Annotated in this window: 197 protein-coding genes and 4 tRNA genes (1 of these 201 running past the window's edge); 94 read left to right on the top strand and 107 right to left on the bottom strand. The window is 68.7% G+C overall.

Annotation, left to right across the window (positions count from 1 at the left end; translation table 11 throughout):
- From AC1G9L_RS09025 to AC1G9L_RS09005, 5 genes are all read right to left on the bottom strand, one after another.
- Positions 1-431, bottom strand: partial view of a TrbG/VirB9 family P-type conjugative transfer protein gene (locus tag AC1G9L_RS09025; protein ID WP_481070770.1) — the 5' portion only. It extends 331 nt beyond the left edge of the window; the window shows 431 of its 762 coding nt (coding positions 1-431); the start codon lies at positions 429-431; its stop codon lies beyond the left edge, outside the window.
- Positions 428-1435 (bottom strand): VirB8/TrbF family protein, encoded by a 1008-nt coding sequence (locus tag AC1G9L_RS09020; protein ID WP_019799448.1) that lies wholly within the window; start codon positions 1433-1435, stop codon positions 428-430. The genes AC1G9L_RS09025 and AC1G9L_RS09020 overlap by 4 nt, the downstream gene beginning before the upstream one ends.
- 60 nt (positions 1436-1495) lie before the next feature.
- The gene (locus AC1G9L_RS09015; RefSeq protein ID WP_017907227.1) at positions 1496-1918 is read right to left on the bottom strand and encodes a hypothetical protein; all 423 of its coding nucleotides are present in this window, start codon (positions 1916-1918) and stop codon (positions 1496-1498) included.
- 405 nt (positions 1919-2323) lie between these two features.
- A complete protein-coding gene (locus AC1G9L_RS09010) occupies positions 2324-3958 on the bottom strand; it encodes a type IV secretory system conjugative DNA transfer family protein (protein ID WP_010342094.1) in 1635 nt (544 codons plus the stop codon).
- A gap of 288 nt (positions 3959-4246) precedes the next feature.
- Complete coding sequence (locus AC1G9L_RS09005) at positions 4247-4504, bottom strand: hypothetical protein (RefSeq protein WP_010342095.1); 258 nt, start codon at positions 4502-4504, stop codon at positions 4247-4249.
- A gap of 250 nt (positions 4505-4754) precedes the next feature.
- On the opposite strand from AC1G9L_RS09005, the gene AC1G9L_RS09000 reads away from it, so the two are divergent.
- Positions 4755-5858: a tyrosine-type recombinase/integrase gene (locus AC1G9L_RS09000; RefSeq protein ID WP_019800005.1), complete on the top strand. Its 1104-nt coding sequence runs from the start codon at positions 4755-4757 to the stop codon at positions 5856-5858.
- Between the two features lie 248 nt (positions 5859-6106).
- Here the strand turns inward: AC1G9L_RS09000 and AC1G9L_RS08995 are convergent, their stop codons facing one another.
- The 3 genes from AC1G9L_RS08995 to AC1G9L_RS08985 form a co-directional block, all read right to left on the bottom strand.
- Positions 6107-6589, bottom strand: coding sequence for a hypothetical protein (locus AC1G9L_RS08995; protein WP_019800006.1), 483 nt, complete (start codon positions 6587-6589; stop codon positions 6107-6109).
- A gap of 10 nt (positions 6590-6599) precedes the next feature.
- Positions 6600-7736 (bottom strand): ImmA/IrrE family metallo-endopeptidase, encoded by a 1137-nt coding sequence (locus tag AC1G9L_RS08990; protein ID WP_019800007.1) that lies wholly within the window; start codon positions 7734-7736, stop codon positions 6600-6602.
- 528 nt (positions 7737-8264) lie between these two features.
- A complete protein-coding gene (locus AC1G9L_RS08985; protein ID WP_019800008.1) occupies positions 8265-8819 on the bottom strand; it encodes a hypothetical protein in 555 nt (184 codons plus the stop codon).
- Between the two features lie 323 nt (positions 8820-9142).
- Between AC1G9L_RS08985 and AC1G9L_RS08980 the strand changes: the two genes are divergently transcribed.
- Positions 9143-10248 (top strand): IS3 family transposase gene (locus tag AC1G9L_RS08980; RefSeq protein ID WP_481069175.1). Its coding sequence is split into 2 segments (ribosomal slippage): positions 9143-9401 and positions 9401-10248, totalling 1107 coding nucleotides; the frame shifts between segments, so codons are not numbered across the junction.
- Positions 10249-10474: 226 nt separating this feature from the next.
- On the opposite strand, the gene mobV is transcribed toward AC1G9L_RS08980, so the two are convergent.
- The 4 genes from mobV to uvrB form a co-directional block, all read right to left on the bottom strand.
- The gene (mobV, locus tag AC1G9L_RS08975) at positions 10475-11869 is read right to left on the bottom strand and encodes a MobV family relaxase (RefSeq protein WP_481070766.1); all 1395 of its coding nucleotides are present in this window, start codon (positions 11867-11869) and stop codon (positions 10475-10477) included.
- 333 nt (positions 11870-12202) lie between these two features.
- On the bottom strand, positions 12203-13054 hold the full coding sequence (locus AC1G9L_RS08970) for a hypothetical protein (RefSeq protein ID WP_481070764.1): 852 nt from the start codon (positions 13052-13054) through the stop codon (positions 12203-12205).
- A gap of 983 nt (positions 13055-14037) precedes the next feature.
- A tRNA-Val gene (locus AC1G9L_RS08965) sits at positions 14038-14112 on the bottom strand.
- Positions 14113-14210: 98 nt separating this feature from the next.
- Entirely contained in the window at positions 14211-16241 is a 2031-nt protein-coding gene (gene uvrB / locus AC1G9L_RS08960; protein WP_019799001.1) for an excinuclease ABC subunit UvrB, read from the bottom strand.
- 56 nt (positions 16242-16297) lie between these two features.
- Between uvrB and AC1G9L_RS08955 the strand changes: the two genes are divergently transcribed.
- Both AC1G9L_RS08955 and AC1G9L_RS08950 read left to right on the top strand, forming a co-directional pair.
- A complete protein-coding gene (locus tag AC1G9L_RS08955; protein ID WP_481070762.1) occupies positions 16298-16915 on the top strand; it encodes a GspH/FimT family pseudopilin in 618 nt (205 codons plus the stop codon).
- A gap of 53 nt (positions 16916-16968) precedes the next feature.
- Positions 16969-17045 (top strand) — tRNA-Asn (locus AC1G9L_RS08950).
- Between the two features lie 40 nt (positions 17046-17085).
- Here the strand turns inward: AC1G9L_RS08950 and AC1G9L_RS08945 are convergent.
- The 6 genes from AC1G9L_RS08945 to AC1G9L_RS08920 are packed head-to-tail and all read right to left on the bottom strand — an operon-like array spanning position 17086 to position 23661.
- Positions 17086-17523 carry a type IV pilin protein gene (locus tag AC1G9L_RS08945; RefSeq protein ID WP_019798999.1) on the bottom strand — a complete coding sequence of 146 codons (438 nt, stop codon included), beginning with the start codon at positions 17521-17523 and terminating at the stop codon, positions 17086-17088.
- Between the two features lie 45 nt (positions 17524-17568).
- On the bottom strand, positions 17569-20931 hold the full coding sequence (locus tag AC1G9L_RS08940; RefSeq protein ID WP_481070760.1) for a pilus assembly protein: 3363 nt from the start codon (positions 20929-20931) through the stop codon (positions 17569-17571).
- Positions 20932-20946: 15 nt separating this feature from the next.
- Entirely contained in the window at positions 20947-21480 is a 534-nt protein-coding gene (locus tag AC1G9L_RS08935) for a PilX N-terminal domain-containing pilus assembly protein (RefSeq protein ID WP_019798997.1), read from the bottom strand.
- Positions 21477-22487: a prepilin-type N-terminal cleavage/methylation domain-containing protein gene (locus AC1G9L_RS08930; protein WP_019798996.1), complete on the bottom strand. Its 1011-nt coding sequence runs from the start codon at positions 22485-22487 to the stop codon at positions 21477-21479. Before AC1G9L_RS08930 ends, AC1G9L_RS08935 begins: the two co-directional genes overlap by 4 nt.
- On the bottom strand, positions 22484-22954 hold the full coding sequence (pilV, locus tag AC1G9L_RS08925) for a type IV pilus modification protein PilV (RefSeq protein ID WP_481071078.1): 471 nt from the start codon (positions 22952-22954) through the stop codon (positions 22484-22486). Before pilV ends, AC1G9L_RS08930 begins: the two co-directional genes overlap by 4 nt.
- 5 nt (positions 22955-22959) lie before the next feature.
- Positions 22960-23661: a GspH/FimT family pseudopilin gene (locus AC1G9L_RS08920; protein ID WP_481070758.1), complete on the bottom strand. Its 702-nt coding sequence runs from the start codon at positions 23659-23661 to the stop codon at positions 22960-22962.
- A 78-nt stretch (positions 23662-23739) separates the two neighbouring features.
- Between AC1G9L_RS08920 and AC1G9L_RS08915 the strand changes: the two genes are divergently transcribed.
- Positions 23740-24735: a histidine kinase gene (locus tag AC1G9L_RS08915; protein WP_019798993.1), complete on the top strand. Its 996-nt coding sequence runs from the start codon at positions 23740-23742 to the stop codon at positions 24733-24735.
- 42 nt (positions 24736-24777) lie between these two features.
- On the opposite strand, the gene ppnN is transcribed toward AC1G9L_RS08915, so the two are convergent.
- The 6 genes from ppnN to grxD all read right to left on the bottom strand — a co-directional run bounded on the left by ppnN (position 24778) and on the right by grxD (position 34541).
- On the bottom strand, positions 24778-26166 hold the full coding sequence (ppnN, locus tag AC1G9L_RS08910; protein WP_019798992.1) for a nucleotide 5'-monophosphate nucleosidase PpnN: 1389 nt from the start codon (positions 26164-26166) through the stop codon (positions 24778-24780).
- Positions 26167-26275: 109 nt separating this feature from the next.
- Positions 26276-29497 (bottom strand): outer membrane beta-barrel protein, encoded by a 3222-nt coding sequence (locus tag AC1G9L_RS08905; protein ID WP_019798991.1) that lies wholly within the window; start codon positions 29495-29497, stop codon positions 26276-26278.
- 711 nt (positions 29498-30208) lie between these two features.
- Positions 30209-32587 (bottom strand): TonB-dependent receptor domain-containing protein, encoded by a 2379-nt coding sequence (locus tag AC1G9L_RS08900; RefSeq protein WP_019800075.1) that lies wholly within the window; start codon positions 32585-32587, stop codon positions 30209-30211.
- A 300-nt stretch (positions 32588-32887) separates the two neighbouring features.
- Positions 32888-33487 (bottom strand): YhgN family NAAT transporter, encoded by a 600-nt coding sequence (locus AC1G9L_RS08895; RefSeq protein ID WP_019800076.1) that lies wholly within the window; start codon positions 33485-33487, stop codon positions 32888-32890.
- The gene (locus tag AC1G9L_RS08890; protein ID WP_481070756.1) at positions 33484-34224 is read right to left on the bottom strand and encodes an SDR family NAD(P)-dependent oxidoreductase; all 741 of its coding nucleotides are present in this window, start codon (positions 34222-34224) and stop codon (positions 33484-33486) included. Before AC1G9L_RS08890 ends, AC1G9L_RS08895 begins: the two co-directional genes overlap by 4 nt.
- Positions 34221-34541 (bottom strand): Grx4 family monothiol glutaredoxin, encoded by a 321-nt coding sequence (gene grxD / locus AC1G9L_RS08885; protein WP_010342114.1) that lies wholly within the window; start codon positions 34539-34541, stop codon positions 34221-34223. The genes AC1G9L_RS08890 and grxD overlap by 4 nt, the downstream gene beginning before the upstream one ends.
- A gap of 125 nt (positions 34542-34666) precedes the next feature.
- Here grxD and AC1G9L_RS08880 point away from each other — a divergent pair, with 125 nt between their 5' ends.
- Positions 34667-35242 (top strand): Fe-Mn family superoxide dismutase, encoded by a 576-nt coding sequence (locus AC1G9L_RS08880; RefSeq protein ID WP_481070754.1) that lies wholly within the window; start codon positions 34667-34669, stop codon positions 35240-35242.
- A 96-nt stretch (positions 35243-35338) separates the two neighbouring features.
- Here AC1G9L_RS08880 and AC1G9L_RS08875 read toward each other — a convergent pair whose 3' ends face one another.
- Together AC1G9L_RS08875 and purE are read right to left on the bottom strand one after the other, a co-directional pair.
- A complete protein-coding gene (locus tag AC1G9L_RS08875; protein ID WP_481070752.1) occupies positions 35339-36487 on the bottom strand; it encodes a 5-(carboxyamino)imidazole ribonucleotide synthase in 1149 nt (382 codons plus the stop codon).
- Positions 36484-36987 carry a 5-(carboxyamino)imidazole ribonucleotide mutase gene (gene purE, locus AC1G9L_RS08870; protein WP_010342117.1) on the bottom strand — a complete coding sequence of 168 codons (504 nt, stop codon included), beginning with the start codon at positions 36985-36987 and terminating at the stop codon, positions 36484-36486. Before purE ends, AC1G9L_RS08875 begins: the two co-directional genes overlap by 4 nt.
- A gap of 58 nt (positions 36988-37045) precedes the next feature.
- Between purE and AC1G9L_RS08865 the strand changes: the two genes are divergently transcribed.
- From AC1G9L_RS08865 to AC1G9L_RS08850, 4 genes are all read left to right on the top strand, one after another.
- Entirely contained in the window at positions 37046-37315 is a 270-nt protein-coding gene (locus AC1G9L_RS08865) for a Trm112 family protein (protein ID WP_019801722.1), read from the top strand.
- Positions 37312-38190: a carboxylating nicotinate-nucleotide diphosphorylase gene (nadC, locus tag AC1G9L_RS08860; RefSeq protein WP_481070751.1), complete on the top strand. Its 879-nt coding sequence runs from the start codon at positions 37312-37314 to the stop codon at positions 38188-38190. Before AC1G9L_RS08865 ends, nadC begins: the two co-directional genes overlap by 4 nt.
- A gap of 284 nt (positions 38191-38474) precedes the next feature.
- Complete coding sequence (locus AC1G9L_RS08855; RefSeq protein WP_481070749.1) at positions 38475-39599, top strand: DUF2272 domain-containing protein; 1125 nt, start codon at positions 38475-38477, stop codon at positions 39597-39599.
- Positions 39600-39883: 284 nt separating this feature from the next.
- Positions 39884-40228, top strand: coding sequence for a DUF3301 domain-containing protein (locus AC1G9L_RS08850; RefSeq protein WP_019802229.1), 345 nt, complete (start codon positions 39884-39886; stop codon positions 40226-40228).
- A 277-nt stretch (positions 40229-40505) separates the two neighbouring features.
- On the opposite strand, the gene AC1G9L_RS08845 is transcribed toward AC1G9L_RS08850, so the two are convergent.
- The 7 genes from AC1G9L_RS08845 to AC1G9L_RS08815 form a co-directional block, all read right to left on the bottom strand.
- Positions 40506-40937, bottom strand: a complete 432-nt coding sequence (locus AC1G9L_RS08845; RefSeq protein WP_010342123.1) for a ClpXP protease specificity-enhancing factor — start codon at positions 40935-40937, stop codon at positions 40506-40508.
- A 73-nt stretch (positions 40938-41010) separates the two neighbouring features.
- A complete protein-coding gene (locus tag AC1G9L_RS08840) occupies positions 41011-41646 on the bottom strand; it encodes a glutathione S-transferase N-terminal domain-containing protein (RefSeq protein WP_010342124.1) in 636 nt (211 codons plus the stop codon).
- A 170-nt stretch (positions 41647-41816) separates the two neighbouring features.
- Entirely contained in the window at positions 41817-42563 is a 747-nt protein-coding gene (locus AC1G9L_RS08835; protein WP_019799729.1) for a cytochrome c1, read from the bottom strand.
- Positions 42556-43818: a cytochrome b gene (locus tag AC1G9L_RS08830; RefSeq protein WP_010342126.1), complete on the bottom strand. Its 1263-nt coding sequence runs from the start codon at positions 43816-43818 to the stop codon at positions 42556-42558. Before AC1G9L_RS08830 ends, AC1G9L_RS08835 begins: the two co-directional genes overlap by 8 nt.
- A gap of 3 nt (positions 43819-43821) precedes the next feature.
- The gene (gene petA, locus AC1G9L_RS08825) at positions 43822-44451 is read right to left on the bottom strand and encodes a ubiquinol-cytochrome c reductase iron-sulfur subunit (protein WP_010342127.1); all 630 of its coding nucleotides are present in this window, start codon (positions 44449-44451) and stop codon (positions 43822-43824) included.
- Positions 44452-44597: 146 nt separating this feature from the next.
- Positions 44598-45551: a transglycosylase SLT domain-containing protein gene (locus AC1G9L_RS08820; RefSeq protein WP_481070746.1), complete on the bottom strand. Its 954-nt coding sequence runs from the start codon at positions 45549-45551 to the stop codon at positions 44598-44600.
- A gap of 90 nt (positions 45552-45641) precedes the next feature.
- On the bottom strand, positions 45642-46616 hold the full coding sequence (locus tag AC1G9L_RS08815; protein ID WP_481070744.1) for a helix-turn-helix transcriptional regulator: 975 nt from the start codon (positions 46614-46616) through the stop codon (positions 45642-45644).
- Positions 46617-46692: 76 nt separating this feature from the next.
- Here AC1G9L_RS08815 and AC1G9L_RS08810 point away from each other — a divergent pair, with 76 nt between their 5' ends.
- Positions 46693-47307: a glutathione S-transferase family protein gene (locus tag AC1G9L_RS08810; RefSeq protein WP_481070742.1), complete on the top strand. Its 615-nt coding sequence runs from the start codon at positions 46693-46695 to the stop codon at positions 47305-47307.
- Between the two features lie 66 nt (positions 47308-47373).
- Complete coding sequence (gene miaB / locus AC1G9L_RS08805) at positions 47374-48798, top strand: tRNA (N6-isopentenyl adenosine(37)-C2)-methylthiotransferase MiaB (protein ID WP_019801221.1); 1425 nt, start codon at positions 47374-47376, stop codon at positions 48796-48798.
- Positions 48799-48815: 17 nt separating this feature from the next.
- Here the strand turns inward: miaB and AC1G9L_RS08800 are convergent, their stop codons facing one another.
- Positions 48816-49478, bottom strand: a complete 663-nt coding sequence (locus AC1G9L_RS08800) for an ArsR/SmtB family transcription factor (RefSeq protein WP_114960267.1) — start codon at positions 49476-49478, stop codon at positions 48816-48818.
- Between the two features lie 71 nt (positions 49479-49549).
- Between AC1G9L_RS08800 and AC1G9L_RS08795 the strand changes: the two genes are divergently transcribed.
- The 10 genes from AC1G9L_RS08795 to AC1G9L_RS08750 all read left to right on the top strand — a co-directional run bounded on the left by AC1G9L_RS08795 (position 49550) and on the right by AC1G9L_RS08750 (position 57162).
- Positions 49550-50047: an OsmC family protein gene (locus AC1G9L_RS08795; protein ID WP_019801674.1), complete on the top strand. Its 498-nt coding sequence runs from the start codon at positions 49550-49552 to the stop codon at positions 50045-50047.
- A complete protein-coding gene (locus tag AC1G9L_RS08790) occupies positions 50044-50460 on the top strand; it encodes a hypothetical protein (protein WP_481070739.1) in 417 nt (138 codons plus the stop codon). The genes AC1G9L_RS08795 and AC1G9L_RS08790 overlap by 4 nt, the downstream gene beginning before the upstream one ends.
- Positions 50461-50826: 366 nt before the next feature.
- Positions 50827-51813, top strand: a complete 987-nt coding sequence (locus AC1G9L_RS08785; RefSeq protein ID WP_019801675.1) for a PhoH family protein — start codon at positions 50827-50829, stop codon at positions 51811-51813.
- 8 nt (positions 51814-51821) lie between these two features.
- A complete protein-coding gene (locus tag AC1G9L_RS08780; RefSeq protein ID WP_481070737.1) occupies positions 51822-52376 on the top strand; it encodes a hypothetical protein in 555 nt (184 codons plus the stop codon).
- Positions 52377-52392: 16 nt separating this feature from the next.
- Positions 52393-52518: a hypothetical protein gene (locus AC1G9L_RS08775; RefSeq protein WP_019802362.1), complete on the top strand. Its 126-nt coding sequence runs from the start codon at positions 52393-52395 to the stop codon at positions 52516-52518.
- Positions 52519-52571: 53 nt separating this feature from the next.
- A complete protein-coding gene (ybeY, locus tag AC1G9L_RS08770) occupies positions 52572-53057 on the top strand; it encodes an rRNA maturation RNase YbeY (protein WP_010342139.1) in 486 nt (161 codons plus the stop codon).
- A gap of 171 nt (positions 53058-53228) precedes the next feature.
- Positions 53229-53846 carry a hypothetical protein gene (locus AC1G9L_RS08765; protein WP_481070735.1) on the top strand — a complete coding sequence of 206 codons (618 nt, stop codon included), beginning with the start codon at positions 53229-53231 and terminating at the stop codon, positions 53844-53846.
- Between the two features lie 111 nt (positions 53847-53957).
- On the top strand, positions 53958-54839 hold the full coding sequence (locus tag AC1G9L_RS08760; RefSeq protein ID WP_019801191.1) for an HlyC/CorC family transporter: 882 nt from the start codon (positions 53958-53960) through the stop codon (positions 54837-54839).
- A 116-nt stretch (positions 54840-54955) separates the two neighbouring features.
- Positions 54956-56116 carry a lipoprotein N-acyltransferase Lnb domain-containing protein gene (locus tag AC1G9L_RS08755; RefSeq protein WP_481071076.1) on the top strand — a complete coding sequence of 387 codons (1161 nt, stop codon included), beginning with the start codon at positions 54956-54958 and terminating at the stop codon, positions 56114-56116.
- Between the two features lie 50 nt (positions 56117-56166).
- Positions 56167-57162: a magnesium and cobalt transport protein CorA gene (locus AC1G9L_RS08750; protein ID WP_010342143.1), complete on the top strand. Its 996-nt coding sequence runs from the start codon at positions 56167-56169 to the stop codon at positions 57160-57162.
- Between the two features lie 171 nt (positions 57163-57333).
- On the opposite strand, the gene AC1G9L_RS08745 is transcribed toward AC1G9L_RS08750, so the two are convergent.
- Positions 57334-58698 carry an aldehyde dehydrogenase family protein gene (locus AC1G9L_RS08745; protein WP_019801512.1) on the bottom strand — a complete coding sequence of 455 codons (1365 nt, stop codon included), beginning with the start codon at positions 58696-58698 and terminating at the stop codon, positions 57334-57336.
- Between the two features lie 242 nt (positions 58699-58940).
- Here AC1G9L_RS08745 and AC1G9L_RS08740 point away from each other — a divergent pair, with 242 nt between their 5' ends.
- Positions 58941-59963 (top strand): IS5 family transposase, encoded by a 1023-nt coding sequence (locus AC1G9L_RS08740; protein WP_019798968.1) that lies wholly within the window; start codon positions 58941-58943, stop codon positions 59961-59963.
- A 155-nt stretch (positions 59964-60118) separates the two neighbouring features.
- Here the strand turns inward: AC1G9L_RS08740 and AC1G9L_RS08735 are convergent, their stop codons facing one another.
- The 10 genes from AC1G9L_RS08735 to AC1G9L_RS08690 all read right to left on the bottom strand — a co-directional run bounded on the left by AC1G9L_RS08735 (position 60119) and on the right by AC1G9L_RS08690 (position 73711).
- Positions 60119-60970, bottom strand: coding sequence for an ABC transporter permease subunit (locus tag AC1G9L_RS08735; RefSeq protein WP_481070733.1), 852 nt, complete (start codon positions 60968-60970; stop codon positions 60119-60121).
- The gene (locus AC1G9L_RS08730) at positions 60967-61929 is read right to left on the bottom strand and encodes an ABC transporter permease subunit (RefSeq protein ID WP_019802274.1); all 963 of its coding nucleotides are present in this window, start codon (positions 61927-61929) and stop codon (positions 60967-60969) included. Before AC1G9L_RS08730 ends, AC1G9L_RS08735 begins: the two co-directional genes overlap by 4 nt.
- Entirely contained in the window at positions 61926-63068 is a 1143-nt protein-coding gene (locus AC1G9L_RS08725) for a polyamine ABC transporter ATP-binding protein (protein WP_019802273.1), read from the bottom strand. The genes AC1G9L_RS08730 and AC1G9L_RS08725 overlap by 4 nt, the downstream gene beginning before the upstream one ends.
- A 133-nt stretch (positions 63069-63201) precedes the next feature.
- Positions 63202-64704 (bottom strand): efflux transporter outer membrane subunit, encoded by a 1503-nt coding sequence (locus tag AC1G9L_RS08720; protein WP_481071074.1) that lies wholly within the window; start codon positions 64702-64704, stop codon positions 63202-63204.
- Between the two features lie 13 nt (positions 64705-64717).
- On the bottom strand, positions 64718-66295 hold the full coding sequence (locus tag AC1G9L_RS08715) for a DHA2 family efflux MFS transporter permease subunit (protein ID WP_420009509.1): 1578 nt from the start codon (positions 66293-66295) through the stop codon (positions 64718-64720).
- Positions 66292-67545: an HlyD family secretion protein gene (locus AC1G9L_RS08710; RefSeq protein WP_481070730.1), complete on the bottom strand. Its 1254-nt coding sequence runs from the start codon at positions 67543-67545 to the stop codon at positions 66292-66294. The genes AC1G9L_RS08715 and AC1G9L_RS08710 overlap by 4 nt, the downstream gene beginning before the upstream one ends.
- Positions 67546-68104: 559 nt before the next feature.
- Positions 68105-69226 (bottom strand): extracellular solute-binding protein, encoded by a 1122-nt coding sequence (locus AC1G9L_RS08705; RefSeq protein ID WP_019801649.1) that lies wholly within the window; start codon positions 69224-69226, stop codon positions 68105-68107.
- Positions 69227-69315: 89 nt separating this feature from the next.
- The gene (locus AC1G9L_RS08700; RefSeq protein WP_481070729.1) at positions 69316-70680 is read right to left on the bottom strand and encodes an aspartate aminotransferase family protein; all 1365 of its coding nucleotides are present in this window, start codon (positions 70678-70680) and stop codon (positions 69316-69318) included.
- An 887-nt stretch (positions 70681-71567) separates the two neighbouring features.
- Positions 71568-72950 (bottom strand): glutamine synthetase, encoded by a 1383-nt coding sequence (locus AC1G9L_RS08695; RefSeq protein WP_019801651.1) that lies wholly within the window; start codon positions 72948-72950, stop codon positions 71568-71570.
- A gap of 5 nt (positions 72951-72955) precedes the next feature.
- The gene (locus AC1G9L_RS08690; RefSeq protein ID WP_010343931.1) at positions 72956-73711 is read right to left on the bottom strand and encodes a gamma-glutamyl-gamma-aminobutyrate hydrolase family protein; all 756 of its coding nucleotides are present in this window, start codon (positions 73709-73711) and stop codon (positions 72956-72958) included.
- 245 nt (positions 73712-73956) lie between these two features.
- Here AC1G9L_RS08690 and AC1G9L_RS08685 point away from each other — a divergent pair, with 245 nt between their 5' ends.
- The 3 genes from AC1G9L_RS08685 to AC1G9L_RS08675 all read left to right on the top strand — a co-directional run bounded on the left by AC1G9L_RS08685 (position 73957) and on the right by AC1G9L_RS08675 (position 78166).
- Entirely contained in the window at positions 73957-75336 is a 1380-nt protein-coding gene (locus tag AC1G9L_RS08685) for a glutamine synthetase (protein ID WP_019801652.1), read from the top strand.
- Between the two features lie 105 nt (positions 75337-75441).
- Complete coding sequence (locus AC1G9L_RS08680) at positions 75442-76749, top strand: NAD(P)/FAD-dependent oxidoreductase (RefSeq protein WP_481070727.1); 1308 nt, start codon at positions 75442-75444, stop codon at positions 76747-76749.
- Positions 76750-76828: 79 nt separating this feature from the next.
- Positions 76829-78166 (top strand): diguanylate cyclase, encoded by a 1338-nt coding sequence (locus AC1G9L_RS08675; protein ID WP_019801654.1) that lies wholly within the window; start codon positions 76829-76831, stop codon positions 78164-78166.
- Here the strand turns inward: AC1G9L_RS08675 and AC1G9L_RS08670 are convergent.
- The 7 genes from AC1G9L_RS08670 to AC1G9L_RS08640 form a co-directional block, all read right to left on the bottom strand.
- Positions 78147-79427, bottom strand: coding sequence for an MFS transporter (locus AC1G9L_RS08670; RefSeq protein WP_371181604.1), 1281 nt, complete (start codon positions 79425-79427; stop codon positions 78147-78149). The genes AC1G9L_RS08675 and AC1G9L_RS08670 overlap by 20 nt on opposite strands.
- A 94-nt stretch (positions 79428-79521) precedes the next feature.
- Positions 79522-80457, bottom strand: coding sequence for a diguanylate cyclase domain-containing protein (locus tag AC1G9L_RS08665; RefSeq protein ID WP_481070725.1), 936 nt, complete (start codon positions 80455-80457; stop codon positions 79522-79524).
- The gene (locus tag AC1G9L_RS08660) at positions 80454-85313 is read right to left on the bottom strand and encodes a PAS domain S-box protein (RefSeq protein ID WP_481070723.1); all 4860 of its coding nucleotides are present in this window, start codon (positions 85311-85313) and stop codon (positions 80454-80456) included. Before AC1G9L_RS08660 ends, AC1G9L_RS08665 begins: the two co-directional genes overlap by 4 nt.
- Before the next feature lie 309 nt (positions 85314-85622).
- Positions 85623-85895, bottom strand: a complete 273-nt coding sequence (locus AC1G9L_RS08655; protein ID WP_019799302.1) for a hypothetical protein — start codon at positions 85893-85895, stop codon at positions 85623-85625.
- Entirely contained in the window at positions 85885-88233 is a 2349-nt protein-coding gene (locus AC1G9L_RS08650; protein WP_019799303.1) for an FdhF/YdeP family oxidoreductase, read from the bottom strand. The genes AC1G9L_RS08655 and AC1G9L_RS08650 overlap by 11 nt, the downstream gene beginning before the upstream one ends.
- Complete coding sequence (gene fdhD / locus AC1G9L_RS08645; RefSeq protein WP_481070721.1) at positions 88230-89069, bottom strand: formate dehydrogenase accessory sulfurtransferase FdhD; 840 nt, start codon at positions 89067-89069, stop codon at positions 88230-88232. The genes AC1G9L_RS08650 and fdhD overlap by 4 nt, the downstream gene beginning before the upstream one ends.
- A gap of 15 nt (positions 89070-89084) precedes the next feature.
- On the bottom strand, positions 89085-90767 hold the full coding sequence (locus AC1G9L_RS08640) for an OFA family MFS transporter (protein WP_481070720.1): 1683 nt from the start codon (positions 90765-90767) through the stop codon (positions 89085-89087).
- 286 nt (positions 90768-91053) lie between these two features.
- On the opposite strand from AC1G9L_RS08640, the gene AC1G9L_RS08635 reads away from it, so the two are divergent.
- The 3 genes from AC1G9L_RS08635 (at position 91054) to AC1G9L_RS08625 (ending at position 92310) form a co-directional block, all read left to right on the top strand.
- Positions 91054-91281 (top strand): hypothetical protein, encoded by a 228-nt coding sequence (locus AC1G9L_RS08635; protein WP_019802564.1) that lies wholly within the window; start codon positions 91054-91056, stop codon positions 91279-91281.
- Positions 91275-91643, top strand: a complete 369-nt coding sequence (locus AC1G9L_RS08630) for a hypothetical protein (protein ID WP_019802565.1) — start codon at positions 91275-91277, stop codon at positions 91641-91643. Before AC1G9L_RS08635 ends, AC1G9L_RS08630 begins: the two co-directional genes overlap by 7 nt.
- 169 nt (positions 91644-91812) lie before the next feature.
- Positions 91813-92310, top strand: a complete 498-nt coding sequence (locus AC1G9L_RS08625) for a DUF1203 domain-containing protein (RefSeq protein ID WP_481070718.1) — start codon at positions 91813-91815, stop codon at positions 92308-92310.
- A 168-nt stretch (positions 92311-92478) separates the two neighbouring features.
- Here AC1G9L_RS08625 and AC1G9L_RS08620 read toward each other — a convergent pair whose 3' ends face one another.
- Positions 92479-93981 carry an aldehyde dehydrogenase family protein gene (locus AC1G9L_RS08620; protein WP_019802567.1) on the bottom strand — a complete coding sequence of 501 codons (1503 nt, stop codon included), beginning with the start codon at positions 93979-93981 and terminating at the stop codon, positions 92479-92481.
- A gap of 67 nt (positions 93982-94048) precedes the next feature.
- Positions 94049-94597 (bottom strand): cupin domain-containing protein, encoded by a 549-nt coding sequence (locus AC1G9L_RS08615; protein WP_010343946.1) that lies wholly within the window; start codon positions 94595-94597, stop codon positions 94049-94051.
- 185 nt (positions 94598-94782) lie between these two features.
- Between AC1G9L_RS08615 and aptA the strand changes: the two genes are divergently transcribed.
- From aptA to AC1G9L_RS08575, 8 genes are all read left to right on the top strand, one after another.
- The gene (aptA, locus tag AC1G9L_RS08610) at positions 94783-96171 is read left to right on the top strand and encodes an omega-aminotransferase AptA (protein WP_481070716.1); all 1389 of its coding nucleotides are present in this window, start codon (positions 94783-94785) and stop codon (positions 96169-96171) included.
- Positions 96172-96234: 63 nt separating this feature from the next.
- Entirely contained in the window at positions 96235-97347 is a 1113-nt protein-coding gene (gene ald, locus AC1G9L_RS08605) for an alanine dehydrogenase (RefSeq protein WP_010343948.1), read from the top strand.
- A 26-nt stretch (positions 97348-97373) separates the two neighbouring features.
- Positions 97374-98882, top strand: coding sequence for a CoA-acylating methylmalonate-semialdehyde dehydrogenase (locus AC1G9L_RS08600; RefSeq protein ID WP_481070713.1), 1509 nt, complete (start codon positions 97374-97376; stop codon positions 98880-98882).
- Between the two features lie 257 nt (positions 98883-99139).
- A complete protein-coding gene (locus AC1G9L_RS08595; protein ID WP_019801912.1) occupies positions 99140-99454 on the top strand; it encodes an EthD family reductase in 315 nt (104 codons plus the stop codon).
- Between the two features lie 162 nt (positions 99455-99616).
- Positions 99617-100465: a ParB N-terminal domain-containing protein gene (locus AC1G9L_RS08590; RefSeq protein WP_481070711.1), complete on the top strand. Its 849-nt coding sequence runs from the start codon at positions 99617-99619 to the stop codon at positions 100463-100465.
- 90 nt (positions 100466-100555) lie between these two features.
- Positions 100556-101857: a DUF445 domain-containing protein gene (locus AC1G9L_RS08585; RefSeq protein ID WP_414629242.1), complete on the top strand. Its 1302-nt coding sequence runs from the start codon at positions 100556-100558 to the stop codon at positions 101855-101857.
- A gap of 296 nt (positions 101858-102153) precedes the next feature.
- Entirely contained in the window at positions 102154-106230 is a 4077-nt protein-coding gene (locus AC1G9L_RS08580; RefSeq protein ID WP_481070709.1) for a CHASE domain-containing hybrid sensor histidine kinase/response regulator, read from the top strand.
- Positions 106231-106250: 20 nt separating this feature from the next.
- Positions 106251-107294, top strand: coding sequence for an HD domain-containing phosphohydrolase (locus AC1G9L_RS08575; protein ID WP_019801684.1), 1044 nt, complete (start codon positions 106251-106253; stop codon positions 107292-107294).
- Between the two features lie 226 nt (positions 107295-107520).
- Here the strand turns inward: AC1G9L_RS08575 and rlmKL are convergent, their stop codons facing one another.
- From rlmKL to AC1G9L_RS08550, 5 genes are all read right to left on the bottom strand, one after another.
- Positions 107521-109695: a bifunctional 23S rRNA (guanine(2069)-N(7))-methyltransferase RlmK/23S rRNA (guanine(2445)-N(2))-methyltransferase RlmL gene (gene rlmKL, locus AC1G9L_RS08570; protein WP_481070707.1), complete on the bottom strand. Its 2175-nt coding sequence runs from the start codon at positions 109693-109695 to the stop codon at positions 107521-107523.
- Between the two features lie 308 nt (positions 109696-110003).
- The gene (locus tag AC1G9L_RS08565) at positions 110004-111617 is read right to left on the bottom strand and encodes an ABC-F family ATP-binding cassette domain-containing protein (RefSeq protein WP_481070706.1); all 1614 of its coding nucleotides are present in this window, start codon (positions 111615-111617) and stop codon (positions 110004-110006) included.
- A 167-nt stretch (positions 111618-111784) separates the two neighbouring features.
- Positions 111785-112288: a GNAT family N-acetyltransferase gene (locus AC1G9L_RS08560; protein WP_481071072.1), complete on the bottom strand. Its 504-nt coding sequence runs from the start codon at positions 112286-112288 to the stop codon at positions 111785-111787.
- Positions 112289-112302: 14 nt separating this feature from the next.
- Positions 112303-112830, bottom strand: a complete 528-nt coding sequence (locus AC1G9L_RS08555) for a hypothetical protein (RefSeq protein ID WP_481070704.1) — start codon at positions 112828-112830, stop codon at positions 112303-112305.
- Positions 112827-113318 carry an MOSC domain-containing protein gene (locus AC1G9L_RS08550; RefSeq protein ID WP_481070703.1) on the bottom strand — a complete coding sequence of 164 codons (492 nt, stop codon included), beginning with the start codon at positions 113316-113318 and terminating at the stop codon, positions 112827-112829. The genes AC1G9L_RS08555 and AC1G9L_RS08550 overlap by 4 nt, the downstream gene beginning before the upstream one ends.
- A 22-nt stretch (positions 113319-113340) precedes the next feature.
- On the opposite strand from AC1G9L_RS08550, the gene AC1G9L_RS08545 reads away from it, so the two are divergent.
- The gene (locus AC1G9L_RS08545) at positions 113341-113931 is read left to right on the top strand and encodes an N-acetylmuramoyl-L-alanine amidase (RefSeq protein WP_481070701.1); all 591 of its coding nucleotides are present in this window, start codon (positions 113341-113343) and stop codon (positions 113929-113931) included.
- A 100-nt stretch (positions 113932-114031) separates the two neighbouring features.
- Here AC1G9L_RS08545 and AC1G9L_RS08540 read toward each other — a convergent pair whose 3' ends face one another.
- From AC1G9L_RS08540 to AC1G9L_RS08525, 4 genes are all read right to left on the bottom strand, one after another.
- Positions 114032-114967, bottom strand: coding sequence for a DUF1684 domain-containing protein (locus AC1G9L_RS08540; RefSeq protein WP_481071070.1), 936 nt, complete (start codon positions 114965-114967; stop codon positions 114032-114034).
- A gap of 52 nt (positions 114968-115019) precedes the next feature.
- A complete protein-coding gene (locus AC1G9L_RS08535) occupies positions 115020-115901 on the bottom strand; it encodes a sulfurtransferase (RefSeq protein WP_481070699.1) in 882 nt (293 codons plus the stop codon).
- Positions 115898-116698 (bottom strand): DUF1289 domain-containing protein, encoded by an 801-nt coding sequence (locus AC1G9L_RS08530; protein ID WP_019801616.1) that lies wholly within the window; start codon positions 116696-116698, stop codon positions 115898-115900. The genes AC1G9L_RS08535 and AC1G9L_RS08530 overlap by 4 nt, the downstream gene beginning before the upstream one ends.
- Before the next feature lie 113 nt (positions 116699-116811).
- The gene (locus tag AC1G9L_RS08525; protein ID WP_010343966.1) at positions 116812-117513 is read right to left on the bottom strand and encodes an FKBP-type peptidyl-prolyl cis-trans isomerase N-terminal domain-containing protein; all 702 of its coding nucleotides are present in this window, start codon (positions 117511-117513) and stop codon (positions 116812-116814) included.
- Positions 117514-117673: 160 nt separating this feature from the next.
- Between AC1G9L_RS08525 and AC1G9L_RS08520 the strand changes: the two genes are divergently transcribed.
- The 3 genes from AC1G9L_RS08520 to nth are packed head-to-tail and all read left to right on the top strand — an operon-like array spanning position 117674 to position 119546.
- A complete protein-coding gene (locus tag AC1G9L_RS08520; protein ID WP_481070697.1) occupies positions 117674-118456 on the top strand; it encodes an enoyl-CoA hydratase/isomerase family protein in 783 nt (260 codons plus the stop codon).
- A gap of 11 nt (positions 118457-118467) precedes the next feature.
- The gene (locus tag AC1G9L_RS08515) at positions 118468-118860 is read left to right on the top strand and encodes a hypothetical protein (protein ID WP_481070696.1); all 393 of its coding nucleotides are present in this window, start codon (positions 118468-118470) and stop codon (positions 118858-118860) included.
- Complete coding sequence (gene nth / locus AC1G9L_RS08510; RefSeq protein WP_019801845.1) at positions 118857-119546, top strand: endonuclease III; 690 nt, start codon at positions 118857-118859, stop codon at positions 119544-119546. The genes AC1G9L_RS08515 and nth overlap by 4 nt, the downstream gene beginning before the upstream one ends.
- Before the next feature lie 276 nt (positions 119547-119822).
- Here the strand turns inward: nth and AC1G9L_RS08505 are convergent, their stop codons facing one another.
- From AC1G9L_RS08505 to AC1G9L_RS08490, 4 genes are all read right to left on the bottom strand, one after another.
- Positions 119823-121397, bottom strand: a complete 1575-nt coding sequence (locus AC1G9L_RS08505) for a SulP family inorganic anion transporter (protein WP_481070694.1) — start codon at positions 121395-121397, stop codon at positions 119823-119825.
- A 12-nt stretch (positions 121398-121409) separates the two neighbouring features.
- Positions 121410-122099 (bottom strand): carbonic anhydrase, encoded by a 690-nt coding sequence (locus tag AC1G9L_RS08500; RefSeq protein ID WP_019801843.1) that lies wholly within the window; start codon positions 122097-122099, stop codon positions 121410-121412.
- Positions 122100-122204: 105 nt separating this feature from the next.
- A complete protein-coding gene (locus AC1G9L_RS08495; RefSeq protein ID WP_481070692.1) occupies positions 122205-122522 on the bottom strand; it encodes a hypothetical protein in 318 nt (105 codons plus the stop codon).
- A 196-nt stretch (positions 122523-122718) separates the two neighbouring features.
- Entirely contained in the window at positions 122719-123969 is a 1251-nt protein-coding gene (locus AC1G9L_RS08490; protein ID WP_019801841.1) for a porin, read from the bottom strand.
- A 258-nt stretch (positions 123970-124227) separates the two neighbouring features.
- On the opposite strand from AC1G9L_RS08490, the gene pstS (AC1G9L_RS08485) reads away from it, so the two are divergent.
- From pstS (AC1G9L_RS08485) to AC1G9L_RS08425, 13 genes are all read left to right on the top strand, one after another.
- A complete protein-coding gene (pstS, locus tag AC1G9L_RS08485; RefSeq protein WP_010343974.1) occupies positions 124228-125241 on the top strand; it encodes a phosphate ABC transporter substrate-binding protein PstS in 1014 nt (337 codons plus the stop codon).
- 281 nt (positions 125242-125522) lie between these two features.
- The gene (gene pstS, locus AC1G9L_RS08480; protein ID WP_019801840.1) at positions 125523-126620 is read left to right on the top strand and encodes a phosphate ABC transporter substrate-binding protein PstS; all 1098 of its coding nucleotides are present in this window, start codon (positions 125523-125525) and stop codon (positions 126618-126620) included.
- A 213-nt stretch (positions 126621-126833) separates the two neighbouring features.
- Positions 126834-127808 carry a phosphate ABC transporter permease subunit PstC gene (gene pstC / locus AC1G9L_RS08475; protein WP_010343976.1) on the top strand — a complete coding sequence of 325 codons (975 nt, stop codon included), beginning with the start codon at positions 126834-126836 and terminating at the stop codon, positions 127806-127808.
- A 1-nt stretch (position 127809) separates the two neighbouring features.
- Positions 127810-128676: a phosphate ABC transporter permease PstA gene (pstA, locus tag AC1G9L_RS08470; protein WP_019800952.1), complete on the top strand. Its 867-nt coding sequence runs from the start codon at positions 127810-127812 to the stop codon at positions 128674-128676.
- Positions 128677-128695: 19 nt separating this feature from the next.
- Complete coding sequence (gene pstB / locus AC1G9L_RS08465; RefSeq protein ID WP_010343978.1) at positions 128696-129523, top strand: phosphate ABC transporter ATP-binding protein PstB; 828 nt, start codon at positions 128696-128698, stop codon at positions 129521-129523.
- A gap of 127 nt (positions 129524-129650) precedes the next feature.
- Complete coding sequence (gene phoU, locus AC1G9L_RS08460; protein WP_010343979.1) at positions 129651-130361, top strand: phosphate signaling complex protein PhoU; 711 nt, start codon at positions 129651-129653, stop codon at positions 130359-130361.
- A gap of 178 nt (positions 130362-130539) precedes the next feature.
- The gene (locus AC1G9L_RS08455; RefSeq protein WP_481070689.1) at positions 130540-130938 is read left to right on the top strand and encodes a hypothetical protein; all 399 of its coding nucleotides are present in this window, start codon (positions 130540-130542) and stop codon (positions 130936-130938) included.
- Positions 130925-131785, top strand: a complete 861-nt coding sequence (locus AC1G9L_RS08450; protein WP_019801747.1) for an HvfB family MNIO-type RiPP peptide maturase — start codon at positions 130925-130927, stop codon at positions 131783-131785. The genes AC1G9L_RS08455 and AC1G9L_RS08450 overlap by 14 nt, the downstream gene beginning before the upstream one ends.
- Positions 131782-132528, top strand: coding sequence for an HvfC family RiPP maturation protein (locus AC1G9L_RS08445; RefSeq protein WP_481070688.1), 747 nt, complete (start codon positions 131782-131784; stop codon positions 132526-132528). The genes AC1G9L_RS08450 and AC1G9L_RS08445 overlap by 4 nt, the downstream gene beginning before the upstream one ends.
- Positions 132529-132569: 41 nt before the next feature.
- Positions 132570-133223, top strand: a complete 654-nt coding sequence (rnt, locus tag AC1G9L_RS08440; RefSeq protein ID WP_019801992.1) for a ribonuclease T — start codon at positions 132570-132572, stop codon at positions 133221-133223.
- A gap of 107 nt (positions 133224-133330) precedes the next feature.
- Positions 133331-133663, top strand: coding sequence for a low molecular weight protein tyrosine phosphatase family protein (locus AC1G9L_RS08435; RefSeq protein ID WP_010343984.1), 333 nt, complete (start codon positions 133331-133333; stop codon positions 133661-133663).
- A 94-nt stretch (positions 133664-133757) separates the two neighbouring features.
- Positions 133758-134267, top strand: coding sequence for a hypothetical protein (locus tag AC1G9L_RS08430; RefSeq protein ID WP_481070686.1), 510 nt, complete (start codon positions 133758-133760; stop codon positions 134265-134267).
- Between the two features lie 34 nt (positions 134268-134301).
- Positions 134302-134712 (top strand): hypothetical protein, encoded by a 411-nt coding sequence (locus AC1G9L_RS08425; protein ID WP_481070684.1) that lies wholly within the window; start codon positions 134302-134304, stop codon positions 134710-134712.
- A 69-nt stretch (positions 134713-134781) separates the two neighbouring features.
- Here AC1G9L_RS08425 and AC1G9L_RS08420 read toward each other — a convergent pair whose 3' ends face one another.
- The 5 genes from AC1G9L_RS08420 to AC1G9L_RS08400 all read right to left on the bottom strand — a co-directional run bounded on the left by AC1G9L_RS08420 (position 134782) and on the right by AC1G9L_RS08400 (position 142893).
- Complete coding sequence (locus tag AC1G9L_RS08420) at positions 134782-137724, bottom strand: two-component regulator propeller domain-containing protein (protein WP_481070682.1); 2943 nt, start codon at positions 137722-137724, stop codon at positions 134782-134784.
- 893 nt (positions 137725-138617) lie between these two features.
- On the bottom strand, positions 138618-139364 hold the full coding sequence (rlmB, locus tag AC1G9L_RS08415) for a 23S rRNA (guanosine(2251)-2'-O)-methyltransferase RlmB (RefSeq protein ID WP_010343988.1): 747 nt from the start codon (positions 139362-139364) through the stop codon (positions 138618-138620).
- A gap of 327 nt (positions 139365-139691) precedes the next feature.
- Positions 139692-140162, bottom strand: coding sequence for a GFA family protein (locus tag AC1G9L_RS08410; protein ID WP_019801468.1), 471 nt, complete (start codon positions 140160-140162; stop codon positions 139692-139694).
- A 66-nt stretch (positions 140163-140228) separates the two neighbouring features.
- Positions 140229-142568: a ribonuclease R gene (rnr, locus tag AC1G9L_RS08405; RefSeq protein ID WP_481071069.1), complete on the bottom strand. Its 2340-nt coding sequence runs from the start codon at positions 142566-142568 to the stop codon at positions 140229-140231.
- Positions 142569-142808: 240 nt separating this feature from the next.
- Positions 142809-142893: transfer RNA gene (locus AC1G9L_RS08400), tRNA-Leu, on the bottom strand.
- 316 nt (positions 142894-143209) lie between these two features.
- Between AC1G9L_RS08400 and AC1G9L_RS08395 the strand changes: the two genes are divergently transcribed.
- Positions 143210-143665, top strand: a complete 456-nt coding sequence (locus tag AC1G9L_RS08395) for a VirK family protein (protein WP_019801470.1) — start codon at positions 143210-143212, stop codon at positions 143663-143665.
- A 93-nt stretch (positions 143666-143758) separates the two neighbouring features.
- Positions 143759-143843 (top strand) — tRNA-Leu (locus AC1G9L_RS08390).
- Positions 143844-143917: 74 nt separating this feature from the next.
- Here the strand turns inward: AC1G9L_RS08390 and AC1G9L_RS08385 are convergent.
- Positions 143918-144115 carry a hypothetical protein gene (locus AC1G9L_RS08385; RefSeq protein ID WP_010343993.1) on the bottom strand — a complete coding sequence of 66 codons (198 nt, stop codon included), beginning with the start codon at positions 144113-144115 and terminating at the stop codon, positions 143918-143920.
- A 251-nt stretch (positions 144116-144366) separates the two neighbouring features.
- Between AC1G9L_RS08385 and AC1G9L_RS08380 the strand changes: the two genes are divergently transcribed.
- Positions 144367-144714 (top strand): helix-turn-helix domain-containing protein, encoded by a 348-nt coding sequence (locus AC1G9L_RS08380; RefSeq protein WP_029562242.1) that lies wholly within the window; start codon positions 144367-144369, stop codon positions 144712-144714.
- 128 nt (positions 144715-144842) lie between these two features.
- Here AC1G9L_RS08380 and AC1G9L_RS08375 read toward each other — a convergent pair whose 3' ends face one another.
- The 5 genes from AC1G9L_RS08375 to AC1G9L_RS08355 all read right to left on the bottom strand — a co-directional run bounded on the left by AC1G9L_RS08375 (position 144843) and on the right by AC1G9L_RS08355 (position 151298).
- The gene (locus tag AC1G9L_RS08375) at positions 144843-146375 is read right to left on the bottom strand and encodes a GDSL-type esterase/lipase family protein (protein WP_019801471.1); all 1533 of its coding nucleotides are present in this window, start codon (positions 146373-146375) and stop codon (positions 144843-144845) included.
- Between the two features lie 200 nt (positions 146376-146575).
- Positions 146576-148153, bottom strand: a complete 1578-nt coding sequence (locus AC1G9L_RS08370; RefSeq protein WP_481070680.1) for a DHA2 family efflux MFS transporter permease subunit — start codon at positions 148151-148153, stop codon at positions 146576-146578.
- A gap of 8 nt (positions 148154-148161) precedes the next feature.
- A complete protein-coding gene (locus AC1G9L_RS08365; protein ID WP_010343997.1) occupies positions 148162-149343 on the bottom strand; it encodes an HlyD/EmrA/EmrK family protein in 1182 nt (393 codons plus the stop codon).
- A gap of 10 nt (positions 149344-149353) precedes the next feature.
- A complete protein-coding gene (locus tag AC1G9L_RS08360; RefSeq protein ID WP_481070678.1) occupies positions 149354-150838 on the bottom strand; it encodes an efflux transporter outer membrane subunit in 1485 nt (494 codons plus the stop codon).
- Positions 150839-150848: 10 nt separating this feature from the next.
- The gene (locus AC1G9L_RS08355; RefSeq protein WP_019802511.1) at positions 150849-151298 is read right to left on the bottom strand and encodes a MarR family transcriptional regulator; all 450 of its coding nucleotides are present in this window, start codon (positions 151296-151298) and stop codon (positions 150849-150851) included.
- Positions 151299-151439: 141 nt separating this feature from the next.
- Between AC1G9L_RS08355 and AC1G9L_RS08350 the strand changes: the two genes are divergently transcribed.
- Together AC1G9L_RS08350 and parC are read left to right on the top strand one after the other, a co-directional pair.
- The gene (locus AC1G9L_RS08350; RefSeq protein ID WP_481070676.1) at positions 151440-152324 is read left to right on the top strand and encodes a helix-turn-helix domain-containing protein; all 885 of its coding nucleotides are present in this window, start codon (positions 151440-151442) and stop codon (positions 152322-152324) included.
- Positions 152325-152381: 57 nt separating this feature from the next.
- The gene (gene parC, locus AC1G9L_RS08345; protein WP_481070674.1) at positions 152382-154625 is read left to right on the top strand and encodes a DNA topoisomerase IV subunit A; all 2244 of its coding nucleotides are present in this window, start codon (positions 152382-152384) and stop codon (positions 154623-154625) included.
- A 123-nt stretch (positions 154626-154748) separates the two neighbouring features.
- Here parC and AC1G9L_RS08340 read toward each other — a convergent pair whose 3' ends face one another.
- Positions 154749-155573, bottom strand: coding sequence for an MmyB family transcriptional regulator (locus tag AC1G9L_RS08340; RefSeq protein ID WP_019800771.1), 825 nt, complete (start codon positions 155571-155573; stop codon positions 154749-154751).
- A 97-nt stretch (positions 155574-155670) separates the two neighbouring features.
- Here AC1G9L_RS08340 and AC1G9L_RS08335 point away from each other — a divergent pair, with 97 nt between their 5' ends.
- Positions 155671-156561 (top strand): NAD-dependent epimerase/dehydratase family protein, encoded by an 891-nt coding sequence (locus AC1G9L_RS08335; RefSeq protein ID WP_019800770.1) that lies wholly within the window; start codon positions 155671-155673, stop codon positions 156559-156561.
- Between the two features lie 68 nt (positions 156562-156629).
- Here the strand turns inward: AC1G9L_RS08335 and AC1G9L_RS08330 are convergent, their stop codons facing one another.
- The 10 genes from AC1G9L_RS08330 to bfr form a co-directional block, all read right to left on the bottom strand.
- A complete protein-coding gene (locus AC1G9L_RS08330; RefSeq protein WP_019800769.1) occupies positions 156630-157334 on the bottom strand; it encodes a TetR family transcriptional regulator in 705 nt (234 codons plus the stop codon).
- A gap of 145 nt (positions 157335-157479) precedes the next feature.
- Positions 157480-158922 (bottom strand): aldehyde dehydrogenase family protein, encoded by a 1443-nt coding sequence (locus AC1G9L_RS08325; protein WP_481070671.1) that lies wholly within the window; start codon positions 158920-158922, stop codon positions 157480-157482.
- A gap of 122 nt (positions 158923-159044) precedes the next feature.
- Entirely contained in the window at positions 159045-160196 is a 1152-nt protein-coding gene (locus AC1G9L_RS08320) for an MFS transporter (RefSeq protein WP_481071067.1), read from the bottom strand.
- An 84-nt stretch (positions 160197-160280) separates the two neighbouring features.
- A complete protein-coding gene (locus AC1G9L_RS08315; RefSeq protein ID WP_481070669.1) occupies positions 160281-160919 on the bottom strand; it encodes a hypothetical protein in 639 nt (212 codons plus the stop codon).
- 3 nt (positions 160920-160922) lie between these two features.
- Complete coding sequence (locus AC1G9L_RS08310; RefSeq protein WP_010344010.1) at positions 160923-162371, bottom strand: aspartate aminotransferase family protein; 1449 nt, start codon at positions 162369-162371, stop codon at positions 160923-160925.
- Positions 162372-162420: 49 nt separating this feature from the next.
- A complete protein-coding gene (locus AC1G9L_RS08305) occupies positions 162421-163062 on the bottom strand; it encodes a class II aldolase/adducin family protein (protein ID WP_481070667.1) in 642 nt (213 codons plus the stop codon).
- Positions 163049-164692 carry a xylulokinase gene (locus AC1G9L_RS08300; RefSeq protein WP_481070666.1) on the bottom strand — a complete coding sequence of 548 codons (1644 nt, stop codon included), beginning with the start codon at positions 164690-164692 and terminating at the stop codon, positions 163049-163051. Before AC1G9L_RS08300 ends, AC1G9L_RS08305 begins: the two co-directional genes overlap by 14 nt.
- A 3-nt stretch (positions 164693-164695) precedes the next feature.
- Positions 164696-165589: a TorF family putative porin gene (locus tag AC1G9L_RS08295; protein ID WP_481070664.1), complete on the bottom strand. Its 894-nt coding sequence runs from the start codon at positions 165587-165589 to the stop codon at positions 164696-164698.
- Between the two features lie 112 nt (positions 165590-165701).
- Complete coding sequence (locus tag AC1G9L_RS08290; RefSeq protein ID WP_010344014.1) at positions 165702-166136, bottom strand: DUF2147 domain-containing protein; 435 nt, start codon at positions 166134-166136, stop codon at positions 165702-165704.
- Between the two features lie 569 nt (positions 166137-166705).
- Entirely contained in the window at positions 166706-167197 is a 492-nt protein-coding gene (gene bfr, locus AC1G9L_RS08285) for a bacterioferritin (RefSeq protein ID WP_481070662.1), read from the bottom strand.
- Positions 167198-167387: 190 nt separating this feature from the next.
- Here bfr and AC1G9L_RS08280 point away from each other — a divergent pair, with 190 nt between their 5' ends.
- From AC1G9L_RS08280 to AC1G9L_RS08265, 4 genes are all read left to right on the top strand, one after another.
- A complete protein-coding gene (locus AC1G9L_RS08280; RefSeq protein ID WP_481070660.1) occupies positions 167388-169772 on the top strand; it encodes a penicillin acylase family protein in 2385 nt (794 codons plus the stop codon).
- A gap of 82 nt (positions 169773-169854) precedes the next feature.
- Complete coding sequence (locus AC1G9L_RS08275; protein ID WP_019800149.1) at positions 169855-170901, top strand: right-handed parallel beta-helix repeat-containing protein; 1047 nt, start codon at positions 169855-169857, stop codon at positions 170899-170901.
- Positions 170902-171237: 336 nt separating this feature from the next.
- Positions 171238-172314 (top strand): diguanylate cyclase domain-containing protein, encoded by a 1077-nt coding sequence (locus AC1G9L_RS08270; protein ID WP_019800150.1) that lies wholly within the window; start codon positions 171238-171240, stop codon positions 172312-172314.
- 93 nt (positions 172315-172407) lie between these two features.
- Positions 172408-173493 (top strand): diguanylate cyclase domain-containing protein, encoded by a 1086-nt coding sequence (locus AC1G9L_RS08265; RefSeq protein ID WP_019800151.1) that lies wholly within the window; start codon positions 172408-172410, stop codon positions 173491-173493.
- Positions 173494-173843: 350 nt separating this feature from the next.
- On the opposite strand, the gene AC1G9L_RS08260 is transcribed toward AC1G9L_RS08265, so the two are convergent.
- Genes AC1G9L_RS08260 through AC1G9L_RS08250 form a run of 3 tightly spaced genes read right to left on the bottom strand, consistent with a single transcriptional unit; the run spans position 173844 to position 177062 of the window.
- On the bottom strand, positions 173844-175706 hold the full coding sequence (locus AC1G9L_RS08260) for a hypothetical protein (protein WP_019800153.1): 1863 nt from the start codon (positions 175704-175706) through the stop codon (positions 173844-173846).
- 20 nt (positions 175707-175726) lie between these two features.
- Positions 175727-176641 (bottom strand): ATP-binding cassette domain-containing protein, encoded by a 915-nt coding sequence (locus tag AC1G9L_RS08255; protein ID WP_019800154.1) that lies wholly within the window; start codon positions 176639-176641, stop codon positions 175727-175729.
- 31 nt (positions 176642-176672) lie between these two features.
- A complete protein-coding gene (locus AC1G9L_RS08250) occupies positions 176673-177062 on the bottom strand; it encodes a GntR family transcriptional regulator (protein WP_481070657.1) in 390 nt (129 codons plus the stop codon).
- Positions 177063-177249: 187 nt separating this feature from the next.
- Here AC1G9L_RS08250 and AC1G9L_RS08245 point away from each other — a divergent pair, with 187 nt between their 5' ends.
- The gene (locus tag AC1G9L_RS08245; RefSeq protein ID WP_481070655.1) at positions 177250-178749 is read left to right on the top strand and encodes a serine hydrolase domain-containing protein; all 1500 of its coding nucleotides are present in this window, start codon (positions 177250-177252) and stop codon (positions 178747-178749) included.
- Positions 178750-178889: 140 nt separating this feature from the next.
- Here AC1G9L_RS08245 and asnB read toward each other — a convergent pair whose 3' ends face one another.
- The 9 genes from asnB to AC1G9L_RS08200 form a co-directional block, all read right to left on the bottom strand.
- The gene (gene asnB, locus AC1G9L_RS08240) at positions 178890-180581 is read right to left on the bottom strand and encodes an asparagine synthase B (protein WP_019800157.1); all 1692 of its coding nucleotides are present in this window, start codon (positions 180579-180581) and stop codon (positions 178890-178892) included.
- Between the two features lie 250 nt (positions 180582-180831).
- Complete coding sequence (dapE, locus tag AC1G9L_RS08235) at positions 180832-181962, bottom strand: succinyl-diaminopimelate desuccinylase (RefSeq protein WP_481070653.1); 1131 nt, start codon at positions 181960-181962, stop codon at positions 180832-180834.
- A 160-nt stretch (positions 181963-182122) separates the two neighbouring features.
- On the bottom strand, positions 182123-182581 hold the full coding sequence (locus tag AC1G9L_RS08230; protein ID WP_019800804.1) for a GNAT family N-acetyltransferase: 459 nt from the start codon (positions 182579-182581) through the stop codon (positions 182123-182125).
- Positions 182578-182934 (bottom strand): arsenate reductase, encoded by a 357-nt coding sequence (locus AC1G9L_RS08225; protein ID WP_010344024.1) that lies wholly within the window; start codon positions 182932-182934, stop codon positions 182578-182580. The genes AC1G9L_RS08230 and AC1G9L_RS08225 overlap by 4 nt, the downstream gene beginning before the upstream one ends.
- A 230-nt stretch (positions 182935-183164) precedes the next feature.
- On the bottom strand, positions 183165-183914 hold the full coding sequence (locus tag AC1G9L_RS08220; protein WP_481070651.1) for a nuclear transport factor 2-like protein: 750 nt from the start codon (positions 183912-183914) through the stop codon (positions 183165-183167).
- A gap of 673 nt (positions 183915-184587) precedes the next feature.
- On the bottom strand, positions 184588-185598 hold the full coding sequence (dapD, locus tag AC1G9L_RS08215; RefSeq protein WP_019802465.1) for a 2,3,4,5-tetrahydropyridine-2,6-dicarboxylate N-succinyltransferase: 1011 nt from the start codon (positions 185596-185598) through the stop codon (positions 184588-184590).
- Positions 185598-188198 (bottom strand): [protein-PII] uridylyltransferase, encoded by a 2601-nt coding sequence (locus AC1G9L_RS08210; RefSeq protein WP_481071065.1) that lies wholly within the window; start codon positions 188196-188198, stop codon positions 185598-185600. The genes dapD and AC1G9L_RS08210 overlap by 1 nt, the downstream gene beginning before the upstream one ends.
- A 29-nt stretch (positions 188199-188227) precedes the next feature.
- Positions 188228-189004, bottom strand: a complete 777-nt coding sequence (gene map / locus AC1G9L_RS08205) for a type I methionyl aminopeptidase (RefSeq protein WP_010344028.1) — start codon at positions 189002-189004, stop codon at positions 188228-188230.
- A 15-nt stretch (positions 189005-189019) separates the two neighbouring features.
- Entirely contained in the window at positions 189020-189232 is a 213-nt protein-coding gene (locus AC1G9L_RS08200) for a hypothetical protein (protein WP_481070649.1), read from the bottom strand.
- Between AC1G9L_RS08200 and AC1G9L_RS08195 the strand changes: the two genes are divergently transcribed.
- From AC1G9L_RS08195 to AC1G9L_RS08080, 24 genes are all read left to right on the top strand, one after another.
- Positions 189231-189734 (top strand): Csu type fimbrial protein, encoded by a 504-nt coding sequence (locus tag AC1G9L_RS08195; RefSeq protein WP_481070647.1) that lies wholly within the window; start codon positions 189231-189233, stop codon positions 189732-189734. The two genes, AC1G9L_RS08200 and AC1G9L_RS08195, sit on opposite strands and share 2 nt — an antisense overlap.
- Before the next feature lie 14 nt (positions 189735-189748).
- Entirely contained in the window at positions 189749-190489 is a 741-nt protein-coding gene (locus AC1G9L_RS08190) for a fimbrial biogenesis chaperone (RefSeq protein WP_481070645.1), read from the top strand.
- Positions 190440-192809: a fimbria/pilus outer membrane usher protein gene (locus tag AC1G9L_RS08185; RefSeq protein WP_481070644.1), complete on the top strand. Its 2370-nt coding sequence runs from the start codon at positions 190440-190442 to the stop codon at positions 192807-192809. Before AC1G9L_RS08190 ends, AC1G9L_RS08185 begins: the two co-directional genes overlap by 50 nt.
- Complete coding sequence (locus tag AC1G9L_RS08180; protein ID WP_481070643.1) at positions 192806-193828, top strand: Csu type fimbrial protein; 1023 nt, start codon at positions 192806-192808, stop codon at positions 193826-193828. Before AC1G9L_RS08185 ends, AC1G9L_RS08180 begins: the two co-directional genes overlap by 4 nt.
- A gap of 81 nt (positions 193829-193909) precedes the next feature.
- Positions 193910-194230, top strand: a complete 321-nt coding sequence (locus tag AC1G9L_RS08175) for a hypothetical protein (RefSeq protein ID WP_481070642.1) — start codon at positions 193910-193912, stop codon at positions 194228-194230.
- 17 nt (positions 194231-194247) lie between these two features.
- The gene (locus tag AC1G9L_RS08170) at positions 194248-194961 is read left to right on the top strand and encodes a fimbrial biogenesis chaperone (protein WP_481070641.1); all 714 of its coding nucleotides are present in this window, start codon (positions 194248-194250) and stop codon (positions 194959-194961) included.
- Between the two features lie 275 nt (positions 194962-195236).
- Entirely contained in the window at positions 195237-196034 is a 798-nt protein-coding gene (rpsB, locus tag AC1G9L_RS08165) for a 30S ribosomal protein S2 (RefSeq protein WP_017908839.1), read from the top strand.
- Between the two features lie 151 nt (positions 196035-196185).
- A complete protein-coding gene (tsf, locus tag AC1G9L_RS08160) occupies positions 196186-197064 on the top strand; it encodes a translation elongation factor Ts (RefSeq protein WP_019801311.1) in 879 nt (292 codons plus the stop codon).
- Between the two features lie 119 nt (positions 197065-197183).
- Positions 197184-198680: an HDOD domain-containing protein gene (locus AC1G9L_RS08155; protein ID WP_481070640.1), complete on the top strand. Its 1497-nt coding sequence runs from the start codon at positions 197184-197186 to the stop codon at positions 198678-198680.
- 81 nt (positions 198681-198761) lie between these two features.
- On the top strand, positions 198762-199484 hold the full coding sequence (gene pyrH / locus AC1G9L_RS08150; protein ID WP_019801309.1) for a UMP kinase: 723 nt from the start codon (positions 198762-198764) through the stop codon (positions 199482-199484).
- Positions 199485-199687: 203 nt separating this feature from the next.
- Positions 199688-200245, top strand: coding sequence for a ribosome recycling factor (gene frr, locus AC1G9L_RS08145; RefSeq protein ID WP_010344041.1), 558 nt, complete (start codon positions 199688-199690; stop codon positions 200243-200245).
- Between the two features lie 38 nt (positions 200246-200283).
- A complete protein-coding gene (gene uppS / locus AC1G9L_RS08140; RefSeq protein ID WP_209244278.1) occupies positions 200284-201024 on the top strand; it encodes a polyprenyl diphosphate synthase in 741 nt (246 codons plus the stop codon).
- Positions 201021-201845: a phosphatidate cytidylyltransferase gene (locus tag AC1G9L_RS08135; protein ID WP_010344043.1), complete on the top strand. Its 825-nt coding sequence runs from the start codon at positions 201021-201023 to the stop codon at positions 201843-201845. Before uppS ends, AC1G9L_RS08135 begins: the two co-directional genes overlap by 4 nt.
- Before the next feature lie 5 nt (positions 201846-201850).
- Complete coding sequence (dxr, locus tag AC1G9L_RS08130; protein ID WP_481070639.1) at positions 201851-203056, top strand: 1-deoxy-D-xylulose-5-phosphate reductoisomerase; 1206 nt, start codon at positions 201851-201853, stop codon at positions 203054-203056.
- A gap of 26 nt (positions 203057-203082) precedes the next feature.
- A complete protein-coding gene (gene rseP / locus AC1G9L_RS08125; RefSeq protein ID WP_481070638.1) occupies positions 203083-204441 on the top strand; it encodes an RIP metalloprotease RseP in 1359 nt (452 codons plus the stop codon).
- Between the two features lie 80 nt (positions 204442-204521).
- Positions 204522-206942 carry an outer membrane protein assembly factor BamA gene (bamA, locus tag AC1G9L_RS08120; protein WP_019799238.1) on the top strand — a complete coding sequence of 807 codons (2421 nt, stop codon included), beginning with the start codon at positions 204522-204524 and terminating at the stop codon, positions 206940-206942.
- 256 nt (positions 206943-207198) lie between these two features.
- Entirely contained in the window at positions 207199-208221 is a 1023-nt protein-coding gene (gene lpxD / locus AC1G9L_RS08115; RefSeq protein WP_019799239.1) for a UDP-3-O-(3-hydroxymyristoyl)glucosamine N-acyltransferase, read from the top strand.
- Positions 208218-208688 carry a 3-hydroxyacyl-ACP dehydratase FabZ gene (gene fabZ, locus AC1G9L_RS08110; RefSeq protein ID WP_010344048.1) on the top strand — a complete coding sequence of 157 codons (471 nt, stop codon included), beginning with the start codon at positions 208218-208220 and terminating at the stop codon, positions 208686-208688. Before lpxD ends, fabZ begins: the two co-directional genes overlap by 4 nt.
- Positions 208689-208707: 19 nt before the next feature.
- A complete protein-coding gene (gene lpxA / locus AC1G9L_RS08105) occupies positions 208708-209499 on the top strand; it encodes an acyl-ACP--UDP-N-acetylglucosamine O-acyltransferase (protein ID WP_010344049.1) in 792 nt (263 codons plus the stop codon).
- Positions 209500-209522: 23 nt separating this feature from the next.
- Positions 209523-210806, top strand: a complete 1284-nt coding sequence (lpxB, locus tag AC1G9L_RS08100; RefSeq protein WP_481070637.1) for a lipid-A-disaccharide synthase — start codon at positions 209523-209525, stop codon at positions 210804-210806.
- Entirely contained in the window at positions 210803-211498 is a 696-nt protein-coding gene (locus AC1G9L_RS08095; protein ID WP_481070636.1) for a ribonuclease HII, read from the top strand. Before lpxB ends, AC1G9L_RS08095 begins: the two co-directional genes overlap by 4 nt.
- Before the next feature lie 159 nt (positions 211499-211657).
- The gene (dnaE, locus tag AC1G9L_RS08090) at positions 211658-215248 is read left to right on the top strand and encodes a DNA polymerase III subunit alpha (protein WP_019801790.1); all 3591 of its coding nucleotides are present in this window, start codon (positions 211658-211660) and stop codon (positions 215246-215248) included.
- 56 nt (positions 215249-215304) lie between these two features.
- Positions 215305-216168: a hypothetical protein gene (locus tag AC1G9L_RS08085; protein ID WP_481070635.1), complete on the top strand. Its 864-nt coding sequence runs from the start codon at positions 215305-215307 to the stop codon at positions 216166-216168.
- An 80-nt stretch (positions 216169-216248) separates the two neighbouring features.
- Positions 216249-217208 carry an acetyl-CoA carboxylase carboxyltransferase subunit alpha gene (locus AC1G9L_RS08080; protein ID WP_019801792.1) on the top strand — a complete coding sequence of 320 codons (960 nt, stop codon included), beginning with the start codon at positions 216249-216251 and terminating at the stop codon, positions 217206-217208.
- Between the two features lie 152 nt (positions 217209-217360).
- Here AC1G9L_RS08080 and AC1G9L_RS08075 read toward each other — a convergent pair whose 3' ends face one another.
- Entirely contained in the window at positions 217361-217819 is a 459-nt protein-coding gene (locus AC1G9L_RS08075; protein WP_019801793.1) for a CopD family protein, read from the bottom strand.
- Between the two features lie 81 nt (positions 217820-217900).
- Here AC1G9L_RS08075 and AC1G9L_RS08070 point away from each other — a divergent pair, with 81 nt between their 5' ends.
- On the top strand, positions 217901-218506 hold the full coding sequence (locus tag AC1G9L_RS08070) for a class I SAM-dependent DNA methyltransferase (RefSeq protein ID WP_481070634.1): 606 nt from the start codon (positions 217901-217903) through the stop codon (positions 218504-218506).
- 63 nt (positions 218507-218569) lie between these two features.
- Positions 218570-219880, top strand: coding sequence for a polyhydroxyalkanoate depolymerase (locus tag AC1G9L_RS08065; RefSeq protein ID WP_019801795.1), 1311 nt, complete (start codon positions 218570-218572; stop codon positions 219878-219880).
- A 50-nt stretch (positions 219881-219930) separates the two neighbouring features.
- Here the strand turns inward: AC1G9L_RS08065 and AC1G9L_RS08060 are convergent, their stop codons facing one another.
- Positions 219931-220863 (bottom strand): sensor domain-containing protein, encoded by a 933-nt coding sequence (locus AC1G9L_RS08060; RefSeq protein WP_019801796.1) that lies wholly within the window; start codon positions 220861-220863, stop codon positions 219931-219933.
- Complete coding sequence (locus tag AC1G9L_RS08055) at positions 220860-221225, bottom strand: helix-turn-helix transcriptional regulator (RefSeq protein ID WP_019801797.1); 366 nt, start codon at positions 221223-221225, stop codon at positions 220860-220862. Before AC1G9L_RS08055 ends, AC1G9L_RS08060 begins: the two co-directional genes overlap by 4 nt.
- A gap of 169 nt (positions 221226-221394) precedes the next feature.
- On the opposite strand from AC1G9L_RS08055, the gene AC1G9L_RS08050 reads away from it, so the two are divergent.
- Together AC1G9L_RS08050 and AC1G9L_RS08045 are read left to right on the top strand one after the other, a co-directional pair.
- Positions 221395-223173: an XVIPCD domain-containing protein gene (locus tag AC1G9L_RS08050; protein ID WP_019801798.1), complete on the top strand. Its 1779-nt coding sequence runs from the start codon at positions 221395-221397 to the stop codon at positions 223171-223173.
- 101 nt (positions 223174-223274) lie between these two features.
- A complete protein-coding gene (locus AC1G9L_RS08045; RefSeq protein WP_019801799.1) occupies positions 223275-224195 on the top strand; it encodes a peptidylprolyl isomerase in 921 nt (306 codons plus the stop codon).
- A 30-nt stretch (positions 224196-224225) separates the two neighbouring features.
- On the opposite strand, the gene AC1G9L_RS08040 is transcribed toward AC1G9L_RS08045, so the two are convergent.
- On the bottom strand, positions 224226-224738 hold the full coding sequence (locus tag AC1G9L_RS08040) for a DinB family protein (RefSeq protein ID WP_019801800.1): 513 nt from the start codon (positions 224736-224738) through the stop codon (positions 224226-224228).
- 92 nt (positions 224739-224830) lie between these two features.
- Positions 224831-225757 carry an EamA family transporter gene (locus AC1G9L_RS08035; protein WP_019801801.1) on the bottom strand — a complete coding sequence of 309 codons (927 nt, stop codon included), beginning with the start codon at positions 225755-225757 and terminating at the stop codon, positions 224831-224833.
- A 213-nt stretch (positions 225758-225970) separates the two neighbouring features.
- On the opposite strand from AC1G9L_RS08035, the gene AC1G9L_RS08030 reads away from it, so the two are divergent.
- A complete protein-coding gene (locus AC1G9L_RS08030; RefSeq protein ID WP_010344063.1) occupies positions 225971-226912 on the top strand; it encodes a LysR substrate-binding domain-containing protein in 942 nt (313 codons plus the stop codon).
- A 45-nt stretch (positions 226913-226957) separates the two neighbouring features.
- Here AC1G9L_RS08030 and AC1G9L_RS08025 read toward each other — a convergent pair whose 3' ends face one another.
- Positions 226958-227929 carry an IS110 family RNA-guided transposase gene (locus tag AC1G9L_RS08025; RefSeq protein ID WP_481070338.1) on the bottom strand — a complete coding sequence of 324 codons (972 nt, stop codon included), beginning with the start codon at positions 227927-227929 and terminating at the stop codon, positions 226958-226960.
- Positions 227930-228208 lie beyond the last annotated feature (279 nt).

The following is a 228208-nucleotide window of genomic DNA, read 5'->3' as shown; positions in this document are numbered from 1 at the left end:
TCGTCGCTGGCCGCGGCAAAGCTGGTGTCCTTCGGATAGATGAAGGTGACCTTGTACTGCACGCCGGCCTGCTTGGCCTGCTCCAGCCGCTGCCAATCCGTGGCCACCACCTTCAATTCCAGGATGTAGGAATGGGTCGCGGTGCGGATCATCATGTTGGTGTCGACGTCGACGTTCTTCGGCTTCAGATAGAAGACGTTCTCGCGACGGCTGAGTTCCCAGCCACTGGTGAAACCGGTGCTGTAATCGAGGATCTTCTCGTTCGGGCTCAGCTCGATCTGGGTGGTGATGCCCAGGCCGGTACGCACCTGATAGATCTTGTCAGGCTCGTACTCGTACTGCTGGACCACCTGGGCCGACGCGATCGGCGCGAACAGGCCCAGAGCCAGCAACGCAATATGCGCCGAACCGGTTTTCGTCAGGAAACTCATCGAACGTTCGCTCCATTACCATTGTGCTGAGGTGCAACGTTGGGTGCAGCAGGGGCCGCAGCGGGCTGCGTCCCCGGATAGACGGGCGCGCTCCCCGGATTGGCCACCGGTGCCTGCTGCGGAGCGGGCATTGCGCCGCCTGCTGGCACGACCTGCTGACCGGGCATTTGCTGCGTCGGCAGTTGTCCGGTGGCGCCCGGCATCTGACCGGCAGGCAGCTGTTGCGCCGCTCCGCCCGTAGGCGCCTGCACGGCAGGCGACGGCGGAACCGGCATGGCCGAATAATCGTTGTCCACACGATAATCAGTCACTTGAAAACCCAGTGGATTCTGCGTCCGCAGATCCTCGTCCATGGCCAGGTTATTGTTGTAACGAAAACCGAGAATGGCGAACTTATTGTCGAGAAAGGTCGATTGACCGGTTCTCTTGTCATAGATGCTGCGCTGGAAGCGCACATTTGCACCCGTGTACGGCTTGCCGTTGCCACCGAGCAATGAGATGCTCAGGATCTTCACACGAATGGACCGCGTCTTGCCATAGATGTAATAGGGCGCGGAGGGATTACTGGGCGCGTGAAGGCTGAAGTACTCCGCCCCTACCCCGGTATCGCGTGGCGCCATCGAAAACACCAGGCTCCAATCGTTGAGCCCCATCATCTCTGAATCGTAGGATTCTCTGGCGGTAATGAAACGCGCCACGTTGCTCCTGGCCAACGCCTCGCTGTTGGTGACGCTGCGAACCTCGCCAACATCACGCAACACGGACACCGTGGAATTGCCGGTGTACGCATCCGCCATCACCAGATACGGCACCTTCTCCTTCAGCGGCAGCATGTAGTAGTACCCGCCGCCCAGCAGCAGGCACATGATGATCGCGCCGAAGGCGACCCACCATGCGCGGCGCTCGCTGCGGCGCGCCAGATCCGCAATGCTGATCTCGTAGTTGACCGCCTTCGCGACCGCTTTGTTGACGTTTTCGCTTTCGGCCTGCTTTTTACCGAACATCAGACTTCACCAGGTTCGTAATATGGCTGCCGGCGCGCAGCGTGCGCACCGGCGGTGACGTCACTTCGCGCTGCCGCTGGTCGCCGGCGTACCGCTCACCGACGACGACGGCTGCACCAGGATGCGATTGCCCGCAGCGGTCACGCTCAGGCCTTCCTGTGCATAGACCACGCTCAGCTCGGCGACTGCCTGCTGGATGCTGGTGGTGTTGATCTTGGCCACCGGCGCATACAACGTGTAGTCGGACTGGATGCCGTAGGACAGCTGCATATTCGAATCCTTGGCCCAGCGCTCGAGCATCGTCTTCAGCGTGCCGTCCATCGGAATCGCCTGGTACACGTACGACGAGTACAGCGGGATCTCCATGGTCGACTCGGAGAAACGGTTGACCGGCTTCCATTTGCCGCGAAAGTCGGGCGCGGGCCTGGTTGCACAGGCGCTCAACAGCGCGACGGCACTCAACGTAGCGATCAGCCGAAACATATGCGTTCTTTTCACGCGAGCCTCTGAATTGCGGAAACGTGTAGAGAGCGGGCGGCGCGCAGGCGGCCCACTGCTGGATGGCGGAATTCGACGCAACCACGCGACACAGGCGCCGCAAGAAGGGAGCTGCCGGGAGCGGCACGGACACGGATCCGCGGCAGGCAACGGCATGCTCCCGAGGCCGCGCGATCGGCGCCGAAGAAAACGGAATTTGACGACAAACCTTCCATGTCACCCCTTACGTGCGCCTGTCGGCCCACGCCCCTGTTCCTGTACCTGTTTCTGTTACCAACGCATCGCCATACTCGCGAGAATGTGCCGGAGGGCATGCTCACGTCAAGCATTTGGCAAAAAATCGTTCAAATGATAAATTCGCCCAAAAAATAGGTGTTTTTCGTCACACTTTTAAATCGAGAGCGTCGGAATGTCGACTTTGGGCCGCAGTCGCGCGGTGAAGTGGCGATCCTTGTAGTACTTGATCTTGTCGCACTTCACCGGGTGCGGAATGCCCTCGTACAAGAACACCTCTTGATCGTTTCCCATCGCCTTCAACTCCTGCGGCAGCATCAGCGCCCGCTTCTCCTCCGACACGCTCCGGGTCACGTCCTTGCCGCGCGTGACGTTCTTCTTGCGGAAGGTGGTGTAGCCGAGCATCTCGGAGTAGTCGTTGGCATCCTGCTGCTCGCGCGGAGCGTAGAGAATCTGCAGTGCATGATTCGTGATGATGGTCCGCGAGATGTCCTTGCCATAGGTGGCATCGAGCTGGGCCATGCTCTGGATGATCGGCAGAAGACGGACATTGTAGCCAGCCATATATGACACTGCCGAGGCGATGATGTCGACCTTGCCGATGGCGGTGAACTCGTCCATCAGCAGCAGGCACTGATACTTCAGCGCCGGATTGCTCTTGGGCAGTTCCTTGGTGTTGAGGTTGATGATCTGGCTGAAGAACAGGTTGATGATCAGCCGGCTTTCGGCCAGCTTGTTGGGCTGGATGCCGATGTAGATGGTCATCTTCTTCTTGCGCAGGTCGGTGAGCAGGAAGTCGTTGTCGCTGGTGGCCGCATCCAGCACCGGGTTAATCCAGGCGTTGAGCGGCTCCTTGAGCGTGCCCATGATCGAGGCGAAGGTCTCGTCCGCCTGCGACAGCAGGTTGGAGAACGCCGACTTGGCATTGCCGCTGAGGAAGCGCCGCTCCGACAGCGACTTCAGGTACTTCTTCAGGTCGGTGCCGTCGCCGGAAGACAGGCGGTAGATCGCGCCCAGCGTCGGCGTGCCGAGACCGCCGGGGAAGCCGATGTTGCGCTCGTCGTCCCAGTTCTCGAACAGGTACAGCGAGAACGCCATGAACGCGTTGCGCGCCTGGCTGACCCAGAACTTCTGGTCGTCCGAGCCGTCCGGGTACAGCATTGCGGCGATGCTCATCAGGTCCGACACGCGGAAGGCAGGGTCGTCGGAGACGTAGCTGAGCGGGTTCCAGCGGTGGGTGCGGCGGTCCTCGGCGAACGGATTGAACAGGAACACCTCCTGGCCCTGGCTGGCACGCCAGCCGCTGGTCAGGTCGAAGTTCTCCTGCTTGATATCCAGGACCACCACCGATTCCTGGTACTCGAGCAGGTTCGGAATGACCACGCCGACGCCCTTGCCCGACCGGGTCGGGGCGGCCAGGATCACGAACTGCTGGCCGCTGAGGCGCACCAGCTTGCCGCGGAACTTGCCGACCACGATGCCGTCGCCGCTGGTCTTGAACAGCCCGTGCTTGGACAGGTCAGCCGCACCGGCAAAGCGTGCGTCGCCGTGCAGGCTGCGCTTGGCCGGCTTGAACATCAGCACCAGGATCAGCAGGGCCACCAGGCCGGGCAAGCCGAAGCCGAGGTAGCCGGCCCATTTGATCTTGCCGACGTAGGGAGCCACCTCCGGCAAGCCGATGGCGTGGACGTACTGGTAGTAGGTGCCAGGCCCGAACATCCGCGTGTCCAGCTTCAACAGCAACAGGACCAGGTAGCCGGACAGGAAATAGCCGCAGACGGCCGTGAGCACGACGACGAGCGCCGCCGCAACGAGTTTACGATTCGACAAGCCCTATCCTCCCTGATCCATCCTGGCAAATATTCTAGAGCGAGTTCCGCATTTTGAGACGCCCCGTGTCGACAGTCTGCGAGGCGGGCGGGAGTGCCTGGCGCAGGCTCGGCCGGAACAGCTCATCGTTCAAGGGCGGCGTCGCCAGGCAGCCCATGACCACGATGGCACCAGGCGCCCCCATGGCTGCGGCTCGCCTTGCCCGCCAGCCGTGCGGGCGGCGCCACGGCCTCGGATGGGTATTGCGTTTCAGCGGCGCTGCCGCGTGCTCGGCCTGTTCCGCGAAGGCTTCTTTTCCGCACTGACCGCGTCCCGATCGCGCTCGACCAGGCTATCCAGGAAGACCCGTGCCTCGTCCCAGGACATGTCGTGCGGATCCATGCGGGCGCCGCCGTCGGTGGTGACCGCATAGCCGACCACGTTGGCCGGGCTGTATTCCGGCTCCCGGGTCAACGCCACGAGCTGGTAGCGTCCTTTGACTTGCACCGTATGATGGTATTCCACCATGCGCCTGGCCTCCTCGCCTGATCGTCCGCTCGGATGCTAAAGCAAGCCTGGCCGCGCGGCCAGCGCTCTGCTGCCGAGCTGGCCGATGGCCATCGCACAGGCGCAAAAAAGCCGGCTTGCGCCGGCTTTGTCGTTTCCACGCTCGCATCTCGCGTCGTGGTGGGCGGTACAGGGTTCGAACCTGTGACCCCTACCATGTCAAGGTACGTGAAAACATTGTCATTTCAACACCTTGCGAATAAAATAGCAGTTGTTGGGACAGTTCTGGGACAACGACATGGGGACTATCTCCAAGCGCGGGGATAAGCAATGGCAGGCGAAGGTCCGGGTCAAGGGCTATCCCTCGATGTCCCGGACATTCGACTACAAAGCCGACGCTGAAAAGTGGGCCCAGGCGACGGAGCGGGAACTGCAGACATCTGGCTTTGTTGATCGGCGCGAGGCCGAGAAGACCACCTTTGCGACTGTCTTGAAGCGCTACGCGCGGGAAGTCTCCCCGACAAAGAAGAGCATGGCAATGGAAGCCGTGAAGATCGGCATCTTCCTCGAAGACCCTGTCCTTCCATTCCTGAAGATGTCCGCGATCACAAGCGCAGCGCTCGCGGAATGGCGCGATCGCAGATCCAAGAGAGTCGGGCCGGCGTCGATCCTGCGCGAGCTCGGCATCTTGTCAGCAGTCCTCAATCATGCGCGCCGTGAATGGGGCATCCACATCGAGAACCCTATCCGCTACGTGAAACGCCCCACGCCGCCGCGGGCACGGGAGCGACGCTTGAGTACCGATGAGGAGCACTACCTGCTCGCTGCGCTCCAAGCTACTGAGCGCCCGCAAGGGAACAGCTACGGCAAAGGCATCGCCAGGAATCCCTGGCTTGCTCCCCTGGTCCGCCTGGCCATCGAGACCGCCATGCGACGGGGCGAACTGCTTTCGCTTGCCTGGGAGCATGTCGACCTCAAGCGACAGGTTGCACACCTTCCTGATACAAAGAACGGCGATCCCCGTGACGTGCCGCTATCGAAAGAGGCTCTAAGGATCCTCAAAGAGCTTCCCCGAAACCTCGCCGGGCCAGTGTTCCCAACCACCGCAGAGGCGATCAAGCAAGGCTTTTCGCGGGCATTGAAGCAGGCCCGTGCAAGTTACTTCAAAGATTGCGAGGAAGCCCAGCGCAGCCCATCTCCGAAGTTCCTTGAGGATGTGCACTTCCACGACCTTCGCCACGAAGCTGCCTCACGGCTCGCAGAGAAGCTGCCCAACCTCATTGAGCTTTCATCTGTCACTGGACATCGGGACCTGCGGATGCTCAAGCGCTATTACCATCCCAAAGCCGAGGATCTGGCAAAGAAGCTTGGCTGATAGGCGATATGGTCACGTAACGCAGTCATCAGGGCGCGAACACGCGACCTGGCGTCCAGGGCCCGCGGCCGCGCACAAACTGGGTAGGCACATGGAGGACACGACGGCCATAGCGGGCGGCCGAAGCCGCCCTGTCATCGGCGGGAGTTCCCCCGCCACCTCCTACTTTGAACCGCTGCTCTCCCGTCGATTAGGAAGCATTCCACACCAACTCCGCATTGGCCGAGAGAACCAAGAGAGCTGAGTGGTCAGGCCACCTTCTCGCCAGGATCATTGGCTGCCAACCGCCACTCAACGTCCGGAGCAAAATCGAGAGGCATCTCGATAGGTTCATCGTCTTTATGAACCCGATTCCAATGCTCAACATCCAGCGTCAGCTGGACCGCATCGCCGATCATCTGCTCACGCCGCTGGACGAAAGCCTTTCTTGCGATAGGACGGGGAGCCTGGTCAATATCGGCCCACAGCACCAACTGGCTGCCATTGCTGTATTCGGTGTAAGCCAGATTTGATCGGTACGGGCGACCGGTAACCTCATCATGACGAGTTTCCTCGCGGGCGGCGCTGGAGAACTGCTCAGCGAGACGATCCAGTGCACTCTTCGGAGTGGGTAACGGCCACCCCATCTTGGCAGCAAACTTTGCAACCTCGTGCATGTTCACTGACACATCGCCTGTAGATTCGCGGTACAGGCGGATGATTCTCTGCATCTCTTGGCGCTTGCGGGCCATGCGTCACCTCCTAATCGGAAATCGGGGCGACGTTGCCCCATCCATCAACGATCGCACTTGGCATCACGATCGACCTGACCTTCACCAGGTGGTCCCGGAAAAGGTTGTACTTACCGATCCTGCGCTGCAGTTGACCTGCAACTAACCCCGGATGGACCTTGAGAGTTCGGGCAAATCCGACAATGTCGTCACTGTGGAAAAACGGCGCCTTCCTTACCACGAAGGCATCCATCTTTGTCTTTGGCACTAGGAATTCCGCCGCTGCTAGATTGGCAGCTCGCTCTTCCTCGGCCACATCGCTGCCTGTGCCTCCAGCCGACCCGTCAAGGTCAGCGTCCACAACAGCTTCACTTTTGCCGTCGCCCCGTAAGACATGTTCGAGTTCATGCCGAAGAACGAACCAAAAGTTGTCAATGCGATCGAACCTGATGCTCATACCGATCACTGGTGCAGTGTCCGAGAGCCACAGGCACACACCGTCAATTTTTGCGCCCGGCAAGGTTTCAACGATGACGAAGCGGATGCCATGTTCGGCCAGGACCCGGGGGACCTTACGTGCCTCGTCCGCTGAAGCCAGAAGGATGCTCAGACGTTCAATTGCAGCGCGCCCTTTGGCTTCCGAATAGGTGGGGACGACCATTTCGCTGGCCAATCGCTTGACGCGATAGAGCCAGGCCATCTGTGTTGGTGTTGCTGAGGCTCCCACCTCGGACCGCTTCGCAGCGTGCGGAAGAAGTTCAATCTGCTCTGGCGTTTCGACGTCAAAAAAACGCGTCAACGCCGCGTTGACGGCAGGGCGATCTCGTACTGAGGGTGCATCGAGCCAACCACGCTTGATCATCGCCGAAAGCGGGAGTTCGCCATAAATCAGCTGACGCTGAGCCGCCTTTGGGTCGGGCCGCTGCTTCAAGCGCGCAATGGCCAAATCGTATGCGGCCTGCAGGCGAAGGAACTCTTCAGCCGGCACCTCGAAGATTTGCTCTAGCTGGAGAGCGAGAACTGCATTGATCGGCTTCTTGTCACCAACCAATCGGCTCGCAGTACCTTCATCCAGACCGATGACGCCGGCAAAAGCGCGATTGTTCCACCCCCGGGTTGCGAGGAGGTGCGTCAGGAGCTGACCAGGAGTCGTCGGTTCATCATGCATGGACGGACAATACGGCAGTTTGGCAAAATTAGCAAACTCCCGCTTCCGGTCGCAATCCAGTACATTGGTCTGCTTCTATTGAGCCTGCTGTGCGATCACAGGTGCGACTTGGTTGAATGATAGGCGTCATCGTGTCCGGTTTCATACGCAGCGGTGGGTCTTGCGGCGATAGCGCCCGCCCAGCACGCAAACTGCGTATGATCATCTGACTTGCGCCGCTGATCATTTCATTTGACGCAGTGCTCAACAGGCTGGTTGTGAGCCCCTCGTTCATTTTCATGAAAGCCCAGGCTCGAGAGGGAAGGCCCTGTAGCCTAGCTACAACCTTAAGATCCCGAAACCCCGGAAAGCATTTGCTTGCTGTAACGGCTGCATAACGCTATAGTCTGCTTCGTAAGACGAAGCGACTGACCCGGTGAAATCGAGCGCTTCCCAGCGGCTTCGGCCGTAGGCATCCACGATGCCTCGTAAGTGGTTCCGGGGTCTGAGTACTGAAAAGGGCGCTTCGGCGCCCTTTTCTTTTGCCCATTACCGTCTGCGCCGCTTGTTGGGCTTCTGAGGATTGGCTAGGTAGGCCTCACCGCACACGATCACGAATGGCCGCCAGCTGCCCGTGGTGGTCGGTGCGTTGCGTGTCTCCTGATACGCGCTTTCCACGATCACATCGACATCCTGCCAAGTTCGCTTTTCCTTGGCACTGCGCTTGATCGTCAGAAATAAGTGGTACGGCCCGCTTGGGTCCTGGATTGTTAGGGTGTGGACCCAAGTCGTTTCATGCGCAACGAGGATCACCTTTTTCTCAGGCATCGCGCGGATTAGATCCGGCAAATCCTTAGAGAGCCGATAGCGCGTCGGGCAGAAGGTCCGCATCTTCTGCCCGTCCCAAATCACCGTATCGCCGGCCGGGTGCGGGATCTCTCCATACGAAGCACTGAAGCAGTGATTGGTGAAGGTGACAGCGACCCTCAAGGCCTTCCCCACCTTCTCGCTCTCAAAGGTGATCGTCAGAGGATCTAGGTGCGACAGGTCGACCCTTTGACCACTGACCACTAGCTGTGGGAAGTACTCCGTTCTCAATGCCATTCCTTGTGGCCATCGGGTGCTGGCCGATAGCGTCATTATCCTCGCTGTCAGCTCTTCCGGGGGTCAATCCTACCTCGCAAATGGCTTGGTGGCTCTCGGTTGCCCTACTTGCCTGCAGCCTACTCCTCTGTCCTGCATAGCCGCCAAGCCAACCGCAGCACCTCCGCATCGTTCAGCGCATGGTGCCGGCGCGCCCGGAACATCGGGCGGCTCTCGAATAACCACTCCACCTTGCGATCGATCTCGCCGCCGTCACGACGTCCCCCCAGTTTTGAGTAGCACGGCGATTTGGAGTCCAATCCCCAACGAGACGGAGATTGGACGTGAAGAAGCGCTTTTCCGAAGAGCAGATCATCGGCTTTCTGCGTGAGGCCGAAGCCGGCGTGGCGGTGAAGGACCTGTGCCGGCGGCACGGGTTCAGCGAGGCGTCCTACTACCTGTGGCGCAGCAAGTTCGGCGGCATGAGCGTGCCGGAGGCCAAGCGGCTCAAGGAGCTGGAGGCGGAGAACACGCGGCTGAAGAAGCTGCTGGCCGAGCAGCTGTTCGAGAACGACGTCATCAAGGATGCCCTGCGAAAAAAGTGGTGACCGCACCGGCGCGCAGGATGCTGGTGCGGCAGCTGATGGAGCGCGGGCTCACGGAGCGACGGGCTCTGGCCGTGGTGCGGATGAGCGCCAGCGCGCTGCGCTACGTCCCGCGTCCGGATCGCAACGTCGAGCTGCGCGAGCGGATCCTGGCGCTGGCGCAGCGGCACAAGCGCTACGGCGTCGGGATGATCTATCTGAAACTGCGGCAGGAGCAGTGGCCGGTGAACTACAAGCGGGTGGAACGGCTGTATCAGGAGGCCAGGTTGCAGGTGCGCCGGCGCAAGCGGAAGAAGGTGCTGCTGGGCGAGCGCCAGCCGTTGCTTCGGCCTGAAGCCGCCAACCAGGTCTGGTCGATGGACTTCGTGTTCGACCGCACCGCCGAGGGCCGGGTGCTCAAGGCCCTGACCATCGTCGACGATGCCACGCACGAGGCAGTGGCGATCGAGGTGGAGCGGGCCATCTCTGGTCACGGCGTGGCCCGGGTGCTGGATCGGCTGGCGCTGACACGGGGTCTGCCGCAGGTGATCCGCACCGACAACGGCAAGGAGTTCTGCGGCAAGACGATGGTGACGTGGGCCCACGAGCGCGGTGTGCAGCTGCGCTTGATCCAGCCAGGCAAGCCGAACCAGAACGCCTACATCGAGAGCTTCAACGGCCGCCTGCGCGACGAATGCCTCAACGAGCACTGGTTCCCGACGCTGCTGCACGCCCGCACCGAAATCGAGACCTGGCGACGGGAATACAACGAGGAGCGACCGAAGAAGATCTTGGGCGGCCTGCCCCCGGCCGCCTATGCCCAACAGCTAGCAGCCAAAGCCGCTACGATGAAACCCGGACTCTAAAGAGCCCCGCTACTGAAAGCGGGGGGACGTCGGCTCCGGGAAAGCCGCTGGATCTGGAGCTGATTGGCAAAACGCTCGTTTTGAACGCCGCGAATGTACTCTGAATACGACATGGCTTTAGCTCTGCCCGCCTATCACTTGACAATGATATTGATACAACAAAAATTGTCTTTCAATACTATTTTCATTGTTATTTTTACAATTGTGAAGGAGACCACATTTGGACTCAAAGGTTCAGTGATGGCCCACGCGGCAGCGGATCCCCCAACCCGGGACGACCTAGGGCCTTATCGCTCTCCATGGCCTTGACCAGCAGTGCGGCACGCTCCTCTGGCCACATGTTGGCTTGGATAGCTGCTTGGTGAGGGGAGTGCTCCAAAATTGTTTGCACCACCGTGACCTCGCTCAGAGCCGACCCGTCGCGGCCAGCCTTTGCTGCCTCGCGCCACTGCACATCAACGCCATCCCAGGCAACGCGGGTGTGGTCGCCGACCGCTTTGATCGCCTCAATGGCAGCCCGTGCATAGCGTCCGGCGGCCGATGCAGCATTCCTGGCTAGCAGCCGGCCTAACTCTGCCGCGCGCCGCGCGGCCTCTGCAGCGAGCTGAGCGGCGCGCTGCAGCCCCTGGGCGTGCTCGACCAACTGGGCGAACTGCATCGGCGGGAGATCCCTTACCACCGCGACCAGCGGCGCGATCTGGGCGATTTGATCAGCCTTGGCCTTAGCTGAGGCCTCAGCCTCCAAGCGCTTCTTGCGTTCGACCCCAGTGCCGCCGGCAGCCGCGACGGTCGGGGCGTATAGCTTCCGCATTCCAGCGGTGAGACGCTCGGCGACCTCCTCCGGCGTCTCGACCACCGTCCTCCTCAGGAAGCCGCCCTCCTCGACAACGCGCGGTTCCAGAGCGCTCGCCGGGATAGCTTCCAAAGGCCGCCCGACAGCTTCAAGGCCGGCGTAGAACTCACGCACGGTAGTGTGCTTTGCCCTGCTGCCCTCGACGCCACGGACCAAGCCATGACGCTTGCCAACCTGGGCAGCGAAGTCCGTCTGCAACTTGGACAGCTTGGCTCGGCCGTCCAGATAGTGTGAGGCCGACAGGCGCACGCCGGCAGCTCGCTGCTCGACGCGCGTCTCCCGCCGCTTACTGCCGTCGGAATTTGTGCCGGCGATCACCACTCGATTTAGTGTTTTGGCCTCGAACTCGACCAAAGGCACAACGTAGACCACCAAGTGGGGAGTGAGCTCGTCTAGCTGGATGTTGGCAGCAACGATGTTGGCCGCGCCATGCTTCCGCTCGACCCAATCCATGGCGTCGAGGAAGTAGGCGGCACTGTCTACCAGGCCGCCATTCTCGCGAAAGGCATGATGGTTCGCAGTGACTAGGTACTCGATGCACCGAACCGGCTTGGCTGCCATCTTCTCTGTGACGGCGGCCAGTCGTTGCTCGACCGCCGAACGGAGGGCATCCGAACTGGTGATCGGACGCAGATCCTGGTTGTCGGGTGTGCGGGCTGGGTCGGCGTTGTGGGTTGGGCGCTCGCGCCAGGTGTGGGAACCCGACGCGACAACCTGCGCCAGCGTGGCCAGCTTCTTAACGCGAATGATGACGGGATAGTTGGGCACGTTGTGGTCCACGTAAGGCCAATCAAGGGCGCAGCCCGCAAGCGGCCTGTACTCACTACGGAGGTTGTACGGGCTGCGCCCTACAACCTCCTCGTTCGCCCTGCGGGGCTGGTGACCTCGTAGAGGTCACCAGGAGCAAAAGCAAAACCAAAATCCACCGACGTCGAATGGGACCAATTTGGTGGCCTTAAAAAGCAGCCTGCAGGGAAGGTGCGGCCCCTCCCTGCTGGTGGCGGGGCGCGCGAAAGGATCACCTTGACCTCCGAGGCGAGCGCGACGGTGGCTCTTAGACGCGCGCCCACGCCCCCGCCCTGCTGACCGCGCTTCTCAGCGTCAGGCCCCATAAACGAGCGCCGCCGCCGCCGCTGACACCGCTCTGCGACGGAGTTGCTCATCGGGGTCCGCCCTCAGAGCCTCCTGTCGCGCCGTCTCGACCATCCTCTGCTGTAGCTCGGCAGCTTCTCTTGACCGCCGGCTCCGCTCTTTCGCAACCGCGCAGCCAGCGTCCGGCGTGAACTGGTCATTGGCAGCACGCTCAATCACGCGGAGAAGCCAACTGATTGGCTGCTTGGGCGGGGTGAGACTTGCCATTTTGCCGGTGAACTCATCAAGCACCTCTTGCCGCAATTCGCCAGGCAAGCCGTGCTTTTCAAATTCCCTTTCCACTACTACCACTTCGCGCATTCCAAGCGAGTCAGGCCAGATCAAGCAGTGGTTGGTAGTAGTAGTGGTCGTATTAGCGTTCGTATTAGTGCTCTTTAAAGTCGGATTACCGGATGCCGGCTGACCGGCTTCTGGTGAGCGCATCTCGGTAACCGGAGTGCGATTTCCGCACTCCGGTTGGTTGGAGCATGGGGATTGCGGCGGCGCAGGGAGCGGCGATTGGTGCAAGTGCGGCGAGTCATAGATCGTGGTGGTCGTAGACCACCTACCCCGGCTGTCCTGCTTTTTTTCTTGGACGAGGTACCCGACCTCCCGCAACTCCCTGAGCGCCCCCAAGATCCTGTGGCGCCCCTCACTCGGAGAATCGGCAGCAAGATCGTGCGCGGTCATCCTGTACCCATCGACATTGGTCAACAGTCGGATTGCCACCCCTCGAGCGAGGAGAGATAAGCGTTTGTCTCTGATGAGATGGCTAGGTACTACTTCAAAGCGATCGTGACGCACGGCGCGCGTGATGATCATGCTCGACGCCTTCCCTCGGCCACTTGATGCTCGGCGTTGCGCCGGGCCTGAATGGCTCGGGCAGTAGCTCCTAGAGGCCGCCCAGGGCGGCGAGGCGGCGGCTCAGCAGCGGGTGCCCGCTTGCCGCTGGCCAGCCAAGCCAGAACGTCGCCTAGCCACCAGCACCATTTTTTGCTGCCGGGGCGCTTGAAGGCTCCCGGCGGCGCGAGATGCCGCCATTTTGGCTGGCACATGTACAACCGGATCGACTGGCTGCTCAGGCCGGTCACGGTGCTCAGTTCTTTGACGCCAATGACGCGCGGAAGCTGCTCGGCAGCGGCTTCGTCCAGTGCGTTAGCGCGCGGTATTCGTTCTCGTATCATGCGCGAACTCCGACATTTGCCGCATTTGCATGCAGCAGTCGAATGAGTCCGCGACAGCCATGGCTTGCTTAACCCGCTGGACAGGCTGGCAGGCCGATCCTGGGTGTTACAACGACCACCTAGCTGGTCGTTTGAGCCAATGGCGGGGTTGTGCCCCAATTCAGTCCTGCTCTCCCGCCGGCATCGCTCTTTGAATCCCAACCTCACTCAGGTTCGGGGGCTAGCCTTTCACTCGGTATTTGCCGAGTCTGGTCGGGCGATTGCCGCAAGCCGCACGGCATCCTTTCCTACCCGCGAAGTGGGTCGCTTACTCCTCGCGGTCTGCTGGGCTCGTTCTGCCGCCGAACATCAAGAGAAGTGCCTGCCCAGCCGCCTCTCCCGATAGAACGATCGACACCAGTCCTACCAGCGCATTGCCAAGGATTGTTGATCTTGTTGAATCACGCTGTCAAGACGAGCTTGGAGCAGCCGCGCGTTGGGACAAATCCGGGACAGCGGCTCTGCAAAACCAGTTCAACACGCTTGTATTCATCGTCGTTGAATGATTTTTCCGGAGACACAAAAAAGCCCGGAAAATCCGGGCTTTTCAAGGCTTTACATTACGTCCAACCCGCTAGGAGTTGGTGGGCGGTACAGGGTTCGAACCTGTGACCCCTACCATGTCAAGGTAGTGCTCTACCACTGAGCTAACCGCCCTTCTCTGCCGCGGCGCACCGCTGCAGGGGCGCGAATCTTAGCCCACCTGGAGGACAAGAACAATACCCATCATCCGATCAGGTGCCGCTGCGGCCCGCCTAGCCCACCAGGCTGGCGTCGCGCAGCTTCTTGATCTGGTCGCGGACCCGCGCCGCGTCCTCGAACTCCAGGTCGCGCGCGTGCTGGTACATCTCCTGCTCCAGGGCCTTGAGCCGCGCGGCGATCTCCGCCGGGGCCAGCGCCCGGTAGTCGGCCGGCTCTTCCGCGACCCGACGCGCCTTGCCCTTGCCTTTGCCCTTGCCCGACTTGGCCTCGGCCACGTCGTCACGCGCACCTTCCAGGATGTCCACGATCGGACGCGCCACCGACTTCGGAACGATCCCATGCTCCAGGTTGTACTCCACCTGCTTCTCGCGGCGGCGCCCGGTCTCGTCGATCGCGGCCTGCATCGAACGCGTCATCTTGTCCGCGTAGAGGATCGCCTTGCCGCGCAGGTTGCGCGCGGCACGACCGATGGTCTGGATCAGCGAGCCGGTGGAGCGCAGGAAGCCCTCCTTGTCGGCATCGAGGATGGCGACCAGCGAGACCTCCGGCATATCCAGGCCTTCGCGCAGCAGGTTGATGCCGACCAGGACGTCGAACTTGCCCAGGCGCAGATCACGGATGATCTCAACGCGCTCGACCGTGTCGATGTCCGAGTGCAGGTAGCGCACCTTCACCCCATGCTCGCCGAGGTATTCGGTGAGGTTTTCGGCCATGCGCTTGGTCAGCGTGGTGACCAGGACGCGGTCGCCGTCGGCCACACGCAGGTTGATCTCCGACAGCAGGTCGTCGACCTGGGTCGCGACCGGGCGGATCTCCACTTCCGGGTCGATCAGGCCGGTCGGGCGCACCACCAGTTCGGTGATCTCGCCGGCGGATTCGCGCAATTCGTAGGGGCCGGGCGTGGCCGAGACGTAGATGCTGCGCGGCGAGCGCGCCTCCCATTCCTCGAAGCGCAGCGGCCGGTTGTCCAGCGCCGACGGCAGGCGGAAGCCGAATTCCACCAGGGTTTCCTTGCGCGAGCGGTCGCCTTTGTACATCGCGCCGATCTGCGGCACGGTGACGTGCGATTCGTCCACCACCAGCAATGCATCCGGCGGCAGGTAGTCGAACAGGGTCGGCGGCGGCTCGCCCGGTGCCTTGCCGGTGAGATGCCGCGAGTAGTTCTCGATGCCGTTGCAGAAGCCGACCTCGGCCATCATCTCCAGGTCGAACTGGGTGCGCTGCGCCAGCCGCTGCGCCTCGACCAGCTTGTTCTGCGCGTACAGCTGCTCGAGCCGATCCTTCAGCTCCAGCTTGATCGTGTCCACCGCGCTAAGGGTGCGCTCGCGCGTGGTGGCGTAGTGGGTCTTGGGGTAGATGGTGTAGCGCTGCAGCTTGCGCAGGGTTTCGCCGGTCAGCGGATCGAACAGGGTCAGTTGCTCCACGTCGCCATCGAACAGCTCGATGCGCAGCGCCTCGCTGTCGGATTCGGCAGGGAACACGTCGATCACCTCGCCGCGCACGCGGAAGCTGCCACGGTGCAGTTCGTATTCGTTGCGGGTGTACTGCAGGTCGGTCAGGTGGCGGATCAGTTGGCGCTGCTCGACATGCTCGCCGATCGACAGGATCAGCCGCAGCGACAGGTAGTCCTCCGGCGCGCCGAGGCCGTAGATCGCCGAGACCGTGGCCACCACCAGGGCATCGCGCCGCGACAGCAGGGTCTTGGTCGCGGCCAGACGCATCTGCTCGATGTGCTCGTTGATCGAACTGTCCTTCTCGATGAAGGTGTCCGAAGACGGCACGTAGGCCTCGGGCTGGTAGTAGTCGTAGTAGCTGACGAAGTACTCGACCGCGTTGTTGGGGAAGAACGCCTTGAACTCGCCGTACAGCTGCGCGGCCAGGGTCTTGTTCGGCGCCATGACCAGGGTCGGCTTCTGGATCGCCTGGACCACGTTGGCGATGGTGTAGGTCTTGCCCGACCCGGTCACGCCGAGCAGGGTCTGCTTGGCCAGGCCGGCCTCGAAGCCGGCCACCAGCTTCTCGATCGCCTGCGGCTGGTCGCCGGCCGGCGAATACGGCGATACGAGTTGGAAACGGTCGGACATGCCTCTTCACCTGCAGATGACCAATGAGTATAGCCAGCACAGGATGACAGCGATGTTTGGACTATTCCTACAGCCTGATCAGCTTCCCGGCGATGCCGCTGCGCCGCCCTGCGCCGCAAGCTTGGGACGCGAACCGAGGAGTGGACATGGCCACAAGGACTCAAGGCTTCACCCTATTGGAGGCGACGATCAGCCTGGCGGCCGTGCTGGTCGTACTGAGCCTCGGGCTCCCCACTTTCGGGCGCCTGTTCGACAGGCAGCGGGAACTGGCCACGACCAACGCGCTGCTGGCGCACCTTGCCCTGGCGCGCAGTTGGGCTGTCGCCCGTGGGCACCCCGTGGCCTTGTGCCCCTCGAAGACGCCAGGACGCTGCGCCCCGGATATCGACTGGAGCGGCAACTGGATGATCTACGCGGATCCTGATGGCGACAGGCAGCCGAATCGACGCGACGACATCCTGACCGAAGCCGCAGCACCCGGACAGCCCAGGCTACGCGTACTTTCGTCCTCCGGGCGCTCGCAGCTACGCTACCTCCCTGATGGGCGCGCTGCGGGAAGCAATCTCAGCTTCAGCGTCTGTCGCCACAACGCGATGACCGCCGAGGTAATCGTCAGCGCGACCGGAAGGGCGCGCTCGGTCCGCCACGCCGACGGGCAACGATGCCGGCTGTAGCGACAAAAAAGGCGCTTGCCAGCCGCCCGAGATCTGCTTACAATGCGCGCCTCGCCCGAATAGCTCAGCCGGTTAGAGCACTTGACTGTTAATCAGGGGGTCGTTGGTTCGAGTCCAACTTCGGGCGCCACCTTAGAAAAACCGCCGTTGCACGGCGGTTTTTTTTTGCCTCACCAGCACTTCGCCGGGGTCGAGGACAGAGAGCCACTGGCGGAACGCAGGCCGCTCTGATTGATCGTCAATGTCGCGCAGTCCGTATCGCGCGCCTGCGCCTTTCCTGAGATCGGCACTGCGGTGATGCTGAAACTGGTTGCATTACTGGCAGCCAGGCTGACCGTGTAGAAGTTGCTGACGTCGGCACTGCATGCCGGCAGCGCAGGAGCGGTGCCGGCCGCGCTCACATAGCTCATGTTGGTGGTGTGGAAGCGCTCCATGTATTGCGCCGCTTCCTGCAAGCAACCGGCAGCGGCCGAGCGCCGTGCTTTGATCATCGCCCAGTTGTAGCTGACCATGGCGATGCTGGCGAGGATCGCGATGATCGCCACCGTGATCATCAGTTCGATCAGGCTGAAGCCGCGCTGTGCGGCGAATCGATTACGACTGGGCATGCCTTGGCTCCAATGAATACGGGAAACGTTTCGGGGCGAGCGCTGTCATTCCTGGAGTAGTTCCTTCCACTGCACACGTCCCACCTTGCGAATTTCGCGGATCTTTTTGCAGACCGCACTGCCATCGTTGATATTCAGGCACGCCAGACCACCGCTGCCGCCCGCTCCTCCGGTGAAGTAGCTGCTCGCGCTACCCAGGCCACCGAGGGCGACCGACGCGACGGGGATCGACACGCCACCGACCGTCAGCGTTTCGTCGGCATAAGAACCGTCCTGGTCCAGGTCGAAGAACGACTGATTGAGACTGGAACCGGTGAACGCATCGATGGCATTGTCCTGGCCCTTGCCACCGGGCAGGCACGGATCGTCGTCGGGGATGTTGCTGGTGAAGGTCAGCACGCCGGAAATGACGTTCACGCCGGTGTAGACGCGCTCGCCTTTGGCCGTTGCAGGCGCAGGGTCGGCCACAGGCGGATCGATCAGATCCAGATACCAGCCCTTCTTGCCGGTTGCCAACGCGCTGTTGGCCTCCATGACGCGCACCATCTGATTGTTGACCACGCCGCTCGCCACGAACTTGCGCCGCTGCAGGTCGGCCTTGGCGACACTGGTCGTGGAGTCTTTGATTCCGTAGACCGATTGCACGGTGGTGTTGGTCACGTCGTCGGTGGTGAGAAAACGACCTGTACCAAAGAAGATCCACAACTGGAAGTTGGCTGGGTCGCGCGCGATCGCCGGCGCCGACGTGATGGGCTGAGGCGTGCCTGCGGAATTGGTCGCAGTGAACAGACGCAGGCGATTGCCGGCGGCGTTCCAGCTGGAAGACGTGGTCGCGGAGAGGTCGAAGCGCCAGAGGTTTCCTTGCATGTCGCCGGCGTAAACGTAATCAATGGTCCCGTTGCCGTCCACGTCGCGCACAGTCGGCGCAAACAGTCCATTCGGAGACGATGAGGACCCCACCCCCGTGTCGATTTCAGACAGCAACGCACCATCGCTGAGCCGGTACACGAACAACACGGCGCGCTCGTTGGTGCTGTTGGGGCCGTTGGCCACGATCACCGCAAGATCGCCGTTGTTGAGCTTGGCTATGACCGGAGCACCCAGATTCAGACCCATGTTGTTGTCGGCCGTGGTCGACACCTGATTGTCGCCGGACTTTTCCCACAGCACGTTGCTGTTGGAGAAACTGTCGGGACTGGTGACATCCAAAGCATAGATGCCCTTGCCGCCACGACCGAGCGTGCCAACCAGGATGGTCTGATTGTTCAATTGATCCCTGCGGGAAATGCTGATCGGGCCATCCACGAAGAAGCGGTGGTCGTAGTCGGGCGCACTGAGGGTGGCCAAGTCGGTGAAGTTCAGACTGGCTGGCACATACGCGAAGCGCTCCACGCCGGTCTCGGCGTTGAACGCATGCATCATGCCGTCGTTGGCGCCGATGAAGATCGTCCCGCTGACCGCATCGTAGGCCGGCGAGGAATTGACGATGTCGCCGATCAAGGTACTGCGGATACGCAAATACCCGTTGGGACGGTTTTGCTCCAGGTCCTGGGTGCCGGTGATGTAGGCCGCATTGTTGGCTCCAGTCACAGCGGCAGCGGTTGGGGTCGCGGCACGCGCCAATGCCGTTTGCTGCGCGGAAGTGGGGAAGCTCGCGCCCGCGGTACCGCTCCATGTGCGGATCGTACGCCCCGAACCGGGAATGCTCGCCACCCAGGACGGATTGGTCGCGTCCACGCCGGTACTAGTCACCGGAATCGCCTTGAGCGCCCCGGTCCACTTACCGGAAACGAAACTGGCCTGATAGACATTCGTACTGCTGGTGAGACTGCTGGAATTCGCGGCGAGGTTGCCGGCGGTACCGGTACGCTCGACGATCGACCCAAGTGCGGACTTCAGCCCCTGGGTGAATTCGTCGGGATTGCTTGCCACGATGAAACTGCCACGGCCATTGACAGCCGCATGCCACAGATCGTCGATATTGGCGATGCTGTCGTTGGAAGGCGTCGGCCAGCTCTTCGCGCCCGAGGTGAGCGCCGGAAGATCAGTCTCCGGATCCAGAATGCCCTTCGCACCGATGGAAATCGCAAAGGTGGTCATGTGCTGCCAGAACGCAGGATCCGCAGAGTTGGTGGGGACGGAGTTGGCCATGTCGGATCTGAGATCCGATTTCCAGTAGCGCATCGCCACATCGGCAAGGGTATCCGAATCAGGACTCGCATAAGGCCGTGCCGGGGCATAGGTGTACGTGTTGCCGGTCGGCCCGGAAATGGTCGGGCCGGCGACGTTGTCCTGCTCGTTGACAGGCGTGTAGCCCCCCTTGGAATTCCAGTAACCATCGGTGGTCAAAATGGTGAAATTCTGCCGGCAGACGAGCTGCGCGGCGCCGGCTTGTGGGCCATAGGGACCCGAAGCATCGCTGCTACTGAAATATGCGCCAGCATTGCTGAGCGCCCTGTGCAGTGGCGTGCCATTGCTGCCATAAGCAGCATATAGCCGGTCATACCAGACCTTGCGATTATTATTATCCCCATTCAGCCCATTGGGATTATCGAATAGGCCGTCATTCCTGGTCACCGGAATGGGATTTGCGTCGTTCATTGGCAGTGAATCCGCGGTTCTCTGCCAGATCGTGCGGAAACCGACCCGAACATTGGTCCCCAGATCGGCAAACGCATGCCCTGCACTGCCCTTGGCGACCTTTATTCGCGTGCGGCTATAGGAATACCAGGTCGCAAAGTTGGTACGCTCGGCCGCCTCGCTTCTGCCAGTCGGCGTCGCGCGAGTACAGTTTTTCCACTGCCAACCGCTACTGCTGTTGGTGCAACCACGGCCACTCAATCCCTGTTGGTTCGCGACGCCGTAAAGCAGTTCGCTGCGAATGATTACGCCATCACCCATGATCTGGTAGCGGTAGTAATTTGCGCTGTTAGAAAGATAGGATTCAGATTTTTCGCTCAGATCCTTTGGAACATAGAACGTCAGCGTATAATCGTAAAGATTGATTGGCGACGTCAAATCATGCGTATTGCTATAGACGCTTCCATAATCCATGCCGCCGGTCATCGGCGCGCCACTAGCGTCAACCCAAGGCTGATAGTTCGTCGCAGGGTTGTAGTAGATCGAATTTCGCGTATACACGTTATTACTAATGTTATTGCGACCGCCGCTATCTGTGGCCTGCGGCACCGAATCCGGCATTGAAGTGCTTTCCATGGAGCCGGAGTCGTCCAAGATGAACAACACATTCGGCGCGATGCGCCCCCCCGACTGCAGCGGGTAGCCGGGCACCACAATGCCGGCACTGGCCGGGAACGCCAGCATGGTGCAGGCAAAGGCCGCAGCGAATGCGTTGAGACGGGGCCAAAGGCCGCGTCGCTGCACACGATGGTCGTGAAACTGGCTCATGGGGGTGACTCCGTCTTACGGCGCGATATAGCTGGACTGAAGAATGACGCTGGCGCGACCAGGCGCCTGGCTGCGCGCCACCACCCGATACATGGGACGCACACAGATCTGCTGGCCGGTGTACTTCTCGTCGCTGTTGCACTCGAACCAGGCTTCGGACGAGCCCATGTACTCGATGTAGAAGCTGGTGGTCGACGCCGACGCACTGCGGCTGGCGGTGCTGGCGTTGATCCAACCTGTGAAGCCGGGATCGCGCCAGCGCTCGGTCTGGGTGGCCAGCGGCCGCCCGCAAACGCCAGCGCTGCATCCGCTGCCGGTGGGCACTACGGTCTGCGCGGCCGCCAGCGCCTCGCCCTCACGCAACGCCGACTCGGCAGCCTGGAAGTTGACGCTGCGATCGAGCAGGTTGCCGCTCATCCGTTCCTGCATCAGCGTTCCGCGCACGACCGCCAGGCCCAACAGGGTCATCACCAGCAGCAGCAGCAGCACCACGATCAAGGACACGCCGGTCTGGCGCGCGATCGGACTTTGGCAGGGGGTCGTGCTCATTCGTTGCGATTCCGCAAAGTGATGACATTGCTGATCGTGCGCGTCACCGGCTGCCCGTTGGTTCCGATCGCGTCCTGGGTCTGGAAGGTCAAGGACAGATTGATCGCAGTCACCTGGCTCCAGCGCGCGCCCACGGTCGCCGCACTGACGTAGCCGCCATCGTCGGGAATCAGATAGGTGATGGTCATGTTCTGCACGTTTTCGGCCACTTCCTGATCGACGATCGCCGGAATACCGGTGGTGTTGGTCAACACGCCTTGATACAGCGAGCGACCGCCGCGCGGGTTGGTGCCGATGAACCAACGCGATGCGTTGAGCCGACTGAGCAACGTGTTCGGTCCGTAGGTGAAGACCGAACCGTTGATGCCAAGGTTGGCACTGGCATTTCCCGGCGACCCGGATGCCGCATGGCCGATGGTGGTCCCGCCCTGGCCGCTGCTCATCTGGAACAGCGCACCCATCCGCAACACCCCGGTGCCCTGGGCATTGGGACCGCAGGCGATCAGGAGATCACCGTTCCTGAAACCATGGGTATTCGCGTTCACTGTGAACTGCGCGGATGCCGGGTTGTGCGCGGTGACGACGGCGGTCGCGTCACCGGAAGACAACAGCATCAGGCCATCGGTATTGGCCACGCGATTGGCCACGACGTCAGGAAAGCTGCCGCTCGCCGACACGCCGACCAGGCGGTTGCCCGACCAGTTCGTCCACCAGCGCGACGCAGGATTGTTGATGACGTTCGACATCCCCATGTTGTCGCTGCTGTTGCACTGATTGCCGCCAGCCTCGCGAATGTCGCGGGTCATCAGCTCGAACGCGGTGCGCACGTTTTCCTGGATGCGCCCCAGGTTCTCCGTGGCCGTGTAGGTCCGCTGGTTGGTGAGGAAGATGCCGATGGCCGCCCCCACCACAAGCAGGCCCAGCACCAACGAGATCATCAGCTCGATCAGGCTCAGGCCCGCACTGCGGCGCCGGCCCGGCGCGTTCCCACGGCGCATGCGGCTCATAGCCTGGTCACCGTCTGGAACTGTTGCGTCTGCGCCGCCGTCGCATCGGCAGCCGCATGACTGCCCCTGCTGTCGTCCCACTGCACCGTCACCTGGCACACGGTGGCGTTGCAGTTGATCGCGCCGCATGCCGAAGCGCCCATGATCGCCTGCAGCGAATTGATGAAATTGCGCTGATCGACGACCACCTGCGAAGCCCCGTTCGGCGCGCTGCAGGTCATGCTCATGTTGTAGTTGCCGTTACGGGCCGCATCGAGATTGGCCCGCATCGCGTCGAAGATGCCGGTGGTGCCGACCACCACCTGGCTACGCTCAAAGGAACTCTGGTTGTTGCGCAGCGCGGTCGCCTGCAAGGCCGCCACGCCCAGCATGCCGATACCCATGATCAACACCGAGATCATCACTTCGATCAGGCTGACGCCGCGTTGCGCTGCGATCGGGATCGGTCGCGGAATGGAAATAAGCATGGCGTTCACGTCGATGGAGAATCCGAGGGCGCAGGGCATGCGATATTGCCGGGAGTAGTGAAGAAGGCCACCCGACTGCCGCCGGCGATGTACACCACGCGCAAATTGTCGCTCGGCCGCGTGGTGGCGATGCAACTGGAAAAGCCCGCATTGAGCAGCGTTCCGGTGCTGCTGCGGGCAACCCCGTCCGGACTGAAGACGATGCGGTCGCTGTTGCCGCTGACCGCCGCGCTCACGCTCATCTGTACCGGCGCCTTGACACCACTGACGCGCAGGACGGTGGCGTCGGTCACCACGATGGTGATCCATTGGTTCCATGCGCCGCCGGCGGTGCAACTGCTGCCGTTGTCGCTGCGGCACACCGCCACGTTGCGGTTGAGCCGGATCGCTTCCGAGCGCGCCAGCTGCAGCGAGGCCACCATTTCGTTGGCGGTGGAAGTCAGCCGGTTGGAATTAACCAGATAGGTATAGCTGGGGATGGCGATGCTCATCAGCACCGCCAGCACGGCGACCGTCACCATCAGCTCGACCAGGCTGAATCCCCCGATCCTTCGATGCCATCCGGAGCAGCGCGGTCGCGCGGCGTGAAAACGCAGCATGTCGTATCCCCAATTTCCCAATACCAAGCTAGAACTCCGGCCGGACCGATGCCAGCGGGGGCCGATGGGCGGTTGCAGATCGTAGCCGAACGGCGCATTTGGCGACATGGGGCCGGAACCCGGGCATGATGCGCCGAGTCCCCCCTGCACGCCGCCATGCGCTCCGCCGCCCCCTCCCCTCCGGCCATGAGCCTGGACATCCTGTGGCAGCCCACCAGCCTGATGTGGGTGGTGCTGGCCGGCGAAGCGGTGGCAGCCGTGTTGAGCCTGGCGCCAGGACAGTCCAGCAACGGCTGGATCCATTTCGGCCTGGCCTCGCTGCTGCTGCAATGGACAGCATTGACGACACTGGCCTTGCTCTATTCGCTGCGCGGCCGCCTGCGCCGCCGCCGGTCGCATCAGGTCGCCTATCTGGCGGTGGCCCTACTGGTGATCGTCGCCGTCGCCGTGCATGCGATCGCCTGGGCAACGCTGAGGGAGTTGTCGCTACTGCAGGGAGACTGGCGTATTTTCCTGCTGAAAGTGGCGGCCATCGCCTTGACCCTAGGACTGATGGCGCTGCTGGCGTTCCAGAACCACTGGCGGGTGCAACAGTTGGCGGTGCAGGCCAAGCACGCCCAGCTCGAAGCGCTGCGCGCCCGGATCCAGCCCCATTTCTTGTTCAACACGCTGAACACCGGCGCTGCCCTGGCGCGCTCACGCCCGGAACAGGCGGAGCACCTGCTGCTGGATCTTGCCGATCTGTTCCGCGCGGCGCTGGCCGGGCCGGATCGACTGAGCCTGGAAGAAGAGTTGTCGCTGGTGCGGCGCTATCTCGGCATCGAGCAGATGCGCCTGGGCGATCGATTGCGCGTGGAATGGCAGGTTCCGGATCCGCTTCCGGTGATCGAGGTGCCCACGCTTTCCATCCAGCCGTTGCTGGAAAACGCAATCCGGCACGGCATCGAACCCAGCATCCGCGGCGGCCATGTGCGCCTGCGCATCGAACAGGACGCACACTGGATCAGGATCGAGATCGCCAACTCCCTTCCCGCCGCCGGCGCGTCGACGGTCGGCGGCGGGCATGGCATCGGCATGGCCGGAGTGCGCGCGCGCGTGGAAAGCATCGGCGGCGGTCGTCTGAGCGCCAAGCGCGAAGCCGACCGCTTCGTCAGCCTGCTGGAACTGCCCCGCCTCGCCTGATCGCGCCGAGCCGGCGCGACCAGCGCAGCAGCGGTTGCACGCTCAGGCCATGACCCGGTAGCAGGGCCGATACTCGCCGGAGATCTTCATGCGGCGCTGTTCGACGAAGGCGCGCAGCAACTCGTCCAGGGCCTGCATCATGTCCGCATCGCCGTGGATCTCGAACGGGCCATGCTGCTCGATCCGGCGCATGCCGTCTTCCTTGACGTTGCCGGCGACAATGCCGGAGAAGGCGCGGCGCAGGTCGGCGGCCAGCGCATGCGGCGGACGGCCATGGTGCAGATCCAGCGCGGCCATCGCCTCGTGGGTCGGCTCGAACGGACGCTGATACTCCAGCGGGATGTCGACCGACCAGTTGAAGTAGAACGCGTCCTTCTGCTCCTTGCGGTGCGTGCGCACGTGCTGGATGCCGGCGGCCATCTTGCGCGCCACCGCCACCGGGTCGCCGACCACGATCTCGTAGCGCGAGGTCGCCACCTCGCCCAGGGTCAGGCGCAGGAAGCGGTCGATCTGCTCGAAGTACGGCGCGGCTATGGTCGGGCCGGTGAGGATCAGCGGGAACGGCAGGTCGCGGTTCTCCTCGCGCAGCAGGATGCCGAGCAGGTACAGGATCTCCTCGGCGGTGCCGACGCCCCCCGGGAACACGATGATGCCGTGGCCGATGCGGACGAAGGCCTCCAGGCGCTTCTCGATGTCCGGCATGATCACCAGGTGGTTGACGATCGGGTTCGGCGATTCGGCGGCGATGATGCCCGGCTCGGTCACGCCGATGTAGCGGTTATCGTGTTTGCGCTGCTTGGCGTGGGCGATGGTGGCGCCCTTCATCGGCCCCTTCATCGCGCCCGGACCGCAGCCGGTGCAGATGTCCAGCCCGCGCAGACCCAGCTCGTAGCCGACCTGCTTGGTGTACAGGTACTCGTCGCGCGAGATCGAATGGCCACCCCAGCACACCACCAGCTTGGGATCGTTCGGCTGCAGGATGCGCGCGTTGCGCAACTGGCCGAACACGGCGTTGGTGATGCCTTCGCTGGACTGCAGGTCGGTGGTCGACTCGGGGCCGAGTTCGATGGCCATGTAGGCCAGGTCGCGGACCACGGCGAACAGCAGTTCGGCCACGCCGTTGATGATCTCGCCGTCGACGAAGGCCATCGCCGGCGCATTGAGCAGATCGATGCGCACGCCGCGGTCGCGCTGCACCACCTGGATGTCGAAGTCGGGATACAGGTCGCGCGCCGCGCGCGGATCGTCGGAGGCACTGCCACTGGTCAGCACCGCCAGCGCGCAGCGCCGCAGCAGTTCGTGCAGGCCGCCGCTGGACGCATCGCGCAGGCGCGCCACTTCCACGCGCGAGAGGATGTCCAGGCCGCCACGCGGGTAGATCCGCGCATCCACTACCGGCAGCGCGCGCGCCGCCGTATTGCTGGTCGTCATATCGAATGTCTTGTCGGTGTCGTCAACCGGCGACTTTAACGTCAGCCCCCGCAAAAAGAAAACGGCCGGGTCGCCCCGGCCGTTTCCAACGCTTCAGCTTGCGCCGCGATCAGAACTGATAGCGGAAGCCCAGCTGCATGGACCACTGCGACACACCGATGTTGAAGCCGTCGGCGTCGGCATTGGCGGCCGTCGGCTTGTCGGTGTACAGGGTGTTGTACACGTACTTGCCCTGGTAGATGCCTTGCAGGTTGGCGACGCGGGCATCGGCGTAGAAGCCGTAGTCTTCGATCCGGCCCCACTTCTTGTTCAGCAGGTTGCCCACGTTCTGGATATCCAGCCAGATCTCGGACTTGTGGCCCTTGAAGAAGCCCGGCAGCTGCTGGGTGATGCGCACGTCGAAGGTGTTGATCCAGCCGGAGCGGAAGCCGTTGGCCGGGGCGTAGCTGCCGGCGTACTTGGCCAGCTGCGGGTTCTTGGCCAGCCAGTCGAAGAACTGCTGCTGCAGCGCCGGGTTGGCGGTGAACGCACCGGTGCTGCTCAGCGTGCCGAACAACACGTCGCCCGGGCCCTTCGGCACGTAGAACAGGTCGTTGGTGCTGCGGCCGTCGCCGTTGGCGTCGCCGTTGAACACGTAGCTGTACGGACGGCCGCTGCGCCCTTCGTAGACCAGGCCCACGCGGGTCTCGTAGTCGCCGAAGAACATGTGCTTCCAGTCGAGCGAGCCGGAGATCCGGTCCTTGATCTCGTAGCGCGAGCGGTTCTCGGTTTCCGAGTTGGCATTGAAGGCGTACTGGTAGCCCCAGCCCGAGCTGGCGGTGGAGCTGGTCAGCGGGCCGACTTCGGTGGCGTGGGTATAGGTGTAGCCCAGGGTCCAGGACCAGTCGCCGCCTTCGCTGAACGGCTTGGACAGCGACACGGTGAACTGCTGGGTCTTGCCCTTGTCGGTGTTGTCGATCAGGTAGACGTCGCTGTACGCGCTGTTGCGGTTGTAGCGGTTGTCGCTGGTCGCCCACGGGCGGCCGGTGCGGGCCGGGTTCCAGTACAGCGCGCGGCCGTCCGGACCATAGTAGGCCGGGCTCGGATCCTGGCCCGGGCCGTTGACGCGACCGATGTTCAGGCTCTTGTAGTACAGGCCATCCTTGACCTTGGTCACCAGCAACTCGGCCGAGGCGACGATGCCGTACCACGGCAGTTCGTGATCCAGGGCCAGGTTGGCCTTGTACAGCGACGGCAGCTTGAAGTCGTTGCCGACGAAGCTCACACCCTGGGTCGCCGAACCAGGACGATTCGGGATCGGCTGAGTATCCTTGTTGGCGCTGAACGGCACCGTCGGATCGTACGTGGTCAGGCTATAAGCGTTGTAGTTGAAGCCGGTATTGGAGTAGCTGTTGCCGATCCACACCTGCGGCGCATCGCCCTGGAACAGACCAACGCCACCGCGCAACTGGGTCGGACGGTCGGTGTCGAAGGTGTAGTTGAAACCGAAGCGCGGCTGGATCAGGAAATCGCCGCTGAAGATCTTGCTGTTGTCATAGCCAAACACCGCCTGCGCACCGGCGTTGTAGGTCGGATCCGGGCTCACCTGCGGACGGTCGCCACGCAGGCCCAGGGTCAGGGTCAGGTTGTTGTTGACGTACCAGGTGTCCTGCACGAACAGGCCGAGGTTGCTGTTCTTGTAGTCGGCCGCGATCGAACCCGGGCTACGCTCCTGGTTGAGCTGGTACGAGCTCCAGCGGCCGCTGGCGAAGTTGTCCAGGCCGAAGAAGGTGTACACGCCCCAGCTGTTGCGGCCGTACAGGTTGTAGATGTCGTTGGTGCTGTAGTCGACGCCGAACTTCAGGTTGTGGTTGTCCAGGGTCAGGGTGCCCGCACCGTAGTAGTTCCAGGTCTTGGTGGTGAGGATGTTGCCCTGCGAGTTGGTCTCGGTGCCCAGGAACAGCACGTCGCCGGTCGGGTTGGCGACCGAGCCGTCGAAGTACACGGCGATGCTCGGCGCATTGGTCGGCACCACGCGGATCGCGGAGTAGTCGCGGTAGGACACCTTGAACTCGGTGGAGAAGTTCTCGGACCAGTCGCTGAACAGCTGGCCGACATAGCTCTCGACCGACTTCTCGTGCTGGTACCAGTACGAGCTCAGCGAGGCCTGGCTGGAGCTGCCGGCGCCGTTGATGCGCAGCTTGCTCTGGTCGAGCTTGCTGTAGCGCAAGCTGGCGCGGTGGTTGTCGCTGATGTTCCAGTCGAGCTTGAGCGCGTATTCCTTCAGGTCGGTGTTGCCGTCGCTGTCCAGGCCGCCGGCATCGAAGCCGTAGTTCTTGGCGATCTGCTGAGCGCGGGTCACGTCGGCCATGCCGTACTTGGCGTTGGCCTTGCCCAACGCGGTGCTGCCGAGGTCGACACCCGGCGCGTCCTGCTGGAACTTCTCGTAGTTGGCGAAGAAGAACAGCTTGTCCTTGACGATCGGGCCGCCGAAGGTCGCGCCGTAGGTCTTCTCCTTGGTGAAGCCGTTGAACTTGGTGCCGTCCGGGTTGTCGCCGAACCAGTCGCCATCGCGATAGCTGCCGTACACCGAGCCGTGGAACTCGTTGGTACCGGACTTGGTCACCGCATTGACGGTGGCGCCGGCGGCGCTGGCGATGCTGACGTCGTAGTTGGACAGGTTGACGTCGATGGCTTCGATGGCTTCCATCGACACCGGCTGACGCCGGGTGGTCATGTTGTTGCCTTCCAGGCCGAAGGTGTCGCTGGCCGAGACGCCGTCGATGTTGATCGAGTTGTAGCGCGGATTCAGGCCGCCGGCGCTGATCGTGCCCGAGGCGCGATCGACGAAGGCCACGCGCGGATCCAGGCGCATGTAGTCCTGGATGTTGCCGTTGATCGACGGCAGCGCTTCGATCTGCTCGCGACCGATGTTGGTGCCCGAGCCCGTCTTGGTGGCGCTGAACACTTCCGAGCCGGTGGCCACGGCGACGGCATTGACCGTCTCCAGGGTGGTCGGCGCGGCCATGTCGCCGGTCAGGTCGGCATTGATGGTGGCGTTCTGGTTGACGCTCAGGTACACGCCGTCTTCGGTCTTGGTGCCGTCGCCCGACTTGGTGATGGTGATGCTGTACGGACCGCCGACGCGCAGGCCGCGCGCGTTGTAGCGACCGGCGGCATCGGTGGTGGCGCGGCTGACCGTGCCCGACTCGACGTGGGTGATGGTCACCTCGGCGCCGGCGACCGGCTGGCCGCCATGGGTCACCACGCCGCCGACACCGGCGGAGGTGCTCTGGGCGAACACCGGCGCCGCGGCCAGCGCCGCAACGAGGCCCAGGGTGAGCTTGGACATCCGCAGACGGGGTTGAATCATTGCAATAGCCTCGATGGAGTTTGACGAAATGCGCATGGCAGTGCCGCGCGAGTACGGGCGCACGGCCGCGGGATGGGGGCTGGTCACCCTTGCCGATTCCCCGCAAGGGTTAACATGAGTTTAACACCATAGGGCCAATTTGTTGCCGAAACGTGACAACCGGGCACAAATGGACATGACTTGCCATGGATCCCAGTTTTTTGACTGCATCCGGTCATGCCCTGGCACAGGCGCGCACGGGCTTGCCGCCCGCCAGGCCGCCGCGCGCGGCAGCTGGGCCGAGCGTTGCGCCGCGACGCCAGCAGCGCAGTGACCGAGCGCCCCCCACTCTTCAACTCCCCAGGCGTCGGCGGCGCGGTGGCGTCAGCCCCACCCTGCTTCCGCGTGCCATGCCCCCCCGCCCCGCTCGGCCACCGACCAGGCAGTTTCGGGAGGCCGGCGCGATCCGGTCCTCGCGCGGCGCCCGGCGCCAGACCCTGCTCCCCCGTGGCCCTGGCCCTCGGGAGGCACCCTGGATTCTGCCGACCCGGCGCCGGGCGGCCGACGGCATGCCGGCCCGGGATCCACACGCCCGCGGTCAGGCCGGCGACGTTCCCCGACGTCGCATGCCCGCAAACGCAAACGGCCGGGGCGATGGCCCCGGCCGTTTGCGTCTTGCCTGGTCCAGCCCGGGTGCGGGCTGGCAGTGCCTCAGAACGAGGCGCCGACGGTCACCGCGAACGCGCGCGGCTCCAGCACGGAGTAGTACGGCGTGCCGGTGGCCGCCACGTCCGGGTAGTCGCTGGCGCCGGACGCCGCCAGCACCTGGCTGGTGCTGACCCAGGTAACGGCCTGCTTGTCGGTCAGGTTGTACAGGTTGAGCTTGATCGACGGCTTCTTCAGCCAGCCCCAGTCGGCGAAGGTATAGCCGGCGTCGGCGCCGAAGGTGGTGTAGCCCCCCACCCGTTCGGTGTTCAGATAGTCGCCGTAGCGCGGGCCGGAGTAACGGCCCTTCAGCGCGACCCAGAAATCGCCGATGGTGTAGCTCAGGCGCAGATTGGCCAAGTTCTTCGGCGTATTGGCCAACTGCTTGCCGCCGACTGCGTAGTCGTAGATGCCCTTGGACGTGCCCACCGCCAGGCTGTCGCTCAGGATCCTGGCCTGGGTATAGGTGTAGGAGCCGTACAGCTTGAGGTTGTCGGTGATGTTGTAGCTGGCCTCGCCGTTGAAGCCGCGCATGCGTACCTTGCCGATCGAGATGTAGGTGGTCAGCGCGGTGGCCTGGTCGTAGCTGGACATCTGCTTGTTGCGGTAGTTGCTCTGGTACAGCATCGCCGACAGCGAGAAGCGGTCGCCGTAGTAGCGCCAGCCCAGGTCGTTGGTCCAGGCCGATTCCGGTTGCGGGATCTCCTGCGCCGCCGACAGGTTGATCGAGATCGAGTTGGTGGCCGGCACGCGGAAGGTCTTGGCGACGCCGTAGTAGAACTGGGAGCGGCTGTCCGGCGCGTACTTGATGCCGAACGCCGGCAACAGCTTGCTGTAGCTGTTGTCGAAGTCCACGCCGATCTCCTTGGTGCTGTCGGGCCATTGATAGTTGTGGCCCTTGCGCGTGGCATGGATCCAGGAGACGCCGTAGTTGACCGCCCAGTCGTCGGCGGGAGTCCAGTTGTCCTGGATGAAGTACTTCTGCACGTCGGTCACCGTGTAGGTGCGGTAGCTCTGCTGCACCTGGCCGTCGGCATAGGTCAGGAAGCAGCCCTCGCTCTCGGCCCAGACGTCGCACGGCTGCCCGGTGCTTTGATCGGTCTTGACGATGCTGCTGTTCTGGCTCTTGCGCGAACGGTCGTACCACAGGCCGTAGACCAGGTTGTGGTCCATGCCGATGTCCTGGAAGAACTTGGCGACCACGCCCGGGCGCACCGTCGCGGAGTAGGAATAGGTGTAGTCGACGTCGCGGCTGCCGCTCACGCCGCTGGCGTAGCCATAGACGTTGCTGCTGCTGGTGGACGGGTACACCGACGCGGCGCTGGAACCGCCGCCCTCGCCCCACCACACGTAGGGCACCACCGACAGACGCAGGGTGTCGCCGAGGGTGAACTCGCCATCCAGGCTGGCCAACAGGCTCCTGTAGGGATTGCGCCGCAGCTTCCAGTAGGACTGGTCGGCGGAGGTGCTGCCGCCGCCCCAGGTGGCGTTGTAGTCGTAGGCGTAGTCGCTGGCCAGCTGCGCCTTGCTGGCGGTGTTGTAGGAGTAGTTGGACTGCCGGTTGTACTGGAACGAGGCGCTGATCGAGTTGCCGGGGCTGATGTCCCATACGCTCTTGCCGTCGATCTTTGCGACCGACATGTCGCCATTGCCCTTCCACTTGTCCGCGCTGTTGGTCGAATACGACACCCACGAGCGCAGCGGACCGGTATCGCCGGTGTTGACCCGCACGAAGGTGCGCCGGTAATCGTTGCTGCCGAAGCTCTGGTTGAAATCCACCCCGAACGCATGGCTGGGATCGATGGTCGACCAGGCGATCTGGCCGCCGGTGGCGCCCATCTCCGGCTGGTCCACGTTCGGCGTGCCCTGGGTGACGGTGATGTCGTTGTAGTTCTCGGCATCGCCGTATTCGGTGGCATACACCGAATAGCTGCCGCTGTCGGTCACCGGGGCACCGTTGACGGTGATGCCGATCGCCGAGGAATCGAAACCGCGCAGGCTGTAGTTGCCGTTGTTGAGGCCGGTCACGTCGCTGGTGGAGGCGTCCACGCCCGGGATCGCATCGATCATCTGGGTGAAGTTGCTGCCACCGGACGCCTGCGCGATTGCCTCGCGGGTCACCGTGGAGATCGCCTTGCTGGCGGTCTGCACGGTCATGTTGCCGCCGCCGAGGACGTAGCTGCTCTTGTCGGCGCTGACGTTGACCTTGTCCAGTTGCTGCACGCGCTTGGTCTCGTACGCGGCGGTGGTATTGGACGTGCTGGAGGCGGTGACCCGCTGCGCCGACTCGCTGCCGGCGTCCTGGGCGAAGGCGCAATGGGCCGCGAACGCCGTGGCCAGTGCAAGGGAAAGTGGGGAAACACGCGGAGTGCAACGGAACGTCATCGGGCAAGCGCCTCTGGGACCAAGCGGGGAGCGGCAGAGACGGCAGGCGGCCCGGCGCGCCCATGGCACACCGCCGCCTACCGCATCGGAAGGCGCCAGGGTAAGCAGGCTATTTCGCCCGCATATGCCCAGGGCATTGACGAGAACTTAATGTGCCGCCACGCCCCGACACGCGCGGGCACAAAAAAGCGCCGCGCATGTCATCGAACTGCCGCAGACGCGCGGTACGTCGCAGCGCTGACGCACGCGACAGGCAAGACGCGTCAGCGAGCGGAGACGCGCGGCGGCGGGCGCGCCCGCTCAGCCGGCGACCGGCAGCTTCAGGTAGGCGCTGATTCCGTCCAGGAACATCTGCACCGAAATCGCCACCAGCAACATGCCCATCAGCCGCTCGACCGCGGTCAGCACGCGCATGCCGAGCAGCTTGTACAGCAGCGTGCCCGAGAACAGCAGCGCCGAGGTGCCCAGCCAGGCCAGGATCAGCGCCAGGCTCCATTCGCCCAGCCGGGTCGGCTCGTTGCTGCCCATCAGCATCACCGCGGCCATGCCGGAAGGGCCTGCCACCAGCGGGATGGCCAGCGGCACGATGAAGGGTTCGCCGTCGGGAATCTCGCCCATCAGCCCTTCCGGGCGCGGGAAGATCATGCGGATGCCGATCAGGAACAGCACGATGCCGCCGGCGATCGCCACCGATTCCTGGCGCAGGTGCATCACTTCCAGGGCGTACTTGCCGCCCCACAGGAAGCCCATCAGCACGCCCAGCGCGATCAGCAGTTCGCGCGCCAGCACGATGCGCTGGCGCCGCGCCGGCAGCGGCTTGAGCACGCTGAGGAACACCGGGATGTTGCCCAGCGGGTCGAGGATCAGAAACAGCAGCAGCGCTGCCGACAGGATGGTCATGCCAGGGGATTCCAGATCTCGCCGCGGTGCGCGGCGCCGGCGGGCGACAGCAGCTCGACGCAGGCGCCGGCGTAGCGCACCGGGTCGACCGCGTCGCGGTCTTCTTGATGGGTGTAGGCACGGGCGCGCAAGGCGGTGCGCATCGGGCCCGGCTGCAGCCCGGCCACGCGCACGCGCGAGGCCGCCAGCTCGCCGTGCAGGCTCGCCAGCAGGCCACGGCGGCCGTGCTGGGCCGCGCCGTAGCCGCCCCAGTAGGCCTGGCCGACCCGCGCCGGATCGTCCACCGCGAACACGATCGCGGCATCCTCGGCCTGCCGCAGCAACGGCAGGCAGGCCTGGGTCAGCCAGGCCGCAGCGGTCAGGTTGACGTGGACGGCGCGCGCGAACTGCGCCGGATCGGCATGCTCGAACGGGGTCAGCCCGGCGAAGTCGGCAGCGCAATGCAGCAGCCCATCCAGGCGCCCGAGCTCGCTTTGCAGGCGCTCGGCCAGGGTCGCGTAGTCCGGCGGAGTGGCGCCGAGCAGGTCCAGCGGATACAGCAGCGGCGCGGCACCGACCGCGGCGATCGCGTCGTAGACCCGGTTCAGACGCGGCGGCTTGTGCCCGAGCAGGACCACGGTGGCCCCGGCCTGGGCGCAGGCCAGCGCCGCGGCGCTGCCAAGCCCGCCGGCGGCGCCGCTGACCAGGATCACCCGCTGCGCCAGCGCGCCGGCCTGCGGCGACGCAGGCGCACTCACGACTGGTAGGCCTCGGTGACGATGCGCTGCAGTTCGCCGGACTCGAACAGCTCCATGGTGATGTCGCAGCCGCCGATCAGCTCGCCATGGATGAACAGCTGCGGGAACGTCGGCCAGTTCGAATAGCGCGGCAGATTGGCCCGGATCTCCGGCTCGTCGAGCACGTTGACCGTGTGCAGGCGGTCGGCGCCGGCGGCCAGCAGCGCCTGCAACGCGCGGCTGGAAAAGCCGCACATCGGGTACTGCGGCGTGCCCTTCATGAACAACACGATGGGATGGCGTTCGACGTCGGCCTGGATGCGCTCCATCACCTGCATGCGGGTTCTCTCCTGCTGGGGCGAAAGAACGACCTTGGCGGTCGGCTAGACTCTCGCGTAGCCGCATAGTGTAAGCCCTGCGCGCGGCAGTACCGCGACACGCACCCGAAACCGCCCGAGGATCCATGCCCATCGAACTCGCTCCCCTGCCCTACGCCGCCGCGTCGCTGGCCCCGCATCTGTCCGCCGCCGCGGTGGAGCAGCACCATGCCCATGAGCGCGCCCTGGTGGAACGGCTCAATGCGCGCCTGGCCGGCAGCGACCTGGCCGAGCTGGCGCTGCCGGACCTGCTGCGGCGCGCCCAGGGCAGCCTGTTCCAGGAGGCGGCCGAGGTCTGGAACCACGCGTTCTATTGGCGCGGCCTGCGCCCGCGCGGCGGCGGCGAACCCGGCGGCGCGCTCGGCGAGCGCCTGGCCAAGAGTTTCGGCGACGTGGCCCGGTTCAAGGCCGAGTTCGAGCGCATGGCGCTGGCGCTGTTCGGCTCCGGCTGGATCTGGCTGGTGCAGCGTCCGGACGGCAGCCTGGCCGTGGTCAACACCGCCAACGCCGGTACCCCGCTGACCGGCGACGACATGCCGCTGCTGGCCTGCGACGTGTGGGAACACGCCTACTACACCGACTACCCAGGCGACCGCGCGCGCTATCTGCAGGCGTTCTGGAAGCTGGTCAACTGGGAGTTCGCGGCGTCCAATCTGCGGTAAGCGGGGATTCGGGAGTCGGGATTGGGGATTCGCAGGAGCGGCGGCCGCAGCCGCCGTTGCCTAGCCCAGGCGTCGCCTGGGCCGCGTGCTGCCGACTCAGCGCTCGCCGCGCAGGGCGGCGATCACCGGGGCGACCTGGGCCTCGCGCTGCAACTGCGCGCCCACGGTCTGCAGGGCCTGCGCCAGCGCCTCGGGCGTGTCCTCGCGCAGGGTGGCGTGGCCGACCTTGCGGCCCTCGCGCGGCTCCTTGCCGTAGTCGTGCCAATGCCCGCCGGGCTGCGCCAGGACCGCTGCGGCATCGGGCATCGCGCCGATCCAGTTGAGCATGCAGGCATGGCCACGCATGCGCGTGGAGCCCAGCGGCAGCCCCAGCACCGCGCGCAGGTGGTTCTCGAACTGCGAGGTCTCCGCGCCTTCGATGGTCCAGTGGCCGGAGTTGTGCACGCGCGGGGCCATCTCGTTGGCCAGCAGTTCGCCGTCGCGGCAGAACAGCTCCAGCGCGAACACGCCGATGTACTGCAGCCGCTCGGCCAGGGCACGCGCATGCGCCACGGCCACCTGCTCCAGCGCGGCATCGGCCTGCGCCGGCGCCAGGCTGGCTGACAGCACGCCGTGCACATGCCAGTTCTCGGTCAGCGGCCAGGTGCGGAACTCACCGTCGCGGCCGCGCACCGCCACCACGCTGACTTCGCGCTGGAACGGCACGAACGCCTCGGCGATCAGGCCCACGCTGGCTGCCTGCGCGCCCAGCGCGTCCCAGGCCGCATCGGCATCGGCGGCGGAGGCGATGCGGAACTGGCCCTTGCCGTCGTAACCCAGCCGGCGGGTCTTGAGGATGCAGGGCGTGCCGACCTGCGCCAGCGCCGCGTCCAGATCGGCGCGCGTCTCGATCGCGGCGAAGGCCGGCACCGGGATGCCGAGTTCGCGGAACAGGGTCTTCTCGGCCAGGCGATCCTGCGCCACGGCCAGCGCATCCGGGCTCGGGAACACCGGCACCTGCCCGGCCAGCCAACCGGCGCTGGCCGCGGGCACGTTCTCGAAATCGAAGGTCGCCACGTCGACCGCGTCGGCGAACGCGGCCAGCGCGGTCTCGTCGGCATAGTCGCCGACCCGCAGCGGCGCGATCTGTCCGGCGCAGGCATCGGCCGCCGGATCCAGCAGCGCGAAGCGCAGGCCCAGCGGCACGCCGGCCACGGCCATCATGCGTGCCAACTGCCCCGCTCCCAGGATGCCGACGGTGGTCATTGGCGCGGATCGTCCTTGGCCATCACGTCGTCGGTCTGGCGCTGGCGGAAGTCGCCCAGTGCGGTGCCGATCTCGGCGTGGTCGTGGGCCAGCATCGCCGCGGCGAACAGCGCGGCGTTGGCCGCGCCGGCATTGCCGATCGCGAAGGTGGCCACGGGGATGCCGGCCGGCATCTGCACGATCGACAGCAGCGAGTCCATGCCGTTGAGCGCCTTGGACTGCACCGGCACGCCCAGCACCGGCACCGCGGTCTTGGCCGCGAGCATGCCCGGCAGGTGCGCGGCGCCGCCGGCACCGGCCACGATCGCGCGCAGGCCGCGCCCGGCCGCCTGCTCGGCATAGGAGAACAACACGTCCGGGGTGCGATGCGCCGACACCACCTTCACTTCATAGGGCACGCCCAGCGCATCGAGTTTCTGCGCCGCATGCTGCATGGTCTCCCAGTCGGAGCGGGAACCCATCACGATGCCGACGAGCGGCGCGGTTTGCTTGGAGGTCATGGCCGTCCCCTGCCTTAAAGACGTATTCTAGCCGTCTTCCACGCAAGACGAAGACCGGATGGACCGCAAACTGCTCGACCTGCTGTGCTCGCCCGACACCCGCCAACCGCTGGCGCTGCTGGAGGCGCGCGGCCTGGAGGCGTTGAACCGCGCCATCGCCGCCGGCGGCGTGCAGCGCGCCGATGGCAGTGCGCAGGCGCAACCGCTGCGCGAAGCCCTGATCACCCGCGACCGCAAGCAGGTGTTCCGCGTCGACGACGGCATCCCGGTGCTGCTGGCCGAAGAAGCCATCGGCACCGTCCAGCTCGCCGACTTCCCGGCCAAATGAGCCGCGACACGGCGCCGCCGCAGGCGCCCGCCGCGGACCTGATCGCCGCCGATGTGGCGCGCGCGCTGGCCGAGGACCTCGGCAGCGGCGACGTCACCGCCGCGCTGTTGCCCGACAGCGCCGACAGCGCCTACCTGCTGTGCAAGCAGGACGCGGTGATCGCCGGCCGGCCCTGGTTCGATGCCTGCCATCAGGCGCTGGACCCGCAGGTCCGGATCGACTGGCAGGTGGCCGAAGGCCAGCGCGTGGCCGCCGGCACCGTGCTGGCCTTGCTGCACGGGCGCAGCCGCGCCCTGGTCAGCGCCGAGCGCGCCTCGCTGAACTTCCTGCAGACCCTGTCGGCCACCGCCACCGCCACCGCCGCCTATGTGGCCGCGGTCGCCGGCACCGGCGCGCGCATCCTGGATACGCGCAAGACCCTGCCCGGCCTGCGCCTGGCGCAGAAGTACGCGGTGCGCTGCGGCGGCGGCGACAACCACCGCATCGGTCTGTACGACACGGTGATGCTGAAGGAAAACCACATCCACGCCGCCGGCTCGCTGCCTGCGGCGGTGGCCGCCGCGCGCGCGCAGTGGCCGGCGCTGCCGCTGGTGGTGGAGGTGGAAACCCTGGAGCAGTTGCGCGAAGCGCTGCAGGCCGGCTGCGACCGCATCCTGATCGACGACTTCACCGCGGAACAGCGTCGCGCCGCGGTGGCGATCGCCGCGGCCGCACCGTTCAACCGTGCGATTCCGCTGGAAGTCTCCGGCGGCGTCGACCTGGAGGCGGTGCGTGCGATCGCGCAGGACGGCGTCGACTGCATCTCCATCGGCGCCCTCACCAAGCATGTGCAGGCCGTGGATCTGTCGCTGAAACTCGGAACGCCGCCGCAGTAGCGACCGGCACTTGGCCTGGGAGCCGCCGCTACGGCACCTCTTAGGCCAGCAACGCGCACCCTCGCAGCGCGCCGCGATACCGACGTCGACGCCTCCAGCCGCCGCGGGATCGCGCCAGCAGCCCGCCAATCAGGCCACGAAACGGCGCGGCGCGCCACATGCGCGGGTGCCAGGGCGACGCGGCACACGCGATCGACCCATCGCCGAACAGACTCCCTACACTTCACGGCACCACCGACGCCGCTCTGCGACGCTGCCCGCTCCCCTCCCCGCCGAGTTAGCCGATGTTCCGCCCCTGGTTCGCGCTGCTGTGTGTCGCCGCCCTGTTTCCCGCCGGCCGCGCCGCGGCCGCGGAAGTCTGCGATCTGCCGCCGCGTTTCGGCCTGACCCCGGCGGCGGTGGCGATCGTGCGCACCGCCTGCAACGAACACCGGCTGTGGTGGCGCCCGTTCATCGATCGCGACGGCCGCCTGGCCGGCCTGCGCGTCACCGAAGCCGAACGCGCCGACCTTGCCGACGACGGCATCGAAGCCTGGCAGCGCGTGGCCGCGTACTGGCGCGACAGCGGCACGCTGGGCGCGATGGGGCAAATCGACGGCGCCGCGAGTTGCCAGCAACTGGACGGATCGCGCTACCGGGAGAACGACTGCCGCGCCTTCATCGTCGACAATCCATGGTCGGCGGCCTTCGTGTCCTACGTGATGGTGCGCGCCGGCGTGGCCGGCTTCCACACCTCGATCCGCCATATCGACTACATCCGCGCCGCCTACCAGGCCGGCGCCGACGGCCTGCCCTACCGCTACGCCGACCCGCAGCAGGAAAAACCCGCCCCCGGCGACCTGCTGTGCTTCCTGCGCGGACGCCGGCAGCCGGTCGGCGCCGCCGGCCTGCGCGAGGCGCTGGCGCGCGGCCGTCCGCTGCCGTGGGAATCGCATTGCGACATCGTGGTCGCGACCAACGTCGGCGGCGACCAGACCCTGTACCTGATCGGCGGCAACGTGTTCAACGCGGTGACCATGCGCAAGCTGAAGCTGGACCGCAGCGGACGCCTGCAACTGGACGCGCCGCTGGCGCAGGAGCAGAACGACGAAGGCGCCGCCCTCGAATGCACGCCCGGCCATGAGGAGCTGTGCGACGTCAACCGCCAGGACTGGTCGGCCCTGCTGAAGCTGCAACCGCAGGCGCAGCTATTGCCGCCCGTCCCGCCCACCGTGCCTGCCTCCATGCCGATCACGCCGCCGCCCGCGACGCCAGCAAGCGCGACACCGGGCACGCCCGCCGTCCCGCCAGCACCGCCCACCGCGCCGAACCCGCCGGCCCCGCCACCGGCACCCGCCGCAGCACCTGCTCCGCCACAACCCGCCGCGCCCTCCAGTAACGACATACCTAAGACCGAACCGCAGTCCTAGCTGCAGCGCGCGCGACCCACCGCAAGGTTGGCCCACAAAAAGATTCCTGCAGGTAGGCACACCGTGCAATCACGGCAATTTGTGGGTGTTGCGCAGGAGGATGGTGGCGATGGAGCACTTCGGCTGGGCGTACCCAAACACACCACCAGGTGCGCGACCACGCGGCATCGCCCGGCAGTGCACCGCCCCAACAGCCGCCGACCCACCTGCCAATCCCCAATCCCGAATCCCCAATCCCAGCCCCACAGATTGCCCACCCACCGGCGCCTCGCTACAGTGGCGCCATGCCCAGCCTGATCCTGTTGATGATCGCCGGCGCGGCGGTGTTCGCGTTCTGGAACGCCTCGCGCGCCGCCGCCGAACGCGCCGAAATCCTCGGCCGTAATGCCTGCAAGGCTGCCGACGTGCAGTGGCTGGACCAGAGCGTGCACGGCACCGGCCTGCGCCTGCGGCGCTTGCCCAACGGTTGGCTCGGCTTCGAGCGCAGCTTCCGCTTCGACTATTCCTACGACGGTACCGACCGCCACAGCGGCCGCCTGGTGCTGCTCGGCGACCAGTTGATCGCCTTCACCGGGCCGTCGGTGGCCAGCGTGAGCAGCCTGCAGGACGCGCGCGCACAGCGCGAATGAGCCAAGGCACCACGGCTACGCATCGATGGCAAGCAGCCTCTTGGGCGACTGCCAAGGTGAGTGGGAAACCGCTTCGCATGCCATCTCGAATGGACGGCAACTGCTGGGATCTATCGCCCGTCGTAGGAGCGGCTTCAGCCGCGACGGGCGTTACCGGTAATGCCCGTCGCGGCTGAAGCCGCTCCTACGGCAGAACGCAGTGGGTGCGATGCCCGCACACGGGGAACGCCAACGCTTGACTGGGCGCAGCGCGGCCAAAGAGGCCACGCCTCCTGACTTACTTGACCACGCGCAGGCGCGGACGCTTGCCGGCGTCGTCGGAACCGCCCGGCCGCGGCGGTGGCGGGGTGTCGTCGCCCGGCGGCTCGCTGGCGCCGTGGATGTCGTCCGGCAGCGCCATGCCCTGCCCGGTTTCGCGCGCATACACGGCCAGCACCGCGGACATCGGCACCTGCACCGGGTAGCTGACGCCGCCGAAGCGGGCGGTGAAGCTGACCCCGTCGTTGTCGATCTGCAGACGCACCACGGCGCGCTCGGCGATGTTCAGCACCACCCGCCCGTCCTTGACCGCGCTCGGCGGCACCTGCACGCCGGGCAGGCCCGCATCCACCAGGATGTGCGGGGTCATGCCGTTGTCGTTGATCCATTCCACCAGCGCCCGCAGCAGGTACGGACGATGGCTGGTCATGCGGGAAGTGTCTTCGGTCATGCGCCCATTCTACGTGCCGGCGCGCGACGCCGGTACAGCTCGGAACACAGCGGGGACGGCGCGACGCACGGCATCATGCCGGCAGGTCGCGCAGCTTCTTTTCCTGGTCGGTCAGGCTGCGGATGAAACCGGGATTGCGGAAGATGCGGTTGCCGTAATCCTCGATCGCCTTGCCGTCCTTCGGCAGCGGGATATCCAGCGCCTGCAGGCGCCAGATGATCGGCGCCATCGCGCAATCGGCCAGGCTCATCTCCGGATTGAGGAAGAACTTGCTGGCCTTGAACAGCGGCACGGAGGCGGTCAGCAGTTCCTTCAGGCGCTTGCGCCCGGCTTCGGCCTGGGCCTTGTTGCCGAGCTGGATCGCCTGCACCTGCGGCACCCAGTCGTGCTCGATGCGCAGCATCGCCAGGCGCAGGCGCGCGCGCGAGAGCGGGTCGACCGGCATCAGCGGCGGATGCGGATAACGTTCGTCCAGGTACTCGCTGACCACCGAGGCGGCGTACAGCACCAGCTCGCGCTCCACCAGCGTCGGCACCGAGTGGTAGGGATTCAGGTCGATCAGGTCTTCCGGCGGATTCTGCGGATCCACCGCCACGAAATCGTAGGTCACGCCCTTGGCCGCGAGCACCAGGCGGACGCGGTGGCACAGGACATCATCCGTGGAGGAAAACAACGTCAAGGTATTTCGCATGCGCAAACTCGCCGCCATTCAAGGCTCTCCGACGGCCGGAATCCGCCGGCCGCATCGACGCCGCCCGCACATTGCGGACGGTCGTCACGGCCCCTGAGTGTGCAACCCTCGCTCACAAAAGCCAATAGGATGAACAGGGAATCGGCTCAGCAACGGTGCAGCCGGGATGCGGCCGGAACGGCCGCCGCTCAATGCACGTCCTTCCAGTATTCCTTCTTGAGCAGGTAGGCCAGGAAGGTCAGCAGCGCCAGGAACAGCACCACCCACACGCCCAGGTTCTGCCGCTTCAGCGCCGCCGGTTCGCTGGCGTACTCGAGGAAATTGCTGATGTCGCGCACCGTCTGGTCGAACTCGGCCGGGCTCTGCTTGCCCGGCATGGCCAGTTGCAGCCGCTCCACCGGCTTGTCCACGCCCGGCTGCTCGGCCTTGCCGTACACCGGTTGCTGCAGGCCCTGCAGGTCCCACAGCGGATTGGGCATGGAGGCGTTGGCGAACAGCTTGTTGTTCCAGCCCAGCGGCCGCGACTGGTCGAGATAGAACGACTTGAGGTAGGTGTAGACCCAATCGGTGCCGCGCACGCGGGCGATCAGGCTCAGGTCAGGCGGCGCCTTGCCGAACCACTTGGTCGCCGCATCGTGTGGCATCGCCGTCTCGATGTGTTCGCCGATCTTTGCGCCGGTGAAGTTGAGGTTGTGCATCACCTCGTCCTCGCTCAGGCCCAGATCCTCGGCCATGCGCTGGTAGCGCAGGTACTTCAGCGAATGGCAGCCGGAACAGTAGCTCATGAACAGCTTGGCGCCGCGTTGCAGCGAGGCGCGGTCGCCCAGGTCGTTGCCGGCCTGCAGGGTGGCGGCACCCTCGGCGGCCATGGCCGAGGCGGACAGCAGCAAAGCCGACGCGAAGCCGGCGAGCACGGCGATCAGGCGCTTAGTCATGGCTGCTCACCCGCTCCGGCACCGGCTTGGTTCGATCCAGCGAGGTCCATATCGGCATCGTCAGGAAGAAGGCGAAATACAGCACGGTCAGCACGCGGCCGATGTAGGTCTCGATGATCTCGGTGCCCGGGCCGGAACCGATCACGCCCAGCCAGACGAAGCACACCGCAAGAATCCCCAGCATCACCCGCGAGATCCAGCCGCGGTAGCGGATCGACTTGACCTTGGCGCGGTCCAGCCACGGCACCAGGAACAGGATCGCGATCGCCGAGAACATCACCAGCACGCCGCCGAGCTTGTTCGGCACCACCCGCAACATCGCGTAGTAAGGGGTGTAGTACCAGACCGGCTTGATGTGCTCCGGCGTCACCAGGCGGTTGGCCTCGGTGAAGTTGTCGTGCTCCAGGAACAGGCCGCCGAAGCCGGGGGCGAAGAAGATGATGAAGGCGCCGATCATCAGCAGGAAGCCGACGCCCACCAGATCCTTGACCGTGTAGTACGGATGGAACGGGATGCCGTCGGCCGGCTTGTTCGGGTTCCAGCGATTGCCCTTGGGCCCCTTCTTGATCTCCACGCCGTCGGGATTGTTGGAACCGACCTCGTGCAGCGCGCCCAGGTGCAGCACCACCAGCAGCAGCAGCACCAGCGGCAGCGCGATCACGTGCAGGGCGAAGAAGCGGTTGAGGGTGGCGTCGGACGGCAGGTAGTCGCCCATGATCCACTCGGTCAGGCCGTTGCCGATCACCGGGATCGCGCCGAACAGCGAGATGATCACCTTCGCGCCCCAGAACGACATCTGCCCCCAGGGCAGCACATAGCCCATGAAGGCCTCGGCCATCAGCACCAGGTAGATCAGCATGCCCAGGATCCACACCAGCTCGCGCGGCTTCTTGTAGCTGCCGTACATCAGCCCGCGGAACATGTGCAGGTACACCACGATGAAGAACAGCGAGGCGCCGGTGGAGTGCATGTAGCGGATCAGCCAGCCCCACTCGACGTCGCGCATGATGTACTCGACCGAGTTGAACGCCTCGGCCGCGCTGGTCTTGTAGTGCATCGTCAGGAAGATGCCGGTGACGATCTGGTTGACCAGCACCACCATCGCCAGCGAGCCGAAGTAGTACCAGAGGTTGAAGTTCTTCGGCGCGTAGTACTCGGTGACGTGCTTGCGGTAGAACGGCATCAGCCCCGGAGCACGCTCGTTGACCCAGTCGAACACGTTGCCCGCGGTGCGGGTGAGGATGTTGTCGGCCATGACTTACGCCCCTCCCTTCGCGGACGCGCTCGGGTCCACGCCGATCACCAGCGTGTTGTCGTCCTGGTAGTGGTGCGGCGGCACCAGCAGGTTGATCGGCGCCGGCACGCCCTGGAACACGCGGCCGGACATGTCGAAGCGCGACTTGTGGCAGGGGCAGAAATAGCCGCCCTTCCAGTCGGGGTCGTAGGGTTCGGGGCGGATCTCGGCGACCATTTCCGGCGAGCAGCCCAGGTGCGTGCACAGGCCGACCAGCACCGAGACGTCGGGCTTGATCGAGCGGTACTCCGGGTTCTTCAGCACGTAGTCCGGCTGCTGGTCCTTGTTGGTGGACTCCGGATCCTTGAGCCGGCTGTCCAGCGACGGCAACGCATCGAGCATCGCCTTGGAGCGCTTGACGATCCAGATCGGCTGGCCGCGCCATTCCAGGATCAGGCGCTGCCCTTCCTGCAGGGCGCTGATGTCGGCGGTGACCGGCGCGCCGGCCAGCTTGGCCTTTGCGCTCGGATTCCAGGACTTGATGAAAGGAACCGCCACGAACCCCGCACCGACCGCGCCCACGACGGACGTGGTGGCGGTGAGAAAGCGGCGGCGTCCTGCGTTTACAGAATCGTTGACCCCATCGTTGGCCATCCGGCACTCCGATCTGTGATTGGGTAGCGTGAGGCTGCCAGCAGCTCGGTGGGGGTCGAGCCGCACTGAATCCACTGCAGTGTAGCGGAACCCTTAACGCGACGACAATGGACGCGCGACGCCTCCTGCCGGGCCGCGGCGATGGCTCAATGCGCGGTCGCCAGCACGCCGCGATAGCGCTCGGCGAGCACGCCCACCCGTTGCACGTAGCGTTGGGTTTCGCTGTACGGCGGGATCCCGCCGTGTTTGTCTACCGCGCCCTCGCCGGCGTTGTAGCCGGCCGCGGCCAGGCTGAGGTTGCCGTTGAAGCGCTTCAGCAGCCACGCCAGGTACTGCACGCCACCGCGAATGTTTTGCGCTGCATCAAACGAATCGCTGACGCCGAAGCGGCGTGCGGTCGGCGGCATCAACTGCATCAGCCCCTGCGCACCGGCGCGGCTGAGCGCCATCGGGTTGTAGGCGGATTCGGCATGGATGATGGCGCGCACCACCGCCTCGTCGACCCCGTACTCGCGCGCGGCCGCGGCGATCTCGCTCTGGTAGGCGGTGGTGTTCAGGCGTACCGCACCGAAGTTGACCCCGGGATTGGCGCAGGCGTAGCAGGTCTCCATGAAGCTGTAGCGGATCGTGCGCACCGCACCGAGATTGGCGACCTGGGTCGGGCGCGCGCTGGTGTAGTGGCGCACGCCGTCCTTCATGTACGAATACAGCTGGCCACTGACCAGGCGCCGTGGCGCGCCGCTGTTGCCGGGCGATACCGGGGCGACCCGGCTGGGCACGGCGTTGGCGGTGACCGGGGCCGGCGCGGCGACCGGGGCGCTGATCAGGGTGGCCGGCGCCACCGTGCCGGCAGTGGCGATGACGCCGCGGCTCGAGCGCTCGACACTGGCCTTGGCCGGCGCAGGCGCCGGAGTGGCACGCGCGGCGCGGCGGTCGGGGGTATAGCGGCCGATCACGCTGCAACTGGCGCCGGACACGCGCTTGCTGCCGTAGCTGGGCACGCCGTCGCTGCCAGTGCACTTGTACAGGGTGCCGGCGCTGGCCGGCGCAGCCGTCAACGTGGCGAATCCCAGCCCCAGGAGCCACAGCATCCCCTTCATGGCGGCGAGTGTCCCAACTTCCCCGGCGCTTGCCAAGTGCGCGCCATCCCGGCACCGCCGCGAGGCATGGTCGCCGGCGGGCCCGGGCGCCTATTCCTCGGGCACCGGCGCCGGAAGCTGCTCCAGCAACGCGTTCAGGGTCCTGCGCAGCGCCGCCAGCACGTCGGGTTCGGCCTGCAGCCCGGCGAACGGCACATCGATGGTCAGCAGCTGCGCCGCCAGCCACGGCACCGCGTCGGCCAGCAGCGACAGCCGGCAGTGGCCATCGGCCTCGTCCTGCAGGGTGCCGCACCACAATGGAATGCGCGCCCCCAGCTCGGCGGCACTGCCGCGCAGCCGCACGCTGAGCGCGTAGCCCAGCGCCTGCGGGCTGTAGCGGATCGCCGCATCGACCATGGCCGCTGCGTCCTGCGGCGGCAGGCGCAATGCCACCGCCGCGCCGAGCTGCAGGGGCGGCACGATGCGCTCGGCGCGGAAGGTGCGCCAGTCGCCGCGGTCACGGTCACAGGCCAGCAGGTACCAGCGGCGGCCGGCGTTGACCAGGCGCAGCGGCTCGACCAGGCGCTGGCTGGCATGGCCGCCGTGATCGCGATAGACGAAACCCAGCAGCCGACGGTCGCGGCAGGCGCTGGCGACGCCGATCAGCACCCGCGTGTCCGGCCGCAGCGGGTCCTGGCCCAGCGCCAGGGTCGCCCCCTGCAAGGCGTCGGCGCGCTGGCGCACCCGCGCCGGCAGCAGCGGTTCGAGCTTGGCCAACACCCGCACCGCGGTGTCCTCCAGACCGGCCATGCTGGCGCAGGCCGCGCGCAGTGCCACCGCGACCGCCACCGCCTCGTCCTCCTCGAACAGCAGCGGCAGCATCTGCGCGCCGGCCGCCAGCCGGTAGCCGCCGCCGACCCCGGCCGCGGCCTCCACGGCGTAGCCCAGCGCGCGCAGCCGCTCCACGTCGCGGCGCAGGCTGCGCCGGTCCACGCCGAGCCGCTCGGCCAGCTCGGCGCCGGACCACAGCCGGCGGGTCTGCAGCAAAGCGATCAGGCGCAACAGGCGGGCGGCGGGCGATGACATCGGTGCACGCTATTGCGGACAGGATCTGTCCGCAATGGGGTCTAGGGTGTTCGCACCGACCAGCCAGGAGCCGCCCATGACCAGCGACCGCCACATCACCCTGTTCCACAACCCGCGTTCGCGCTCGCGCGGCGTGCTGATCCTGCTCGAGGAGTTGGGCGCCGACTACGCCATCCAGCGCATCGACTTCGACCGGCAGGCGCAACTGGCGCCGGACTACCTGGCGATCAACCCGATGGGCAAGGTGCCGGCGATCGTGCACGCCGGCGCGGTGGTGACCGAACAGGGCGCGATCTACCCCTACCTGGCCGACCTGTATCCCGAAGCCGGGCTGGCACCGCCGATCGGCGACCCGCTGCGCGGGCCTTACCTGCGCTGGCTGGCGTTCTACGGCGCCTGCTTCGAGCCGGCGCTGGTCGACCGCGCGCTCAAGCGCGAACCGCCGCCGCGGGCGATGTCGCCCTATGCCGACTGCGATACCGTGCTGGCGGTGGTGGACGCGCAACTGGCACGCGGCGATTACCTGCTCGGCGCGCGTTGCAGCGCCGCCGACGTGCTGTGGGGCAGCGCGCTGGGCTGGATGCTGCAGTTCGGCCTGCTCGACTCGCCGGCGCCGACCCGCGCCTACGCCGCGCGGATGGCCGCGCGGCCGGCGGTGCAGCGCGCGCTGGCGGTGGACGCGGCAGGATGACCTGCGCCCGCGCGCCGGCAGGGGTAGACTAGCCGGCTTCCTTTCCACCCGCCTGGATTAAGCGCCATGCCCGGGACCGTCCTGCATCCCCTGCCCTCCGCCGGCACCGCCGCCGCACCCGCGCCGGTGCGCGGCAAGCTGTACATCAAGACCCACGGTTGCCAGATGAACGAGTACGACTCGGCCAAGATGGCCGACGTACTCGCCGCGTCCGAAGGCCTGGAGCTGACCGACAATCCCGAAGAAGCGGACGTGGTCCTGGTCAACACCTGCTCGATCCGCGAGAAGGCGCAGGAAAAGGTGTTCAGCCAGCTCGGCCGCTGGAAGGCGCTGAAGGCCGGCGGCAAGCCGGTGATCATCGGCGTCGGCGGCTGCGTCGCCTCGCAGGAAGGCGAAGCCATCGTCAAGCGCGCGCCCTACGTGGACCTGGTGTTCGGCCCGCAGACCCTGCACCGGCTGCCTGAGCTGATCCGTGCGCGGCGCGAATCGGGCAAGTCGCAGGTGGACATCAGCTTCCCGGAGGTCGAGAAGTTCGACCGCCTGCCGGAACCGCGTGCCGAAGGCCCGTCGGCCTTCGTGTCGATCATGGAAGGCTGCTCCAAGTACTGCTCGTTCTGCGTGGTGCCCTACACCCGCGGCGAGGAGATCAGCCGGCCGTTCGAGGACGTGCTGGTGGAAGTGGCGCAACTGGCCGCACAGGGCGTGCGCGAGATCAACCTGCTCGGCCAGAACGTCAACGCCTACCGTGGCCCCTATGCCGACGCCGAGGCCGGCGAGGAAGCGCAATACGCGGACCTGGGCCTGCTGATCCGCAGCATCGCGCAGATCGAGGGCATCGGCCGCATCCGCTTCACCACCTCGCATCCGCTGGAATTCAGCGACTCGCTGGTGGAGGCCTACCGCGACGTGCCGCAGCTGGCCAACTACCTGCACCTGCCGGTGCAGGCCGGCAGCGACCGCATCCTCAGCGCGATGAAGCGCGGCTACACCGCGCTGGAGTTCAAGCAGAAGATCCGCAAGCTGCGCGCGGTGCGCCCGGACATCTCGATCAGCTCGGACTTCATCGTTGGCTTCCCCGGCGAGAGCGACGCCGACTTCGACAAGACCATGAAGCTGATCGAGGACGTGGGCTTCGACCAGAGCTTCTCCTTCATCTATTCGCGGCGCCCGGGCACGCCCGCCGCCGACCTGGAAGACGACACCCCCGAGGCGGTCAAGCACGCGCGGCTGGCGCGGCTGCAGGCGCACATCAATGCGCATGCGCAGACGATCTCGCAGGGGATGATCGGCAGCGTGCAGACCGTGCTGGTGGAAGGCCCGTCGAAGAAGAACCCGGCCGAGCTGACCGGCAAGACCGAGAACATGCGCTCGGTGAACTTCCCCGGCCACCCGCGCCTGATCGGCCAGTTCGTCGACGTGACGATCACCGAGGCGCTGAGCAATTCGCTGCGCGGCCGCCTGCACCTGGCCGAGGACGACGCCGCGGCCTGAGCGGCGGCGGGCGCGCGCTAGTCGAGCGCGCTGAGGAAGCGCTCGCCGCGCGGGCCGATCTGCACCACCCGCGAATCCGGCACGCGCCGGGCCAGGCCGGTGTCGAGCAGATAGCGAAGCAAGGCGCCGCCCAGCGCACCGGCGACATGGTCCTGGCGCTCGCTCCAGTCCAGGCACGGCCGGCACACCGGCCGGCGCGACGCACGCAGCGCCGCCACGTCGATGCCGATCGCCGTACACCAGGCCGTGCCGGACGCGCTCAGCGCCATGCCGTCACTGCACAGCAGGTGCCCGCGCGCCTCCATCTGCTGGCGCCAGCGGATCGCCAGTTCGCCGGCGAGGTGGTCGTAGCACACCCGCGCCCGGCGCAGGCCGGAATCCGCCGGGCCGACCCGCCGGGTCTGCGGCGGCACGAGCCCCATCATCGCCTCGACTGCCGCGGCAACCTGCGCATCGGCGAGGCGGAAATAGCGGTGCCGGCCTTGGCGCACCACCGCGAGCAGGCCGGCCTCGACCAGTTGCGTCAGATGTTGGCTGGCGGTGGACGGCGCCACGCCGCCGTCCAGGGCCAGTTCCGTGGCGGTGCGCGCCTGTCCGCTCATCAACGCCGCCAGCATGCGGCTGCGCGCGGCGTCGCCCAGCAGGAAGGCGACACGGGACAGCGGTGTGGCTTCGCTCATGCTTCGATTCTAGACGAAGCATGGCACCGCGCTGGCGCCTACCTTGCCCGCTTCCCATACGAGGCAGGCACATGGCCGACACGCTGCACCACTACGCTTCGCAGTTGCATTGGACCGGCAACCGCGGCAACGGCACCGCCGACTACACAGGCTACGGACGCGACTACACGCTGCAGGTTCCCGGCAAAGCGGCGCTGACGGGCAGCGCCGATCCGGCGTTCCGCGGCGACCCGGCGCTGCACAACCCGGAAGACCTGTTCGTCGGCGCCCTCGCCGCCTGCCACATGCTGACCTACCTGGCGCTGTGCGCGCATGCCGGCATCCGGGTCCTGGCCTACGACGACCAGGCGCAAGGTTGGCTGGAGCTGCATCCCGGCCGCGGCGGGCGCTTTCGCGAGGTGGCGCTGGCGCCGCGGGTGACCATTGCCGCGGACAGCGATGCGGCCCGCGCGCACGCGCTGCACGCACAGGCGCACGCGCAGTGCTTCATCGCCAACAGCTGCGCGGTGGCGGTGCGTTGCGAGGCGACGATCGTGCACGGCGAGGCGACGGCGGAGGCGCTGCGATGAAGGACGTGGAGATCCATCTCGACGATCGCCCCGGCGCACTGGCGGCGATGGCCAAGGCGCTGGGCGCGGCCGGCATCAGCATCGAAGGTGGCGGCGCGTGGCGGGTGGGCGGCAACGCGGTCGCGCACTTCCTGTTCGATGCCGCCGCGCCGGTACGCGACGCACTGCAGGCGCACGGGATGCGCATTGCCGCCGAGCGCCCCGCGGTGCTGCTGCGCCTGGACCAGGACACGCCGGGACAACTGGGCTTGCTGACCGGCCTGCTCGGCGACGCCGGCATCGACATCGCCGTGCAGTACAGCGATCACCACGGTCAACTGGTGCTGGTGGTGGACGACCTTGCCGGTGCGCGGGCGGTCGCGGACGCGTGGATGCAGGCCCGCGACGCGCGCGGCGGCGGTCGCTGTCGCTAAGGCCCGCCGCCACCGATTCCGGGAGGACGAGCGCCGCGGCCACGCACGGTCCGCGGCCCGTGCGCTGCGGTTTTTTTCGCCACCGCGGGCCTGCGCCTTGCGCGGCAAGGCGTTCGCACGGTTGTCCACAGGCTTTTGGACAATCGATCCACATCCATTGTGGACAACGTTGCCATCGCCACGTCGCGCACGTCGCGATCTTGGCGTGCACCGAGGCGTGCGCGGACCGGCAAGGGGCAACTCGACGGCGCCACGTGCACACGCCGACGCCGCCGCCGCGCCCCTTCACTGGCCCGGCTACGCGCTGCGCGCTACCCTTTGCGCCCCTCTTTTTTTCGACGTCGCCGCTGGCGGCGCGCGCCCGCCATGACCACCCCTGCGCAACGCGACTTCACCCTGGATCCCGCCGACACCGAGCGCCTGGCCAACCTGGCCGGTCCGTTCGATGCGCACCTGCGGCAGATCGAACTGCGCCTGGGCGTGGAGATCTCCAACCGCGGCAACGTGTACCGGGTGACCGGGCCGGAGCCGGCGGTGGCGGCGGCCGAGCGCCTGCTGCAGGCGCTGTACGCCGAGGCCGACCACGTCGTCTTCGACGACCAGGAAATCCACCTGCGGCTCAACCAGTCCAACGTCGACCAGGTGGCGCAGCGCGCCTACCAGCCGCAGGAGGTGGCGATCAAGGTCAAGCGCGGCACGGTGCGCGGGCGCGGCGCCAACCAGGCCAAGTACCTGCACCAGATCGCCACCCACGACATCAACTTCGGCATCGGCCCGGCCGGTACCGGCAAGACCTTCCTGGCCGTGGCCAGCGCGGTGGAAGCGCTGAACGAATCGCGGGTGCAGCGGCTGATCCTGGTGCGCCCGGCGGTGGAGGCCGGCGAGAAGCTGGGCTTTCTGCCCGGCGACCTCAGCCAGAAGGTCGACCCCTATCTGCGCCCGCTGTACGACGCGCTGTACGAGATGCTGGGCGTGGAGAAGGTGATCAAGCTGCTGGAGAAGAACGTCATCGAGATCGCGCCGCTGGCGTACATGCGCGGGCGCACCCTCAACGACGCCTACGTGATCCTGGACGAGGCGCAGAACACCACCATCGAGCAGATGAAGATGTTCCTGACCCGCCTCGGCTTCGGCAGCACCGCGGTGGTCACCGGCGACCTGACCCAGATCGACCTGCCCAAGCACGTCAAGTCCGGCCTGCGCGATGCCATCGAGGTGCTGCAAGAGGTGGACGGGGTCAGCTTCACCTTCTTCGAGGCGCGCGACGTGGTCCGGCATCCGCTGGTGGCGCGCATCGTCAACGCCTACGAGAAGCGCGACGTCGTCGACCGCGCCAGCGGCCCCACCGCGTGATCCGCGTCGTGCCCACCCTGCTGGCAACGCTGCTCGGCGTGGCCGGCAGTGCCGGCGGCCAGACGCCCGACACAACGCCAGCGCAGGATCCGGCGCCGCAGCGCAGCGCCCTGGCGCAATCGCTGACCCCGCCGTGCCTGACGATCGTGCAGGACACCGCCAGCATCGGCCTGCCGCGCGATGTGCTCGAGCGCGCCGCGGCGATCGCCCGCACTTCGCCGACTGCGCCGCGCGGCAGCGAAGCGCAACGCCTGGCCTGGATCGCCGGCACCCGGGCGCAGGCGCTGCTCGATGCGGCCGAAGGCGCCGGCGTGACACGCGACCGCTTCGGCTGCAATGCGCTGGCCTACGCAAAGGTGCCAGCGGACAGCTTCTACCTCGTCGGCCAACTGCTCGAACACGGCCAGGCCGCGGTGTGGCTGCCCGCGTCGGGGCGCTTCGCCGCCACGGTGGACATCCGGCGCGACAATCCGCAGTGCCAGCGAGGCCCGATGGGCAGCCTGGCCTACCGCATCGACGACGAAAAGACCCCGCTGCTGTTCCTGGTCGCATGCGTGACGTGAGCCTGCTGCCGCGCGCTTGCCGCTGCTGGGCAAGGCGCGCAGTGGCGGCAACTCCGCCGCGGACGCCGGCATCGATCGCACGGCGGACAACGCCGCTGTGATCGAGATCGCCTACGACGCCGGCGACTGGGCGTCGCCCTGAGCGTGCGTTAGCGCGATACTGTCCACCCCACCGCTGCACCCGGCCGTTCCGCCATGACCAAAGGTCCCGTCCGCCTCGATGTCGGCGTCAGCTACGCCCTGCCCCGTGCCGGGTTGCCGGCGGCGACGAGCTTCCGCAAATGGGTCGCCGCGGCGCTGAAAGGCCGCATCCGCGAGGCCGACCTGGCGATCCGCCTGGTCGACGACCGCGAAGGCCGCGCCCTCAACCAGCACTACCGCGGCAAGGACTACGCCACCAACGTGCTCAGCTTCCCGGCCGAACTGCCCGAGGGGCTGCCGAAGGGCGTGAAGCTGCCGCTGCTCGGCGACCTGGTGATCTGCGCGCCGGTGGTGGCGCGCGAAGCCGCCGAACAGGACAAGCCGCTCAACGCGCACTACGCGCACCTGACCGTGCACGGCGTGCTGCACCTGCTCGGCTGGGACCACGAGGACGACAAGGAAGCCGAGGCGATGGAGCAGCTGGAACGCGAGATCCTGGCCGACCTCGGCGTCTCAGACCCCTACGCCGGCGAGCGTTGATCCGAGATCCCACGCCCTCTGCGGCGACCTACCCTCACCCCAACCCCTCTCCCGGGGGGAGAGGGGCTCGTGTGTCCCCCACCCGCCCCGCGCTGGTCAAGCGCGAGCCCCGGCGGTAACGTGGCCGCGCGGCGATCGCCGCAGCCCCGTTCTGCTTCGAGGTTCCGTGCGTTGATCCGTCCCTCGCTCGTCCTGCTCGCGCTCGCCTGCGCCATCCCTGCGGCTGTCGCCGCGCCTGCCGCGCCGCCCACTGCAACGCCTGCCGCCGCCACGGCTGCCGATCCGGCCATCGACCTGCCGGCGCTGCTGGAATGCCGCCAGCACGAGGCCGACTTCGCCGCGCTGGCGCCGCTGCTGGCCGATCCGCTGAAGGCGGTGGCGCACGGCTGGCGGCCGCTGCCGCAGTCCAACCCGTTCATGACCGAGTACGCCCTGGTCCGGCCGATCCAGGTGTTCGGCTACAGCAGCGAGCAGATCGCCTTCTCCGGCGCCAGCGTGATGGCGATCCTGGACCTGCCCGACCCGCGGCCGCTGGCCAAGCGCCTGAATCTGGAAGCGGCGGTGGATACGCCGGAGAAGGCCATGTTCGGCCGCGAGGTGCTCAGCCGCGACGTGCACGACCCCAAGACCGGCGAGCCGATGATCGAGTCGATCATCCTCAGCGTGTCCACGGTGAAATCGCACCCCGGCAAGACCCTGGCCGGCTGCAGCTACAGCCTGGACCTGCCCGAGGAGCCGGGCGCGCCCCCGGCGCCGGACGCGCTGCACACGCCGCCCAAGGGCGGCTGAACCCGCGCCGGCGGGCCTGCCGGCACGCGCCGCCGGCGTCGCGATGCTGTCGCGACCGCCCTGCTAGACTTGCGGCTACCGCCCGTTCGACCGGGCGCCTGACCACAGAACATGTCTGAAGACGGACCGAGTAGCTCCTCCCCCGAACCCCACGAAAAGCGCCGCGGCTGGCTGGAACGCCTGACCTCGGTGTTCTCCGGCGACCCGCACACCCGCGACGATCTGGTCGAGGTGCTGCGCGACGCGCAGCACGACGGCCTGATCGCCGCCGACACGCTGCGCATGATGGAGGGCGCACTGTCGGTCTCCGAACTCACCGTCGGCGACGTGATGGTCTCGCGCGCGCAGATGGTGTCGCTGCCGGTGGAGTCGCGCTTCCTCGACCTGATGAAGCAGGTGGTCGAATCCGGCCACTCGCGCTTCCCGGTGCACGGCGAGAACAAGGACGACATCCTCGGCATCCTGCTGGCCAAGGACCTGCTGCGCGGCGTGGTCGCCGACCACGGCCCGGGCACGGTGCGCGAACTGCTGCGCCCGGCGGTGCTGATTCCCGAGTCGAAGAAGCTCAACGTGCTGCTCAAGGAGTTCCGGCTCTCGCGCAACCACATGGCGATCGTGGTCGACGAGTACGGCGGCGTGGCCGGGCTGGTGACCATCGAGGACGTGCTGGAGCAGATCGTCGGCGACATCGACGACGAGCACGACGATGCCGAGGACGAGGCCTCGCTGATCGCCGCGCAGGCCGACGGCCAGTACGTGGTGGATGCGCTGACCCCGATCGAGGATTTCAACGAGCGCTTCGGCGCCGACTTCCCGGACGACGACTACGACACCGTCGGCGGGCTGGTCACCGAGGCCATCGGCCACCTGCCCGAGACCGGCGAGGAACTGACCCTGGGCCGATTCGCCTTCCGTGTGGCGAAGGCCGACGCGCGCCGGGTGCAGGCGTTCCACGTCACCATCCTGCCGCCTGCCGAGCAGGACGGCGCTTGAGCGCGTACACCGTACCGCGCACGCGCGCGGCGTACTGGCTGGGACTGCTGCTGGCGCTGTGGGCCGGGTTGGCGTTCGCGCAGACCCCGCCCGCGGATCCGGCGGCCCCGCCGCCGCTGGCCGGCCCGCCGGCGCCGACAGGATCGCCAGCCGACGCTAGCGACCCGGCGCCGCGCATCGGCGTGGCCACGATGCAGCCCGGCGAAGTGTTCTTCGAGCGCTTCGGCCACGACGCCATCGTGGTGCTCGACCCGCGCAGCGGCCAGGCCACCTCCTACAACTTCGGCTTCTTCGACCCCAGCGAACCGGGCTTCGTCGGCCGCTTCGCCGCCGGCGACATGCGCTACTACCTGGTTGCGCTGCCGCTGCAGGAGGACCTGGAGCAGTACCGCGAGGCCGGCCGCGGCGTCGACATCCAGTGGCTGGACCTGGCTCCGGCGCAGGCACGCGCGCTGCAGCAGGCGCTGGCCTGGCGCGCACGGCCTGAGAACGCCCGCTACCGCTACGACTACTACACCGCCAACTGCGCCACGATGGTGCGCGACGCGCTGGACCGGGCCATGGGCGGGGCGCTGCACGCGCAGCTGTCCGGCCGCTCGCGCGGCAACACCTACCGCAGCGAATCGGTGCGCCTGGCCTCGCCGGCGCCGTGGATGTGGCTGGGCTTCGACCTGGGCCTGGGCCCGTACGCCGACAAGCCGCTGTCGCGCTGGGAAGAGGCCTTCGTGCCGATGCGCCTGGCCGAAAGCCTGAACGAGGTGCGCAACAGCGAAGGCCGCCCGCTGGTGCAGGCGCGCCAGCAGTTGCTGCCGCAGCGGCTGCCGCCGGAGCCGCCGGAACAATTGCGGCACTGGTGGCCGTGGCTGCTGGTCGGGCTGGCCGCGGCGGCGGGCGTGCTGGCGCTGGGCCGCCGCCCGCGCTGGCTGGCCGCGCTGGCGCTGCCGTTCTGGCTGCTGTGCGCGCTGGGCGGCGCGGTCCTGTTGTACCTGTGGGGCTTCAGCGAGCATCGCGCCGCCTGGGGCAACCGCAACCTGTTGCTGCTGGATCCGCTGTGCCTGCCGCTGTTGGTCGGCGGCGTGGCGCTGCTGTGCGGGCGCAGTCCGGGGCGCTGGTTCGACGTGCTGCTGTGGCTGGTGGTGGCGCTGGCAGGCGCCGCGCTGCTGATCCACTGGCTGTCGATGCTGCAGCCGCAGTTCAACCTGCAATGGATCGCGCTGCTGCTGCCGGTGCACGCGGCGCTGGCCTGGGCGCTCACCCGCCCTCGCCCGCAGCGCTGATACCGTCGACGCCACTCGCCCCGCGCGTCTCCGCCGAACCCGCTCCCGCCATGGCCTCCGCGACCGCCAATCCCGCCTGCGTCATCAACTGCGTGCACTACGACGGCCACGGCCGCCGCCACGATATCGCCCTGGAACAGATCAGCGACGTGCTGGCCGGCCACGACGACGGCTTCGTCTGGGTCGGCATGTACGAGCCCGGCGACGCGGTGCTGCAGCAGCTCAAGGAGGAATTCCAGCTGCACGAACTGGCGATCGAGGACACCCGCAAGGCGCACCAGCGGCCCAAGGTCGAGGCCTTCGGCAACTCGCTGTTCCTGGCGGTGCATACCGCGCAGGTGATCGACGAGCGCATCGTCTACGGCGAGACCCATGCCTTCCTCGGCGAGCGCTTCCTGCTGACCGTGCGTCACGGCGCCTCGCTGCCCTACGCACCGGTGCGCGAGCGGCTGGAACGCGAGGCCTCGCTGATGAAACTGGGCCCGTCGTACGCGCTGTACGCGGTGCTGGACTACGTGGTGGACAACTACCAGCCGATCCTCGATGCCTTCCGGCAGAGCCTGGAACGGCTGGAGGCCGACATCTTCGCCGAGTCGTACCGCCGCGACACCGCGATCCGCCTGTACGAACTCAAGCGCGAACTCAACCAGATGCGTCTGGCGGTAGCGCCGCTGCAGGACGTGCTGGCGCACCTCAAGCGCCACCCCGGTCCGCTGATCGCCGAGGAAGTGCGGCTGTACGTGCGCGACGTGCTCGACCATGCGGTGCGCACCAACGACGCCATCGACACCCTGCGCGAAATGCTCGGCACCGCTCTGAGCGTGAACCTGTCGCTGGTCACCCTGGCCCAGGGCGAAACGGTCAAGCGCCTCGGCGCCTGGGCCGCCCTGCTCGCCGCCCCGACCCTGATCACCAGCTGGTACGGCATGAACTTCAAGCAGATGCCGGAACTGGAATGGCCCTGGGCCTACCCGCTGATGGTCGGCGGCGTGGCCGCGGTGTGCGTGGCGCTGTATGTGGCGTTCAAGCGGGCGAGGTGGTTGTAAGCCGCCGCGCAGCGGCGGCGGGAATGGAGAAACGGGAATCGGGAATGGACGGCGCGCCGCAGGCATGATGTAACGCTGCATCGTTAGGCGTGCAGCAATCATCCGTGACAGACGGCGCCATCAGGCGCCGCCGCTTCTCCCATTCCCAATTCTCCATTCCCGATTCCCAACTCAAGCCACATACACCGACTTGATGTTCATGAACTCATGGATGCCATGCTCGGCCAGTTCGCGGCCGAAGCCGGAGCGCTTGATGCCGCCGAACGGGAGGCGCACGTCGCTCTTGACGATGGCGTTGACGAAGGCGGCGCCGCATTGCAGCTGGCAGGCCACGCGCTCGCCGCGGGCGCGGTCGGCGGTCCAGACGCTGCCGCCGAGGCCGAAGGTGGTGTCGTTGGCCACGCGCACCGCCTCGGCTTCGTCGGCCACGCGCAGGATCGCCGCGACCGGGCCGAACAGTTCCTCGTCGTAGGCCGGCATGCCCGGCGCCACCTGGTCGAGGATCGAGGCCGGATAGCCGGCGTGGCTGCCGCGTTCCGGCTCGCAACCGAGCAGCGGCTTGGCCCCCTTGGCGATGCTGGCCTGTACCTGCTTGTGCAGTTCGTCGCGCAGATCCTGCCGCGCCATTGGCGCCAGCGTGGTCGCCTCGTCCTGCGGATCGCCGAGGCGGCGCTCGGCCGCGGCGGCGACGAAGCGGCGCACGAATTCCTCGGCGATCGCCTCCACCACCACGAAGCGCTTGGCCGCGATGCAGGTCTGGCCGGCGTTGTCGAAGCGCGACTTCACCGCTGCGGCGACGGTGGCATCGAGGTCGGCGTCGTCCAGCACCACGAAGGCGTCGCTGCCGCCCAGTTCCATCACGCACTTCTTCAGCTGCCCACCGGCATTGGCGGCGATGGAGCGACCGGCGCGTTCGCTGCCGGTCAGGGTGACCGCAGCCACCCGCGCGTCGCGCAGCACCTCGGCAGCCTGGTCGTTGTCGATGTGCAGCACGTCGAACACCCCATCTGGCACGCCGGCGTCGGCCAGCACCTTGCGGATCGCGTCGGCGCAGCGCGGCACGTTGCTGGCGTGCTTGAGCAGAGCGACGTTGCCGGCCATCAGCGCCGGCGCCAGGAAGCGGAACACCTGCCAGATCGGGAAGTTCCACGGCATCACCGCCAGCACGCAGCCCAGCGGCTCGTAGCGCACGTAGCTGCGCTGTGCATCGGTGGCCACCGCTTGTTCGCGCAGGTACCCGGCCGCGTGCTCGGCGTAGTAGTCGCAAGCCGCGGCGCACTTGTCGAGTTCGGCCAGGGCCTCCTTGCGCAGCTTGCCCATTTCCGCGGTCATCACCCGCTGGATGGCGTCACGCTGTTCGCGCAATTGCGCACCGGCCTTGCGCAGCAGCGCGCCGCGTTGTTCCAGCGGGGTCGCCGCCCAGCCGGGGAATGCCTGCGCCGCAGCGGCCAGGCGCTGTTCGACGGCGGCGGCATCCATCAGCTCGAGGCTGTATTCGACCTGGCCGGTGGCCGGATTGACGGTGTCGTAAGGCATCGCGCGGACTCCTGGAAAAATGTCCGGTCAGCCTAGCGCCGTGGACGTTGCCGCGACGTGGCGATGGCGCCGCGTGCGATGGCTCACAGTGTTCCGCCATTTCCGTAGGAGCGGCTCTTGTCCCCTTTTCGGGATCAGCCGCGACGGGGCGTTGTCGGAAGGCCCCGGTCGCGGCTAAAGGGCACCTCTAAAAACCCCACCTTTGGCATCATTGGTCTGGAGAACACGCCGAGGACGCCACGATGATCAGCCTGTTTGCCGGCCACGAACGCGAAGCCAAGCGGCAGCAGATCGGCGATCCTCTGGCTCTGCTGTCACGGCATATCGACTTTGCCGGGATTGCTCACGCCGTAGACGCGAAGCTGTCCTTGGGTACCGGCAAGCGCGGCGGCCGTCCGGCTTGGCCGACGCAGATGATGATCAAGCTGCTGCTGTTGCAGCAGTTGTACAACCTCTCCGACGATGCGCTGGAGTATCAGGTGCTGGATCGGCGCAGCTTCCAGCAATTCCTTGGACTGGAACACAGCGGCAAGGTGCCCGACGCCAAGACGATCTGGGTGTGGCGCGAACGGCTCAAGACCAAGGATCTGATGGGCGACATCAGCACGGCGATCGGTGAGCAATTGCAACGTGCTGGGTTCATTGCCCGCGGCGGTCAGATCATCGACGCCAGCATCGTCAGCGCTCCGATCCAGCGCAACACGCGCGAGGAGAACGCGCAGATCAAGCAGGGCGATGACGTCGGCCAGGACTGGAGTGATGCCAAGCGTGCGCAGAAAGACGTGCAGGCACGCTGGACCAGGAAGCATGGGGTGACGTTCTACGGCTACAAGCTGCACGCCAGCACGGACCGCCGCTGGGGTTTCATCCGCCGCTACGACGTGAGCGCGGCCAACGTGCACGACAGCCGCCACTTCGAGCAGGTGCTGGACCCGGACAACACCGGCCGCACGGTATGGGCCGATAGCGGGTATGCCGATGCAGCGCGAGAAGCAGACCTGAAAAAGCGTGGTTACCGCCCCGCGATCCAACATCAAGGGCAGGCACGCAAGCCCTTGAGCGAGGCAGCAAAGCGCCGGAACCGTCGCATTGCCAAGGATCGGGTGTTCGGCGAGCACCCGTTTGCGCGCTTGGCCCAACAAGGCGGCAAGTTCGTACGCTGCATCGGCTTGGCGCGGGCAAAGGTGGTGATCGGGCTGAAGGTCGCCAGCCATAACGTGATGCGGCTGGCACGGCTACAGGAGCGGGCCATGGTGCCGGCGTGATCGGCTGAGGTGGCCGAGCGGCCACCTCAGCCTCCCAACCACCACGATCAGGCGCCGCTCTGGTGCCGTTGCGACAGATGCTGCCCCTGGCTCCAGGTCGTGGCAGGTTGTTCGAGGTGCCCTAAAGCCGCTCCTACGCGGAGCAAGGCAACGCCCTAGCCCGCCTGCTGCTGGGCAAGCTGGATGTCGCGCTGGCGGCGCTTTTCGCTGCGCGCCATCAGCCACCAGCCGATGAATGCGGCGATCGAGACCGCCAGCACCATCAGCGTGGCCAGGGCGTTGATCTTGGGCTTCAAGCCCATGCGCACCGAGGAGAACACGGTCATCGGCAGCGTGGTCGAATCCGGGCCGGCGACGAAGTTGGCGATCACCACGTCGTCCAGCGACAGGGTGAACGCCAGCAGCCAGCCCGACACCAGCGCCGGGGCGATGATGGGTACGGTGATCAGGAAGAACACCTTCAGCCGGTTGGCGCCCAGGTCCATCGCCGCCTCCTCCAGCGAGCGGTCCAGCTCCTGCAGGCGCGAGGACACCACCACGGTGACGAAGGACAGGGTGAAGGTGACATGCGCCGCCCAGATCGCCACCACGCCCTTGGGCGGGATGCCGAGCACGCCGCCCATCGACACCAGCATCATCATGATCGACAGGCCGATGATCACTTCCGGCATCACCAGCGGCGCGGTCACCAAGGCTCCGAACAGGCTCTTGCTGGGAAAGCGGCGGAAGCGGGTCATCGCCATCGCCGCCAGCGTGCCGATCACCATCGATGCGGTGGCGGTCCAGAACGCCACCTTCAGGCTGATCCACGCCGCCTGCAGGATCTGCCGGTCGCGCAGCAGCTCGCCGTACCACTTGGTGGAGAAGCCGGCCCACACGGTCGCCAGCTTGGAGGCGTTGAACGAATACACCATCAGCAGCAGGATCGGCAGGTACAGGAAGGCGAAGCCGGCTCCCAGCACCGTCCAGCGCAGCACCGCGCCCATGCCGCCGCGCACGCCGCTCATGCCTGCCCGCCTTCGAGCTGGCGCTGCTGGTAGCGGTTGAAGATCAGGATCGGCACCATCAGCAGCGCCAGCATCGCGATCGCCACCGCCGAAGCGGTAGGCCAGTCGCGGTTGTTGAAGAACTCGCCCCACAGCACGCGGCCGATCATCAGCGTGTCCGGGCCGCCGAGCATTTCCGGGATCACGAATTCGCCCACTGCCGGGATCATCACCAGCATGCAGCCGGCGACGATGCCCGGCCGCGACAGCGGCAGGGTCACGGTCAGGAACGCCTTCCACGGCGGCGCGCCGAGATCGTAGGCGGCCTCGAGCAGGCGCTGGTCGAGCTTGACCAGGGTCGCGTACAGCGGCAGCACCATGAACGGCAGGTAGCAGTAGACGATGCCGATGTAGGCGGCGACCGGCGTGTACAGGATGTGCAGCGGCGCATCGATCAGGCCCAGCGCCAGCAGCGCGCGGTTGAGCACGCCGTTGCTGTCGAGGATGCCGATCCAGGCGTAGACGCGGATCAGGAACGAGGTCCACGACGGCAGCACCACCAGCATCATCGCGATGTTGCGCGCCGACGGCGAAAGCCGCGCGATCGCGTAGGCCATCGGGTAGCCGATCAGCAGGGTCAGCACGGTGGAAATGCCGGCGATCTTGATCGAGCCCCAGTAGGCCTCGATGTACTGGTGGTCGCGCAGCAGCGCCAGGTAGTTCTGCAGGGTCAGCTTCAGCGTCAGCACGCCGTCGCGGAACTCCAGCAGTGCGCTGTACGGCGGGCTGCTGATCGCCTGCTCGGCGAAGGAGATGCGCAGCACGATCAGGAACGGGATCGCGAAGAACAGCAGCAACCACAGGTACGGCGCGGCGATCACCAGCCAGCGCATCGCCGGCAGCGAGTGCAGACGCAGGCGCTGCGGCAGGCGCCGCCGCGGCGTCGGCTCGGGCGGCACCGGCACGACGGGCGCGCTCATGCGGTCAGCACCACGCCGTCGTTGTCGTCCCACGACACCCACACCGTGTCGCCCCAGGTCATGCCTTCGCTGTCCCAGCGTTTCTGGTTGGCGAAGTTGGACTGCACGCGGATGCCGCTGGGCAGACGTACGTGGAAGATCGAGTGGCTGCCGAAATAGGCGATGTCCTCGATGGTGCCGCGCGCCTTGTTGTAGGTCTGCTCCGGTTCGCCCTTGGTGATCCAGACCTTCTCCGGGCGCACCGCGAACGCCACCTCCTGCCCTTCCACGCCGGTGATGCCGTGGCTGATGTAGATCGGCACCGGGAACTGCGGGCACAGCACGGTCACGTGGTCGGGGTGGTCCTCGCCGATGCGGCCCTCGAACATGTTCACCGAGCCGATGAACTCGGCGACGAAACGGCTGTTCGGCGACTCGTAGATGTCGCCCGGCGTGCCGACCTGACGGATGCGGCCCTGCTCCATCAGCGCGATGCGCGTGGCCATGGTCATCGCCTCCTCCTGGTCGTGGGTGACCATCACGCAGGTCACGCCCGAGGTCTCGATGATGGACACCAGCTCCAGCTGCATCTGCGAGCGCAGCTTCTTGTCCAGCGCGCCCATCGGCTCGTCCAGCAGCAGCAGCTTGGGTCGCTTGGCCAGCGAGCGCGCCAGCGCCACGCGCTGCTGCTGGCCGCCGGAGAGCTGGTGCGGCTTGCGCTTGCCGAGCGTGCCCAGCCGTACCAGCTCCAGCATCTCGCCGACGCGGCTGGCGATGGCGCTGCGCGACAGCCCGTCCTGCTTCAGCCCGAAGGCGATGTTCTGCTCCACGCTCATGTGCGGGAACAGCGCATAGGACTGGAACATCATGTTGAGCGGACGCTGGTACGGCGGCAGCCCATCCAGCGGCTGGCCGTCGAGCACGATACGGCCGCGGCTGGGCTGCTCGAACCCGCCCAGGCAGCGCAGCAGCGTGGACTTGCCGCTGCCGGAGCCGCCGAGCAGCGCGAAGATCTCGCCCTGGCCGATGTCCAGGTCGATGTCGTCCAGCGCGACGAAGCCGTCGAACTCCTTGCGCAGCCCGGCGATGGACACATAGCCGGCGCCCCTGGCCGGCGGCGGCGCCAGCAGATGGTCGGTTCTCGCTTCGCTCAACGCCATCGGTGATTCCCCGTGAAGCACGCCGTCGTGCGCAGCGCCGATGCGGCGGCGACCGTGGCGCGGTGGATATCAGTGTAGCGGTGGGCGGGTGGGATTCGGGAGTCGGGATTGGGGATTCGCAAAAACGGTGCGCTTACTGCCTCGTGACTGGCGCTGGTGCGGACGCCGGTGCCTCCGGTGCCGCCCAGCCCAGGCCCAGGCTCTTCTGCAGGGCCACGTAGCGCAGCAGCACCTGGGTGTGCGCCTGCAGCGCGCTGTCCTGGGCCGAGGCCTGCTGGCGCTGCACGTCCAGCGCATCGATCAGCGACGAGGCGCCAGCGGCATAGCGTTGCTGCAGCAGCGCGGCCGAGCGATCCGCCGAGGCGGCGGCCTTGTCCGCCGCCAACGCCTGCTGACGCGCGGCGCCGAACCGCGCCAGTGCGCCGTTGGCGTCCTGCAACGCGGCCAGCACCGTGCCCTCATACGCCGCCAGCCGCGCTTCATTGCCGGCGCGGGCCTGCTCGACCTTGGCGCGGGTGCCGCCGAAATCGAAGATCGACCATTGCAGGAACGGCGCCACCACGCTGTTGAGCGCATCGCGACCGAGATCGCCCGGCGAGGTCGCGGCCATGCCGATGTTGCCGAGCAGCCGCACTTGCGGGAAATACGCTGTCAGCGCTTCGCCGATCTTCGCCGAGGACGAGGCCAACTGACGCTCGGCGCGGCGCACGTCCGGGCGACGGCGGATCAGCGCGCCGGCATCGTCCACCGGCACCGTCGCCGGCAGCGTCGGCAACGGCCGGTCCGCGGCCAGCTCGGCGTCGAGCGCGCCCGGCTCACGGCCGATCATCAGCGCCAGTTGGTCCAGCGCCACCTGCGCCTGCGCCTGCAGGTCCGGCAACACCGCTTCCTGCTGCTGCAGCTGCGCCTGCGCGCGTTCCACCTGCAGGTCGGCGTCGGCGCCGCGCTCGCGGCGCTGGCGGGTCAGTTGCAGGGTCTGCCGGGCGGCCTCCAGGTTGCGCTGTGCGATGGTCATGCGTGCACGGGTGCTGCGGTAGCCCAGGTAGGCCTGCCCCACTTCGGCGGCGATCTGCACCTGCGTGTCGGCCAGGTCGGCCTCGTCGGCCTGGGCGTCGGCCAGTGCGCCTTCGCTGGCGCGGCGGCGGCGGCCGAAGAAATCCAGCTCCCAACTGGCATCGATGCCGACGCTGTAGAGCTGCATGCGCGGATCGATCTCCACCGGCTGGCCGGTGCCGGCGGCGATGCTGCCCAGGCGGTCGGTCAGCGCGTCCGGCGCGCGCGCGTTGAGGTAGGCCGCGTTGGCGCCGACGCTGGGCAACTGCTCGGCGTGGCGCTGGTCGACCAGCGCGCGCGAGGCGCGCAGGCGCGCCTGCGCCACCCGCAGGTTGGGGCTGTGCTGCAGGGCCTGATCGACCAGCATGCTCAGCTGCGGGTCCTGCAGGGTGTCCCACCAGCGCTGCGGCGGAGGCGCCGGCACCACGCCGGCGGCGGCCGCCGTGGCATCGGCGCGGTGCAGCCGCGGCTGCGCCAGCGCTGCCTCCGCCACCGGCGGCGGCTTCACGTAGTCCGGGCCGAGCATGCAGGCCGACAGCAGCGAGGGCAGCGCGGCGGCGACGAGAACGCGGGAAAAACGCAGGGCCATGGAATCCTCAATGCATCGCGAGCGGAGCGCCGCCCTTGGGCAGCGGCTTGAGCAGGAACGCCAGCGGGATCGTGCAGACCACGATCACCCCGAAGATCCAGAACAGGTCGTTGTAGGTCATCACCAGCGCCTGCTGCTGCACCAGCCGCGCCAGCTGCGCCAGCGACTGCATCGCCGCGCCGGCGCCGGAGGCCGACTGCAGTTGCGCGGCGACGCCGTGCAGGTAGTCCTGCGCCAGCGGCGAATTGGCGGTGGTGCCGCTGCCGAGCATCTGCGTATGGAACACCATGCGCCGCTCCTGGAAGGTGGAGATCAGCGCCAGCCCGATCGAGCCACCCATGTTGCGCGCGGCGTTGAACAGGCCCGAGGCGTCGCCGGCCAGGTCCGGCGGCACCGAGGAGATCGCCGCCTGGTTGAGCGACATCATCGCCAGCGCCAGTCCGCAGCCCTGCAGCAATTGCCCGACGACGAAATGCATGCCGACCGACTCGGCGGTCAGATGCATGTTGACGAAACAGGCCGCGGCGAAGCAGCTCAACCCGCCCAGCACCAGCACGCGCACGTCCACCGTGGTCAGCAGCTTGGGCATCATCGGCATCAGCAGCACCGTGGGAATGCCCGACAGCAGCACCACGTAGCCGGACTGCTCGGTGTTGTAGCCGGAGATCACCGCAAGGAACTGCGGGATCATGTACATGACCCCGAACAGGATCATGCCCACCGCCATCACCATCACGAACACCGCGCCGAAACTGCGCTGTAGCAGGATCGACAGGCGGATCACCGGCTGCCGGCTGAGGAACTGCGAGCCCACCAGGGCGATGAAGCCGACCAGCGACACCACGCTCAGCAGCACGATTTCGGTGGACTCGAACCAGCGCTCGCGCTGGCCTTCCTCCAGCACTACGGTCAAGGCGCCCAGCCCCGCGGTCAGGCCGAAGATGCCGAGCCAGTCGGCGTCGAGCAACCCGCGCAGGTACATGCGCTCGTGCGGCAGCCCGAGCAGCAGCAGCGCCACCAGGCCGGCGCAGACCGGCACGTTGAGGAAGAACGCGTAGTGCCAGCTCACATTCTCGGTGAGCCAGCCGCCCAGCAGCGGCCCGATCACCGGGCCCAGGATCACGGTCATGCCGAACAGCGCCGTGCCCAGGGTCTGCTGCGCCGGCGGCAGGCGCGTGGCGACGATGGTCAGCGCGGTGGGGATCAGCGCGCCGCCGGCGAAGCCCTGGCCGACCCGGCCGAGGATCATCATGGTCAGGCTGTTGGACAGCCCGCACACCACCGAGAAGAAGGTGAACAGCAGCGCGCAGATCAGCAGGAAGTTGCGCAGCCCCAGGGTGCGCACGAACCAGCCGGTCAGCGGGATCATCACGATCTCGGCGACCAGGTAGGAGGTCGAGATCCAGGTGCCCTCGGTGCCGCTGGCGCCGACCTCGCCCTGGATGGTCGGCAGCGCGGCGTTGACGATGGAGATGTCCAGCGTCGCCATGAACGAGCCGATGGTGCCGGCGGCCACCGCCAGCCACGCGCCGGTGTCGGCCTTTTGCGGCGCCTGCGCGCCGGCCGCCGCGGCCGCTTCGCTCACGGGGTGCGCCCGCGCGGCGCGACCGCATCCTTGCCTTGCGCGTCCTCTTCCTTCACGCGCTCCTTGGCGTCCTTGGCGCTGCGCGTATCGACCGTCACCGTGACCGACATGCCCGGCACCAGCACCTTGCGCGCCTCGGCGCCGGCCTTGAGGCGGATCCGCACCGGCACCCGCTGCACCACCTTGGTGAAGTTGCCGGTGGCGTTCTCCGGCGGCAGCAGCGCGAACTGCGACCCGGTGCCCGGGGCGATGCTCTCGACCACGCCATCCAGTTCCACCCCGGACAGCGCATCGACCTCGATCCGCGCCGGTTGCCCCGGCCGCATCAGCCCGACCTGGGTTTCCTTGAAGTTGGCGCTCAGGTACAGCGCCTCCACCGGCACCACGCTCATCAGCCGGGTGCCGGCCGCGACGAACTGGCCGACCTGCACGGTCTTGTCGCCGATGCGGCCGGCGATGCGCGCGGTCAGGCGGGTGTCCTCCACCGCCACCTGCGCCTGCGCGGCGTCGGCCTGCGCCTGCACCAGCGCGGCGCGCGCTTGGTCGAGCTGGGCGCTGGTGCCCTGCACCTGGCTCTCGGCGGCGACCACCTGGGCCTTGGCCGCGTCGAACTGCGCCTGCGCGCGGTCGCGGTCGTGGAGGATGCTTTCGTAGTGTTCGTGGGTGTCGGCGCCGGACGCGGCCAGCGGCCCGAAGCGCTTGGCCTCGCCCTGGGCGAAGCGCAGGCTGGCGGCGGCCGCGGTCACCTGGGTGCGCGCCTGCAGCAGGCTGGCGCGCTGCGCCTGCAGCCCGGCCTCGGCAGCGGCGATGTCGGCCTGGCGCACCGCGATGGCGGCCTGCGCCTGCTCCAGGGTGGCGCGGTAGGTGCGCGGGTCGATCTCCAGCAGCGGCTGCCCGGCGGTCACTGTCTGGTTGTCGCGCACGTACACCGCGGTGACATAGCCATTGACCCGTGGGGCCACCGCCACCGTGTCGGCCTGCAGGTAGGCGTTGTTGGTCTCCTGCAGGTAGCGGCCGGTGGTGAGGTAGTAGATCAGCCACACCACCAGGCCGATCACCACCAGCAGGCCGATCAGCAGCAGGGTCCATTTGACCTTGGGGTTCTTCAGCGGCGACGGGGTGTCCGCCTTGCCGGCGTCGTCGTCGCGCGCGCCGTCCTGGCGCTTGCCGGACTGGCCCTGGTCGGCGTGGGCGTCGCGCGCGGCGGCCTGCCGCGGCGCCTGCGAGGAGTCTGGGTCGTGGTTGCTCAAGTCGCTGATTCCTGGGGAGAGGAAGAACGTCGCCGGGTCGGGACGGCGACACCACCAAACGGTAGCGTACGCCCGCCGGCGCATTATTTGTACCGGCGAGTACAGAGTGTGTGAGCATCGCGTGGCGGTGGCGCTGCGGCGTCTCCGCGAGTGCGGATGCTGTGCGGCGCCAGATCCGGGCGCCTGCGTCGAGGAGCGATTTTTCGGTCGCTCAGTCCGATGGGGCACCATGCGCAGAGGCGCCCTTCGGTCGCGCGAAGGGCGCTATCGGGAAGGCCTGTCGCGGCTGAAGCCGCTCCTACGGGAGAGGTGCTGCCCGCTCCGATCTCGACCGGGAGAGCGTGCCGGCGCGGTACCTGCGTGCACCGGCAAAAGGGGAAGGAGCGGCTTCAGCCGCGACGGGCGAAGACGCGATGCGCCCCAGGCAGCATCGCGTCGGGACTGAAGTCCCTCCCACAACAGGTGCTTGCACTTGGCATGGCCGGCTCGGGCAAGCGTGTCGTGCTGCCCCGCCCGGATCAACGACAACGCATCGCCCGGGACAGCAAAGACCAGCGGCTCAACGCCCGGTCTTGATCTCCGTCCACAGGCGGGTGTACAGCTTGTCCACCTCGGGCGGGTTGATCGAGTAGGTGAACATCTTCGCGGCCACTTCCGGCGGCGGATAGATGGTGGGGTCGTTGCGGATCGCCGCGTCCACCAGCGGGGTCGCCTGCGGCACCGGGTTGGCGTAGTGGATGAAGTCGGTATTGGCCGCGGCCACCTTCGGCGTCAGCAGGTAGTTGATGAACGCGTAGGCGTTGTCCGGATGCTTGGCGTCCTTGGGAATGGCCAGCATGTCGAACCACTGCGGCGCGCCTTCCTTGGGAATCGAATAGGCCACGTGCACGCCGTTCTTGGCTTCCTCGGCGCGGTCGCGGGCCTGGATGATGTCGCCGGACCAGCCCACCGCCAGGCAGGTGCTGCCGTTGGCCAGCGAGGTCACGTACTGCGAGGAGTGGAAGTTCTGCACGTACGGGCGGATGCGCTTGATCAGCGCCGCGGCCTGCTCGATCTTGGCCGGATCGGTGCTGTGCGGATCCTCGCCCAGGTAGTGCAGCGCGATCGGGATCAGGTCGGAGGGTGTGTCCAGCAGGGTCACGCCGCAATCCTTGAGCTTGGCCAGGTTCTCCGGCTTGAACACCAGGTCCCAGCTGTTGGCGATGTCGGTGCTGCCGAACGCAGCCTTGACCTTGTCGACGTTGTAGCCGATGCCGGTGGTGCCGACCATGTACGGCACGCCGTACTTGTTGCCCGGATCCTGCTGCGCGATGCGCTGCATGATCTGCGGATCGAGATTGGCCAGGTTCGGGATCTTGCTCTTGTCCAGCGGCAGGAACACGCCTGCCTGGATCTGTCGGCCGAAGAAGTTCAGCGTCGGCACCACCACGTCGTAGCCGCTGCCGCCGGCCAGCAGCTTGGTCTCCACCATCTCGTCGCTGTCGAAGACATCGTAGGTGACCTTGATGCCGGTCTGCTTCTCGAAGTCGGGAATCGTGTTCTCGGCGATGTAGTCCGAGTAGTTGTACACGTTGAGCACCTTCGCCTCGCCCTGCCCCGCCTTGTCCGCGTCGCCGCCGGAACCGCCGCAGCCGGCGAGCAGCGCAGTGGCCAGGGAAAGAGTGAGCAGTCGCAAGGTCATGGCAGGTCTCCGCGGGTCCATGGGCAAGAGGGGGAAGGATCGGCGCCGCGCGCCGGTCCGGGGGACGGTCCAGACTACCCAGCGCCGGGCTATTTGCCCAGGGCCTGCGCGGTGTCCTCCAGCGCCCGCCAGGCCTTGTCGAACAGTTCGTCGACCTGGGCGCGGCTGAGGATCAGCGGCGGCGACAGCAGCATCGCATCATTGGTGGCACGCAGGATCAGGCCGCGGCGCAGCGCGTTGTCGCGACACAGCGCGCCGACCTTGCCGCGCTCGGGGAAGGAGTGCCGGCGCGGCTTGTCCGGCACCAGCTCGAGCGCCCCGATCATGCCGACGATGCGCGCCTCGCCGACCAGCCGGTGCTCGCCCAGCTCGGCCCAGCGCTGCGCCAGGTACGGCGCGATCTCGCTGCGCGCGCGTTCGACGACGCCCTCGTCCTGCAGCAGGCGCAGGTTCTCCAGCGCCACCGCCGCGCATACCGGGTGGCCGGAATAGGTGCAGCCGTGCGCCAGTTCGCCGCCCTGCTCCTTCAGTACCGTGGCCACGCGCGTGCCGAACATCGCCGCCCCGAGCGGGATGTAGCCGGAGGTGATGCCCTTGGCGATGGTCATCACGTCCGGCTGAAAGCCGAAGTGCTGCGACCCGAACCATTCGCCAGTGCGGCCGAAGCCGCAGATCACCTCGTCGGCGACCAGCAGCACGTCGTAGCGGCGGCAGATGCGTTCGATCTCCGGCCAGTAGCTGCGCGGCGGGATGTACACGCCGATCGCGCCCATGATCGGCTCGCCGATGAACGCAGCGACCCGCTCCGGCCCCAGTTCCAGGATCTTGTCCTCCAGCCTGCGCGCGGCCAGCAGCCCGTATTCCTCCGGGTCCATGTCGCCGCCGTCGCCGAACCAGTACGGCGGATCGATGTGGTGGATGTCCGGGATCGGCAGACCGCCCTGGCGATGCATGCCCTTCATCCCGCCGAGGCTGGCGCCGGCCATGGTGGTGCCGTGGTAGCCGTCGTGGCGGCCGATGAAGATGCTCTTCTGCGGCTGGTCCTGCACGGCCCAGAAGTGCCGCACCAGGCGCAGGATGGTGTCGTTGGCCTCGGAGCCGGAGTTGGTGAAGAAGGCATGGTCGAGGTCGCCCGGCGCCAGTTCGGCGAGCTTGGCGGCCAGGCGGATGGTGGGTTCGGTGGTGCACTGGAAGAAGCTGTTGTAGTACGCCAGCTGTTCCATCTGCCGCGCGGCGGCCTGGCCCAGTTCCTTGCGCCCGTAACCGACGTTGACGCACCACAGGCCGGCGAAGGCGTCCAGCAACTGGTTGCCGTCGGCATCCCAGACGTAGGCGCCGTCGCCGCGGGTGAGGATGCGGGTGCCTTTCTGCGCCAGGGCGGCGTTGTCGTTGAACGGGTGCAGGTGGTGCGCAGCATCCAGGTCCTGCAGGGCGCGCGTTTCGATCGGGTCCATGTCCACTCCAATGTTGTTACCAAGGCCGCAACGCGGCCAAGCTTTGCTGTTGCTGTTGCTGTTGCTGTTGCTGTTGCTGTTGCTCTTGCTGTTGCCGTCGCTTTTGACTTGCCGGGTTCCCTTCCGAAGCGGCGGCCAGCCCGGGGAAAAACCCCGAAGGGGCGGCGCACATGGATGTGCGCCGTTCGCGGCAGGGGCAGGATGCCCCTTCCGCGAATCCCCGGGGTGGACACGGACCCGGAGCGCGTTAGCGCGGAGGGCGCGAGGCAGGGTGTGCTTTCTTTTGGTTACTTTTCTTTGCACAAGCAAAGAAAAGTGACTCGCCGCTAGGCGAAAGCTTTGCTCTTGCTCTTGCTCTAGCTGACGCGGAGGCGGCCGCTGAATCGTAGGAGCGGCTTCAGCCGCGACAGCGAGAGCCAATTGTGTCTGTCGCGGCTGAAGCCGCTCCTACAGATATTCTCGTCCGACAGAAAAATTTCAATCAACAGCAATAGCAACGGCAAAAGCTTTAAAGGCTTTCGCCCTTGCGGGCGAGTTACTTTTCTTTGCTCGCGCAAAGAAAAGGTAACCAAAAGAAAGCGCGCCCTGCCTTCGCGCCCTCCGCGCTGCGCGCTCCGGGTCCGCGTCCATCACGGGGATCCGCGGAAGGGGCATCCTGCCCCTGCCGCGGACGGCGTACATCCATGTACGCCGCCCTTCGGGTGTTTCCCCGCGATGGCCGCCGCTACGGAAGGGAACCCGGTAAATCAAAAGCCAAAAAGCAACAGCAGAAGCAACAGCAACAGCAACAGATGAAGCGGGAGCAGAAGCGGAAGCGGCAAGATCGAAGCAGCGTCGAGGAGTACGAACGACTGCGCAGCAGCCCAACCACAACAGCCAACAGCAGCTCACACGTTCAACAACAAAAACTCCCGCTCCCACGAACTGATCACCCGGAAGAACGTCTCGTACTCCTTGCGCTTGACCGAAATGTACGCCCGCACGAAGCGCGGCCCCAGCAACTCCTGCAACGGCGCGCAGCGCTCCAGCTCGTCCAGCGCCTCGCCCAGTGAACGCGGCAACTGATAGCCCATCTCCTTGCCGCTGCCGGTGGTCGGCTCGGTCGGCTCGAGCTTCTCGCGGATTCCGAGCAGGCCGCAGGCCAGCGTCGCCGCCATCGCCAGATAGGGATTGGCGTCGGAACCGGCGAAGCGGCTCTCCACGCGCATGTTCTCGATCGTGTCGATCGGCACGCGCAGGCCACAGGTGCGGTTGTCGAAGCCCCACAGCACGTTGCTCGGCGACACCTCGCCGAACATCAGCCGCCGGTAGGAATTGACGTTCGGCGCGAAGAACGCCATCGCCATCGGCACGTACTTCTGCAGGCCCGCCAGGTAATGGGCGAAGGTGCGGCTGTACTCGCCGGCACGGCGGCCGCTGAAGACGTTCTTGCCGTGCTTGTCCACCAGGCTCTGGTGGATGTGCATCGCACTGCCCGGCTCGTTCTCCATCGGCTTGGCCAGGAAGGTGGCGTAGACGCCGTGGCGCAAGGCCGCCTCGCGCATGGTGCGCTTGAACAGGAACACCTGGTCGGCGCGCGACAGCGCATCGTCGTGGGTGAAGTTGACCTCCAGCTGCGCCGCGCCGGATTCGTGGATCAGCGTGTCCACATCCAGTTCCATCGCGTCGCAATAGTCGTACATCAGGTCCAGGATCGGGTCGAACTCGTTGACCGCATCGATCGAGTACGACTGCCGCGCCGTCTCCGGGCGCCCGGAGCGGCCGGCCGGCGGCAGCAGCGGGAAGTCCGGATCGGTGTTCTTCTGCACCAGGAAGAATTCCAGCTCCGGCGCCACCACCGGCTTGCAGCCGATCGCCGCATACGCCGCCAGCACGCCGCGCAGCACGTTGCGTGGCGCCAGTTCGTGCGGCTTGCCCTCCTTGGTGTAGCAATCGTGGATCACCTGCGCAGTGGGGTCAGCGGCCCATGGCACCATGCGCACCGTGTCCGGGTCCGGACGCAGTTGCATGTCCGAATCCGACGGCGAGGTCAGGTCGTAATAGTCGTCTGGGTAATCGCCAGTGACGGTGGTGGCGAAGATGCCCTCGGGCAGCCGCGTGCCGTAGTCGTGCGAGAACTTGGCGGCAGGAATGATCTTGCCGCGGGCGTTGCCGGTGATGTCCGGCACCAGGCATTCGACCTCGGTGATGTGGCGTTCCTTGAGCCAGCGCCGCAGCGAGCTTTCCTGCTGTTCCGGCGTGTGCTTGCGCGATCGGGGTCGACTGGCCATGGGACTCAGTGCCTGCGGGTGGCCGCATAGTGGCGACAGGCGTCGCCGAAGGATTGGAAGATGCCGAGATAGAACGCGTCGTCCAGCACCCGCCACTCCGGATGCCATTGCACGCCCAGCAGGAAGCCGGGGCCGATGCCGCGGAAGGCCTCGATCAGGCCGTCCGGCGCCAGCGCCTCGACGATCAGGTCGCCGCCGAGCCGGGCCACGCCCTGTCCGTGCAGCGAGTTGACCCGCACCCGGTCGCGGCCGGCGATCTCCTCCAGCCAGCCGCCGTGACTCAGCGTCACCTCGTGCGCCGGCGCGTACTGCGCCTCCAGCGGTGCCTGCGGATCCTCGCGATGATCGGACAGCCCCGGCTGCGCATGCACCTTCTGGTGCAGGGTGCCGCCGAGGGCGACGTTGATCTCCTGGAAGCCGCGGCAGATCGCCAGGATCGGCAGGCCCAGCGAGATCGCCTGCGGAATCAGGTCCAGCGTGTTGGCGTCGCGCGCCGGGTCGTGCAGGTTGCCGAGCCAGCTCGGCTCGTCGCTGTAATGATGCGGTTCGATATTGCTGACCGCACCGGTCAGCAGCAGGCCATCGAGCCGGGTCAACCACGCGCGGGCATCGACCGGCGGCTGCAGCGACGGCAGCAGCACCGGGGTCACCCCCGCACCATCGACGGCGGCGCGCAGATACTTCTCGCCCGCGGCCAGAAACGGATGCTGGCCGATGAGCTTGCGGTCGGTCGGCACGCCGACCAGGGGCGATACGGCCATGCGAAGAACTCGTGTGGCGTCGTCGCAAGTTACCGCGGGCGTTTTATTTTTACAACACGACGCACTGCGGAACGCGGCACAGACTGCATGCGCGGCGCCCCACGTTACGCACGCAACGCCGTGAAATCTTGCCGCAGCGTGACGACAGTGCGGCCGACCGTTGGCACAGCGCGCCCCGCGGCCGTTGAGTATTCTTGACGCCATGGCGCTCTGCTAAGCTCGAACCACTCCCGCAGTCCGCCGCGATGACCCGCATGCACGATGCTCCGCTGCTGCCCCCGGACGACGCCCAGACCCTGCAGCGCATCGCCGGCTGCGAGCAGATCGACCTGCTGCTGCCGGACTGCAATGGCCTGCTGCGCGGCAAGCGCATCGCCCGCGATGCGTTGGACAAGGTCTACCGCAACGGGGTGTGCCTGCCGATGTCGCTGATCGCCACCGACATCACCGGCAACACCGTCGAGGAAACCGGGCTCGGCTACGACATCGGCGACGAGGACCGGCTGTGCTTTCCGGTGCCGGGCAGCCTGCGGCCGGTGCCGTGGGCGCCGGTGCCGTCGGCGCAACTGCTGCTGACGATGCAGGACGGCGCCGGCGGCGCGCTCGACTTCGCCCCGCGCCAGGTGCTGGCGCAGGTGCTGGCGCGGCTGCAGGCACGCGGGCTGACGCCGGTGATCGCGGTGGAACTGGAGTTCTACCTGTTCGATCCGCACGCCGATGCGCACGGCCGCCCGCAGCCGCCGCTGCACGCCCACAGCGGGCTGCGCAGCGACAGCACCCAGGTCTATTACATGCAGGAACTGGACGACCAGCGCGGCTTCACCGACGCGGTCGCGCAGGCCTGCCGCGCGCAAGGCATCCCGGCCGACACCGCGGTCGCCGAATACGCGCCGGGCCAGTTCGAGATCAACCTCAAGCACCGCGCCGATGCCCTGGCCGCCTGCGACGATGCGGTGCTGCTCAAGCGCGCGATCAAGGCGATCGCGCAGCAGCAGGGCCTGCTCGCCAGCTTCATGGCCAAGCCGTTCGCTGCGCAGTCCGGCAGCGGCCTGCACCTGCACGTGAGCCTGCTGGACGGTGCCGGCGACAACGTGTTCGCCTGCACCCCGCAGGCGCCGGCCACGCCCTTGCGCCATGCCATCGGCGGACTGCAGCACAGCGTCGAGGACTGCCTGCTGCTGTTCGCCCCGCACGCCAACAGCTACCGGCGCTTCGTCGCCAACGCCTTCGTCCCGCTCAACGACAGCTGGGGCTTCAACAACCGCACCGTGGCGATGCGGGTGCCGCACAGCGATCCGGCCAACACCCGCATCGAACACCGCATCGCCGGCGCCGACGCCAATCCCTACCTGGTCGCCGCGGCGGTGCTGGCCGGCATCGAGCACGGCCTGGCGCAAGGTCTCGATCCGGGCCCGCCGACGCAGGGCAATGCCTACGCCCAGCACCCCGCACGCGAGCCGGACTGGCGCGGCGCGATCGCCCGTTTCCTGGACAGCGATTTTGCCGCCACTTACTTCGGCACGCGCTTCCGGCATATCTACGGCCAGCAGAAGCGCCGCGAGCTGCTGGATTTCCAGGCGCAGGTCAGCGATGTGGACTATCGCTGGTATTTGCGCACGGTTTGAAGGCTGGGAATCGGGAATGGTGAATCGGGAATCGAAAGCAGGCACCGCGAATGCGCCTGCAGCCCGGCGCGTGGTGTGCCTGGGTCATCGCAACGGTTCGCCACCATGACCAACGCTTCTCCGATTCCCGATTCCCAATTCCCGACTCCCGGCGCGTCCTGGTACCTCGACAGCGCCGCACCGTTCCCGAAACAGGAACCACTACGAGGCCGGGTACGCGCCGATGTGTGCATCCTCGGTGCCGGCTATACCGGGCTGAGTGCGGCGTTGGCCTTGGCCGAGGCGGGGTATCGGGTGGTGGTGCTGGAGGCGCAGCGGGTCGGCTGGGGCGCGTCCGGGCGCAACGGCGGGCAGGCCATCGTCGGTTACGGCTGCGAGCAGCACACCCTCGAAGCCCTGCTCGGCCAGGACGATGCGCGGCTGCTGTTCGATTTCTCGCGCGACGGCATGCACCTGCTGCGCAGCCGCATCGCCCGCCACGGCATCGCCTGCGACTGGCGCGACGGGCATGCGCACGTGGCGATCAAGCCGCGCCAGGAACGCGCCTTGCGTGCCGGCATCATCGAGATGGCGCAGCGCTACGACTATCCGCTGCAATGGTGGGACCGCGCGCAGTTGCAGTCGCAGTTGCGCAGCCCGCGCTATCTGGGGGCGATGTACGACGCCGCCAGCGGCCACCTGCATCCGCTGGAGTACGCGCGCGGCCTGGCGCGGGCGGCGCTGGCTGCCGGCGTACGCATCCACGAGCAGACGCCGGTCACGCAGCTGCTGCGCGGCGCGCGGCCGATCCTGCGCAGCGCGCACGGCGAGGTCGAGGGCGAGTTCGCCATCCTCGCCGGCAATGCCTGGCTGCGCGGCATCGCCCCGGAGCTGGAATCGCGGATCATGCCGGTCGGCACCTACATCGGCGCCAGTGCGCCGCTGGGCGAGGCGCTGGCCCGCGAGCTGATCGGCAACGACATGGCGGTGGCCGACGTCAACTGGGCGCTGGACTACTTCCGCCTCAGCCGCGACCACCGGCTGCTGTTCGGCGGCCGCGCCAGCTATTCCTCGCTGCCCCCTCCAGGCCTGCGCGGGGTGATGACCCGGCGCATGCGCCGGGTGTTCCCGCAACTGCGCCGGGTGGAGATGGAGTCGGTGTGGGGCGGCTACGTCGACATCACCCGCAACCGCGCCCCGCACTGGGGCCGGCTGACCCCGAACGTGTACTTCGCGCAGGGCTTCTCCGGCCACGGCGTGGCCGCCACCGGCCTGGCCGGCGCGGTCATCGCCGCGGCGATCGGCGGACAGGTGCAGCGGCTGGACGTGTTCGCGCGGATTCCGCACGCACCCTTCCCCGGCGGCCGCCTGCTGCGTACGCCGCTGCTGGTGGCGGCGATGTCCTGGTACAAGCTGCGCGACGCGCTGTGGTAGCCGTCGGGCCACCCTCAAGTTTGCGCGCGCGCGGCCGCTAACCGGGTTCCACCCCTGGATTGCCGCCCGCGAGGCCTGCATGTCGCACCCGTTGTCGATCGCCCCGATCGCCCCCGACGGCAGCCCCGCACAGCAGCGCATCCTGCTGGTGGAAAACTCGCGGACCTTCACCGACCTGCTGCGCGCGGCGATCGCGCAACGGGTCGAACTGCCGGTCGTGGTGGTCTCCACCCTGGCCGAGGCGGCCGCCGCGCTGGACGACGGCGGCTCCTGGTTCCTGGCACTGACCGGGCTGGTGCTGGCCGATGGCGACCGCGACGCCGTGGTGGACTTCTTCGTCGCCCGCGGCCTGCCCACGGTGGTGGTCAGCGGGGTCTACGACGAAAGCCTGCGCAAGCGCATCCTGACCCAGCAGATCATCGACTTCGTACTGAAGAACGCGCCGGACAGCATCGACTACCTGGCCTGGCTGGTGCAGCGGCTGGCGCGCAACCGCGCCATCACCGCGCTGGTGGTGGACGACTCGCCGTCGGCGCGCGCCTACGCCGCCTCGCTGCTGAAGATGTATGGCTACCGCGTGGTCGAGGCCGCCGACGGCGCCGCCGGGCTGCGCGCGATCGAGGCCAACCCATCGATCCGCCTGGCGGTGGTGGATCAGGAGATGCCGGGCATGGAAGGCGTGGAATTCACCCGCCGGCTGCGCACCTTGCGCGCACGCGACATGCTGGCGGTGATCGGCCTGTCCGGCAACAACGATCCCTCGCTGGTGCCGCGCTTCCTCAAGAACGGCGCCAACGACTTCCTGCGCAAGCCCTTCTCGCGCGAGGAGTTCTTCTGCCGGGTCTCGCAGAACGTGGACCAGCTGGAGCTGATCGGCACGCTGCAGGACCTGGCCACGCGCGATTTCCTCACCAGCCTGCCCAACCGCCGGCACTTCCTCGAACAGAGCCAGCGCATGCTGCCACAGTGGCTGGCGCGGCAGGAACCGGTCAGCGTGGCGATGCTCGACATCGACCACTTCAAGCACATCAACGACACCTGCGGCCACGAGGCCGGCGACGAGGCGCTGCGTGCGGTCGCCGCGACCCTGGCCGCGCACGCGCGCCCGCAGGACATGGTGGCGCGCTTCGGCGGCGAAGAGTTCTGCATGCTGGTGCCGGGCCTGGACGCAGCCGCGGCCACCGACTACTTCGAGACCCTGCGCGCGCGCATCGCCGACCTCAAGATCCCGCTGGGCACGCAGACCCTGCGCCTGACCATCAGCATCGGCGTCAGCAGCAGCGGCCCGCAGCGGCAGGCCCTGCATCCGCTGCTGACCGAAGCCGACAAGTATCTCTACCTGGCCAAGGCCGGCGGCCGCAACCGGGTCGAATGCGCGCCGCCGCCGGAGCAGGCGCTCAGCGACGCGGCCGCCTGATCGCCAGCAGCGCCAGCAAGGTCAGCAGCGCCGCCGCGCTGAGGTAGTAGCCCACCCAGGGCAGGCCGTACTGCTTGGCCAGCCACACCGCGACATACGGCGCCGGTGCCGCGCCGACGATGCCGGCCAGGTTGAACGCCAGCGAGGCGCCGGTGTAGCGCACCGGCACCGGGAACAGTTCGGCCAGCAGCGTGCCGCAGGGGCCGTAGGTCAGGCCCATGAAGAAGAAGCCCAATGCCAGGAATGCCAGCACCTGCCAGGGCTGCCCGGCCTGGAACAATGGCGCGAACAACAACCCGAACGCGACGATCGCCACGCTGGCCACCAGCATCGCCGGGCGCGTGCCACGACGGTCGCCATACCAGGCCGACAACGGGATGCCGGCGGCGAAGAACAGGATGCCGACCATCTGCAGCAGCAGGAACTGCTCGCGGCTGTAGTGCAGCGTCTTGGTGCCGTACTGCAGCGCGAACACCGTCATCAGGTAGAACAGCACGAAGGTCGCCAGCACCGCGAACGTGCCCAGCAGCGTTGCGCCGATGTGCTGCGACAGCACCGTCTGCATCGGCAGGCGCACGCGCTCGTTGCGGTCCAGGGCGCGCTGGAAATCCGGGGTCTCGTGAATGCGCAGGCGCACCCACAGCCCGGTGATCACCAACAGGGCGCTGGCGACGAACGGAATGCGCCAGCCCCAGTGCAGGAACTGCGCCTCGTCCAGCAGCGCGCCCAGCAGCAGGAAGATGCCCGAACACAGCAGGAAGCCGAGCGGTGCGCCCAACTGCGGGAACATGCCGTACCAGGCGCGCTTGCCCGGCGGCGCGTTCTCGGTGGCCAGCAGCACCGCCCCGCCCCACTCCCCGCCCAGGCCCAGGCCCTGGCCGAAGCGGCACAGCACCAGCAGCGCCGGCGCCCACAAGCCGATGCGCCCGTAACTGGGCAGCAGGCCGATCAGCACGGTGGACAGGCCCATGGTCAGCAGCGCTGCCACCAGGGTGGCCTTGCGCCCGATCCGGTCGCCGAAATGGCCGAACAGCGCCGACCCCAGCGGCCGCGCGACGAAGGCCACGGCGAAGGTCGCCAGCGACTGCAACTGCGCCGCATCGGCATCGCCTTCGGGGAAGAACAGCTTGGGGAACACCAGCACCGCGGCGGTGGCGTAGATGTAGAAGTCGAAGAACTCGATGGTGGTGCCGACCAGGCTGGCCAGCAGCACGCGACGCGGCGAATTGACGGGCGGAACGGGAGACGCGGCAACGGTCATGGAGGCGACATCGACAGGCAATCGGTCGATTCTGGCAGATCGGCGCCGAGGCGACGCGCTTGGTTGCGCCGGCAACGGTCACCGGCGCGGCGCCTCACGTCACGCAGGCCCGCGCGCGCCCGCCCTGCTTGGCCAGATACAGCTGCGCATCGGCCTGCGCCAGCAACTGTGCGGCGCTGGTCTCGGCCTGGGGCAGCGCCACCGCACCGCCCAGGCTGATGCTCACGCATGGCCCCAGCGGCGAAGCCGCGTGCGCCAGTTGCAGTTCGGCGACCCGCTGCAGCATGCGCTGCGCCACCTCGCGCACGCCCTCAGCCTCGCTGCCCGGCAGCAGCGCCACGAACTCCTCGCCGCCGTAGCGGGCCAGCAGATCGTGCGGACGCAGCACGCAGCCGGCCAGCGCCTGGGCGACGGCGCGCAGGCAGCCGTCGCCGAGTTGATGGCCGTAGTGGTCGTTGTAGCGCTTGAAGTAGTCCACGTCGATCATCAGCGCCCCGCAGGGCTTGCCTTCGCGCAGGCAGGCCTGCCAGTGCGTGCCCAGGGCCTCGTCGAACCGGCGGCGATTGGCCACCCCGGTCAGCCCATCCAGCAGCGCGACCTCGCGCAACAGGTCGCTCTGCAGTTTCATGATCAGATGGTTCTGCACCCGCGCCCGCACCACCACCGGCTGCACCGGCTTGCTGATGAAATCGGCGCCCCCGGCCTCCAGCGCGGCGACCTCATCCTCCGGCGCATCCTGCCCGGTGACGAACACCACCGGAATGTCCGCCGTCACCGGGTCGGCCTTGAGCCGGCGGCAGACCTGCAGGCCGTCAAGCTCCGGCATCATCACGTCCAGCAGCACCAGGTCCGGCGGCTGCTGCTGGCACAAGGCCAGGGCGCGCGCGCCATCCAGCGCCATGCTGACCTCGCAGGCATCGCGCAGCAGTTCGTGCAGCGCGTGGATGTTGATCGGCTGGTCGTCCACGATCAGCACGCGCGGGCGTCGTCCCTGCGGGGCGAGGCGTCGGTAGGCAGCGAAATCGCTCATGGGGAAGCGGTCTCCAACAGGGTGTTCAGGGTGACGAGGGCGTCGTCGAAACGCAGCGCCTGCACCTGCTCGCGCAACCGCAGCGCGTCGCCGGCCTGGGCGCCGGCGATGGCCGGCGGTGCCTGGGCCAGCAGGGTCAGCGCGGCCAGGTCGGATTGACGCAGCAGCGGTTCCAGCGCACGCAACCACGGCTGCAGGGGCGCTTCGCTCATGGCGTCCGTCGCGGCAGGCGGCGTGGGCGTGCGCAGCGGCGCGGCCGCGGCGCGCAGCGCGTCCAGATCCTGCGCGGCCACCGCGTGCAGCGCCGCCAATGTCGCCGCTGCGTCGGGCAGCTGCCCGCCGCGTGCGTCCTGCTCCAACACGGCGGCGGCCTGCGCCAGGTTGGCAGCCCCCAGCGTCGCCGCGCTGCCTTTCAAGGCATGTGCGGCATCGGCGCTGGCGCCGGCATCGCCCTGCCGCAACGCCTCGTCGACCCGCTGCAGCAGCGTGCGATGCTCTTCGGCGAAAGCGTCGAGCATGCGCACGAACAGGCCGGCGTTGTTGCCGAACCGGGCCAGGATCGTATCGAGCGCCGCCGGTGCAGGCCGCGCCGGCTGCGGGGCCGGCTGCGGGGCCGGCGCGGCCGGCGCAGCGGCACGGCCGCTCAGGCGCAGCAGCGCTTCCACCATCTGCTCCAGATCGATCGGCTTGCCGATATGCGCGTCCATGCCCGCCGCCAGGCAGGCATCGACGTCGTCCTGCGCAGCGTTGGCGGTCATCGCCAGGATCGGCAGCCGCGCGAAACGCGCGTCGGCGCGGATGCGCCGGGTCGCTTCCAGGCCGTCCACGCGCGGCATCTGCATGTCCATCACCACCACGTCGAAGACCTGGCCGCTCTCGCGCACGCACTGCACGCCGGACAGGCCGTCCTCGGCCAGCGCCACCTGCGCGCCCTCCGCGCACAGCAGTTCCTCGGCCACCTGCCGGTTCAGCGCATTGTCCTCGACCACCAGCACGCGCAGCCCGGGCAGGCGCGCCACACGCTGCGGCACCGTCGCTGGCGCGGCGATCCTGGCGCCGCCGTTCCAGGCCCGCTCCAGCGCTTCGATCACCTGGCACGGCGTCACCGGCTTGACCAGGTGATCGGCGAACGGCGGCGACACGTGGCCCTGCGTCTGGCCCAGCAGTTCGCTCTGGTAGGCGGTCAGCATCAGCACTAGCGGCGGCACGGCGCACATCGCGCGCAGTTGCGCCGCCGCGGTGACGCCGTCGATGCCGGGCAGGCGCCAGTCCATCAGCACGGCGTCGTAGCGAGCACCCTTGCGCTCGGCCGCGAGCACATGCGCCACGGCCTCCTCGCCGCTGGCGACGCCGTCCACCCGCCAGCCGCATGCGCCCAACGCATCGATCAGCACCTCGCGCACCAGCGCGCTGTCGTCGACGACGAGCACATGCCGCGGGCGCGCGCAGCCGCATCCAGTACCCGCCTCGGCGTTCGCGTCCAGCGCCAGCGGCAGGTCGAACCAGAACCGGCTGCCCTCGCCGAGCACGCTGTGCACCTGCAGCTCGCCGCCCATCATGCCTATCAGGCGCCGGCTGATCACCAGGCCCAGGCCGCTGCCGCCGAAGCGGCGACTGATCGAGGCCTCGGCCTGGGTGAAGCTGTGGAAGATGCGCTGCTGCTGCTCGGCACTGATGCCGATGCCGGTGTCCTCCACGATCATGCGCAGGGTCACCGCCTGCGCCTGCCGCTGCAGCAGCTCCACGCGCAAGCGCACATGTCCGTGCTCGGTGAACTTGAGCGCGTTGCCGGCCAGGTTGATCAGCACCTGCTGCAGACGCAGCGCGTCGCCGATCACCCGGTCGGGGATGCCGCGATCGAGCTGGTAGACGATCTCCACTTCCGGCCGCTGGTGATTGCCCGCCAGCACCACCGCCAGGTCGCGCAGCAGTTCCTCGATGCGGAACGGATGCAGGTCCAGCTGCAGCTTGCCAGCCTCGATCTTGGAGTAGTCGAGAATGTCGTTGAGCAGGCTCAGCAGCGACTTGCCGGCCTTCTGCGCCTTGCCCACGTAGTCGTCCTGGCGCGCGTCCAGCGCGGTGCGCTGCAGCAGCTGCAGCATGCCCAGCACCGCGTTCATCGGCGTGCGGATCTCGTGGCTCATGTTGGCCAGGAACGAGGACTTGGCCTGACTGGCCTCGTCGGCGCGCGCCTTGGCCTGGCGCAGTTCCTGCTCGGCCTGCAGTTGTGCGCTGATGTCGCGGTTGATGCCGATGACCCGGGTGACCCGGCCCTGCGCATCGCGCTCGGTGTGCGCGCCGGCCTGGATATGCCGCAGGCCGCCGTCGCTGCACTGCACCCGGAACACCGGGTCGTAGACCGTCCCGTGCGCCACCGCCGATTGCAGGCTGGCCTCGGTCATCGCGATGTCGTCGGGATGCACCTTCACCCGCCAGTCGGCATAGCGCAGGCCGCGTTCGCGCAGCGCTGCAGGCCACTCGTACAGCTCGTACATGCGCTCGTTGCATTCCAGCGCGTCGTCGCCCGGGGTCCAGGTCCATATCCCGAGTTCGGCAGCGTCGGCCGCCATCGCCAGTTGGTCGCGGGCGCGCGTCAGCGCCTGGCGCTGGCGGTGCCGATCGGTGATGTCGGCGATGACGCCGACCAGCAGGCATTCGCCGTCGATCCACATCGTACCGAGGCTGATCTCGATCGCGAACGCGTCGCCATTCTTGCGCAGCGCCTGCAGTTCGCGGGCGCTGTCGACGCGCTCCGGCCACGCGCCCGTCGGCGGCACGTCGGCCGCCATCGCCGCGTGCAGGCTGGACGCCGCCTCGGGCATCAGCCGGCTGACGTCCTCGCCGACCAGTTCGTCGGCGCCATAGCCGAACACGCGTTCGCCGGCGCGATTGACCGAGCGTACCTTGCCGCGCGCGTCGAAGGTGATGATGGGGTTGACCGCGGTGTCAAGGATCGCCTGGGTCAGGGCCATGCTGCGCGCCAGCGAGCGCTCGGCCGCCTGCCGTTCGCTGATGTCCAGGGCGATGCCCAGGTAGCCGGAGAGTTCGCCCTGTGCGGTGCGGATCGCCGTCACCACAAGGCTCACCTGGCGGGTCGCGCCGTCGCGGCGCACATATGTCCACTCGCAGGTATCGGCGCCATCGCGCTCTGCCTTTTCCACGAACACGCGGAAGCCTTCCACCGGATGCCCCAGCTCGGCGGCCAGCATCGCGCCGCGGGCGGCCACCTCCTCGGCCAGGTGGAACGCGCCAGGCGTCAGCGTGCCGACCACGTCCTCGCGGCGGTAACCGAGCAGGCGCTCGGCGCCGGTGTTGAACAGGGTGATGGTGCCGTCGCGGTCGGTGGCGATGATCGCCACTTCCGAGGCGGCGCTCAGCACGCCTTCGAGCATCGCGGTGCTGCGGCTCAACTCGGCGGTCCGCGCCGCCACCTGGCTTTCCAGGGTCGCGTTCAAGGCCAGGATCTGCGCCCGCGCGGCCTTTTGCTCGGAGATGTCGCGCACCGTCTTGGACGCACCGATCGGCCGGCCTTCGGCGTTGTAGATCGGCGATACGCTGACCAGCACGTCCAGCAGGCGTCCGTCGGCATGCCGGCGCACGGTTTCGAAGTACGGCACGTCCTCGCCGCGTCCGATCCGCCGCAGCACCGATTCCTCCTCGTGCATCAGTTCCGGCGGCACGATCAGCTCGCCCAGCCGCCGCCCCATCGCTTCGGCCTCGCTGAAGCCGAACAGCTGTTCGGCGGCCCGGTTCCAACTGGTGACCACGCCCTCGAGCGTCTTGCCGATGATGCCGTCGGCGGAGCTTTGCACGACGGCGACCAGGTTCGCCTGGTCGCGGGCGATCTGCCGGCGCCGCACGCGGTTGCTGCACAGCGCGAACGCCAGCGCCGACGCCAGCACGCTCAGCACGGCGCCCAGCGACAGCGCCGTGCGCAGCGACCACGGCGTGTTGGCCGCCAGGAATGCCGGCCCCGCGGTCACGCGCAGCTGCCAGCGCCGCCCCATGACCTCTCGCTGCAGCGCCACCACCGGCGCCGGCGCGTCGGTCGGCTGCGCCGCACTGGCATAGAAGGTGCCCGCATCGGCGGCATCGAGGTCGCGCAATGCCAGCCCCGACCATCGCGGATCCGGATGCAGGGCCTGCATCATCTGCGACATCAGCAGCGGCGCATAGGTCCAGCCAAGCAGCTCGCGCTGGCGTTGCGCTGGCGCGGCGGGCGTCGCGCCATCGCGGTACACCGGCAGCAGCATCAGGAACGACTGCGCACGCTGCGCGCCGGCCTGCACCAGGGTGATCGGCGCGGACAGCCGTGGCGCACCGCTGTCCGCGGCCGCCTGCGCGGCGGCGCGGCGGGCGGACTCCGAGGCGATGTCCAGGCCGACCGCGGCAGCATTGTCCGCCAGCGGCTCGATGTATTGGATGACGAACCGGTCGCCAGCGTGCGGCGCCAGCTGGCGGATGCCGAAGCCCGGCCGTCCTTCCGCGCGCGCAGCGGCGACGAAGGCGTCCTGCCCGGTCTCGGTGACGCGGCGGATGAAGCCGAAGCCGCGCGCGCCCGGAAACTCCGTGCGCAGGTCGCGACTGCGCGTATAGCGTTGCACCTGCGCCTGGCTCAACCCATCGCCGGCGGTCAGCACCACGCCGCGCATCCCGCGCAAGCCGTATTGATAGCGGTACAGCACCTCCTCGATCTCGTCGAAGGTGGCGCGCGCATGCGCGGCGAGCTGCGCCTGCACATGGCGTGCATTGGCCCGATGCAGCTGCACGGCGACGATCGCCGTCGCCGCCATTCCCAACAACAGGACGCTGCCCGCCCAGTAGAACGGCCAGCGCGTGATGCGCCGCTTCGCCATGCGTGTCCCCGGTGCGGCATCGGCGGCTGCCCACGGCAGCGCGACCGACGCCCGACGTGCCTTCCGCCCGGCATGACGCGGAAGCTGCAGTCGTTGCTGGCGTGATCGGCGTGGGCCGGGCGAACTTGACCGTCGGCGGGCGCGAATGCCGCCCGAAACGCGAGAAACCAAGGGCTTTTCACGCATGCTGTGGTGAACATCACAGGCCATGCCGGGCGTTTCCCGCAGCGTCGCGCGACGCCAGCAGCTCGCCGGGCAGCGCTGTCTGTCGACGCCGCACGGCGAGGCAGAGACGGCGCGCCTGCAGATTCAGTCGTGCCCGACCTCCGCATGCAGCGTCTGTGCCGCCGCCCGACCGGCAGCGGTCAGCACCGCCAGCTCGCGCTCGCCCGCCCGCTCCACCCGCACCCAACCCGGCCCGGCCTGCCCGACCAGTTCGGCATCGCCGAGCCAGGCCAGGGTGCGCAACAGCACGCTCATGCGCACCTCCAGGCGCTTGCACACGCGGGCCAGTGCCATGCCCTCCGGCGCCTCGGCCAGCAGGTGCAGCAGGCGCGCGGTCAGCAGTGGATCAGCGGACAAGCGCGACTCCGATGTCGCGCGGGGCCGCTGCGGTGGCGTCGGCCAGATGCGCGGTGACTACCACCGGAATCGACTTGGAGGTCGGCGTGCGCGCCTCGTCGGCGAAGCTGGACAGCGGTACCAATGCGTTGGTTTCGGGGTAATAGGCCGCCAGGCAGCCGCGCGGGATGTTGTATTCGACCAGCATGAAGCGCTTGGCCTGGCGCGGCACGCCGTCCTCGCACAGGCTGTGCAGGTCCACCCAGTCGCCGGCGCGCATGCCCAGGTCGGCGATGTCGGCGGCGTTGATGAACAGTACCCGGCGCTCGCCGAACACGCCGCGGTAGCGGTCGTCCAGGCCGTAGATGGTGGTGTTGTACTGGTCGTGCGAGCGCGTGGTGGCCAGGGTGAACACCAGTTGCCCCGGGTGCTGGCGGCGCGCGCGGTGGATCGGGTTGTCGGTGGGCACCGCATGCACCTTGAACACCGCGCGGCCTTCGGGCGTGTCCCACACGCGATCGCGCGCGCCGTTGGACAGGCGGAAGCCGCCCGGCACCCGCACCCGCGCATTGAAGTCGGCGAAGTCGTCGAACATCTGCCCGATCAGGTCGCGGATGCGATCGTAGTCGGCCACCAGCCAGCGCCAGCGCACCGCACTGCGCGCGCCGAGCGTGGCCTCGGCCAGGCCCGCGACGATCGCCGGCTCGGACAGCAGGTGCGGCGAGGCCGGCGGATTGATGCAGCCGGACAGGTGCACCATGCTCATCGAATCCTCGACGCTGACGTGCTGCGGCCCGCCCTCCTGGATGTCGATCTCGGTACGGCCCAGGCACGGCAGGATCAGCGCGTCGCGGCCGTGCACCAGATGGCTGCGGTTGAGCTTGGTGGTGACGTGCACGGTGAGTTCGCAGCGACGCAGTGCGCGATGGGTGGCGTCGGTATCGGGCGTGGCGGTGGCGAAGTTGCCGCCCATGGCGAAGAACACCTTGGCGCGGCCGTCGGCCATCGCCTCGATCGCGCCCACGGTGTCGTAGCCGGGCGCGCGCGGCGGGGCGAAGCCGAACACCGCCTGCAGCCGGTCCAGGAACGCCTCCGGCGGCTTCTCGTAGATCATCATGGTGCGGTCGCCCTGCACGTTGCTGTGGCCGCGCACCGGGCAGGCGCCGGCGCCGGGACGGCCCAGATGGCCGCGCAGCAGGAGCAGGTTGGCGATCATCTGGATGGTCGCCACCGAATGCTTGTGCTGGGTGATGCCCATGCCCCAGCAGGCGATCAGCCGCTCGGCCTTGAGGTAGATCTCGCCGGCCTTGCGCAGCGCGGCCTCGCTCAGCCCGGATTCCTCGACGATGGTGTCCCACGGCTCGGCCGCGACCTCCGCGGCGAAGGCCTCGAAGCCGACGGTGTGGCGTTCGATGAACTCCAGGTCCAGCAGCCGCGGCTGGCCGCCGCTGGCCGCTTCGGCGTCACGCTCCAGCACGTGCTTGATGATGCCCTTGACCGCCGCCAGGTCGCCGCCGATCTTGAGCTGGAAATAGTCCGAGGAGATGCGCGTGGAGCCGTTGTGCAGCATCTGCAGCTTGTCCTGCGGATCGGCGAACTTCTCCAGGCCGCGTTCGCGCAGCGGATTGAACGAGACGATCGCCGCGCCGCGCTTGGCCGCCTGGCGCAGTTCGCCGAGCATGCGCGGATGATTGGTGCCGGGGTTCTGGCCGAAGATGAAGATCGCATCGGCCAGTTCGAAATCCTGCAGCGATACGGTGCCCTTGCCGACCCCGATCTGCGCCTTGAGCGCGGTGCCGGACGGCTCGTGGCACATGTTGGAGCAGTCCGGGAAGTTGTTGGTGCCGAACTCGCGCACGAACAGCTGGTACAGGAAGGCGGCCTCGTTGCTGGTGCGGCCGGAGGTGTAGAAGATCGCCTCGTCCGGCGACGCCAGGCCATTGAGATGCCGGGCGATCAGCGCGAACGCCGCGTCCCAGTCGATCGGCACGTAGTGATCGGTCTCGGCGTCGTAGCGCAGCGGCTGGGTCAGCCGGCCCTGCCCCTCCAGCCAGTAGTCGCTGTAGCGGGCCAGTTGCGCGACGCTGTGCTGGGCGAACAGTTCCGGAGTGGCTCGGCGTGCGGTGGATTCGGCGGCCACCGCCTTGGCACCGTTCTCGCAGAACTCGAAGGTCGAGGTGTGGTCGCGGTCGGGCCAGGCGCAGCCGGGGCAGTCGAAGCCGTCGGGCTGGTTGGCGTGCAGCAGGGTCTTGGCGCCCTGCACCGCCACGTCCTGCTCCATCAGATGCTTGGCCACGGCGCGCAACGCGCCCCAACCGCCGGCCGGTTGCGTGTAGGGCTGGATGGTCTTCTTGCTCATGCGGGCTCTCCGGCGGGTTCGGTCTGCGCTAGGCGCTGCGGATGGCTGTAGACGACGTAATCGTGATCGCGGGCGAAGCCGATCAGGGTCAGGCCGGCGCTGTCGGCGAGCGCGATGGCCAGCGCGGTGGGTGCGGAAATGGCGGCCAGCAGCGGGATGCCGGCCTGGGCGGCCTTCATCGCCATTTCATAGCTGGCACGGCTGGTGACCACCGCGAAGCCGGCGCCCGGGTCGAGGCCGGTGCCGGCCAGCGCGCCGATCAGCTTGTCCAGCGCGTTGTGGCGGCCGACGTCCTCGCGGATCAACTGCAGCTCGCCCTGCGCATCGGCCCAGGCCGCGGCATGGGTCGCGCCGGTGAGCGCGTTGAGCGTCTGCCGCGCGCGCAGGTCGCACAGCGCCCGGGCCAGCGCCTCGGCCGCGATCGGCACGCCGGCCGGCACCGGACGCGGCGTGCGCAGCACCGCCTCCAGCGACTCGCTGCCGCACACGCCGCAGCCGCTGCGCCCATCCAGGTTGCGGCGCCGAGTCTGCAGCGCGGCGGCCTGGGCCGGCGGGATCCGCAGGCGCAGCGACACACCTTCCAGATAGGTTTCCACCGCCTCGATGCGCAGCTGCGCCGGCGCCGCGACGATGCCCTCGCTGAGCGAGAAGCCCAGCGCGAAATCCTCCAGGTCTTCCGGCGTGGCCATCATCACCACGAACGGCGTGTCGTTGTAGGCGAACGCCACCGGCACCTCGGCCGCGACCAGGTCCTGGGCGATGGCCGTGCGCCCGCCGCGGTGGCGACGCACGCCGCGCGCGACCGCACCTGGCCTGGATGACGCACCCGAATACATCGCGACCCTCCGGACTCAGTGGAACAGCACGAACGCCTTCTGCAGGGTGACCCAGATGCCCCACAGCATCGGCACCCCGACCGCCAGCCAGGCCAGCACCAGCCACAACGGGTTGCCGCCGCGGCCGACCTGCGCCAGTTGCGCCGCGTCCGGCGCCGTCTGGCCGCTGCCGCCGACCCGCTCGTGCGCCAGCCGCTTCTCCGTCGCCAGTTCCTCCGGCGTCATGAAGTGCCTGGCCGCGACCGGCCGTACCAGCAGGTTGCAGATCAGGCCCAGCACCAGCATCCCGGCAAGGATGTACATGGTGGTGTTGTACACCTGTGACGGCGGCACGCCCATGCCCAACTGGTACTCGCGCATGTAACCCACCACCACCGGGCCGAGGATGCCGGCGGTGGCCCAGGCGGTCAGCAGGCGGCCGTGGATGGCGCCGACCATCTGCGTGCCGAACAGGTCGGCCAGGTAGGCCGGAATGGTGGCGAAGCCGCCGCCGTACATCGACACGATCACGCAGAAGATGCCGACGAACAACGCACTGCCGCCGAACTTGCCGGCCCACGGCGCGGCCGCGTACAGGGCGATGCCGAGCACGAAGAACAGCGAGTAGGTGTGCTTGCGGCCGAGCTTGTCGGACATGCTGGCCCAGAAGAAGCGCCCGCCGATGTTGAACAGGCTCAGCAGGCCGGTGAAGCCGGCGGCGATGGCGGCGATGGCCGCCAACTGCGTGGTGTCGAGGCTGGCGAAACCGGCATCGACGCCGATCAGGCGGCCGCCGAACACTTCCTGCAGCATCGGCGAGGCCATGCCGATCACGCCGATGCCGGCCGACACGTTCAGGCACAGCACGCCCCACAGCAGCCAGAACTGCGGGATGCCCCAGACCTTGCGCACGTGCACGTGGTGGGCGGTGATCATGGCATTGGCGCTGGCCGTCGGCGCGGTCCAGCCGGCCGGGGTCCAGCCGCTCGGCGGCACCCGGTAACCGAACGCGCCGGCCATCATGAACACGAAATACAGCCCGGCCATGACCAGGAAGGTTTCCTTCACGCCCACCGAATCGGGGCCGGCGAAATGCCGCATCAACGCGTCGGCCAGCGGGCTGCCGATCATCGCGCCGCCGCCGAAGCCCATGATCGCCATGCCGGTGGCCATGCCGCGGCGGTCCGGGAACCACTTGATCAGCGTGGACACCGGCGAGATGTAGCCCAGCCCCAGGCCGATGCCGCCGATCACGCCCGAACCCAGCCACAGCAGCCAGATCTGGTGCAGGTGGATGCCCAGCGCCGAGATCACCAGGCCGCCGCACCAGCACAGCGCCGCGACCACGCCGGCCTTGCGCGGGCCGGCGCGTTCCAGCCAGCCGCCCCACAGCGCCGCCGAGCAGCCCAGCAACACGAAGAACAGCGTGTACATCCACTGCAGCTCGCTGATCTTCCAGTCGCAACTGGCCGAGACGATGCGCGCCAGGAAGCCCATGTCGGGCGGACAGGCCACCGCCGCGGTGACGCCCAGCGCCTTGGACAGCGGCAACCAGAACACGCTGAAGCCGTAGGCCATGCCGATGCACAGATGGATGGCCAGCGCCGCCGGCGGCACCAGCCAGCGATTGAACCCGGGCCGGGCGACGATGCGTTCCTTCGAGAGCACGCCGGCGTGATCGGCCGGCACGGAGCCAACGATGCGGTGCGGTTCGTTCATGCAGTTGTTTCCTCCGAGACGTGGCCCCCTGGTTGCGGTGGAGCGCCTGTGGCATCTCCACCCTGCCGCTTGCTGAACGGCGCCATAACGAGCGACCGGACGGACCGAGGGTATTACAAAACGCGCAGCGCCGCCGCGCCCGCCAGCATACGACCGCCGTGCGCTGGCGCACGAGGGCGGACGTGTGCCCCACGATCCACCAGCGCACAGAACGCTGGTCGATGCGTGGTTCCGCTCCTGCAAGCCGGTCGGTTAGGCTTGCGCCCCCTTCGCCCGCGAAACGTCCATGCCCGTCCTGTCCCGCCTCGGCGTCGCCGCCACCCTGCTGCTCGGCAGCCATCTCGCCCATGCGGCCGACCTCCCCGCCGACGTGCTGCGCCAGGTGCCGGCCGGCTACCAGCCATTGGCGCAGTTGCAGCCGATCTCGATGGCGACGGCCGCGCCGACTACCTGCTCGCGCTGCAGCAGCGCGGCGAGGCGCAACGCGATCCGGCGCCGGCCCGACCGTTGCTGATCTTCGTGCAGCAGGGCGATGGCCACTACCGGCTGGCGGCGCGCAACGACCGGGTGATCCTCAAGCGCGACGAGGGTGGCCAGTGCGACCCGTTCACCGATGGCGAGGACCCCCTCGCCGTCAAGGGCCGCTATTTCACCTTGCAGAACGGGGTCTCCTGCGGCCAGCACTGGACCGACTTCATCACCTTCCGCTACGACGCACAGCGCAAGCAGTGGCTGTTCCACAAGCGCATCCAGGAGCGCTGGAAAATGAACCCGAATCCTGCGCCCGACGCCGAGGCGCTGGTCAAGGACGGCGACCAGGTGCAGTCGGCCGATCCGCGGCATCCGGTCGATTTCGCCGCTTACGTTCCGCGCTGAAGCCGCAAGGCGCGGCGTCCCGTCGGCGCGCCCGCGACATCGTGGCGTGTCGCCGACCCTGGCGGCGACGCACCGCACACCGCACATGGCCAATGCCGCGTCCGAATGCGGCCAGCACGATATCAGCGCGAACGGCACGCTGCGCGCTCCATCCGTTCCCGGAGCCGCCATGTCCAGCTTCCGTTGCGTCGGCCTGCCCGCCGCCCAGTTCGCCCCCCTGTTCGACCTCGACGACGCGCACCTGCAGGCGCGCCACGCGCGGCGCCTGCGCGCCGACAGCGCGCTCGGCTATCCGTGCAGGATCAGCCTGGAGGACGCGCGGCCCGGCGAGGAACTGCTGTTGCTGCACTACCTGCACCAACCCGCGCAGACGCCGTACCGCGCCGCCGGCCCGATCTACGTGCGCCGCGACGTCGCCACTGCCACGCCAGCGCCGGGCGAGGTGCCCGATGCCATCGTCCGCCGCCTGATCTCGCTGCGCGGCTACGACGCCGACGACATGTTGATCGCCGCCGACGTGCAGCCCGGCGAGCGCATCGCCACCGCGATCGCCTGCGCCTTCGCCGACCCGCAAGTGCGCTACCTGCACCTGCATCATGCGCGGCAGGGCTGTTTTGCGTGCCGGGTGGAGCGGGAGCCGGGATTGGGGAGTCGGGATTGGGGATGAGTGGCTGCGCCGCGACCTGGAACACCCCCGGCGTTGTAGGAGCGGCTTCAGCCGCGATGAGCGTTACCGGGAAAGCCCGTCGCGGCTGAAGCCGCTCCTACGGCAGCCACAACCGCCGCCGCGCTTTTCACCAATCCCCAATCCCGACTCCCCAATCCCCGCTCCCGGCTACTCACCCAGCTTGATCCAGGTCGCCTTCATTTCCGTGTACTTGTCGAACGCATGCAGCGACTTGTCGCGGCCGTTGCCCGATTGCTTGTAGCCGCCGAACGGGGCGGTCATGTCGCCGCCGTCCCAATCGTTCACCCACACGCTGCCGGCGCGCAGCTTGCGCGCCACGCGGTGCGCGCGGCCGATGTCGCGGGTCCACACGCCCGCCGCCAGGCCGTAGTCGCTGTCGTTGGCCATGCGCAGGGCGTGCGCCTCGTCGTCGAAGGCGATCACCGACAGTACCGGGCCGAAGATCTCCTCGCGGGCGATGGTGTGTTCGTGGCCGACCTCGTCGAAGATGGTCGGCTCCACGTAGCAGCCGCCGGGCACCACCTCCACGCGCTTGCCGCCGAGCAGCAGGCGCGCGCCTTCGGCGTTGCCGCGGGCGATGTAGTCGAGCACGCGGTGGGTCTGGGTTTCGTCCACCAGCGCGCCCATCGCCGCGTCGTCGTCGAACGGATGCCGCGGCTGCAGCGCGCGGCCGGCGGCGACCACGCGTTCGACGAAGGCATCCTTGATCGAACGCTCCACCAGCAGGCGCGAGGCCGCCGTGCAGACCTCGCCCTGGTTGTAGAAGATCGCCGCGGCCGCCGCCTGCGCCGCCTGCTCCAGGTCCGGCGCATCGGCGAACACCAGGTTCGGGCTCTTGCCGCCGCACTCCATGTACGCGCGCTTCATGTTCGACAGCCCCGCGCACTGCAGCAGGCGCCGGCCGACCGCGGTGGAGCCGGTGAACACCAGCCCGTCCACGTCCATGTGCAGCGCCAGCGGCTCGCCGGCGCCCTTGCCGAAGCCGGGGACCACGTTGAACACGCCGTCGGGGATGCCTGCCTCGGCGACCAGTTCGGCCAGGCGCAGCGCGCTCAACGGCGATTTTTCCGACGGTTTGAGCACCACCGAGTTGCCTGCGGCCAATGCCGGAGCGATCTTCCACGCCGCCATCAGCAGCGGAAAATTCCACGGCACGATCGCGCCGACCACGCCCAGCGGCTCGCGGGTGATCAGGCCCAGTTCGTCCTGTCCGGTCGGCGCCACTTCGCCGTACAGCTTGTCCACCGCCTCGGCGGTCCAGGACAGGCAGCGCACCGTCGCCGCCAGGTCCACCGCGCGCGCATCGCGCACCGGCTTGCCCATGTCCAGCGATTCCAGCAACGCCAGTTCGTCGGCATGGCGTTCGACCAGTTGGGCCAGCGCCAGCAGGGTCTTCTTGCGCTGCGCTGGCTTGGCCTGCGACCAGTGCCCGGCCTCGAAACTACGCCGCGCCGCGGCCACCGCGCGGTCGATGTCCGCGGCCTCGCCTTCGGCCACGTGGCCGAGCAGGCGCCCGTCGATCGGGCTGACGCAGTCGAAGGTCTTGCCGCTGGCAGCGTCAACGTAGCGGCCGTCGATGAAGGCCTGGGTCCGCGGACGCAGCGTGTCGGCCAGGGCCTGCCAGGCATCGCGGGTGCGGGGTGCGGTCATCGGGAACTCCTGCGGCGGCGGAAGGATCGGAAAGACGCGACGGCGGGCGGCGCGGCGCGCATGCGATTCAGAAGGTGGCCGGCGTGTTGGCGCTGACCAGCACCGCGGTGTCGCGGCCGACGTTGCGGAACCGGTGCGGCACCCGGCTTTCGAAATAGTAGCCCTCGCCGGCGCGCAGTACCCGTACCTGGCTGCCGACGGTGATCTCCACCTCGCCGGCCACCACCACCCCGCCCTCTTCGCCGTCGTGCACCAGCATCGCGCTGCCGGTGTCGCTGCCCGGCGGCATCACCTCGCGCAGGATGCACATCTGCCGCTGCGGGCGATGCTGGCCGACCAGGTAGTAGTGGATGCCGTCGCTGCCGACGTCGGGCAGTTCGTCGGCGCGGTAGAACGGCGCATCGGCCTCGCCCGGGTCCAGGTCCTGGGTGAAGAATTCGGCCAGCGAGATCGGGATGCCGTCCAGCACCTTCTTCAGCGAGCTCACCGACGGGCTGACCTTGTTCTGCTCGATCAGCGAGATGGTGCTGTTGGTCACGCCCACCCGCTTGGCCAGCTCGCGCTGGCTCAGGCCATGGGCGGTACGAACCCGATGCAGGCGGGCGCCGATGTCCATCGCGGGGGAACGCCGGTGACGGTGTTGCCGGATACTTTACACACCCGCCCCGGACGGTCAATTTCGTGCAGCGCGCCCGTGCTGCGGCGCAACCAGGAAATGCCGGCACCGCTTGCGCCAACTGTGCCATGCCGGGTCACCCCCGGCGCAGCGGCATGGTGTAAAGTTTTTTCAACATCCCTCGCGTGGAGCCTGCGATGCGCCCTCAGCCGCCCCTCTCGCCCCAGGCGCTGTCCGACCATTACGCCGCGCAGGCCACCCGCGAGCCGGACACGCTGGAGGCGTTCTGGATGCCGTTCACCGCCAACCGCCAGTTCAAGGCGCGGCCGCGGCTGCTGGCCTCGGCCGAAGGCATGCACTACCGCAGCGTGGACGGGCGCCAGATCCTCGACGGCACCGCCGGCCTGTGGTGCTGCAACGCCGGCCACGCGCGGCCGCGCATCGTCGAGGCGGTGGCGCGGCAGATCGCCACGCTGGATTTCGCGCCGACCTTCCAGATGGGCTCGCCGCTGCCGTTCGTGCTCGCCGAACGCCTGGTGGCACTGGCGCCGCCAGGGCTGGACCACGTCTTCTATACCAACTCCGGCTCCGAGTCGGTGGATACCGCGCTGAAGATCGCGCTGGCCTTTCACCGCGCCCGCGGCGAGGGCCAGCGCACCCGCTTCATCGGCCGCGAGAAGGGCTACCACGGGGTCGGCTTCGGCGGCATTTCGGTCGGCGGCCTGCCGAACAACCGCAAGGCGTTCGGCCCGCTGCTGCCGGGCGTGGACCATCTGCGGCACACGCTCGACCTGGAGCGCAATGCGTTCTCGCGCGGCCTGCCGACGCATGGCGCGGAACTGGCCGAGGACCTGGAGCGGCTGGTGACGCTGCACGACGCCTCCACCATCGCTGCGGTGATCATCGAACCGATCTCCGGCTCGGCCGGGGTGGTGCTGCCGCCGCACGGCTACCTGCAGCGCATCCGCGAACTGTGCGACAAGCACGGCATCCTGCTGATCTTCGACGAGGTCATCACCGGCTACGGCCGCGTCGGCCACGCCTTCGCCGCGCAGCGCTTCGGGGTGACCCCGGACATGATGACGACCGCCAAGGGGCTGACCAACGGCTGCGTGCCGATGGGGGCGGTGTTCGTGTCCCACGCCATCCACGAGGCTTTCGCGCACGGCCCGGCCAACGCCATCGATCTGTTCCACGGCTACACCTACTCTGGCCATCCGCTGGCCTGCGCCGCGGCGCTGGCGACGCTGGACACCTACGCCGAGGAACAGTTGTTCGACAAGGCGATCGAGCTGGGCCCGGTGTGGGAGGAGGCGATCCATCGGCTGCGCGATCTGCCGCACGTCATCGACATCCGCAACTTCGGCCTGATCGGCGCGATCGAACTGGCGCCGCGCAAGGGCGCGCCCGGCGCGCGCGCCTACGAAATCTTCGAGCGCTGCTTCCACGAAGGCGACCTGCTGATCCGTGTCACCGGCGACACCATCGCGCTGTCGCCGCCGCTGATCGTCGAGCCCGTGCACATCGAGCGCATCTTCGCGGTGCTGGCGGACATGATCCGCAGCACGCCCTGACCCCTCCCCACCCAACCCACCGCCCGCGCTCCCCACGCGCCGCGTCTGCCTGGAGAACCGCTCATGCTGGTCGGCGTTCCGAAAGAGATCAAGAACCACGAATACCGGATCGGGCTGACCCCGTCCGGGGTGCGCGAACTGGTGCTGCACGGCCACCAGGTGCTGGTGCAGCGCGGTGGCGGCCAGGCCATCGGCCTCACCGACGCCGAATACGAACGCGCCGGCGCACGCATTGCCGAGGATGCGGCCAGCGTGTTCGCGCAGGCCGAGATGATCGTCAAGGTCAAGGAACCGCAGCCGGAGGAATGCGCGATGCTGCGCCCCGGGCAATTGCTGTTCACCTATCTGCACCTGGCGCCGGATCCGCAGCAGGCCGCGGCGCTGCAGCGCTCCGGCTGCACCGCCATCGCCTACGAGACCGTCACCGACGGCCACGGCGGCCTGCCGCTGCTGGCGCCGATGAGCGAGGTGGCCGGGCGCATGGCGATCCAGGCCGGTGCGCATGCGCTGGAGAAGGCGCAGGGCGGATCCGGCGTGCTGCTCGGCGGCGTGCCCGGGGTCAAGCCGGCGCAGGTGCTGGTGATCGGCGGTGGCGTGGTCGGCATCAACGCCGCGCGCATGGCGATGGGCCTGCACGCGCGGGTGACCGTGCTGGACCGCTCGCTGGAGCGGCTCAAGTACCTGGACGAACTCTACGGCCAGCAATTGACCACGCTGTACTCCACCCGCGATGCGATCGAGCAGTGCCTGCCGCACACCGACCTGGTAATCGGCGCGGTGCTGATCCCCGGCGCCGCCGCACCCAAGCTGGTGTCGCGCGACCAACTGGCGCTGCTGCGGCCCGGCTCGGTGCTGGTGGACGTGGCGATCGACCAGGGCGGCTGCTTCGAGACCAGCCACCCGACCACGCACCAGCAGCCGACCTACGAGGTCGACGGCATCGTGCATTACTGCGTGGCCAACATGCCCGGCGGCGTCGCCCGCACCTCCACCTTCGCCCTGACCAACGCCACCCTGCCGTTCGTGCTGCTGCTGGCCGAACACGGGCTGCAGGCGCTGCGCGACGACCAGGACCTGCGCAACGGCCTCAACGTGCACGCCGGCAAGCTCACCCACCGCGCGGTGGCGCAGGCCCTGGGCCAGGACTTCGTGCGGCCGCTGGACGCGCTGGGCTGACGGTTTCCATGCGAGGACCGAACACGATGGGCGAGATCCTGTCCCACTACATCGATGGCCAGCCCGTCGCGTTCCGGGGCGACGAGCACGCCGAGGTCTTCGACCCGGCGACAGGCGCCGTCCAGCGCCACGTGCCGCTGGGCGCCGCGCATGCGGTGGAGATGGCGGTGCGCGCCGCCAGTACCGCTTTTCCCGACTGGGCGGCGACGCCGCCGCTGCAGCGCGCGCGGGTGCTGTTCCGCTTCCGCGCGCTGCTGGAACGCCACACCGACGCCCTGGCCCGCTGCATCAGCGCCGAGCACGGCAAGACCGTCACCGATGCGCGCGGCGAAGTGGTCCGCGGCATGGAGGTAGTGGAGTTCGCCTGCGGCATCCCGCACCTGCTCAAGGGCGAGCATTCGCACGACGTCGGTCGCGGCGTGGATGCGTGGAGCGAGTACGCGCCGCTGGGCGTGGTCGCCGGCGTCACCCCGTTCAACTTCCCGGCGATGGTGCCGCTGTGGATGCTGCCGGTGGCATTGGCCTGCGGCAACAGCTTCGTGCTCAAGCCTTCCGAACACGCGCCTTCGGCGTCGCTGCACCTGGCCGAATGGCTGCACGAGGCCGGGTTGCCGGCCGGCGTGTGCAACGTGGTGCACGGCGCCAAGCCGGCGGTGGATGCGCTGCTGACGCACCCGCAGGTGCAGGCGCTGAGCTTCGTCGGCTCCACCGCGGTGGCCGCCGACCTGTACGCGCGCGGCAGTGCGCTGGGCAAGCGCGTACAGGCGCTGGGCGGTGCCAAGAATCACCTGGTGGTGCTGCCGGATGCCGACCTGGACGACGTCGCCGATGCCCTGCTCGGCGCCGGCTACGGCTCGGCCGGCGAACGCTGCATGGCGATCTCGGTGGCGGTGTGCGTGGGCGATGCGCTGGCCGATGCGCTGGTGGCCAAGCTCGCGCCGCGCGTGGCCGCACTGCGCCTGGGCCCCGGCTGCGCCGAGGGCGGCCGCGACGAGCCGGACATGGGCCCGCTGGTGAGCGCTGCGCACCGCGAGCGCGTGCTCGGCTACCTCCACAGCGGCGTGGCCGAGGGCGCACGCCTGGTGGTCGACGGCCGCCCGGCGGGCGCGGCCGGCCACCCGGACGGCTTCTTCCTCGGCGGCAGCCTGTTCGACCACGTGCGCAGCGACATGCGCATCTACCGCGAGGAGATCTTCGGCCCGGTGCTGTGCGTGGTGCGGGTGGCCGACGCCGCCACCGCGCTGCGCCTGATCGCCGACCACGACTACGGCAACGGCGCGGCGGTGTTCACCCGCGACGGCGGCGCGGCGCGTGCGTTCGCACGGCAGGTGCAGGCCGGCATGGTCGGCATCAACGTGCCGATCCCGGTACCGATGGCCTTCCACAGCTTCGGCGGCTGGAAGCGCTCGCTGTTCGGCCCGCTGCACGTGCATGGCCCGGACGGAGTGCGCTTCTACACCCGGCTCAAGACCGTCACCGCACGCTGGCCCGAGGCCGCGGGCGGCGCCGAGTTCGCGATGCCGACGATGCGGTAGGCGATGAAGCCGGGAATGGAGAATCGGGAATAGGGAATCGCAAAAGCATCCCGGCGCGCACCGGTCGACGGGCAGGCGCATCCCTTGCTGTTGCTGTTGCTGTTGCTGTTGCTGTTGCTGTTGCCATTCCCCATTCCCGACTCCCCATTCCCGGCCCTGCGCCCGCCGCAGCGCAACACGCGCCGGCCTTACCCAGGTGTAGCCTTGCGCCACCCCGGCACCCGGCCGGGGTCCGCCGCCGCCACAGGAGCCGCTCCATGATCAAGGTCAGCGTGATGTACCCGTACACGCCAGGCGCCCGTTTCGACCATGCCTACTACCGCGACACGCACATGCCGCTGCTGCAGGCGCGCATGGGCGCCGCCTGCCTGCGCTACACCGTGGACAAGGGCCTGTCCGGCGGCACCCCGGGCAGCGACCCGACCTACGTCGGCATGTGCCACATCTTCAGCGACTCGGTGGAGGCCTTCCAGGCCGGCTTCGGCCCGCACGCGGAGGAGATCCTCGGCGACATCAAGAACTACACCGATCTGACGCCGGTGATGCAGATCAGTGAGGTGGTGGTGGGGTGAAGCCGGGAATGGGGAAACGGGAATAGGGAATCGCAAAGCGCCGCATGCGCGAACGACTCAGGCCATGCGGCCGCGACACACGCTGTTGCCATTCCCGATTCCCCGTTCCCGATTCCCGGCCTCTACAATGCCGCCCCCGTCGCCACGCCGCACCGCCCGTTGATGAACATCGTTGTCAAAGAAGACCTCAAGGCTTACATCGATCCGCTCACCGCCGACGAATACGCCGCTCTGGAGCGCAGCCTGCTGGCCGAAGGCTGCCGCGACGCGCTGGTGCTGTGGGGCGACATCCTGGTCGACGGGCACAACCGCTACGGCATCTGCCAGAAGCACGGGTTGCCGTTCCAGACCGTGCAGAACACCCGCTTCCAGTCGCTGCAGGACGTGCACCTGTGGATGATCGACCAGCACCTGGGCCGGCGCAGCGTCTCCGACTTCCAGCGTGGCGTGCTGGCGCTGCGCAAGCGCGAGATCCTCGCCGAGCGGCGCGCCAGCGCGGCCGCCGCGGAGGTGACCGCGGCCGACAGCTCCGCCCCGGAGGCTGCCGCCACCGATGCGGCGAACGACGCCGATACGCCCCCCTGGGCCGACGCACCGGCACCGCTCAGCCGCGCCGAACTGGCGCGCGTGGCGCGGCTCAGCAACAGCCAGGTGGTGCAGATCGAGAAGATCCAGAAGCAGGCCGCCGCCGAAGTGGTGGAAGCGGTCAAGTCCGGTACGATCTCGATCAATGCCGCCGCGGCGGTGGCCAGCCTGCCCGAAGAGGAACAGCGCGCCGCGGCCATGGCCGGCAAGGACGAACTGAAGCAGGCCGCCAAGCGCGCCCGCGAGTCCAAGCGCAAGCCGAAGCAGACCCAAGCGGCCGATGCCGATGCCCACGCCGACGCGCAGGCGCAGGACGCGGCGGGCGACGCCACGATGGCGCTGCGTCAGCGCGTCGCCGAACTCGAAGCCGAGAACCAGGCGCTGCGCGAGGAACTGGCGGCACTGCGCGCGCAGCTGTCGGGCTGATCCACGCGCACCGGCCATCCCTGCCCCAGCCGGATACCGGGGCGCCGCGCATGCAACCGCGCTCACCGCGCACTGCGTAGACTCGGCCGCATGAGCGTGTCTCCCGGCCTTCCCCTGCCCCCCGATCCGCGCCGCGCACAGTTGCGGCGCATGAAGCTGCTGGCGGCGCTGTTGCTGCTGGCGATGCTGTGCGGCTTCCTGCTCAGCCATGCCATGGGCCTGCACGGCGTGTGGGCCTGGGTCGGCGCCTTCTGCGAAGCGGCCACGGTCGGTGCGCTGGCCGACTGGTTCGCGGTGGTGGCGCTGTTCCGGCACCCGCTGGGCCTGCCGATTCCGCACACGGCGATCATCCCGCACGGCAAGGCGCGCATCGCCGACAGCCTGGCCGTGTTCGTGCGCGATCAGTTCCTGGAGCCGGCCGCGCTGCTGGCCAAGCTCAGCGCCTTCGATCCGGCGGCACGGCTGGGCCAGTGGCTGGCCGAACCGGCGCAGTCCGCACGGCTGGCCGACCTCGCCCGCGGCTGGGCGCTGCAGGCGCTGGATCTGCTCGACGAAGCGGCCGTGCGGCGTCGCATCCACGGCTTCGTGGTCGCGCGGCTGCGCGACTGGGACGCCGCCGCCACCGCCGGCGAGCTGCTCGGCCTGCTCACCGCCGACGGCCGCCACCATGCCTTGCTCGACGAAGCGCTGACCCGGCTCGGCCGGCACCTGGACGATGCCGCGGTCAAGCAGCGGGTGTCGGCGATGATCGTCAAGTACGCGCGCCGCGAGTGGCCCAAGCTGGTCGGCACCGTGGAGTGGGTGAAGCCGGTCGAGGGCATCGCCGACACCCTCGCCGAGCGCCTGGCGCATGCGCTGCTGGAGGAACTGCAGGAGGTGCTGTCGCAGCCGCAGCACCCGCTGCGCCAGGACTACGAGCGCTGGCTCGGCGGTTACGTGGAACGGCTGCGCACCGATCCGGCCACCGCCGACAAGGTGCAGGCGCTGAAGCAGCGGCTGATCGACCACCCCGGCGTGCAGGCGTACGTGCAGGGGCTGTGGGACCAGATCCATGCTGCGCTGCGCGAGGACCTGTCGCGCCAGGACGGTGCGCTGGTGCAGCATCTGCAGCGCGCGCTCGGCGCGCTCGGCCAGTCGCTGGCGCAGGATCCCGCCCTGCGCGAGGCGCTCAACCAGCACCTGCTCGGCGGCGCCGAGCGGCTGACCCAGCGCCTGCGCAGCGGCGTCACCGAGCATATCGCGCAGACCGTGAAGGGCTGGGACGAACGCCACCTGGTCGAACAACTGGAACTGAGCGTGGGCCGCGACCTGCAGTACATCCGTTTCAACGGCACCCTGGTCGGCGGCTTGATCGGGTTGGCGCTGCACGCTGCCGTCACGCTGCTTGGCTGAGCGTGGCTGGCAAGGATGCACTGCGCTGCGCGAGCGGCCGGCCCGCCGCCGACGCACCACGCCACCCGGACACCCCGCTTGGCGGACCGCGCGCCCGCGGCAGACCTGCCAGCCGCGCAGCAAGGTGTAGACACGCCTCGGCTCTTCGGCCTGGAGGGCTGGCGCGACCGCCGCGCCCGCGCTAGCGTTGAGGGACGACCCGCGGGACGTTCGCCGCCACTGTGAACGTCATCCCGCAACCAACCGGGGAAGCCGTGCCGCGTGCAGCTCGCGCGTTCGCCAAAGGAAGGGGGAGCATGTCGAATCAACGCCGGACACCCGTCGCCGGCCCGGCGCGTCTAGCGCGGCTCGCCGCCCTGGCCGTGCTGGCCGTCGGGCTGCTCGCCGCGCTGCTGATCGCGCACGGCGTGCAGCAGCGCAATCGCGCACAGGCACAGGCGCGCTTCGATCAACTGGCCTCGCACGTGGCCAGCGACCTGCGGCAACGCCTGGACATGTACGAGCACGGCCTGCGCGGCGCGCGCGGCGCGGTGATCGCCGCTGGCGGCGAGCACATCTCGCGCGAGCGTTTCGCCCGCTACAGCGCCTCGCGCGACTACCTGCACGAGTTTCCTGGCGTGCGCGGCTTCGGCTACATCCAGCGGGTGCCGCGCGCGGACGAGGCGGCGTTCCTGCAGCAGGCCCACGCCGACGGCGCGCCGTCGCTGCGGATCGTCGAACTGGCCCCGCACGACGGCGACCGTTTCGTCATCGTCTATATCCAGCCGCTCCGATCCAACAACGCTGCCGAGGGCTTCGACATCGCCTCCGAGCCGGCACGGCGGGCCGCGGCGATCGCCGCGGCGCGCTCCGGTACGCCCACCATCACCGCGCCGATCCGCCTGGTACAGACGCCAGGACTGGGCCAGGGCGGTTTCCTGCTGCTGTTGCCGGTGTACCGCGAAGGCATGCCGCTGCAGACCCCGGAGCAGCGCTGGCAGGCCACCACCGGCTGGGCCTATGCACCGCTGAACATCGCCGAGGTGCTGGCCTCCTCCGACGATCACAGCAACGAGCTGCGCCTGCGCCTGGCCGACAGCCAGAACCCGGCACAGCCGTTCTACCGCGACGACGCCACGCCGATCCTGGCCGGCGGGCCGGCCGCCGAGCGCACCCTCGACGTGTACGGCCGCCAGTGGCGGATCGGGGTGCAGGCCACGCCAGGCTTCGTGCGCTCGCTGGATCAAATCTCCCCGCTGCTCGCCGGCGGCCTGGCCGCCGGCATCGCGCTGCTGCTGGCCGCGCTGCTGTACGTGTTCCTGACCAGCCTGCGCCGCCGCGACCTGATCCTCAGCGAGCAGAGCCAACTGGCCGCGCTGGTCGCCGGCACCAGCGAGGCGATCGTCGCCGAAGACCTGCACGGCCGGGTGACCCACTGGAACCCGGCGGCCATGCGCATCTTCGGCTACACCCCGGAGCAAGCCATCGGCCAGCCGCTGCAGCAGTTGCTGGGTACGCAGATCCGCGATCCGGCCAACGGCGGCGACGGCGTGCGCGAACTGCGTCACCGCGACGGCCATGCGGTCAGCGTGCTGGCCAGCGTCTCGCCGATCGTCGGCACCGGCGGCGGCACCATCGGCCATTCGCACCTGCTGCACGACGTCACCGAGCAGGTGCGCGCGCAGGCGCGGGTGCTGGAACTCAACGCCACGCTCGAACAGCAGGTGGCCGAGCGCACCAGCGAACTGGTCACCTATTCGGCGCTGCAGCGCGCGATCCTGGCCAATGCCGGCTACGCGATCGTCGCCACCGACCCGGACGGCGTCATCACCCTGTTCAACCCGGCCGCCGAGACCCTGCTCGGCTACGCCGCGCACGAACTGATCGGACGCAAGGCCACCGGCCTGTTCCTGGATCCGGAGCAACTGGCCGCGCGTGCCGAACGCATGGCCACGCAGTCGGGCATGCCGGTGCAGCCCTCGTTCGAATCGGTGGCGGCGCTGTCCACCCTGGGACGCAGCGATACCCGCGAATGGACCTACCTGAGCAAGGACGGCCATGCCTTCCCGGTGTTGCTCACCCTGAGCACGCTGCGCGACGACGACGACCGGGTGATCGGCTATCTCGGCATCGCCGTCGACCTGACCGAGCAGAAGCGCCACGAGCGCGAGCTGCGCCTGGCCATCGACGCGGCCGAAACCGCCAACCAGTCCAAGAGCGATTTCCTGGCCAACATGAGCCACGAGATCCGCACGCCGATGAACGCGATCCTGGGCATGCTGTACCTGCTGCGGCACAGCGCCCTGTCGCAGGCGGCGCAGGACATGATCCAGAAGATCGAGCTGTCGGCACGCAACCTGCTGGAGATCATCAACGACATCCTCGACTTCTCCAAGATCGAGTCCGGGCGCATCGACCTGGAATCGGCGCCGTTCGACCTCAACGAACTGCTGGAGAACATCCCCGCGCTGATGACCTCGGCGACCAGCGCCAAGCCGGTGGAGATGATCGTCGAGCCGCTGCCGCCGGGCTGCCGCTGGCTGCAAGGCGACGCGCTGCGCCTGAACCAGGTGCTGATCAACCTGGTGGGCAATGCCATCAAGTTCACCGAACAGGGCGAGGTGGTGCTGTCGGTGCGCGCCTTCCCTGGCGCCGAACCCGGCAGGCTCAAGCTGCTGTTCTCGGTGCGCGACACCGGCATCGGCATCGCGCGCGAGAAGCAGAGCCTGATCTTCTCGCCGTTCCTGCAGGCCGACACCTCCACCAGCCGCCGCTACGGCGGCAGCGGCCTGGGCCTGACCATCAGCCGGCGCCTGGTGGAGCTGATGGGCGGGCAACTGGAAGTGCAGAGCGCCCCCGGCCAGGGCAGCGATTTCTACTTCGTCATTCCGTTCGCGGTGGCGCCGGCACCGGCCGACGACGACGCACCGGCGCAGGCGCGACGGGTGCTGATCGCCGACGACCACGAGCTGGTGCGGCGCAGCCTGACCGACATCGCCAACGGGTTCGGCTGGCAGGTGGAAGCGGTGTCCAGCGGCACCGCCGCCTTGGCCGCGGCCGCGCCGGAACGCGACGAGTTCGACGTGATCCTGCTGGACTGGCGCATGCCCGACCTGGACGGACTGAGCGTGGCCCAGCGCATTCGCGCGCAATCGGCGCCGGACCGGCAGCCGATCATCGTCATGGTCACCGCCTACGAACGGCGCATGATCCAGGAGCAGCAGCCCGGCGTGGCCGACGTGGATGCGGTGATGACCAAGCCGGTCACCGCCTCGGCCCTGCAGCGCACCATCGCCATGCTGCTGGCGCGCCGCAACGGCGAGCTGCCCGCAGCAGCGCCCGGCGACGGCGTCGCGCGCCTGGCCGGGGCCCGCTTGCTGGTGGTCGACGACAGCGACATCAATCGCGAGGTCGCGCAGCGCATTCTCGAAGGCGAAGGCGCGGTGGTCGACCTGGCGCAGGACGGGGCCCAGGCACTGCAGCGGCTAAGGCGCGATCCCGGCCGTTTCCACGTGGTGCTGATGGACGTGCAGATGCCGACCATGGATGGCTACGAAGCCACGCGGCAACTGCGCGCCGACCCGGAGCTGGCCAACGTGCCGGTGATCGCCCTGACCGCCGGCGCCTATCGCCAGCAGCAGGAAATGGCGCTGTCCAGCGGCATGAACGATTTCATCGCCAAACCGTTCCAGGTCGAGGACCTGATCGCGATCATCCGCCGCTATCTGCCGCCGAACCTGGCCGCGCTGCCGCTGCTGCCGCTGGCGCTGCCGCCGTCGATGCTGCCGACCGACGACTGGCCGGTCAGCGATCCGGCGTTGCTCGATACCGTCCAGGCGCAGCGGCTCTGGGGCGAGCGCGATCCGTATTGGCGCTATCTGCTGAAGCTGTTGCAGGAGTATCCCGATCCGGCGGCGAGCGTGCGCGCCCTGCTGGACGCGCAGCGACCGGGCGAAGCGGTCTCGCTGGCGCACAAGTTGCGCGGCTCGGCCGGATCGCTGGCATTGCCGGCATTGAGCGTCGCCAGCGCCGCGCTCGAAGAACGCTTGAGCACGGCGCCAGCGGAGGCCGAGGCAGAGATCGCGGCGCTGGCCGCGGCGATGGCCGACACCGCCGCCGAAGTGCTGCGCTTCGCCGACGCCACCCAGATCGCCACGGCGCCTGCGGCGACAACCGACGCAGCAGTGGACCCGGCGACGTTGCAGGCGTCCTGGTACCAGGTGCTGCAGGTGCTGGACAGCGACGATCCGGACCGCATCGACCACACGCTGCGGCAACTGGCCGCGGCCCTGCCCGCGGCGCAGACCGCCGAACTGCAGCAGTTGCTGGAGAATTTTTCCTTCCGTGAGGCCGAGGCCAAGGTCAGGCAATGGCTGGCCGAGGCAACCGACTGAGCGCGTAACGAGACGCCACCATGACCCAGCCGTGCATTCTCTGTGTCGACGACGAACCCAGCAACCTGGCGCTGATCCGGCAGTTGCTGCGCGAGGACTACGCCCTGGTGTTCGCCAAGAACGGCGCCGAAGCGCTGCGCGGGGTGGCCAAGCATCGCCCGGCGCTGATCCTGCTCGACGTCGACCTGCCCGACGTCGACGGCTACACCCTGGCCCGCACGCTCAAGCAAGATGCGCGCAGCGCGGCGATCCCGATCATCTTCGTCACCGGCAAGGACAAGGACGCCGACGAGAGCATCGGCTTCGACGCCGGCGGCGTCGACTACATCACCAAGCCGTACTCGCCGAGCATCCTGCGCGCGCGGGTGCGCACCCACCTGTCGCTGGTCAGCGCCGCCAGCCTCGCCGACAGCCACCGCGCCGCGATCGAGATGCTGGGCATGGCCGGCCACTACAGCGATTCGGACACCGGCACCCACATCTGGCGCATGGCTGCCTACGCCCGTGCGCTGGCGCTGGCCGCGGGCTGGTCGCGCGAGGACGCCGAGCTGCTGGAACAGGCCGCGCCGATGCACGACACCGGCAAGATCGGCATTCCCGATGCGGTGCTGAAAAAGCCCGGGCCGCTGGATGCGGACGAGTGGCAGGTGATGAAGCGGCACCCGCGGATCGGCTACGACATCCTCAGCCGCAGCAGCGCGCCGCTGTTCCGCCTCGCCGCCGAGGTGTCCCTGTACCACCACGAGCACTGGGACGGCGGCGGCTACCCGGCCGGCGTGTCCGGCACGCAGATTCCCGAATCGGCACGGATCGTGGCAGTGGCCGACGTGTTCGACGCCCTCACCTCGCCGCGCCCGTACAAGGCGCCGTGGACGCTGGAGCAGGCGATGGAACTGTTCCGCGACAAGTCCGGCAGCCAGTTCGAGCCACGCCTGGTCGCGTTGTTCGAGGCGATCCTGCCGCAGATCCTGCAGATCCAGGCGTACTGGAACGAACGCGAGGGCGAGGACGACCCGCCGCCGCGCGGCAAGGCGCAGGTCGCGTTGCGGCAGCACGGCGGCTGATACACGCCCCTCTCCCCCGGGAGAGGGGTTGGGGTGAGGGGACGGCGCGAAGCAAATCGCAGAGATTGAGGACACGAGGCTTCGCCCGTCCCCTCGCCCGCCCCTTCGGGGCACCATCTCCCGGAAGGAGAAGGAACAGCGCACTACGCTCCGCGATGGGCGGTACCGGTAACGCCTGTCGCGGCTGAAGCCGCTCCTACAGAAAAACACACGAGGCGCCGCGCGCTCAACGCCGCTGCAGACGCCAGGCGCGATGGATGCGCGGGTTGCGCTCGAAGTCCGGATCGATGGTCTGCGCGCTGATTTCCTCGCACACCGCGAACTCGGCCAGCGCGTTCTCGTCCAGCTTGAAGCGGCGGAAGTTGTTGGAGAAGTACAGCACGCCCTCGGGCATCAGCCGCGCCACCGCCGCGCGCAACAGCCGCACATGCTCGCGCTGGATGTCGAAATCCTCGGCGCGCGCGGAGTTGGAGAAGGTCGGTGGGTCGCAGAAGATCACGTCGTAGCGGTTCTTCTCCGCCTCCAGCCAGCTCAGCGCGTCGGCCTGCACCAGCCGGTGCTGGGCGCCGCCCTTGCCGTTGAACGCCAGGTTGTCGGCGCACCACTGCAGGTAGGTGCCGGACAGGTCGACGCTGGTGGTGGAATCGGCGCCGGCCACCGCCGCCTGCACGCTGGCCACGCCGGTGTAGCAGAACAGGTTGAGGAAGCGCTTGCCGCGCGCCTGCTGCGCCATCACGCCGCGCAGGGGGCGGTGATCGAGGAACAGCCCGGTATCCAGGTAGTCGAAGAGGTTCACCCGCAGCAGCGCGTCGTGCTCGCGCACCACCAAAAACTCGCCGCGCTGCTCGAAACGGCCGTACTTGCTGCCGCCCTTGCCGCGCTCGCGGGTCTTCAGCGCCACCTGTTCGGCCGGCACCGCGAACACCTCGCGCGCGGCCGCCAGCAGTTCGTTGCGACGACGGCGCACGTCCGCGTCGGGAATGCTGTCCGGCGCCGCGTACTCCTGCACGTGCAGGAAGGTGCGCGCCTGGCCGCCGTCCTCCTGGTACACGTCGATCGCCGCCGCGTACTCGGGCAGGTCGGCGTCGTAGGCGCGGTAGCAACTGATCCCCGCCCGGGCGCGCCAGGTCTTGAACTTGCGCAGATTCTTGCGCAGGCGATTGGCCACCATCTGCGCACCGTCGCTGAGCACGCGCGGCTCCTCGGTGGCGCCGGCGCGCGGCGCGACCGCGATCGGGTCGCAGACGATCAACGGGCACTCCAGCGCGCCGTTGAACATCTGGTATTTCTTGGCCGCACGCAGGCCGGTGGCATAGGCCAGCTCGTCGCTGCCGCACAGCAGGCTGGCGCGCCACTGCGGCACCGCGCGCTTGAGCGCATCGCCCAGGCGCCGGTACAGCGCCGCGTCGGCGGCCAGGCGCTCGTCGTAAGGTGGGTTGCACACCACCGTACCCAGCGCCTGCGCTGGCGCGGGCAACGCGGCGACGTCGTGCACGGCGAAGGCGATCGCCTCGGCCACGCCGGCGGCCTGCGCGTTCTCGCGCGCCGCGCGCAGCGCATGCGGGTCGAGGTCGCTGCCGTACAGCACCGGCCGCAATGCGGCGCGGCCGGTCTGGGCACGCTGCCGCGCCTCGGCCAGCAGCGTGCGCCAGGCCGCCACGTCGAACCCCAGCCAGCGGCTCGGCGCGGCATCGGCATCGGTGTCGCCGCGCTGCTGCGCCGCCAGCTCGCCGCGCAGCAGGCCCGGCGCGACATCGGCGGCCATCAGCGCGCCTTCGATCAGCAGCGTGCCGCTGCCGCACATCGGATCCAGCAGCCCGCCACCCTGCGCATACAGCGCCGGCCACTGCCCGCGCAGCAGCACCGCCGCAGCCAGGTTCTCCTTCAGCGGCGCCTCGTTCTGCGCCTGGCGCCAGCCACGCCGGTGCAGCGAGCCGCCGCCCAGGTCCACCGACAGCGTGGCGCGGCCCTTGCGCAGCGACAGGTTCAGGCGCAGGTCCGGGTGCTCCACGTCCACCGACGGCCGCTCCAGGCCCTCGCCGCGCAACGTGTCCACCACCGCATCCTTGACCCGCTGCGCGGCGAAGCGCGCGTGGGTGATGCCGGTGCCGGACACATGCGCGTCCACCGCCAGGGTGTGTTGCGGCGCCAGATGGCTGCGCCACGGCAGCGCGGCCACGCCGGCGTACAGCGCCGCCTCGTCGGGGCAGTCGAAGGACTGCAACGGCCACAGCACACGGCTGGCCAGGCGCGACCACACCACCGCGCGCTGCGCGTCCTGCAGGCTGCCTTCGGCATTGACGCCGGCGACGGTGGCGGTGGCCTGCGCCACGCCGAGCGCGAGCAGTTCATCGACGAGCAGGTATTCCAGGCCCTTGGCGCAGGAGACGAAGAATTTCACGGAAGGCGGACCACAAGGGACGGGAAAGGGCGCGACGGGCACGGCGGCCGCAGGGGCCATCCAAGGCACACGACAGACTGCGGGCGGTTGCGCAGCGCCTGCGACGGCATGGCGCGTCGCGGAGGCGCGCGACAGGATGCCCACGCACGCCATCGAAACGCGGCGCAGAATAGCACAGCGGCTCCGGCCGCCCCGGCCGCGCCAAGACGACGACCGATGAGCGCACGCCCCGATGACCACGGTCGCCCCCTGCCCCGCCCGCCACGCTCGCCCTCCAAGGCCGACCACGACAACGGCGCCGCATCCACTCACCACGGCGTCAGCCGCCAAGCCTCGGCGTCGGCCTGCAAGCGCTGCTGCAGGCGCAATGCGTCGAGAAAGTCCGCATCGTGCGACACCACCAGCAGCGCGCCGGGATACTGCAGCAGCACGGCGCGCAAGGCGTCGCGGGCCTCGCGGTCCAGGTGGTTGTCCGGCTCGTCCAGCAACAGCAGTTCGGCCGGCGGCGTGCGGTAGAAGGCGCAGGCCAGCGCGGTCTTCAACCGCTCGCCGCCACTGAGCTGGGCGCAGGGTACGCCGATGCGCTGCGCGTCCAGGCCGAGCAAGGCCAGCCGCGTGCGCAGGTCGGCGAGCGCCACGCCGGGCGCGGCGGCCTGCACCTGCGCCAGCGCGGTGGCGTCCGGGTCCAGCGCCGCCAACGACTGGTCCAGGTAGGCGCTGGCGGCGCGCACCCGGCAGGTGCCGGACAGCGCCGTCACCTGCCCGGCCAGCAGCCGCAGCAGGGTCGACTTGCCGCTGCCATTGGCCCCGACCACGCCGATGCGTGCGCCGCCCTGCACCACCAGGTCCAGCGGCTGCCGCGTCGCCGGCGCGAACGGCAGCCGCACTGCCTGCAGCTCGACCAGGCGACGGCTGGCCGCCTCGGCCGAAGGCGGCGCGAACAGCGCCACCGGCGCGTCCGGCTGCACCTGGCACGCGGCCTCGGCGATGCGTGCCAGGCTGCGCGCCTGGGTGGCCTGATGGTCGCGTACGCGCTTGCCGGCGCTGTCCTGGCTGCGCTGTTTCTGCCGGCCGAGCAGGATCGGCGCCTGGTTGGCCGCGCCGGCCTGCTGCCGCCCGCGCGCACTGCGCCGCTGCTGCCGGTCGTGCTGCGCCTGCCAGGCGGCGTTGTCGCGCGCGTGCTGCAGCTTGTACTGGGCCAGTTCGGCCTGCGCGGCGTCGCGCTCGCGGGCCCGGCACTGCAGGTAGAACGCGTAGTCGCCGCCATAGTCGCGCAGCCCGCCGGGCGACAGTTCCAGCGTGCGCTGCATGTCCTGGAGCAGCAGCGCATCGTGGCTGATCACCAGCAGACCGCCCGGCCAGCGCTGCAGCGCCTCGCGCAGGCGCTGCCGCTGCGCCGCGTCCAGGTGCAGGGTCGGCTCGTCCAGGATCAGCGCATCGGCCTCGGCCAGCCAGGCGCCGATCAGCGCCACCCGCATCGCCTCGCCGCCGCTGAGCGTGGCTGCAAGGCGGTGCGGCTCCAGCGCGCCCAGGTCGTGCGCGTGCAGTTGTGCCTGCAGGCGCTGGGCGATGTCCCAGCGCTCGCCGAGCGCGTCGAAATCCGCCGCGTCGGCACTGCCGGCCTCGATCCGCGCCAACGCCCGCAGCGCCGCGCCCACCCCAGCCAGATCGGCGACGGTGGCGTGCGGCGCCGGCGCGATCTGCTGCGGCACGTAATGGAGGCGACCGTGGCGCACGCAGCGCCCGGCGCTCGGTATCAGTTCACCGGCGAGCAGGCGCGCGAACACGCTCTTGCCGACGCCATTGCGGCCCACCAGGCCGGTAGGCCGCGCATCGAGCGCGAAGTGCAGATCGGAAAACAGGGTCCTGCCATCGGGCAGGAGGTATGTCGCGCTGTCCAGCGCAAGCAGCGGATGCGTCATGGGAACCTCCATGGATGCCGGTCGTGCCCGCCGACCGCTCGGCAGGAAGGACAAAGGCCGTCGCGAAGACGGCGGCATCAATGGCGCATCGGCATAGATGCTCGATGAAGGGGCGCGATGATGCTAACGCACCCGACCCGCGCCGGGCGACATCGCGCTGTGCAGGCTCAGGGCGCGGACAGGAAGGCCGGGTGGTATTCCACCTCGGCCATCGGCGGCAGACGCTCGCCGAAGGCCAGCGCCTGGAAGGCCTCGACCGGTGCGCCCGGCAGGGTCAGCCCCGGTTCCGGGCGGAAGCCGAAGCGCGCGTAGTACGCCGGATCGCCCAGCACCACGCAGCCGGCCGCACCCAGCGCCTGCAACTGCGCCAGCGCCTCGCGCACCAGCCGCGCACCCAGGCCCTGTCGCTGGTGGCCCGGCCCCACCGACAGCGGGCCCACGCCGTACCAGCCGCGGCTGCCGTCGGACAGGCTCACCGGCGACACCGCGACGTGGCCGACCACGTAGCCCTCGTGCTCGATCACCAGCGACAGGGTCAGCGCGCCATCCGCGCGCAGCCGTTCGATGATGTCCTGCTCGTCGTGGCGGCTGTGCGCGACGCGGAAGAAGGCGACCAGGGTCAGCGCCTCGATCGCCGCCGCGTCGGCCGGCCGCTCGGCGCGCAGCAGCATGGCGTCGGCTGCGCTCACAGGCGCTCCAGCAGCTCGGCGAAGGCGTGCGCCGAGGTCGCCACGTGCTCGCCCAGGCGATGCGTGTCGTCGACCAGCAGCAGCCGCGCCGCGCGCGCCTGCGCCCACGCGATCACCTCGGCGGCGGGAATCAGTTCGTCGCGCCAGGCGTGCACCACCGAGGTCGGCACCGGCGCCGCGTCCAGCGCCGGCAGATGGCCCATCCGCGTCGGCGGCACCATCAGGAACAGGCCGCGCACCGGCACGTGCAGCGACACCTGCGCGGCGATATAGGCGCCGAGGCTGGAACCGGCCAGCACCAGCGGCCCGCGCTGCGCCGCCGCCTGCGCCAGTTCCAGCAGGCGCTGCAGGCGGGTTGGCACGTCGCCGAGCGGGCTGATGTCGCGGCGCGCGTCCAGGTCGGTGTAATCCGGGCGCGAATGGGTCCAGCCCAGGCGCTCCGCGACCTCGGCCAGTGCGGTCACCTTGATCGCGTCCGGCCCGCTCTCGAAGCCGTGCGAGAGAATGCAGTGACCGCGGCTCACAGCGCCACCACCGCATCGCCCAACCGCAGCGTGCCGCCCTGCACGATGCGCGCGCACAGGCCGCCGTGGCCGCGCATGGCGTTGTAGCCGCCCGGCCCCAGCGCCTGCTCCATGCGCGAGCACGGATCGCACGGCGCGATGCCTTCCAGTTCGACCTCGCCGATGCGGAAGCGGCGCCCCTTCAGGGCGATCAGCGGAATGCCGGAGACCACCACGTTGCGCCGCAGGGTCGCCGGCGCCACCGCCGCATGGCCGGCCAGCGCGGCGATCGCCGGCAGGTGTTCGGCCTGGATCAGGGTCACGCCGCGCTTGCCGTTGCGGCCGGCGTAGCGGTCGCCGTGCAGGCCGCCCTCGGTCTGCGCGGTGGCGGCGTCGACTTCGCGCATCGGCACGTCGCGCGCCGGGCGCAGGCCGATCCATTCCACGCGTCCGGCGCGCGGCAGTGTGGCCAGCAGGGTCGCCAGCGGGCTTTCGGAATTCAGGGTCATCGGCGAATGCTAGCATCCGCGCATGTCGCCTACCCCGCCGTTGCCGATCCACGATGCGCCCCTGCCCTACGTCGACCTGCTGCAGGAGCGCGCGCCGGACAGCATCACGCTGGCGGTGATCCACTGCACCGAGTTGCCGGACCTGGCCAGCGCGCGCCTGTACGGCGAGCGTGTGCTGTATCCGTCGGGCACCGGCAACAGCGGCCACTTCTACATCGACCGCGACGGCAGCGTGCATCGCTACGTGCCCGCGGAGCGCATCGCGCATCACGTGCGCGGCTACAACCCGCAGTCGCTGGGCATCGAACTGGTCAACCGCGGGCGCTATCCGCTGTGGCTGGATTCGCGCCACCAGGCGATGTGCGAAGACTACCCCCCGGCGCAGATCCAGGCGCTGATCCGCTTGCTGCAGCAGTTGCGCGCGGAGTTGCCGCAGCTGCGCCACATCGCCGGACACGAGGCGCTGGACCGCAGCCTGGAACCGGCCAGCGACGATCCGACGCGGCAGGTGCAGCGCAAGCTGGATCCAGGGCCGCGCTTCCCCTGGCCGCAAGTACTGGAGGCTGTGGCGCTGGCGCCGTATGCGCCGTCCGCTGATCAAGCCTTGTCGTAGAAGCGGCTTCAGCCGCGACCGGGCATTGCCGATCGCATCGGGTCGCGGCCGATCCCGCAAAAGAGGCCGAAAACCAACCCAACAAGAGTGCCGCACGCGCTCAGTGCGCGCCGACGTAGTTCTTCTCGCCGGCGGTCACCGGCAGGTCCAGGCGATTGCCCACCGGCGCCAGCGGACACACCACGTGCGGGGTGAACGCGCACGGCGGGTTCTGCGCCAGGTTGAAATCCAGCACGATGCGGTCGCCCTGCGGCGCCGGCACGAACAGATAACGGGCGCCGCCATAGCTCTCGCGGCCGCTGGTGCGATCGGAGAACGGCAGGAACAGGCGCTGGCTGGCGCCGTCGCGCAGGACCTGCAGCTTGTAGCGCCGCCCCCGCAGCACGAACTCGGCGCTGCCGACCAGGGCCAGCGGCTGCGGCGTGCCGATCGAGGTGAGCAGCACCATCGCCTGCGGCGCCGGCACCGGATGCCAGTCGGCCACCACCCGCCACTGCGGATCGATCGGGAAGTAATCGATGCCGCGGAAGCGCGCGCGCGCCGGCGCCTGCGGATCGCGGAAGCGCCAGCCGAACAGGTTGCCGGTGCGCACCACGTAGAACTCCTGCGCCCCCAGCGCCAGCCGGGTCTGGGTGTCTTGCGCCGCGTCGGTCTCCAGGCGGCCACCGGCGAACGGCTGGCCGTTCACCTGCACCGTCGCGTCCGCCGCGGGCTGGAAATGCACGCCTTCCTGCTGGTCCACCTGCAACGTGCCCAGATGCGCCGGGCCGGCCGGCAACTGCACGTCGTTGTCCGGTGCGCTGCCGACCCGGTGCAGGCCGCTGTGCAACCGCCCGGAGCCGGTGAAACTCAACCAGCCCGACGGCGCGCGCAACGTCGCCAGGCGCTGCGCACGGTTGCGCTCCACCTGCTCGCGATAATGCGTGGCCGATTGCGCGCGCGGCGAGGCATCGGCGCCATCGGCCGACGTGCGTCGCTCGCCGCAGGACGCCAGGCCCAGCATCAACGCCAGCCCGCAGGCCTCACGCCAGCGCATGGTGCGGCCCCTGTCGCGCGCCATCGTGCATGCGTTCGGGTGCGCCGCGGCCCTAGCCGACAGCGCGCGGCCGCGCCGGATCGGCGATCCAGCCGCTCCAGGAGCCGGCGTACACGCGCGCGCCGTGCAGGCCGGCATGCTCCAGCGCCAGCAGCAGATGGCAGGCGGTGACGCCGGAACCGCACATCAGCACCACCTCGCGTGGATCTCGCCCCTGCAGCAACGGCTGTAGTTCCGCGCGCAGTTCCTGCGCCGGGCGCAGGCGGCCGTCGCGCAGGTTCTGCGCCAGCGGCAGGTTGAGCGCGCCGGGCACGTGTCCGGGCAGCGGGTCGATCGGCTCCACCTCGCCACGGAAGCGTTCGCCGGGGCGCGCATCCAGCAACCAGCCCGGCGCCTCGTGCAGACGCGCGGCGACCTCCTCGGCGGAGACGATGCGCGCCGCATCGAACGCCTGCGGATACGGCGGCAGCGGCGACGGCGCGGAGGCCGCGTCGGTTTCCGGCAGGCCCAGCCGGCGCCATTCGGCCAGGCCGCCGTCGAGCACGGCGACCCGGCGATGGCCGAGCAGGCCCAGCATCCACCACAAGCGGGCGGCGGCCATGCTGCCATCGCCGGCGTCGTAGACCACCACCTGGTGCTGCGGGCCGATGCCCCATTGCCCCAGGGTGCGCGCGAAGGCCGCATCGTCCGGCAACGGGTGCCGGCCCAGGCCGGGACGGCCGAGATCGGACAGATCGGCGTTCAGATCGGCGTAGACCGCGCCGGGCAGGTGCGACTGCGCATAGGCCGCGCGCGCCGCCGCTGCCGCGGCAGGATCGAGCAGCGCCGCCGGCACGAACCGCGCATCGACCAGGCGCAGCGCGGGATCGCCGAGCGCGGCGGCCAGTGCCGGCGCCTCGACCAGGGTGTGCCATTCGGGGGACGTTACGGTCATGCGGCTTGCTCCAGTCGGCGGCGCAGGTTGAGCAGGATCGCCGCGGTCGCGCCCCAGATCCGCTGGCCGGGCCAGCCGTACTCCAGCACCACGCGCGGGCGTCCGCGGTAATCGGTCTCGATGCTGCGCAGGTTGTCCGGCGCCATCAGGTAGGCCAAGGGCACCTCGAATACCTCCGCCACTTCGCCCGGATGCGCCTGCGGCACGAAGCGCGGATCGATCGCCGCGACCACCGGCATCACCCGGAAACCGCTGATGGTGACGAACGGATCCAGATAGCCCAACGGCTCGGCCTGGGACGCCGCCAGCGCGATCTCTTCCTCGCTCTCGCGCAGCGCCGCGACCACCGCATCGGCATCGCTGGCCTCGATGCGGCCACCGGGAAAACTGACCTGGCCGCCGTGGTGACGCAGGCTGTCGGTGCGCCGGGTCAGCAGCACGTGGGTGCCGTCGGCGCGCGGCACCAGGCCGGCCAGCACCGCCGCTTCCACCGGCGCGCCGTCCGGCAGCAGATCCTGCAACTCGTGGTGATTCCAGCCCGGCCCCGTCGGCGGCTGCTGCAACGGATGCAGCGCGCGCAGCAGATGTGCGCGTTCGGCCAGGCGCTGTCCCGGCGACGGCGACCAGCCGCGGCCCGGCAGCACCTCGTCCATGTAGCGGCGGCGTTCGGCGTCGCTCATGCGGCGCCAACCTGCGATTTCGTCGCCGTTGCGCAGGCAGCCCGTGCAATAGCCCTGCGCATCGAGACGGCAGATACCGATGCAGGGCGTGAGCGGGGCATGCGGAACGGGATCCATCGGATTCGACACCTTGCCAGCCTAGCGCGATTCGTCGGCGCCGTCGTCGCCTGCCCAAAAAAATTGCGCCGGCATCGCTGCCGGCGCAATCGTCGTGCACTGAACCAGCGTGCTTACTTGACGCTGACCAGCTTGATCTCGAACTGCACCGCCACGTTCGGCGGGAACGGCGTACGCGGGTCGGCACCGTAGGCCTTGTCCGGCGGCAGGGTCACTTCCCACTTGGAGCCGGCCGGCATCTGCAGCAGCGTGTCGCGCATGGCCTGCATCTCGACTTCGCTGACCTTGATCGCCGGGATCTGCTGCGCCGGACGCGCCTGCGCCGGGCGCTGGCCGAACGGGTACGGACCGGCCACTTCCAGCTGCACGGTGCTGGCCTGGGTCGGCTTGGCACCGGTGCCGGCCTCGATCACGCGGTACTGCACGCCGCTGGGCAGGGTCTGCACGCCAGCCTTGGCCTTGTTCTGGGCCATGAACTGGTCGCTCTTGGTCTTGTTCTCGGCAGCGGCCTTCTCGTAGTCGGCCTTGGCCTGCTGGGCGCGGGCCTGCTCGCGCTTCTGGAACGCTTCCACCGCCGGCTTCAGCTGGTCGGCGCTGACCGCCGGCTGCTTCTTGGCGTAGGCGTCCTGCAAGCCCTTCACCACCGCATTGATATCGAGCTGCTCGCCGCGGCCGGTGAGTTCGGCAAGGTTGTTGCCGTAGTCGTAGCCGAAGTAATAGCTCAGCTTGCCCTTCTCGGACGAGGTGTCCTGGGCGAACGCATTGCCGCTCAGGGCGAGGGCCGCGACAGCGACCGCAATAGAACGCAACTTCATCAAACAATTCTCCAGGGTGGTGGCACAGGGCGGCCCGTGCCGCCTGAGATGACGCGTTAGGATAGCCGCCGCGGCGCGTAACCGCTACCGACGACGCTGCTCTGACTGGTGCGGCCCGCCCAGAGTTCCCATTACTTTTTTTTAACAACCAGGAATGCACATGTCCGGCACGCCGGTCCTCGCCGATACCCAGGGTGCGATCCGCATCCTCACCGTGAATCGAGCCGACAAGCTCAACGCCTTGAATCGCCAGGTTTTGCAGGCGCTGGATGCGGCCTTCGCCGCGGCCGCGGACGACCCGCAGATCCGCGTGGTGGTGCTGACCGGCGCCGGCGAGAAGGCCTTCGTGGCCGGCGCCGACATCACCGAAATGAACAAACTGACACCGGTTCAGGGCCGCGATTTCTCGCAACTGGGCCAGCGCCTGATGCGCAGGATCGAGCGCATGCCCAAGCCGGTGCTGGCGATGGTCAACGGCTTCGCCCTCGGTGGCGGGCTGGAACTGGCGATGGCCTGCCACCTGCGCGTGGCCGCCGACGGCGCCCGCCTGGGCCAGCCGGAGATCAATCTCGGGCTGATCCCCGGCTTCGGCGGCACCCAGCGCCTGCTGCGGCTGGTCGGCCGCGCCGCGGCGCTGGAACTGTGCCTGCTCGGCGCGCCGATCGACGCGGCGCGCGCACTGCAGTTGGGCCTGGTCAACCGCGTGGTCGCCGCCGGCGAACTGCAGGCGACCACGCTGCAGTTAGCGCAGCAACTGGCCGATGCCGCACCGCTTGCGCTGCGCGGCATCCTCGACGCGATCCAGATCGGCGGCGAAAGCGCGATCGAGCAGGGACTGGAGTACGAAACCGCGCAATTCGGCCTGCTGTTCTCCAGCGACGACATGCGCGAAGGCACCCGCGCCTTCCTGGAGCGGCGCCCGCCGCAGTTCCGCAACCGCTGAGCCCGCGCACGATGTCGCACGCCCCCACTCCCGCCACGCCGCTGCAGTTGCTGCGCTGGATCCTGGACGACGATCTGGATGCCGCGATCGACGGCGGCCTGATGGACTACCGCGGCACCGATCCCGGCGACGACGCGCTCGACCCGGCGCATCCGCAGTTGCGCGCACAATTGCTCGCCGCGCAGCAGCGCCTGCGCGACGCCTGGGCCGCACGCGCGCGCTATCGGGCGCGCACCGCGCGGCTGCAACGCCGTGCCGCGGCGCGCCAGGCGCGGCGTGCGAGCGTTGCAGCGACCGCCACGAGCACGACCACGTCCGCACCCGGCACGCCGGCGCTGCCCGCCGCGGCCGCGGCGATCCTGGCCCGCGCCAAGGCCAAGGCCGCGCAGCGAGGCGGCCGATGAGTGCGACCGCGAGTACCGGCGCAAGCACGCCTGCACGGCGCGGACGCCTGCTGAGCAAGGACGAGATCCACGAGTTGTTCTCGCGCCTGTCCGAACTCAATCCCAACCCGACCACCGAGCTGGAATACAGCACCCCGTTCGAACTGCTGATCGCGGTGATCCTCTCGGCGCAAGCCACCGATGTCGGCGTCAACAAGGCCACCCGCCGCCTGTATCCGGTGGCGAACACGCCCGCCGCGATCCTGGCGCTGGGCGAGGACGGGCTGAAGCGCTACATCTCCACCATCGGCCTGTTCAACGCCAAGGCCAAGAACGTCATCGCCACCTGCAAGATCCTGGTCGAGCAGCACGGCGGCGAGGTGCCGCGTGCGCGCGCCGCGCTGGAAGCGCTGCCCGGGGTCGGCCGCAAGACCGCCAACGTGGTGCTCAACACCGCCTTCGGCGAGCCGACCATGGCGGTGGACACGCACATCTTCCGTGTCGCCAACCGCACCGGGCTGGCTCCGGGCAAGGACGTGCGCGCGGTCGAGGACTCCCTGCTCAAGCGGGTGCCGGCGCAGTTCCTGCAGGACGCGCACCACTGGCTGATCCTGCACGGCCGCTACGTGTGCAAGGCGCGCAAGCCCGACTGCCCGCAGTGCGCGATCCGCGACCTGTGCCGGTACAAGGACAAGACGCCGGTTTGAGTGGTGTGCGGCATGGTCTGGAGCCTTGTCCGGCGCGAGCTTCTGGTCATCGGCTCCGGCAACGTGTACGACACGCTACGTCCGCCGCTGCGCTCGTCGCGGTTGAAACCGCTCCTACACCTCTACCGAAGCGCTCGCTGGATGCAGCACTTGTGGGAGCGGCTTCAGCCGCGACAGTCTCCGCCGCCGACACTGCCTCGCCTGCGCGTCGCGGTTGAAACCGCTCCTACAGATCTTCGAATCGCCAACCGGAAACACGGCCGGCCACGCCACCGACTACGCCGCCCGTTGCCCCTCCACGCGCCGGTCCAGTTCCTTCCAGTCCACCACCAGCGCGCAGCCGCGGGCCGCGGCGTTGCGGCTCCAGTCGCGCAGCAGTTCCAGGCACGCGTGGTCGACGTGGCGCAGCCGCGCCACGTCCAGGTGCAGCTCGGTATTCGGCGGCAGCCGCTCCAGGGTCCGCGCCATGGTCGGCACGCGCAGGAAGGTGGCCGAGCCTTCCAGCGACAGGCGCAGCTTGCCGGCCCCCTCGCCCGCGCCCGCGTCGCCGGCGTCTTCATGCGCATGCACCCCGACCGTCAGCCGCGACTGCTGCAGCGCCAGCCGCAGCAGCGACAGCGCAAAGCCGATCAGCACGCCGGTCAGCAGGTCGGTGGCGACGATGGCGAAGGTCGTCGCCAGGTAGATGGCGGCGGTGCCGCGACCGTAGGCGGCCAGTTCGCGCACCTGCCCCAGCTTGACCATCTTCAGCCCGGTATAGACCAGGATGCCGGCCAGGCATGCCACCGGCGTCATCCGCAGCAGCCACGGCAGCAACAATGCGAACACCAGCAGCCACCCCGCGTGCAGCATGGTCGACACGCGCGTCGCCGCGCCGGCCTGCACGTTGGCCGCGCTGCGCACGATCACCCCGGTCATCGGCAAGGCACCGAGCAAGCCGCACAGCATGTTGCCCACGCCCTGCGCGGCCAGTTCGCGGTCGTATTGGGTACGCGGCCCCTGGTGCATGCGGTCCACCGCCGCCGCCGACAGCAGGGTCTCGGCGCTGGCGATGAAGGCGAAGGTGAGCGCCGACAGCAACAGCGTGGCATCGAGCACGCCGAGCAGGTCGTCCAGGCTCGGCACGCGGATCGCCGAGAGCAGGTTGGCCGGCACGTCCACCTTGCGCACGTCCAGCGCCTGCACCTGCACCAGCGCGGTCATCGCCACCACCGCGAGCAAGGCGCCGGGGACGAAGCGCAGGCGCTGCGGACGCAGCCGTTCCCACGCCAGCATGATCGCGATGGTACCCAGGCCGACCAGCAAGGCGGCGCGGCCCACGCCTGCGTCCAGCGCGCGCCACAGCACCGCCGGCAACGCGGCGAAGTTCTCCAGGCCGCGTGCCTTCGGTGCGGCGTCCAGCAGCACGTGCGATTGCGAGGCGACGATCAGGATGCCGATGCCCGACAGCATGCCGGCGACCACCGCCGGCGAGGTCATGCGGAACCACACGCCGGCGCGGCACAACCCGGCCAGCAACTGGATCGCGCCGGCCAGCAGGATCACCGGCCCCAGCGCCGCCACGCCGTGCGCGCGGACCAGTTCGAACACCAGCACCGCCAGTCCCGCCGCCGGGCCGCTGACCTGCAGCGGCGAGCCGGCGATCAGCCCGACCACCAGTCCGCCGACGATGCCGGTGATCAGGCCGGCGGCCGGCGGCATGCCCGAGGCGATCGCGATGCCCATGCACAGCGGCAAGGCGACCAGGAAGACCACCACCGAGGCCAGCAGGTCGCGGCCGAAGGCGCCGCCGCGGAGGTAACGTGCCAGCGCGGAGGCGCCGGCCGGAGCGTGCTCTGTCATGGTGTGCATGGCGGCTCCTCCTCAGACGGCGACGTTGCGCAGGACCGGCGCCAGGCGCGGCGGCGGCGTGGCATCGGGCGGGCGTCGACCGGCCTCCGGCAGCAACGGCAGGAACCGCCCCTGCTCGGCATCGAAGGCGCGGATCTCGCCATGGCCGATGTCGTAGATCCAGCCGTGGATGCGCAGCGCGCCGCGCGCCAGCCGCGCCGCCACCACCGGCTGCGTGCGCAGGTGGTCCAGCTGCGCCACCACGTTCTCCTCGGTCAGGCAATGCAGCGCGTCCTCGGCATGCGCGGCATGGCCGTGCTGCGCGGCGACCTGGCGCGCGCTGTCGGTGTGCTTGAGCCAGGCCGCCACGGTCGGCACGTCCTGCAGCGACGCGGGATTGAGCACCGCCTTCATCGCGCCGCAATCGGTATGGCCGCAGATCACGATGTGCTCGACCTGCAGCACCGCCACCGCGTACTCGATCGCCGCGACCACGCCGCTGACGTGCTGCGAGTACGGCGGCACCACGTTGCCGATGTTGCGGTAGACGAACAGCTCGCCGGGCTGCGCGGCGAACATCAGTTCCGGCATCACCCGCGAATCGGCGCAGGTGATGAACAGCGTGTGCGGGGTCTGGCCGGCGGCGAGTTGCCGGAACAGCCCGCGCTGGCGCGGATAGACCTCGTTGCGGAAATGGCGGAAACCGTCGAGCAGACGTTGCATGGGATATCTCCAGGCACGGGGGGAGAGAGGCCGCACCGCAATGGGTACGACGCAGACGCAAGCAGCAGAAGCAAAGGATCGGCACCGCCAGCGGCGATGCGGGCGTCAGGCCCGGGATGGAGGACGCAACGCGGGACGGCGATAGCTGCGGCAAGGCGCTGCCGCGCGCACCGGCAAGCCAGGCCCGATCAGCAGAGCCGGCGGAAACAACGCGGATGCGACCGCGAGCGGTGCGTCGTGCGGATCGGGATCGGCGGCGGACGCTTCCAGCGCGGGCGTGACTCCATCGAGGTCGGCGTCGACATCGCTGGCGCAGATGCTCGCGCACAGCGCCGCCGGTGCCGCCGCCGCGGCCGATCCTGCACGGATCGCGGACAGCGCCAGCAACGCGGTCAACATCAACATGGACAGACGGGCGAGCATGCTTCGACAGTAGGAAGGCGCATCGCCGATGACAAGTGCTGCGCCGCACAATTCACTGCATCGTCCACGGCCGTCGACGCGAACCGTGAAAGCCACCCCGGCCCGCGCCCATCTTGCGGGTCCGGGCGGTCACGCCGCAAAAACAAAAGGCGGCGCAATGCGCCGCCTTTCGTACACCGTGCGGAACGTCCGCGAATCAGAACGACAGGTCGCCCCAGACGCCGAATTCCTTGGTTTCCACGTCGGTCTTCTTGCTGGCGTTGTCCTGGTGCGTGTACTTGTACACGGTCGCCAGCTTCAGGTTCTTCAGCACCGGGAACTCGACGCCGACGTTCCAGTACTTGTCGGCCAGGGTCGGGTCGATGGTCTTGCTCAGGTCGGTCTTGTCGTAGCGGGCGAAGGCATTGATGCCGCCGTCGGTCAGCGCCACGCTGCCCCACACCGACCAGCCGCTGGACTTGTCGGTGGCCGCGGTCAGCACGTTGTTGAGGTTCTTGGCCTGGAAGTACTCGCCGCCCAGACGGAAGTTGGAATTGGCGTAGGCGACCATCGCATCGGCGCGGGTGTAGTCGTGCTGCGCGTCGAGGATGTCGGTTTCCTTGCCCAGCTTGCCCGAGTAGGCGCCGACGGCGATGGCCAGGTTCTGCATCGGCATGTAGGCCACGCGGCCTTCCACGTCCATGCCCTTGCCGCGGGTCGGGTTCTTGTAGCCGGCACCGTTGACCACCGACATCGCGTAGTTGACCTGCGAACCCAGGTCGCCGAAGGCGTGCAGACCCCAGTCGGAGGAGTTGGCGTACTTCAGGCGGTCGGTCAGGGTGTTCTCGACGTAGCGGTAGCCGTAGAACTTCTCGACGAACGGCACCCACGGCATGTCGGCGGCACCGATGCGCAGCGCGAAGGCGTCGTCGAACTTGCCCTGCACGTAGGCCTTCTTGACGAACAGCTGGGTGTTGGACAGCGCCGAGCTGTACTGGAAGTCGGTGGTCAGGTTGGCCGACCAGATCTCGTTGAAGCTGTGGTCGACGGTCAGGTAGAAACGCTTGACGTCCAGGCCGGTGCCGCTGGCCGCAGTCTTGGCGCCACTGCTGGTGCGGTCGATGTTGGTCAGGTCGAAGAACATGCGGCCGCCGATCTTGTTGTCGTTGACCAGCTTGGCGAGCTTGTCGACCTTGGCGGCGCTGGCCTGCGCCGTTTCGGTCGCCTGGGCCTGCACGACATTCACTTCCGACTGCGCGTCGGACTGCGCCTGCAAGGCCTCCGACTGCGCCTGCAGCTGCTGGACCTGGGTCTGCAGCGCTTCGATCTGGGCCTGCAGTTGCTGCAACTGGGCAGCGCTGACGGCGGGCGGGTTGCTGCTGGCCTTGGCCTTCGCCGCGAACGCCTGCGGCGCGGCCGCCAGGCCGAGGCTGGCGAGGATCGCCGTGGCGAGAACATGAGAACGCATTAGGATGTCTCCGATGGGTGGTGGCAGGGTGGGATGGGTGCGGTGCGGCCCCAGTGCGACGGCCCGACCATTTGTAAAGATTCCGTCAAAGACATGACGGTTTTGAGTCAGCTTCGTGTCGAAACGAAGGCATCCGCGCCCGGAAAGGCTGTCACCGGACTGACATCTGATTTTCTTCAGACGTTCATGAAAAAGTCTTGGAATGCACTCGATGCCGGCAGGGGTGCCGGCTTCCCACCTATTCCAGGAGTTCTCCCGATGCGTTCCCTCAAGCTCCGACTGCTGGCAGCCGCCGCGGTCGCTACGTTTTCGCTCGCGGCGCAAGCCACCGATGTCACCGGCGCAGGCTCCAGCTTCGTCTATCCGGTGCTGTCGAAGTGGTCGGCTGCCTATGCCGAGAAAAGCGGCAACCGCGTCAACTACCAGTCGATCGGTTCCGGCGGCGGCATCGCGCAGATCCAGGCGGCCACGGTCGATTTCGGCGCTTCCGACAAGCCGCTCAGCGGCGCGGAGCTGGACAAGTTCGGCCTGGGCCAGTTCCCGGTCGTGATCGGCGGCATCGTGCCGGTGTTCAACGTGGCGGGCGTGGCCCCGGGCGCGATGAAGCTGGACGGCACCACGCTGGCCAACATCTTCCTGGGCAAGATCAGCAAGTGGAACGACCCGGCGATCGCCGCGCTGAACCCGGGCCTGGCCCTGCCCGACCTGAAGATCACCATCGTGCACCGCTCCGACGGTTCGGGCACCAGCTTCAACTTCACCAACTACCTGTCCAAGGTCAGCCCGGAGTGGAAGAGCAAGGTCGGCGAAGGCACCGCCGTGCAGTGGCCGGCCGGCATCGGCGGCAAGGGCAACGAGGGCGTGGCCGCCTACGTCAAGCAGATCCGCGGCGGCATCGGCTACGTCGAGTACGCCTACGCGCTGCAGAACAAGCTCAGCTACGCCGGCATGAAGAACGCCGCCGGCCGTTTCGTGATGCCGGACGACAAGACCTTCTCCGCTGCCGCCGCTACCGCGGACTGGAAGTCGGCCAAGGACTTCAACCTGATCATGACCAACGCGCCGGGCCAGGACGCGTGGCCGATTACCGCCACCACCTGGGCCATCATGTACAAGAAGGCCAAGAAGCCGGCGTCGTCGAAGGCCGCGCTGGACTTCTTCAAGTGGTCGTTCGAGCAGGGCCAGGCGCAGGCCAAGGCGCTGGACTACGTGCCGCTGCCGGAGCCGCTGGTCAAGCAGATCGAAGCCTACTGGGCGCAGAACATGAAGTAAGCCGGCGTCTCGTCCGTGCCGGCGCGCTCGCCCGGCACGGCGATACTCCAAGGCGCGGACCGCAGGGTCCGCGCTTTTTTTTGTGCCCGCTGGCGGCACCGCAACGACGCCGACGGGTGGCAGTCCCCCTGCCCCGCGCAGCCCCTGCAGCACGGCGCGAACGCCGCATCCCGTGATGGCGTCCGCCAACCAGTCCGCAAGTCATCTGGCTGTAACAAAAATATCATTTCATAGCGAGCATCCGCCGGATGTCCCGGCGCTCTTCGCTACGGAGTGACCCCATGAAACTGCAGCCGGCGCGCATTGCCGTCCTGTCCCTCGCCCTGGCCTTCGCCGTCACCGCCTGCCAGCCCGGCAACGGCGACAAGCAGGGTGCCGCCGACGCGGCGGGCGGGTCGCCCGCTGCCGCCCCGGCCGCCGGCGCCAAGACCGCGGCCGAGATTTCCGGTGCGGGTGCTTCCTTCATCTATCCGCTGATCTCCAAGTGGTCGGCCGACTACAACGCGGCCACCGGCAACAAGATCAACTACCAGTCGATCGGCTCCGGCGGCGGCATCGCCCAGATCAAGGCCGGCACGGTCGATTTCGGCTCCTCCGACAAGCCGCTGGACAGCGCCGAACTGGCCGCGGCCGGCCTCGGCCAGTTCCCCTCAGCGATTGGGGGGGTGGTGCCGGTGGTCAACCTGGACGGCATGGACGCGGGCAAGCTGCGCCTGACCGGCCCGGTGCTGGCCGACATCTTCCTGGGCAAGATCAGCAAGTGGAACGACCCGGCGCTGACCGCGCTGAACCCGGGCGTGACCCTGCCCGACACCAAGATCAACCTGGTGCACCGCTCCGACGGCTCGGGCACCAGCTTCAACTTCACCAACTACCTGTCCAAGGTCAGCCCGGAGTGGAAGGGCAAGGTCGGCGAAGGCACCTCGGTGCAGTGGCCGGGCGGCGTCGGCGGCAAGGGCAACGAAGGCGTGGCCTCGTACGTGCAGCAGATCAAGGGCTCGATCGGCTACGTCGAACTGGCCTACGCGCTGCAGAACAAGATGCCGTACGCGTCGATGCAGAACGCCGCCGGCAACTGGGTGCAGCCCAATGCCGAGAGCTTCGCCGCGGCCGCCGCGTCGGCAGACTGGGCCAACGCCAAGGACTTCAACCTGGTCATCACCAACGCCACGGGCGCGCAGGCCTGGCCGATCACCGCCACCAACTTCATGCTGATGCACAAGCAGGCCAAGGACCCGGCGCGCAGCAAGGCGACCCTGGACTTCTTCAAGTGGGCCTTCGAGAAGGGCCAGCCGCAGGCCGACGCCCTGCACTACGTGCCGCTGCCGCCGGAACTGGTGCAGCAGATCGAGTCCTACTGGAGCAAGGAATTCAAGTAAGCGCCAACGCGGTGCGTCCTGCGCGCACCGCGGCGGCACCCGGCGACCGGCGGTGCGCTCCAGGCGCCGCCGGTCGCCGTCTCGGCACCTTCTGATCCGGATTTTCGGGTTCCCGCCTGTGCGGGAGCGATGCAACCACCCACCGCGCGCGCCTCACCGCGCCGCGGCTACGATCGGAGCGCGCAGTCGCGCGCTCCGGCGACGACCGAGCCCATGAACAGCACTGTCCTTCCCGAAGCGATGTCGGCGCCACGCGGACGCGACCTGCGTGACGCCCGCGCCGACCGAGTGTTCCGCTGGATCCTCACTGCCACCGTCGTGTTCGTGCTCGTCGCCCTGGGCAGCGCGGCGCTGTCGATGCTGTGGGGCGGCCGCCATGCCCTGCAGTTGCAGGGCCTGAGCTTCTTCTACTCCAGCGAATGGAATCCGGTCGAGAACAAGTACGGCGCGCTGGCGCCGATCTACGGCACCCTGGTGACCGCGTTGATCGCGATGCTGATCGCGGTACCGGTCAGCTTCGGCATCGCCTTCTTCCTGACCGAAGTGGCGCCGCGCTGGCTGCGCGGGCCGGTGGGCACCGCGATCGAACTGCTGGCCGGCATTCCCTCGATCATCTACGGCATGTGGGGCCTGTTCGTGCTGGTGCCGATGATGACCGAGTACGTCACGCCCTGGCTCAACGACCATCTCGGCACGCTGCCGCTGATCGGCCCGATGTTCCAGGGCCCGCCGCTGGGCATCGGCCTGCTTACCGCCGGCTTCGTGCTGGCGATCATGGTGATCCCCTTCATCTCCTCGGTGATGCGCGAGGTGTTCCTGACCGTGCCGACCCGGCTCAAGGAATCGGCCTACGCGCTCGGCTCCACGCGCTGGGAAGTGAGCTGGGACATCGTGCTGCCCTACACCCGCTCGGCGGTGATCGGCGGCATCTTCCTGGGCCTGGGCCGCGCGCTCGGCGAGACCATGGCGGTGGCCTTCGTGGTCGGCAACACGGTGCGCCTGTCGCCCTCGCTGCTGGAGCCGGGCACCACCATCGCCGCGCTGATCGCCAACGACTTCGGCGAGGCGACCGAGACCTACCGCTCGGCGCTGCTGTTGCTGGGCTTCGTGCTGTTCATCGTGACCTTCATCGTGCTGGCGATCGCCCGCCTGATGCTGGCGCAACTCTCGCGCAAGGAGGGCAACTGAGATGGCCGCCGACGTCGCCCACCGCCTGTACAACCGCCGCCGCGTGGTCAACGCCGTGGCGCTCACCCTGTCCTGCCTGACCGCGCTGTTCGGCCTGGTGTTCCTCGCCTGGATCCTGTGGACCCTGGTGGCCAAGGGCATCTCCGGCATCAACCTGAACCTGTTCACCCGCATGACCCCGCCGCCGGGCGAAGAAGGCGGCCTGGCCAACGCGTTCTTCGGCAGCGCGGTGATGTGCGGCCTGGCGCTGCTGATCGGCACCCCGCTCGGCGTGGCCGCCGGCACCTGGCTGGCCGAATACGGCAACGCGCGCAAGACCGGCCAGGTGGTGCGTTTCGTCAACGACATCCTGCTGTCGGCGCCGTCGATCGTGCTCGGCCTGTTCGTCTACACCCTGTACGTGATGCAGACCGGCGGCCGCTTCTCGGCGCTGGCCGGTGCGCTGTCGCTGGCCTTCATCGTGCTGCCGGTGGTGGTGCGCACCACCGACGAGATGCTGCGGCTGGTGCCGGCGCAGATGCGCGAGGCGGCGCTGTCGCTGGGCATCCCGCAGTGGAAGGTTACCATGCAGGTGCTGTACCGCAGCGCCTCGGCCGGCATCGTCACCGGCGTGATGCTGGCGCTGGCGCGCATCAGCGGCGAGACCGCGCCGCTGCTGTTCACCGCCTTCGGCAACCAGTACTGGAACAACAACATCTTCCAACCGATGGCCAGCGTGCCGGTGGTGATGAACTCCTTCGCCGGCAGCCCCTACCCGAGCTGGCAGCTGCTGGCCTGGTCCGGCGCGCTGGTGCTGACGGTGTTCGTCCTGCTGGTCAGCCTCGGCGCGCGCGCCCTGCTGGTGCGCAACAAGATCTCCAACGATTGAACCCCCTATGGACCCGGCCATGAACGATCACCACAACGCCGCACCGATGCACCGCATCGCCATGCCCAACGGGCACACCGCGCTGGCGCCGTCGCCGGTCAAGATCGCCGCGCGCGGCCTGGACTTCTACTACGACAAGTACCACGCGCTGAAGGGCATCAACCTGGAAGTGCCGGAAAAGCGCGTCACCGCGCTGATCGGCCCCTCCGGCTGCGGCAAGTCCACCCTGCTGCGCATCTTCAACCGCATCTATGCGCTGTATCCGAAGCTGGAAGCGCGCGGCGAGGTGCTGCTGGACGGCGAGAACATCCTCTCGCCGAAGTACCCGATGAACCGCCTGCGCAGCAAGGTCGGCATGGTGTTCCAGAAGCCGGTGCCGTTCCCGATGACCATCTTCGAGAACGTGGCCTACGGCATCCGCCACCACGAGAAACTGTCCAAGGCCGACATGGCCGACCGCGTCGAGCAGGCGCTGCGCCAGGGCGCGCTGTGGGACGAGGTCAAGGACAAGCTCGGGCAGAGTGCGCTGGGCCTGTCCGGCGGCCAGCAGCAGCGCCTGTGCATCGCCCGCGCCGTGGCGCTGCGCCCGGACGTGCTGCTGCTCGACGAGCCGACCTCGGCGCTGGACCCGATCTCGACCAGCCGCATCGAGCAACTGGTGGAAGAGCTGAAGAACGACTACACCATCGTCATCGTCACCCACAACATGCAGCAGGCCGCGCGCGTGTCCGACTACACCGCCTTCATGTACCTGGGCGACCTGATCGAGCACGACCGCACCGAAATCATCTTCTCGCAGCCGAACAAGCAGCAGACCGAAGACTACATCACCGGCCGTTTCGGCTGAGCCGCGGCCGCCGCTGCCTCGCCGCAGCGGCTGCGCCCGTCGCCCTCCGGGCGGGCGCCGGGCGACGCCAGCACCGCAGCGCCAGGCATGGCCGCGGCGACACCAACGCACTTATTGGACCTACGACATGAACACTCAGCCCAACGAGCACATCGTGAAGAGCTACGACGAAGAACAGCATCGCCTCGCCGCCGAGATCGTGCGCATGGGCGAAACCGCGGTGGCGCAGTTGGAAGCGGCACTGGACGTGGTCGAACGCCGCGACGACAACGCCGCGCTGCGCATCGTCGTCAACGACGAAGCGATCGACGCGCTCGAACACTCCATCAGCCACGACGTGATGCGCCTGGCGCTGCGCGGGCCGATGGCGCGCGACCTGCGCGAGATCCTCGCCGGCCTGCGCATCCCCGCCGACGTCGAACGCATCGGCGACTACGCCGCCAACGTGGCCAAGCGCTCGATCGCGCTGAACATGTCGCCGCCGATGCCGCAGACCCTCGGCCTGCGCCAGCTCGGCAAGCTCGCCGCCCAGCAGGTCCGCGCCGCGCTGGCCGCCTACCAGAGCAACGACGCCGACGCCGCGCTGCGGGTGCGCCAGGGCGACGCGCAGCTCGATGCGCAGTACACCGCGCTGTTCCGCGAGTTGCTGACCTACATGATGGAAGACCCGCGCAACATCACCCCGTGCACGCATCTGCTGTTCATGGCCAAGAACCTGGAGCGGATCGGCGACCACGCCACCAACATCGCCGAGAACGTGTGGTTCCTGGTGCATGGCGACGAGCCGTTGCCGCCGCGCGACAAGCGCGACGAAACCAGCTCCACCAGCGGCATCTGACCCCTGCCCTGCGGACCGGCCCTGCGCCGTTCCGCTGTCGCGGCATCCCGGGCTCCGTGCACAGCGGAGCCTTTTTTGTCGCCACGCACTGCCGCATGCAGCGCCGTGCGCCAGCGAGTAGGCTTGGCGCAGCGCCGGCCACCACGGCCGGCGTCCGCCCATCGCCAGGAGCCTGCGCATGTCCAACGCGTCCCGTTCGTCTTCTGTCCTCGCCGGTGCGGTCCTGCTCGGCGGGATCGGCCTGTCCACCTCCGCCCTGGCCATGACCGACCTCGCCCAGGGCTATGCGCTGGGCGCACAGGCCGCCGTCCCCCCGACGCAGGACACCGGATCGACCACGCCGGCAACGCCGACGCCCGCGCCGACGGCGCACACCGGGCAGGCCGCCGACCCGGCCAAGGCCAGCGAAGGTGGCTGCGGCGCCAAAGCCGGCGACGGCAGCTGCGGAGCGCACGCCCCGGCGGCGACGCCGGCCAAGTCCGCGGCGGCCGGCGCCGCCACGCCCGAGGCCAAGCACGACGACAAGGCCATGGCCGAAGGCAAGTGCGGCGAGGGCAAGTGCGGTGGCAGCCTCTGATCCACCCCGGTACGACGCCCGGCCGCTGGCCGCGGCCAGTGCCGGCCTCGGACTGCGTCGCGGCCTGCTGCAGGACCTGCTGCAGGCGCCGGCAGATGCGTTCGACTTCCTCGAATGCGCGCCGGACAACTGGATCGGCGTCGGCGGCCGCCCCGGCGAATTGCTGCAGACGCTGAGCGCGCGCCATCCGCTCAGCTGCCACGGCCTGTCCTTGTCGCTGGGCGGCGTGGCGGCGCTGGACACCACCCTGCTGCAGCAGACCCGCCAGTTCCTCGAGCGGCACCGGGTCGCGTTGTACAGCGAACACCTCAGCTACAGCGCCGACGACGGTCAACTCTACGAACTGCTGCCGCTGCCGTTCACCGAGGAGGCCGTGCGCCACGTCGGCGCGCGCATCGCCCAGGTCCAGGACATGCTGGGCCGGCGCATCGCGGTGGAGAACGTCTCCTACTACGCCGCCCCGGGCCAGGCGATGAGCGAAGCCGCGTTCGTGGCCGCGGTGCTGGACGAGGCCGATTGCGACCTGCTGCTGGACGTCAACAACGTGCACGTCAACGCCAGCAACCATGGCGACGACGCGCTGGCCTTCCTCGCCGCCATGCCCAGCGCGCGCATCGCCTCGTACCACGTCGCCGGCCACCGCGACGATGCCGCCAGCGGGCTGAAGATCGACACCCACGCCGCGCCGGTGGCCGACCCGGTGTGGGACCTGCTCGCCGCCGCCTACCGCCTGCACGGCGTGCGCCCCACCGTGCTCGAGCGCGACGGCCAGTTCCCGCCGCTGCGCGAACTGCTGGACGAGGTGCAGTGCATACGCGCCGCGCAGGCGCAGTCGCGCGACGCATGAGCGAGACCCTGCGCGCGCAGCAATTCGCCCTGACCCGGCACCTGCGCGATCCGCAGCGCTACCCGGCGCCGGCGGACATCCCGCCGCAGCGCCTGGCGGTGTATCGCGCCCTGTTCTTCGACAACCTGGCGCAGTTGCTGAGCGGCCAGTTCCCGGTGCTGCGCGCCACCCTTGGCGACGCCGACTGGACAGCGCTGCTGCGCGCGTTCTGCGCCGAGCACCGCGCCCGCACGCCGCTGTTCCCGCGCCTGGGCGAGGAACTGGTGGCGTTCCTGCAGCAGCGCGCAGCCGATCCGCAGCGTCCCTGGCTGGCCGAACTGGCGCACTACGAAACCGTGGAACTGCAGGTGCAGATCGACGACGCCGTGCTGCCGCCGCACGATCCGCGCGGCGACCTGCTCGACGGCATCCCGCTGCTGTCGCCGTGGCTGCGCCTGTTGCTCTACCACTGGCCGGTGCAGCGCATCGGCCCGGCCTGGCAGCCGGACACGGCCCCGGCGCAGCCGACCTGCCTGCTGGCGCGGCGCGCGCCCGACGGCCAGGTCCGCTTCGCCGAACTGGCGCCGCTGGCCTACGCCGTGCTGGCGGCGCTGCAGCCGGGCACGCGCAGCGGGCGGGCGCTGCTGGTGGACCTGGCCGCCGCGCACGGCCTTGCGCCGGACGCCCTGCTGCACGAGGGCGCAGCCCTGCTGGAACGGTTGCGCGCGCAGGGCAGCGTGCTCGGCACGCGCCTGCCGGAGTGACGCCGCGGCGGCCGGCGGCCGCGCTCTGCTAACCTTGGCGGATGAACGATTCGGTCGACAGCCCCTCGCAACCCCTGGTCATCACCCCGATGTCGCGGCGTTTCCGCGGCTACCTGCCGGTGGTGGTGGACGTGGAAACCGGCGGTTTCGACTGGAACAAGCATGCGCTGCTGGAGATCGCGGTGGTGCCGATCGAGATGGACGATTTCGGCCAGCTGTATCCCGGCGTCACCGCCAGCGCGCACGTGGTGCCGGCGCCCGGCACCCTGATCGATCCGAAGTCGCTGGAGGTCACCGGCATCGTCCTGGACCACCCGTTCCGCTTCGCCAAGCCCGAGCGCGAGGCGCTGGACCACGTGTTCGCGCCGGTGCGCGCGGCGGTGAAGAAGTACGGGTGCCAGCGCGCCATCCTGGTCGGCCACAACGCCCATTTCGACCTCAACTTCCTCAACGCCACGGTCGCCCGCTGCGGCCACAAGCGCAACCCGTTCCACCCCTTCAGCGTGTTCGACACCGTCACCCTGGCCGGCATCGCCTACGGCCAGACCGTGCTGGCGCGCGCGGTGCAGGCCGCCGGCTTCGACTGGAACGCCGCCGACGCGCACAGCGCTGTCTACGACACCGAGCAGACCGCCCGCCTGTTCTGCAAGATCGCCAACGCCTGGCCGGCGCCGCAGGTCGGCGTTGTGCCATAGCCGCCGCATGTATTGCACGACACGCCCGCGCCGCTGTCGTGTTGACCCGGCGGCATTGCGGCCGAACCATCCATGGTAGCGCCGCGCACTCGCCGGCAGCGGCTCGCATGACCCGCCACCTGCTGTTCGTGTGCAGCCGCAACCGGCTGCGCAGCCCCACCGCCGAACAGGTGTTCGCCACCTGGCCCGGCGTGGAAACCGCCTCGGCCGGCGTCGACCACGACGCGGACACCCCGGTCACCCCGGAATTGCTGGAGTGGGCGGACATCGTCTTCGTCATGGAACCGATGCATCGCACAAAGCTGTCGCGCCGGTTCAGGCGCCACCTCGGCCGCGCACGCATCGTCTGCCTCGACATCCCTGACGACTACGGCTACATGGATCCGGCGCTGGTGCAGGTGCTGACCGCGAAGGTGTCGCGGCACCTGCCTGTGCGCTGATCCTGGTCCTCGACCGCCCTTCCGAAACACGCCGGCACACGTGCTACGCTCGCCGCCGCGCCGGCCAAGGCGCCTGTCCCAGGACGACCGCCTCATGCAAGCATGGAAGCGCCGAAGCATCGGCATTCTGGATATTGGCGGAGCCGGCGTGGGCATCATCGCCATCGTCAGCCAGTTTCCGAACCTGCGACAGCCAGCCGATTGGATCATTTGCGCCGCGTTCGTCGCGCTCTATGCCTGGGGCATCCACTGCGGCACGCAATTGCTGGAGGGTCGCCGCAACGCAGTGCGCGCCAATCTGGCGTTCTGGCTGGCTCAGGTGCCGACCTTCAGTACGCCCCTGGTGAGCTACGTATTCAATTGCGGCTTCCACTTCACCGCTGGCGTGCAGTTCGCGCCGTTCAAGTTCGGCGCGAACTTCCTGTTCGGCAGCCGCTTCGCGTTCACCCTGTTTCCGTCGGAGACCGCGACGTTCTTCGGCCTGAACCTGTTCGCCCTGGCGGTCGTCTTCGTCCTTGCGCAACACCTGCGCCGCGGCGCCGACGCAACGACGAAAGCAGGCGCTGCGCCACCGCACGACAACGCACATCATGGCGAGCCATGACGGCAAACGCGCGCCAGTGAACAAGACCGATTCGATGGCGTTCCTGCGCGCGCAGCAACCGCTGCCCGACGACGACCAGCTCAGCCAGGACCTGATCGACGCCTACGACGCGGCGAGACGGCTGTTTGTCGCGGATCCCGATCGCGCCGCGCTCCCGCTGTTCCTGCGCTCCTTCGGCAACGGCGACGGCTGGGGCGTCTATCCGTTGGTCGAGGACGTGTTCCATGCCTGCGACCGCAGCGCCGCCGTCGCCGCGATCCGCGAGGCGCTGGAAGATCCCACGCTGCCCGACGGGAGCCGCTACTGGGTCACGCAGCTGGCGGCGGCCTTTGCGGACTCGACCTTGCGCGAGGGCCTGGCGCGGTCATTGCGGTCGGCGCATCCGGACGTCCGTGAGGCAGCGGAGATGGCGTTGGAGATGCTGGATCGCCACGCCACACGCTGAACCGCGTGCGCCTACGATGCACGCTGCAAGGTAGAACGACAGCACCGAGTGGCATGCCCGGACGCGTGCTCAGCCCACGCACACCCGATCGCGCCCCAGCCCCTTGGCGCGGTAAAGGGCGCCGTCGGCGCGCTCCAGCCACTGGCTCGGCGTCTCGTCCGCGCGCAATGCGACCAGGCCGCCGCTGAAGGTGACGCGCAGCGCCGGGGCCTCGGGCGCCCACTGCAGGCGCGCGTGGAACAGGTCGCGCAGGCGCGCGGCCAGACGCTCGGCCTCGGCCAGCGGGGTGTCGCCAAGCAGGATCGCGAATTCTTCGCCGCCCAGGCGCGCCGGCAGGTCGGTGGTGCGACAGGCGCCCAGCAGCAGTTGCCCGACCTCGCGCAGCACCGCATCGCCGGTGGCATGCGAGTAACCGTCGTTGATCTGCTTGAAGCGGTCGATGTCCATCACCAGCAGGCACAGCGGCGCGCCGCTGCGCTGCGCACGCTGCATGCTGCGCTCCAGCACCTCGTCGAAGTGCCGCCGGTTCGGCAAGCCGGTCAATGCGTCCTCGTGCGCCAATCGCTCGAACGCGGTGGCCTGGCGCTGCAGTTCCGCCAGCAACTGGCTCTTTTCGGCATCGGCCTGCAGCAGGCGTTCGGTCTGCAGCCGCAGCGCGCTGGTGCGCCGCTCCACCAGCCGCTCCAGGCGTAGCGCGCGCCGCTTGTAGCGCGCGATCAGGTAGCGGTACAGCAGCACCAACGCCAGCACCAGCACCGCCACGGCCGCCGCATGCACGCTGTGCCGCTGCCACCACAGCGGCGCCACGCTGAAGCGCCACACGGCCTCGCGGGTGCTCCAGGCGCCATCCGGATGCGCCGCGGCCACGTGCAGGGTGTAGTCGCCCGGCGGCAGGCCGATGAATTCCACGCTGCGCTGGTTGCCGCGGTCGATCCACCCGCTGTCCAGGCCGTCGAGGCGGGTGCGGTAGCGGATGCGCTCGGGCAGCAGATAGCTCAGGCCGACATAGGACACGCTGATGCGCTTGGCGCCAGGAAGTTCCGTCCTGGTCTGCCACGGGAAGGGCTGGCCGTCCAATAACACGCTCTCGATCGCCGCCGGCGGCGGCAGGCGATCGCGAAAGCGCGCCAGGCGCCGCGGGTCGACCATGCTGACGCCGCCGGCGGTGACCAGCCACACCGTGCCGTCGTGGCGCACGATCATCGACGGCCCGGAACTGCCGTTGCCCTGCGCGTTGGACATGCCGTCGATCTCGTCGTAGCGGCTCACCTGCAGCCGCGCCTGGCGGCCGTCGGCGACCGCGTCCAGCGCCGCCGCGGTGGTGCGCAGCACGCCGCGGTTGCTGCTGATCCAGACATTACCGAGGCGGTCGCGGACCAGCTGGAACACCGTATCCACCGGCATGCCCTGCTCCAGTCCCACCCGTGCCAGCTGGCCGTCGCGGTCGCGGTGCAGGCCGCGGTCGGTGGAGATCCACATGTCGCGGCCCAACGCCTGGAACCCGAACACGGTGCGCGCGCCGCCCAGCGGCTCCAGCGCCAGCGTCCGCACCCGGCCGTCGCGCAGCACCGCCGCGCCTTCCACCGAACCGATCCACAGCGCGCCATCGACACTGGCCAGCGCGGTGATCAGGCCGTCCGGCAGGCCGGGCACGTCGGGCGCCGAGAGCCTGTCGCCGTCGATGCGCATCACCCCGCTGCGGGTGCCGATCCAGACCGTGCCGGCGGCATCGACGCTGAGCGCGCGCACCTGACCGCTGGGCAAGCCCTCGTTGGTTCCGTAGTGGCGCACGACGCGGCCGTCGCGCAGGCGGAGCACGCCATCGGCATAGGTGCCTACCCACAGGTCGCCGTCGCTGCCGCGCGCCAGGCTCAGCACCGAGGGCGCATCGTGCAGCGCGACCGGGGCGATGCGGCCGTCCGGCGCCATCCGGTCCAGCCCGGCGGCGCTGCCGATCCACAGCGCGCCGTCCGGCGTCTCCAGCAGCGCACGCACGTAGTCGCCGCTGAGTCCGTCGCGGCGGGTGTAGCCGGCGAACAAGGTTTCGCGCAGGCGGAACAGGCCGCCATTGGCGCCGATCCAGATGCTGCCCTCGGCATCCTGCAGCAGGCTGACGATGCGCCCGTTGGGCAGCACGTCGCCCGGCAGCATGCGCTCGATGCCGTGCGCACTGATCCGCAGCAGCCCCTGGTTCTCGGTGCCGAGCCAGATCGCGCCATCGCGATCGCGCAGCATCGAAGTGAAATGGCCGTAGCCCGGCAGGTGCTGCACCAGCACCGCGCGCTCGCCCTGCACCCGGTACAGGTTCTCTCCCGCCACCAGCCACAGCGAGCCGTCCGGTGCCCGATACGGCCAGGCCAGTCCGGGCGGCAGGCCGAACGCGGCCGGCGCGCGCCGCAGCACGCCTTGCGGGTCCCGGTACAGCAAGCCGTCGAGACTGCCGATCCAGACCCGCCCCTGGTCGTCGGCGGCCAGGTGCGGGAAGCTCGCCGCCAACGGCAGGTCGCGCGGCGCCGGCTGGTAATCGAAACGGCCGTCGGGCCACAGGCAGCCCAGGCCATTGCCTTCGAACAGCAGCCACATGCGGCCGTCGCGGTCCTGGGTCATCGCGTGGATCAGCGCATGCGGCCAGCCCGGCGGCTGTCGCCAGAACCGCCAGTGGCCGGCGGGATCGTGGCGGCCGAGATTGCCGCGCGAATCGCTGAGCCACAGCGCGCCGGCGCGGTCCACGTACAGCGAGCCGACCCCGTTGTCGGGCAGACCCGGGCGGGTGCTGCGGTCGATGACGGTGAAGTCCAGGCCGTTGTAGCGCACCAGTCCTTCCCAGGTGGCGAACCACAGGCGGCCATCCGGGGTCTGCGCCAGATCGCGCAGGGAGTTGTGCGGCAGGCCGTTGCGCGAGGTCCAGGAATCGATCGCGTAGTCGCGCAGCGGGGGCACGCCGTCTGCGGCGCCGTCGGCGGCGACCGCGTGCCACGCCACGCCCAGTACCAGCGACAGGATCAGCAACACCGGCCATGCAGGCGGCCACGCACGCCCGCGGTCGCGTACGAGCGCCGCTTCCCCCTTCCCCCTGGCGACGTTCACTGTCCCGACCCGATCCGACGCAGACGGGGTGCGACAGGACCCTGGCGCGGGGGGCCAGCGTCAAGGGGACGGGGGCGACGCAGACTCATTACCGGAACAGAACACGGGACGAGCGCCCATGGTAGGCAAAAACGCGGCACTGCGGGTGCAGGCGGTAGCAGGTCACCGAAAAAGAACGCGTGAAGATTGCGCGGCGGTTAAGCCGGGCTGGCCCATGCAAGCGCAGCGCCTCCCTTCTCCCATCGGGAGAAGGTGCCCCGAAGGGGCGGATGAGGGTACGGGCGCAGCCTGGGAAAACGTCGATTGCAGTGGTGGATGAGGGTGAAGGGCGAAGCTTGGTGTCGCCATGATGCTCGAGGGGCTTCGCCCCCGGACCCTCACCCCAACCCCTCTCCCGGGGGGAGAGGGGCTCTGGTGCCGCGCGTCTCCCTTCTCCCTCCGGGAGAAGGTGCCCCGAAGGGGCGGATGAGGGTACGGGCGCAGCCCGGGGAAACGTCGATTGCAGCGGCGGTTGAGCGTGAAGCGCTAAAGCTTGGTGTCGGCCTGATGCGGCGAGGGACTTCGCCCCGGACCCTCACCCCAACCCCTCTCCCGGGGGGAGAGGGGCTCTGGTGCCACGCGCCTCCCTTCTCCCTCCGGGAGAAGGTGCCCCGCAGGGGCGGATGAGGGTACGGGCGAAGCCTGGGGAAACGTCGATTGCAGCGGCGGTTGAGCGTGAAGCGCTAAAGCTTGGTGTCGCCCTGATGCGGCGGGTGCTTCACCCCCGGACCCTCACCCCAACCCCTCTCCCGGAGGGAGAGGGGCTTTCGAAGGGGCGCTCAGCCCATGCGCTGCCGTACCGCCTCGAACAGGGTGACGCCCGCGGCGACCGAGACGTTGAGGCTCTCGATCTCGCCCGGCATCGGGATGCGGACCAGGCCGTCGCAATGCTCGCGGGTCAGCCGGCGCAGGCCGTCGGACTCGCCGCCCAGCACCAGCGCCACGTTGCCGCGCAGGTCCTGCGCGTACAGCGAGGTCTCGGCCTCGCCGGCCAGGCCATAGATCCACACGCCCTGCTTCTGCAGGTCACGCAGGCAGCGCGCGAGGTTGGTCACCGCCACGATCGGCAGGCGATCGGCGGCGCCGGCCGAGGTCTTGCGCACGGTGGCGTTGACCGGCGCCGACTTGTCCTTGGGAATCACCACCGCCGTCACTCCGGCCGCGGCGGCACTGCGCAGGCAGGCGCCGAGGTTGTGCGGGTCCTGCACGCCGTCCAGCACCAGCAGCAGGGCGCGGCCTTCGGCGGCGCTGACCAGGCCTTCCAACTCGTTCTCCGACCAGGTCCGCGCCGCGGCGTAGCGCGCGGCCACGCCCTGGTGGCGCACCGCGCCGCCGACGCCATCCAGCGCCTGCGTGTTCACCCGCCGCACGTCGATGCCTTTGCGCCGCGCGTTCTCCTCGATCTCCTGCAGGCGCGGATTCTTGCTGCCCGCCTCCACCAGCACCTCGCGCACGTTGTCCGCGTCGTTCTCGATCGACGAGGCCACGGCATTGACGCCGACGATCCACTGGTTCTGCTTGCTCATGAGGCGGGACTACGCGAAAGGAAAGCGGGCATGGTAGGGGTTGTGGCCGCTGGCGTCATGCCTGGGGGCTGGGAATGGGGAATTGGGAATGGTAGAAGCGGCTTGGCCGCGACGTCGTGCTTTCCTGCGATGCCCGGGGCATGCGTGCCGCGGCGGCAAGACCACCGACGCAGAGTCATCCAGTCAGGGCGCGGCGCAGCCTTGTGGGAGGGACTTCAGTCCCGACGCGGTGAACTGGGGAACCCCGGCCTGCTGCCTGGCGCGCCGATGACCCGAGGTTACCGGCACCGACACGCTCCGCGCGACGTCGGCACCGCCGGTCTTACCTCAAGCCGGCCAGTGCTCGGTGTCGTGGTCCGGATGCTGGCGCGAGACGACATCGGCCAGGAACGACGCGGCGGCCAGATCGCCCTCGGTACGGATTGCCGACAGGCGGTGCAGGTCGTCCACGAACGGCAGCTTCGCTTCGATGCCGTACTGGATGGTCGGCGGCAAGGCCTCGGGATGGTCGAAGGCGCCGGCGGCGATGGCGACGCCATCCGGGGCCTCGTAGGTCAGCGGCGTGCCGCAGTCGGCGCAGAAGCCGCGCTGCACCAGATTGGACGAGGCGAAGCGCTTTGGCGTGCCGCGGGTCCAGGTCAGTTCCGCACCGCGGGTGGAGACCAAGGGCGCGTAGTAGGCGCCGAAGGCCTTCTGGCACATCCGGCAATGGCAGATCGAAGCGTCGTGCAGCCGTCCGCGCACACAGAAGCGCACCGCGCCGCACTGGCAACCGCCGCTGTACTGGTCCTGCTCCATGACCACTCCTCCCGCGCATGCGGGGCGGCGCAGCGGCGGTCGTCACGACCGCCGCGACGCACGCCGTCAGTACTTCTTTTTCTTGCGCTTGGCCGGCTGCCCACGCGGTGGCGGCGGCGGCAACTCGTCGTGCGCCGGTGCGCCTTCCTCGACCAGGCGGAAGTCGATCTTGCGCTCCTCCATGCTCGCCTTCAGCACCAGGATGCGCACGCGGTCGCCCAGGCGGAACTCGCGCCCGCGGCGCTCGCCGGTCAGGGTCTTGCGGGTGGCGTCGAACTGGTAATAGTCCTGCGGCAACTGGGTCACGTGGATCAGGCCGTTGACCTTGGACTGGTCCAGCTCGACGAACAGGCCGAAGCTGGTCACGCCGCTGACCACACCGTCGAACTGCCCACCGACGTGCTTCTCCATCCACGCGGCGCGGTAGCGCTCGTCGACCTCGCGCTCGGCCTCGTCGGCGCGGCGCTCGCGCTCGGAGCACTGCAACGCCAGCGCCGCCATCGCGCGCGGCGCGTACAGGTACTTGTCCGGCGCGCCGCGGGTCAGCGCGTACTTGATCGCGCGGTGCACCAGCAGGTCCGGATAACGGCGGATCGGCGAGGTGAAGTGCGCGTACGCCTCCAGTGCCAGGCCGAAGTGGCCGGCGTTGTCGGGCGAATACACCGCCATGCTCTGGCTGCGCAGCAGCACCGATTCCAGCAGCGCCGCGTCCGGGCGCTCGCGCACCTTCTTCAACAGCTTGGTGAAGTCGCCCGGCACCACCTTGCTCCACGCCGGCAGGCTCAGCTTGAACTCCTTGAGGAACTCCAGCAGGTCGGCGTACTTGGATTCCGGCGGCCGCTCGTGCACGCGGAACGGCGCCGGGATGTGCGTCTCCAGCAGGTAGCGCGCCGCGGCCACGTTGGCGGCGATCATGCATTCCTCGACCAGCTTGTGCGCGTCGTTGCGTACCAGCATGCCGGCCTGGGTCACCTCGCCGGTGTTGTCGAGCACGAAGCGCACTTCCGAGGACTCGAACTCGATGGCGCCGCGGCGCGCGCGCGCCTTGGCCAGGATCTGGTACAGCTGGTGCAGCCGCTCCAGCTGCGGCAGCACCGCCGCCACGTCCTTGCGCACCTGTTCGTCCTTCTCGCCCACCGCCTGCCACACCTGTTCGTAGGTGAGCCGCGCGTGCGAGTTCATCACCGCCTCGTAGAAGCGCGCACCGGCCACCTCGCCCTGGCGGTCGATCTGCATGTCGCAGACGAAGCACATACGGTCGACCTTGGGGTTGAGCGAACAGATGCCGTTGGACAGCGTCTCCGGCAGCATCGGCACCACGAAGCCGGGGAAGTACACCGAGGTCGCGCGCTTGACCGCTTCGGTATCCAGCGGCGTGCCCGGACGCACGTAGTGCGACACGTCGGCGATCGCCACCACCAGGCGGAACCCGTCGGCGTTGGGCTCGCAGAACACCGCGTCGTCGAAGTCCTTGGCGTCGGCGCCGTCGATGGTCACCAACGGCGTATGCCGCAGGTCCACGCGGCCCTTGATCGCCGCCGGCTCCACCGTCAGCGGCACCGCCGCGGCTTCGTCCAGCACCTCCTGCGGGAATTCGTAGGGCAGCTCGTGACCGTGGATCGCCGCTTCCACCAGCAGCGACGGGGTCAGCTTGTCGCCCAGCACGGCGATGATCTTGCCGATCGGCGGGCGCCGCGCATCCGGCGCGGAGGTGAGTTCGCACACCACCAGTTGCCCGTCGCGGGCCTCGCCGACGGCGTCGGCAGGGATCTGCACGTTGCGCTGGATGCGCTTGTCGTCGGGCACCACGAAGGCGATGCCCGCTTCCAGGCTGAAACGGCCGATCATGCGGGTCAGGCCGCGCTCGAGCACGCGCGCGATGCTGCCTTCGCGGCGGCCGCGGCGGTCGATGCCGGTGACGTTAGCCAGCGCGCGGTCGCCGTGCAGCACCTTGCGCATTTCGTACGGCGGCAGGAACAGGTCGTCGCCGCCCTCGTCCGGGCGCAGGAAGCCGAAGCCATCGGGATTGGCGATCACCACGCCGGGGATCAGGTTGGTCTGCTGCAGCGGCGCGTAGCCGCCGCGACGGTTCTGCACCAGTTGCGCCTCGCGCAGCATCGCGCCCAGGCGCTTGCTCAGCGCTTCCTTGCGCGTCGGCTCGGTCAGGCCGAGCTGCTCGGCCAGTTCGTCCAGGGTCTGCGGGCCGTCGCAGCGTTCGAGCAATTGCAGGATCGCCTCGCGGCTGGCGATCGGCTGCGCATAGCGCTCGGCCTCGCGCGCGGCGTAGGGGTCCTGGATCGGCGCGGCGGCCGCGGGTGCGGTCTCAGGGGTGCCACCCCGCTGTGGCGACGGCGGGTGCAGCGGTTGCAGCGGCGGCTTGGGTCCGCGGCGCAGGAAGCTGGGCATCCAGGCGGGCAGACGCGATTTCTTCGGCGTATCGGGGGTGGAAGCGTCGCTGGAGGCGGATTTGCCGGGCTTGCCGGACTTGCTTTTGCGGGTTGTCATCCGGGCATGGTACTCCCATGCGGGTGGTCACCACCCGAACCGGGCGGTGCGCCCCCCACGGACACGCCCCCCCAGAAACGACGAAGCCCGCGTCAGCGGGCCGGTCGGTGCGAGAGTTCAGCGCTCCCGCGGTCTTGCTTTTGGTGCCCAGGAGAGGACTCGAACCTCCACGGTTTTACCCGCTAGTACCTGAAACTAGTGCGTCTACCAATTCCGCCACCTGGGCGCTGAAGGCCGCGAATTCTGCGGTGCCCGCGCGACCTTGTCAACGCCTATTTCGCATTCGCTCGCGATCGCCTGCGCCGATGCCACGACCGCACCGGGGCAAGCAGCCGCACCGCGCGCGTCGGCGGCGCACGCAGTCGGCGGAAAACCGCAGGTGCACTGCGGATTCCGACACGGCGCCGTCACAAGCGGACCCGCTTCGAAGATCCGGCGTGACGGCAGCGGAAGTTCGCGATTTTGTCGGTTGACCCGGATCGGCGCCCCGCTAGTTTGCATCCGGCAATCCGTCGCCCTCCCCCACGCTCCGGAGCATCCCCATGCACAGCCTGTCCGCCTCCCTGCTCGCCGCCGCCCTGTTCGCCAGCGCCACCAGCGCCTCCGCCGCCACCGCGGGCGCCGACGACGCCACGCTCAATTCCCTCACCGAGATCCAGCGCGCCCTGGACAGCGGCGCCTCGGTCGCCGTGGCGATCGACCTGAGCCAGTGCACGCCCACTTCCGGCGGCGCCACGCCCAGCCAGACCCGCGGCGGCCTGCGCATCGGCGCCTACCGCGTCGTCGCTGACGGCACCCTGTCCTTCGCCGACGAGCACGTCACTGTCGGCCGCGACGGCAAGCCGATCCAGCAGTTCCTGCGCTACCAAGTGCATCCGGACAACAGCATCGACTTCACCATGTTCGTGTTCGCCCTGCCCAGCTACCAGCAGACCGGCAGCACCCTCGGCTATCGCTGCGCGATCAATCAAGGCCTGCGCTTCAACGTCGGTTACTGACGTCGCGATCGATCGCACGACAGCGGTGCAACGCCGCTGTCGCAAAACGCTTGACAGCGCCCGCCACCGCGCGCAGAATTCTCGTTCTGAGTTGCCCAGGTGGCGGAATTGGTAGACGCACTAGTTTCAGGTACTAGCGGGTAAAACCGTGGAGGTTCGAGTCCTCTCCTGGGCACCACGACCGACAAGTCGAGCATGATCTCAAAACCCGCTTCGGCGGGTTTTTTGTTGGCTGCATGCAGGCCGCGACGCTCAGCGCTGCGGCGGACGCAACGGACCGATGTCCACACGCACGCCCTTCACCCACACCGCCACCTTGTAGGCACGATAGCCCGGGTTGTGGCGCTCGGCCGCACGCGCGGCCAGGTAGGCATTGGCGGCATGTACCAGCACCTGCAAGGACGGCTCCAGTTGCGCGACGCGCCGGAGTCTCACTTCGTAGGTGGCCATGCGCCCTCCCCCACGCACCGACGGGCGCCGTGTCGTGCCGCTGTCGGCCGGCACATCGCGGCGGCGCACCGCTGTGCCGACACCCTCGTGTCCATGACGTCCTTGTGCTGCATGCGCATCCTCGCGCGTCCGTGCGTTCCGCACCGCGTGAGTATTGTATTTCCGAACAATTCGAGTCAAGCGCAGCTGTACGACAAGCCGGCGGATGCTCCATATCTTGGTAGGCCCGCCGTCCCCCAAGGCCCACCGCGATGAATAGCTTCGGCGAGCGCTTGCGCGAAGCCAGAAGAGCCGCAGGACTCACCCAGGAGCAGTTGGGCTTCGCGCTGGACGTCACCAAGTCGTCGGTCTCGGCCTGGGAGAACGACCGCGAAACGCCCAGCTTCCGCCTGCTGCCGACGCTGCGCAGCGTGCTGAACCGCTCGCTCGACGAGCTGGTGTGCGGCGTGGGCCCGGGCAAGCGCGTGCAGGACCTGCCTTCCGACTATCCGTTGCTGGCGCAGGATGCGCAGGAACGCGCACTGCTGGCCCGCTATCGCAACGCGCCGCCGGGCCACCGCGAAGCGGTCCTGCAACTGCTCAAGCCCAGCAGCGGCTGAGGTCGCGTTCGCGGCCGTGGCCGCCTTGGGTTGCCTCGCGGGGGACCCGTCGCGGCTGAAGCCGCTCCTACCAGAGCAACGACATCTGCCGCCGAGCGGCAGCAAACGCGCGTCGTTCGACGCGAGCTTCAGCCGCCGACGCCGATCTCGCGCAAGGCGTCGCCCCAGATGCGGTAGCCGGCTTCGCTGGGATGGGTGCTGTCCGGCATCAGTGCCGCCGGCAGCGTGCCGTCCGGCTGCAGGAACCGCGCGCCGATGTCGAGCCAGCGCACCTGCGGATCGTGGCCGAAGCGCGCGGCCAGCAGGCGGTTGGTCTGCAGGATCGGCGCGCGCTGCGGCGCATCGGCGGCGAAGCCGCGCGGGAAGATGCCCATCAGCACGATCCGGCTGCGCGGCAGGCGTCGCCGGACCTCGGCGACCACCGCGGCGACGCCGTCGGCGGTCTCCTGCGGCGTGTTGGCGCGCGCATGCTCGGTGCCGGTGAGATTGTTGGTGCCGAGGTTGATCACCACCCAGCGCGGTGCCAGGCCGTCGACCTCGCCCTGGCGCAGCCGCCACAGCACGTTCTGGGTGCGGTCCCAGCCGAAGCCCAGGTTCAGCACGCGCGCGCCGCCGAAGGTGCGCTGCCAGGCCTGCGCACCGTTCACCCGGATCGCCTGCGGCGCGCCCGCCCAGAAATGGGTGATCGAGTCGCCGAGCATCACCACCTGCGGCTGCAGCTGGCGGGCGGCATCCAGCGCGGCATGGTGGCGGCCATACCAGTCGTAGGAATCCTGCTCCAGCCAGGGCACCGCGATGCGCGCGGTGTCGACGTCGGTCATCGCGTCCAGCGGCACCCGTGGCGCGTCGTCGAGCAGCCGCGCCAGGGTCGGCTCGATGGCCTCGGCCATGCGCCGCTGCCCGCGCGTATCCGGGTGCAGCGCGCCACTGCCCGGCCGCTGCCGCGGATCGTAGAACAGGCTCGGGTCCAACATGCCGTCCGCGCGCTGGAACACGGTGCCGATGTCCAGGTACGTCACCCGCGGGTTGTCGCCGTAGCGCACCGCCAGTGCGCGATTGACCTCGGCATCGCGTGCGCTCTTCTGCGCCGACAGCGCACTGGGCAGCAGTCCCAGCAACAGGATGCGCGTGTGCGGCAGGCGCTGCTCCAGCGTGGCGACCACCGCCTCGATGCCGCGCACCGTGTCCGCCGCGCCCTGCCCCTCGTGGCCGGTGTTGTTGGTGCCGATCAGCACCAGCGCGACCTTGGGCCGCAGGCCGTCGACTTCGCCGTGCTGCAGGCGCCACAGCACATGCTCGGTGGCGTCGCCGCTGAAGCCGAGGTTGAGCGCGCCGCGACTGCCGTAGAAGGTCTGCCAGGTCGACTGGAACTCCTGGTCCGGCGCCTGCGCCTTTTCGTAGTTCTGGGTGATCGAATCGCCGATCAGCAGCAGCGGCGTCTCCGGCTGCGCACGCACCTGCGCCAGCACCTGCTGGTGGCGCTCGGCCCACCAGGCCTCGTGCAGACGGTCGGCCGGGGTCACCGGCACCGGCGATGCCGCGGGCGGCGAAGCGGCCTGCGCATGCGCCGGATGTACGCCGAGGCACAGCAGCGCGAAGACGGCCGCGCCCGGAAACGCGATGACGAAGCGGGCGCCGAAGGCGCGGAGAAGACGTTGCATGGGCGGGGCTGCCGAAGCCTGCGGAGCGCCGATTCTGGTGCGCGGGCCGCAGCGGCGGCAAGTAGATCGGCACCGGAGCGCGACGCCGGGCACGCAGGTCGCGCTGGCCGCGTCGCGGCGGCGTGCCGGGACGACACGCCGCCGCACAAGGGACACATTGCATGACCGGCAGGCGAACGACGTCGCCGGCCGTCGCTGCCTCAGTGGCCGCCGGCGGCCGCCGCGCCACCACCGCCGCCGAACGGCGGCTTGGCCAGCCACAGGAAGAAGATGATCGCGAGGAAGGTCCAGCCCAGCAGGTAGAAGATGTCGTTGAAGCCCATCTGCGAGGCCTGGTGGTTGATGGTGTTGTTGAGCAACGCCGCGCCGTTCTGCAGGCTGCCGTTGCCCATCATCTGTACCTGTTCCTGCATGCCCGGCGTGTAGGTGGAGATGTGTTCGGTCAGGTGCGCATGGTGCAGCTGCGTGCGCTTGGCCCACAGGTAGGTGGTCAGCGAGGCGGCGAAGCTGCCGCCCAGCGTGCGCAGGAACGTGGCCAGGCCGGAACCGGCGGCGATCTCGCGCCCGTCCAGGTCCGACAGCAGGATCTGCAGCACCGGCATGAAGAACAACGCCACGCCCACGCCCATCAGCAACTGCACCCCGGCCACGTGCGGGAAATCCACCTGCAGGTTGAAGTCCGAGCGCATGAAGCTGGTGGTGGCCATAAAGATGAAGGCGATGCTGGCCAGCAGCCGCAGGTCGAAGCGCGAGGCATACTTGCCGACGAACGGGGTCATGATCACCGGCAGGATGCCGATCGGCGCGGTGGCCAGGCCGGCCCAGATCGCGGTGTAGCCCATGTCGCGCTGCAGCCACTGCGGGATCAGCAGCGACACGCTGAAGAACGCCGCATAGGCCACGATCAGCGCCATGGTGCCGGCGCGGAAGTTGCGGTGGCGGAACAGGCGCAGGTCGACGATCGGATCCTTGTCGGTCAGTTCCCAGATCAGGAACACCGCCAGCGCCACCGCCGAGATCGCGGCCAGCACGACGATCTTGGTCGAATTGAACCAGTCCTCGTCGTTGCCCAGGTCCAGCACCACCTGCAGGCAGCCCACGCCGATGATCAGGGTGATCAGGCCGACGTAGTCCATGCGCGGACGTTCGGTGGGTTCGGGACGGTCGCGCAACTGCGAGCCGACCACGGTCGCGGCGATGATGCCCAGCGGCACGTTGATCAGGAAGATCCATTCCCAGCTGTAGTTGTCGGTGATCCAGCCGCCGAGGATCGGCCCGGCGATGGGCGCGACCACGGTGATCATCGCCAGCAGCGCCAGCGCCTGGCCGCGTTTCTCGCGCGGATAGATCGACACCAGCAGGCTCTGGGTGATCGGGTACATCGGGCCGCAGACGAAGCCCTGCAGCGCGCGCGACACCACCAGCATGCCCATGCTCTGGGCCAGGCCGCACAGTAGCGAGGCCGCGGTGAAGGCCAGCGTGGCCCACACGAACAGCTTGGTCTCGCCGAAGCGGCGGCTGAGGAAGCCGGTCAGCGGCAGCGCGATGGCGTTGCTGACCGCGAACGAGGTGATGACCCAGGTGGCCTGCTGCGAACTGGCGCCGAGGTTGCCGGCGATGGTGGGCAGCGACACGTTGGCGATGGTGGTGTCGAGCACCTGCATGAACGAGGCCATCGCCAGGCCCACCGTGCACAACGCCACACTGGCCGGGCGGAACCCGGCGGCCGGTGCGCCCGGAGCCCCGGGCGCGGCGGGAGCGGCAGCTTGGTTGGACATGACCGGGCTCAGTTCGCCTTGGCGGCGTCGGGCAGGTTGGCGTGGATGATCTGCTTCACGGCCGCGTCGGCCTGCTGCAGCTGCTGCGCATAGACGTCGGTATCCAGCAGCGTGCCGCTGGCCGGCTTGGCCGGCAGCACCCCGCCGTTCTGGTCATGCAGGTTGACGTCGGCCTTCATCGACAGGCCGATGCGCAGCGGGTGCTGCTCCAGTTGCTTGGCGTCGATGGCGATGCGCACCGGCACGCGCTGCACGATCTTGATCCAGTTGCCGCTGGCGTTCTGCGCCGGCAGCAGCGAGAACGCGCTGCCGGTGCCGATGCCCAGGCTCTGCACGGTGCCGCGGTAGGTCACCGCGCTGCCGTACACGTCCGACTCCAGTTCCACCGGCTGGCCCAGGCGCATGTGCTTGAGCTGGGTTTCCTTGAAGTTGGCGTCCACCCACACCTGGTTCAGCGGCACCACTGCCATCAGCGCGGTGCCGGGCTGCACGCGCTGGCCGACCTGCACCGAGCGCCGCGCCACGTAGCCGGACACCGGCGCGACGATGGCGCTGCGGGCGTTGTTGAGGAAGGCCTGACGCACCTGCGCGGCGGCGCCCTGCACGTCGGGCTGGTCGGCCACGCCGTTCTCGTCGATCAAGGCGCGGTTGCGCGCCAGGGTCTCGCGCGAGCCGCTGACCGCGGCCTCCGCGGCGGCCAGCTGGTCGCGGGCATGCGCCAGCTCTTCGGCGGAGATCGCGCCGGTGGCGACCAGGCTGGCGCGGCGGGCGACGTCGGCGCGGGCGCGCTGCAGGGTCACCTGCTGCGCGGACAGTTCGGCCTGGGCGCCCTCGACCGAGCGGTACAGACCGCGCACCTGGCGCACGGTGCGCGCCAGATTGGCCTCGGCCTGCTGCAGCGCGACCTCGGTGTCGGCGGGGTCGAGCTTGACCAGCGGCTGGCCGCGCTCCACGCGCATGCCGTCGTCGGCATCGATGCGCACCACGGTACCGGCCACCATCGGGGTGATCTGCACCAGGTTGCCCTGCACGTAGGCGTCGTCGGTGTCCTCGTGCCAGCGGCCGACCAGGAAGTACCAGATCGCCAGCGCGATCAGCACCAGCACCACTACCACGGCCAGGCCGCGCAGCAGCTTGCCGCGCCGGCTGGAGGCGGGAGCGGAGGAAGCGGGGGTCGTTGTCTGATTCATTGCAGCGATCTCAGGAATGCGAAGGTGCGGAAGAAGAGCTCGGCGCGTCGGCGGCGGAGGTGGCGTCGTAGCCGCCGCCCAGCGCCTGATTCAGGCGCACCGAGACCAGGATCTGGTTGGCTTGCAGGGACGCCAGGCGCTGTTGCGCGTCGAGCAACTGCTGCTGCGCGCTGAGCACGTCCAGGTAGTTGCCGATGCCGGCGCGGTAGCGCTGCTGCGACAGGTCGAAGGCCGCCTGCGCGGTCTCCAGCGCCTGCGCCTGCTGCTGCGCCTGCTCGGCCAGCGAACGCGCCGCGTTGACCTGGTCGGCCACCTCGCGCAGCGCCCCCACCAGGGTCTGGTTGTAGTTGGCCACCGCCAGGTCGTACTGCGCATCGCGCTCGGCCAGCTGGCTGCGCAGCCGCCCGCTGTCGAACAGCGGCAGGCTCACGCCGGGGCTGAGCAGGCCCAGCACCGAGGAACTCTTGAACAGGTCGCCGGGGTTGGTGGCGGCGACGCCGCCCAGCAGGCTCAGGTTGATGCTGGGATAGAACTGCGCCTTGGCCGCATGGATGCCCTGCGAGGCGGCTTCCACGCGCCAGCGCGCGGCGACCACGTCGGGCCGGCGGCCGAGCAGGTCGCTGGGCAGCACCGACGGCACCCGCGCGGCCTGCGGGTCGAGCAGGCGCGGCCGCTCGATCTGCAGCCCGCGGTCCGGGCCACGGCCGAGCAAGGCCGCCAGCGCGGTACGCGCTTCGTCGATCTGCTGCTGCGCGGCGGCCTGCTGCTGGCGCGCCGCCGGTACCCGCGCCTCGGCCTGGCGCAGTTGCAGGTTGCTGTCGATGCCGGCATCGCGACGCTGCCGCACCAGCTTCAGGCTGTTCTCCGAGCGCGCCAGTTCGGCGCCGGCCAGGTCGTACAGATGCCAGGCGTAGCCCAGCTGCGCGTAGGCGCGGGCGACGCCGGCCGACAGGTCCAGGCGTGCGGCCTGCGCGTCGACCTCGGCCGCATGCGCCTGGTCCACCGCCGCCTCCCACGAGGCGCGCTTGCCGCCCCACAGGTCGAAGCCGTAGCTGAAGTCCAGCAGCGCCTGTTCGTTGTGGATGTACTTGCCGCCGATCTCGTCGCCGACCAGGCCCTTGGGCAGTTGCAGGCCGGTGTAGCCGGCCGACAGCGACAGCTTGGCGCCGCGGTCGGCATCGGCCGCGCCGGCCTGCGCCTGCGCCAGGCGCAGCCGCGCATCGGCGGCGTCCAGGCTGGGCGTGCCCTGCAGGGCCTCGGCGATCAGCGCGTCGAGCTGCGGATCGCCCAGCGCCTTCCACCAGTCCTGCTGCGGCCACGGCGCCGGCGCCAGTGCGTCGGCGGCCAGGGTCTTGTCGATGTGCAGCTGGCGGTCGGCATCGAGTCGGCGCCCCTGCGGTTCCAGGCCACGGCTGCTGGCGCAGGCCGCCAGCGCCAGGGTGAGGGCCGCGACCGCGAATGGACGCAGGCAGGAAGGAGAAGAAGACAGAGTCATGTGGGCGGGTTCAGTGCGAATTGAGGGAGTCGCGGACGCGGGCCAACAACGAGAACAGCTGCTCGCGCTCTTCGGCGGACAGATCGCGCAGCGCGTCGGCGATGGCGTCGTCGCCGCGCTGCTTGAGTTGCTGCCACAGCGCGCGGCCGTCGTCGGTGAGCACGATCTGCAGCGCGCGGCGGTCCTGCGCATGCGCCTCGCGGCGCACCCAGCCCAGGTCTTCCAGCTTGTCCAGCAGGCGCGTCACCGCGCTGGGGTTCTGGTCGATGGCCTGGGCCAGTTCGTTGGCGGTGCATGGCGCCATGTAGGCCAGGGCCTTCATGCCCAAGTAGTGGCTGAAGCCCAGTTCCGGCTCCAACCCGGTCATGGCCTGGTCGAGGCGGCGCATCAGGCCGTCACGCACCTGGCGCAGGAGCAGGCCGAACGAGGGCGGGCCAAGCAGGGAGGGAGCGCAGTTCATGGGCGCCTATTATTTTCACTTAGAAATATGTGTCAAGAAAATATCCCAATGGAAATTAGATGCTGCGTTGCAACGGAGGAACGCTGACGGCGAGCGCACTGTAGCGGCGGCCGGGCCTGGCTCGGTATTACAATTGGGACAATGGATATCGAAATCGAGCCAACCCAGGCCGTGCCCTTTCCGGTCGCGAACGGATCCGACAGTGCCCTGGACCCGCGCGCCATGGAGTGGTTCGAACGCGCCGATGGGCCACCCGCGCTGGCCTTTCTGGCGCATTCGCCGGTGTCGCTGCGGCGCGAGGTGGACTGGCACCGCCACGTGCGCGGCCAGTTGATCTACGTCGAGGACGGCGTACTTGGCACCCGCACCGCGCACGGCCAGTGGTCGCTGCCGCCGGGCTGCGCCGGCTGGATGCCGCCGCAGGAACTGCACACGGTGCAGGTGTCCGGGCGGGTGCGCAGCTACCTGGTGCTGCTCCGCCCCGACGTCTGCGCCGACCTGCCGCCGCGGACCTGCGTGATCGGCATGAACGGCCTGTTCCGGGAGGTGCTGCGGCGGATGACCCAATGGGGCGTGCCGCTGGACCTGGAGGCCGAGCAGCAGCGCCTGTGCGCGGTGCTGCTGGACGAGGTGCGCAACGCCCCGGTCGAGCACCTGCACCTGCCGATGCCGCGCGACCGGCGCCTGCTGCGCATCGCCACCCAGTTGCTGGAAACCCCCGCCGACGACCGCTCGCTGGCGCAATGGGCGCACTGGGCCGGGCTGTCGCCGCGCAGCCTGAGCCGGCACTTCCGCGACGAGACCGGGTTCGGCTTCGCCGGCTGGCGCCAGCAGGCGCGGCTGGCCGAGGCGCTGCGCCGGCTCAGCGACGGCGCCAGCGTCGCCGACACCGCCTTCCGCCTGGGCTACAGCAGCCCCAGCGCCTTCGTCACCGCCTTTCGCGGCCGCTTCGGCCATCCTCCGGCCCGTTACCTGGCCAGCGCCGGCGGCACGCGCGGCTTGGCATCGCCAGCCGCATCCGGATAATCGACCGGCTGACCTGCGGCGCCTGGCGCCGCGTTCCCCTATAGGTACTTCCTGCGCATGATCGATCTCGCCCGCCCCGCCTTCCATGGTTTCGAACAGCTGCCGCTGCGCGAATACGCCGAACGCGCCTACCTCGACTACTCCATGTACGTGGTGCTGGACCGCGCCCTGCCGTTCCTCGGCGACGGGCTCAAGCCGGTGCAGCGGCGCATCATCTATGCGATGAGCGAGCTGGGCCTGAACGCGACGGCCAAGCCGAAGAAGTCCGCGCGCACCGTCGGCGACGTGATCGGCAAGTACCACCCGCACGGCGACAGCGCCTGCTACGAAGCGCTGGTGCTGATGGCGCAGCCGTTCTCCTACCGCTACCCGCTGATCGAAGGCCAGGGCAACTTCGGCTCCACCGACGACCCGAAGTCGTTCGCGGCGATGCGCTACACCGAGTCCAAGCTGACCCCGATCGCCGAAGTGCTGCTGGGCGAACTGGGCCAGGGCACGGTGGACTGGTCGCCGAACTTCGACGGCACCCTGGACGAGCCGACCTGGATGCCGGCGCGGCTGCCGCACCTGCTGCTCAACGGCACCACCGGCATCGCCGTGGGCATGGCCACCGACGTGCCGCCGCACAACCTCAACGAGATCGTCAGCGCGCTGATCCGCCTGCTCGACGACCCCGATGCCAGCGTCGCCGATCTGTGCGAGCACGTGCGCGGCCCGGACTACCCGACCACCGCCGAGATCATCACCCCGGCCGCCGACCTGCGCACCATTTACGAAACCGGCCATGGCAGCGTGCGCGCCCGCGCCACCTACCAGAAGGAAAACGCCAACATCGTGGTCACGGCGCTGCCCTACCAGGTGTCGCCGTCCAAGGTGATCGAGCAGATCGCGCAGCAGATGCGCGCCAAGAAGCTGCCGTGGCTGGAAGACATCCGCGACGAGTCCGATCACGCCAACCCGGTGCGGGTGGTGCTGGTGCCGCGCTCCAACCGGGTCGACGCCGAGCAGTTGATGGGCCACCTGTTCGCCACCACCGACCTGGAGCGCAGCTACCGGGTCAACCTCAACGTGATCGGCCTGGACGGCCGCCCGCAGGTCAAGAACCTCAAGACCCTGCTGGAGGAATGGCTGCGCTTCCGCAGCGACACCGTGGTGCGCCGCCTCAACCACCGGCTGGAGAAGGTCGAGCGCCGCCTGCACCTGTTGGAAGGGTTGCTGACCGCGTTCCTCAACCTGGACGAAGTGATCCGCATCATCCGCACCGAGGACGAGCCGAAGCCGGCGCTGATCGCGCGCTTCGGACTCAGCGAGGAACAGGCCGACTACATCCTGGAAACGCGCCTGCGCCAGCTGGCGCGGCTGGAAGAGATGAAGATCCGCGGCGAGCAGGACGCGCTGGCCAAGGAACGCGAGCAACTGCAGGCGCTGCTGGCCAGCAAGACCAAGCTGAAGAAGCTGATCAAGGACGAACTGACGGCCGACGCCAAGAAGTTCGGCGATGCGCGGCGTTCGCCGCTGGTGCAGCGCGGCGCGGCCCAGGCCATCGATGAGACCGAGCTGGTGCCGAGTGAGCCGATGACCGTGGTGATGTCGGAAAAGGGCTGGATCCGCGCGGCCAAGGGCCACGACGTGGACCCGGCGGCGCTGTCCTACCGCGACGGCGACGGCCTGCTGGCGGCGGTGCGCGCGCGCAGCACGCAGCAGGTGGCGTTCCTGGATTCGGAAGGCCGCGCCTATTCGACCCTGGTCCACACCCTGCCCTCGGCGCGCGGCAACGGCGAGCCGCTGACCGGGCGCTTCTCGCCCGCGGCCGGCGCGTCGTTCCAGGCCATCGCCAGCGGCGAGAACGACAGCCGCCTGGTGCTGGCGTCCTCGCACGGCTACGGCTTCGTCACCCGCTTCGAGAACCTGACCAGCCGCAACAAGGCCGGCAAGGCCATGCTCAACCTGACCCCGAACGCCAAGGTGCTGCCGCCGGCGCCGGTGAGCGGCGCCGGCAGCGACCGCATCGTCGCGGTCACCAGCGCCGGCCACCTGCTGGCGTTCCCGGTCGCCGACCTGCCCGAGCTGGACAAGGGCAAGGGCAACAAGATCATCGACATCCCCAAGGCCAAGCTCAGCACCGAGCGGGTGGTGGCGATCGCCGCGGTGGCGCCGGGCAACACGCTGCTGGTCAAGAGCGGCCAGCGCACCATGTCGCTGTCGTTCAAGGACCTGGACGCCTACCTCGGCGCCCGCGCCAGCCGCGGCGGATTGCTGCCGCGCGGCTGGCAGAAGGTCGACGATCTGGCGGTGGAGTAAGCACCGCCTCGCAGGCAAAGGCCCAGAGGACGGCGCGACCGCATCCGCGCCGCTTCTCTAAGTCGTTTCGCCAGGTCGCACGGATGCCGGCGCCGCATCGGTCCGCGCCCCCTCGGCCGCACCCTATGCGGTCGCCAGCGCGCGAATGCGCGCGGCCACGCCGGCATCGACGGGCGTGTAGACGATCATGCCCAGGTCCGGTCGGCCGTCCACGGCGAAGGCCGAGTACTCCAGCGCGATCTCGCCGAGCAGCGGGTGCCTGAGACGCTTTTCGCCATCGCCCTCGCCGTGGCTCAACACCTCGTGGTCGTGCCACAGGGCCGCGAACTCGGCGCTGCGTGCGCACAGTTCGGTCACCAGGGCCGCCGCATCCGACGCGATGCCGGCGCGCACCACGTCGGCACGAAACGCGCCCACCACGAAGCGTGCCACCCTCGCCCAATCGTGCTGCTTGGCACGCGTGGCGGGATGACAGAACAGGAAGCGCAGGATGTTGCGCTCGCCAACGGGGAGCTGGCCGTAGTCGGTCAGCACCACCGCCGCCGCGCGATTCCAGGCCACCACGTCCCAGGTCGGCGTCTTGACGATGGCCGGGCTCGTTTCCAGCGCATCGAGGACGCGCTGCAGCCGCGGGTCGACGCCCGCCACCGCGCGGTAGCGCACCTCCGGCCGGCGCCCCAGCGCGACCATGAACAGGTGGTCGCGTTCGGCCTCGGTCAGCAGCAGCGCGCCGGCGATGCGCTCCAGCACCTGCGCCGACGGCGCGCCCCCACGCCCCTGTTCCAGCCAGGTGTACCAGGTCGGGCTGATGTTGGCGCGCTGCGCGACCTCCTCGCGGCGCAGGCCCGGCGTGCGCCGACGGCCGGAGAAGCCGAAGCTGGCGGGATCGAGCCGGGTCCGGCGGCTGCGCAGGAAGTCGCCCAGGGAATGGGCCGGATCGGGATGCATGGCGAGCCTGTTAGTCGCTTTACTACGATGACGTCACTACTTTAACGGGATACGCCGATGCCGGAGAGTCGCTCGCACCGACACAACGGAGTGCACCATGCGTATCTTTCTGACCGGCGCGACCGGTTTCATCGGCGCGGCGCTGGTTCCCGAACTGCTCCAGGCCGGCCATCGCGTGCTCGGCATGACCCGCTCGGAGGCCGGCGCACAGGCGCTGCGCGCGGCCGGCGCCGAGGTCCACCACGGCACGCTCGAGGAGCCGGACAGCCTGGCGCGTGGCGCCGCGCAGGCCGATGCGGTGATCCACGCGGCGTTCGATCATGACTTCAGCAACTTCGCCGCGAACTGCGAGAAGGACAGACGCGCGATCGCGGCCCTCGGCGCGGCGCTGCACGGCTCCGATCGCCCGCTGCTGATCACCTCGGGCACCGGCGTGGGCAGCGGCGAACACGGCGCGCCGGCCAGCGAGGACGTGTTCAACGCCACCCATCCGAATCCGCGCATCGCCTCCGAGCAGGCCGGCAACGCGTTGCTCGAGGCCGGGATCAATGTCTCGGTGCTGCGGCTGCCGCAGGTCCATACCCCGTTTCGGCAAGGGCTGGTCACGCCGCTGGTGGCGATCGCGCGCGACAAGGGCGTGGTCGCCTATGTCGGCGACGGCAGCAACCGCTGGCCGGCGGGCCACCTGTCCGACGTGGTGCGGCTGTATCGTCTTGCGATCGAGAGGGCGCAGCCGGGCGCGCGTTATCACGCGGTGGGCGAGGAAGGCATCCGCAGCCGCGAGATCGCCGAGGCGCTGGGGCGCGGCCTGACGCTGCCGGTGGTGTCGATCGCGCCGGGCGAGGCGGCCGCGCATTTCGGCTGGATGGCGATGTTCGTGCAACTCGACATGCCGGCCTCGAGCGCGCTGACCCAGGCCAGGCTCGGCTGGACGCCGACCGGCCCGACGCTGATCGCGGATCTGGACGCAGGCAAGTTCGCCGCCTAGCCGGTCGGGGCGGCACATGCAGCGTCCTGCGGGTGCCGCGCCTTGTCTGCGGACGCGTCGCTGCTGGCTCAAGCGGCGTCTGTCGACGCCTGCTTCGCGCTGTCATCGGCCGCCGCGCCGTCGCGCAGTTGCTCGATATGGCTGGCGATCATCGCCGCCACCGTATCGGCCACCGCGCGGGCGCTCAGGCGGGTGTCGAACAGCAACTCCACGGTCGCATAGATCAGGTCGACCACGATGCGGCTGACCAGGCGCAGCTGGCGCGGGTCGGCATCGGGAAAGGCCTCGCTGAGGAAGCGCACCTGGCCCTTGGTCACCTGCGCATGCGAATCCAGGCGCACCTGCTGCAGCGCCGGCACCGCGCGCAACGCACGCAGCACCCAGACACCGCCTTCGGTCGCCTTGGTGACGCGGTAGGTATCCAGCACCAGTCCGGCCAGCGCGCGCTGCAACGCCTCGCGCGTGCCGCTCATCGCCTGCAGGGTGATCCACTTGGGGATGAGCTGGTTCTGCCGCTCCATCAGCCGCCGGCCCAGTTCCGACAGCAGCGCGTACTTGTTCGGGAAATAGCGGTACAGCGCCGGCGGCGTCAGCCCGGCCCGCGCGCACACCAGGTTGGTGGACAGCCGCTCCACGCCGACGTCGCCGAGCAGTTGCGCGGTGACCGAGAGGATCTGTTCATAGGTCTCGGTGGCGCGATGCTGGGCCGGCACCTTGTTCCCGGTCAGGCGCGGGCGGTGCGGTGCGGGGGAACGCGGCGTGTCGGCGGGCATGGGATCTCGATGGTGATGAAGCGGCACAGGCCGCGTTGCGGCGCGCATCGCCGCGGCCCTGCGCGCGCGGACGGCGCCGCAGCGCCGCTGCACGCGCCGACAACGCATATTACCGCGCGCGTCCCTGGCCCATCGGCAACGACGCTCAGCGCCGCGCCAACCAACCGCTGAGGCCGGCCGCCAGACGTTGCTGCAGGGCGGTGTACGGAGGAAAGAACGCCTTGACGATCGGCAGGCGCGCACCGTGCAGCAGCGCGCGCTCGTGCGAGAAGGTGCGAAAGCCGTGCACGCCGTGCGCACTGCCGAATCCCGAGGCGCCGACCCCGCCGAACGGCAGGCCGCTGTGCACGAACTGCTGCAGGCAGTGGTTGACCACCGCACTGCCGGAACTGGTGCGCGCCACTACCCGCGCGATGCCGGCGCGGTCGCGGCTCCACAGGTACAGCGCCAGCGGCTTGGGCGCGGCATCGAGTCGGTCGAGCACCTCCTCCAGGCGCTCGAACTCGACCACCGGCAGCACCGGGCCGAAGATCTCTTCCTGCGCGATGCGCGCCTGCGCCGGCACCTGCGCCAGCAGCGTCGGCGCCACGTAGCGCCGTGCCGCGTCGTGCTCGCCACCGGCCAGCAGTTGCGCTCCATTGGCGCACGCCTGGTCGATCAGCGCGGCCACGCGCGCGGCATGGGCCGGGTGGATCATGCGCGCCAGGTGCGGACTGGCGGCGACCGCCTGCGCGTCGGCACCGTAGCGCTGCACCAGCAGGGCGCGACAGTGCTTGAGCAGGCGCGCGCTGACGTCGCGATGCACGAACAAGGTATCCGGGGCGATGCAGGTTTGCCCGGCATTGACCAGCTTGGCCCAGACGATCACCTCGGCGGCGCGGCGCAGGTCGGCGCTGCGGTCGACGATCACCGGCGACTTGCCGCCCAATTCCAGCGTCACCGGCGTCAGCTGCCGCGCCGCCGCGGCCATCACCTGCCGGCCCACCGCCGCCGAGCCGGTGAAGAACACATGGTCGAACGGACAGGCCAGCAAGGCCTGCGCGGTGGCCGCCCCGCCCTGCACCAGGGCCACCTCTTCCGGCGCGAATGCCTCGTCCAGCACCGCCTGCAGCACCGCGTTGACCTGCGGGGTGAATTCGGAGGGTTTGATCAGCGCCGTGTTGCCGGCGGCCAACGCCGACACCAGCGGCCCCAGCACGGTGGCGACCGGGTAGTTCCAGGGCCCGATGATCAGGCAGCGGCCCTTGGGCTGGAACGCGATGCGCGCGCGCGTCCCCAGGGCAAGCAAGGTGGGCGCGACCTTGCGCGGACGCATCCAGCGCGGCAACTGCGCGATCGCGGTGGCGATCTCGTCGACCACCGGCAGCACTTCGGTCAACTCCACTTCCAGCGCCGGCTTGGCGAAATCGGCGGCGAAGGCGGCGATCAGCGCCTGCCGTCGCGCCAGCAGCGCATCGCGCAACGCACGCAGGCGGGCACGCCGCGCGTTCGCCGAGGCGCCGCGCCAGGCCAGCGCGGTGGCCTGCTGCGCGGCGAACAGTGCCGCGATCGTCTCCGGTGCGGTGTCCTGTACGGGCTCAGGCGACATCGTCGTTCTCGTGTCTGGCGGAGGTCGGCACCCCCGCTGCGCGTGGCAGCGCCCTGCCCTGCGTCACGCACGGCATGCCGGCACGCATCGCGGCGGCGATCAGTGCACGCGCGTGGCGCCCCTCATCGCGCATGCGAGCCGGCCTGCAAGGCAGTCGCATGGCGTTGTCGCCGGCCGATCCACAACGCCAGCAGCGCCGCGGCGAAAGCAAAGCCCAGGCCGACCAGCGGCACCGGCGCCGGATCGTCGGCGTGCAGCAGCAGCGAGGCCAGCAACGGCCCGCAGGCCGATCCGATCAATTGCGCGGCCGGCACCAGCACCGCCACCCGCCCCTGCGCATCGGCGCGCAACGCCAGGCCGACATGGAACGGCATCAGGAACATCCAGGCGAAGCCGAACGCCACACACACCGCCGCGAACCCGAGTGCCGGCGCGCCAGGAACCCGATACATCGCCGCGGCCACCAGGCACAGCGCCAGGCTGCCGAGGGTCAGCGTCGCCGTCACCGACAGCCGCCGCACCCAATAGATCGCCGCCAGCCCGCCGACGATCTGCATGCCCAGCACCCACGAGGTCTGCAGTTGCGCCGCGTGCGCGTCCAGTCCCGCGCGCAGCGCCAGCGGCTCCAGGTAGGCCCACAGCGCGCCGATCGCCGACATCTGCAGGAACGCCACCAGCAGCGGCGCCAGCGTCGCCGGCGACCAGCGCAGCCTGGCGGTGGCGGTCGCCGCGCACTGGATACCGGCAGCGGGGGCCTGGTTCGCCGCTGCCGGCAGGGCCGCCGCCAGCGGCAGCACCAGCAGGCAGGTCGCGGCCATGGCGACGAAACCGCCCTTCCAGCCGGCCGCCGGCAACACCCACAGCGCGAGCGCCGCCGCCAGCGCGATCTGCGCCAGCGCCTGCAGCACCATGAACACCGCGGTGACCCGGTCCGGCGTGGCCGCGCGCACGATGCTGACCGTGGCCACCCAGACCAACAACCCTTCGGCCAGGCCGGCGGCCGCACGCAGCGCGACGAAAGCCGCATCGCCCTGCGCCTGCACCGTGACCAGGTTCAGCGCCGCGGCCAGCAGCGCCGCCACCACCGCCGTGCTGCGCTGCCAGGACACCGGCAGCAGCGCATCGCCCAATGCCACGCCGATTCCCAGCGCGATGATCTCGCCCATCGCCACCACGCCGACGCCGGGCAGCGTGATCAGGCGCTGCTCGACCAGCGCGCCGAGCACGATCGGCTGCACGCCGAGAATCAGCAGGGCGATGGCGCCGATCGACAAGGCCGCCGCGAGCGGACGCGTGGCCTGGACGGCGCTTGCCGCGCTGGAGGACGGGGATGGCATGGCGGTCATCGCAGTGGACCCTCAGTAGCCTTTGCTTTCGACAGGCAATTCGCCCGCGGCGAAAGCCGCGGCGGCACGCCGCTGGTCCTTGCGCAGGCGCCCGTTGGCGATGCGCCGGACCCACCAGGGCAGTTCCCGCACCCGGCCCCCGGTAGCCGCGGCGAGGACGTAGGCCTTGGCGCATTTTTCGAACAATTCCACGTTCAGCGCCAGCCGCTGCGCGGTGATGCCCAGACACAGCGGGCGTCCGCCGAGGAGCAGCGCGCTGCCGCCATCCGGCGGTGCCGTCGCGAGCGCATCAGCCCCCGCCAGCGGCGCCGGCATCGCCCCGATGTGGCGGGCCTGCTCGTCGAACACCTGCGGCAGCACGCCGCCGACGTCGGCCAGGCGCAGGCCGAACAGACCGGCCGACCACGCAGTGGCGCCGACATCCGGACGCCGCGCGTACACCTGCGCGTGCACCTGCGCCGCGGGCGGCAGCGCCGGGTCGCGCCAGTCCAGCCACTGCGGCCGCTCCGCAGCGAGCGCGCCGCAGCACATCGCCGTGGTGCCAGGACAACGCAGCGCCAGCGCCGCCGCGTCGTCGCCGAGCAGGCGCTTGGCGGCGAGCCGCTCGCGGGTCTGCAGCCACAGCGCTTCGATGTGCGAGAGGGAGGGCATGCGCTACACCAGCTTGAACACGTCGTCGAAGCGATTCAGCGCCTCGTCCACCACCGCGTCGGTATCGGCGCGGCTGGTGTAGATGCGGCTGCCGGCCAGGGTGATCAGCCCGTGCGCGGAATACGCCGCGCCCATCTCCTCCATCATGTGCTTGCGCTCCTTGGCCTCGTTGCGCACGCGCCACAGCTTGTACAGGTTGCCGGTATCCAGCAGCAGCACGCCGGAGGTCTGCAGGTGCACGATCGAGCCCATGTTGTAGACCACGTACGGCAGGCCGAGGCGGCGGATGATCGCCTCCAGGCCCTGCCGCAGGCGATCGCCGGCGCGGCCGGCCTGGCCGGCGGCGTCGCTGCGCTGCGCCTCCAGCAAGGCGTGGTAGCCGGCCACGCAGGACAGCGGATTGGCCGACAGCGTGCCGCCGACGAAGGCCCGCCGCGCGGTGGTGCCGATGCCGCCGACCAGGCTCATCATCACCTCGCGGCGGCCGCCGATCGCGCCGGCCATCGGATAGCCGCCGGCCAGGCATTTGCCGAGCACGGTGATGTCCGGCATGACCCCGAAGTAGCCCTGCGCGCCGCCCGGGCCGAGCCGGAAGCCGGTGACCACCTCGTCGAAGATCAGCAGCGCGCCGAACTCGTCGCAGAGCTTGCGCACCTGACGGTTGTAGTCGTGATGCACCGGCCGCGTGCCGCTCTCCGGCCCCAGCGGTTCCAGCAGCACCGCCGCGGTGCCGCCGCGCAGGCGGTTGAACTGCAGCTTGCGGCGCAATGCCTCCAGATCGTTGGGGTGGCATTCCTGGGTGTAGGCGGTGGCGCCACGCGGGATGCCGATCGCCTCCATGCGCCCGGTGCCCGGCAGGCGCATGCCGTACACCAACTGGTCGCTCCAGCCGTGGTAGGCGCCGCCGATCTTGATGATCCATTTCTTGCGGGTGTGGGTGCGGGCCAAACGCACCGCGCCCATCACCGCCTCGGTGCCGGAGCCGAGCAGGCGCAGCATCTCCACTGCCGGCATGCTGGCGCAGACCAGTTCGGCCAGCTTGACCTCGTATTCGTGCAGCAGGCCGGTCACCGGGCCGCACTGGTCCAGCACGGCCTGCACGTGTTCGCGCAGTTCCGGCGGATTGGACCCGAGCAGGGTCGGGCCGCCGGCCTGCAGGAAGTCGATGTAACGGTTGCCGTCGACGTCGGTCAGGTACGCGCCCTCGGCGCTGTGCATCGCCAGCGGGAACGGATGGTTGAACGCCAGGTTGTGCTGCACGCCGCCGGGGATCACCTGCTTGGCCGCCTCGCCCAGGCGTTTTGAGCCCTGGCAACGCGCGTCGAAATAGCGCATCACCTTGGCCATGCCGGCGGCGCCGATCGGACGCATCGGCTGGTTCACCAGCGCATGGAAGCGCGCGTACAACTGGTCCACATCGGGCCACTGCGAAATGGCGGGGGTCTGGCTCATGGTCGGTGCCGGGTTCGGGGGAGCGGAAACGGAAAGCGCGTGCATGGGGTCAGGCCTCCAGGGCGGTGAGGACGGCACGCAACGGCGCGGCCAGGCCGGCGTCGTGCAGGGCGCGGCGTTCGATGCGGCGTGCCAGGTGTACGCGCGCCACCTGCTCCAGTGCATCCACCGCCGCCACGGCCTGCTCCAGGCTGCGGCCGCAACACAGCACGCCATGGTTGCGCATCAGGTAAGCGTTGCGCGACGGCCGCAGCTGGCGCGCCAGCAGCCAGGCCAGCAGCCCGGTGCCGGACGGGAAGTAACCGACCATCGGCACGCTGTGGCCGATCGTCACCTGCAACGCCGGGTCCTCCACCGCCAGCGCCGCGCCGAGTAACGCGCAGGCGCTGGCCACCGGCTGGTGGGTGTGGATGCTGCAGGCCACGTCGGGGCGGCGGCGCAGCACCTGCGCATGCAGCCCGGTCTCCACCGACGGCGTGGCGGCGCCCTCCAGTTGCCGCAGGTCGGCCAGGCGCACCACGCAGATGTCTTCGGCGCGCATCGCCAGGTAATCGATGGCCGACGGCGTCACCGCGAAGCGCTCGGCATCCAGGCGCAGCGCCACGTTGCCGCCGGTGCCGGCCAGGTAGCCGCGCCGCGACAACTCCACGCACAGCGCGACCACGCGCGCGCGTTGTTCATGGACAAACATGCTGGGGAACCTCCTGCACGCTCTCGGGAGCGGGATTCATGCGCCGGTAGATCGGCGCCAGGGTGCGCTGCAATTCGCGGAACGTCGCATAGCGATCGTCGTACAGCGCGCGCGTGGCCGCAGCGGGTTCGTACACCCGGCGTGCGCGTTGCAGCGCCGGCAGGTCGGCGAAGCGCAGCCGGCCCAGGCCCACGCCGGCGATGAAGGTGGCGCCGATCGCATTGGCCTGGATCGGGTTGTGCAGTTGCCGGATCGGCTGGCCGCTGACGTCGGCGATGATCTGGCACCACAGGTCCGACTGCGCGCCGCCGCCGACCGCGGCGACCACGCCGGGATCGCGGCCGAGCAGGCGCGCGAACGGCTCCATCATCCAGCGCGTGTTCAACGCCACCCCTTCCATGAAGGCGCGGATGATGTCCTCGCGGGTGTGCATCAGCGACAGGTTGACCAAGCCGGCGCGCAGGCTGTGATCCTCCACCGGGGTGCGCTCGCCGAACAGCCACGGCATGTACACCAGGCCGTTGGCCCCGGGCGGCACGCGCGCGGCGATGACGTTGAGCACCTCGTACACGTCCGGACGTTCTTCGTCGCGCAGCAGTTCGTCGGGATGGAACAGGATGCGGTCGCGCAGGAACGACAGGTTGGCGCCGGCGGTGGACTGCAGCGCGGTGGCCAGGTAACGCCCGCTCACCGCGCACGGCACCGCGGCGATGTTGCTGAACACATCGGTCTTCATCCGCGGCACGTGCGCGCCCAGCCACGACGAGGTGCCCAGGTACAGATGCGCGGCGTAGTCCTCGACCGCCGCGGCCACCGCCACCGCCGAGTTGTCGATGGCGCCAGCGATCACCCGGGTCTGCGGCGACAGGCCCAGCTGCGCCGCCACCTGCGGCAGCAGCGGCCCCAGCACCTCGGTGGAGGCCACCAGGTCCGGCAGCTTGTCGCGCTCGATGCCGAGCAGGCGCAGCAAGCCGTCGTCGTAGCGGATGCGCATCGGGTCGCGGTTGTCGGTCACCCACGTGGTGAGCACCGAGTCGGCGGTGGCGCAGAAGCGTCCGGTCAGGCGCAGGTTGAGATAGTCCAGCGCATTGAGGAACTTGTGCGTGCGCTGGTAGCGCTGCGGTTCGTGGTCGCGCAGGTAGGCGATGTGGCCGGCGCAGTCCTTGCCGCTGCCGGCTGGCGCGCCGCCGCTCAGGCGCAGCCAGCGCAGCAGCTTCAACGGCGCGTAACCGCGTACGTTGAGCCAGCGCCCGCGCAGGCGCCGCGCGATCGCCGCCTGCCCGCGCATGTCCAGCCACAACATGGCGTTGCCCAGCGCGCGGCCGTCGCGATCCACGCAGACGGTGCATTCGCCCTGGGTCGAGCAGCACACCGCGGTCACCCGCCGGCGCAGCGCCTCGCCGCCCTGCAGCACCGCCGCGGCGGTAACCAGCAGCGCGTTCCACCAGTCGCGCGGATCCTGCTCGGCGCAGACCCCGTGCACGTGCAGCGGCACCGGCTCGAATGCCCAGGCGATCACCTGGCCGTCCAGCGTGACCAGCGCGCACTTGCAGCCGGAGGTTCCCAGGTCCACCGCCAGCACCAGCGGTTGGTCGCCGCCCCGGTCGGCATCGAGCAGTTCGCTGCGCATGGGTCAGAACGTGTAGTCGATCGAAGCCACCAGGGTGTCGCCGTCGGTCTTGCGGATGCGCGCGCCGTCCTGCACCCAGTACAGTTCATGCGCGTTGACCCGGGTGCTGACCCAGTCCAGGTTCCAGTCCAGCCCCCAGCGCTTGTGGGTGACGCCGATCTGGTAATCGGCGAAGCTGCCCTCGCTGAAGTTGCGCAGCTTCTGGTAGCCGGCGTGCAGGCGCAGCGTGGTCGACGGCAATACCGACGGCAGCAGCGGCGTCTGGTAGTTGAGATCGCCCAGCAGCGTGCCGCGCGAGTCGTGCTCGCCACGCGCGAAGCAGCGCAGCGCCGTCGTCGGATCGGCGGCGAACTGCAGGATCTGCGCACACACCCCGCCGGTGTCGGCGCCGCGGTAGGTCTTGGAGAACACGTACAGCACACGGCCTTCGATCGCGCCGTAGCCGAGTTCGAGCACGCCGAAGTTGCTGTTGTAGTTGGTGCGGCGGATGTCCTCCGGCGTGCCGGTCTCCAGGTCGATCCGGTGCGGAGCCAGGAAACTGGCGCCGGGGAAGCGCTCGGTCGCCAGGCCGACACCGGCATGCCAGGCATCGGGATTGCCGAAGCGGTAGCCGGCCGCGGCGGTGATACCCAGGCCGTCGCCGTCGAGGAACTGTTTCTTGCTGACCTTGGCCACCTCCAGCAGCGCAACGAAGCCGCTGGCGTGCACGAACTGGGTGGTCCACTTCAGCGACGGGCGCATCAGCGAGTCGGACACGCTGCGCGTGCGCTGCTCGCTCATCAGCTTGATCTGGTTCTGGAACTCATAGTTGACCATGCCATCGGCGTCGGCCTGCTGGGCGTGGGCCCGGGCGCAGCAGGCGCCGTGCAGGGCCAGTGCGCCCGCGAGGGTCGCCATGAAGCGGACTGCAGTCATCTCAATCTCCCCTGGTTCGCTGAGGTGGGACGCGCGGCGACCGTCGGCGGCCCGCACGTCGATGGCGCCGGCGCGTTGCGCGCGCGGCGGGTGACTACTTGGCGCAGACCGGCGTGCTGGGCAGCGCCTGCACGCGGGTGAAGCGTTCGGTCTCGCCGAGCACTTCCACGCCGACAAAGGCGCGCAGGTCCAGCGATTTGCCGCTGGCGCGCAGCGTGGCCTTGTAGCGCTTGCCGCTGCGCGGATCGAAGGCCCAGCCGTCGCGCCAGGTGTCGCCGTCCTCGCGCGCCAGACGTGCGATCTGCACGCCGCAGGTATCGGTGGCGGTGCCGGCGTCCTTGTCCCAGACGATGCGCCCGCACAAGGCGGTGGCCGCATCCGCGCAGGGCGCGAACTCCACCACCGCGTCCTTGGCCGCGGTCAGCCACAGCCCCTGCGCAGCGGCCGGTGCGGCGCCTGCTGCAGCCGGCGCCAGCAGCCACCCCGCAATGACCACGCCGTACCACTTGATTCCCGGACTCGCCTGCATCGAACGCCCCCTCGCCATCGCGCAATTAAGTAGTGAAAACTACCGTATAGCGATCACTACCGTTTTGCAAGCACTGTCCGCGCGGCGTTCGCCGCGGGCGCGACGAAGCGTGCAACCGCTTGGATTTGAAGGGATTACCTGAGCGGCGCCATGCGTGCGTCGGCCGATCTTTGCGGCATCGCAACAGCCGACAGCGAACACAGCGGCCACGCATCGGCGCACGTCACGGCCACGGCATCGCAGTGCATGCGGCGAACGCGTCGGCCACAACAGCCAACGCCACAGCCGAGCGCGGCGCGCCGCCCGACTCGATCGGCAGTTTCAAAAAACGAGGAGGACAGAACGCTGGTCGGCGCTTGCGGCCACCAGACTGCAGCGGCAACCGCCACGGCATCGAGAATGGGGCCGCCGCACATGCGTGGCGGCATTGCCGATGCAGGCCAGTGCGAGAGGTGGCGACCGGCACGAGCGGCCGGTCGCAGGCAGCCGGCGATCGCACGGCCGCGGTGGCGGGGAACTCCCCGCTCACTGCATCGGCGCCTCCCGCAAGCGGGAGGCGCGCGTCTGGATCAGGCGTCCTTGCCGGACACGTGCCCGTCGATCTTCGAGGTCTGGTACAGCGCCATGCCGATGCGCTTGATCAGGCCGAGCTGCTGCTCCAGCCACCAGGCATGGTCTTCCTCGGTGTCGCGCAACTGCGCCAGCAGCACGTCGCGGCTGACGTAGTCGCCGTGCTGCTCGCACAGCTTCATGCCCGCGGCCAGGTTGGCGCGCACTTCGTACTCGACCTTCAGGTCCTTCTCCAGCATTTCCTCGACCGTGCGCCCGGGCTCGAAGGCATGCGGGCGCATGTCCGGGTCGCCCTCCAGGAACAAGATGCGCCGCAGCAGTGCATCGGCGTGCTCGGTCTCCTCCTCCATCTCGTGGTTGATGCGTTCGTACAGCGCCAGCAGGCCCTGGTCCTCGTAACGCCGCGAGTGGATGAAATACTGGTCGCGCGCGGCCAGTTCGCCGCACAGCAGCTCCTTGAGGCATTGCACAACGTCGGGGTGTCCCTTCATGGGCGGGCTCCGTGGGGTCGACTGAGGGCGCCATAGTGCCCGATGCCGCCGCGCCGCGTTCCAATCGGAATCATTCACATCCCGAGTCGCACCACCCACGATGCGTGACCCCGCGCACAGCGCGCCGCGCCTACGCGGGAACGACACGCATGCGTGTCTAGAATCGGAGACTTGTTACCGGAGAGAGACGATGCGCGGTCGATGGAAACGCCTGCTGCTGGGCACGCTGTTGCTGGCGGCCGCCATGGTCCTGGGCGTCTGGCTGCTGCTGCGCGGCAGCCTGGCCACGCTGGACGGTAACGCGCCGCTGCAGGGCCTGCAGGCGCCGGTGAGCATCCAGCGCGACGCACTGGGCACGGTCACCATCGAGGCTGCCGACGAAGCCGATGCGATGCGCGCGCTCGGCTACGTGCATGCGCAGGAGCGCTTCTTCGAGATGGATCTGCTGCGCCGCGCGGCCGCCGGCGAACTGTCCGAACTGGTCGGCCCGCACGCACTGGGCGTGGACAAGGCGCGCCGTGCGCAGCGCCTGCGGGCCCGCAGCAGCGCGCAACTGGCCGCATTCGCCGGCACGCACGCGGCGGCGCTGCAGGCCTACAGCGCCGGCGTCAACCAGGGCCTGCACGCGCTGCGGGTGCGGCCGTGGCCGTACCTGGTGCTGTTCGCCGCGCCGCGCGACTGGCAGCCGGTGGATTCGGCGCTGGCCGGCCAGGCGATGTACTTCGACCTGCAGGGCAAGCAGCTCGATCGCAAGCTGGAGCTGTACCGGCTGCAGCAGCGCTTGCCCGCACCGCTGTACGCCCTGCTGCGCCACGAAGGCAGCCGTTGGGACGCCGCGCTGGATGGCAGCGCGGTCGGCGACGCAGTGTTGCCCGATGCCAGCCAGATCGATCTGCGCAGGCTGCCAGGCGGCAGCGCCCAGGCCGACGCCGACGCGGTGGCTCCTACCGCGCCCGGCAGCAACAACTGGGCGATTGCCGGCAGCCGCACCGCCGACGGCCGCGCCATCGTCGCCAACGACATGCACCTGGGCCTGCGCGCGCCCAGCCTGTGGTTCCGGGTGCGCCTGCGCTATGCCGATGCGCAGGCGCCAGGCGGCCGCGTGGACGTGTCGGGGTTCTCCCTGCCCGGCCTGCCGGCGGTGATCGTCGGCAGCAATGGCCACATCGCCTGGGGCTTCACCAACAGCTATGCAGATACCGCCGACTGGTACCGGCTCACGCCCTGCGCCGCGACGCCGCAACCCGGCTGCACGCCGGTCACCGTACACAACGAACGGATCCGGGTGTCGGGCGCGCCCGACACCGTGCTGCGGGTGGAAGACACCGCCTACGGTCCGATCCTGCAGCATGAACCCGACGGCGGCGCCCTGGCATTGCGCTGGGCGGCGCAATTGCCGGGTGCGCTGAACCTGGGCCTGGCCGACTTCGCCCGCGCCACGTCCCTCCCCGATGCCTTCGCCCGCGCGCAACGCATCGCCACGCCCGCGCAGAACCTGGTGCTGGCCGACCGCGACGGCCACATCGGCTGGCGCGTGCTTGGCCCGCTGCCGCTGCGCGGCCCGCATTGCGCAGCCGATGCGGTGATGCACGACGTGCGCGCGTCGGTGCCGGCGGACGCGCGCTGCGCGCCGTGGCCGCTGTCCACCACCCAGTCGCCGCAGCGCATCGATCCCGCCGACGGGCAACTGTGGACCGCCAATGCCCGCGTGGTCGGCGGCGCCGAACTGGCACCGCTCGGCGACGGCGGCTACGCGCTGGGCGCGCGTGCCCAGCAGATCCGCGACGACCTGCGCCTGCATCCGCACCTCGACGAACAGCAGTTGCTGGCGATCCAGCTCGACGACCGCGCGCTGTTCCTGCAGCGCTGGTGGGCGCTGCTGCAGCAACGCGATGCCGGTGCGGCGACGCCGGCGCTGCACGCCGTGGCGCAGGCGGCGAAGCACTGGGAAGGCCGCGCCAGCACCGGTTCGGTGAGCTATACCCTGGTGCGCGCCTGGCGCCTGGCGGTGCTGACCCGGATCCGCGACGGCCTGATCGCACCGGCGCGTACAGGATCGGAGACCGATGCCGCGCCCCCGGCGCTGCCGCAACTGGAAGGCGTGGCCTGGCCGCTGTTGCAGCAACAGCCGCTGCACCTGCTGCCGCGCCGCTACGGCAGCTGGCAGGCGCTGGTGGAAGACGCCGCCGTCGAGGTGCGCACGCACCTGCAGGCCCAAGGCCCGCTGGACACGCGCCGCTGGGGCCTGGAGAACCGCGCAGCGATCTGCCATCCGCTGGCGCAGGGCCTGCCCGGGCCGCTGCGCGGCTGGCTGTGCATGCCGGACACCCCACTCCCCGGCGACGACAACATGCCGCGGGTGCAGCGCCCCGAATTCGGCGCCTCCGAACGCATGGTGGTAGCGCCCGGCCACGAGGCCGACGGCATCGTGCACATGCCGGGCGGCCAGAGCGGCCACCCGCTGTCGCCGTTCTGGGGCGCCGGCCACGCCGACTGGGTGCAGGGCCGTGCCACAAAGTTCCTGCCTGGCCCGACCCGGTACACGCTGACATTAAGCCCGACCGCACCACAATGACCTGATCTCGGTCCGCGCGGGCGCCTGTCCGCCCGCGCTGGCCTGCCGCCTTCCCTCCCCCCACTGCCGAGTCTGCCTACCGATGAAGCACCCTCCCCTGCTCGCCCTGTTGCTGCCGCTTGCCGCGGCCGTGTCGTTCTCCGCCAGCGCCGCACCGGCCGCCGACGCGCCCACTGCCGCCGCCGACTGCAGCGTGCGCGCCGAACCCGGCGACGACCTGCAGGCCGCGATCGACCGCGTCCCCAACGACGGCAAGCCCGCCACCGTGTGCCTGAGCGCGGGCGAGTTCCCGGTGAGCAAGCTGATCTCGATCCAGCGCGACGGCCTGCGCCTGCGCGGCCAGGGCGACAGCACCGTGCTGCGCATGCGCGACCACGTGCAGCAACCCACCATCGTCATCGGCGACTACCAGAACGAGCGCCCGATCCGGCCGATCCGCGACGTGCGCGTGGAGCAGTTGCAGATCGTCGGCGGCACCATCGACAAGGAGTTCATGCCCGAGCGCCCGTACCTGAGCAATAGCCTGGTGGTGGTGCGCAACGGCCAGAACATCCAGCTGACCCACCTGCGGGTGAGCAAGTGCCGCAGCGCCTGCCTGCTCAGCGAGTTCGACAGCCGCGACCTGCTGATCGCGCACAACGACGTTTCCGGCGCGACCTGGGACGGGGTGTCGTTCAACCGCACCGCCAAGGTCAAACTGATCGACAACGTGATCCACGACAACGTCGCCGCCGGCATCACCACCGAGCACCTGGAAGACAGCGAGATCCGCGACAACCGCCTGGAGCGCAACGGCAGCCAGGGCGTCTATCTGGCCGACGCGAGGCGCAACCTGTTCGCGGGCAACCAGTTCATCGACAACAAGGGCGCCGGGCTCTACCTGACCTGCTCGATCCGTCAGCGCACGCCGCAGATCCTGTGCTGGGACAACAGCATGAGCCAGGACAACACCTTCGAGAACAACACCTTCCGCGGCAATCCCTACACCTACACCATCGGCGTGGACAGCGCGGCCAACTGCACCGGGCCGGACTTCCGCCCCAACCTGTGGCGCAAGAACAACCAGGCCGATGCCTCGGGCATCGACATCCAGCCCGAACGCTACGGCCACTGCGTGCGCTTCGAGTAGGCGCACGCAGCCGCCGCACCTGCGACATGCCACTGCTGCCTCGGCAGGGTGGCGTTGCGGCTTGGCGCGGCAGGCGCACGCCAGGCTTCGCGCCTGCGCATGACGGCGCCCGGGTCTGTGCGCCCGGTATCCCCTGCTTCGCCCGCCCTACGCCGCACGCCTGCCCGCCACCCTGACCACGGCGGGTGCGCCGGCGAACGCGGCAAGCCCCTCAAGCTCTCCCTGCAGCGGCCGCTAACCGGTGACGACGCCCCAGCGACCGACGGACCGCGCTGGACCACCGATCGGCCGTGCCGCGCAGGCGCTGGAGTGTCGCCGCGCGCTCTGGGAGAGCAGATGAACTACCACCTTCATGTCCGCCGCACCCTCGAACGGCCGATCCTGGCGATCCAGGGCCTGACCCTGTGCGTCTGGCTGGCGCTGCTGCTGTGCAACCCCTACCTGCGCCATCCGCTGGACCCGCGCTACGCGCTGGCGTTCGTCGCCATGCTCGGCAGCGGCTTGGTCATGCGCATGGCCAGGCAATCCTGGCAATGGCGGCTGGGCGCCTTCCTGTCGGTGATCGCGTTCGACGCCGCGTTCCGGCTGCAACTGCATCACATGGGCGGCGCCAGCGTGAGCTGGATGCTGCCGGTGGCGGTGACCCTGAGCCTGGGCTACAGCGTGCTGTTCAGCCACGCGCGCGACTATCTGCTGGCCCTGGCCTGCACCTGGGCGATCATGCTCGGCTGGCACGACAGTCTGGTGCCGAGCGCGACCGACCTGCCGCTGCTGGAACTCCTGGTGGCGGCGGTGACGATCATCGGGCTGGCCATGAACCACGTCGTCGTGACCGCCCTGCGCAGCAACTACGCGCATCGGGAAAACGATCGACGCCTGGCCGCCACCGATGCACTGACCGGACTTCCCAACCGGCGCGCGCTCATCGCCGAGCTGGAGGCGGCGATCGGCGCCCGGCATGCCGTGCAGCTGGCCATGCTGGAGATCGACGACTTCGAGCGGATCGGCGCCGAGCACGGCCACCACGTCGGCGATGCGGTGCTGCAGGCGCTGGCGACGGAGCTGGTGCGGCTGGATCCGCGCTGCCGTGTCGGCCGCCTCGGCGGCGAGGAATTCGGCCTGCTGTTCGAGGGTGTGTCGCAGGCCAAGGCGAGCGAACGGCTGCAGCGCCTGCAGCAGCGCATCCGCAACCTGCGCGTGGACGGGGCCGCGTTCACCTGCAGCGTCGGCCTGGCCTCACTGCCGGCCGGCGGCGAGGTGTCGGACCTGCTCGCACGCGCCGACCGCGCCTTGTCTGCAGCGCGGCACGCGGGCGACGGCAGCCTTTGCCTGGACGGCGCCACGCCGGCCGCGGCCGGCACGCCCACAACGTTCGCGCACGATCCCGTTCTGCCGGCGGCCACACCGCTGTAGCGCGAGGCCGGCAGATAGGGGGTGACGGCGTCCCTCGCCCCCACCGCGCGCCCGCACATCACCAACCCGCCGGGACGCAGCACTGAGCAGCACATGACGTACCCGGAGCACATCCGCCACCTGTTGGGCCGCTCGACCACGGCCATTCAAGCGCTGACCCTGTCGATCTGGGTGGCGACGCTGCTGCTCAATCCGTATCTGCAGCGGCCATGGCCCCTGGCCAACGCGATGCTGCTCGCCGCCATGCTCGGCGCCGTCGCCAGCACCCTGCTGGTTCGCCGCTTCTGGCAAGGGCGCATGAGCGGCGCACTCTACGTGCTGCTGCTGTCGTGGGCATACCAGGTCGAACTGCGCCAGATGGGCCCACACGGCACATTCTGGTGGCTGCCGACGACCGCCACGCTGTGCCTGGGCATCAACCTGCTCTTCCCCTTCACCAGAGACTACCTGCTAGCGCTGGCCTACATCTGGGCGATCATGTTGATCAGCCGACCGCTGCCGCTGGCCGCCGATGGCGATCCAGCGCTGCTGGGGCTGCTGGTCGTGGCGGTTTCGCTGATCGGCGTGGCGATGAACCGCACGTTCGCGCGGAGCATGCTGATCACTTACCAATTGAAGGAAGACTACCGACGCATTTCCGAGACCGACGCGCTCACCGGGTTGGCCAACCGGCGCGCCCTAATGGCGCAGTTGCATGCGCTGGCGAGCGGGCGCCGCGATTGCGGCACGCTGCAATTCGCGATGCTGGATATCGACGATTTCAAGCAGGTCAACGACACCCATGGTCACGATGTCGGCGACGCCGTGTTGCGCGCGCTAGCCGCGGAGCTGACGACGCTGGAGCAAGGCTGCCGGGTCGGCCGGCTCGGCGGCGAGGAATTCGGGATCGTGATCAACGGCATGAGCGACACGCAGACCGAGGATCTCTTACAGCGGTTGTTGGAACGGGTGAAGCGGACCAGCGCAAAGCGTGTGGCCTTCACGTTCAGCGCCGGTGTCGCGGGCATGCGTCCGGACGGCGACATCTCCGATCTGCTCAAGCGTGCCGACCGTGCGCTGTACGCGGCCAAGCGCGACGGCAAGAGCCGGATCCGCACGGACAGCCACACACCGCCAGCAACCATGGCCGCCCTGCAGCATGCGCCCAACAGCGCGACGCAGGCCACGGATTCGGCATAACTGCAGGCTCGACTCGCGGTTACACGCGCGCATGCAACTCAGGCCCAGGCCCAACACGCTCATCAGCACCGCACTGAGCCGGTCCAGGGGCCGCCGCGAGCGCATCCACCAGCGCGAATCAGACCGCGTGGATGACGAACGGCAGCAGGCTGGCGCGCTCATCCTATCGTTCTGCGCGCGCATCCCGGCCACCGTGCGGCCGGAGGGGTCGGCAATCCTCGCGCGAAACTAGCGTCACGGCGATCGCAACTGGCGAGGAACAGGCGATCAGCTTGCCACCGTGGCCATCTCGGCATCGGTCGGATTAGCGGTGGTTTACCGGACCATTGATGCGCCGAAATCGGATCGGACTACGTTGCGGGAACGCAACCGCTAGGTGAATCAGGGATGACGCCATGGTTGGAGCCGCGCTGGCAGACGGCGATGCGTGGCACGAGCAGCCACAAGCAGACCAGAGCTGGCAGACCGAGCACACCGCAGGCAACTTGCCATGCGATGCGCATGCGGCGCGAGAGATGCGTCAGACGCAAACGCATCGAGGCGGCCACGGCGGAAGCAAGCATCAAGCCAATTGCCAACAGGCCGATGCCGCTGGGCATAGGTCCCGGAGCGGTCACTGTCAGTCGCGAGTTGGGAGCAAAAAGCGCCTTGGCGTACTCCTGTAGTAGATGCAGCACCGGCGACGGCCACCAGACGCGATAACGATGAATCGCCGGATAGTCGAAGGCGAGTTTTCGCCATTGGACGATGTCAGACCGACCATCGGCACGCACGCGCAACAGAAGAATCGCGGGGACAGCGCCATCCGCGGCATGCGCCTGTTCGGAGTACGTCAGGCAGACCAGGTAGCCGTCTGGCAATTCGATCAGGTCCAGCTTGCTCAAGTCGCCGATCGCGCCTGGCAGTGGAATGCGGACACGTTTTCTTGCAACAACACCATCGTGCGCAGGCTCAACAAAATAAAGCGCTCGATCGCTGAGCAGCATCATTCGACTGCCGACGCGACCCAAGCCTGCCAGCACTTCTCCAGCGTCGACCGATACGTAAGGAAGAACCTTCTTTTCTGAACTTGCATAGCGATATAGGGTGTCGCCTCCGACTAGGGCGACGTCGCTACCAGGCCATCCTGATAGGTTGCCGATGGGAAGTACCACGCGCGGGAATGCGTGCCCCTGCACAGCGACTCCCAAGCTTCCGACGAATTGACCGTCCAACAGGCTATAGCCGTTCAGGCGCATGCTGTCATGGCTGAATACCCAGCGAATGTTGCGTTCCGCGTCGTCGAACCGCATCGGTGCGACGTTGGCCAATTCATTGCGTTGCGGTTGCTTGCCGAGGCGGATGTCGAGACCCGAGGGCTTTGCGCTCTTCACCGCAATGGCCAACTGACCGGCATCGGGATATCTGCTGTCACGCAGCGCAGCCAACATCCTTTTGCGCGGCTCCATTTTTTCGACCTCGATGTGTCCGCCAGGAGGCGGGACCGCCATATTGAGCGGATGCGATCCTTGCGCGATCCACACCAATTCCAGCGCGAAAAGCACCAGAACCATCAGCATGTAGATTCCCATCGACAGCGGTATTGCAAGCAGCAATGTCGCCCGCACCCCATCCACTGGAGCCTCCGGATTCGGCCTGAATGCCTCAATCAACAAGGCGCCCAACCAGAACAGCGCGACCAGTTCGACTGCAATCATGCCCACCCCGGTTGCGCGGGCGAAGACCGGCCAGGCAAGCAACGCCAGAGCGGCAGCCGCCTGACGCGGGCCACGCAAGACGCAGAAGGCGCCAGCAAGGTATCCCGACATGGCGACGCACAAAGCCGACAAGGCCAGCAGCCAATGGCGCACATCCACAACATGCCCAGCGATTTTACATTGCCAGACTGCGATCAAGAGGAGTGGCAGCACCACCGCGAGCAGCATCAATAGCCCCCCCGTTGCAATGAATGCGATGGCGATATGTTCATGAGGCAGCGGCCGGTGGAGCAGGCTCAGCCATTGACTGGGTCGACGGTAGCTTCCCACGTGGTAGACGCCAAGCAGCCACCCAGCTAGCCCGTAGACGCCGCCGACGACCCAATGCATCCAGAGCGGCTGCTGACCTAGATCGGCAATGCGGGCAAAGAATGCCAATGCACCCAGATGGACCAGAGCCGCAAGGATCGCCCATGTCCGGAAACGCATGAATTCAATCCTCAGCAGACACCACATGCTTCTTCTCCGGGAACACGTCAGTGCAAGAATGGGACCGTATCGCCCCTGCCGAGAAATGCATTGACCGCACGATCCAGACTGACAGGCATCGAATTGATCGACCGCGCGCCCGCTGCATGCAGGAAATCGGCGAATCCCTCGTTCTGGTCAAGCACCAAATAGTGATGCAGGCCGGCAAGCCGGCGCGCCTCCAAAAGACCTGGGATGCTGTCGTGCGCAGGCCCCTTGAAGGGAATATCGGCTACCCAGTAGGTCACCCGCGCGCAGAACGCTTCCGGCGTCGACATATGCCGGAGCTGACCGTTGCCCAATACGATCAGGTTGTCCGCGACGCGCTCGATCTCGTCCATTTGGTGCGAACAGTAGATGATCGTGCAATCCTCCACGACGTTGTCCTGGAGCAGCGATTCCAGGAAGGCTCGCTTGGCCACTACATCCAGACCAAGCGTGGGCTCATCCAGCAATAGCAACTGCGGACGCTGAGCCAGCGCCAATGCAAGGTTGAATACAGCGCGCTCGCCCCGCGAAAGCTGGGAGATCCGCTGACGCGGCACCAAGCGGCAGCGACCGATCGCATTGTCGAGGATCGAATGGCTCCAGCGCGAGTACTGGCGGCGTTGCATTTCTATCAACTCGTGCACCCGCATCCATCCCGGAAGCGTGTGTTCTTCGTTCACGAACCCGATACGGCCACGGTCTTCCGGTGTGAGCAGTTGGCTGTCGCGGCCGAGTATGCGTGCTTGCCCACCACTTGGCGCGAGAAAACCGAGCAGGATGCGAAACAGGGTGGATTTGCCGGCGCCGTTGGCGCCCACGATGGCGTGGACGCCCCCGCATGGGATGTGCAGGTCTAGGCTGTCCAGCACAAGCGTGCTGCCATAGCGCTTGGTGAGATTGACGGCTTCCACCACGAACTCGTTTGCAACATTCATGCGATGTCCTGCGCAGTGTTCGTTTGATTGATCACGCGATCTTTCGCGGCAAGGCCCGGAGCAGACCTTGCTGGATGCGTTCCTGTACCGTTTCGGCGGAAAAACCGAGCGGAACCACGTCGTGGATCAAGCGATCGACCGCTTCGTCCAAACGACGCCCGCGTTCAACATCCGAAAGCCGCTGCCGCGGCGGGGCAACGTAGAAACCCATGCCTTGCCGCGAATCCAACCAACCCTCTGCGACGAGCTCGGCATACGCCTTGACCACCGTATTGGGATTGACGGCCAACTGCTGAGCAAGACCGCGCACACTTGGCAATTGCTCGCCATGAGCGATCTTTCCCGTGGCAATGCTCATACGCACCGCATCGATGATCTGACGGACGATAGGACGAGCATCTCCGGTCGCGATCTGAATCATCAAGGCAGCCATACGCGCCATATTTCCCACCCCATTGATTTGTACTAATACAAATAGTACAGTCAAGCACTCCCCACTGTCCAGCCATACGTCACCCGCCGCACGTGTACTCCAAGCATCGGTTGCGGTGTCCCCGCGTCAAATCACTGTACTACTTGTATTAGTACAAAAATATCAAGGAGATCCAATGACCATCCCTTCCCGTCGCCTCACTCGTTTGCGCCAACTGGCACTGGCAACGCTGTCTTCTACGATTGGCCTGACTGCTTCCGCAGGAATTCCAGACGCTCCAACCTCTTCTTCCGCAGCGATTGCGCACTATCTCGCCCAATGCCACGCGGTCAGGATATGCAACGGCAGTTTCCGCGTGTCCGAGCACGGCAGACTGATCTATACAACCGCGCTGGGCGACGCGGACGCTGGCGGTAAGGAACAACTGACGGTTGATCACCAGTTCGACATCGGCTCGGTCAGCAAACAGTTCACGGCTGCGGCTATCGTGCGCCTGGCGGAGCAGGGGAAACTAAACCTCGATGATCCCGCCGCCAAGTATCTGCCGGAACTTCCCTACTCGGAAATCACCCTGCGACATCTGCTTACGCACACTTCCGGGGTTCCTGATCTGTTCCCCGTATATCGGGAAATCCTAAAGAACGGCAAGACCAGCGCGCCGATGCAGGGCAATGAAGCGGTCGCTCTTCTCGTCGCTCACAAAGCACCATTAAGCTTCGTCCCCGGATCCGCATTCGACTACAGCAACACCGGCTACATCCTGCTGGCGCAGGTGGTTGCCCGAGTGTCGGGGATTGATTTTGCACAGTTCATGCAACGTGAATTCTTCGGACCGCTGCAGATGGCGCACACCCATGTTCGCGTACCCGGCAACGAAACCTACATCCAGCCACGCGCTTACGGCTTTGTCGTGCGTTCGGACGGCACACGCAAAGCGCTGGACCAGATACCGGGGTTTTATCCGGTTGGCCCGGGTGGCATTTACTCCACCACTAGCGACCTGCAGCGATGGGCCGATGCACTCGACCAGGGCAAGGTCATGTCGAAGTCGAGTTGGACGCTGGCATCGGCCCCTACTCGTCTGACAGACGGCAGCACGGTACCTTACGGGTTTGGCTTCAAGCTACAGCGCTCCGCACTCGGACGACCGATGGTTGCGCACGGTGGGGATTGGCGCGGCTTCAAGGCTGATTTCACACTATTGCCGGAGCAGGGTGTCCAGATTCTGATGCTGACCAACAACGGGCAAGACGACAGCGTGGAAGCCGCTCGCGATGCGATTGAGGCGATCCTGGCCGGCAAACCGCATGTCGAACTGCGCGAATCGGTGCATTGGGAGCTGTTCCGTCGCGCAAATGACGCGAACGCAACGGAACTGAAAGCATGGTTGCTAAAGGAATGGGAGAAGCGTCCACAACGTTACGATTTCCCTGGGCAGCCGCTAGAGCAGGTCGCAAGCGAACTATTGAGGAGCAAGGAATCCGACAAAGGACTTGCGGTGCTGGAATTCAATGCGCAAGTCCATCCCGGGTCGCTGGATGCGCTCGACAGCCTTGCCAATGCCTACCTAGAGACCGGTAACCGTCAGGCAGCCGTTGAGCAGATGGAAAAGATGCTGAAGATAAAGCCGGACTCTCGGCGCATCCGCGAACGTCTCAAGCAGATACAGAAATAGTCGATGGCATTCTGCCGGCGGACAGAAACTCGCCCGCCGGCAGTTGCCAGGATCTTCCCCGGTGCAGTGCTGTCTGCATGGGATCCGGTGAAGCCGTCGCTCGTGGCTTGGCGAGTACGAACCGGACCGCCCTTGATTTGTCATCCCAGCGCCTGCGCGTGCACCCCGGCCACCGCGCGGCCGGAGGGATCGGCCATGGCCGCGAAGCTGGCATCCCAGGCGATCGCCGCCGGCGAGGAGCAGGCGATCGACTTGCCGCCGGGCACGGTCTCGGCCGCGGCCGAAGTCGGGAACACGCGCTCGAACAGGCTGCGGTAGTAATAGGCTTCCTTGGTCTGCGGCGGGTTCACCGGGAAACGCTTGTCGGCCGCGGCCAGTTCGCGGTCACTCACCTGCGCCTCGGCATGCGCCTTCAGCCCGTCGATCCAGCCGTAGCCGACGCCGTCGCTGAACTGCTCCTTCTGCCGCCACAGGATCGACTCGGGCAGGTAGCCCTCGAAGGCTTCGCGCAGCACCGCCTTCTCGATGCGCTTGCTGCCGTCGGCGCGGGCGCCGGCCATCTTGTACTGGGCGTCCATGCGCATGGCCACGTCCAGGAACTCCACGTCCAGGAACGGCACGCGTGGCTCCACGCCCCAGGCCATCATCGACTTGTTGGCGCGCAGGCAGTCGTAGTTGTACAGCGCGTCGAGCTTGCGGATCAGCTCTTCGTGGAATTCGCGCGCGTTCGGCGCCTTGTGGAAGTACAGGTAGCCGCCGAAGATCTCGTCGCTGCCTTCGCCGGAGAGCACCATCTTCACCCCCATCGCCTTGATCCGCCGCGCCAGCAGAAACATCGGCGTGGAGGCGCGGATGGTGGTGACGTCGTAGGTCTCGATGTGCCGGATGACTTCCGGCAGCGCGTCCAGGCCTTCCTCGAAGGTGTATTCGAAACCGTGGTGCACGGTGCCCAGCGCCTCGGCGGCGATCGCCGCGGCGGCCAGGTCCGGCGAGCCCTTCAGGCCGATCGCGAACGAGTGCAGGCGCGGCCACCAGGCCTCGGCCTCGTCGTTCTCCTCGATGCGCTTGCGCGCGAAGCGCGCCGCCACCGCCGCGACCAGCGACGAATCCAGCCCACCGGAGAGCAGCACGCCGTAAGGCACGTCGGTCATCAACTGGCGATGCACGGCGCGCTCGAAGGCCTCGCGCAGTTCCTGCTTGCTCACCTCCACGCCCTGCACCGCCGCGTAGTCGCGCCACGGCTTGCGGTAGTACTGCACCAATGCGCCGCTGGCGCTGTCGTAGTAGTGGCCCGGCGGGAACTGGGCGACGTCGGCGCAACTGTCGGCCAGCGACTTCATCTCCGACGCCACCCGCAGGCGGCCCTGCGCGTCATGGCCCCAGTACAGCGGACACACGCCCATCGGATCGCGCGCGATCAGCACGCGGCCGGCGGCCTTGTCCCACAGTGCGAAGGCGAAGATACCGTTGAGGCGGTTCAGCAGCGCGTCCGGCGTGGTTTCGCGGTACAGCGCGTTGATCACCTCGCAGTCCGAGCCGGTCTGGAAGGCATACGGCTGGGCGAGTTGCTTCTTCAGTTCGCGATGGTTGTAGATCTCGCCGTTGACCGCCAGCGCCAGTTGCCCGTCGTCGGAGAGCAGCGGCTGCGAGCCGCCGGCCGGGTCGACGATGGCCAGGCGCTCGTGGACCAGGATCGCGCCGTCGTCGACATACACGCCGCTCCAGTCCGGGCCGCGGTGGCGCTGCCGCTGCGAGCAGTCCAGCGCCTGCCGCCGCAGCGCCTGCAGGTCGTCGCCCGGTTGCAGGCCGAAGATGCCGAAGATCGAACACATGGGAAAGCTCCTGATCGTGGGGTGGTGGTTGCGGAAGGGAGACACCCAGGCACAAAAAAACCCGCATCGGCCGATGCGGGTTTTCTGGTGGCTGGGCGTGGTGTTTCTGGTAGCGCCTAGTCGCAGACCCGCATCGGCCGCGCACGATTATTCGCCAGCGCATTATTGCGGCCGTTGGCGTTGCTCGAGCGGAGGACGGACAGCGAGGTCATGGGGCGACCCTAACCCGGCGCGCGGGCCGGCGCAACTGTTACCGCAGCAACCGTTCGATCAGGCGCAGGTACAGGTCCGGCAGCGCCTCCAGGTCGGCCACGCGCACGTGCTCGTCGACCTGGTGGATGCTGGCGTTGACCGGGCCGACTTCGATGCACTGCGCGCCCAGTGGCGCGATGAAGCGTGCATCGGAGGTGCCGCCGCCGGTGCTCTCCTCCGGCGGCGCGCCGGCGACCTCGCCCAGCACCTCGCGCGCCACCCGGCGCAGCGTGCCTTCGGGGGTGTAGAACGGCTCGCCGCTGCGGTGCCAGCGCAGTTCGTAGTCCAAGCCATGACGATCGAACAGCGCGGCGATCTCCGCCTCCAGCCGCGGCGCATCCCAGTGCGGGGTGTAGCGCAGGTTGAAGGCGACCTGCAGTTCGCCGGGGATCACGTTGTTGGCGCCGGTACCGGCATGGATGTTGGAAATCTGCAGACTGGTCGGCGGGAAGCTTTCGTAGCCGTCGTCCCAGTGCCGCGCGACCAGCTCGGCCAGTGCCGGCGCGGCCAGGTGGATCGGGTTGCGCGCCTTGTGCGGATAGGCCACGTGCCCCTGCACGCCACGCACGCGCAGCGCGCCGGAAAGACTGCCGCGACGGCCGACCCGCAGCAGGTCGCCGAGCCGTTCGGTGGACGAAGGCTCGCCGGTGATGCACCAGTCGATGCGCTCGCCACGCTCGGCGAACACGCGCGCCACATGGCGCACGCCGTCGATCGCATCGCCTTCCTCGTCGCTGGTCAGCAGCAGCGCCAGCGTGCCCGGGTGCTGCGGCTGCGCGGCCACGAACCGCTCGGCGGCGACCACGAAGGCGGCCACGCTGCCCTTCATGTCGGCGGCGCCGCGCCCGTACAGCACGCCATCGCGGACCTGCGGCGCGAACGGATCGCTGCTCCAGGCCTCGCGCGGCCCCGGCGGCACCACGTCGGTATGCCCGAGCAGCGCCAGCACCGGACCGTCGCCGCCGCGATGGGTGGCCCACAGGTTGTCGACCTCGCCGCAGCGCAGCCGCTCGATGGCGAAACCGGCGCGCTGCAGCCGCTGCGCGATCAACTCCTGGCAGCCGGCATCGTTAGGGGTGACCGACGGGCGGGCGATCAGGTCGCAGGCGAGTTCAAGGACATCGGACATGCAAGGACACCGTTGGAAGACACGAGAGAGACGCGATGAGGATCGCCAACGGCACCGTCGCGTGCGGGCGGCGCCACAAACGCAGTGTACGAGCGCTGCTGGCGGATTCGAAAGGTCTGCCCGTGTCGCCTGGCAGGCGCGCGGCGCGGTCGCGGCTTCGCTACGACGCGACGCCCGGCCAGCGCATGCACTGCACGCGCACCGCGAAGACCTCGTTGCCAGGCATGCGCCCGCCGTGCATGCCGGTTTCGACGAAGCCACAGGCGCGATAGAACGCCAGCGCCGCGGCATTGCCCTCCAGCAATTCCAGGGTCAGGCCGGCCGGCCTGGCGTCCTGCACCGCGGCCACCAGCGCCTGGCCGACGCCGCGCCGGCGCGCGGCCGGATCCACGTACAGCCAGGCCAGTTCCTCGCCATCGTCGGCGACGAAGCCGAGCACCTGCCCATCGCACTCGGCGACCTGCACGCGGTAATCGAACAGGCCTTCGCGCTCGGCCGCGATCGGCAGCGGCAGGAACGCCTCCACCAGCCCCGCCGCCTGCAATTCCTCCAGGCGCGCGGCGTCGTGGATGGCGCACAGCCGCGCCCAGTCCTCGGCACGGTACGGGCGGACGGTCACGCCACCCCGAACCGCTGTTTGAAGCCGTTGTCGGAGAAGCCCTGGCTGAGCTTGCCGTCGTCGGTCACCACCACCGGGCGGCGGATCAGTTGCGGATACTCGCGCAGCAGCAGCTTCCATTCGGCATCGGAACCGGGTGTCTTCTTGTTGTCGGGCAACTGCCGCCAGGTGGTGGAGGACTTGTTGACCAGCGCGTCGAAGCCACCGGCCTGGCCGGCCCACTCCAGCAGGGTCTCCGGGGTCGGCTTGTGCTCGCGGTAATCGACGAAGGTATAGGCCACGCCGAAGCGGTCCAGCCACTTCGTCGCCTTCTTGCAGGTGTCGCAGTTCTTCAATCCGTACAACGTCGTCATCGAAACATCCCTTCAAGCGAATAAAGCCCCTCTCCCACCGGGAGAGGAGTTGGGGTGAGGGTCGGTCGGCCCCGGACAGATCGCCGCCCAAAGCGCCGCGCACCGCCTTTCGGCGGGCGATGCCATCAGCAGACGAACCGGGCATGCCGTCATCGACAGGCAGCAGCGCGCGTGATCTTACCCGCCGCGCGCGCCATCGGCCTCCCGGCGCAAGAAGAAGCCGTCATGCCTCACTGAGCCGACACTTCCTGGAGCTTGGCCGAGTCGATCCGCCAGCGCAGTTGCGCCGCCGAGGCGCCATCCACGCCGTTGACCCGGCGCAGCACGTAGTCGCCACGGAAGCGTTGCCGCGTGCCGTCGGCCAGCGTCGCCTCCACGGTGACCGGGACCGGCTGATACACCGAGCCGGCGGCGCCGTCGCTGCGGCCCAGCGTGCCGATCGTCGCTTTCACCGCGCGCGTCTGCGCGAAGCCGGCCTTGAACGCGGCGTAGGACTGCCCCGGGCGCCCGTCCTCGCCCCACTGCTGCCAGGCCGTGGCGTAGTCGCGCGCGTTGATCGCCGCGTAATAGCGCCGGACCACGTCGGCCGCCGCCTGCGGGCTGTCGGCGGCCGGGCCGCAGCCGGCCGTGGTCGGTCCGTCGCGGCCGAGCAGCGCGCAGCTGCGGGCGATCTCGTCGTCGATCATCGCGCAGCTATTGGCGGCATTGCAGGGCGGATGCGTGGCCGGCGACACCGCGCGGCAGGTATCCACGCGCGCCGCCGCGGCGTCGGCGCCGATCTCGTCGGCACAGGACAGCGGCTCGCCTGCGGCGCTGCCGCTCTGCGCCGTCGTCGAAGGCGCTTGCGCAGGCGCAGGTGTCGCGGACGAAACGGGATTTGGCGCAGCGGCCGCCGCCGCTGGCGTGTCGCTATCCTTGGGCGCCGTCGGTGCCGGCGCGCCCTCACGGCCGCACCCGGACAGCGCGAACGCTGCCGTCATCCAGCAAGCCCATTTCATCTTTCGCATCAGTGTCTCCTGTCGTCGCAGCGGCCGCGCCCGGAGACGCTCTGCGCCGGGCATCTAGTCCAATGCGCACCGCCGCAAAAAGCGCCCGGACCTGCGTGTGGCAGCGTATCCCGCCACCGATGTACGCTGGGTGTGCACCCTGCCCTGGCCGCGAGATCGCGAGTCCTGCGAGGCACACGCGTTGCACCGTGCGACGACTCTATGGTGTGCCCGGGCTACCCGCAGATGGCGCACTGGCCTTGGATTCGCGGGGGGTTCGGCACCCCAGCGTGCCGATGACAACGAAAGCCACAATGTGCTTTTCCGCCGTTGCGCTTGCTTTTGATCTACCGGGTTCCCTTCCGCAGCGGCGGATGGACCGGGGAAACACCCGAAGGGCGGCGCACATGGATGTGCGCCGTCCGCGGCAGGGGCAGGATGCCCCTTCCGCGGATCCCCGGTGCATCCGCGAACCCGGAGCGCGCAGCGCGGAGGGCGCGTAGGCAGGGTGTGCTTTCTTTTGGTTACTTTTCTTTGCACAAGCAAAGAAAAGTAACTCGCCGCAAGGCGAAAGCCCTTGCTGCTGCCTTGAGCTCAAGGCTATGTAGCGTCAATTGAGGAAGCAGCACACCAAAGCGAGACCGGGCTGGGCCCGGTCCCACCATGCTCAGTCGGCCAGCCCGCGCAGCAGATCGTTGACGCTGGTCTTGCTGCGGGTCTTGGCATCGACCTGCTTGACGATCACCGCGCAGTACAGCGAGTGCGAGCCGTCCTTGGACGGCAACTGCCCGGACACCACCACGCTGTACGGCGGCACGTAACCGTAGGAGATCTCGCCGGTGGCGCGGTTGTAGATGCGCGTGCTCTGGCCCAGGAACACGCCCATGCCGATCACGCTGTGATGGCCGACCACCACGCCCTCCACCACCTCCGAGCGCGCACCGATGAAGCAGTGGTCCTCGATGATGGTGGGGCTGGCCTGCAGCGGTTCGAGCACGCCGCCGATGCCGGCGCCGCCGGACAGGTGGCAGTGCTTGCCGATCTGCGCGCAGGAACCGACCGTGGCCCAGGTGTCGACCATGGTGCCTTCGCCGACGTGCGCGCCGATGTTGGTGAAGCTCGGCATCAGCACCACGTCCTTGCCGAAGTAGCTGCCGCGACGCGCCACCGCGCCCGGCACCACGCGCACCCCGGCCTTGCGGAACTCGGCTTCGTGATAGCCGGCGAAGCGCGCCTCCACCTTGTCCCAGAACGGCGCCGGCTGCGCTTCCACCACGGCCATCTCGTTGACCCGGAAGTACAGCAGCACCGCCTTCTTCAGCCACTCGTTGACCTTCCAGCCGCCGTGCCCATCCGGCTCGGCGACGCGGAACTCGCCGCTTTCCAGGCCGTCGATGACGCGGTTGACCACCGGCCGGGTGGATCCCTCGATCTCGTCCAGGGTCAGCGTGGCGCGGCGCTCGAAGGCGCTGTCGATGGTGAACTTCAGTTCGTCGGCGCTGGGCACGGCGACCGGCTTGGCGCGCAGCGGCTTCGGCGCGGGCTTGGCCGGCTTGGCTGCCGCGGTGGGCGTTGCCGGCTTGGCGGCGGCGGGCTTGGCAGTCTTCTTCGGGGCCGTCTTCTCGGGCGCCGCCGGCTTGGCAGCGGACTTCTTGGCGGCGGGCTTCTTGGTGGCCATCAGCGGGGGTCTCCAGGCGGGGTGTCGGGGTCCAGGCACGCCTGCAGCGCCGCCTGCAGCGCCTGGCGGGCGGCCTCGGGCAACGGCAGGTTGTGCTCGTCGGTGATGTGGAACAGATCCTCGGCGCGCTCGCCGAAGGTGGCGATGCGCGCGTCGTGCACGCGCAGGTGGTGCCGGCGCAGCACCTGGGCCACGTCCGCCAGCAGTCCCGGGCGGTCCGGCGCAACCAGACCGAGCCGGGTCAGGCGGCCGTCGAGGCTCTCGCGGAACTCGATGCGCGGCGCGAAGCGGAAATGCCGCAGTTGGCGCGGCACCACCCGTCGCGCCGGGCGCAGGCGCGCCAGGTCGCCAGCCAGCGCCTCGCGCAGCCCCGCCTGCAGTTGCGCCAGGTCGCCGCTGGCGAAGGCATCGGCGGGCATCACCTCGAAGGTATCGAAAATCGCGTTGTGCGGGGCGTCGAGCACCCGCGCGCGATGGATGCCGTAGCCGAGCCGGTCCAGGGTCATCACGATCGCGGCGAACAGGCCGTCGCGGTCCGGCGAGTACACGAACACTTCCAGCGCCGCATCGTCGGGCGTGACCGGGCGCACCTTGACCAGGGTGCCGCCCAGTTCCACCTCCATCAGCGAGGTCGCCTGCCAGGCCAGTTGCTCGGGGCGGAAGCGCAGGAAGCTCTCGTCCGGCATGCCGGCGAACTGGCGGTCGATGGTGACGTCGTCGTGGCCCTGGATGTGCATCAGCGCGCGCGTGGCCTCGCGTGCTTCCTGCAGGCGCTCGGCCACCGGCAACGGGTGCTCCAGGCCTTCGCGCAGGGCGCGGCGCGCAGCGAAGTACAGGTCGGCCAGCAGCCGGTCCTTCCAGGCGTTCCACAGCTTGGGGCTGGTGCCGGCGATGTCGGCGCAGGTCAGCAGGTACAGATAGTCCAGCCGCTCGCGGTCGCCGACCAGGCTGGCGAAGCGATGGATCACCTCCGGATCGGCGATGTCCTGCTTCTGCGCGGTCACCGACATGCGCAGGTGCTGCTCGACCAGCCAGGCGACCAGGTCGGTGTCGGCGGCGCTGAGCGCATGCGCGGCGCAGAACGCACGCGCATCCACCGCGCCCAGTTCCGAATGGTCGCCGCCGCGGCCCTTGGCGATGTCGTGGAACAGGCCGGCCAGCAGCAGCAGTTCCGGCTTGCGCAGCCGCGGCCACACTTCATGCGCGATCGAGAAGCGCTCGTCGGCGCGCGCGTTGGCGAACACCGCCATGTTCTTCAGCACCATCAGCGTGTGCTGGTCGACCGTGTACACATGGAACAGGTCGAACTGCATGCGCCCGGACACCTGCGCGAAAGCCGGGATCCACTGCCCGAGCACACCCAGCCGCGCCATGCGGGTCAGCGTCTGCACTGCGCGCGGGCCGCGCAGCAGCGCCAGAAAGCGCTCGCGCGCGGTGATCGTGGCGTCGGCGTAGGCCAGCAGGTGCGGCAGCGCCTCGGCCAGCGCGCGCGCGGTCAGCGAATGCAGGCCGCGGATCTCGCCGTGCGCGGCCCAGGTGGCGAACAACGCGAACACCTGCACCGGGTCGGCCTGCGGCCAGCGCTCGTCGTCGGCGGCCAGGTAGCCGCGGCGCAGCGAGAAGCCGCCGTGCAGCGGCTGCGGCTGCGCCTCGCCGTCGAACTGTTCCTCGAAGCGCTGCAGCAGGCGGTCGCTGAGCCGGCGCACGATCGCCGCGCTGCGGTAGAAGCGCTGCATCATCTTCTCCACGCCCAGGCTCTCGGGGTCGTCGGAGAAGCCCAGGCGCTGCGCCAGCGCCTTCTGGTAATCGAAGCGCAAGCGCTCTTCCGGGCGGTTGGCCACCAGGTGCAGTCCGTAGCGCAAGCGCGCCAGTTCGCGACGCTCGCGGCGCAGCGCCGCGGCTTCGTCGCCGCCGACGTGGCCCAGCCCGATCAGCGGCTCCAGGTCGCGCACGCCGAACGCGCGCAGCGCCATCCAGCCGAGCGTGTGCAGGTCGCGCAGGCCGCCGGGGCCGTCCTTGATGTCCGGCTCCAGGTTGTCGGCGGTGTCGCCGAAGCGCTGGTGGCGGGCCTGCAACTCCTCGCGCTTGGCCATGAAGAATTCGCGCGGCGGCCACACCCGCTGCGGCGCGATGGCCGCCGCCAGCGCCGCCTTGGCCGTGGCGTCGGCCTGCAGCGGGCGCGCCTCGATCAAGGCGGTCAGCACGGTCTGGTCGGCGCAGGCCGCGGTGCACTGCGCGGCCGAGCGCACCGCATGGCTGACCGGCACGCCGGCATCCCACAGCAGCGGGAACAGCCGCGCCAGCGCCGGTTCGTGCGCCGGGTCGAGCTCGCCGAACACCAGCAGGTCGATGTCCGAGCGCGGGAACAGTTCGCCACGGCCATAGCCGCCGACCGCGAACAGGGCCAGCCCGGTCTCGCGCGGCACGCAGCGGCTCCAGGCATGGCGGATCAGTTGATCCAGGGCGCGGGCGCGCAACGCCAGCAGGCGGTCGATGTCGTCGCCCTGGTCGAAGCGCTTGCTCAGCCTCGCATCGGTCTGCGCCAGCAGTTGCCGGACCGCGGCTGCCCAACCGGCGTCGTCGACACCGGCGCCGGGCATGCCGGCATCGGCGCCGGCCGGCAGCAGGCTCACGGCTCGCCGAGGCCGCCCGGCGACAGGGTCAGGACCTCCACCCCATCGTCGGTGACAGCGACCATGTGCTCCCATTGCGCGGACAGCTTGCGGTCCTTGGTCACCACGGTCCAGCCGTCCGGCAGCACGCGGGTGTAGCGCGTGCCCTCGTTGATCATCGGCTCGATGGTGAAGGTCATGCCCGGCTTCAGCACCAGGCCGTCGCCCGGCCGGCCGTAGTGCAGCACCTGCGGTTCGTCGTGGTAGACCTTGCCGATGCCGTGGCCGCAGTACTCGCGCACCACGCTGAAGCGCTCGCTCTCGGCGTACTGCTGGATGGCATGGCCGACGTCGCCGAGCGTGGCGCCCGGCTTCACCGCGCGGATGCCGCGCCACATCGCCTCGTAGGTGGCCTCGATCAGGCGCCGCGCCATCACCGAGGGCGTGCCGACGCAGTACATGCGGCTGGTGTCGCCATGCCAGCCGTCCTTGATCACGGTGACGTCGATGTTGACGATGTCGCCGTCCTTCAGGACTTTGCTGTCGCTGGGGATGCCGTGGCAGATGACGTTGTTCACCGACGTGCACACGGTCTTCGGGTAGCCGCGGTAGCCGACGTTGGCCGGGACGGCGCCCTGCACCTTGACGATGTGGTCGTGGCAGATGCGGTCCAGCTCGGCGGTGGTGACGCCGGGCTTCACGTACGGGCCGATCAGGTCCAGTACCTCGGCGGCCAGGCGGCCGGCCACGCGCATCTTCTCGATGTCCTGCGGAGTTTTCAGATTGACGGTCATGGCCGTCATTATCGCTCATCCCGGCGCTGGCTGAACGCGCCGGGCGGCTTGGCGGCTTTTTGGCACGCGGCCGTGACCATCCCCGCCTTCACCGTGATGAACGCGGCGCGGCGTGGTGGTCATCTCATGTGAAAGCTGGATAGCGATCCAAAATAATGTGAACTGGCGCGCATTTTGCACTGGCAGCGGCACCGGCGGTTGTCCGCCATCACCGAAGAACCCTGCCATGTACCTCTTCCATCGCGTTCTCGCCTTCCTTGTGCTGTTCGCCGCCGGGACCGGCCTGGCCTGGGCCCAGTCCGACTCGCGCACCTTCAACGTCAAGATCCAGATCACCAGCGTCTGCGACATCCAGACCGCGCCCACCGACGTCGATTTCGGCAGCGTCAATTCCACCCAGGCCTCGATCAACAGCACCGGCACCTTGAACGTGCGCTGCACCTCCGGCACGCCGTACAACATCGCGCTGAACGCCGGTTCCGGCTCCGGCGCCACGGTCACCACCCGCACCATGGGCAGCGCCGACGCCAGCAATACCGCACGCGTGCCGTACGCGCTGTACCGCAACGCCGCGCGCACCCAGAACTGGGGCTCGACCATCGGCACCGACACCCAGGCCGGCACCGGCAATGGTGCAGTGCAACCGATCACCGTCTACGGCCAGGTCGCCAGCACCAACTACCCTGCCGGTTCATACAGCGACGTCGTCACCGCCACCGTCACCTGGTAACCGGAGCCGCCTGCATGCGTTTGCGACTGCCTTCCTTCCTGCGCCTGCCGGCGCTCGCCGCGCTGTGGCTGGCCGCGGCCGGCGCGGCTGTCGCCGCGAGTCTGCAGGTGGCGCCGACCTCGGTGTCGCTGCGTGCCGAGGAGACCGCGCAGGGCCTGTGGCTGAGCAACAGCGGCGACGTGCCGCTGCGCGCGCAGGTGCGCGCGTTCCGCTGGCAGCAGCGCGATGGCGAGGATGTGCTCGACCCCAGCGACCGCATCGCGCTCAGCCCGCCGATGCTGGAACTGGCGCCGCACGCGCGGCAACTGGTGCGGGTGATCCGCCTGGACCCCGCACCCGGCGCGCACGAGGACGCCTACCGTATCCTGGTCGACGAGTTGCCCGGCCAGGATCCCGCCAGCGGCGCCAGCGCCGGGTTGCAGTTCGTGCTGCGCTATTCGGTGCCGGTGTTCCTGCAGCCCGCCGTCGCCACCGCGCCGACGCTGCGCGCGCGGCTGGTCCGCGACGGCGCCACCGCGGCGCTGGAAGTGGCCAACCAGGGCAACGGCCAAGCGCAACTGGTGGACCTGCAGTTCGTCGCCGGCGACGGCCGGCGCACCGCGATCGCCGAAGGCCTGGCCGGCTACGTGCTGCCGGGCCAGCGCAAGCGCTGGCCGCTGCCGGCGGCGCTGGCGCAGACACAGGGAACGTTCGAGGCAAGGATCAATGGCGAGCCGCACGCGCAGTCGCTGGTCGTGGACACCGCGGCGCCTTGAACTGCTGCTGGCGCTGTGGGTCGGCACTGCCGCGCTCGCCGTCGCCCAGCCGCAGGTTCCTCCCCAGCCCCAGGCCGCGGCACCGGCGCAGGAGACCCTGTACCTGGAGGTCACCCTGAACCAGACCCGCCAGCCCGGCCTGTTCCAGTTCCAGCGCGACGGCGAGCAACTGCGCGCCAGCGCCGCCACGCTGCGCCAGCTCGGCCTGCGCGTGGACGGCAGCGACGCCAGCGCGGCGATCGCCCTGGGCGACCTGGACGGCGTGCGCTTCAGTTACGACGCCAACCTGCAGACGCTGGAGATCGACGCACCGGTGGCGCTGCTCGACGTCGCCACCACCCGGATCGACGCGCGCGGCGGCGTGCCGTCGCTGCCGGCGACCAGTTCCCCAGGCGCCCTGCTCGACTACGACCTCTACGCCAGCCGCCAGGGCGGCGCCAGCAATCTCACCGCCAGCGGCGAACTGCGCGTGTTCGGCCTGGGCGCGGGCCTGCTGCGGCAGTCCTTCGTCGGCCGCCTGTACCGCGAGCCGCAACGCGACTGGCGCGCCCAGGCGATCCGCCTGGACACGCAATGGCAGTGGTCGCTGCCCGAGCGCATGACCAGCGTGGTGCTGGGCGACACCTTCAGCAGCAGCACCAGTTGGAGCCGCACCGTGCGCCTGGGCGGCGTCCGGGTGGGCAGCGACTTCGGCCTGCAGCCGTATCGCGCGATCACCCCCTTACCGGAATTCCTCGGCGAGGTGGCCGTGCCGTCCAGCGTGGACCTGTACGTCAACGGCATCCGCCAGTACAGCGCGCAGTTGCCGGCCGGGCCGTTCCAGCTGTCCGCGGCGCCGGGCGTGGACGGCGCCGGCAACGCCCAGGTGGTGATCACCGACGCCTACGGCCGCACCCGCTCGCTGGCCTTTCCGTTCTATGCGACCCAGGACTTGCTGGCCAGCGGGCTGACCGACTGGTCGCTGGCGCTGGGCCGGGTGCGCGAGGAGTACGGCGTCGCCGACTTCGCCTATGCCGGCGACACCGTCGGCAGCGCCAGCTGGCGGCGCGGCCTCGGCCCGCGCTTCACGGCCGAGGCGCACGCCGAGGCCGGGGCCGGCGTGCGCAACGCCGGGGTCGGCGGCCTGTGGCTGCTGCCGCGCGCCGGCGTATTCGGCGCCTCGCTGGCGCACGGCGGCGCTGCCGGACAGCAAGGCCTGCAATATGCGCTGAGCTACCGCTGGAACAACGGCCGCTTCAACCTGGCGATGGATACCCAGCGCGCGCAGGCCGGCTATCGCGACGTGGCCGCACGCTACGGCGCCGCGCCGCCGCGGGTCAGCGAGCGCGCCCTGTTCGGCAGCACCTGGAACGGCGTCGGCAACATCGCCCTGAGCTACGTGCGCCTGGCCTATCCCGACAGCGGCGACCAGCGCTACGCCAGCCTGTTCTGGACCCGGACCCTGCCGCGGCAATCGTCCTTGAACCTGAGCATCAACCAGAATCTGGATCAGGCCAGCGACCGCAGCGTGTACCTGGGCTGGTCGATCGCCCTGGACGGCCGCCGCCAGGCGGGCGTGGCCATGCAGCGCATCGGCGCGCGCACCAGTGCGACGGCGGACCTCAGCCAGGCGGCGGCCGCCGATGGCGGCAGCGGTTGGCGGCTGCAGGCGCGCGGTGGCCAGGACGGCGGCGGCGGCCTCGCCGAAGCCAGTTGGCGCAGCGCCAGCGCCCGTTATGCCGGTGGCATCGCCAGCGCCGGCGGCCAGACCTACGGCTATGCCGAAGCCTCGGGCGGCCTGGCCTGGATCGGCGGCGGCTGGTTCCGCGGCCGCGATCTCGACCAGGCCTTCGCCCTGGTCTCCACCGGCGGCGTCGCCGACGTGCCGGTACTGCTGGAGAACCGGCCGATCGGCCGCACCGACGCGCGCGGCTTCCTGCTGGTCACGCCGCTGCTGGCCTGGCAGCACAACCGCCTGTCGATCGATCCGATGCGCCTGCCGGCGGAACTGCGGCCCGAGCAGGTCGACCAGATCGTGGTGCCGCGCGACCGCACCGGGGTGGTGGTGGCGTTCCCGATCCGCCGCAGCGACGGCGTGCTGGTGCAATTGCACGATGCCGCCGACCTCCCGCTGCCGGTCGGCAGCCGGGTGCGCGGCGCGGGCGTCGACACGGTGGTGGGCTACGATGGCCAGGCCTATGTGGAAGGGCTCGCGCCCGGCCGCAACGACCTGGAGGTGGACATGCAAGGACGCCGTTGCCGGTTGCGGATCGAGCGCCCGACGCAGGCACCGCCCACCCGGCTGGGCCCGCTGCGCTGCGTGCCGGAGACGACGCCATGAGCGCGCGTGCCTGGCCGATGGCGCTGACGGCGCTGCTGCTGGCGGCCGTGGCGCTGCTGCCGCAGCGCGCCGCGGCCACCACCACCTGTACCGCGCAGGCGACGGCGGCGAGCTTCGGCACCCTCTCCGACACCGCCGCCACCGACACCACCGCGCAGATCCTGGTGACCTGCCAGACCGGCGCGATCAGCGTGCTGGGCACGATCTATGTGCGCATGTGCCTGAACATCGGCGAGGGCGCGCAGGGCGCCGGCTTCGGCATCACCCCGCGGCGCATGCTCAACCCGCTCAACGACATCCTGGGATTCCAGCTCTACCGCGACAGCGCGCGCAGCCTGATCTGGGGCAGCGCCCTGAGCGGCTCCACCCCACTGCAGGTGGACCTGACCTATTCGTCGCTGGCGACCGGCGGCACCGGCACCGCGACCTACACCCTCTATGCGCGCGTCCCGCTGCAGAGCGGCATCGCCACGGGGACTTACCAGAACAGTTTCAGCGGCGTGTACACCAACCTGCAGTACCGCTACGACGAGCCGTTGGTCGGCAACCCCGCGTTGATTCCCACCTCCTGCACCACCGGCGGCAAGGGCGGCGGCACCTCGGTGCAGTTCCCGTTCGTGGCCAGCGCCACCGCCGCGCCGACCTGCACCATCGCCAGCATCGCCGACCTCGATTTCGGCACCCAATCGGGCCTGATCGACAATGCGCTGAACTACACCACCACGCTCAGCATGAACTGCCGCGCCCGCACCGCCTGGCAGGTGAGCCTGGACAACGGCCAGAACGCCAGCGGCAACGTGCGGCGCATGCGCAGCGCCAGCGGCCAGTACCTGACCTACGAGCTGTATCGCGACGCCGCGCGCACCCAGCGCTGGGGCAGCACCCTGAATACCGATACCCAGACCGGCACCGGGACCGGCAGCGCCCAGTCGCTGACCCTGTACGGGCAGGTTCCCGCGCGGCAGACCCCCGCCCCGGGCAGCTACAGCGACGTGGTCAAGGTCACCGTCACCTACTGAGGCCTGAACGGCGCCGCGGTGCCGGTCAAGTTGCCGGGATGGGAGCCGTTATCGGTTGTGTCTACTCCGGAGTGCCGATCGATGCGCCTGCCGTTTCTACGACCGCTGCTGTTGGCTAGCCTGTGCGTGGCCGGCGTCGACGCGGCGGCGCAGCCGGGGGCCGGCAGCGGCGCCGCCATGCTGCGGATCGGTATCCGCATCGAGCGCAGTTGCGAAATCGGCGCCGCGGCGCGTGCGCAGCCCGGGGTGCTGCCGACGGTCGCCTGCAACCGCCCGCTGGCCTACCAGGTCAGCATCGACGGCATGCCCGCGCCCGACGCCGCCACCGCCCTGGCCTTGAGCATGCCTGCGACAGGCGCCACGCCGCGCATCCCGGCACGCTACGCCACGGTCGCGTTCTAGTGGGCGATGCCCGCCGCATGCGCGCGCGCCTGCTGCTGGCGCTGCTGCTGGCGCTTGCCGGCAGTGCCGACGCGGCCGGGGTACGGATCAGCCCGACCCTGGTGCAACTGGCCCCCGGCGAGACCAGCACCGAGATCTGGCTGAGCAACACCCAGGACCGCCCCTGGCAGGCCCAGGTCCAGGTGTACCGGTGGCGGCAGACCGACGGGATAGACGACCTGGAGAGCACCGACGAGGTCCGCACCAGCCCGCAATCGATCGACATCCCGGCGCAGGGGCGGCAACTGCTGCGGCTGGTGCGTCCCGGACCGGCCAGCGCCGACGAAAGCGCCTACCGCCTGGTGATGGAGGAACGCCCCGCCCCAGCCGACCCGGCCGCACCGGCACCCGCCACGCCGGCCCCACCCCTGCTGCTGCGCTATTCCACCCCGGTGTTCCTGAGCCCCGCGGACCCGGCAGCCGCGCCGCGCCTCAGCGCCCACCTGAGCGCCGGCGCGCGCGGGCCGGAGCTGGTGGTGCACAACCGCGGCAGCGCCCATGCCCGGCTCAGCGACCTGAGCTTCGTCGGCGCCGACGGCCGCACCCTGCCGCTGTTCCCCAGCCTCGCCGGCTATGTCCTGGCCGGCGCCTACAAACGCTGGCCGCTGCCGGCCGCCGCGACCGCGCCCGGCGGTCACTTCGCGGCCAGGCTGGACGACGAGGCGCCGCTGCAGGCGCTGCCCGCCGAGTGAACCGCCCGGCGCATTGCGCCAGCGGCCCCCGCCAGGTATAGTGCGCAGCTTCGTCGTGCCCGTCATGGGCCGATGGACCGTTCACGCCGGACGCACCGGCGAATTCACACCTGCCGCCATCGCCCGTGCCGGGGTGCTCCGCAAGGAGTTCGGCCACGGAGGCGGCAGGGAGGCCCAACCCCGGAATCGTCGTGCGGCCCGCAAGGCCGCCGTCATGCGCGCGCTTCACCCATTCCTGCCCGCGCACGGCCGGTTCCCCATCAGGAGTCACTGCAATGCCCCAGGTCACCATGCGTCAGATGCTGGAAGCCGGCGTCCACTTCGGCCACCAGACCCGCTACTGGAACCCCAAGATGGCGCCGTACATCTTCGGCGCGCGCGGCAAGATCCACATCATCAACCTCGAGAAGACGGTTCCGCTGTTCAACGACGCGATGAACTTCATCTCCAGCGTCGCGCAGAAGCGCGGCACCATCCTGTTCCTGGGCACCAAGCGCAGCGCCCGCGACGCGGTGAAGGAAGAAGCCGAGCGTTGCGGCCAGCCGTTCATGACCCAGCGCTGGCTGGGCGGCACGCTGACCAACTTCCGCACCGTCAAGCAGTCGGTGGCGCGCCTGAAGGAGCTGGAAGCGGCCGAGACCGACGGCACCTTCGACAAGCTGGTCAAGCACGAAGTGCTGACCCTGCGCCGCGAGCGCGACAAGCTGGAAGCCTCGCTGGGCGGCATCAAGGAAATGAACCGCCTGCCCGACGCCCTGTTCGTCATCGACATCGGCCATGAAGACATCGCCATCAAGGAAGCCAAGAAGCTCGGCATTCCGGTGATCGCGGTGGTCGACACCAACTACAACCCGGACCTGGTCGACTACGCCATCCCGGGCAACGACGACGCCATCCGCGCCGTGCAGCTGTACGCCCGTGCCGCCGCCGACGCCGTACTGGAAGGCAAGGCCGCTGCGCCGAACGCCGCCAGCGTGCGCGAGGAAGAGTTCGCCGAGGGCGGCGACGACAAGGGCCGCGGCCCGCGCAAGAACGGCAAGAAGGCCGAAGAGACCGCTCCCGCCGCCGAGTAACCGGCGCGCCATGCGGCTGCGCGATCATGCGCAGCCGCCGCCCGGCGCGTTCGGCGCGCCCGGCTTCGCGAGCGCCGCCCGCGGCGCCCGCTTCCCAGATCTACCGGCCGGCCGCAAGCCGGCCTTCTCCCACCTTTCGTGAGGACATCCCGTGGAAATCACTGCTTCCCTGGTCAAGGAACTGCGCGAGCGCACCGGCGCCGGCATGATGGAGTGCAAGAAGGCGCTCACCGAGAACGCCGGCAACATCGACAACGCCGCCGAGTGGCTGCGCAAGTCGGGCCTGGCCAAGGCCGACAAGAAGGCCGACCGCGTCGCCGCCGAAGGTCGCATCGCGATGGCCCAGGACGGCGGCAAGGCAGTCCTGGTCGAAATCAACTCCGAGACCGACTTCGTCGCCAAGGACAACAACTTCCTGGCCTTCACCGATGCCGTCGTCCAGGCCGCCCTGGCCTCCGGCGCCGCCGACGTGGAGGCGCTGAAGAGCGCCAAGCTGCCCAGCGGCGAGACCGTCGAGGAAGCCCGTGCCGCGGTCATCGCCAAGGTCGGCGAGAACGTGCAGGTGCGCCGCCTGGTGCGCATCGATAGCGCCAACAACGTCGCCGCCTACGTGCACGGCGGCCGCATCGGCGTGCTGGTCGAGGTCAAGGGCGGCGACGCCGACCTGGCCCGCGGCATCGCCATGCACATCGCGGCGATGAACCCGCCGCACATCAAGGCGTCCGACGTCCCGGCCGAGTTCGTGGCCAAGGAAAAGGAAATCGAGCTGGCCAAGATGTCGGAGAAGGACAAGGCCAAGCCGGCCGACATCCTGGAGAAGATCATCAGCGGCAAGATCGCCAAGATCGTCAACGAAGTCACCCTGTACGGCCAGCCCTACGTGCTGAACACCGACCAGACCGTGGAGCAGGCGGTGAAGGCCGCCGGCGCCGACGTGGTCGGCTTCCAGCGCCTGGCCGTGGGCGAAGGCATCGAGAAGGTGGTGGAAGACTACGCCGCCGAAGTGATGAAGCAGGCCGGCCTGGCCTGATCCCGCGCCCGGGAAGAAAAGAGCCGCGCATTGTCGCGGCTTTTTTTTTACGGGTGTACGCTGCACAGGCCGGGACAGGCCGCTCCCCCACCTCTCATTCCATGCCGTATCGGAAGTGCATGCATCCTGAACTCGAAGCGATCCTGAGCCACTCCCGCGACCTGCCCTCGCCGCCCGGCGTGGCCTTGCGCATCATCGAACTGGCACAGGATACTGACGTGGATCTGGCCGCCACCGCCGATGCCATCGCCATGGACATGGCGCTGAGCGCGCGCATGCTGCGCATCGCCAATTCCCCGCTGTACGCCAGCCGGCGCCGCGTCGACAACCTGGGCCAGGCGCTGACCATGCTCGGCCTGAACGCCGCGCTGAGCCTGGCGCTGGGCTTCTCGATGGTGCAGAGCCTGCGCGGCGGCAGCGGCGAGCCGCAGGAACGGCTGTGGCGACGCAGCGTGCTGGCGGCGCTGGCCAGCCGCCTGCTCGGCCAGGCTGCGGGCTTGCGCAAGCACGAGGAGCTGATGCTGGCCGGGCTGTTGCAGGACATGGGCGCACTGGCCCTGCTGCACGTCTGCCACGACCGCTACGCCGCCCTGCTGCACGAGGCCGCCGGCGACCCGCAGCGACTGAGCGCGCTGGAGCGCGAGCACCTGGGCGCCGACCGCGCCGAGGTCGGCGCCTGGCTGGCGCACAAGTGGAAGCTGCCCACCTACCTGCAGCGCAGTATCGGCAGCGGCGGCGATACCAGCCCCGCGACCGAGCCCTTCGACATCTGCGTGCGGCTGTCCGGCCCCATCGCCGACATCTGGCTCGGCGACGATCCCGAAGCCGCGCGCACCCACGCCATGCAGTGCGCCTATCGCGACCTGCAACTGGACAGCCGCCGCTTCGACGAGGTGGTGGGCCACATCGCCGAGGCGCTGCCGGCGGTCAGCCCGATCTTCGATGTGCGCATCGCCCAGCCGGAGCGGGTCGATGCGATCATCAGCCATGCCCGCGAACTGATGGTGCTGCGCAACCTGCGCGAAGTGCAGGAAGCCAACCGCGTGCGCCAGCGCGCCGACGAATACGAGCAGCACGCACGGCGCCTGGCCGAGCAGGCCAGCCGCGACGCGCTCACCGGCGTGTTCAACCGGCACCAGCTGGACACCTTGCTCAAGCAGCAGTTCGAACTGGCCAATCGCCACGACTGGCCGCTGTCGGTGGCCTTCATCGACCTGGACGATTTCAAGAAGATCAACGACGCGCACGGGCACCTGGTCGGCGACCAGGTCCTGCGCGCATTCGCGCAGACCCTGCAGCCGATGCTGCGCGCCAGCGACACCGTGGCGCGCTTCGGCGGCGAGGAATTCCTGGTGCTGTTGCCCAACACCGGCGAAGAGGCCGCGCTGGGCGTGATGCGGCGCATCCTCGCCGAGATCGCGCAGCGGCCGATGGCCGACACCAAGCAGGGGCCGTTGCACATCAGCTTCTCCGCGGGCGTGGCCACACAGGGCGGCCGCGAGCGTTTCAACAGCGCGCAGGAGCTGCTGCAGGCGGCCGACGACATGCTGTACAGCGCCAAGCACGGCGGCCGCAATCGCGTCACCGCGCGCTCGTGCGGCGAGGCGCAACGCTGAAGCATCGCCGACGGCGCAGACGCACTGGCGCGCATCGGCTAAAATCGTGTGGTTTGCCCGTCATCCCCCAACGAGGTCGCCATGTCCCAGCTTGCCTATCGCCGTATCCTGTTGAAACTGTCCGGCGAAGCGCTGATGGGAGACGGGGACTACGGCATCGACCCCAAGATCATCAACCGCCTCGCCCATGAAGTGATCGAGGCGCAACAGGCCGGCGCGGAAGTGGCGCTGGTGATCGGCGGCGGCAACATCTTCCGCGGCGCCGGCCTTGCCGCCAACGGCATGGACCGGGTCACCGGCGACCACATGGGCATGCTCGCCACCGTCATCAACGCGCTGGCGATGCAGGACGCGCTGGAAAAGCTCGGCGCCAAGGTGCGGGTGATGAGCGCGATCAAGATCAACGACGTGTGCGAGGACTTCATCCGGCGCCGTGCGATCCGCCACCTGGAAAAGGGCCGCATCGCGATCTTCGCCGCGGGCACCGGCAACCCCTTCTTCACCACCGACTCCGGCGCGGCGCTGCGCGCGATCGAGATCGGCGCCGACCTGCTGCTGAAGGCGACCAAGGTCGACGGCGTGTACGACAAGGACCCGAAGAAGCACGCCGACGCCGTGCGCTTCGACAGCCTGACCTACGACGAGGTCATCGCCCGCAACCTGGAAGTGATGGACACCGCCGCCTTCGCCCTGGCCCGCGACAGCGACCTGCCGCTGCGCATCTTCGACATGGGCCAGCCCGGCGAACTGCTGAAGATCCTCCGCGGCGCCGAGATCGGCACGTTGGTCAAAGGTCGGGGCTGATGCCCCGACCCGGGATTGGGGATTCGGGATTGGGGATTCGCGAAGGCGTTGCGCGCTGCAGCATTGCGGGCACGGGCGCGTTATCGCATCTCATTGCGCCTGAAGCGCCGCTTTTGCGAATCCCCAATCCCGAATCCCCAATCCCGGCCCCACGCCTTTCCCGGCTATAATCGTCCGATTCAGATTCAGCACGGACACCGGCGATGCTCAACGAAATCAAGCAAGACGCACAGACCCGCATGGCCAAGAGCATCGACGCGCTGCGTCATGCGCTCATCAAGGTGCGCACCGGCCGCGCGTCGACCGCCTTGGTCGAGCACCTGAAGGTCAACTACTACGGCTCGGACATGCCGCTGAGCCAGGTCGCCAGCGTGGCCGTCGCCGACGCCCGCTCGCTGACCATCACCCCGTGGGAAAAGCAGATGGTCGGCGCGGTCGAGAAGGCGATCCTGGCCTCGGACCTGGGCCTGACCCCGAACACCGCCGGCACCACCATCCGCCTCAACCTGCCCGCGCTCACCGAGGAGCGCCGCCGCGAGCTGTCCAAGGTCGTGCACGGCGAAGGCGAGGACACCAAGGTCGCGATCCGCAACATCCGTCGCGACGCCAACCAGCAGGTCAAGGATCTGCTGAAGGACAAGAAGGTCACCGAGGACGAGGCCCGCGCCAGCGAGGACGACATCCAGAAGCTGACCGACAAGGCGATCAAGGACGTGGACGACGTGGTCAAGGGCAAGGAACAGGAACTGATGGCGGTCTGAGCCTGCGCCTGCCGGCCATGCCTTCCGACCCCATCCCCATGTCCCTGCCCCGCCACCTGGCCATCATCATGGATGGCAACGGCCGCTGGGCGCAGCGCCGCCGCCGGCCGCGCGTGATCGGCCACCGCGCCGGCGCGCGTGCGGTCAACCGCACCATCGACTTCTGCCTGGAGCGCGGCATCGGCGCACTGACCCTGTTCGCCTTTTCCAGCGAGAACTGGGGGCGCCCGCAGGAGGAAGTGGATGCGTTGATGAAGCTGTTCCTGCACGCGCTCGACCGCGAGGTCGACGAGCTGCAGCGGCGCGGCGTGCGCGTGCGCTTCATCGGCGACCGCTCGCGCTTCGCGCCGTCGCTGTGCGAGCGCATGGCCCAGGCCGAGGCACGCACCCGCGACAACCAGGCCCTGCACCTGTCGATCGCCGCCAGCTACGGCGGCCGCCAGGACATCGCCCTGGCCGCGCGCGCGCTGGCCGAGGACGTCGCCGCCGGACGCCTGCGCCCGGAGCAGATCGACGAGGACGCGCTGTCAGCGCGCATGGCGCTGGCCGACCTGCCGCCGCCGGACCTGTTCATCCGCACCGGCGGCGACCTGCGCATCAGCAACTTCCTGCTGTGGCAGCTGGCCTACACCGAACTGTGGTTCACCGAGACCCTCTGGCCCGAGTTCGGCCCCGAGGTGCTGCAACAAGCCCTGGACGACTACGCCCGCCGCGAGCGGCGTTTCGGCCTCACCAGCGCGCAGGTCGCCGAAGCGGCGACGGAGAACGTTTCCGCATGACCCGTACCCGCGTCATCGCCGCGCTGATCATGGCCCCGCTGGCCATCTGCGCCATCCTGCTGCTGCCGACCCAGTGGCTGGTCGCGCTGGCCGCCTTGATCTTCCTGATCGGCCTGTGGGAATGGCTGAAGCTGGCCGAGGTCGACGACACCTTGCCGCGCACCATCCTGCTGATGCTCAACCTGCTGCTGATGGTGCTGCTGGTGTGGGCCTCGGCCGGCTCGCTGGTGCTGTTCCAGCTGACCACCCTGATCGGCGCCGGCTGGTGGTGCGTGGCCTTGCTGTGGCTGGGCTTCTACCGCTTCGGCTCCGACCATGCCACCTACGCGCGGGTGTTCAAGCTCGCCGCCGGCACTCTGGCGATCGTGCCGGCCTGGGCCGCGCTGGGCCTGATCCACGCCAGCGAGCCGAACGGCCACCGCTGGCTGCTGACCGCCCTGGCGACGGTGTGGGCCGCCGATTCCGGCGCCTATTTCGCCGGCCGCCAGTTCGGCAAGCACAAGCTGGCGCCGCGGGTCAGCCCGAACAAGACCGTGGAAGGACTGGTCGGCGGCTTGCTGGCCGGCCTGCTGGTGGCCGCCGGCTTCGGCTGGCTGGCCGGGGTGACCCTGCCGCACCTGCCCGGGCTGCTGATCGTGGCCGCGGTCACCGTGCTGGCCTCGGTGGTCGGCGACCTGTTCGAGAGCCTGCTCAAGCGCCATGTCGGCGCCAAGGACTCGGGCAACGTGATTCCCGGCCACGGCGGCGTGCTGGACCGGATCGACGGCGTGCTGGCGGCGCTGCCGATCTTCGCGCTGGGCAAGGACATCTTCGGGTTCTGAGGCCAGTGAACACGCAACACAGCAAGGACCCGGCGGTCCGCACCATCGCGGTGCTCGGCGCCACCGGCTCGATCGGCGCCTCGGCGCTGGACGTGATCGCGCGTCATCCGCAGCGCCTGCGCGCCGGCGTGCTGGCGGCCGGGCGCAACGTCGAGGCGCTGCTGGCGCTGTGCGCCGCGCACCGCCCCGCGCATGCGGTGATCGCCGACCCTGCGCTGTACCCGGCGCTGCGCGACGGCCTGCGTGCGGCCGGGCTGTCGACCCAGGCGCATGCCGGCGACGCCGCACTGGACCAACTGGTGGCCAGCGACGCCTGCGACAGCGTGGTCGCCGCCATCGTCGGCGCCGCCGGCCTGGCCTCGACCCTGGCCGCGGCCCGCGCCGGCAAGCGTCTGCTGCTGGCCAACAAGGAAGCGCTGGTGCTGGCCGGCGAACTGGTCACCGCCGCTGCCGCGGCGGCCGGCGCCGAGATCATCCCGATCGACAGCGAGCACAACGCCATCTTCCAGTGCCTGCGCTCGCGCCAGACCGGCGCCGAGGTGCGGCGCGTGCTGCTGACCGCCTCCGGCGGCCCGTTCCGCGGCTGGGACCGCGCACGCCTGCAGGCGGTGACCCCGGCGCAGGCCGTGGCGCACCCGAAGTGGTCGATGGGGCCGAAGATCTCGGTCGATTCGGCGACGTTGATGAACAAGGGCCTGGAAGTGATCGAGGCCCACCACCTGTTCGCGCTGGCGCCCGAGCGCATCGAGGTGCTGGTGCACCCGCAGAGCCTGGTGCACTCGCTGGTCGAGTTCATCGACGGTTCGACCCTGGCACAGATGGGCCTGCCGGACATGCGCACCACCCTGGCGGTGGGCCTGGGCTGGCCGGAGCGCATCGCTTCCGGGGTCGCCGGGCTGGACCTGCTGGCGCAGGGACGGCTGGACTTCGAGGCACCGGACCTGGACGCGTTTCCCTGCCTGGGCCTGGCCTGGCGCGCGATGCAGGCCGGCGGCAGCGCCCCGGCGATCCTGAATGCGGCCAATGAAGTGGCTGTTTCAGCCTTTCTTCAGGGCCGAATCGGTTTCCTATCGATTCCTGCGCTGGTCGAGAACGCCCTGACCGAGCTGCCTGCGGTCGCGGCCGATTCCCTGGACGCATTGCTGGCGGCGGATGCGCACTCGCGCAAGATCACCGAACTCGCCATTGCCCGCCACTTCGCCCATGCTTGATGCCCACGCCGCCATGAGCCACGCGCATGGGTAATTTCGTTGGCTCCATCTGGTGGATGCTGGTCAGCCTGGGCATCCTGGTGACGTTCCACGAGTTCGGGCATTTCTGGGTGGCCCGCCGCTGCGGGGTCAAGGTGCTGCGCTTCTCGGTGGGCTTCGGCAAGCCGCTGTGGTCGCGCTATGACCGCCACGGCACCGAGTTCGCGATCGCCGCGATCCCGCTCGGCGGCTACGTGAAGATGCTCGACGAACGCGAGGCCGAGATCGACCCGGCCGAGCGCGCGCAGGCCTTCAACAACAAGAGCGTGTGGCAGCGCATCGCCATCGTCGCCGCCGGCCCCATCGCCAACCTGATCCTGTGCGTTGCGTTCCTTTGGGCGATGTTCGTCATCGGCAAGCAGGACTACGCGCCCATCGTCGGCCGCGCCGAGGGCCTGGCGCAGCAGGCCGGCTTCCAGGCCGGCGAGCGCATCGTCCGCGTCGGCGACCGCGACGTCGCGACCTGGAGCGAGGCCGCCATGCAGCTGACCGTCGCCGCCATGGACCGCGAGGACGTGCCGGTGCAGACCGAGGACGCGCAGGACGGCACCAGCCATACCCGGACCCTGCGCCTGTCGCAGCTGCCGGTCGGTTTCGACGAGCGGCAGGTGCCGGCGCTGGCCGGCCTGACCTGGCGCTTCACCCTGCAGCCGGCGGTGATCGCCAACGTCGACCCCGGCTCGGCCGCCGACGGCGTGCTGCGCCCCGGCGATCGCGTGCTGGCGGTGGACGGCAGCCCGATCACCAGCGCCGACCAGGTCGCGCCACGGGTGCAGGCGCTGGGCCGCGAGGGCGGCAACGGCCTGATCGAGGTCGAGCGCAACGGCGAGCGGCTGGCGCTGGAAGTCCATCTCAAGCAGGCCGCCGGCCCCGGCGCGCCGAGCTGGAAGCTGGGCGTGGCCATCGGCGAGCAGCGCCGCCCCGCCTACGACGCCACCCTGCGCTACGGCCCGCTGGCGGCGATCCCGATGGCCTTCGGCGAGACCGGCCGGCTGGCCGGCGACACCCTGGGCATCCTGCGCCGCATGCTGACCGGCGACGCCTCGCTGAAGAACGTCTCCGGCCCGATCACCATCGCCAAGGTCGCCAACATCTCGGCCAAGGAAGGGCCGGACGGATTTCTGAATTTCCTGGCGCTGCTGTCGCTGAGCCTGGCGATCATGAACCTGCTGCCGATCCCGATCTTGGACGGCGGGCACTTGCTGTATTACCTTATCGAGTTGGTCAAGGGCAGCCCGCTGAGCGAGCGCGCCATGGCGGCGGGGCAGTTCGTGGGCCTGACGTTGCTGGCAGGACTGATGGGGTTGGCGTTCTACAACGACCTCTTCGGGCAGGCCCTGCGATGACCCGCGCCGATCCACTCGACCCGCTGTCGTCTTGCGCCGGCGCCCATGCAACAACGATATCGACCTCTACCGGACGTGACATGACGAGATTTCCCACTCGCCGCCTGCTTGCCCTCGCCCTCGCCGCCAGCCTCAGCCTGCCGGCCCTGGCCCAGGTAGCGGAGCCCTTCACCGCCAGCGACATCCGCGTCGACGGGCTGCAACGCATTTCGTCCGGCACCGTGTTCACCTACCTGCCGGTAGAGCGCGGCGACACCGTGGACGAGGCCAAGGTCGCCGAGGCGATCCGTGCGCTGTACCGCACCGGCTTCTTCGAGGACGTGCGCGTCGACCGCCAGGGCAACATCCTGGTGGTCACGGTCAAGGAACGTCCGGCGATCAACAAGCTGACCGTCACCGGCAACAAGGACATCAAGAGCGAGGAACTGCTCAAGGGCCTGTCCGACATCGGCCTCAGCGAGGGCGGCACCTTCGACCGGCTGAGCCTGGACCGGGTGACCCAGGAGCTGACCCGCCAGTACAACAACCGCGGCAAGTACAACGTCGAGATCACCCCGACGGTGAGCCCGCTGGACCGCAACCGCGTCGACGTGGCCATCGCGATCAAGGAAGGCAAGGCGGCCAAGATCCGCCACGTCAACCTGATCGGCACCGAGAAGTTCCTCAACCAGGACATCCTGGAGAACTGGGAGTCGCGCGAGCACAACTGGCTGTCGTGGTACCGCCGCGACGACCAGTACTCCAAGGAAAAGCTCTCCGGCGACCTGGAGAAGCTCAACTCCTGGTACCTGGACCGCGGCTATGTCGACTTCAGCGTCGACTCCACCCAGGTCGCGATCAGCCCCGACAAGCGCGACATGTACCTGACCGCCGGCATCACCGAAGGCGAGCAGTACAAGATCTCCGACATCAAGGTCACCGGCGACACCATCCTGCCGCAGGAAGAGATCGAGAAGCTGGTGATCCCCAAGGCCGGCGACACCTTCTCGCGCGCGCTGCTGGAATACAGCTCCGACGCGATCACCAACACCCTGAGCAACATCGGCTACGCCTTCGCCAAGGTCACCCCGATCCCGACCACCGACCGCGAGAAGCGCACGGTGGCGGTGAACCTGCAGGTGACCCCGGGTCCGCGCGTGTCGGTGCGGCGCATCGTGTTCCGCGGCAACACCCGCACCTCCGACGAAGTGCTGCGCCGCGAAATGCGCCAGTTCGAGGACACCTGGTACTCGCAGGCGGCGATCGACCGTTCCAAGATCCGCCTGCAGCGCCTGGGCTACTTCGAGTCGGTGGACGTGGAAACGCCGCCGGTGCCGGGCAGCAACGACAAGGTCGACGTGGTCTACAACGTCAAGGAGACCACCTCGGGCAGCTTCACCTTCGGCTTGGGCTACTCGCAGACCTACGGCGTCACCACCTCGGTGCAGCTGTCGCAGAACAACTTCCTCGGCGGCGGCAACCGCGTCGCGGTGGACGCCTCGCGCAGCAGCTACCAGGAGCGCTACGCGTTCTCCTACACCAACCCGTTCTTCACCGACGACGGCGTGTCGCTGGGCTACAACCTGTCGTGGCGCAAGCTGGACTACTCCGACTTCGGCACCGCGCAGTACAACAGCACCAACGGCGCGGCGCAGGTGATCTTCGGCGTGCCGATCACCGAGACCGACAGCGTCTCGCTGATGTTCGGCATCGACAGCAACCAGATCACCACCTACCCCGGCTATACCCCGCAGGCGATCATCAACTACATCGATGCGATGGGGACCAAGACCTTCCACGCCTGGCGCAGCGAATTGGGCTGGGCCCGCGACACCCGCAACGACTACTTCATGCCGACCCGCGGCATGTACCAGCGCATCGGCCTGGAAGCCACCCTGCCCGGCTCGACCGTGGAGTACTGGAAGCTCAACTACCAGATCTCCAAGTACTGGCCGATCTCGCCGGCACTGGTGCTCAATACGCGTGCCGAATTCGGCTACGGCGACAGCTACGGCAGCGACGTGTCGCGCGATATCTGCGGCACCACCACCACCAACAGCTCCGGCACGCCGGTGTACACGGCGCAGGCCTGCGACGGCACCAACCTGGTCCGCCGCGTGACGGCGTCCGGCCTGCCGTTCTACGAGAACTTCTACGCCGGCGGCACCAACTCGGTGCGCGGCTTCGAGGACAACACCCTCGGCCCGCGCTCGGAGGCCACCGCCTCGTACAGCCGTGGCCAGCCGCTGGGTGGCTCGTTCAAGACCGTGGGCTCGGCGGAAATGTACTTCCCGAAGCTGTTCGACAGCCCGTCGGCGCGCATTTCGGCGTTCGTGGACGTCGGCAACGTGTTCAATGGCGTGGACAACTTCAAGTCCAACCAGCTGCGTGCCTCCACCGGTATCGCGTTGCTGTGGCGCGCGCCGGTCGGTCCGATCTCGATCAGCTACGCGATTCCGCTGAAGAAGGAAGACAACGACGAGATCGAGCGTCTGCAGTTCACGTTCGGTGGGCAGTTCTAAAGAACTGCCCACCCGCTGCCAGGGCTGCGCCCTGGCAGCCAGGTTTTCGCGGTGCGAAAACCTGCTGGGGCTTGGCCTGCCTAATCCCCGCGCCTTCGGCGCGCCCCCTTTAACAAAAGGGGTCTTTGCTCCAGTCGGTTGATCGTCTCTGATCGGTGATCGTGGCCTGTTCGGGCTGGTGTTGCGCGGCCGCGTCGCACGCGCCCTACGCGGGCGTACGTATGACCGTGTTGATGGCACACGGTAGAATCTCCCGGTGAATACTTCGACCTATACCGCTGACGAGATCGCCGAGCGTTTCGGCCTGCAGGTGCATGGCGACGGCAGCGTCGCGGTGCATGGCGTGGCCACGCTGGCGCAGGCCGGCCCGGGACAGCTCAGCTTCCTGGCTAATCCCCGCTACCGCGCGCAACTGGCCGACAGCACCGCGGCGATCGTGGTGCTGCGCGCCGACGACGCCGAGGCCGCGCCGGGCACCGCGCTGATCGCGCGCGACCCGTATGTCGCCTTCGCCAAGATTGCCGCACTGTTCGACGTGGCCCCGCTGCGGCCGCCCGGCATCCATCCCAGCGCCAGCATCGATCCCAGCGCGCAGGTCGCAGCCAGCGCGCACATCGGCGCGTTCGTCAGCATCGGCGCGCGCAGCGTGGTCGGCGAAGGTTGCGTGATCGGCCCCGGCTGTGTGATCGGCGAGGACTGCCAGGTCGGCGCCGGCAGCGAACTGATCGCCCGCGTCACCCTGGTCACCCGGGTGCGCCTGGGCCAGCGCGTGCGCGTGCATCCCGGTGCGGTGCTCGGCGCCGATGGTTTCGGCCTGGCGATGGACGCCGGCCGCTGGATCAAGGTGCCGCAGCTGGGCGGTGTCCGCATCGGCGACGATTGCGAGATCGGCGCCAACACCTGCGTGGACCGCGGCGCGCTGGAAGACACCACCCTCGAAGAAGACGTGCGCCTGGACAACCTGGTGCAGGTCGCGCACAACGTGCACATCGGCGCGCACAGTGCCATCGCCGGCTGCACCGGCATCGCCGGCAGCGCCAAGATCGGCCGCTACGTGATGCTCGGCGGCGCGGTCGGCGTGGTCGGCCACCTGGAGATCTGCGACAAGGTCGTGGTCACCGGCAAGTCGGTCGTACGCAACTCCATCCACGAGCCGGGCGAGTACTCGTCCGGCACCCCATTGACCGACAACCGCACGTGGCGCAAGAACGCCGCGCGCTTCAAACAGCTCGATGCCCTGGCCCGTCGCATCCTGTCTGTCAGCAAGGAGAAGGAATGAGCCACGATCAGCCCCTGCCGGACGCCACCCTGCCGGACATCAACCAGATCCGCGCACTGCTCCCGCACCGCTACCCGTTCCTGCTGGTGGACAAGGTGGTCTCGCTGGATTTCGAGAACCGCCGGATCGTCGCGCACAAGAACGTCAGCATCAACGAGCCGTACTTCCAGGGCCATTTCCCCGGCCAGCCGATCATGCCGGGCGTGCTGATCATCGAGGCGCTGGCGCAGGCCGGCGGCATCCTGACCCAACTGGCGATGGGCCGCGACGCGCAGTCCAAGCTGTTCTACATGGTCAAGGTCGACAATGCCCGCTTCAACAGCCAGGTGGTGCCCGGCGACGTGCTGGAACTGCACGTGGAGATCAAGCGGGTGATCCGCAACATGGCGGTGTACTACGGCGAGGCCAAGGTCAACGGCAAGGTCGTGGCCTGCGCCGAAGTGCTGTGCGCCGGCACCCGCGAATGACCCTGGCAGGAGACCTGCGATGAGCGCCAATGCCCCCCTGATTCACCCCTCCGCGATCATCGATCCCGGCGCAACACTCGCCGCCGACGTGCGCGTCGGCGCCTTTACCGTGATCGGCGCCGAAGTGGAGATCGGCGAAGGATGCGAGATCGGCTCGCATTGCAGCATCGTCGGCCCGACCCGGCTGGGCCGCGACAACCGCCTGGTCGGCCACGTCGCGCTCGGCGGCGACCCGCAGGACAAGAAGTTCGCCGGCGAACGCACCGAACTGGTGATCGGCGACCGCAACGTGATCCGCGAGTTCGTCACCGTCAGCCGCGGCACCGGCAGCGGCGGCGGCATCACCCGCGTGGGCAGCGACAACTGGTTCCTCGCCTACACCCACGTCGCCCACGACTGCATCGTCGGCAACCACTGCGTGTTCTCCAACAACACCACCCTGGCCGGGCATGTGGAAGTGGGCGACCACGTCATCATCAGCGGCTTCGCCGGCGCGCATCAGTTCTGCCGCATCGGCGATCACGCCTTCCTCGGCATGGGCGCGCTGATCAACGGCGACGTGCCGCCGTTCACCATGGTCGGCGGCAATTCGCTGGGGCGCCCACGCGGCATCAACAGCGAAGGACTCAAGCGCCGCGGCTTCGATCCCGAACGCGTGGCCGCGATCAAGCGCGCCTACCGCGCGCTGTACGTGGCCGGCCTGCCGCTGGCCGAAGCCAAGCACCAGTTGGCGGTGCTGGCCGAAGGCAGCGAGGACGTGCGTGCGATGCTGGAATTCATCGAATCCAGCGAGCGGCCGTTGTTGCGATGACGGCCGGGAATGGGGAATCGGGAATGGGGAATGGGAAGAGCGGTCGCCCGCCCGGCCTCGGCTCCGCTGTTGCTTCAACCATTCCCCATTCCCCATTCCCCATTCCACGCGCAGCGAAGCTGCGCATCGCCCTCGTCGCTGGCGAGGCCTCCGGCGACCTGCTGGGCGCGGGGCTGATCGAGGCGTTGCGCGCGCGCTATCCCGACGCGGAGTTCGCCGGGGTCGGGGGCGAGGCGATGCGCCAGGCCGGGTGCCAGACCTGGTTCGACGCCAGCGAGCTGGCGGTGATGGGTCTGCTGGAAGTGCTGCGGCACCTGCCGCGCCTGCTGAAGCTGCGCCGCGCGCTGCGCGAGCGGCTGCTGGCCTGGCAGCCGGACGTGTTCGTCGGCATCGACGCCCCCGATTTCAATCTCGGCGTGGAGCGCTGGCTGAAGCAGCGCGGGCTGCGCACCGTACATTACGTCAGCCCGTCGGTGTGGGCCTGGCGCGAGCAGCGCGCGGCCAAGATCGGCGCCAGCGCCGACCGGGTGCTGTGCCTGTTCCCGATGGAGCCGCCGATCTACGCCAGGCACGGCGTGGACGCGCGCTTCGTCGGCCACCCCATGGCCGATGCGATCGCGTTGCACGAAGACCGCGGCGCGGCGCGTGCGGCCATGGGCGTGGCCGCCGACGTGCCGGTGCTGGCGGTGTTGCCGGGCAGCCGCCTGGGCGAGATCGGCAAGCTCGGCGACACCTTCTTCGCCGCCGCCGCGCAGGTGCTGCAGCAGCTTCCCCATGCGCGCGTGCTGGTGCCGGCCGCCAATGCCGCGTGCAAGGCGCTGATCGCCGAGCAACTCGCGCGTTCGGCCTTGCCGCCGGCCGCCACCCAGGTGCTGGACGGCCACGCGCGCGCCGCGCTGCTCGCCGCCGACGCGGTGCTGCTGGCCTCCGGCACCGCGACCCTGGAAGCCATGCTGGTGAAGCGGCCGATGGTGGTCGGCTACAAGGTCGCCCCGCTCACCTACCGCATCGTCAAGGCGCTGGGCCTGCTGAAGGTCGACCGCTACGCCCTGCCCAACATCCTGGCCGGCCACGACCTGGCGCCGGAACTGATGCAGGACGCCTGCACCCCCGACGCCCTGGCCGCCGCGCTGCTGCACTGGCTGCGCAACCCGCAGGCGGTGGCGGCGCTGCAGCCCGAGTACGAACGCCTGCACCTGCTGCTGCGCCAGGACGCCTCGGCGCGGGCGGCCGATGCGGTGCTCGAATTGCTTGGGAGCCGGGATTCGGGAGTGGGGATTCGGGATTCGTCAGGAGCAACGGCATGAAGCGCTCCCTTTCCCCGCCGTCGCCGCAGCAGTCGCTTTTGTCCCATTCCCCATTCCCCACTCCCGATTCCCGGCTCTACGCCGGCGTCGACGAAGCCGGGCGCGGTCCGCTGGCCGGGCCGGTGGCGGTGGCGGCGGTGGTGTTCGATCCGGCGCGTCCCCGTATCAATGGGTTGGACGATTCCAAGCAGCTGACCGCGGCGCGCCGCGAAACGCTGTACGCGCGCATCGTCGAGCGGGCGCTGGCCTGGCAGGTGGTGCTGATCGAGGCCGAGGAGATCGATCGGCTGAACATCTACCAGGCGACCATGCTGGGCATGCGCCGTGCGGTCGAGGGCGTGGCCCACGTGGCCGGCTTCGCCCGCATCGACGGCAACCGCGTGCCCAAGGGCCTGCCCTGCGCCGCCGAGGCCCTGGTCGGCGGCGACGCTCGCGACCGCGCGATCATGGCCGCCTCGATCGTGGCCAAGGTCACTCGCGACCGGATCATGCAACGCCTGCACGACGAACACCCGCACTACGGCTTCGACCTGCACAAGGGCTACGCCACCCCGGCGCATCTGGCGGCACTGGCCGCGCACGGCCCCTGCATCCACCACCGGCGCAGCTTCGCGCCGGTCAGGATGGCCCTGGCGGGCCGGGAGCCGGCCGTGGAGATCGGGGATTCGCTGGAGTCGCTGCAGCTCGCGTAGGACGTTCAACGCGGATAGGCGGGAGATCACGCGCACTCAACGCCCAGTGAGACCGCAACGAATCCCCAATCCCGACTCCCGAATCCCCGCCCTCACCTGTCAAGCCTTGCCCGGCTCGCCCCCCGCCGCTACCCTGCCCGGGCATCGCTCTGGTTCCGCATGTCCACTTCCCGCTTCGCCCATCTGCACATCCACACCGAGTTCTCGCTGGCGGATTCGACCATCCGTGTGCCCGAGAAACCGGATCAGGCTGACCCGAAGAAAGCCAAGCAGGCCAACCTGCTCAGCCGCGCGGTGGAGCTGGAGCTGCCCGCGCTGGCGGTCACCGACCTCAACAACCTGTTCGCGCTGGTCAAGTTCTACAAGGCCGCCGAGGGCGTGGGCATCAAGCCGATCGCCGGCGCCGACCTGCTGATCGCCGACGGCACCCAGGCGCCGTGGCGGCTGACCGTGCTGTGCCGCAATCGCGACGGCTACCTCAGCCTGTCGCGGCTGCTGACCCGCGCCTGGCTGGAAGGCCACCGCAGCGAAGGCGGCGTGGCGCTGCGCCCGGAATGGCTGCAGACCGGCAGCGACAACCTGTTCGCGCTGGCCGGCCGCGAGAGCCTGGCCGGGCGCCTGGCCAGCGAAGGCCGCCACGACCTGGCCGAGCAGCAACTGGCCGACTGGCAGCGCATCTTCGGCGATGGCCTGCATCTGGAACTGACCCGCACCGGCCGCGACGGCGAGGAGGCGTTCAACCAGTTCGCCCTGCACGCCGCCGGCACCCGCGGCCTGCCGGTGATCGCCAGCAACGACGTGCGCTTCCTGTACGCCAGCGATTTCGCCGCGCACGAGGCGCGCGTGTGCATCTCCTCCGGCCGCGTGCTCGACGACCCCAAGCGCCCGCGCGACTACAGCGACCAGCAATATCTCAAGTCGGCCGAAGAGATGGCCGCGCTGTTCGCCGACATCCCCGACGCGATCGACAACACCCTGGCGCTGGCGCAACGCTGCAACATCGAGATGCAGCTGGGCACCTACTTCCTGCCCGCCTACCCGGTGCCCGACGACGAGACACTGGACAGCTGGATCCGCAGCCAGTCGCGCGACGGCCTGGCCGCGCGCCTGGAAAAGAATCCGCTGGCGCCCGGCAAGACCCGCCAGGACTACGTGGACCGGCTCGAGTTCGAGCTGGACACCATCATCAAGATGGGCTTCCCCGGCTACTTCCTGATCGTGGCCGACTTCATCCAGTGGGGCAAGAACCAGGGCATCCCGATCGGCCCGGGCCGCGGCTCCGGTGCCGGCTCGCTGGTGGCGTGGGCGCTGCAGATCACCGACCTGGATCCGCTGCCGTACAACCTGCTGTTCGAGCGCTTCCTCAATCCGGAACGCGTGTCGATGCCCGACTTCGACATCGACTTCTGCATGGATCGCCGCGACGAGGTGATCGACTATGTGGCGCGCAAGTACGGCCGCGACCGGGTCAGCCAGATCATCACCTACGGCACCATGGCGGCCAAGGCGGTGGTGCGCGACTGCGGCCGCGTACTCGGCTTCCCGTACGGCCTGGTCGACGGCGTCGCCAAGCTGATCCCCAACATCCTCGGCATCACGCTGAAGGATGCGATGGGCGAAGGCAAGGACAGCGAGATGGCCTCGCCGGAGCTGATCCAGCGCTACCAGGCCGAGGACGACGTCCGCGACCTGATGGACCTGGCGCGGCAGCTCGAGGACCTGACCCGCAACGCCGGCAAGCACGCCGGCGGCGTGGTGATCGCGCCGACGCCGCTGTCCGACTTCTGCCCGCTGTTCGCCGAACACGACGTCGACAACTTCGGCAAGAACCCGGTCACCCAGTTCGACAAGGACGACGTCGAGCAGGTCGGCCTGGTCAAGTTCGACTTCCTCGGCCTGCGCACCCTGACCATCATCGACTGGGCGGTGAAGGCGATCAACGTGCGCCACGCGCGCGCCGGCGTCCCGCCGGTGGAGATCGCCGCGATCCCGCTCGACGACGCGCCGACCTACAAGGGCATCTTCGCCTCGGGCAACACCGGCGCGGTGTTCCAGTTCGAATCCTCGGGCATGCGCCGGCTGCTGAAGGACGCCCGCCCCGACCGCTTCGAGGACCTCATCGCGCTGGTGTCGCTGTACCGCCCCGGCCCGATGGACCTGATCCCCTCGTTCAACGCGCGCAAGCACGGCCAGGAGGAGATCGTCTATCCCGATCCGCGCACCGAAGCGATCCTGAAGGACACCTACGGCATCATGGTGTACCAGGAGCAGGTGATGCAGATGGCGCAGATCGTCGGCGGCTACTCGCTGGGCGGCGCCGACCTGCTGCGCCGCGCGATGGGCAAGAAGGTGCCGGCGGAAATGGCCAAGCACCGCGAGATCTTCCGCGAGGGCGCGGCCAAGGGCGGCGTCGGCGAGGCCAAGGCCGACGAAATCTTCGACCTGATGGAGAAGTTCGCCGGCTACGGCTTCAACAAGTCGCACGCCGCCGCCTACGCGCTGGTCAGCTACCAGACCGCGTGGCTGAAACGCCACTACCCGGCCGAGTTCATGGCGGCCACGCTGTCCTCGGACATGGACAACACCGACAAGGTCGTCGGCTTCCTCGACGAGGTGCGCAACCTCGGCCTGACCGTGCTGCCGCCGCGTATCAACGCCTCGGCGTACATGTTCGAAGCGGCCACCCCGGACACCATCCAGTACGGCCTGGGTGCGATCAAGGGCGTGGGCCGCGGCGCCTGCGAGGCGATCGTGGCCGAGCGCGAGCGTGGCGGCGAATACGCCTCGCTGCTGGATTTCTGCACCCGCGTCGAATCGGCCAAGCTCAACAAGCGCACGCTGGAAGCGATGATCAACGCCGGCGCGATGGACGGGCTGGGCAGCAACCGCGCCACGCTGATGCTGCAGTTGCCGGAGGTAATGAAGGCCACCGAGCAGATGGCGCGCGAGCGCGCCTCCGGGCAGAACTCGCTGTTCGGCGGCGCCGACACCAGCGCCCCGGCGCTGCGCCTGGACCTGCCGGAGAGCAAGGAATGGCCGCTAGGCCAGTTGCTGGCCGGCGAGCGCGAGACGCTGGGCTTCTACCTCAGCGGCCATCCGTTCGATCCGTACCGCGACGAAGTGCGCGAGCTGGTCGGCTGCGACCTGAGCGCACTGGAGAAGATCTGCGCGCAATCCGGCGGCGGCCGCGGTGGTGGTGGCGATGGCGAGAAGCGCGCCTGGCGCCCGGAGGTCAGCGCGATCCTCGCCGGCCAGGTGGTCGGCGTGCGCCGCAAGGGCGACAGCCAGGTGTTCGTGCAACTGGAGGACGGCCGCGGCCGCATCGAGTGCAGCGCGTTCTCCGACGCCATCGCCGAGTTCGGCCACCTGCTGACCCGCGACCGCATCCTGATCGTCAAGGGCGGCGTGCGCGAGGACGAATTCAACGGCGGCTACGCGATGCGCATCCGCCAGTGCTGGGACTACGAGCAGATCTGCACGCACCACGCGCAGCGCCTGTCGCTGCGCCTGGACCTGCGCCAGCGCAGCGCCTGGCCGCGCATCGACGGCCTGCTCGCCCGCCACCGCCCGGGCAAGACCCCCCTGCGCCTGGACCTGCTGCTGCAGTCGGCGGAGGGTGGCATCGCCGGCATGCTCGACCTCAACGGCAGCCATTCGGTGCGCGTGGATCCGCAACTGCTGGACGCCCTGCGCGGCGACCCGGCAGTGCGCGCGGTGAAGGTCAAGTACAGCCCGCCGTGGGCGAACTGACCCTCGCTGCAAACCGAATCGACTCTCTGTTTTTTCCTTCCGTTCTGGATATCCGCGTGCGCTTTTTGCTCCTGTCCTGCTGCATTTTGTTGTTGACCGCCTGCGGCAAGGGTCCGCAAACCTTCCGCTTCGACAATCCGACCGGGCAGGCGCTGCCGATCCAGGTCGATGGACAGTCGCACAGCATCCCGGCACATGCCGAACTGGCCCTGGAACTGGCGCCGGGCGCGCACACCCTGCAGACCGCACAACTCGGCCGCGTCCCCTTCATCGTCTACGCCGATCACGACGGTGCCCTGGTCAATCCCACCCTGTCGGATTACTACTGGATCGACGAGATCTACTGGACCAGCACCGCACGTCCGCGCGAGTTTCAGGGCGAAGGGGTCGTCGAGGTGCGGGGCGTGGCACTGAAAGGCCGCTACGGGCAAGTCCACGACCTGTTCATCGTCAAGGACTGGGACTTCGACGTGCATACCCCATTCCCCGAGAACGCCGTCGGCGCAGTCGACAGCAGCGGCGGCAGGCGCATGCGCAAGATTTTCGCGCCCGACGACTTCGTCGCCTACGTCGAGAGCAGCCACGATGCCCCTGGCTATGTCGCAGCGCATCAGCCGCGCGATTGGCAGCCGCCGCAGCGCCGGGTCACGCCCGCGGCCGAACGCCTGCCGGCCTTGCCGCCAGTGATGGAGGCGCACGCCCGGCCGCTGCGTGCGCTGGCCAACGCCTACCTGCACGCGACCAATCCGGCGGAGCAACAGCGCCTGCGCAAGACCTACGTGTCCACGCAGATCGACTTCACCCATGCCACCGCGCGCCTGTTCAGCGGCCTGTCGGTGGACGACAACAAACGCGTCAACGCCTTCGTCGAGGGCATGCACCAGATCATGAACAGCCCTGCGCTGGTGACCGGCCCCTGAGCCGGGTACCGGACGGCCGCGTACGGGCCGCCACGCGGCATTCGGCTAAACTCCCCACTTCACGTTCTCCACGGCTTCCAATGAACCCGAACTACCTCGACTTCGAGCAACCCATCGCCGATCTGGAAGCCAAGATCCAGGAACTGCGCAACGCCAGCACCGGTCCGGCGGTCAACGTCGATGCCGAGGTCAGCGCGCTGGAAGACAAGCTGCGGGTGCGCACGGCACAGATCTTCCGCGACCTGTCCTCGTGGCAGATCTCGCAGTTGGCGCGGCATCCGCAGCGCCCGTACACGCTGGACTACATCAACGTGTTCTGCGACGAGTTCCAGGAGCTTGCCGGCGACCGCGCGTTCGCCGACGACAAGGCCATCGTCGGCGGCCTGGGCCGCATCGACGGCCGCGCGGTGGTGATCATCGGCCACCAGAAGGGCCGCGACACCAAGAGCAAGATCGCGCGCAATTTCGGCATGCCGCGCCCGGAGGGCTACCGCAAGGCGCTGCGCCTGATGAAGCTGGCCGAGCGCTTCAAGCTGCCGCTGCTGACCTTCATCGACACCCCCGGCGCCTACCCCGGCATCGGCGCCGAGGAGCGCGGCCAGAGCGAGGCGATCGCGCGCAACCTGCTGGAAATGGCCGAACTGAAGGTGCCGGTGATCTGCACCGTGATCGGCGAAGGCGGCTCCGGCGGCGCGCTGGCGATCGGCGTGGGCGACCGCACCCTGATGCTGGAATACGGCACCTATTCGGTGATCTCGCCGGAAGGCTGCGCCTCGATCCTGTGGAAGGACGCCTCCAAGGCCAAGGACGCCGCCGAACAACTCGGCCTGACCGCCAAGCGCCTGTCCGCGCTGGGCCTGGTCGACAAGGTGATCCGCGAACCGATCGGCGGCGCCCACCGCAACCCCACGCAGATGGCCAAGCGCCTGAAGGCGGTCCTGCTCAACGAACTGCACGCCCTGGAACAGCAGCCGATCGCGCAACTGCTGGAGAAGCGCTACGCGCGTCTGCGCAGCTACGGCGCGTACGAGACGGCGTGAGGCGCCGGTCGGCGCCTCGGGATTGGGGAGTCGGGATTGGGGATTCGTAAAAGCCCGTTCCCGGCGCCGAAGTGTTATGGGTAGCCGCGATCAATATCAGGCTGGAAGACCCCGCTCTTGCGAATCCCGAATCCCGAATCCCCAATCCCCGCTCAAAACGGCTTCGCCAACACCAACCAGATCACCACCAGCAGCGCCAGCACCGGCACCTCGTTGAACAGGCGCAGGGCGCGCGAGGACGGCAGGGCCTGCGGCTGGCCGACACGCTTGAGCCAGCGGCCGGTGAAGATGTAGTAGGCCAGCATCAGCGCCACCAGGCCGAGCTTGGCGTGCAGCCAGCCGCTGTGGCCGGGCGCAACGACCATCGGCATGGCGTTCGGCAGCACCTTGTAGCCCAGCCACAGGGTCAGCCCCAGCAGCAGCGCCAGGCCGAACATGCTGTGGCCGAAGCGGTACAGGCGCCGCCCCATCAGCGCCAGACGCTCCTGCACCTGCGGTTGGCCCGCGCTCTCGGCGATGTTGACCAGGATCCGCGGCAGGTAGAACACCGCCGCCATCCATGCGATCACGAACAGCAGATGCAGGGACTTGATCCACAGGTAGAGTTGCATGCGCTGGCTCCGGGTCGCTGGCGTAGGATGTGCGGCCATTTTCGCCGATTCGTCCGGCGCCCGCACGGACCACACGCCCGCATGGACAAACAGTACGACGCCGACTACTTCCAGCGCTGGTATCGCCGCGACGGCATCGGCGACGCGGCGCGCCTGGCGCGCAAGGTCGCGCTCGCCGTGGCTCAGGCCGAGTACTACCTGGAACGGCCGATCCGCAGCGTGCTCGACATCGGCTGCGGCGAAGGCGCCTGGCGCGCGCCGCTGCTGAAGCTGCGGCCGAAGCTGCGCTATCTCGGCTTCGACAGCAGCGACTACGCCGTCGCCCGCTATGGCCGCCACCGCAACCTGCACCCGGCGCGCTTCGGCGATTTCGCCTGGCTGCGGCCGTGCGCGCCGGTGGACCTGCTGGTGTGCTCGGACGTGCTGCACTACGTGCCCAGCCGCGAACTGCGCCAGGGCCTGCCCGGCCTGGTGGAGTTGTGCGGCGGCGTGGCGTTCCTGGAGACCTTCGCCGCCGAAGACGACTTCGACGGCGACCACGCCGGCTTCCAGCCCCGCGCGGCGCGCTGGTACCGGCGCCGGTTCGGTGCGCTCGGGCTGCGCCCGGTGGGCAGTCATTGCTGGCTGGCGCCAGCGCTGGCGGGGGATGCGGCGGCCCTGGAGACGATTGGTCTGGTGCCCCATTAAGGTGCAAACCGCGCGGATGCGTTATGCTGCACGGCAGCATACGCTCAGGATGGAAACACCGGCATGCTCTACCAGTGGCACGAACTGACCCGTAACCTGCTCGCCCCCTGGGTGCACCAGGCCGAAGCCAACGCCAAGATCTTCTCCGACCCCAACAGCCTGTGGTCGACGCTGCCCGGCGCCGAGCGCCTGGCCGCGAGCAACGAGTTGATGCACCGCCTGGGCAAGGACTACGAGAAGCCGGCCTGGGCGCTGGACCATGTCGAGGTCGACGGCCACGCGCTGCCGATCGTCGAGCAGGAAGTGCTGCGCAAGCCGTTCTGCCGCCTGCTGCGCTTCAAGCGCTTCAGCGACGACGCCAAGGTCGTGGACGGACTCAAGAAGCAGCCGGCCGTGCTGGTGGTGGCGCCGCTGTCCGGCCACCACGCCACGCTGCTGCGCGACACCGTGCGCACCCTGCTGCGCGACCACAAGGTCTACGTCACCGACTGGATCGACGCGCGCATGGTGCCGCAGTCCGAAGGCGACTTCGGCCTCGACGACTACGTGCGCTACGTGCAGGACTTCATCCGCCACATCGGTGCCGAATCGCTGCACGTGATGAGCGTGTGCCAGCCGACCGTGCCGGTGCTGGCGGCGGTGTCGCTGATGGCCGGACGCGGCGAGACCACGCCGCGCTCGCTGGTGATGATGGGCGGGCCGATCGACGCGCGCCGCAGCCCCACCGAGGTCAACAACCTGGCCACGCGCAATCCGCTGTCCTGGTTCGAGCACAACGTCATCCATACCGTGCCGCCGGCCTACCCCGGCCACGGCCGCGCGGTCTACCCGGGCTTCCTGCAGCACATCGGCTTCCTGGCGATGAACCCGAGCCGGCACTTCATGTCGCACTGGGATTTCTACGCCAACCTGGTCAAGGGCGACCTGCAGGACGCCGAGGCGCACCGCCGTTTCTACGACGAGTACAACGCGGTGCTGGACATGCCGGCCACCTACTACCTGGACACCATCCGCGTGGTGTTCCAGGAGTTCCTGCTGCCGCGCGGCGAATGGGTGATCGACGGCCAACGGGTCGACCCGGCCGCGATCCGCGACACCGCGCTGCTCAGCATCGAAGGCGAACTGGACGACATCTCCGGCCTGGGCCAGACCGCTGCCGCGCAGGACCTGTGCACCGGCATCCCCGCCGCGCGCCGCCAGCATCTGGAAGTGCAAGGCGCCGGCCACTACGGCATCTTCAGCGGCCGCCGCTGGCGCGACATCGTGTATCCGCAGGTGCGCAGCTTCATCGCCGCCAATGCCGGCGCCAGCCGCGCGCCGGCGGCCGGAAACGTCACCCCGCTCAAGCGCCGCGGCAGCCGCAAGGCCGGTTGAGCGGCATCTCGCTTGCGGCGATCCGCCGCGGGCGATCGTGCATCAGGGCATCAGGCCTCTGCGCTGCGCACCAGCAGGTGCTTGGCGAGCAGGCCATGCGCCTTGCCGAAGCCGCGCGACAGGTGCAGGGTGACGAAGAACAGCGCTGCGCCCAGCACGCTGGCCAGCAGCAACGGCAGCCACGCCTCGCTGCCGATCCAGTGCAGCGGACCGACATGAACGGTCAGATCCGCGACGTCCGGGGCAAACAGCGCGGCAGGCGCCAGCAGCAGCAGCAGCAGCGACGTACTCAGCAAGGCCGCGAATACCGTGAAGTAGAAGATCCCCAGCGGCAGCATCAGCAGGAAATACAGCATCGTGGTCCAGGTGCGCGCATCGGTGAACATCTGCCCGATGCGCTGCAGCCACGGCTGTTCGGGTGCGCTGTACAGCGGCCGTCGCGGCATGCGCTCGCCCAGCAGCACCTCCACCACGCGACCCTCCACCAGCGACAGCAGCCGCACCGAACCGAAGAACAGCACCAGCAGCGGCACCCCGACGATCAGGATCAGCAAGCCCGCCGACACGCTGACGCCTGTCACCAGCCAGGTGAAGTAGAAGATGCCGGTGACCAGCGACAGCAGCATGTAGAACAGGCTGCCGTAGGCGCGCGGGTCGGCGACCACGCCGAAGAAGCGGCCGGCCAGCGACTTGCGCTTGGGCGGCGCAGGCGGCTTCAGCGCGCGGCTGACCGTGACCTCGGTATCGCGGTAGATCTCGGCCACTTCCTCCGGTGCGCCGTAGCTGCCGGCGACGCCGGCGATGACCTCGGCCTCGCTCTTGCCCGGCTGCTCGGCCAGCTCCGAACGCAGGTATTCCTCCGCGTCGTACAGCGCGTCCTGGACCAGCGCGGGGTCGGCGCCGGCCAGTGCCGCGCGCAGTTGCGCGAGGTAGTCGGGAATGGTGGTCGGCAAGGGCCGCGGTGCGGTGTGTGCGCTGCTCATTCTGGAATCCCCTTCAGCACGGAATCGACGGAATCGCGGGTGGCGCGCCACGCCGCGGCCCATTGCCGCAGCGTGGAAAGACCCGCCGCGGTGATGCGGTAGTAACGCCGTGGCGGCCCGGCCACCGACGGCTCGACATGGCTGGACAGCAGGCCGGCCGCCTCCAGGTTGCGCAGTACCGGGTACAGCGCGCTCTGCTTGCCGCTGAGCACGCCCTCGCCCACCTGCTCCAGGCGCTTGGCGATCAGGTAGCCGTACAGCGGCGCCTCGGCCGCAGCCAGTACCGCCAGCAGGGCCAACGACACGGTGCCGGCGCTCAGCTCCTTCTGGAATTTCTTCAGCTGTGCATCCGGCTCGACCATGACGCCCCCGCTAGGTTGAGGTGGATACTAGTGCATAGTTCGACATAGCCCCTGTGCCGTTGGTCATGTGCGCCGCCCTGCCCGGCGCTGCGGCGGCAAACGTTTCGACAACGTCGCGCTGGCTACACTGCGGGACCTTCCTTTGTGCATGCCATCCAGGAGGTCACGCATGAGTTCGACGCCCGCTACCCCACAGCCCGGGGAGGCCACCGAGGCCAGCTTCGCCAGTTCCGGCAACCAGTTCTCGACCGGCGCGTTCAAGCGCGATCCAGAGGCCGGTTCGGCCTCGGTCGAGTACAGCCGCACGGCCGCACAAGCCAAGTACGGCCCGCTGGAGTACGCGGCGGTACACACCGGCAAGGTCGGCGCCGGCCGCAAGGAAGAAGACGGCAAGACCGTGTTCAACGTCGAGATGGAGTTCACCCAGGGCCATCGCATCCAGGGCGACTTCAAGGCCGGGCGCCTGGCCGCCGACGGCAGCCTGACCCAGGCCACCGGCGAGCGTGGCCGCTACGAGGTCCGGCTGCGCGGCGAGGCCACGGCCGACGCCGCTGCGCGGGTGAACCCCTTCGACCCCACCACCATCCCGGAAGGCGGCAGCGTCAAGCTCGACGGCCAGGTGTTCGCCAAGACCTCGATGGAGGCCGCGTTCCGCGGCTTCGCCACGTCCAGCGAGCGCACCGACGCGGCCGGCGTGAGCTATGCGGTGCAGCGCGTGGATGCCGACCACGTGCGCGTCGCGGTCGGCCCGACCCAGGCGGTGGAGCGGCTGGAGGCCGTGGGCCTGAAGACCGACGTCGCCCAGGCCATGCTCGGCCGCCAGGATGCGCTGGGCCAGGCGACCATGCGCACCGCCACCTTCGACCTGCGCGAGCCGCAGGCGCAGGCCGCCTATCGCGACTTCCTGGCCAGCGGCCGACTCGCCGCCAACGCGCCAGGGGTCACCGACGTGCAGAAGGTCGAAAGCCTGACCATGAGTTCGGAGACCCGCGCGCAACTCGGCCTGGGTCCGTTCAAGGCCGAACTGGGCGGCCAGCGCAACACTGGCGAGAACGTGCGCACCACCTATGCCGACGGCAGTTCCAGCGTGGTCGGCAAGGTGCAGTACGCCGGCAACGTGCCGATGACGCTGACCCGCCAGTTCGACCCGGCGGGCAAGGAACGCGTGGACGAACGCAGCTATCAGTTCAGCTTCGACAAGGTCGACCACAACCAGGCGCAACTGCTCAACGCCGCGCTCACCGGCAAGGACACCGCCTCGGCCGATACGCCGATCGCAGCCGGCCAGAACGCCACCCTGCGCTTCTCCGAGCAGCAGATGGACGCGTTGCGCCAGCAGTACCAGCGCGCCGCCCAGGCCAGTCCGATGACCGCGCATGAGGCTGCCGAGTATGCAAAGCAGAGTCCGCAGGACTTCGCGATCGGCCTGGCGCGCAACCTGGGCAATTCCCAGTACGGGCTGAGCGAGCGCCTGTTCCACGTGTCCAGCAGCGCCGGCGGCACGCCGGGCGGCGACCTGGTGCGCATCGACGCGCAGGTCGACCGCGCCGACCCGCCATCACCGTCAGCGCCCACGCGCGCCACCCCGACCACCGGCGCCGCGCCCGATGCGCGCGCCTCCGCCGATCCGCAACAGCAGGCCATGCAGCAGGCGATCGAGCGCAAGCTCACGCCCTACGACGCCAACGTCGCGAGCGGCCTGCTGCTGGCGGCGCGGCGCGATGGCCTGACCCAGGTCAATCACGTCCTGCGCAACGAGAACGGCCGCGTGTTCGCGGTGCAGGGCGACCCGATGTCCGCCGACAAGCGCGTGGCCTACGTGGACGCCGCGCAGGCGGCGACCATCCCGGCCGCCGAAAGCGCCAGGCAACTGGCCGCACTGCCCCCGACGCCGACCCAGGCACCGGTGCAGGAGGCGCAGGAACCGCAGAAGCGCGCGCTGTCGTAGGCGGACCTGTCGGCGGCACGGCGATCGCGCCGTGCCGCCGGCGCATTGGCAGCGGCCACTGCTTCGGTGAGAATCGAGCGCTCACCGATCGGGCCGCCCTCATGCCGCTGCGCACTTCCCTGCTCGCCCTCGCGTTGTCGCTGTCCGCCTCCGCCGCATGGGCGGGGCCACCACCGCCGGCCGTGCCGTACCGCAGCCCGCAACAGATCCTGGACGCGTCCAAGCCCAGCGACTGGCGCACGCTGGATCCGGCCAACACGCTGTACCTGGAGCTGGACACCGGCCGGGTGATCATCGAACTGGCGCCGGCGTTCGCGCCGCAGCACGTCGGCAACATCCGCACCCTGGCCCACGAGCACTTCTGGGATGGCCTGAGCATCTACCGCTCGCAGGACAATTTCGTGGTGCAGTTCGGCGATCCCGATGGCGAGGAACCCGGCAAGGCCAAGTCGCTGGGCAGCGCCAAGACCCACCTGCCCGCCGAATTCCAGCGCCCGGCCGCGGGCCTGGCGTTCCAGCCCCTGCCCGACCGCGACGGCTGGGCACCGCAGGTGGGCTTCGTCGACGGCTTTCCGGTGGCGCGCGATCCCAAGGACGGCACCGCCTGGCTGGCGCATTGCTACGGCACCGTGGGTGCCGGCCGCAACAACGACGAAGACAGCAGCATCGGCGCCGAACTGTACGTGGTCACCGGGCAGTCGCCGCGGCAACTGGACCGCAACATCACCGTGGTCGGCCGCGTGGTCAAGGGCATGGAACTGCTCAGCGTGATCCCACGCGGGCCGGACCCGATGGGCTTTTACGAAAAACCCGAGCAGCGCACGCCGATTCGCGCGATCCGCCTGGCCAGCGACGTGCCGGACGCCGAGCGTACCCCGCTGCAACTGCTGCGCACCGATAGCCGCACCTTCCGCGAGGTGGCCGAGGCGCGGCGCAACCGCCGCGACGATTTCTACAAGCGTCCGGCCGGGCACATCGACCTGTGCAACGTGCCGCTGCCGGTGCGTCCGCCGCCGAAGTGACGCGTCATGCGCGCGCCGGGCGGCGCGCGCTCAGGCGCCGCCGATGCTGCGCCGCTGCGGCTGCTGCGCGTGCAGGAAACGGGTGAACAGTTCGCGCGGCTGCTCCACGGCGCATTCGGTCAGCAGCATGGCGATGTTGCCGCGATGGAAGGCGCCATGCGCGAGGATGTGGAACAGCATTTCCTGGCGGCTCATCCGGCCGGCATCGCCATCGGTGAAATGGAACGCCAGCGTCTGCTGCAAGGCGGGCGCGTCGAGCCGGGCGACATAGTCGGCATACCAGCGGTCCGATTCGGCCACCGCCGCACCCAGCACCTCCAGCTCCGGCGTCTGCGGCGTGTTGCTCGCGGTGTATGCGTGCGTGCCGCCGTCCAGGTGCGCGGCGAAGATCCGGTCCACCACGTAGGTGTGGTTCAACAGCCGGATCGCGCGCTGCCGCTGCGCCGGATATGCGACCGCATCGATCTGCGCCAGCGCCTGCAGCATCTCGGCGTTGGCCCAGGCCTTGAACGCGAACTGCGATGCGAGCAGGGAATCGGTCATTGCGTCGTTCTCCAGGCCAAGGGAATGTGCCGCACGGCAGGTGCGGCGCACACCAGCATCGGCATCCTCGCGCACGCCTGCAAGCTGCGCTGCTAGCGTGCGCGCTGGCTGAAGGCGACGCTGCCCAGGATCAGCATGCCCGCCAGGAGCATGGTCCAGGTCAGCGGCTCGCCGAGGATGGCCCAGGCCAGCAGCGCGCCGAACACCGGGACCAGGTAGGTCACCGTCGATGCGCGGGCCGGGCCGATGCGCTGGATCAACCGGTAGTACATCAGGTAGGCCAGGCCGGTGCAGACCACGCCAAGACCGCCCGCGCAGGCCCAGGCCAGCGCCGACACCGGCGCGGCCGGCCAATGCGTCCACGCCAGCGGCGCCAGCAGCAGCGCGCTGCAGCCGAGCGTGGCCGCCGCCGACGCGGCCGGCGGCAGGTCGCCCATGTGCCGCTTCACCAGGTTGTAGCCGATGCCGTACAGCAACGAGGCGGTGGCGCCGGCGAAGGCGGACGGACCGACGCTGAGCCCGGCCGACTTGCCGGTGGCCAAAACCAGCACGCCGATGAAGCCGACCAGCAATGCCAGCGCACGCCGTGTGCCGATGCGCTCGCCGAAGAACAGGAAGGCGATCAACGCAGTGAACAGCACCGTCATCGCGTTGCAGATCGCGCCGATCGCCGCCGGCGCATGCTGCGCGCCCCACGCGAACAGCAGGAACGGCAAGGCGGAATTGAGTACGCCGATCGCCGCCAGGGTCAGCCAGCGCCGCAGCGGGAAGCGCGCCCGCGCCAGCCACAGGAACGGCAGCAGCACCGCCGCGCCCAGCGCCAGGCGCAGTTCCACCAGCGCATAGGCGCCGAACTGCGGCGCCGCCACGCGCATGAACAGGAACGAGCATCCCCAGACGACGCCGAGGAACCCCAGTTCCAGCGGCGTGCGCCAATCGCGCGCTACTGCAGGGTCGGACACGGGCGTGGGAGAGGCCGAGGTGATGGCCGGCTGCAGGGAGGGTTCGGCGGTAGGCATGGAGGAGGCTCGCGGTCGATCGGCAACGCGCCGCAGCGATCGTGCGACGCCACGCATCCGCTGTCGGCGGCGGATACCGGTCGGCGCCTCTGCACCGACCTCGCATCGCCACCGGCCACGCATGTCGTGTTCGGCTGCCAGCATCGCCTCGTACCGTAGGGTCGACAAGCGCGTAGTATCGTCGCGAGCCACAAATCTGCCGCGTGTCTGACCGTGCAACTACGCCCGTCCCTGCTGCCCGCGCTCGGCGTGTTCGCCGCCGCGGCGCGCCACCAGAACTTCGCCCATGCCGCGGAGGAACTGCATCTCACCGCCAGTGCGGTCAGCCACCATGTGCGGCGCCTGGAAGCCCTGCTCGGCGCCACGCTGTTCCAGCGCCACGCGCGCGGGGTCAAGCTGACCGCCGAAGGCCGGCAACTGGCCGATGCCGCCAGCGCGGCGCTGGCCGACATCGCCGCGGTGGCCGGCAATCTGCATCCGCAGGCCGACACCGCGCCGCTGCGCCTCACCACGTTGCGCTCGCTCTCGTACTGCTGGCTGCTGCCGCGCCTGCCGCGCTTCTGCCAGGCCTATCCGCACGTGCGGCTGGACATCCAGACCGATGCGGCGTTCTCGCGCTTCGAGGAGGGTGGCCCGGATCTGGGCATCCGCTACGGCCAGGGCGCCTGGCCGGGCCTGACCTCGCACCACCTGATGGACGATGCGTTGTTCCCGGTGGCCTCGCCGGCGCTGCCGCAACTGGCGACGCTGCACCGGCCCGAACAGATCGCGCAATTGCCGTTGCTCACCGACATGTCGCCGCAGGGCTGGCGCGACTGGTTCCGTGCCGCCGGCGTGCGCGGCGTGGCGCTACCGCCGATGCACACCTTCAACGACAGCACCGATGCGATGCGCGCGGCGGTCTACGGCGTGGGCGCGGTGCTGGCGCGCAAGCACATCGCCCAACCCTACCTGCAGCGCTACGAACTGGTGCGCCTGCCCGGGCCGGCGCTGACCGCGCGCTATTCCTACTACATCGTGCATCCCACCCACCGCCTGCTCAGCCCGGCCGCCAGCCACTTCATCGACTGGCTCAAGCGCGAGGCGCTGGACGAACGCACGCCGCTGCCGGCATTGCCGGCTGAATTGCTCGGGTTGCCGCCGACGGCGGGCTAGCGCTGCTGCGTGGTATCGACCGCTTCGTAGATACCGTCTTACCCCCTAGCAGGCAAGGCCCCTTTTCGGATCGAACGCCGTACCGGATTTGAGAACCCCGTAGGCTAGGTGCAGGAGCTTGCGCATGGCGGCGCACACGATCTGCTTGCCGGCTTTGCCGCGTTCGCTCAGTCGCTGTTTCAGCGTCCGGATGATCGGGTTGTGGGTCATGGCCACCAGGGCCGGCATGAACAGGCCCGCGCGCAGGCGGGGCGAGCCGGTGCGCGAGATGCAGACGTGGCCTTTGCGCTCGCCCGACTCCTGCAGGCACGGATTCAGGCCCGCGAAGGCGGTCACCGCCGAGGCATCGGCGAAGCGCCTCACATCGCCAAGCTCGGCCAGCATCAAGGCCGCGCTGGTGTCGGCAATCCCCTGGATGCTCACCAGCAGTTCGCGCTGCCCACGCAAGGTCGGATCCTGGTCGATATGGTCATCGATGGCCTGCTCGATCTGGGCGATGTGGTGTTGCAGATCGGCCAGATGGACCTGGATCGAGTCCTTCACCTGGGCCGGAGCGACGTCCAGCCGGTTGCGCTCCATCTGCAGCATCTGTTGCAGATCCTGGCGCCGGCGCACCAGCGCTTTGAGCTGCTTGAGCGCCGGCGGATCAGGGTGCCAACGGCGTAACTGCTCGCGGTGACGCAAGGCATAACTGGCGATCAGCTTGGCATCGCTGCGATCGGTCTTGACCCGGCTGAGCTGGCTGCGCGCGTACGCGGCCGTCTGCGCCGGGTTGAGCACGCACACCCGATAGCCGCGTGCGTGGAGGAACTCGGCCAGCGCCTGGTGGTAGGTGCCGGTGGCCTCCATGGCGATCCAGCTATCGGGCTGCGCATGCGTCTGCAGCCATGCCTGCAGGGCCTGGAAGCCCTTGGCATCGTTGGACAACTTGGCCTTGGTACGGTGCTTGCCATTGGTCAGATCGATGGCCACATCGAAACTGCGTTTGGCGACGTCGATGCCGATGACGGGAGACATACGCGATTCCTCCATCGTGTCAGGGTCATGATCGGCGCTGGGCCCGGTCCTGCCTTGTCGATGCGAGTTCACGCCCAGGGGCGGACTCTGGATACCGTTCGGACACACAAGGGCCAGCATGTGGAGGGCGGAGCCGATCTACGATGCAAGCTCGAAGCTTTAGGAGCGACTGGACCTCCCACACCTCCTCCGATGATCAGTCGGAAGACATGACGCCTGTTTAGGGGCGACATGTCCAGATACAAGGAGCGGCTTCAGCCGCGACCCGCAACCCATCAT

The organism is Xanthomonas sp. NCPPB 1132 (assembly GCF_056629235.1).
The sequence above is the reverse complement of the archived record's forward strand: the minus strand, read 5'-3'. Positions and strand labels throughout refer to the sequence as shown.

Excerpts from the sequence above, each read along its gene's own strand:
- AC1G9L_RS08875 (WP_481070752.1), bottom strand. The coding sequence starts at position 36,487 with ATGACCACCGTCGGCATCCTGGGAGCGGGGCAGTTGGCACGCATGATG.
- ybeY (WP_010342139.1), top strand. The coding sequence starts at position 52,572 with ATGACCAAAGGTCCCGTCCGCCTCGATGTCGGCGTCAGCTACGCCCTG.
- AC1G9L_RS08835 (WP_019799729.1), bottom strand. The coding sequence starts at position 42,563 with ATGACTAAGCGCCTGATCGCCGTGCTCGCCGGCTTCGCGTCGGCTTTG.
- AC1G9L_RS08310 (WP_010344010.1), bottom strand. The coding sequence starts at position 162,371 with ATGAGCCAGACCCCCGCCATTTCGCAGTGGCCCGATGTGGACCAGTTG.
- rlmB (WP_010343988.1), bottom strand. The coding sequence starts at position 139,364 with ATGAGCAAGCAGAACCAGTGGATCGTCGGCGTCAATGCCGTGGCCTCG.
- AC1G9L_RS08695 (WP_019801651.1), bottom strand. The coding sequence starts at position 72,950 with ATGGCCAGTCGACCCCGATCGCGCAAGCACACGCCGGAACAGCAGGAA.
- AC1G9L_RS08135 (WP_010344043.1), top strand. The coding sequence starts at position 201,021 with ATGACCCGTACCCGCGTCATCGCCGCGCTGATCATGGCCCCGCTGGCC.
- lpxB (WP_481070637.1), top strand. The coding sequence starts at position 209,523 with ATGGGGAATGGGAAGAGCGGTCGCCCGCCCGGCCTCGGCTCCGCTGTT.
- AC1G9L_RS08425 (WP_481070684.1), top strand. The coding sequence starts at position 134,302 with ATGGCGTTCCTGCGCGCGCAGCAACCGCTGCCCGACGACGACCAGCTC.
- AC1G9L_RS08685 (WP_019801652.1), top strand. The coding sequence starts at position 73,957 with ATGACCCGCATGCACGATGCTCCGCTGCTGCCCCCGGACGACGCCCAG.
- AC1G9L_RS09005 (WP_010342095.1), bottom strand. The coding sequence starts at position 4,504 with ATGGTGGAATACCATCATACGGTGCAAGTCAAAGGACGCTACCAGCTC.
- AC1G9L_RS08815 (WP_481070744.1), bottom strand. The coding sequence starts at position 46,616 with ATGTCATCGCCCGCCGCCCGCCTGTTGCGCCTGATCGCTTTGCTGCAG.
- AC1G9L_RS08350 (WP_481070676.1), top strand. The coding sequence starts at position 151,440 with ATGGATATCGAAATCGAGCCAACCCAGGCCGTGCCCTTTCCGGTCGCG.
- AC1G9L_RS08490 (WP_019801841.1), bottom strand. The coding sequence starts at position 123,969 with ATGCGTTCTCATGTTCTCGCCACGGCGATCCTCGCCAGCCTCGGCCTG.
- bfr (WP_481070662.1), bottom strand. The coding sequence starts at position 167,197 with ATGAAGGGACACCCCGACGTTGTGCAATGCCTCAAGGAGCTGCTGTGC.
- nth (WP_019801845.1), top strand. The coding sequence starts at position 118,857 with ATGAGTGCGACCGCGAGTACCGGCGCAAGCACGCCTGCACGGCGCGGA.
- AC1G9L_RS08180 (WP_481070643.1), top strand. The coding sequence starts at position 192,806 with ATGAGCGCGCGTGCCTGGCCGATGGCGCTGACGGCGCTGCTGCTGGCG.
- AC1G9L_RS08830 (WP_010342126.1), bottom strand. The coding sequence starts at position 43,818 with ATGGCCGACAACATCCTCACCCGCACCGCGGGCAACGTGTTCGACTGG.
- AC1G9L_RS08620 (WP_019802567.1), bottom strand. The coding sequence starts at position 93,981 with ATGACCGCACCCCGCACCCGCGATGCCTGGCAGGCCCTGGCCGACACG.
- nadC (WP_481070751.1), top strand. The coding sequence starts at position 37,312 with ATGAGCCGCGACACGGCGCCGCCGCAGGCGCCCGCCGCGGACCTGATC.
- AC1G9L_RS08325 (WP_481070671.1), bottom strand. The coding sequence starts at position 158,922 with ATGTCGCCTGAGCCCGTACAGGACACCGCACCGGAGACGATCGCGGCA.
- AC1G9L_RS08595 (WP_019801912.1), top strand. The coding sequence starts at position 99,140 with ATGATCAAGGTCAGCGTGATGTACCCGTACACGCCAGGCGCCCGTTTC.
- AC1G9L_RS08725 (WP_019802273.1), bottom strand. The coding sequence starts at position 63,068 with ATGGCGTTGAGCGAAGCGAGAACCGACCATCTGCTGGCGCCGCCGCCG.
- AC1G9L_RS08785 (WP_019801675.1), top strand. The coding sequence starts at position 50,827 with ATGACCACCCCTGCGCAACGCGACTTCACCCTGGATCCCGCCGACACC.
- AC1G9L_RS08820 (WP_481070746.1), bottom strand. The coding sequence starts at position 45,551 with ATGAAGGGGATGCTGTGGCTCCTGGGGCTGGGATTCGCCACGTTGACG.
- AC1G9L_RS08270 (WP_019800150.1), top strand. The coding sequence starts at position 171,238 with ATGAACTACCACCTTCATGTCCGCCGCACCCTCGAACGGCCGATCCTG.
- AC1G9L_RS08705 (WP_019801649.1), bottom strand. The coding sequence starts at position 69,226 with ATGACCTTGCGACTGCTCACTCTTTCCCTGGCCACTGCGCTGCTCGCC.
- AC1G9L_RS08700 (WP_481070729.1), bottom strand. The coding sequence starts at position 70,680 with ATGGACCCGATCGAAACGCGCGCCCTGCAGGACCTGGATGCTGCGCAC.
- frr (WP_010344041.1), top strand. The coding sequence starts at position 199,688 with ATGCTCAACGAAATCAAGCAAGACGCACAGACCCGCATGGCCAAGAGC.
- AC1G9L_RS08260 (WP_019800153.1), bottom strand. The coding sequence starts at position 175,706 with ATGTGGTGTCTGCTGAGGATTGAATTCATGCGTTTCCGGACATGGGCG.
- uvrB (WP_019799001.1), bottom strand. The coding sequence starts at position 16,241 with ATGTCCGACCGTTTCCAACTCGTATCGCCGTATTCGCCGGCCGGCGAC.
- AC1G9L_RS08990 (WP_019800007.1), bottom strand. The coding sequence starts at position 7,736 with ATGCATGATGAACCGACGACTCCTGGTCAGCTCCTGACGCACCTCCTC.
- AC1G9L_RS08385 (WP_010343993.1), bottom strand. The coding sequence starts at position 144,115 with ATGGCCACCTACGAAGTGAGACTCCGGCGCGTCGCGCAACTGGAGCCG.
- AC1G9L_RS08580 (WP_481070709.1), top strand. The coding sequence starts at position 102,154 with ATGTCGAATCAACGCCGGACACCCGTCGCCGGCCCGGCGCGTCTAGCG.
- AC1G9L_RS08600 (WP_481070713.1), top strand. The coding sequence starts at position 97,374 with ATGGGCGAGATCCTGTCCCACTACATCGATGGCCAGCCCGTCGCGTTC.
- AC1G9L_RS08575 (WP_019801684.1), top strand. The coding sequence starts at position 106,251 with ATGACCCAGCCGTGCATTCTCTGTGTCGACGACGAACCCAGCAACCTG.
- AC1G9L_RS08915 (WP_019798993.1), top strand. The coding sequence starts at position 23,740 with ATGAGCCTGGACATCCTGTGGCAGCCCACCAGCCTGATGTGGGTGGTG.
- AC1G9L_RS08410 (WP_019801468.1), bottom strand. The coding sequence starts at position 140,162 with ATGGAGCAGGACCAGTACAGCGGCGGTTGCCAGTGCGGCGCGGTGCGC.
- AC1G9L_RS08895 (WP_019800076.1), bottom strand. The coding sequence starts at position 33,487 with ATGACCATCCTGTCGGCAGCGCTGCTGCTGTTTCTGATCCTCGACCCG.
- AC1G9L_RS08155 (WP_481070640.1), top strand. The coding sequence starts at position 197,184 with ATGCATCCTGAACTCGAAGCGATCCTGAGCCACTCCCGCGACCTGCCC.
- AC1G9L_RS08590 (WP_481070711.1), top strand. The coding sequence starts at position 99,617 with ATGAACATCGTTGTCAAAGAAGACCTCAAGGCTTACATCGATCCGCTC.
- pilV (WP_481071078.1), bottom strand. The coding sequence starts at position 22,954 with ATGCTTATTTCCATTCCGCGACCGATCCCGATCGCAGCGCAACGCGGC.
- AC1G9L_RS08940 (WP_481070760.1), bottom strand. The coding sequence starts at position 20,931 with ATGAGCCAGTTTCACGACCATCGTGTGCAGCGACGCGGCCTTTGGCCC.
- bamA (WP_019799238.1), top strand. The coding sequence starts at position 204,522 with ATGACGAGATTTCCCACTCGCCGCCTGCTTGCCCTCGCCCTCGCCGCC.
- AC1G9L_RS08380 (WP_029562242.1), top strand. The coding sequence starts at position 144,367 with ATGAATAGCTTCGGCGAGCGCTTGCGCGAAGCCAGAAGAGCCGCAGGA.
- AC1G9L_RS08750 (WP_010342143.1), top strand. The coding sequence starts at position 56,167 with ATGGCCTCCGCGACCGCCAATCCCGCCTGCGTCATCAACTGCGTGCAC.
- AC1G9L_RS08200 (WP_481070649.1), bottom strand. The coding sequence starts at position 189,232 with ATGGCAGGGTTCTTCGGTGATGGCGGACAACCGCCGGTGCCGCTGCCA.
- AC1G9L_RS08335 (WP_019800770.1), top strand. The coding sequence starts at position 155,671 with ATGCGTATCTTTCTGACCGGCGCGACCGGTTTCATCGGCGCGGCGCTG.
- dnaE (WP_019801790.1), top strand. The coding sequence starts at position 211,658 with ATGTCCACTTCCCGCTTCGCCCATCTGCACATCCACACCGAGTTCTCG.
- lpxA (WP_010344049.1), top strand. The coding sequence starts at position 208,708 with ATGAGCGCCAATGCCCCCCTGATTCACCCCTCCGCGATCATCGATCCC.
- AC1G9L_RS08930 (WP_019798996.1), bottom strand. The coding sequence starts at position 22,487 with ATGAGCCGCATGCGCCGTGGGAACGCGCCGGGCCGGCGCCGCAGTGCG.
- uppS (WP_209244278.1), top strand. The coding sequence starts at position 200,284 with ATGTCCCTGCCCCGCCACCTGGCCATCATCATGGATGGCAACGGCCGC.
- phoU (WP_010343979.1), top strand. The coding sequence starts at position 129,651 with ATGAACACTCAGCCCAACGAGCACATCGTGAAGAGCTACGACGAAGAA.
- AC1G9L_RS08670 (WP_371181604.1), bottom strand. The coding sequence starts at position 79,427 with ATGACCGTTGCCGCGTCTCCCGTTCCGCCCGTCAATTCGCCGCGTCGC.
- purE (WP_010342117.1), bottom strand. The coding sequence starts at position 36,987 with ATGACCTCCAAGCAAACCGCGCCGCTCGTCGGCATCGTGATGGGTTCC.
- AC1G9L_RS08080 (WP_019801792.1), top strand. The coding sequence starts at position 216,249 with ATGAACCCGAACTACCTCGACTTCGAGCAACCCATCGCCGATCTGGAA.
- AC1G9L_RS08855 (WP_481070749.1), top strand. The coding sequence starts at position 38,475 with ATGTTCCGCCCCTGGTTCGCGCTGCTGTGTGTCGCCGCCCTGTTTCCC.
- AC1G9L_RS08505 (WP_481070694.1), bottom strand. The coding sequence starts at position 121,397 with ATGCACACCATGACAGAGCACGCTCCGGCCGGCGCCTCCGCGCTGGCA.
- pstB (WP_010343978.1), top strand. The coding sequence starts at position 128,696 with ATGAACGATCACCACAACGCCGCACCGATGCACCGCATCGCCATGCCC.
- AC1G9L_RS08665 (WP_481070725.1), bottom strand. The coding sequence starts at position 80,457 with ATGAGCGATTTCGCTGCCTACCGACGCCTCGCCCCGCAGGGACGACGC.
- AC1G9L_RS08365 (WP_010343997.1), bottom strand. The coding sequence starts at position 149,343 with ATGAATCAGACAACGACCCCCGCTTCCTCCGCTCCCGCCTCCAGCCGG.
- AC1G9L_RS08745 (WP_019801512.1), bottom strand. The coding sequence starts at position 58,698 with ATGCCTTACGACACCGTCAATCCGGCCACCGGCCAGGTCGAATACAGC.
- AC1G9L_RS08190 (WP_481070645.1), top strand. The coding sequence starts at position 189,749 with ATGCGTTTGCGACTGCCTTCCTTCCTGCGCCTGCCGGCGCTCGCCGCG.
- pstA (WP_019800952.1), top strand. The coding sequence starts at position 127,810 with ATGGCCGCCGACGTCGCCCACCGCCTGTACAACCGCCGCCGCGTGGTC.
- AC1G9L_RS08535 (WP_481070699.1), bottom strand. The coding sequence starts at position 115,901 with ATGACCGTAACGTCCCCCGAATGGCACACCCTGGTCGAGGCGCCGGCA.
- fdhD (WP_481070721.1), bottom strand. The coding sequence starts at position 89,069 with ATGTATTCGGGTGCGTCATCCAGGCCAGGTGCGGTCGCGCGCGGCGTG.
- AC1G9L_RS08290 (WP_010344014.1), bottom strand. The coding sequence starts at position 166,136 with ATGCAGGCGAGTCCGGGAATCAAGTGGTACGGCGTGGTCATTGCGGGG.
- rseP (WP_481070638.1), top strand. The coding sequence starts at position 203,083 with ATGGGTAATTTCGTTGGCTCCATCTGGTGGATGCTGGTCAGCCTGGGC.
- AC1G9L_RS08650 (WP_019799303.1), bottom strand. The coding sequence starts at position 88,233 with ATGAGCAAGAAGACCATCCAGCCCTACACGCAACCGGCCGGCGGTTGG.
- AC1G9L_RS08865 (WP_019801722.1), top strand. The coding sequence starts at position 37,046 with ATGGACCGCAAACTGCTCGACCTGCTGTGCTCGCCCGACACCCGCCAA.
- map (WP_010344028.1), bottom strand. The coding sequence starts at position 189,004 with ATGACCGTCAATCTGAAAACTCCGCAGGACATCGAGAAGATGCGCGTG.
- AC1G9L_RS08680 (WP_481070727.1), top strand. The coding sequence starts at position 75,442 with ATGACCAACGCTTCTCCGATTCCCGATTCCCAATTCCCGACTCCCGGC.
- AC1G9L_RS08660 (WP_481070723.1), bottom strand. The coding sequence starts at position 85,313 with ATGGCGAAGCGGCGCATCACGCGCTGGCCGTTCTACTGGGCGGGCAGC.
- AC1G9L_RS08790 (WP_481070739.1), top strand. The coding sequence starts at position 50,044 with ATGAAGGACGTGGAGATCCATCTCGACGATCGCCCCGGCGCACTGGCG.
- AC1G9L_RS08800 (WP_114960267.1), bottom strand. The coding sequence starts at position 49,478 with ATGAGCGAAGCCACACCGCTGTCCCGTGTCGCCTTCCTGCTGGGCGAC.
- AC1G9L_RS08040 (WP_019801800.1), bottom strand. The coding sequence starts at position 224,738 with ATGACCGATTCCCTGCTCGCATCGCAGTTCGCGTTCAAGGCCTGGGCC.
- AC1G9L_RS08565 (WP_481070706.1), bottom strand. The coding sequence starts at position 111,617 with ATGACGCATCCGCTGCTTGCGCTGGACAGCGCGACATACCTCCTGCCC.
- AC1G9L_RS08540 (WP_481071070.1), bottom strand. The coding sequence starts at position 114,967 with ATGCGCTGGCGTGAGGCCTGCGGGCTGGCGTTGATGCTGGGCCTGGCG.
- AC1G9L_RS08255 (WP_019800154.1), bottom strand. The coding sequence starts at position 176,641 with ATGAATGTTGCAAACGAGTTCGTGGTGGAAGCCGTCAATCTCACCAAG.
- AC1G9L_RS08210 (WP_481071065.1), bottom strand. The coding sequence starts at position 188,198 with ATGCCCGGCGCCGGTGTCGACGACGCCGGTTGGGCAGCCGCGGTCCGG.
- parC (WP_481070674.1), top strand. The coding sequence starts at position 152,382 with ATGATCGATCTCGCCCGCCCCGCCTTCCATGGTTTCGAACAGCTGCCG.
- AC1G9L_RS08625 (WP_481070718.1), top strand. The coding sequence starts at position 91,813 with ATGTCCAGCTTCCGTTGCGTCGGCCTGCCCGCCGCCCAGTTCGCCCCC.
- AC1G9L_RS08880 (WP_481070754.1), top strand. The coding sequence starts at position 34,667 with ATGCCCATCGAACTCGCTCCCCTGCCCTACGCCGCCGCGTCGCTGGCC.
- AC1G9L_RS08840 (WP_010342124.1), bottom strand. The coding sequence starts at position 41,646 with ATGGCGGCGAGTTTGCGCATGCGAAATACCTTGACGTTGTTTTCCTCC.
- AC1G9L_RS08550 (WP_481070703.1), bottom strand. The coding sequence starts at position 113,318 with ATGACCCTGAATTCCGAAAGCCCGCTGGCGACCCTGCTGGCCACACTG.
- pyrH (WP_019801309.1), top strand. The coding sequence starts at position 198,762 with ATGTCCCAGCTTGCCTATCGCCGTATCCTGTTGAAACTGTCCGGCGAA.
- AC1G9L_RS08185 (WP_481070644.1), top strand. The coding sequence starts at position 190,440 with ATGGCGAGCCGCACGCGCAGTCGCTGGTCGTGGACACCGCGGCGCCTT.
- dapE (WP_481070653.1), bottom strand. The coding sequence starts at position 181,962 with ATGTCCGATGTCCTTGAACTCGCCTGCGACCTGATCGCCCGCCCGTCG.
- AC1G9L_RS08315 (WP_481070669.1), bottom strand. The coding sequence starts at position 160,919 with ATGCCCTCCCTCTCGCACATCGAAGCGCTGTGGCTGCAGACCCGCGAG.
- AC1G9L_RS09015 (WP_017907227.1), bottom strand. The coding sequence starts at position 1,918 with ATGTTTCGGCTGATCGCTACGTTGAGTGCCGTCGCGCTGTTGAGCGCC.
- AC1G9L_RS08075 (WP_019801793.1), bottom strand. The coding sequence starts at position 217,819 with ATGCAACTCTACCTGTGGATCAAGTCCCTGCATCTGCTGTTCGTGATC.
- grxD (WP_010342114.1), bottom strand. The coding sequence starts at position 34,541 with ATGCAGGTGATGGAGCGCATCCAGGCCGACGTCGAACGCCATCCCATC.
- miaB (WP_019801221.1), top strand. The coding sequence starts at position 47,374 with ATGCCCGGGACCGTCCTGCATCCCCTGCCCTCCGCCGGCACCGCCGCC.
- AC1G9L_RS08300 (WP_481070666.1), bottom strand. The coding sequence starts at position 164,692 with ATGCGCAGCGAACTGCTCGATGCCGACCGGGGCGGCGACCAACCGCTG.
- AC1G9L_RS08760 (WP_019801191.1), top strand. The coding sequence starts at position 53,958 with ATGTCTGAAGACGGACCGAGTAGCTCCTCCCCCGAACCCCACGAAAAG.
- dapD (WP_019802465.1), bottom strand. The coding sequence starts at position 185,598 with ATGGCCACCAAGAAGCCCGCCGCCAAGAAGTCCGCTGCCAAGCCGGCG.
- AC1G9L_RS08265 (WP_019800151.1), top strand. The coding sequence starts at position 172,408 with ATGACGTACCCGGAGCACATCCGCCACCTGTTGGGCCGCTCGACCACG.
- AC1G9L_RS08585 (WP_414629242.1), top strand. The coding sequence starts at position 100,556 with ATGAGCGTGTCTCCCGGCCTTCCCCTGCCCCCCGATCCGCGCCGCGCA.
- AC1G9L_RS09020 (WP_019799448.1), bottom strand. The coding sequence starts at position 1,435 with ATGTTCGGTAAAAAGCAGGCCGAAAGCGAAAACGTCAACAAAGCGGTC.
- AC1G9L_RS08355 (WP_019802511.1), bottom strand. The coding sequence starts at position 151,298 with ATGAACTGCGCTCCCTCCCTGCTTGGCCCGCCCTCGTTCGGCCTGCTC.
- AC1G9L_RS08495 (WP_481070692.1), bottom strand. The coding sequence starts at position 122,522 with ATGCTCGCCCGTCTGTCCATGTTGATGTTGACCGCGTTGCTGGCGCTG.
- AC1G9L_RS08900 (WP_019800075.1), bottom strand. The coding sequence starts at position 32,587 with ATGACGTTCCGTTGCACTCCGCGTGTTTCCCCACTTTCCCTTGCACTG.
- AC1G9L_RS08220 (WP_481070651.1), bottom strand. The coding sequence starts at position 183,914 with ATGACGGCAGCGTTCGCGCTGTCCGGGTGCGGCCGTGAGGGCGCGCCG.
- pstC (WP_010343976.1), top strand. The coding sequence starts at position 126,834 with ATGAACAGCACTGTCCTTCCCGAAGCGATGTCGGCGCCACGCGGACGC.
- AC1G9L_RS08060 (WP_019801796.1), bottom strand. The coding sequence starts at position 220,863 with ATGAGCAGCGCACACACCGCACCGCGGCCCTTGCCGACCACCATTCCC.
- AC1G9L_RS08615 (WP_010343946.1), bottom strand. The coding sequence starts at position 94,597 with ATGGACATCGGCGCCCGCCTGCATCGGGTTCGTACCGCCCATGGCCTG.
- AC1G9L_RS08850 (WP_019802229.1), top strand. The coding sequence starts at position 39,884 with ATGCCCAGCCTGATCCTGTTGATGATCGCCGGCGCGGCGGTGTTCGCG.
- AC1G9L_RS08445 (WP_481070688.1), top strand. The coding sequence starts at position 131,782 with ATGAGCGAGACCCTGCGCGCGCAGCAATTCGCCCTGACCCGGCACCTG.
- AC1G9L_RS08280 (WP_481070660.1), top strand. The coding sequence starts at position 167,388 with ATGCGCGGTCGATGGAAACGCCTGCTGCTGGGCACGCTGTTGCTGGCG.
- AC1G9L_RS08435 (WP_010343984.1), top strand. The coding sequence starts at position 133,331 with ATGACCCGCCACCTGCTGTTCGTGTGCAGCCGCAACCGGCTGCGCAGC.
- AC1G9L_RS08175 (WP_481070642.1), top strand. The coding sequence starts at position 193,910 with ATGCGCCTGCCGTTTCTACGACCGCTGCTGTTGGCTAGCCTGTGCGTG.
- rnt (WP_019801992.1), top strand. The coding sequence starts at position 132,570 with ATGAACGATTCGGTCGACAGCCCCTCGCAACCCCTGGTCATCACCCCG.
- AC1G9L_RS08070 (WP_481070634.1), top strand. The coding sequence starts at position 217,901 with ATGGACAAACAGTACGACGCCGACTACTTCCAGCGCTGGTATCGCCGC.
- AC1G9L_RS08295 (WP_481070664.1), bottom strand. The coding sequence starts at position 165,589 with ATGGCGACCCTCGCGGGCGCACTGGCCCTGCACGGCGCCTGCTGCGCC.
- ppnN (WP_019798992.1), bottom strand. The coding sequence starts at position 26,166 with ATGACGACCAGCAATACGGCGGCGCGCGCGCTGCCGGTAGTGGATGCG.
- AC1G9L_RS08500 (WP_019801843.1), bottom strand. The coding sequence starts at position 122,099 with ATGCAACGTCTGCTCGACGGTTTCCGCCATTTCCGCAACGAGGTCTAT.
- AC1G9L_RS08935 (WP_019798997.1), bottom strand. The coding sequence starts at position 21,480 with ATGAGCACGACCCCCTGCCAAAGTCCGATCGCGCGCCAGACCGGCGTG.
- petA (WP_010342127.1), bottom strand. The coding sequence starts at position 44,451 with ATGGCCAACGATGGGGTCAACGATTCTGTAAACGCAGGACGCCGCCGC.
- AC1G9L_RS08330 (WP_019800769.1), bottom strand. The coding sequence starts at position 157,334 with ATGCCCGCCGACACGCCGCGTTCCCCCGCACCGCACCGCCCGCGCCTG.
- ald (WP_010343948.1), top strand. The coding sequence starts at position 96,235 with ATGCTGGTCGGCGTTCCGAAAGAGATCAAGAACCACGAATACCGGATC.
- AC1G9L_RS08025 (WP_481070338.1), bottom strand. The coding sequence starts at position 227,929 with ATGTCTCCCGTCATCGGCATCGACGTCGCCAAACGCAGTTTCGATGTG.
- AC1G9L_RS08905 (WP_019798991.1), bottom strand. The coding sequence starts at position 29,497 with ATGTCCAAGCTCACCCTGGGCCTCGTTGCGGCGCTGGCCGCGGCGCCG.
- AC1G9L_RS08690 (WP_010343931.1), bottom strand. The coding sequence starts at position 73,711 with ATGGCCGTATCGCCCCTGGTCGGCGTGCCGACCGACCGCAAGCTCATC.
- AC1G9L_RS08370 (WP_481070680.1), bottom strand. The coding sequence starts at position 148,153 with ATGTCCAACCAAGCTGCCGCTCCCGCCGCGCCCGGGGCTCCGGGCGCA.
- AC1G9L_RS08995 (WP_019800006.1), bottom strand. The coding sequence starts at position 6,589 with ATGGCCCGCAAGCGCCAAGAGATGCAGAGAATCATCCGCCTGTACCGC.
- AC1G9L_RS08455 (WP_481070689.1), top strand. The coding sequence starts at position 130,540 with ATGTCCAACGCGTCCCGTTCGTCTTCTGTCCTCGCCGGTGCGGTCCTG.
- AC1G9L_RS08055 (WP_019801797.1), bottom strand. The coding sequence starts at position 221,225 with ATGGTCGAGCCGGATGCACAGCTGAAGAAATTCCAGAAGGAGCTGAGC.
- AC1G9L_RS08735 (WP_481070733.1), bottom strand. The coding sequence starts at position 60,970 with ATGAGCGGCGTGCGCGGCGGCATGGGCGCGGTGCTGCGCTGGACGGTG.
- AC1G9L_RS08795 (WP_019801674.1), top strand. The coding sequence starts at position 49,550 with ATGGCCGACACGCTGCACCACTACGCTTCGCAGTTGCATTGGACCGGC.
- AC1G9L_RS08810 (WP_481070742.1), top strand. The coding sequence starts at position 46,693 with ATGACCAGCGACCGCCACATCACCCTGTTCCACAACCCGCGTTCGCGC.
- AC1G9L_RS08245 (WP_481070655.1), top strand. The coding sequence starts at position 177,250 with ATGACCATCCCTTCCCGTCGCCTCACTCGTTTGCGCCAACTGGCACTG.
- AC1G9L_RS08050 (WP_019801798.1), top strand. The coding sequence starts at position 221,395 with ATGAGTTCGACGCCCGCTACCCCACAGCCCGGGGAGGCCACCGAGGCC.
- AC1G9L_RS08065 (WP_019801795.1), top strand. The coding sequence starts at position 218,570 with ATGCTCTACCAGTGGCACGAACTGACCCGTAACCTGCTCGCCCCCTGG.
- AC1G9L_RS08095 (WP_481070636.1), top strand. The coding sequence starts at position 210,803 with ATGAAGCGCTCCCTTTCCCCGCCGTCGCCGCAGCAGTCGCTTTTGTCC.
- pstS (WP_010343974.1), top strand. The coding sequence starts at position 124,228 with ATGCGTTCCCTCAAGCTCCGACTGCTGGCAGCCGCCGCGGTCGCTACG.
- AC1G9L_RS08970 (WP_481070764.1), bottom strand. The coding sequence starts at position 13,054 with ATGATCATCACGCGCGCCGTGCGTCACGATCGCTTTGAAGTAGTACCT.
- AC1G9L_RS08730 (WP_019802274.1), bottom strand. The coding sequence starts at position 61,929 with ATGAGCGCGCCCGTCGTGCCGGTGCCGCCCGAGCCGACGCCGCGGCGG.
- AC1G9L_RS08675 (WP_019801654.1), top strand. The coding sequence starts at position 76,829 with ATGTCGCACCCGTTGTCGATCGCCCCGATCGCCCCCGACGGCAGCCCC.
- AC1G9L_RS08430 (WP_481070686.1), top strand. The coding sequence starts at position 133,758 with ATGCAAGCATGGAAGCGCCGAAGCATCGGCATTCTGGATATTGGCGGA.
- fabZ (WP_010344048.1), top strand. The coding sequence starts at position 208,218 with ATGAGCCACGATCAGCCCCTGCCGGACGCCACCCTGCCGGACATCAAC.
- AC1G9L_RS08640 (WP_481070720.1), bottom strand. The coding sequence starts at position 90,767 with ATGAACGAACCGCACCGCATCGTTGGCTCCGTGCCGGCCGATCACGCC.
- AC1G9L_RS08530 (WP_019801616.1), bottom strand. The coding sequence starts at position 116,698 with ATGGATCCCGTTCCGCATGCCCCGCTCACGCCCTGCATCGGTATCTGC.
- AC1G9L_RS08360 (WP_481070678.1), bottom strand. The coding sequence starts at position 150,838 with ATGACTCTGTCTTCTTCTCCTTCCTGCCTGCGTCCATTCGCGGTCGCG.
- AC1G9L_RS08305 (WP_481070667.1), bottom strand. The coding sequence starts at position 163,062 with ATGTTTGTCCATGAACAACGCGCGCGCGTGGTCGCGCTGTGCGTGGAG.
- AC1G9L_RS08635 (WP_019802564.1), top strand. The coding sequence starts at position 91,054 with ATGCCCGTCCTGTCCCGCCTCGGCGTCGCCGCCACCCTGCTGCTCGGC.
- AC1G9L_RS08035 (WP_019801801.1), bottom strand. The coding sequence starts at position 225,757 with ATGCCTACCGCCGAACCCTCCCTGCAGCCGGCCATCACCTCGGCCTCT.
- rpsB (WP_017908839.1), top strand. The coding sequence starts at position 195,237 with ATGCCCCAGGTCACCATGCGTCAGATGCTGGAAGCCGGCGTCCACTTC.
- AC1G9L_RS08340 (WP_019800771.1), bottom strand. The coding sequence starts at position 155,573 with ATGCATCCCGATCCGGCCCATTCCCTGGGCGACTTCCTGCGCAGCCGC.
- AC1G9L_RS08985 (WP_019800008.1), bottom strand. The coding sequence starts at position 8,819 with ATGGCATTGAGAACGGAGTACTTCCCACAGCTAGTGGTCAGTGGTCAA.
- AC1G9L_RS08195 (WP_481070647.1), top strand. The coding sequence starts at position 189,231 with ATGTACCTCTTCCATCGCGTTCTCGCCTTCCTTGTGCTGTTCGCCGCC.
- AC1G9L_RS08170 (WP_481070641.1), top strand. The coding sequence starts at position 194,248 with ATGCGCGCGCGCCTGCTGCTGGCGCTGCTGCTGGCGCTTGCCGGCAGT.
- AC1G9L_RS08275 (WP_019800149.1), top strand. The coding sequence starts at position 169,855 with ATGAAGCACCCTCCCCTGCTCGCCCTGTTGCTGCCGCTTGCCGCGGCC.
- AC1G9L_RS08740 (WP_019798968.1), top strand. The coding sequence starts at position 58,941 with ATGATCAGCCTGTTTGCCGGCCACGAACGCGAAGCCAAGCGGCAGCAG.
- AC1G9L_RS08395 (WP_019801470.1), top strand. The coding sequence starts at position 143,210 with ATGCACAGCCTGTCCGCCTCCCTGCTCGCCGCCGCCCTGTTCGCCAGC.
- AC1G9L_RS08545 (WP_481070701.1), top strand. The coding sequence starts at position 113,341 with ATGTCGCCTACCCCGCCGTTGCCGATCCACGATGCGCCCCTGCCCTAC.
- AC1G9L_RS08515 (WP_481070696.1), top strand. The coding sequence starts at position 118,468 with ATGTCGCACGCCCCCACTCCCGCCACGCCGCTGCAGTTGCTGCGCTGG.
- pstS (WP_019801840.1), top strand. The coding sequence starts at position 125,523 with ATGAAACTGCAGCCGGCGCGCATTGCCGTCCTGTCCCTCGCCCTGGCC.
- AC1G9L_RS08920 (WP_481070758.1), bottom strand. The coding sequence starts at position 23,661 with ATGTCGCCAAATGCGCCGTTCGGCTACGATCTGCAACCGCCCATCGGC.
- asnB (WP_019800157.1), bottom strand. The coding sequence starts at position 180,581 with ATGTGTTCGATCTTCGGCATCTTCGGCCTGCAACCGGGCGACGACCTG.
- AC1G9L_RS08250 (WP_481070657.1), bottom strand. The coding sequence starts at position 177,062 with ATGATTCAGATCGCGACCGGAGATGCTCGTCCTATCGTCCGTCAGATC.
- AC1G9L_RS08560 (WP_481071072.1), bottom strand. The coding sequence starts at position 112,288 with ATGCTGCTGCGCGCCGAGCGGCCGGCCGACGCGGCGGCGATCGAGGCG.
- AC1G9L_RS08525 (WP_010343966.1), bottom strand. The coding sequence starts at position 117,513 with ATGAAGTTGCGTTCTATTGCGGTCGCTGTCGCGGCCCTCGCCCTGAGC.
- rnr (WP_481071069.1), bottom strand. The coding sequence starts at position 142,568 with ATGCCCAGCTTCCTGCGCCGCGGACCCAAGCCGCCGCTGCAACCGCTG.
- AC1G9L_RS08225 (WP_010344024.1), bottom strand. The coding sequence starts at position 182,934 with ATGACGACGTTGTACGGATTGAAGAACTGCGACACCTGCAAGAAGGCG.
- AC1G9L_RS08845 (WP_010342123.1), bottom strand. The coding sequence starts at position 40,937 with ATGACCGAAGACACTTCCCGCATGACCAGCCATCGTCCGTACCTGCTG.
- AC1G9L_RS08945 (WP_019798999.1), bottom strand. The coding sequence starts at position 17,523 with ATGCCCAGTCGTAATCGATTCGCCGCACAGCGCGGCTTCAGCCTGATC.
- AC1G9L_RS08375 (WP_019801471.1), bottom strand. The coding sequence starts at position 146,375 with ATGCAACGTCTTCTCCGCGCCTTCGGCGCCCGCTTCGTCATCGCGTTT.
- AC1G9L_RS08520 (WP_481070697.1), top strand. The coding sequence starts at position 117,674 with ATGTCCGGCACGCCGGTCCTCGCCGATACCCAGGGTGCGATCCGCATC.
- AC1G9L_RS08045 (WP_019801799.1), top strand. The coding sequence starts at position 223,275 with ATGCCGCTGCGCACTTCCCTGCTCGCCCTCGCGTTGTCGCTGTCCGCC.